The following is a 225,163-nucleotide window of genomic DNA, read 5'->3' as shown; positions in this document are numbered from 1 at the left end:
GAAGGCGCCGAGCGCTCGCGCCGTGTGTCCCGCAGCGCCTCGCTCGGCCGCATAGTCCATCGGCGGCCCCTGATGCACCAGCCGGCCGCCCTCCGTACCGCCCTCCGGACCGAGATCGACGATCCAGTCGGCCGAGGCCATCACGTCCAGGTTGTGCTCGACCACCACGACCGTGTGCCCGGCGTCGGCCAGGCGCAGCAGCACGAGGATGAGCTTCCCGACGTCGGCCATGTGCAGGCCGACCGTGGGCTCGTCGAGCACGTAAAGCGTCGGTCGCGCGGCGGCTGTGGCCAGCTCGGTGACGAGCTTCAGGCGCTGCGCCTCGCCGCCGGACAACTGCGGGCTGGGCTGGCCCAGACGCAGATAGCCCAGGCCCACGTCCTGCAGCAGCTGCAAGGCGCGCGTGATGCGGGGATGCGCCGAAAAGAACGCCAGCGCCGCATCCACGCTCATGTTCAGCACGTCGCCCGCACTTTGGCCGCGCAGCTTCACCTGCAGGGTTTCCGGGTTGAAGCGCAGGCCGGCGCAATCGTCGCAAGGCTGAATCACGTCGGGCAGGAAGTTCATTTCCACCCGCACCGCGCCCTGGCCATCGCAGGTCGGGCAGCGTCCCGGGCCCGTGTTGAAGGAGAAACGGCCGGCGGCGAAACCGCGCATGCGCGCCTCGGTGGCGTCGGCGAACAGGCGGCGAATGTCGTCCCAAATGCCGACATAGGTGGCGGGACAGGAGCGCGGAGTCTTGCCGATGGGCGTCTGGTCCACCTCCAGCACCCGCTCCACGGCGCCCAGGCCCAGCAATGCCCTGCAGCCGACCGGAGCGCCTTCGCCAGCCAGCAGGGCACGGCTGCTGGCGTAGAGCACGCCACGCGCGAGGCTGGACTTGCCCGACCCCGACACGCCGGTGATCACCGACAGCCGCGCGAGCGGGAAACGCACGTCGACATCGTGCAGGTTGTGGAGATGCGCGCCATACACCTCCAGCGCCGCGGTGGCCGGCGTGGTCTGTGGCCGCGGCCGCAGCGGGTGGCGCAGGGGCTCGCGCAGATAGCGCGCGGTGAGGGACTCGGGATGACGCATCAATTCCGCCAGGCTGCCCTGCGCCACCACCTGGCCGCCCTGACTGCCGGCGCCGGGGCCGATGTCGAGGATGGCGTCGGCGCGGCGCATGGTGTCCTCGTCGTGCTCGACCACCACCAGGGTGTTGCCGCGCGCGCGCAAGGCGTCCAGCGCATCCAGCAGGCGCATGTTGTCGCGCGGGTGCAGGCCGATGGTCGGTTCGTCGAGCACGTAGGCCACGCCGCGCAGATTGCTGCCGAGCTGCGCCGCGAGGCGGATGCGCTGCGCCTCGCCGCCCGACAGCGTGGGCGCTGCGCGGTCCAGCGCCAGATAACCCAGCCCCACGCGCTGCAGGAAGGTCAGCCGGGCGCCGATTTCCGTCAGCACGTCGCGCGCCACGGCCTGCTCGCGCGCGTCGGGCACGAGGGCATCGAACCAGTCGCGCGCGCGGTTCACCGGCATGGCGGCGAGCTGGGTGATCGATAGATCGCGGAAACGCACTGCGCGCGACACGGCATTCAGGCGCGCACCGCCGCAGTCGGGGCATGGCTGATCCTCGGCACCATCCGCCCCCGCCTCGCGCCAGGCGCCCTCCTCCCCGCTTTGCTCGGCGCTGAAGCCGGGCAGATGCTGGCCGGTGCCGAAACAGGTCGGACACCAGCCGGCCGATGAGTTGTAGGAAAACTGGCGCGGGTCCAACTCCGGGAAGCTGCGCGCGCACACCGGACAGGCGCGGCGTGTGCTGAACTGGCGCAGCTTGAGCCCGGCATGCGCGCCGACCACGTCGCCCGCGGCCATCGCGCGGTGCAGCGCGTCCAGCGGCCACACCACCTGCACCACGCCCTTGCCGAGTTGCACGGCTTCGCGCACCAGGCCACGCAAACGCGCCTCGTCCTCGGGTGCCAGCTGCACTTCACCCAAAGGCACGGAGATGTCGTGCTCGCGGAACCGGTCCGGACGCGGCCAGGGGTCGGTAGGCAGGAACAGGCCGTCCACCCAGAGATGCGTGTGTCCGCGCTTGGCGGCCCACTGCGCAAGTTCGGTGTACACCCCCTTGCGCTGCACCACCAGCGGAGCCATCAGGCCGACGCGCTGGTCGCGCAGCTCGCGCATGAGCTGGGCGACGATGGCGTCCTCGCTCTGCGGAGCGATGGGCACGGCGCAGTCCGGGCAGTACTGCGTGCCGAGCTTGGCATAGATCAGGCGCATGAACTGGTGGGTTTCGGTCAGCGTGCCCACCGTGCTCTTGCGCCCGCCGCGGCTGGTGCGCTGGGCGATGGCCACCGTGGGCGGGATGCCGAAGATGGCGTCGACGTCGGGCCGCGGCGGCGGCTGCACGAACTGGCGGGCGTAGGCGTTGATCGACTCCAGATAGCGCCGCTGCCCCTCGCTGAACAGCACGTCGAACGCCAGCGAACTCTTGCCGGACCCGGACACCCCGGTAATCACCGTCATGCTGCCGCGCGGCAGGTCCACGTCGATGTTCTTGAGGTTGTGCTCGCGCGCGTGGCGTATGGCGATGAAACCCTCGCGGCCGCGCCGCATGGCTTGCGCGAGATAGGCGCCTGTCTCCTCGGCGGCCTGCATGATTTGCGCATCGTTGCTGGCGTAGGGTTGTGCCGGAGCGGGGAGAAGGCCGTGCATGACGCCCGCTCCCACCTGCCCGCGATACGCCGCCAGCGCCCGTCCGGTATGCGATGCCGCGCAAGCTTCGACCACCGCCGGCGTGCCGGCGACCAGGATCTGGCCGCCGGCGTCGCCCCCCTCGGGGCCGAGGTCGATGACCCAGTCGGCCGCGGCGATCACGTCCAGGTTGTGCTCGATCAGCACCACGCTGTTGCCGGCGTCCACCAATTCGTGCAGGGCCCGCAGCAGCTTGGCAATGTCGTCGAAGTGCAGGCCGGTGGTGGGTTCGTCCAGCAGATAGAGACTGCCCTTGCGCGCGCCGCGCCCGGCCGTCTTGCGGGCTTCGGCCAGAAAGGCCGCGAGCTTGAGCCGCTGGGCCTCGCCGCCCGACAGCGTGGGCGTGGGCTGGCCCAGGCGCAGGTAATCGAGGCCGACAGCCTGCAGCGCCTTGAGCCCCGGCATCAGGTCGCGATCGGATGCGAAAACCGCCAGCGCCTCGGCCACCGTGAGTTCGAGCACGTCGGCGATGTTCAACTTTCTGCCGTCGGCCAGCGTCAACTTCAACTCCAGCACCTCGGCGCGGTAGCGCCTGCCGTCGCAGTCGGGACAGCGCAGATAGACGTCGGAGAGAAACTGCATCTCCACGTGTTCGAAGCCCGAACCCCCGCAGGTCGGACAACGGCCCTCGCCGCTGTTGAAGCTGAATGTTCCCGCGGTGTAACCGCGCTGCTGCGCCGCCGGCAGCGCGGCGAAGCGCTTGCGCAGGGCGTCGAAGGCACCGACGAAGCTCACCGGGTTGGAACGCGCCGTCTTGCCCATGGACGACTGGTCGACGAACACCACGTCGGCCACCTGCTCGGCGCCCAGCAGGCGGTCGTGAAGGCCGGGCTCGGGCGCGGTTTTGCCGAGCGCGCGCGCCAGCGCCGGGTACAGCACATCGCCCACCAAGGTGGACTTGCCGCAGCCCGATACGCCGGTGACGGCCACCATGGCACGCAGCGGAAATTCGGCGGTGACCCCGCGCAGGTTGTGTTCCCGCGCGCCTTCCAGGATGAGCCTGGGCGCGGTGAGCCGACCCGTCGCGTCCTCGCTCGGGCGGCGCGGGGCACGGTCGGGTTGCACCCGCCGCTCGCCGCGCAGATAGGCTCCGGTGAGGGTGTTCGCCAGGCGCAAGCCGGCGAGGTCGCCCTGGAACACGAGCTCGCCGCCGTGTTCGCCGGCGCCGGGCCCGAGTTCGATCAGATGGTCGGCCGCGAGCATCACCTGCGGGTCGTGCTCGACCACCAGCAGCGAATTGCCGGCGTCCTTCAGGCCCCGCATCACGCCATTCAGGCGATGCAGGTCGCGCGGGTGCAGGCCGATGGACGGCTCGTCGAGCACGAAAAGGGTCTGAGTGAGCGAAGTGCCGAGCGCGGTGGTGAGGTTGATGCGCTGCACCTCGCCGCCCGAAAGCGTGCGCGACTGCCGGTCGAGCGTCAGGTAGCCCAGTCCCACGTCCAGCAGATAGCGCAGGCGGGCGCGGATCTCGTCGAGCAGCAGCCGGGTCGCGGAATCGGCTCCCGGCTCGTGCTCCAGCGTGGTGAAGAAATCCTGCGCACGCGCCACCGGCAGTTGCATCACGTCATGCAGACACAGCCCCGGCATGGCCTGCATGGCGGGCTCGCCCCACGTCGCGCCCGCGGGGCGAAAGCGCGGGCGGCCCGCCAGGGCGGCATCCGCCGCCTCGCGGCTTCCGACGCGCCACAACAAGCCCTCGGGCTTGAGGCGCGCACCACCGCAGGCCGGGCACAGGCTGCTGCTGCGGTACTTGGACAGCAGCACGCGCACATGCATCTTGTAGGTGCGGGTTTCCAGCCAGTCGAAAAAACGGCGCACGCCGTAGTACTGCTTCTCCCACTGCCCCTTCCAGCCCGGGTCGCCCTCGATCACCCAGTCGCGTTCGGCCTGGGTCAGTTCGCCCCAGGGCACGTCCAGGCGCACGCCGGCCCCGGGGGCGTGACGCTCCAGGTCCTTCTGCGCGTCCTTGAAACTGGCGGTCTGCCAGGGCTTGACGGCGCCCTGGCCGAGGCTCTTGCGCGCATCGGGAATCACGAGGCCCCAGTCGACCCCCAGCGTGCGGCCAAAGCCGCGGCAGGTGTCGCAGGCGCCCACCGGCGAGTTGAAACTGAACAAGCCCGGGCTGGGATCGCGGTAGGCGATGTCGCAATGCGCGCAGTGCAGGTCGGACGAATAGCGCCACGCCGGCGCGGCGGTCTCGGTGCCGACATGGCCCTCCGCAAGCGGCCACACCGCGGTGCGCCCACCGCCCAGGCGCAGCGCCGATTCCAGGGCCTCGGCCAGGCGCGCGGCCTCGATGTTGCCGGCGCGAAAACGGTCCTGCACGACGTGCAGGACCGCATCGTCGCGAACGTGGATGCGTGTGTAGCCCTGCGCCGCGAGCCCCTGCAACACGTCGGTTTCGGGCAAGCCGGCGGGGATGCGCACCGGGAAGGTCAACACCAGGCGCGGGTCGCCCGCCGCCGCGCGCGCGAACACATCGGCGGCGATGCTGGCTGTGCTGTCGCGCCGCACCGCCTGCCCGCATTGCCGGCAGAACAGGCGGGCGCTGCGGGCGTAGAGCAGCTTGAGATGGTCGGCCAGTTCGGTCATCGTCCCCACCGTGGAGCGCGAGGTGCGCACCGGGTTGGTCTGGTCGATGGCGATGGCCGGCAGAATGCCGCCGATGCGGTCGACCTGCGGCCGGTCCATGCGGTCGAGGAATTGACGCGCGTAGGGCGAGAAGGTCTCGACATAGCGCCGCTGGCCTTCGGCATAGACGGTGTCGAACACGAGCGAACTCTTGCCGGACCCCGAGACTCCGGTGACGACGACGATCTGCCCGAGCGGGATGTCCAGATCGAGGTTCTTCAGATTGTTCTGCCGCGCCCCCTGGATCTGGATGGCGGCAAGGTCTTGGACGGGGTCAATGGGGTCGCGTGCGGTCATGCACAGCACTATACGCAGCCGCCGCGTGAGCCGGCTGGGCTGGGGAATTGATGGCTGGCATCCGTCGCCGGCGACAGGCACGGGCTAGGATGCGGCATGGCCGATACCCCATCCTTCCCCGCCCTGGCCGGCAAGCGCACCCTGGGCTCGCTGCGCCAGTTGCTGCCTTTCCTGCGCCCGTATCGCGCCCGCATCGCGCTTGCCTTGCTGTTCCTGCTGCTCGCCGCGGGCAGCACCCTGAGCTTCCCGCTCGCACTGCGCTGGCTGATCGACGGCGGCCTGCTCCATCCGGCCGCCGGCGGCAAGGGCGCAGCCCTGGGCATCCATTTCGCCGGGCTCTTCGGGCTCGCCGTGCTGCTGGGCCTTTTCTCGGCGGCGCGCTACTACATGGTGAGCTGGCTGGGCGAGCGGGTCACGGCCGATCTGCGCAGCCGGGTCTACGCCCATGTGCTGGGGCAAAGCCCGCAGTTCTTCGAAAGCACGCAGACCGGCGAGGTGCTGTCGCGCCTGACGACCGACACCACCCTGGTGCAGACCGTCGTGGGGTCCAGCCTGTCGATGGGGCTGCGCAATGCCGTGGTGTTCCTGGGCGGCATGGTCATGCTGGTGGCCACCAGCCCGCGCCTGATGCTCACCGTCGTGGCCGTCATCCTGCTCGTGGTGCTGCCCGCCGTGGCCATCGGCCGGCGGGTGCGGCGATTGTCGCGCGCCAGCCAGGACCGGGTCGCCGACTCCAGCGCCATCGCCGCCGAGGTTCTCAACGCTGTGCCGACGGTGCAGAGCTACACGCGCGAAGCGGACGAAGCCCGCCGCTTTCGCGACGCCGCCGAGGCCGCCTTCGCCACGGCCGTGCGGCGCAGCCGCATGCGCGCCTTGCTGACCGCCTTTGTCATCGTCGCGCTGTTCGGTGCGCTCATCTATGGCCTGTATCTCGGCACGGTGGCCGTGGTCGAGGGCCGCATGAGCGCGGGCACGCTGGGTCAGACCGTGCTGTACATCGGCCTGGTGGCCGGATCCGCCGCGACCCTGGCCGAAGTCTTCGGCGATCTGCTGCGCGCCGCGGGCGCCACCGAGCGCCTGATGGAACTGCTCGCGGAGCGTTCGCCCGTGACCGACCCGCTGCAGCCGCAGCCCCTGGCGCCCGCGCCCGGGGGATCGGCAGTGCAATTCGCCCATGTCCGCTTCACCTACCCCTCGCGCCCGGAGCAACCGGCGCTGGACGATTTTTCGCTGCGCATGGAGCCCGGCGAAACCGTCGCCCTCGTCGGTCCCAGCGGCGCGGGCAAGACCACGGTGCTGCAACTGTTGCTGCGCTTCTATGACGCGCAGCACGGCGCGGTGAGCGTCGACGGCGTGCGCACCGATCACGCCAGTCTGGCCGAACTGCGCGGGCGCATCGGGTTGGTGCCGCAGGACGCCGTCATCTTTTCCGCCAGCGCGATGGACAACGTCCGCTACGGCCGGCCCGAGGCCACCGACCACGAGGTGATCGAGGCCGCCCGCGCGGCACAGGCGGACGGATTCATCCGCGAACTGCCGCAGGGCTACCACACCTATCTGGGCGAACGCGGCGTGCGCCTGTCCGGCGGACAGCGCCAGCGCATCAGCATCGCCCGCGCCATTCTGAAGAACGCCCCGCTGCTGTTGCTGGACGAAGCCACCAGCGCGCTCGACGCGCAAAGCGAACGGGCTGTGCAGGCCGCGCTCGAACAAGCCATGCAGGGGCGCACCACCCTCGTCATCGCCCATCGACTCGCCACTGTGCAGCGCGCCGACCGCATCGTGGTGATGGACCGCGGACGCATCATCGACATGGGCACACATGCTGAACTCATGGCCCGTGGCGGGCTGTACGCGAATCTCGCCTCCCTGCAGTTCATGCAGTGAAGCGGGCACGCTACGCTGAGGACGCCAAGTCAAGGCGAAAAAAAACCGGGCCGCGCAGGCCCGGTTGACTTGAATGCTTGGCGGAGTGGACGGGACTCGAACCCGCGACCCCCGGCGTGACAGGCCTAAATAAAGATCCATTGGGATCAGCTTAATTCCTAGATTCTTCAAAATATGGGCTATCATTTGTGGGAATTCAGTGGGAATTGCCCGTTCAGGGGCTTTGCATGGCCTACATTGAGCAGCGTAAGTCGGGGTGGATGGCTCAAGTCAGGCGCAAGGGCGCGCCGACGCTTAGTCGCACCTTTGACCTGAAAATAGACGCCGAGGCTTGGGCGCGAGAAGTCGAACGAGACCTTCAACGCGGCAACATCGCAGCGGCCGTCAATGAGGCCGGGAAAATCACCTTCAAAGAAGTTGCTGACCGGCTCAAAGGGGCTCGCACCCTCGACCCCACCCAGGCGCAGCGGTTACGCGTTGCTTCCGAGATATTCGGAGCATATTTCCTTTCGGCCATCCGTTCTGTCGATGTCGCAACCTGGCGTGACACCTTGCTGGCAGATGGACTGTCTAGCCAGACTGTCGTGCATCATCTCAACGCCTTGTCGAGCGTGTTCACGTTCGCAGAAAAGGAATTGTCGATCCCCTTACCGTCAGGCAATCCTGCACGTGCCATCCGCAAACCAGCGTTGCCAAAAGCCAGGGATCGACGACTACGTCCTGGCGAACTTGAATATCTTCTTCCGGCTGCCGCCGAATCCCGTGCGGTTGGCATGCGGCAAATCATCATTCTTGCGATTGAAACCAGCATGCGCCTGGGCGAGCTGTTCAGCTTGGAGTGGTCACGCATTGATCTAAGTCGCCGCATCGCGCATCTTCCCGAAACGAAGAACGGTGAAAGCCGGACAGTCGCGCTGTCCAGTAAGGCCGTGGAAGCGTTGCGAAGCCTGCCGCGTCGTCTTGACGGCCATGTATTCGGCTGGAAATCCAAGGACTCTTTTGAGAAGGCGTGGCAACGCACCAAGGCGCGTGCGCTAAGCAGCTACGAAACTGACTGCGGCAAAGCAAATCAGAAACCTGATCCGGCATTTCTTACCAATTTACGTTTTCACGATCTGCGACATGAGGCGACGTCTTGTCTATTCGAAAAGGGACTTGGCATTATGGAAGTGGCGAGCATGACTGGGCACAAGACACTAGCCATGCTCAGGCGATACACGCATATCGAGGCGGAGAAACTGGCTGCAAAGTTGGGGTAACTGCCGGCCCGCTTTCTTGTCGGCCTCCTCCAATTTCAAACCCGAGCAATGAATTTCATCCCGACAAGTGAATCAAGATGCTGCATCATTAGCTGAGGGATACTCCCGCCAGAAATTAGTACCCCCGCCTCCATGTTCTTCTCCATCGCATGCCCGGTCAGATTTGCGCTGGTGATGAAGCACACCCTGCCATCGGCGGCAGCGACTTTGGCGTGGACACGCCCGCCTGAGAACGGATCGGCCTTTTCCCGCCAGGCATAGAGCCTCGCAGCGGGAACCAGCGCGGTCATCTTGCCTATCGCATCAAATGAGATGCTGCCGCCGTGATCCTGGGATAACTCAAGCAGCATGGAAATCACCACACCGCGTTCGCTTGCCGCATTCAGCGCCTTCACGATGGTCGAGACGTCGTATGCAACGAAACTGGTAATGAACAGGGTTTGCTTGGCGGCGTTGATGACCTGAAGCAACGCCTGTTCCGTTCGACGGGCCGAAACGAAGGGCGTCGTCGGCCCTGTCCACACGAGTTCTGTGGATTGCTGGTTGGCTGCCTTGGTGAAGACATGGCCGGCGGCAAGCAGCATTGATGCAAGCTCTTCGGCGCTAACAGCGGTCGTTCGCCAGGCATCGACGAGCTGATGCACTACCCCAGCGGCAGCAGGCGTGCCGACCACCCCCGAAAGCGAGTCGGCTGCTATAGTGAAATCGGTCCGACGAATCCGGTTGGCGATCGCCTGAACCTTCTCAGGAGAGACCAGACAGACCACGGCTGCCACGGCGTCCAAGAGCTTCTCCACGTCACAAGCCCTTGAAGAAGGCTGCGTCTACACGCTCCAAGGTCGGCACCAGCAATGACCGATCAAGGTAACGATTTCCTCGCTCACACGATGTCTCTGCGACGAGGCTGCATGCATGGCACGCGGCTGCGTGGAGTGATCTATCCTTTTGGGGGGCGTGCTCGGAGCAGAGCGGGTCCGAGGAGCAAATTTTCGAGCGGTTCAAGGCTTGCTCCAGCAGGCGCCCGAGGTTCTCTGGTTTTCCGAGATCGACGAGGCCGCCCAGCGTCCCATCTGAGTCGGCTGCCGCCGTGTAGATGAGAATGCCGGCCTGCGGGTTTTCGCCCGAGATGTCGGCATAGATTCGCTCGCGAATACTCGCGGCGTTGTAACCGCATTCCAGCGCCAGCTCACGAATCAGCAGGTGCGAGAGCGTGTGGAGCATGGCGTAGCGAATACCGGGGTAGCCCTCATCCGGGTCAAGATGGCGTGAGTTGCGCCATCCCCTGTGGCCGCCCAGGAGCATCTTGTCGACCTGCTTGACGGCAGGAAGCCCCTCCCAGGCCACGAGCGCCTGTTCGTCGAACTGCATGAAAATGCCTTCGCCATGGACCTGGTTCGCAGGAACCCAATCCGGCTTGGCTCGCGAGAGGTCGGCCATCTGGGGCCGATCGTTCGGGTCACCCGTCTCTTCGGGCGCCTCCACCCGCGTGAAACCCAACAAGGCATTGACCTCGCGCAGTCGCTCAAGGAGCAGCACTCTGCTGATTTGGTTCGCAAAGCCCGGCGGCGTGCCGACCTTCTTGCTCATGAAGTGTGGGTAGTCCGTGGGAGGGTTCGCCTCCGTCAGCACGTCCCACTCCGGGCCCTTGATATCAGCCTCACCGACGACATCCTGTCCGCCACCGCTGCGGTGCGCTTCGATGGCCGACCAAATGGACGCTGCCGGGTATTTGTCGATCCCTGGCAGAGCCCCGGCCTTCTTCAGCGTCTTTACCGTCACCGACACTTCGGCTTCGGACTCCAGCTCTTCGAAGAACTCCCAGCCGTCCTGGACAAGCTGACTCAGCGGGTCGTTGGTCTGAGGGATCGCGAGCGCCGAGAGTGTGATCGGGAACCAGCTATTCGTGGCGCCCAATAGAACCGCGCGCGCATCTTCGTCACACTCGTTGTCGAAGTGATCAAGGTGAGGGTGACGTCCACGGCACGCCGGCAAGTTCTCTTTCCCCGCCTTGCCAAAGGCGTGCGCCATGCTTCGCGATGCACCGCACGCGTCACATTTCACCCAGAGGTTTTCAGTCTGCAGCGACGCGCCACTCTCGAAGAATCGCAGCGTGCCCTTGCATGAGCTGTTGCCACCGTGTACGAAGTAGTGCCAAGGGAAGTCGTCGAGGTGACCATCGCGGCACGCTAACAGGAAACGAGCGGGGACGGCATCCGCGTCCTTGGCGGGTTGATCGCCCTTGGAGCCCCGGCAGCTTTTGTGGACGAACCGGGTTCGTTCGGGTCTGAAGCGGTGCTCCTTGATCTCAAACAGTCCTGCATCAAAGGGCGAGAGCAGGCCGCACTTCACGCAGCGCATCCAGCGAGGGAATGGCCGGACGGGAACACCAATATTGGCCTCAGCGGACCAGGGGTCGACGAGCTCACTCTTCTGGAAGGGCGGCATACGCAGGTTCTCGACCTGTCCGCCCAGTACCTTCCTTACGGCGGCAAGCAGTCTGGCCTCCTGGATCGGCTGGCAGCGATCCTTCTCCCAACGGTCGATCCCGAGCGTCACCACCGACAGGCTCGGCAGGTCGATCAATGCCCCGGGCCCATAGGTCCAGAGCAACTGACTGGGTCTGACTTCTCCGACTGGCGTCTTATTGGTCGTCGTCATGTTCAATCCTCATCCTTCGTCGCAGGACGAGGCTTCCAAGCGTGGTCGTCCGTTATGTGGCTGGTATTCATAATCAGACGCACGCCGGGCTCCACCTCGCGCATTGACATGGGCACCGTCCAGTTGTCCCATGGCTTGATGCCGGGTGCCTCAATCAAATTCTTGGTCGTAGCCGCATTCGGCCCACGCTTTTCATAAGCCAGCGTTCGACCCGGGACGCTGACCTCCTTGGCCCACTCGTCTGCGCGCTCCTTAAGCTCCTGTTCTGCCAAGCTCTTCGTGCTGGACAGCTCGCTGACATTCCATGCCCGCTTGACCAGGACGTCGATGGCATCAAGGATCTCGCTCTGGTCGGATTTGTCCAGCTTGCCCGCACCCTCGTTGGGGCTGAATACATCGTTCTCAAGTCGCATCAGGCTCAGCAAAGAGCCAGTGAGTCCACGGTCCATCGCGCGCGGCGAGAAGGGCGTCACCGACTGCGCCTCGACATGCTTGTAGAAGGTGGCGTGGTAATGCTCGAAGGTCTCGTAGTGCGAAAGGTCGCGTGGCCGTGCCCAGGTGAGCACGGTGCAGACCAAGCCGGGAAAAGAGCGGCCGACACGACTGGTGGCCTGGATGTATTCCGCCGTGCCCTTGGGCTGACCATTCACCGCCATGAGCCCCAAGCGATTGACGTCGACGCCCACCGAAAGCATGTTGGTCGCCAACACCACGTCGATCGCGCGGGTGTCACCCTCTTGCCACTTGGTCACAAACTTGCCAGTGGCAGTGTCGTATTCGGCTTTGAACTTCACCTCAAGGTTGTCGAGGTACTTGGGAATGTCCTGACTGGACACCCGAGACGTCAGCTCGCGAATATTACTGACGCTGCGCTGTGCCAATGCTGGCCGCTCCACCATGCTCATCTGCACCCGGTAGGAACGGGTCTGCACGTCATCCTCGGCCAGACGCTTCATGCCGCCCAACTCACGCAGCGAGTTGAAGTAACCGACCATGGTCATGTACGGATCTGCAGCCTCGCCGAAACGATCGAACAGTGCCTGAGCAGCGGTCAGGAATGCTGTGTAGACGCGGATCAGCATCGCGGGTCGCGAACTGCCAGGTGAGCAGACCCCGAGATAGCGCCGACCCGGTTTTTCCTTGATCGGTCGTTGTACCGAAAAGTAGTTGTCCTCCACGTCCAACCCGTGCGGCGGAAATACCGACACGCGGCGCATGAAGACGTTATTCACCTGTTCGCGCGCCTTGCGCACCGTCGCGGTCGAGGCAATGATCTTCGGCTTGATGGAATGCTCCCCGAGCTTCCAACTGCACAGCTCGTCCACGGCCGTCTCGTACAAGCCGACCATGGTTCCGAGCGGTCCGCTGATCAGGTGAAATTCGTCCTGGATGATCAGGTCCGGGGGGCGGATCGGGCTGATGTTCTTGACCTTGGTGGCAGCCAGTCCTTTTCCGGCCTGATGGTTGCCATTGCAGTCCGCACCCTGCCATAGGAGGCCATGTCGCTCGCATTCCTGGCCAACTCGACCGAACAGCGTGCGCACCTGGCCGCGCCACGCCATCATGGCGAACTTGTCCACGGTGGCGATCATCATCGTCGGGGGACGGTGGTAAATCTCCTCGTCCACGACGAGCACCGGGATGCCTGCGTGGGGTAGCTTGCTGGACTTGCCTTTAGAGAAGTCACAGCGGCCCTTCTTGTCTCCGCAGTAGACGAAAGTGCGTCCACGGCCCTTGTCGACCTCCACGTCGCGGCCTGGCGCGACCTCTGAGCCACACCAAGGACAACTGGTCAACTGCGCCGGAGACGCCGACCCGGCGTTGTACTTGCCGGGGTTGCGGATGTCCTCAATGGCCCGATGACTGTCCTCGGTCGTTCCGGGTGTCACCTTGTTGCCCACCCACAGTCCGATAGTGAAGGGTTCGGTGCCGAGCGATTCGTCGCCCTTGGCCAGTGCCTCGCGCCGCAGGACTTCCATGGCACAGATCAGCGCGGTGGCGCGCTGGAATTGTTGAAGTGTGAGCAGACGCAGGGTGTAACGCATGATCACTGCCAGACCGCGCGAGCCGTCGTAGCCGCCCAGGTTCCCCTGCATGCGCCGAATTGCCATGGTGAAGGCGGCCACACCCAGGTAGGCCTCGGTCTTACCGCCGCCGGTGGGGAACCACAGCAGGTCGGCATAGGATTCGACGGGCTGCACCCTATCCGGATGACTTGGGTCGGCCAGTGACGGGATCGAGAGCAGCAGGAAAGCCAGCTGGAACGGGCGCCAGCTGCGGTTCTTCAGAACGTCGAACTGCTCGACGGTGACGTCCTTGCCGCGCCGGACCTCAAGGGCGTATTGGCTGCGCACGCGCTGCGTGGCCATTGCTAGGTTGGCAAACCGAAAGGCGGCCAGGGCTTTCTCATCGCTCTTCAGCGTGTCGATACCCTGCTGTAGACGCTTTTGAATCTCCTGGCATCGATTCATCGCTTGCTGTGCTTGCGCGGCGTAGCCAAGTACGTCGACACTGACCCGCGCACGCTGCTCGTCAATCCATGCGCCGTAATCCTTGGTCAGCAGGTTTAGGGCATCGACCAAAGGATCAATGTCCAGCGTGGCGAGGCGCTGCATGTCGAGCAGGCCACTGCTCACCATTTTCTTCATCGCGGGGCGGTCGGCGGGGTCCAGCCCCGGTGTCTCGGTGACCTGCACCTCGTACTGCGGCATGACGATGGTCCGCACCTCAGTGGCCAGGGTCACGTCATCCGCTGTCTCTGCATGAACGGCGACGCCATGGCCGACCGCGAACTCAACCCGGTTTCGGTAGATCATCTCCAGAGACTCACGCTCCGGGTCCATACCGTCTGCATCCAGCACGGGGCGGCGACGGAATATTGCACGCTTAGGAGCTTCTGGCTCAGCGCGAACGATCAGCTCTGGCTGGAAGACCCAGGCCGTATCCCGGTTGGTGTCGGGCTCCTCCTGTGCGTTGACCAAGAACAGCGTCACCAAGCGATCGCCATTCGCATTCTTGGCGCGCACCGAGCCTTGCACCCGCACTTCGGGATAGGTATTGTCCGGCGCCTGATGAGGGATCACGCCCTCGGTGAGCGGCAACACCAACTTGCCGCCACAGGGGATGCGTTGCCATACCTTGGCCTTGGTCTGTTCCTCGGCGCCGGACTCCTTGCTCTTGCGGGTGCGGAAGATCTCGTGCTCATCACAGCGCTCGTAGCGTCCCCAGTGCACCTCGACTTCGATCTGCTCGGCATCACCATCCACGCAGAAGGTCATGCCCAGACTGCTCGGCACCAACGATTGATTGCTGGCGGCATCAATCTCGTCGGTGGCGTCGGACTCGGGCTCTACACGCCCCGTCGCCGTGCCGAATTCCGCGCCAGGTTCGTGCTGGCCTGGAACCTTCGGATCTGTCGGCTCTTCGGCCTCTTCGTTCGCCAGCGGTCCCTCAAGCCCCTCAATACCACCTTGCGCCGCCTCGCGTGGAGCAAGCTTGCCCACCAGGTAGCGATCCCGTACACCCATGTCGACGATGCGCTCATGAGGGCCGCCAGCCGGGCCAAGCAGGTCGTCCATCACGGCCAGTTGCAGCAATTCGCGGATGTAGGCGAGCTCTTGCTGGTATTGAGGCGATCTGGCGTCGGAGCCGATCGTCGGCACCTCGGCGATGGTCTTGTTCAGTACCTTGGGCAGGGCTTCGACGAAATCCGTCCACTGGACCCGACCGACGCTTCCAGAGGATGGGGTTGTGAGTGCGGTGAGGCTGATCGAGATGGGTTCGGAGATCGACAGCAATCGGTCGAAATAGAGCGTGGTGGTTGCGAGATCGGAACGAACCCGCAGCACACGCCCGACACGGGTGATGTCTCCCGCTGGCGTCAGGACCAGGACCCAGTCGTCCTCCCCGATGGCCTGGTAGAGGGACCGGTCAGCCTTCAGAACCAGGATGTAGGGCGCAAGCCTATGGTCAGTGTCAAGGCCGTGATTGATGGCGATCCAGGCGTTGGGGGCTTTCGTGCTTTTCTCGTCAGCCATTGGTTTCTTCCTCTTCGACCGTGGTGTCATCTTTGCGTGCTGCGTTCCACCAGGCATTGAATACAAGCCGCAACCCAAACCACCATGCATAGATGGCAAATGGTGAATGGCAGGCATCCTCGTCGAGCAAGCCGTGAGCAAGCTCGTTACGAAGATTCGGGCCGAACGCATCGCAGAAAAGCGTTTTCAGCTCGAAGGCCAGGTCTTTGCCGAAAACGGTTTCCGCTTCAGGCAGATCCATCAAGGTGCTCAGCCCGTTCTCGTTCTCGACACCATCCTTGTCCAGATTCGTAGTCTTCGCACCAGCCTGTTTGAGGTGAAAGCGCACCATGTGCTCGATCTGTGGGATGAGCAGGTGCAGCGCGGATACGAAATCTCGCTCATAGCCTTGGAACAGAGCCTTGCCAAAAAGCCCTTCTCGCCCCTTCGGCACGATGGGAGACTGGCGCGCCAGGCCTACGAAATCCGCTTCGCGCAAGCGATGCTCCAGGAGCATCGTCTCGAGTGCGGGCCAAACGTCCCCCTGCACGATGATGCTGACGAAGATTCCGTAGTCTCGAACCATTTCCGCTCGGATGGCGAGCTCGTCGGAATCCGTCAATTCGCCACCTAGGCTCATGGCAGGGCGTTTGGCGATGACTCTTCCGTCCCGGCTCATGACCGTCGCAGCGAAGAGGGATTGCAAGGGGAACTCCCGCATCCGATCAAGGGCACTCTTGCGCAGCTCATCCACCTTCGCACCTCGGTGCAGGTTGGCAAACGCCTTCAATGCATCGATAGGCGACTTGCCGCTGACGGCCCTGCGCGCGTTCTCCACGAGATCGGAGATATCGACACCCGGCGTGCTGATAACGCCCATCTCGCCCAGTGCCTTCTCACCGGAGTCGTTGAGGTGAGACCGTAGCTCGGCGATCCGCTCGTCTACTCGGTGTGCGGCGCGTTCCGCTCCTGGAATCGTCCGATAGGTCTGAATCGCATTCTCGAAGAAGCTCGCAGCCACCATGTGACTCGGGGCACTTGATGAGGTCCGAGCGATGGCCTCTTTTACCCACCCTTCGGCAACGGACACGGTCATTTCGGCTGCCTTCGACTCATCCGCTGAGATCCTGTACCAGTCGGAAGCCGCTGAGAAATACTCACGCGCACGGTGCAGATCACCCTCGCCATCGAACTCCCGGGCCAGGGATTCCAAACGTTTGGCGACGTCGATCCGTCGTTCCCGCGCCATACCATTCGTTTTCAGCAGATCAGCGAGCCATAGCCCCAGGAAGCCGTCTCGGAGTGTCGCTGCATTGAAGGCGACAAGAATCGCTGCCTCCATTTTCTGCAAACGATCACCAGCCCCGGCTTTCAGCATCCGTGCCAGGCTGATAGCACGCTCCCAACACTCCCTGCCCCCACGAACCCATGTCTCAATGTCCAGCGGAATGGTGAGATAGGCATCGATGGCCGCCAGCGCATGATCTACTACCCTGGGTTTTTGCTTCAACCAGCACAGATCTGCAAGGCGGGCCTTAAGCCACAGGTCATCAGTCGAATCGAGGACCAAACTAAAGAATTCGAAATCCGATTCGGTCAAGTCGTCCGGGATCACAGACCGGCGATCATGAAACACCGCGATGGGTTTGAAGGGTTCGTTATGACTCGACGGCACTAGCATCATTGAGCAGGCGTCAGCCAATAACCAGAGAACCTTGCCATGCGTTTTGCGACCCTCGTCCATGGCTGTCCGTGCAGCCGCGGAGAACGCCTGCCACATGGCCGAGTACCCTTCGCGGGAGATCTGCTCCAGCACTTCCTTCCAGCCGCAGTTAGCAAAGTCATCGACTGAGACAGTCAGATCTACTGGGTAGCGTTCGTTCTCCATCACGGCCTCACCTTGACAAAGCGATATCGTGCCCCTCGTCGCTCCCCTTGGCGCTCGACGTTACCGTCAGAGATCAGCGCGGCGATCGAGACATTCCATTGACTGTCCGCAATACCGGTAGCGGTAACGATGTCCGCCTTGGCATGCCAGCCTTGATGCGCGCTCAGGAAATCAAGGATTGCTGTGGCTGGTGCCCCGCTATTGGCAGTGGGCGCGGCTTCCGCGTCGAAATCAAAGGAGGGTTGTGTAAGCGTGGCGCGGGCAGCACGGCGCGGGGTTCGTGCCCCGGCATTTCCATGTAGCCCTTGGGCGACTTCTTCCTCGTATCGCTGATGGTTGAGTTCCGACAAGCGGCGCAGCACTTCAAGGCGCGCACGATCGCTGAGGGTGAAGCGAACGCGGTCGTTCTCTGGCAGGTACGGCACTTCGTGGAAGCCATGCTCCAAGTCAAGGTCGTCCCAGCCGTAGGCGCGAGCAACTGCGAGGTCGATTTCACGATGCAACACTCGCATCCTTCCCATTCGGGGATCTGTGTCAGACCGATCATGGAAGCGGTTGTAGAGCTGGGTGAGGCCGATTGCTTCCTCTGCCATAAACGACTCACGGTGCGAGTGATAACGCTCACCGAGATTCTCGATTTCTTCGTCACCATCAAGGATCGGCATTGGCCATGTTTCCAAGGCAGTTGAAGTCGAGTAGCTTAGTGTCGAAGTACCAAGTGTTCCGCAATTCCAATATGCCCACTCCAAGTGGAGACTGGATTGCAAAACCGCAAATTCCCACCAATCGTAGAAAAAATAGACAATTGTTTTATGGTTGTAGATGTTTCGTGTTGGCACCCGCCGAAAACAGACGTATTTCGTCACCATCGCTGAAGCAAGAAAGAATTCGTTCTGGCTCGCCTCTCGAATCAGTCCTGGCCTCAAATCCCAAAATTTCCAGAAGCACTTCTGATGTATCTGCCCTGTCAATGCATCACGCATTGGCTTGACAAGCCTCTCAACGCGATTGAACGCCAAAGGATACTGGCGTGCCTTTTCCTCTGGCCAGTCGTCGAAATAAAGCGTCCAACGGTAGGGGGCCAGTTCGGGCATGGCATTTAGGTCTTGCCCATTAAATAGCGGGCGCATGACTTCAATAGACTTGGGATCAATTGCGAGCATTTGAGCACGCTCGTCGGCGGTCAACTCGAACCCAACTCCGTGAAGATTTTGTCCCTGCGAGAACCGCCCCTTAAGTGCCTTTAGCTTCACTGGGCGCTTTATCTGGAAATCCTCTTCCAGTGCACCATTAATGGCGGACACCGCTCGGTCGTCCAGGATTCTCTGACCTTGCCAGCCCTTGCGGGCAACCCATGCAATCGAAACAACTACGGCCGCGTTGCCCGGCCAAGCCATGCGCGAGCATCCCCGATAAACGGTTCCGCCCATTCCGATGATCTGATCCAAGCAGACCACTCGGGAGCCAGTTTCCGTGATTGACTTGGTTGCCAACAGGCCGAGGCAGCCCTTTGACCCAAGCAATGTGAAGGCCCGCAAATAGAAATAGACGCAGAAGTCGGGGGAACCCACGACGCCATTGCGTATCAGCTTCAAATACTCTTGGTACGCCAGACCAAAACGACGTCCAATCCAGCGTCCGCCGCTGAACGGTGGATTTCCGACGAAGCCATCGAAACCTTGGGCGTCACGTGCGAACACTTCAGGAAATTCGAGGGGCCAGTGGAATGGCCGACGAGATGACTTGCCCTCCGGTAGATCTGTCAAAAAAGCAGCGACAGCTCCTCGGCGCATCGCAGCCAGAGAGTCTTGGTTACCCTCAATGGCTTGTCCGGCTTGGATTGAGAGCGAGGCCAGCGAATTCTCAAGCGCCGCGCCAGCACCACCCGTAACGAACACTTCCCCTATGAACGCATCGGCGATACGCTCCGGCACTTCGAGCTTCTGACGTGCATCGGCATCCAGCCGCGCCATGGCCTCGACGTCACGAATGTCGCGGATCGGCATCCGGCGCAGCTGTTGCCTCAAGTCGATCGCCTCGTGAACCGCCCGCTCAATGTTCTGCCCGAACAGGCGTTGCTGGCCCTTTCCGGACGGCGTCATCGAAAGTTCCGTGAGTTGATCCAGACGATGGATACCGAGGAGACTATCGCCGCAGCGCAGGTTGTGGTCGAGGAAACCGAAAGGACGCCCCTTGGCCAGCGTCACCAACCAGATCGAGAGCTTGGCGAGCTCGACCGCCAGCGGGTTCAGATCCACGCCGTACAAGCAACGCTCTGCGATCAGCCGGCGGGCGATTACGGTGCGGGCCTCAATGTCGCGGGGCAGTGGCTCCTTCGTGTCCGATGAGTCCAGCACTTCGCCATCGACGCTGACCGACTTGCCGCTGGCTTCGGCCAGTGACCAAGCCTCAACCAGGCGATCGGCCAACCAGCGGCAGGCTTGCACGAGGAAAGCGCCCGAGCCCATAGCCGGGTCGCAGATCTTGAGGTCGAGCAGTTCGGCGGGAGACTTCAACACCCATTGTTCGCGAGGAGTGCCATCGGCTGGCCCCATGTAGGCGATCGGCGTCAGCGTCTCCGTGACGATGGCCTCGGTCAGCGATTTCGGGGTGTAGTGGGTGCCGGTTTCGCGCCGGTCGGAACCGGTGGTGACGATGAAGGCTCCGGCGGGATAGATCAGCGGATAGCCCCATGGATCGGTGCGCACCAGGTGGGCAAACGGCTTGATGCGATCACGCAGGCCGGCGTCCCCGTGGCAGGCGGCGAGCAGACGATCGGCAAGCGTGTCGTCGACCGGCTTGGCCAGATCGTTGCGCACTCGGCTGACGGAACTGCCGGAGCGCTCCTGGAGCAGTTCGGCAAGTCGGTCTGCACCCTCCAGTCTGGCGGACTCCAGCTCGGCCAACTTGACCCAGGGACTCTTGGCACTCTTGGTGCCGTCCAGTTCCAGCGTGACCTCGCTGGTGCGCTTGACGGTCCGCTCCAGCAGGCCTTCGTAGACGTAGCCGATCTGCTCGACGTCCAGTGCGCGGTAAGAAAGTATCCGCCCCTGGAACTGCTGGATGGCCTCAAGCAACAGCAACACAGTGCGGTTGTCGATCGGCAGCGGCTTGGCCGTGTCGGTGCGCCAGTTGGAACCCTTGGCTCGACCCTCAAGGAAGGGGAAACGATCCGGGTCGAACAGTGAACCGCCCAGCGCGGGCAGGCGCAGGTTCTCGTGCTCAATACCGCCGAACACGGCACGGAAGATAGCCAGCAAGCGCGACCAGGCATCCCAGCGGCGCTCAAGGATCTCCTCGGATTCCTTTCGCAGCTGCATGCGCAGGGTCGAGAGCGCATAGTTGGCCTCGTAGCGTTCGTCGCCCAAGAGCAGCAGGCCTCGTTCTTCGGCGGAGAGCAGGAAGACGAGTCGCATCATCACCGTCAGGGCTGCTTCGTAGAGCTCTGGCTCCTTCACGTCACGCAGCAGTTCGCGGTCGCGGTCTTGGTCGGCCTTGTCGAGCGCCTGGATCAGCACTTCGACGGCGCGGCGAACCTGCTCACCGAGTGCGTCGGTGACCTCGTCCTGATATTTCAAAGATCGGTCGAACAGCGCAGGCAGTTGCTCTGCTTCATCGACGAAGAAGCGTCGAATGCCGAGCAGGTGAACGAAAGCCTGCAAGGTGATGGGTTCCTGAACCCAGATGCGGGCGTACCAGCTGGCGAAGGTGGTCACGGCACCCACTGGTGCATCGACCAGCATCCAGCGTTCGCCGTTTGTCACCAGCCCGAGGCGGCAGCCAGTAGCGCGGCAGAGTTGGACCATGCGTTCGGCAGGTGTAGCAGCCCAGCCGTCCAGCTTCAGGGTGGCGTCGAGGTCGACGTCCTGCCCGTAGGTGTGGATGAGCATCAGGGGTCTATTGCCCCGTTGCTCGTCAATCACCGCGAGGTCAGGAACCAGCGTTACACCGTGTTCGGGCAGGCTGACACTCAGATTGGCGGTGCACCAGTCGGCGCGCTTCAGGACGTCGCCCTTACCGTCTTCGTCGAGTTCGAGGCTACGCGACAGGACCTCGTTGATCCAGACCGCGTGCAACTCGCCGAACTTCGGATCTTCCGTTTCTTGCGCCTCGCGCCATTCCTCGTAGGCCTGACGCAGCCGTTTGCGCCTGATCCCATTGAGTTCTTCCAGTCCTTGCGGGAAGGCCTCTGTCAGCACGGGGACGGCGAGGAATGGGCCGGAGATCTCGATGAGCGCCAGCCAGTCGTGATGCAAGGTGTTGGCGCTCATGCCGCCCCCTCTTTTGCAGCGGATTCGGGAACCAGAAAGATCACCGCGACCGGGAAGGTGCGGTCGTCGAGCTTGGCGTAGCGCGCCTCAATCGCTTGAATCTCTTGGATTCTTTCTGCGGGTATACGTGCGAGGCGGGCCTCCAATGCAGCGGTATCGCGTCTGAGTTGGGTGCGCTCGTCCTCGGTGAAGAGCGTGAGCTGTTCGGGTTGTTGATCTTTCTTCAGCTCGTTCTGGATCGCCTTTTCCAGTTCGTCTAGTACCGTTCCGATGTCGTCGATCTCCTGTTGCTTGCGGCTCTGCAGCGTGTTCGCCAAGAATTTGAGTCTGTCCTTGGAGCGGGCATCCACCGTTTGCAGGATGGCCGGCTGGGCTCGGTCGAAGCGTACTCGGAGGGCATCGAACAGCGCATCGCTCGCGGTGGTGGGCTGGGCCTCGTCCAGCCACTGCTGGATACGCGTGACACCCTCTTCGCGCCGGAACGACTGATCGCGCAGGTAGCCGCCCGAGACGGTCAGCTCCTCATGGAGTCGATGATGGTTGCCGCCGGTGATGACCAATCGTGAGATGACGACCACGGCCGGGCCTTCGATGCTGCCATCCGGCAAGGTGCGCACGGTGACTCGATGCAGTTTCTTCACGTCGTCCTGCGCCCAGACCTCGGCGCGCAACAGACGCAGGCACATCTGCACCAGTCGATGATTCAGATGAACCAGCACGACATCGTCTCGTCCCTTGGCCACCGCGTGATCGAAGGTGATGGGGCGTATCTGCTGGGTATGCGGGTGACGCAAACCCTCCAGACAGCGTGCCCACGACCCCGAGAGGGGTGGCATCCTGAATACGCTGCCTTGGGGAGCATCCGGGAGGGCGCAGGGTTCCAGTGGTGGGCGGCCAGCCAGCGCGAGGCCGGTCTTCACCGCCATCTGGATGTGATCGGGGGTGAGACGGAAATCCTGCTGAGTGGAGAGAAGCCGTTCGTTGAGCTTGGCGACGCGCTCTTTCAGCTCACGTTCGGCGCGGACGAAGCGCCGAGCCTTGGCGATCTTGGCTTCCGCGAGGCGAGTGTCCAGATCCTTCAGCGAACCTTCGATGAGGCCGGACATTTGCGGCGCGATGACCGGGTTGACGCTGCCCATGTCGGCGCGCATCGACTCCAGCTTGCGCAGTGCACGCAGGATGTCCTCGCCATGGCCACCCACAGTAGCATGGCCTTGCCCACCGCCGTCGACCGGGTGCCAGATCAGCACTTCCTTCTCGCGTTGACCGTGACGGTCGATACGACCATTACGCTGCTCCATCACGTTCGGGTTGTAGGGAATCTCCAAATGGATGAGACAATTGCAGTGGTTCTGCAGGTCGATACCTTCCGAGGCTGCATCGGTCGCGAGCAGGACGCGGACGGGGGAATCCTTGGGCGAGGACTGGAAGGCCGCTTTGATAGGTTCGCGCTCATCCTGCGTGAGGCCACCATGGAGCAGGCCTAGACGTTCACCGCCGAAGCCGTGGCTGGCCAGTATCTCGTGCATCCACTGGTGGGTGGTGCGGTACTCGGTGAACAGGATCACCCGGCGATCGTTCCACTGGCCGCCCGGCTTGAGGTTGGCCGAGAGCCAATCGATGATGGCCCTGGCCTTGGAGTCGGTCTGGTTCTTGGCGCGCTGCGCCCATTGCCGCAAGTCGGCCAGCATCCGTTGCTGTTCCTGTGTCAGCGGCTGGGATCGACGCGATGCCTCCTCGACGGCCTCCGACTGGGCGTTCTCGACCTCCTGATCGTCGGCGTAATCCTCATCCACTTTCAGGATGGCTTTCCGCAGGATGCGATCGGCCAAGGCGTCTTGTGCCTTGGGGCTGGCGCCGTTCGACAGCGAGGCGACGTGCTTCTCAAGCGTGGAAGCGAACGCGGCGGGCGACGAAAACAGGCGCTTCTTGAGTAGCTGGTTGACGAACGAGGTGCCGAACGTGCTACCAGCCCTCTCTGCGTCTTTTTCGCGACTGGCGCAGTAATCGTTCAGCTTCTGGTGGATCTCCCGTTCCTCAGCCGTGTAAGGGACCGCCAGCGCCTGCAGCTTGCGCTGGGCATACAGCGGCTTGCCGTCGGCATCGACGAGATCACTCTTCAGGCGACGGATCATCACCTGACTCAACTGCTTCTCGTCTGGGAGGATGTTGCGGGCGAAGCGCTGGTCGTCCAGCAATTCCAGCAGCGAGGTAAAGGATTCCGTGTAGCCGTTGTGAGGCGTCGCGGTCAGGAACAGGCGGTGCTGGAAGTGCGGGCTGATCGCGCGAATGAAACGGGTCCGCTGACTCTCCAGCGCGTAATGCGCCCCGGCTGCAGGGGCGATGTTGTGCGCTTCGTCGACGACCAGGAGATCGAACTTGCGTGGATGGCCTGCGTGAGGTGGCAGCACATCCCGCATGGCGCGAAGCCCCTCGCCACTCTTGACCCAGTCCATTGAGGCGATGAGCCGTGGGTGGGAGGTCCACGGGTTGGCATGGATGCCACGTTCGCGCCGCAGTTGTTTGATATACGCGGTGTCGGCCACGCGGAACTCAAGGCCGAACTTCTCTAGCATCTCGACACGCCATTTCTCCTGGAGAGAGGCTGGGCAGATGATCAAGACGGTACGGGCGCGGTGCCGCAGCAGCATCTCCTGGATGACCAGCCCAGCCTCAATGGTCTTGCCCAAGCCGACGTCGTCAGCGATGAGCAGATTAACGCGGGCCATGTCGATGGCGCGAACCAGCGGGTCTAGCTGGAAGTCCTCGATGCTGACGCCACTACGGAAAGGCGCCTGCAAGAAACCTCTTTCGGCATTAGTGGCGGCGCCCCAACGGACGGCATCGAGGAATGCTTCGAGCGTGTCCGAGTCGTCCTGCCCGGTGATGGAAGGCAGACCCGCGCGCTCGATGACTTGTGCGCCGGGTTCGATCTCCCAGATGACCTCCAGTTCCTCGCCGAGACCGTCCTCGTCGATGGATGAAAGCGTCACGCAGTTCTGCGACGCCGAAGCCGATTCCAGTTTTGAGGAAGTGACATCCGCCACGACCCACTGGCGCCGGCGAACCTCGACCAGCTGACCTGGCTCCGGACAGGCACGGTAGGTCTGGTGCTTCTGATCGTTCGAGATTTCCATGCGGTCTGCCATCTTCCTGTTCAGTTCTTCTCTTGTGCGCCAGGCGAAGCGCAGCGCTTCGACCTGACCATGGCGACCATCCGCGCGACGGTTTCCGTGGCTTCGATCGGGGACTCGTGTTCCCAGAATCGCAGTACCGTCCAACCGACTGTGAGAAGCCTCGAATTCGTGTCGGCGTCCCTGAGGCGATTCGCCTTGATCTTCTTCCGCCAGAACTCGGCGTTCTGCTTCGGCCAGGTGGCATGCTCGGGGCAACCGTGCCAGAAGCACCCGTCGACGAAGATGGCGATCTTCAACCCCGGAAATGCCACGTCTGCCACGCGGCGAGGTTTCTTTATGACCTCGTAGTCGACCCGGTAACGCAGGCCTCTACAGTAAAGCTCTCTTCGCAGCGCGATCTCGGCATCAGTTCCCTTTTGCCGAACTTTCGCCATGCGGCGACTGGTCTCAGGGGACGAGGGCTGAATGCGCGGCATCGGCAGACCTTCGTCAGGTCGTCATTGAGCCGCGATTGATGCGATATGCGCTTTGATGCTCCGCGCGATGGCGCGACCGAGGTCGACGGGAACCGCATTGCCGATGAGCCGCCCAAGAGCCTTGAAGCTCACCTCGCCGTCTTCCGGCACGAAGGCGTAGTGGCGCGGAAAGCTCTGGAGGATTGCAGCCTCCCTCAATGAGATGGCGCGATCTTGCTCCGGGTGCCCGAAACGGCCATTCCCGAAGCCGTAGCACTGAGTGGTCATGGTCGGGGCTGGCTTGTCCCACTCCATACGGCCGTAAACACTCGGGTAAGTACGCCCGCTCTCCGCGCGGTGACAGTCTGCGACCAGATAATTCGGCCAGTCGCGCCAGGTGCCGCCTGGCTTGGAGATTTTGATCCGCTGGAGATTCTTTTCGGACAGCGTCGAGGTGACGTGCAGTTTGTCCCTGGGGGCCGCCTCGCCAGCACTCAGTGGGCGCAAGCGGCCAATGGATTGACGAACCGTTTTCGGTTTCTCGTGGGTCGGTTCGATCATCGTGATGTCGCCATGCTTCGATGCCAGTAGCACCATGCGCCGCCGCATCTGCGGCACGCCATAGCGGGAGCTATCGACGACGTCGAACCAAACCTTGTAGCCCAGTCGCTTCAGGGTGTCGACGAAATCATGAAACACCTCATGCTTCGCAACGGTGGGCACGTTTTCCATCGTGATGACATCGGGTTTGGCGCCTTTAGCGAGACGCGCGAACTCATACAGCAAGCCCCACTTGCCATCCTTCCCATCCAGCTCGTAGCGCTGTGCGTAGGTCGAGAAGGGCTGGCACGGGGCGCAACCCGCGAGAATCGTGAAGTCAGCGTCCCCGAACAGCGCTTTCAACTCATCGGTGGCGACCTTGCTGATATCACGTTCGACGAATCTGGCCTGGTTGTTGGCTTCATAGGGAAAACGGCAGGCAGGGTCCAGATCAATACCTGCAACAACGGGCACCCCCTCCAAAACGAAGCCATGCGTCAGGCCGCCCGCGCCGCAGAACAGGTCAACACACGCCGCCTTTTTAATATTAGGTCTCATTTTTATCTATTCATCGGTAACAGAGACAGAGGCGACTGTGCGACCACGGCGTTGATACTGCTCTCGTCGGGCTCAGGCACCAGCGGCCACCCATCACTACTGGCTGCATCCTGAATGAAAAATGCCTATATGCATATCCGATCAAGCGTAAATAACAGTCGTGCGCCCCTTCGCAGCCGGCTTGCGACTAGCCCGGCCGACGATGATCTGCACATCACGACCGAGGGCATTCAGAACTTCGATCATTTTGGTTTCGCTGATACCCCTGAACTGCCCACGCAGCAACCCAGACAGCTTGGGTTGCGGCAGGCCCACGATGGCCGCAGCTTCCATCTGGGTGTAATGCTTGCGCTTGATGATCTCGCCGATCTTCATTGCGAGGCCAGCCTTGATACGCATTTCCTCGGCATCGTCATAACCCAGGTCGGCATAGACGTTGCCTGATCCAACTTCGATTTCAACTTTCGTGCTCATGATGTTCATCCCTTGAAGTGTTCGCGTGCTGCCTTCAATCGCGACTCGATCAAATCCATGTCCGGCTTGGGCGTCTGGATGCCCTTGGTCGATTTCTTCTTGAAGCAGTGCAGCACATAGACACGGCCTGCCAGCTTCACGGTGTACACCGCGCGATAGGTGTCGCCCTTCCAATCCTCGACCACCTCCACCACTCCTGCGTTGCCAAAACCGCTCAACGGCTTCGCATGCTCGTACTTACCGCCCATTTGGGCCATGTGCAGGGCATAGCCGAAGGTGTCTTGCACAGCCGCCGGCATCGCCAGCAGATCAGCCTTGCTCGATGCAATCCAGATGAGTTGCTTTGGAACAATTTTCGTTGTCGCCATCTTGACTTATTTTAGATCCAATCGGGTATAAGATGATACTGTAGGTTCTATTGAGCTTTCCGTAAATGGCGACATCACCACAGGCCGGCCTGGACCCAGCACGCCGCGATGATCGACGGTCGGTGTTGCGCGCTCTTGAGCTTGTTGCGGGCGGTGACGTTGAGCTCGTCGAGGTTGGCCGGGCAGAAGTTGGCGAGGGCATGCCGCTTGAGCCAGGCCCACAGGTATTCCACGGGATTCAAGTCTGGCGAGTACGGCGGCAGGAATGCCATCTGGACAGCGCCCTCGGTGGAGTCCAAATACTCGCGCACGAGCTTGCTGCGATGGGCCTTCAGACCGTCCCAGATGATCAACAGCGGCCGCTTCAAGTGCGCACGCAGCGCCTTGAGGAACTCGACGTGCTGCTCCTTCTTGATCGAGCCCTCGTGCAGCCGGAACAGGCAGTTCGTGTGCGACAGGCCGGCGATGACGGGGATGTGGGTCCAGTTGAAGTGGAACTGGATGATCGGCGTCTGGCCCTTGGGCGCCCAGGTGCGAACCCGCGTGGGCCGCTCGCTCAGGCCCGACGCGTCGATGAAGACGATCAGCCGCCCTTGGCGCCTGGCTTTTTTTTGAGCGCAGGCCAGGTCTTGCGCTTCCAGGTCTGCACGGCATCCTCGTCACGCTCGATGGCGCGGCGCTCGGGCTTTTGCACCGAGAACCCCAGACCACCCAGGATGCGCCAGATCTGCGTCTGGCCGAACTTGACACCGTACAGGCGCCAGGTGAGCACGCCCACGCGCTTGAGCGTCCACAGCTCGGTGCCGAAACCATGCTCCGTCGGGCGTCGCAGCAGCGCACGCCCCAAGTCCTGCAACTGGTCTTGATCCAGTCGCGCTGGACGGCCTCGCGTGGGCATCGCTCGCAATGCATCGATGCCGCCTTCATCGAGCACCGCCTTCCACGTGTACGCGGTCTGCCGCGCCACGCCCACGGCGTGTGCCGCTTGCGCAGGCGTCTTGCCCGCCAACAGCATCCGGCCGGCTCGCAAGCGTCGCCGCACCGATTCGTCGAATCGTTTTCTCGCCATGCTTCGCACCCAATTCTTGCCAAGTATCGGTACAACGCATGAACGGCTCAACGGTTGTCATGATTTACGGAAAGATCAATAGCATCGCCCAGGCCTGGGCGTACCGCAAAGATATTTCAGAAAGATATGCCGCAAGAGAATCGACCCTCTGCGCCCGTGGGGACGACAGACCCACCCACCTTTATCGGCGGGTCTGTCGTCTCAGCTTTCACCCGGCAACATGATCGTGATGACCGGCCGACGGTCATCGCCTGGGCCGACATGCAAGCTCAATGTTGTCAGCGTCGGCCGCGCTCCTCGCCCATCACGCGGGATGCGGAGGACACGGAACAGGATATTTCGGCTGCAGTCGTCGCCATGGCGCAGTCCTGCTCGAATCGCATGCGATGCCATCCAGACCACATCCCAAAGCCGGCCGCTCTCGCTTTGCCAACTGGCACGGCCTTTTTTTCGCCTGTCGTCCGCGTCGGACCATGCGATTGCATCACCCCAGGCGGCGCTGGTGACGGCCACGGGCCACACGATGCCCGCCTCTCGTGCGGTGGTACTGACGTCGATCAGCATGCCGTCCTCAATGGCCTGGGCACGGGTGTAAGTGTGAATAGGCTCGCCGAAGAATTCGGTCAGGGTGTCGGTGGTGGTGTTCGTGTTCATCGTGTGTGCTCCTGGTGGATCAGTCGGGCCGAATGGAATCAGTAATAGCTCGTCCAGCGCGTCGGCTTGTAGAGCCGCACGCCGGCGACTTCGGTGTATTCGCAGGGATAAGCCGTTTTGTAGCTCGCCAGGGTCACAGTGCCCCGGCTGTTTGATCGGGCAGTGAACGGCTCGCCGACGAAGTGACCTACTGCTGGAACGCATGTCCCTTGCTCCCATGCGTCGGTTTCGCGTTGCGAGGTAATTTTTCGCAGCGTTACGCCGCGCTTGCCGGTGCGGGTCGTGACTTGATAGAAGTCGATGTTGGTCTGCTCGTAGCCCCAAGATGCCACCAGCACATCGCCGACTTTCAAGGGGCAAGGCTTCGCGGCTTCGGCCTCGCGAGCAGTGGCCTTGTCAGCAAGCTGCTTGGCAGCAGCCGCCTTGACGCGGGCAGCGGTTTCCAAGGCCTTCTCCCACGTCGAATAAGTGTTGTAGCGATCTGCCTTGGTGCGCTTGCCGCCGAAAATCGCAAGTCGTTTGATGCCGTCGCCGTAGGCTGCAAATCCGGTGGAGACGTCGCTGTCGATGAGGTGCAGGCCGGTGATGCTGGCAAAGCGCTGACGGGCGTCATGAACTTTGTCCTGCTCAACTGCCGGGTTGGAAGCTCCGGGGTTCGGGGCAGCGCCCTGAATGGTTTGGGCTGCGGACTGGGCTTGCCGGACGGGGGTGTTGTGGATTGCTTCACTCATGGTGATCTCCTTCGAGGTGGTTGGTTTCTGCCAGGTATGGAGCCGCTCACAAACGGACCTTTCAAACCGGTGCCGAAGGCATGCCGCGCTGCAGACGGCATGACAGGGCGTAGCCCGTGCTCAGCACGCCCGCATGGGCTGGCGTGACAGATGCACTGCGCGGAAAGGCACTGAAAGTCCCGCGGCTTCAGAACTGGCGGTCAACCGCCTGATGGATCGAATGCAGCCAGCCGTCCGCCCGGCGAAGCAAGGCAGCAGCCATGACGGCCAGGGGACGGCATCACGCGCGTGGAGCGCGCATGAAAAAGCCCGCGTAAAGCGTGCTTCGATAGGAGATCTGCAAATCTATAGCAGAGGGTCAACTGCAGTCTGTAAGACGGGCTGCGCCGTGTCGATCGCAGCAGCACCAGCCGTCGGATACACACTAGCCTGTGCAACGATGGGTGTGATCGCGGCATCGCCGCGCTCGGTCGGTACCGGCGAGGTGTAGACAAATCGGGCCAGCGAACCGGGGATGCGCAGTACCCCACAGCCCTTCGGCAGATTCATGAACATATTCGTGTCTACGAGCGGGCGTTCGGCCTGGCTGATACGCCGAACCGGATGCACCGTCTCGGCGAGGCCAACGTTCTTTTCGATGGTGCGCGACTCGTCGTCCACGAGGACCGTACCTGTCGAACGGCTTAGCCATTCCGCCGTATCTGGATCGTCAGCACGGTAGGAAAGCTTGATCGTGCAGTTTTCGGACACGGCACCCTTGACCACCTCGGGAGACAAGTCTTGTGGGCAATCGGCCAAGTCCTGCATACTCTGGAAAGCCAGGATGCAATGCAAACCCCAACCTGCCGAGGCGCCCAGACTGGTCATGAAAGGCCGACTGATGTGGACTTTGAATTCGTCTGCAAAGACAAGAATCTTGCGTGGTGTTTTGCCCAGATAGCGGCGGTTCTTGGCCAGATACAGCAGACGGAGCAGCACCATGCGTTGCATACGGATGATGCCCGAATGGATCATGTCACCGACCACGTAAAGCATTCCGCCTTCGCGCTCGCCAGATGCGACGTCCAATCCGCCGGATGCTGCGTTCACGCAATCCAGCGCCGCCATCTCCGACAAGTAGCTGTGAAATGCTGGGGCAGCCTCAATCCAATCTGTCCCCAGCGCCGCAAGCACGTCGCGGGCCGTCGCACCTCGATGACCGGCCAACCAAGCGGCGCATTGCCTGGCGGCCTTCCGATCCGCCAAGCGGTAAAAATCGGCTGCCTCACCCTTCTCGCTCAAGCCGAAACCACCAATCAACATCCCCTCCAGCGTTTCAACATTGCAGCCTGAAAACGGATTGCACTGAGCGGGCTGAGACTGGCGCAGGTCGAGGTAGTGATAAGGAACGTTGGCCTGTTCGCATGCCACCTTGAATCCGTGGGGCATCCAGTCGTCACCCTTCGGATCCAAGACGACCACGAATTCCCCGCGTTGCAGGGCCTGCGAAATCAAGATTTGCGCGGCGACACCTTTGCCACTTCGGGTTCCACCTGCGAGCAGGATGTGTCGGATGCTGAAGTCGTCATACGCGATCGTCACAGGCTTTCTGTGGTCATCAAGGCCAACCAGAATTTGGCATGTTGGCGTCTTGCGGATGAACTTCCGTGGATCGTAGGCTGCGACCTTCGCGGGCAAAAATTTGCTGATCTCGCGAACATCAGTCTTGCGATTACGCTCCAACTCAGTCCGTCGCGTCAACCTTGCGGTCAAGCTGTTGAAGGCGGGCACGACGATACGAAACCAAAAAACGGCCACAAGGACACTCAAACAGAGGTGCCCGAGATAGGCCCCGAATTCGCCCAAGGTCGGTGTCCATGGCTGCTGCAACCATTGCGTCTGGACAAGGATGAGGCCAACCGCCGAAACCATGGGAGCGATGGCCAGCAAGGCCAGGAGGCCCAGCAACCGCGTGAATCGTGTCGAGCGATCTCGTTTCAGGCTGAGCCAGAACAGGATGAAGGCGCCAAGCACGCCAAGATTGGCGCCATGAGCCCAGATAAAGCCGAGGATGTCGGCCAACAGGTTTGCAAAGAATTCAGACATCAAGGCCTCCAGCATCGAAAGCGATTGGACAGCCCGGCATCCAGCACCGCGCGTCGGTAGTTAGTTGGCCGCAGGACGACCCACGGGCGATCACTGCGGGGCAAGCCCGTCCAGGGCGTGGCCCACTGCAGGCAGGAGCGAGCGCCGAGCAAGGCGAAGCCGCGCCGAGGTCAAGCGACGCGCACTGCAGTGCGGGGGGCCGCAAGCCATGTGCGGGCAGCTTTGCAAGGGCACACTTGCAAAGCGTCGCCCGCGCAAGCCTGCCCAAGCAGGCGGTGGCGCAGCGGGGGCACAGCCCCCCGGCGGAAGCGGAACGCGCCCGCCTACCCGCAAAACACTTCGAGCGATGCGAGAAGCCAGCACCAGCGAGCAAAGCGATGCGAGGTGCGCAGGGTCGAGCAGCGTGCTCCGCACGGTGCGAGAGTTCTGCGGTAGCAGAACCACCGATCGGCAGGCCGCGACGCGGCATGACGTTCGGTGCCTGGTTTGGGGGTAGGCGGGCGCGAAGCGCGCGCCGCCGGGCCGCTTGCAAGGGGGTGAATGCCCTAGCGTTCAGAAAGACGAAAGCCGCAGGCTTGATGCCGGTGCGTCCAGCACCGGGGCCGCACAGCGGAATCGAACGACCCCCGTTGGCCTTGTCCTCACATGAGCTGCCCGTCGGCAGGGCATGTCGATGGGCGTGCCGACATGGCATGCCGACACCCTTGTCGGGATACCCGTCGGTGACCGATGTCGGTGACCTCGCACATCTGATGGTCATCACATTGTTCATAGCGATGGCGGCCATTCGGCCAAGTCGTGAAAGCTGAAACGCGTGAAATGCGCATCGGTCAGCTTGACGGTCTCGCCTCCGACTTTGACTTTCTCGACGCGGCGCAGCGCGCGCGAGATCGCGGAAGCATGGCCCTGCGGGCTGATGTAATGGACAGCGGCATAGCGACCGGCCTTTACGTCCATCAGCGTGATAGGGATGATCTCGGCGTATCGCTTCGGAGTCTTGATCGTGCGCTCGACCTCGATCGCGATGGTCTGGCCGGCAGGTGTGGTGGCCAAGGCGTCGGGAATTTTCTTGAGGCCGATGTCGTAGAGAAGCTTGCCAGGCATCCATCCAATCCAGCCATTGGCCTCTGCTTGAAGCCGTGCCTTCTGCGTGTCCAGGTGATGCTGAATGAATCCAGCCGAAACGCGACCGCGCTCGAAATGTGGGCCGGGTTTTTCGACCGAAGCGAGTGCGATTCCATGCGGGGTTACACCCCAGATTTTTCGTTTACTGGCTTCGACCGACTCATGCTGAAGCAAGCCGTCGCGTTCCATTGCCGTGAGCAAGTCATGTACGGTCGGCCGCGACAACTCAAGCAACATGGCCAGATGTTGGACTGTTGAATAGCACTCACCGCCTGCCAGCCAATCGAGGACCAGCCGACGCTTGGCATGGGCGCGAGCCCATATTTCTGGATGGGACAGGTGCGGCAAATTCATTGCACATCCTCCCCTCGGGACCGCTGGCTGGCCGTGTGTCGATCCGTCGGGTCTGGGTCTGCGTACTCGGTTTTCAGTGTGCGCAGCGCTGCGAGGATGCGCGTGTCACTCAGTTCGAGTACACCAGCCTGCTGGGCAAGCTTGCCGATCTGTTCGCGGCGGGTGATACGAAACTCGATCTGATCGAGTCTGTACGAAACGGCGGCCAGAAACTGGACAACGGTGTTGCCTACACTTTGCATCGTCTTGAGGAATTGCATGATTTGGTCCTTTTTCAAATTCGATTGGGCTCGGTACGATTGAAGTCACAGGTGGCCATCACTTGCTGTCCTTACGCTTTGTGCGCTGTTGGGCATTCCTGTACTTTGACCAGCACCTGCTTGATTCGCTGCACCACATAAGTCTTTGACCATTTAGGCTGGTCGGCGTGATGCACCGCCCGTGACGGGAGCGTCGACAGCCTCCACATGGATCTGCGGCTTTGCGGATCGACGCTGCAGCCATTACCTCGGCCTGCAGTGCCACGCGCAACTCATTTGCATGGCAGATCACCAACGCCTGAGCTTCTTGCCAGACGTCATGACTGGCACTATCAAGCCCAAATAGGTGTAATGCTCCAGAGGACTCCGCTTCCACCGCGATGCCCTGACTAGAAAGCCAGTTCAGCCACTCGATGGCACGTTCCATCGCTTCGGGTGCAATGGCGGTGCGATGGACTCCCATCCATGGAGTGCGCGAGTTGCTCCATTTGTAGAAGGGCTGCGGAACCTGCGGAACCTGCGGATGCTGCGGATCGCCAGCGCCGATGCGTGTCGAATGGTTTGCGGATCGCTGCGGAAATTTGCGGACATTTGGGCCGCTGGGGGTGTATCCGCAGCGGTCCGCAAAGTTCTGCAAACCTACCGCGCCAGTTCCCATACGGGCGTCCGCAGGTTCCGCAACATCCGCCAGTGGGGCCATCCCAAATACCGCGCGAACGATGTCACTCGGGCGCATGGTCTACCCCCAACTCCACCCCCAAGGCACCAACGTGGCCTTCGTCGATCGCCACCAGCCCATATACTTTCAGCAGGTCGATGGCCGCATCCCGCCGATTGCGCGGCCTCACGCTAGCCGGGGCAAGTTTGGTCAGATCCCGGATCGCCACTGGATCACGCCGAGTGGCCAGCCACCGATAAAGGGCCAAGGCCCAGCCAGGCACGGGGTCAGCGCTGCCGGCAAGCGCGGCCTGCCAGTTTTCGAGGGAATGTGCCGCCAGCTCAGCACCGCATTTCGCCAGGCCCATGTCGATGGTGCCCGTGCCGTTGAATGCCGCCAGAACGCCCGCAATCCGGCAGGCCAGTTCGGTAGCTCGCAGGGCGAAGGGGCGCACGTCGCGCAACCCGCCTTTACGGCCCTCTGACTCCATCGCTTCGAAGAACGCGGCCATGTGCTGGGCGGCATGGTCGTCCAACTCGATCACCGGCAACCCGTCACAATCAAGTGGCATGGGACGTGCCAGCAGTCGCTCGCAATCGCCCCAGTATCTGCGGATCGCTTCGCTGTTGTCGGGTTGCCATGGCTGGTACTTGCGCGGCTCCAATGGCGCAGGCCAGGCCAGCAAGAAACGCGGCCAGAAGCCGATACCGGCCAAGGTTTCGTCGCTCAGCACGTCGCCCAGAGCAGCGGGCTGGATCAGCATGTGAGCGCTCAAACGCACGCCGTAGCGCTCTGTGCGGCCACCACCTGCACGCAGCACGCTGATGTGCCCACGGTCCCACATCCCGCATAGGTTGGCGGCTGTTTTGGTTCGGTTCTCCGCACTCATGGCGTGCCCGGCCAGCACCACACCTGCTTCGGTCGAGTAGATCCCTTGTGCGGCCACACCCTCCGCGAAACTGCGTCGCAATCCTTCGATCGTCAGGTCAGAGGCCAGACGATAAGGCGCTGGGCCTGGAGGGTCAGGAGGATGTTCACCCTTTTTGCGATTCGCCTTGGCCTCCTCGAATGCGGCGCGATCAACCTCCCACTTAGCACCTGCCTGGCGCTGGTGATCGTGGATCATGCGCAGGGCTGGGCGGTCAGCACTGTCTTTCCCATCTCCCGAGTGGGCGATGGTCAGGCAATACAGGCTCAAGGGCCTTGAGGACCCATCCAGGCTGCGCACGTTGGCGGTGGACTGCACGAGCAGGGCAGCGGCCGCAAGCAAGGATTGCCCGGCCATAGCGGGCGCGACTTGTGCTCCAGTAGCCAGGTCGCGCGCAGCTTCGGCGAGCGGCCCCAGGGCTTCGACAGGATAGTCGCCACCTCCGCGCCCCATGGGTTGCATGAGCATGGCTTGCGCGCGATCCAGGGCTTGGGCCAGCGTTAGACGCGGGAAGGCTCGTGCTGTTGGGTAGTGGCCAGACGCGGCGGCAATATCGTCCAATATGGCCGCTCCACGCCGGATGGCCTCTTGCCTATGGTCAGCTTCGGCAATGGCACTCATACGCCTCCTCCTGCCAGCCGCAATCCGGCCAGAATTCGGGAATGAGCCACATGCACACGCTGACGGTCAGCTTCGTTGGGTAGTGTGCCCACACCAATGGCGGCCGCAACGCCCACGACGATCATGGTCTCGAATTCAAGGGCGCGAAGAACATCAAGTGCGGGGAATGGAGCACGCTCTGCCCGGCGGTAATGGTCGACGGCCTTTGCCGGCATGAGGTCGGCCCAGGTCATGCCTATAGCGGCAAGCACGCCTTCCGTCTCGCAACCGCCGAAGTCGTGCAGCAAGATCCGACCATCACCCAAGTCTCGAATGGCCAAGCTCGGGCGACGATCATCATGCGCTGGGCAACGGGCCAACCACCGCCCAGATCCGGTGCGTCGCACGCCGTCCAAGCGACTCAGCAAGGCGTCAGTTGGCATCATGCGCCCCCTTTCACTGGGAGCGGAAAGGCGCTAACGCGCGGACGGCCCCTGCGTTTTTTGGGGTTCTCCGAACTCGCGCTATTTTCGTTTCCAGCCACAGAAATAGATGGCTCAGACCCACAAACCAGCAGCGCAATGCCAGCCTGGATCAGCAGCTGCTGGATATATCGCTCATGTTCCAGGCGCGGAACCAGGCGTCGTCCACCGACAAGGACTGTTTTGACGGGCCACGTGCCCTGGCTGATTCGGTTGTAGATGGTTTGCGGTTTGCGACGTAATTGACGCGCATGCTCCGCGACCGTGAGAAACTCAAAATTGGTGCGGATCGTGAGATCCTGATCTGCCTGCATTAGGGCGCTCCGACGGAGACACCCCCCTGTGGAACAGGAGACTCAGCAGGCGTGGAGGGGAGTAAGCCTATGCCCGCTAAGCGCGGGTAAAGATCGGCGTAGGGAGCAGTCGAGACGTGATGCCCAAGGTCGCGATTGCACGCGCCCCCAAAGAAGCCAAAGGCCTCGGCTTCCATGCACGTTGCAAGGCTGTCGTTGATAGCGTCTTGGCGATCGCAAGGCTGTGAAGTGATAACGCGATGGCGCGAGCAATTTGAGATACCAGTGTCGACGCTCTTGACGCTGCTGTCGCGACTGCGTTGCGCTGTACTGCCAGCTTGACACTCACCTGACGCATTGCGTAACCCAGACCGATTCCACCCAGCAAAAGCAAAATCATCAGGGTAACGATCTGGGCGCCCAGTAGGCCTGCTATTTCGTTCGCGGGCCAAACGCAGACTGGTGCGAGCAAAAGAATCGCCGTCACCCTCGCAGGAGTCTTTTTCGAACCGCAACCCCGACCGCGAGCGACCCAATCGGTGCTCGCAAACATCAGCCAGTTGAAAAATTTTCGCTGCATGGGATGAAATCTCCCATAAAAATAGACCGTTGTCAAGCCAGAATGAACTTCTAGGAAGAATGCCGTAGCTCAGTCACATCACAGCTAATGATTTATCTGGCCGCTCGGCCGATCAACCGACGAATGGGAACCCAGTGGGATGTAAAGCGAGAGACAACGGTAAACGGAATGAACCTGTGGGAATCCAGTGGGAATGAAAGCCTCATGGAAGGCCCAAAAGCAAAAACCCCGCTCAATGGCGGGGTTTTTTAACTGATTGATTTACTTGTATTTTTTGGCGGAGTGGACGGGACTCGAACCCGCGACCCCCGGCGTGACAGGCCGGTATTCTAACCAACTGAACTACCACTCCAGATTCCGGATTTGCATGCAGATGCTCGGCGTTTCAAACCGGAGCCAGCGAAACCGCCCGCCCGTGCCAAGCTTTCTGCAAACAGCAAACGGTAACTATAAAGTGAAGATGATTCATCTGTCAAGGCGATTCCGCGAGCTTGAAGCGCCATCGGCATCATCGCGGCGCAAATAGAAGCCGTGGTAGTGGCGAAGACTGTGCTGGGGATGGAAGGGGATTTCACAAGACTTCTCCGGATTGATCCAGGCATCGCGAACGGTATAGCCCAGAGCCTTGAATCCATCGATGAACCGTTGCAACACGTCGATCCGATAGGGGCAAAACGCGGTGCCGATGCTCTGCAACGTGAAATAGCCGCGCTCTGCGTGCAAGGGGGTGAGGTTGACGATGAGATGGGGCGGCAAGCGCGGCAGGCCAGCGAGTCGCTGCGCCAGGGTTTCGGGCAAGTACTGCAACACGCCGAGAGCCATGAGGACGTCGGCTTCGGCCGCATGGGAAAAATCGCCGTCGAACGACAATTTGCCGAGGCCGTCCTTGTTGCGCGCGAAGGCCGTTCCTCGCTCCATCACGGCCGGAACATCGGACACCACCCAGCGCAACGCATCCGGATAAGACATCACCAGCTGGTAGGCGTAATAGCTGATTCCGATATGCCCACCCAACTCGAACACATGGGTGCAGCCCTGCGCAAACAACCACTGCAGCCAGAAAAGAACAGGGTAGTCACTGGGATAGACGCGCTGGATGCGGTCGCGGTACATCAGGGCCGAGTCGGGATTGTCGTAGCCGAGCGGCCTTGCGGCAGGGGCCGTCGCGGCGGCAGCCTCGAAGCTGTCATAAACGCCGCGAAACAGGTTTTCCCGGCGATTGCCCGCAAATCGCCGCTCGTACCGGATTGCGCAAGCCTGTCGCAGACCTGGCAAAGTCGTCAGGCGGTCCAGCCAATGGTGCGCGCGTTCGAACAGAACCATGATGCCTCCCGGAAACCGGCACCGATCGTAGGTTGACCCTGGCTGTTGCAATATCCATCATTTCGGGGGCATGCGCATGGGTTCGGCCAGATACCGTCCCGGTTGACCGTCGGCGGCGCCGTGGCGGCCCGTTGCCGCAGCAAGGCGGCTGATGCGAGAAGATCGCTCAGACGGTCCGATGCAGGCGCAGAAGCCCCAGGCCAAAAACGCAAAACACCGTGCCCGAAACCCGCTGTGGCCAGCCCGAGCCGAACCACAGGCTCAGTCGCCTGCGGGTGAACACGGCGAAGCCGGCGTAGGTGCTGAGCGTCAGCAACGAGATGGCCATGAAGGTGGCCGTCAGGGCAAGGTACTGCGGCAGCATCGGTCGCGCGGCATCCAGGAACTGGGGAAACAAGGCGGTGATGAACGCAATCGCCTTCGGGTTGGTCAGCGCCACGCCAAGACCTTTGAGATACAGTTCGCGCGGCTTCTGCGCGCTTCGCATCGGCGGTTCCGGCCCATCCACCGTCTGGCGCGCTGCATCGCCCGCGCGGCGCCATTGCTGAACCCCCAGCCATATGAGGTAGGCGGCCCCGACCAGCTTGGCCATGGTGAACGCCCATTCGGAAGCCTGCAGCAAGGCGTTGACGCCGACCGCGCTCAGCATCGCCAGGCCGAGAAGACCCGAAATATTGCCCAGCGACGACCACAGGGCGCGGCGCCAGCCAAAGTGCATGGCGTTGTGAATCGCGAGCATCACGGCAGGCCCTGGAGTGAAGGCCGCGACCAGCGCGACGCCGACGAACAACGTATAAACGGACCAGGACGGCATGGATGCTCCGGGACGCAGCAAACCTCAGCGCTGCGCCACCACCATAGCCTCGTTGCCGCCTGCGAACAGGTGGATCCGGGCGCGCATGCCGACCTTGGCGAAAGCGTCGGCGATGTCCTGCGGACGCAGCAAATGGTTACCCTGGATGTGCTCGCTCAGGTTCTGGAAGGTCAGCCCCTTGCGGGCCGGATCGCGCAGCGCCTGGCGGTCGTCAGGCCATGCCGGCTCCCAGATGGCCGCATAGCCGCCGGGCTTCAGGTGGTCACGCAGCCAGGCGAAGATCCCGGCGGCGTCTTTCTCCCAGACATGGTGCAAGGCGCGGTTCATGGCAATGAGATCCGCGGCTTCGTCCAGTTTGAAATCGTGGATGTCACCCGTTTCGAACGCCAAGCGACGCTCCAGCCCTTCGGCGGCGGCTCGCGCGGTGGCCTGGGCGATGTTCTCGGCAAAACCGTCGAGCCCCAGACCCCGCAGCTTTGGGCAGCGCCGGGCCAGGGCACGCAGGTACCAACCGTTGCCGCAACCCAGATCCACAGCCAGCCCACCGCGCGCGTCAACCTCGGCAAAGGCCGAAATCGCGGGGCAGATGGTGTGCTCGAACAGCGGACCGAAACTGGCCTCGAGCATGGGGCCAAACCAGGGCAAGACGGTGGCACGCTCCGCGAGGACCGATTCGCCCGGCCGTTCACCCGTCCGCATCAGGCCGGCCGCGCGTTCGGCCATATGGGCCGACAACACGGACTGCACGGCCATGGGCATGAGCGTATCGGGCGCATCGGGGCGCATCGCCTCGCCCATGCGGGTCAGTGTCAAGGTTTCCCCATCCGCGTCGAGGTAGCCGAACGCAAACGCCGCGTCACACCATCGCAGCACATAGCCTTCGTCCATGGACGAAGCCTGCGCCAGCGCCTGCGGCGTCGAACGGCCCAGCCGATGCAAGGCGCTGAACAGGCCGTTCACCACGCCGATATAGGCGATGTCGAGACTGAGGGCTGCCTGAGATTGCTGGCGGAATTGGGTTTTGAGATCTTCGGTTGTCATGATTGAAGCGAGTGCGCGGCCTGGAACCGGATTGTTCCAGCCTTGCCCCATGCCTGTTGTGTCGGAATGTGCCAATCCGGCCGTGCTTGCGTCGGCATGCATGGACGAACCATGGTGGGAGACACCCGGCCGAACCCGGCCTTTGCCCTCACACTGTAGCGGTCGGGATCGGGTTGCGATGTCACGTATCCTGTCATCGTTTCCCGCCCCGACAACAAACCTTCCCTCCATGGCCCGCCTCGCCCCCGAGCTTGCTCCCGCATCGTTCAAGGAGTTGGCACGCCAGATCGCCGACATGCATCTCCCCGCCTTCGGGATGACTTTGCAGGCGGTGGTCCAAGCCACGGAAAGCGATGCCCTGTCCGGACATCAGATCGCCGAGGTCATCCTGCACGACCCGGCGCTGACCTCCCATGTCCTGCGCGCCGCCAATGCCGCCTACCTGGGCTATGGCGGCCACAGCAAGATCGTCACGGTCAGCCGCGCTGTCGTGGTGCTTGGCATCCAGGCCATACGCACCGTATGCATCTCGGCGCTGACCATCGAGGCGATGGGTGCAAGCGGCCGCTTCGGCCCACGGGTCCAAGACGCCCTGGGACGCGCCCTGCATGCCGCCGTCCAGGCGCGCGACATGGGCCTGCGCAGGCGGCTGACCAAAGATGCGGCCGAACGCCTGTTCGTCGAGGCCGTGCTGGGCAGCGTGGGCGAGATGGCCTTCTGGTGCTTCGCCGGCGATTATGCGCAGCGGCTGGACATGGCCATGCAGGCGGGCATGCCGCAGGCCAAGGCCGAGCAGGACACGCTGGGCACCACCTTGCGCCAGTTCGGACGCGATCTGCTGCAAGCCTGGAACCTCGGCGCGATCCTGCAAAACAGCAAGGAAGTCGAACTCGCCACAGCCCTGAGCCTGGCTTCGCAGCAAGGCTGGGACACGGTCGAGGTGATGCGCACCACGCAAGCCATTGGCACCCTGCTCAAGCAATCCGACGACGAAACCCTGGCAAGCCTCAAACGCAACGCCGACGAGGCCGTGAGCCTGGCGGTGGCCCTAGGCGCACCCAAGACATTGCCCTATATCGCATCGCCGTCCGAGCCCCCGCCCGCGTCGGCCGCGACGACTCCGGATGAAGCGTCGCCCGACGCCGTTGCGGCTCGCTACCCCGATCCGAACCTGCAGTTGCAGCTGCGCACGCTCGCCGAAATGGGCAAGGTCGCGGTCACGCGCAAGGATCTGCCCATGCTGCTGGAGACCTGCCTGGAAGGCATGCACCGCGCCGTGGGCCTGGATCGTTGCGTGCTGTGTCTCTTGACCCCGGCCAGGACCCAACTCGTCGCACGCATGGCCATGGGTCACGGTGCGGCGGATTTGCGCCAGCATTTCATGTGGGACTGCGGCGCCGAACTCGACACCCTGCTGAAGCCGCAGGCGACACACTGGTTTACCGAGGCGTCCGCGGCCCCGGCGTTCATCCGACAGGCGAGCGGCACCCCACACTGCTTCCTGGCGGCGTTCACCGTGGACCTCAAAGTCATCGGTTTGTTCTACGCCGACCGCAAACCGTCGGGCCGCGAACTCGATGCCGAAGCCTTCGAAGGTTTCAGAAACTTCGTGGCGCAAGCCGAGATGGTCGTCCGCGCCCTGCCCCGCTGAGCACCTGCCGCGTCCCGGCACCGGAAGCACGAATTCGGCTCACCCGAGAGAGAAAATGCCTCCGACCTCCAACACATGTCGCTGACTCGCCTGCATGCGGGTTGGCGACGGCCCGGGTTTGGCGTCTTCCAGCTGCGTGACGGATGCAGACGCAACTGCTGGGCATAATTGAGGGCTTGCTTACAACGCCATCTCGGCACCCCTCGGCTGTGGCCAACGACCAGCAACTCTCGGATTTTTTGCGCAGCGTCGACAAACGCGCATTCAAACGCGCGCAATACGCCACGCAAAACGCCGATGCGGCGCTCGATGTGGTGCAGGACTCGATGATCCGCCTGGCCGAGAAATATGGCGATCACGACCCGGCCGAATGGCCCATGCTTTTCCAGCGCATACTTACAAATGCGATTCTGGACTGGCATCGCAGACAAAAGGTCCGCTCGGCGTGGATGAGCAACCTGTCGGACTTCCAAGCGGCGGGAGAAACCGAGGATTTCGATTTGCTTGAAACTTTCGAGCTCGAAGCCAGCTCAGAGCTTCTCGACGGCGCTGACCGTCAGCTCGAGAGGATGCAGACCCTGACCATCCTTGAAGCCGAAATTCAGAAACTGCCGGATCGTCAACGCGAAGCCTTCCTCATGCGTTATTGGGAAGGCCTGGACGTCGCTGAAACGGCAGCGGCCATGGGATGTTCCGAGGGCAGCGTGAAAACGCACTGTTCGCGTGCCACGCATACCTTGGCTAAGGCGCTCAAGGCGCAAGGTTTCGATCATGAACACAGATAACAAGAATTTCAGTTTGACGGGGGCGGAAACGCGTTTCGGCTATCAGGTTGCGGCGCGCCTGAGTGAAGGCAGCGAACAACTGCCGATGGACATCACGGAACGGCTCAAAGGCATCCGGCACATGGCGGTCGACCGCCACCGTGAACGTCGCACGGCCCTCGCGCACGTCGTCATTCCGGGCCGTGGCGGCGCTGCCACCATGGGCGGCGACGCCGGCGAAGCGTCGTCTTGGCGGCTGCGTCTCGGATTGCTGCTGGCGATCCCGACGCTGTTGTGCGGGCTGTATGCGCTGCAGCATTACCAGCAAGAACGGTTTGTGGGAAAAATTGCCGATATCGATACGGCCCTCTTGCTTGACAATCTGCCGCCACAAGCTTACGTCGACCCCGGTTTCACCAGTTTTCTGCGGCAGGGCGGTTGATGGCGGCCTCCCACAAGCTCGGCACCTTCACCGAGGCATCTGCCCCTGTTGTCCTGCGGCAGTTTCTGATCGCCTGTTGTGTCCTGCTTGCCGCGTGCTGGATGCGCGCGCACGCTGCCGAACCCGTCGGGGCCAAACCCGCATGGCAGCAACTCACCCCGATGCAAAAGGAAGCGCTCGGCCCGCTTCAGACCGAATGGGAACGCTTCAACGCCGACCGCAAGCGCAAATGGCTCAACATTGCGGCGCGTTACCCGGCGATGAGCCCGCAGCAGCGGGCCACGCTGCATAGGCGCATGTCGGAATGGGTGCACATGACGCCTCAACAAAGACGCCTGGCACGCGAAAACTTTCTCGCCACCGGCAAAGCCCCGCTCGATAGTCGCAAAGAAGCTTGGGAGCGCTACCAGAAATTGCCCGAAGCCGAAAAACGCAGACTGGCCCACGAGGCCAAATCTCCTCCCAAGGCGCCCGGCTCCGTCAGCCGCTACGTCGCCGAGGAGCACCGGCGGCATCCCAAAGGCAGCCACGCGCCTGCAGCCAGGGCATCCGGCCCAGGCGCCAAGACGGGGGGAGTCGCTTCGGTGCCGCCTCATGCCGGCGCATCGACTCCCGCCGTTCCGCAGCGCGCGCCTTCGGCCAGCGACTAGCCGCTTGAGCTGCCAACCCCAGCCGCCAGGTATGCCGGCCTCCACGCAAGGTCCGTCGTCCCGGCCGCGCGCCCCCGCACTGTTGCGCCGACTCGCGGCCTTGCTGTACGAGGCCATTGTCCTGTTCGGCGCGCTCTGGGCCGTCGCCATGATCTATGGACTTGCCGTGGGGCAGCGCAGCGGAGTGATGGATCGCCACGGCTTGCAGCTTGCCGCATGCCTCGCGCTTGGGCTGTATTTCATCGGTTTCTGGACCCGCGCGGGCCAGACCGTGGCCATGCGCGCCTGGCATATTCGCGTGATCGATGCGCAGGGCCGACCGCCGCGTTTCTGGCGCGCAGGCCTGCGATTCCTGCTGGGATGGCTCTGGGTGCTTCCGCCCCTGGCCATCGCCTGGTGGGCCGGACTCGACCACGCCGCGGGACTCGTCCTGCTGGCGGTCTGGATCGTGCTTTGGGCCTTCGCTTGCCTGCTGCGCGAGGATCGCCAATTCTGGCATGACGCGTGGTCGGGCACACGGCTGGTCGATACCGAGCCTTGAGGCCAGGCAGGGGATGACACGTCGTTGGTGTCATCCCCTTGTCACATGACCGCGCTGCAATGCGCGCATGCAGCCCAGCACCCTCAGCAGCCCTCCCGCGGATGCGCACTTGGTGGCGCAAGCCCTGTCTTCAGTCCCTGCGGCCGATCCGGCCGACGATCCGGACACGTCGTACCAGTTCCGTACCCTGTGGCTCTCGGACATCCATCTCGGCACGCGCGACTGCAAGGCCGATGCCCTGCTGGAATTGCTCCGGCATTGCCACGCCGAAACCATTTACCTGGTCGGCGACATCATCGACGGCTGGCAACTGCGCAAGGGCTGGTACTGGCCTCAGGCGCACAACGACGTGGTGCAAAAGCTGCTGCGCAAGGCCCGCAAGGGATGCCGCGTCATCTTCATTCCGGGCAACCACGACGAGTTCGCCCGCCACTACGTGGGCTTGCATTTCGGCGGTATCGAGGTCCTGTCCGACGTCGTGCACGTCACAGTCGACGGCACCCGGCTGTGGATCGTGCACGGAGACTGGTTCGACGGCGTGGTGATGCACGCCAAATGGCTGGCGCATCTGGGCGACCAACTCTACATCTTCACCCTCAAGCTCAACCGCTGGCTCAACCACGTGCGCCACCGACTCGGCTTTTCCTACTGGTCGCTGTCGCAGTACCTCAAGGGCAAGGTCAAGAACGCCGTGAGCTACATCTCCAGCTTCGAGCAGTTGCTCGCCGAGGAAGCCGCACGACGACAGTGCGAGGGCGTCGTTTGCGGCCACATCCATCGCGCCGAACTGCGCCACATCGGCTGCACCCTCTACGCCAATTGCGGGGACTGGGTCGAAAGCCTGACCGCCGTGGCCGAACAGCACGACGGCGCGATGCAGCTCCTGATGTGGAAGTCGGCCACCTCGAGCCCGCAGGTTCTCGCCGAGATGCGTGCTCCCGCCGCCGCAGCCGCCAGCCACTCCTCAACCATGACCGAGCCGAACCCCGCAACATGCGCATCCTGATCGTCAGCGACGCCTGGAGTCCTCAAGTCAATGGCGTCGTTCGCACGCTGAAGACAACCATCGAACACCTGCGCAGCCAGGGCGAAGAGGTCGAGGTGATCGAGCCCGGACTGTTCCGCACCATCCCCTGCCCCACCTATCCGGAAATCCGCCTGAGCTGGCGCCCGAGACGGCTGGTGATGCAGCGCATCGCCAGCTTCAGCCCGGATGTCGTGCACATCGCCACCGAGGGCCCACTGGGCCTGGCCGCGCGCCGCGCCGCCTTGCATCTGGACATTCCGCTGACGACCGCCTATCACACACGCTTCCCGGAATATGTGAAAGCCCGATTCGGCATGCCACTGTCCTGGACCTATGCCTATCTGCGCTGGTTCCACAACGCCGCACGCGTCACCCTGGTGCCCACGCAAGTCGTGCGCAGCGATCTCGTGGCGCGCGGCTTCACGCGTCTGGCGATCTGGTCGCGCGGAGTGGACAGCCGGGTGTTCTTCCCGCGCCATGGCCAGCGCCTGGAAGGAGACCCGCCGATCTTTCTCTATGTCGGGCGCGTGGCGGTGGAAAAAAACATCGACGCCTTCCTCGAACTCGACCTGCCCGGCACCAAATGGGTGGTGGGAGAGGGGCCCGAGCTGGAACGCATTCGCCGCGAGCATCCACAAGTGCGTTTCCTCGGAGTGCTCTCGCAAGACCGCCTCGCCGAGGTGTATTCGGGCGCTGACGTCTTCGTATTCCCCAGCCGCACCGATACCTTCGGCCTGGTGCTGATCGAGGCGCTGGCCTGCGGCTGTCCAGTGGCCGCCTACCCCGTGACCGGCCCGGTGGACGTGATCGGCGACGCTCCGGCCGGCGTGCTGGACGAGGATCTGCGCGCCGCATGCCTGGCCGCGCTGCGCATTCCGCGACAAAACGCCGTGGCGCACGCCCGTCAGTTCACCTGGCAGCGCGCGACCTCACAATTCCTCCTTCACCTGCAACAGGCCGCCGAAAAACCTGCCCCAACCGGGGTCGAGGCTTGAATCGGTCGTCACCGCAACCACCTCGACCCCCGATCAGGCACGGCCTTCCTGGAAGTCTGCATTTGAGTCCGCATCCCTACAAGAACAAGACCGGGCTGGCCCGCCTAGCGCAGGCCGTGCGCAACTCGGCCAGCGGCATCCGTACCGCATGGCGCACCGAGTCCGCCTTCCGGCAGGAGAGCCTTTTGACCCTCGTGATGCTGCCGCTGGCCTTCTGGCTCGGCAACGACGGCACAGAACGCGCGCTATTGGCCGGTTCCGTTGTGCTGGTCCTGGTGGTCGAACTGCTCAATACCGCCGTGGAATACACCGTGGACCGTGTTTCGCTGGAGCGCCACGACCTGAGCAAAACCGCCAAGGACCTCGGTAGTGCCGCCGTCTTGCTAACCTTGCTGCTTTGCGCTTTGGTGTGGCTTGCGATCTTGCTGCCGCGCTTTTCTTGAAGGCCCAGCTTCCATGCATGCAGTATGTGTCTATTGTGGCTCCAGCACCGGGGCCGACCCAGGCTATGTCGAGGCCGCGACGGCCATGGGGCGCGAGATCGCGAGCCGGGCGATGACCCTGGTTTACGGAGGCGGCAGCGTCGGTCTGATGAACGCCACGGCCGACGCCGCGCTGGCCGCCGGGGGCCGCGCCGTGGGCGTGATCACGGAACTCTTGATGCAGCGCGAAGTGGGGCACACGGGATTGAGCGAACTGCACATCGTCGAAAACATGCACCAGCGCAAGAAACTCATGGCCGACTATGCCGATGGCTTCGTCGCCCTGCCCGGAGGATTGGGAACGCTGGAGGAATTGTTCGAGGTGTGGACTTGGCGCCAGCTTGGCTACCACAACAAGCCCGTGGGCCTGCTCAACGTGCAGGGCTACTACGATTCGCTGCTGGATTTTCTGGCGCAAAGCCACGAGCAAGGCTTTGTACGTGCCGAGGTTCTGGCCCCGCTGGTGGTGGACACCGATCCTGGCCGGCTGCTCGACCGCATGGTGGGCAGCCAATTGGTTCGTGACGATCCATGGTGGCGCATGCGCGAAGCCATCTGATCCCGGATATGGCACGCCAAGGCCGACAAACCCCGGGGCCGGTTCCTTCTTACACGGCGGCTTCGCCGGTTTCCCCGGTGCGGATGCGGATGACCTGCTCGACGCTGGCGACGAAAATCTTGCCGTCGCCGATCTTGCCGGTGCGCGCGGCCTTGACGATGGCGTCGATGGAAGTCTCGACCTCGCCGTCCTTGACCACCACCTCGATCTTCACCTTGGGCAGGAAGTCCACCACGTACTCGGCACCGCGGTAGAGCTCGGTATGCCCCTTTTGCCGGCCGAAGCCCTTGACCTCGGTCACGGTCAGGCCCGTCACGCCGACTTCGGCCAGCGCCTCGCGCACTTCGTCGAGCTTGAAGGGTTTGATGATGGCGGTGATTTTTTTCATGAGTGTCCTCGTCAATGTCCCTGAAGTCGATCGGTCGGGTTCTGGTTTTTTAGCTTAACTGATTCAGCCCTGACCTTGCGCGGCAGATGGCTTGATCTCCACGCCCTCCAGCCAGCGCGAGGTGATGGGATAGCGCCAATCGCGGCCGAAAGCGCGGTGCGTGATACGCACCCCCGGCGGCGCCTGGCGACGCTTGTATTCGTTGAGCTTGATCAGGCGCAGCACCTGGGCCACGGCCGCCGGGTCCAGCCCGGCCGCGAGCAGTTCCTCGGGACTCTGGTCGTTTTCCATATAGCGCTCCAGGATGGCATCCAGCACCGGATAAGGCGGCAGGCTGTCCTGGTCGGTCTGGTCGGGCCGCAATTCCGCCGAAGGCGCGCGCGTGATGATGCGCGCGGGAATGACCGCCGGCTTGCCGCGCAGCAGAGCCTGCGCATTGCGCCAGCGTGCCAGTTCCCACACCAGGGTCTTGCGCACGTCCTTGATCACGGCGAAGCCCCCGGCCATGTCGCCGTAGAGGGTGGCGTAGCCGGTGGCCATCTCGCTCTTGTTGCCGGTGGTCAGCACCATCCAGCCGGTGTTGTTCGACAGCGCCATGAGCAATGTGCCGCGTATGCGCGATTGCAGGTTCTCCTCGGTCGTATCGCCCTCGCGCGCGGTCAACAACGGGTCCAGGCTGGTGCGAAAGGCGTCAAACATGGGGCGAATGGAAAGCTCGTCGTGCCGCACACCCAGGCCCTGCGCCATCTCGCGCGCATCCAGCCAGGAGATGTCGGCCGTGTAAGGCGAAGGCATCATCACCGTGCGCACGCGCTCAGGCCCCAGCGCATCCACCGCGACAGCCAGCACCAGCGCCGAATCCACCCCGCCGGACAGGCCGATGAGCACGCCCGGGAAGCCGTTCTTGTTCACGTAGTCGCGGGTGCCGGTCACCAGGGCATCCCAGGCTTGGGCCGGAAGCGGCTGGATCTCGGCGCGCAGACCCGCCTGCGGCGCGCCGTGGGCGTCGAAACCCGCCACCAGCAGGCATTCCTCGAACTGCGGCGCGCGTGCCAGCACCTGACCCTGCGCGTCCATCACGAACGAGCCGCCGTCGAAGACCAGTTCATCCTGCCCACCCACGCCGTGGGCGAATACGAGAGCCATCCCCGTTTCCAGGCAGCGCCGGCGCATGATGTCCTCGCGCGCCTGGCTCTTGCCCAGATGAAAGGGCGATGCATTGAGCACGAGCAGCACCTGCGCGCCCGCCGCGCGCGCGCGCCTCGGCGCCTCGGCAAACCAGGCGTCCTCGCAGATGTTGATGCCGATGCGCAAACCGCCCGCCTCGAACACGCAGGGTTCGCCGGCGCGGGCAAAATAGCGCCGCTCGTCGAACACCTGGTAGTTGGGAAGCTCGAGCTTGCCATAGGTTGCCTCCACCCGGCCGCCCCGCAGCACCGAAGCGGCGTTCCAGCGCAGCGGTTGCTGGGTCGACGCGGTGCGCACGTCGGCGCGCTCGCCAGGAACGTGGGGATGCCCGACCACGACGGCCAAATCCGGATACTGCGCCAAGCTTTGCGCCAGCTGGTGCAATGCCTCCTCGGTCGCGCGCAGAAACGCGGGCCGAAGCAACAGATCTTCCGGCGGATAGCCGGTCAGCGACAGTTCGGGGGTGAGCAGCACGCGCGCGCCCTGGGCGTAGGCTTGTGCCGCCATGGCGGCCATGGCGCGGCTGTTTCCCGCCAGGTCGCCGACGGTGCCGTTGAACTGCGCGATTGCAATGGGAATAGACATGGACAGCGATTTTCGCATTGAGATGGCCGATGGCATGGCCGATGGCATGGCCGAAGTGCCTGCCGCGCAGTGGGATGCGCTCGCCGCACTCACGCCCGGAAGCACCGTATTCCAGCGCCATGCCTACCTGCTGGCGCTGGAGGAGCATGGTTGCGCCGTGCCGCAAACCGGCTGGCAAACCCTGGTGCTGCAACTGCGCGACAGCGATGGCCAACTGGCCGCAGCCTGCGCACTGTATGCCAAGGGCCATTCCATGGGTGAGTACGTGTTCGACTGGGCCTGGGCCGACGCCTACGAGCGCAACGGCCTGGCTTATTACCCCAAGCTGCTGGCCGCCACCCCGTTCACCCCCGTGACCGGAGCGCGGCTGCTTGGACGCGACAAACCGGCGCGGCGCGCGCTGCTCGGGGCTTTGCTGGACTTTGCCCAGCGCAGCGGCCTGTCGTCGCTCCACCTGCTGTTCCTGACTCCCGAGGAGCGCGAACTGTGCGCGCAGGCGGGTCTGCTGTTACGTCAGACCGTCCAGTTCCATTGGCAGCAGCCCAACGCGCCGTGGCTGGATTTCGATGCCTTTCTCGGCGCGATGAACCACGACAAGCGCAAGAAGGTGAAGCAGGAACGGCGCAAGGTGACGCAGGCCGGCGTGCGCTTTCGCCGCGTGCAGGGGGCGCAAGTCACGCCGGAGGACTGGGCCTTCTTCATCCGCTGCTACCGGCAGACCTATGCGGAGCATGGTTCACAACCCTACCTGAACCTGGGCTTCTTTCGCGCCATTGGGCGTCATCTGCCCGAACACGTGTTGCTGCTCATCGCCGAACGGCATGGCGAGGCGATCGGCGCCTCGCTGATCCTGCTCGACCCGGAACTGCGCCATGCCTACGGGCGCTATTGGGGCGCCTTGCACCATGTTCCAAATCTGCATTTCGAAGCCTGCTACTACCAGCCTCTGGAGTTCTGCATCGGACAAGGCTACACCCGCTTCGAGGGCGGTGCGCAGGGGACGCACAAGATGGCGCGCGGCCTGTTGCCGGTGCCCTGCACCTCGGCGCATTGGCTGGCCGATGCGAGATTCAACGCCGCCATCGAACACTATCTGCAGCGTGAAAACCTGGCGCTGGACCAGCATATGGACGAGCTGCACGAGCATGTGCCGTTTCGCAAGGCGGCGACGTGCCCGGCCGAAGATGCCGGGCTATGAAACCTGCGATGCCGCGTCCTGCGCACGCAGGCACTGTTGCACATGGGCCAGCAATCCGCGGCTGGCGTGCTCCACCAGGTCGAGCACGCGCTCGAAACCGTCCGCGGCGCTGAAATACGGATCGGGCACGATGGGGCTTCCCGCCTCGGGGGCGAAGCTCATGAACAGCCCGAGCTTGTGCCTATGGGCTTCGGGGCAGCGTTCCTGCAGCAGGGCGAGGTTGTCCCAGTCCATGGCCAGCACGAGATCGAACTCCTCGAAGTCGGAGTCGCGAACCGCGCGTGCGCGCTGCCGGCTCAGGTCGTAGTTGCGCTTGAGTGCGTGGCGCTGGCTGCGCGCATCGGGCGGCTCGCCGATGTGATAGGCGTGCGTCCCGGCGGAATCGATGCGCACGACATCCGCCAGCCCCGCTTGCTCGACCTCGGCGCGGAACACGCCCTCGGCGGTGGGGGAGCGGCAGATATTGCCCATGCAGCAAAACAGCACGGCATAACGTGGGGCGGATTTCGGTGCAGTCATGGCGGAAGGCGTGGATGAAATGCAGGCAAGGTCGGTGAAGTCGACGCAACCGTCTCAAGCGCTTTGCGCGTCCAGATCGTGGTCGTCACCGGCGCCGAAAACACGACGACGCAGCGCGGCGAGCTGGTCGCGGGCGCGCGCGGCCAGCTCGAATTCGAGATTGCGCGCATGCTCGACCATGCGCTTCTCCAACTGCCGGATCTCCCGCGCCACGTCCTTCTCGTCCAGGGTCTCGAAACGGGCGTATTCCTGGTCGGCGCGATCCTTCGCACGCGCGCTGCCGCCCGATTGATCGTACACGCCGTCGATCAGCTCGCGCACCTGCTTGTTGATGCTGCGCGGGGTGATGCCCTGGGCCAGGTTGTGGGCGATCTGCTTGGCGCGCCGGCGTTCGGTCTCGCCGATGGCGCGGCGCATCGACTCGGTCATGACGTCGGCGTAGAGGATGGCCTTGCCGTTGAGGTTGCGCGCCGCGCGGCCGATGGTCTGGATCAGTGAGCGCTCGGAACGCAGGAAGCCTTCCTTGTCGGCGTCGAGGATCGCCACCAGCGACACCTCGGGAATGTCGAGTCCCTCGCGCAGCAGATTGATGCCCACCAGCACGTCGAACTGTCCCAGGCGCAGATCGCGCAGGATTTCCACACGCTCCACGGTGTCGATGTCGGAATGCAGGTAGCGCACCTTCACGCCGTTGTCCGACAGGTACTCGGTGAGCTGCTCGGCCATGCGCTTGGTCAGCGTGGTCACCAGCACGCGGTCTCCGGCATTCACGCGCAGGCGGATTTCGCCGAGCAGATCGTCGACCTGGGCCGAGGCCGGTCGCACCTCCAACTCGGGGTCCACCAGACCGGTGGGGCGAACGACCTGCTCCACCACTTCGTCCGCATGTTCCTGCTCGTAGGCCGCGGGGGTGGCCGAGACGAACACCACCTGGCGCATCTTGCGCTCGAACTCGGCGAATTTCAGCGGCCGGTTGTCCAGCGCCGAGGGCAGGCGAAAGCCGTAATCCACCAGGGTCTGCTTGCGCGCGCGGTCGCCGTTGTACATGCCGTTGAACTGGCCGATCAGCACATGGCTCTCGTCCAGGAACATCAACGCGTCGGGCGGCAGGTAATCCACCAGGGTCGACGGCGGTTCGCCCGGCGCCGAGCCGGAGAGATGGCGCGTGTAGTTCTCGATGCCCTTGCAGTGGCCGATCTCGGTCAGCATCTCCAGGTCGAAGCGCGTGCGCTGCTCCAGGCGCTGCGCCTCCACCAGCTTGCCCATGCGCCGAAACTCGCCCAGGCGCTCCTTCAGTTCGACCTCGATGGTCTGCGCCGCGGCCATCACCCGTTCGCGCGGAGTCACGTAATGACTGCTGGGATAGACGGTGAAGCGCGGAATCTTCTGGCGCGTGGCGCCGGTGAGCGGATCGAACAGGGTGAGCGCCTCGATCTCGTCGTCGAACAGTTCCACCCGGATGGCGAGTTCGGCGTGTTCGGCGGGGAAGATGTCGATCTGGTCGCCCCGCACGCGGAAGGTGCCGCGGCCGAACTCCATCTCGTTGCGCGTGTACTGCATGCGCACGAGCTGGGCGATGAGGTCGCGCTGGCCCATGCGGTCCCCGACACGCATGGTCATGATCATGGCGTGGTAGTCGGCTGGGTTGCCGATGCCGTAGATCGCGCTGACGGTGGCGACGATCACCACGTCGCGCCGCTCCAGCAGGCTCTTGGTGGCGCTCAGCCGCATCTGCTCGATATGCTCGTTGATGGCGCTGTCCTTCTCGATGAACAGGTCGCGTTGCGGCACGTAGGCCTCGGGCTGGTAATAGTCGTAGTAGCTGACGAAGTACTCCACCGCGTTCTTCGGAAAGAACTCGCGGAACTCGCTGTAGAGCTGGGCCGCCAGGGTCTTGTTCGGCGCGAACACGATGGCGGGACGCCCCAGGCGCGCGATGACATTGGCCATGGTGAACGTCTTGCCCGAGCCCGTCACGCCGAGCAGGGTCTGGAAGCTCAGGCCGTCGCGCACCCCCTCGACCAGCTTTTCGATGGCCAAGGGCTGATCACCCGCCGGGGGGTAGGGTTGATACAGCTGGAATGGCGAGCCTTCGTAGCGCACCAGCGGCGGCGGCGAGGAGGGTTCGACGATGGCAAGGCTGGGCATGGAGTCCTCTGGGAAAACGCGCGGGCGTTGCGGGTCGGCGACATGGCCGGGGCAAGTTCGGACCGGAAATCCGGCGGCGGCCTAAAATCCCCTTCATGTCAGGCAGCGCATGCGAAAAACGCACACAGCGTTCATTTTGCGCCGGCAAACTCCAAACCACCCTCCCCCAGCAAGCAAACACCCATGAGTGCATCGCTATTCGCCAGCGTGGACATGGCTCCACGCGACCCCATCCTCGGCCTGAATGAACAGTTCCAGGCCGACCCCAACCCGAACAAGGTCAATCTGGGGGTGGGCGTGTATACCGATGAAAACGGCAAACTTCCATTGCTGGCCTGCGTGAAGGAGGCCGAGAATGTGTTGGCCGAGATCCCCAAGCCGCGCGGCTATCTCCCGATCGACGGCATCGCCGCCTACGACAAGGCCGTGCAGTCGCTGGTGTTCGGCGCCGACAGCGAAGTGTTGCGCGCGGGCCGCGTGGTCACGGTGCAGGCCCTGGGCGGCACCGGGGGGCTGAAGGTCGGTGCGGACTTCCTCAAGCGATTGAATCCGTCGGCCCGGGTGCTGATTTCCGATCCAAGCTGGGAAAACCACCGCGCGCTGTTCGAATCCGCAGGCTTCGATGTCGGCAACTATCCCTATTACGACGCCGCGGCACGCGGCGTCGCGTTCGAGGCCATGCTGGGGGCCTTGAACCAAGCCCAGGCCGGCACCGTGATCGTGCTCCACGCCTGTTGCCACAATCCCACCGGCTATGACCTGACGCCCGCCCAATGGGGGCAAGTCATCGCCGTCGTGCAGGCGCGCGGCTTGGTGCCCTTCCTCGATATGGCGTATCAAGGTTTCGGCGAGGGCATTGCCGAGGACGGCGCCGTGATCCAGCAATTCGTCGCCAGCGGCCTGGACTTTTTCGTCTCCACCTCGTTCTCCAAGAGCTTTTCGCTCTACGGCGAGCGGGTGGGCGCTTTGAGCGTGGTCTGCGAGAGCAAGGAAGAAGCCGCCCGGGTCCTGTCGCAGCTCAAGCGCGTGATCCGCACCAACTATTCGAATCCGCCCACGCACGGCGCACAAGTGGTGACCACCGTCCTGTCCACTCCCGCGCTACGGGCACAATGGGAACAGGAGCTGGCGAACATGCGCGAGCGTATCCGCAGCATGCGCGCAGCCCTGGTCGACCGGCTCAAGGCACATGGCGTGGCCACCGACCTGCGCTTCATCACCCGCCAGAAAGGCATGTTCAGCTACTCGGGCCTGACTCCGCAGCAAATGGAGCGACTGCGCGCCGAATACGGCATCTACGGCGTCAGCACGGGCCGGATCTGCGTGGCTGCGCTCAATACCCACAATATCGACTATGTCGCCAAGGCCATGGCGGCGATCATGCGCTGAAGCGGGCTGCGCCGTGCCGGGTGAATACACGTCCGGCATGACCAAACGGACCCGATCCCGGACAAATCCATGATTCCCGGCCTAGAATTGCTGCATCGCACAAGGAATCGAGATGGTTTACGACTGGTATGAATCGCAGCGCGCCATGCTCAGCCCTCTCGCCGAGTTCGCGCAGGCCGCCGCCAAGTTCTACAACAACCCTCTTTGGCCCCTGTCGCAGACGCCGGGCGTGCAGCGCATGTCCGCCAGCTATGAGCTGATGCACCGACTGCTCAAGAGCTATGAAAAACCGGCGTTCGACATCACCACGGTGAGCGTGGACGGCCACGATGTGGCAATCCAGGAGCAGGTGGCGATGGACAAGCCCTTCTGCCGCCTCCTGCGCTTCAAGCGCTTCAGCGACGATCCCAAGACGCTCGAGCGAATCAAATCCGACCCCACCGTGCTGATCGTGGCGCCCCTGTCGGGCCACCACGCCACGCTGCTGCGCGACACCGTGCGCACCATGCTGCAACATCACAAGGTCTACATCACCGACTGGGTGGACGCGCGCATGGTGCCCACCGAGCAGGGTCCGTTTTCGCTCGACGATTACGTCGCCTATGTGCAGGAGTTCATCCGCCACATCGGCCCCGACGTGCACGTGATGTCGGTGTGCCAGCCCACGGTGCCGGTCCTGGCCGCGATTTCCTTGATGGCATCGGCCGCTGAGCCCACGCCGCGCAGCATGGTGATGATGGGCGGGCCGATCGATGCGCGCAAATCGCCCACCGCCGTCAACAACCTGGCGATGAACAAGAGCTACGAATGGTTCGAGTCCAACGTCATCTACCGAGTTCCGGGGAACTATCCCGGAGCGGGCAGGCGCGTCTATCCCGGCTTCCTGCAGCACACCGGCTTCGTTGCCATGAACCCGGATCGGCACTTCAACTCGCACTACGACTTCTTCCTCAACCTGGTGCGCGGCGATACCGATGACGCCGATGCGCATCGGCGCTTCTACGACGAGTACAACGCCGTGCTCGACCTGCCGGCCGAGTACTACCTCGACACGATCCGCCTCGTGTTCCAGGAGTTCGCTCTCGTCCAAGGCACCTGGGCCGTCAACGGCAGGCCGGTGCGCCCGCAGGACATCCACGATACCGCGCTGATGACCATCGAGGGCGAACTGGACGACATCTCCGGCGCCGGCCAGACCGAGGCGGCGCACGATCTCTGCACCGGCATCCCCGCGGCGGACAGCACCCATTTCACCGTACCCGGCGCGGGACATTACGGCATCTTCGCCGGGCGCCGCTGGCGCGAGCTCACCTATCCGCGCGTGCGCGACTTCATCGCCTCCCACCGCGAAGGCGTCGCGCAAAATCCTCCACGCCGACGCACGGCCTGAATGCCCTCTTCCGCACAGCGCGGACAACGATCCGCCTTGGCATCAGGGTCTGCCGGTGTCATGCCGCAGGCTGGATGGCCCGGCTTGGCCGAACGCATCGACGCGGCCCTGCCGCAAACCCAATGCACGCGCTGCGGCTACCCCGATTGCCGCGCCTATGCGCAGGCCATCGCGGCCGGCCAGGCCGGCATCAACCAATGTCCGCCCGGCGGGGCCGAAGGCGTCGCCAGGCTCGCGGCGATCACCGGGCTCAAGCCCATGCCGCTCAACCCCGAGCACGGCACCGAAGCGCCCCGGAGGCTGGCCGTGATCGACGAGGCCTGGTGCATCGGCTGCACCCTGTGCATCCAGGCCTGCCCGGTCGACGCGATCGTGGGCGCTCCCAAGCGCATGCACAGCGTGCTGGCCGACTGGTGCACCGGATGCGAGCTCTGCCTGCCGCCCTGCCCGATGGACTGCATTGAACTGCGCCCCCTGCCGGATCAGGCGCTGGCCGGCAGCACCGGCTGGGCGGCCTGGAGTGCCGCGCAAGCCCAGGCCGCCCGGCAGCGCTATGCGGCGCGCCAGCAAAGGCTGGCTCCGGCAAGACGCGAACGCCGCAACCCCTTGCACGGTGGGGAGATGGAAAACCCGCAGGACGGCGCGCTGCCGCTCGAGGCGCCGTCCGGCAGCAAGACCGCGGAACAGCAACGCAAGCAGGACGTGGTCGCCGCCGCGCTGGAGCGCGCCCGCCAGCGCCAGGCTGAGCGCCTGCGCTGAGGATGGCGCGCGGTAGTTCGGCCGCCAGCGACAATGTGGATGCGATGAACAAGACCGACATCGAAACTCTGTTCTCCCGCCTGCGGGCCGCCAACCCCAACCCCCGCAGCGAGCTTCAATACCACAACGCCTTCGAGCTTCTGGTTGCCGTCGTGCTGTCGGCCCAGGCCACCGACGCCAGCGTCAACAAGGCCACTCCGGCGCTGTTCGCCGCGGCTCCCACGCCTCAGGCCATGGCTGCACTGGGGGAGGATGGCGTGGCGCCCTATATCCGCACCATCGGCTTGTACCGCACCAAGGCCAAGAACGTGGCGGCGCTCAGCCGCATCCTGATCGAGCAGTACGGTGGACAGGTGCCGGGCACGCGCGAAGCGCTGGAAGCCCTTCCGGGCGTGGGCCGCAAGACGGCCAATGTGGTGCTCAACATCGCCTTCGGCCAGCCCACGCTGGCGGTGGATACGCACATCTTCCGTGTCGCCAACCGCCTCGGGCTGGCGAAGGGGAAAACGCCGCTGGACGTCGAAGCCAAACTGATGAAGGTGGTGCCCGAGGCCTATCTGCACGACGCCCACCACTGGCTGATCCTGCATGGCCGCTATGTGTGCAAGGCACGCAGCCCCGACTGCTGGCGCTGTGCGCTCGCGGATCTGTGTCCGCATCAACCCAAGACCGCGAGGCCCGCGGCATGAACGTGGTGGGGCACGCGCGCTGCGGCACGGCCCCGTCGGCGCCTTCCCGCATAGTGCGGCGCCCTTCGCGCCGACGCGAAATCTTGCGCCGCCTCCTGCTTCCCGCCCTGCTCCTGGTCAGCCTGCTGCCCCAGGCCCGCGCCGACATTGAAGTCCATGACGACGCGGGACGTGCCGTCGTGCTGCAACACCCGGCGCGGCGCATCGTCGCGTTGTCTCCCCAATTGGTAGAACTGAGCTTTGCCGCCGGGGCCGGTGGCCGGCTCGTGGCCACCATACGCGGCGCCGACCGCCCGCCCCAGGCACGCCGCCTGCCACGCGTGGGCGACGCCTTCGCGCTCAACCTCGAGTCCATCGTCGCGTTGCGCCCCGACCTGATCCTGGCGTGGAAATCCGGCACGCCGCCGCGTCAGGCGGACACCCTGCAGCGCCTTGGCATCCCGGTGTACTGGAGCCAAACCAACACCCTGGAGTCCGTCGCCAGGACCGTGCAACGCATCGGCGAACTGGCCGGCACGCCAGAGCAGGCCGCCCATTGGGTCCGGGCCTACGATGCGCGACTGGCTGCGCTGCGTGCGCGCTATGCGCATCAACCCCCGGTGCGCGTGTTCTATCAGGTCTGGGCCGAACCGCTGATGACCGTGGGCGGACCGCAACTGATCAACCAGGCCATTCATTTGTGCGGCGGCGTCAATCCCTTCGCTCCTCTGCCCGTCCTGGCACCCACGGTCAGCCGCGAAGCCGTGATCGCCGCCGATCCGCAGATCATCGTCGCCGCCAGTCCGAACGCCCGGGCGCTCGACGCCTGGACGCGTTTTCCCGAGGTCAGCGCCGTGCGGCACGGCCAGCTTGTGCTCTTGAATCCGGACCAGCTCCCACGCATGGGCGCGCATGTCCTCGACGGCGTGGCGCAGTTGTGCCAGGCCATCGCCGGCGCGCGGCACATGCAACCCAAACCCTGACCGCCGGGTTCAAGCCGGCAGCCATAAATCCGGGCCGTCGGGCCGCGCCACGCGCTGCCAGTCGCAACCGTACAGACGCTGGAGGGTCTGCGCATGCAAGACCAGTTCCACCGGCCCCGCGATCCATTGCCCTCCAGGGACGAGACCGAGCACATGGGTGGCGACATGGGCCACCCAGTTGATGTCGTGCGCGGCGAACACGACGCCCTGTTCCGGCAGGCTGCCGAGCAAGCGCGCCACCAGGCCCTGGTGGGCCGGATCCTGGAAAGTGACGGGCTCGTCCAACAGGAGCAGGGGCGTGCGCTGCGCCAGCACCTGGGCCAGCGCCACGCGCTGGCGCTCCCCTGCCGAAAGCTGCAAGACATGCCGATGCACCAGATGCGCGGCATCCACCCTCTCAAGACAATCCAGCGCGGCTCTTTCTTCGGGCCTGTGCTGCGCCAGCATCACCGCGTCGAGCACCGCGATGCCGAAGCGATCCCGCGGCTGGCTGGGCAGGTAGGCGCGCTGCTGCGCAAGCTGGGCGGGCGACATGGTGGACAGGGCCACGCCTCCCAGCCGCACCGGCAAGGGATCTCCGCCGAGGCCGGCCAATTGGCGCAGCAGGGTGGACTTGCCGGCCCCATTGCGCCCGAGCAGGGCCCAGCGCTGGCCGCGCCGCACCGCCAAGGACAAGTGGCGCAGCAGGACGCGCACGCCGACGCGCACGTCCATCCGCTCGGCCTCGAGCAAGACCGCGGCGCTCATCGCGGTTGCTTGATCAGCAGCACGATGAACACCGGGGCGCCGAGCAGCGCCGTGATCGCGCCGACCGGCAACTCATAAGGCATGGCGACGCCGCGCGCCAGCGCATCGGCAGCCACCACCAGGGCTGCCCCCAGCAGCGGCACGGCCCAGCTTTGTTGGCGCATGCGCACGACGCCGAACATGCGCAGCACGTGCGGTACCACCAGCCCGACGAAACCCACCGCTCCGGCTTCGGCCACCGCGGCCCCGGTGGCCAGCGCGGCCAGCAACACCAATCCGAGGCGCAGCCGGTGCACCGGCTCGCCCAGCAGCCATGCATGCTCGCTGCCAAGGGCCAGACGGTCGAGCGCGCGGCACGATGCCGCCAGCGCCAGCGCCAGCACCAAGGCCAGCAGGCAAAGCCAGTGGCCGAAGCGCGCACCGGACAAGTCTCCGACCAGCCAGAACACCGCGCCGCGCAGGCTCTGCTCGGGCACGAGGGCCAGCAAGAGCGTGGACCCCGCGCCGAAAACGGCGGAAAGCATGGCACCGATGAGAATGAGCTGGGCGGGCGCCTCGTCGTCCGGGCTGGCCATGGCCTTGCGGCCCAGCAGCAACAGCAGACCAAGCGCCGCCAGCGCACCGCCCACGCTGCCCAGCCAGAGCTGGCTGCCGAACGCCACCAGCATGGCGATGGCGCCCATGCCGGCGCCGGCCGAGGCACCCAGCACGTAAGGATCGGCCAGGGGGTTGCGCAACACCAATTGCATCGCCAGGCCCGCCTCGGCCAGCAGGGCGCCTGCACCTGCGCCGGCCAGCACCCGCGGCAGGCGCAACTGCTCGATCAGCAGCCAGTTCCACCCCCCCGCGCCCACGCCGATGCCCAGCAACAAGGCAAGCAGGCTGGCACCGCCAACCACGGCGAGAAGCCTCAGGTCGTGCGGCTCGAGTCGCCGGCCGGGCAGTTCGGGGGTGGGGGCGATGGCGGGGCTGGACATGGCAAGGGGCACGGCCCGGGCTCAGGTTCCCAGCGGCCGCCAAGTCAGACCCAGGAAGACGCCAAAGGGTTCACGGTTATAGCCCCACGCCGTCTGGTACTTCTTGTCGAACAGATTCTGCACCCGCGCGTTCCAGCTCCACTGCGGGCTGATCTGGCCGCTGGCGGTGAGGTCGACGGTGGTGTAGCTTCCCAGGGTGACGCGCTGCGCCGGATAGACGTTGTAGTTGAAGTCCCAGCGTGGGCCGCTGTAATGTACGGCTGCACCGAGCAGAACCGAACCCACCGCGTGGTTCACCGCGATATTCGCAACACTGCGGGCGCGACGCTGCAGGGTCGGATCACCCGGTTGTGTCAAATCGACAGGCTGTTGCAAGGTTAGGTTGGTGTCGTAGGCCCAGCCGTTCCAGGCGCCGCGGCCCGTCAGTTCTAAGCCGCGGGTGCGTGCACTGGCGATGTTCTCGAACGTGAAGTTCTTGCCATAGCTCCACTGTTCGGTCGCCTTGGTCTGAAACAAAGTGGCGCGCCACACATTGACGCCCTGCGCCCATTGCAGTCCTGCTTCGACGGTATGCGCCTTCTCGGGTTTGAGGTTCGGATTGCCGGCATTCGGGTCGTACAGATAGCCCAATGGCGGTGCGTTGAACGCAGTGGCATAGCTAGCAATGGCCTTGAAGCCGCCGCCGAGTTCGCGTCCATACCCTAGATAACCGGTGTTTTGCCCCGAGTAGCCGTCGATGCTGTCATGGCGCAGGTTGAGCTGCAGCGAATTGCCATTGAAGCTGCCGTCGATGCCGGCAAACACCGCGCGTGCGTTGCGGCTGTTGTCGAACGCACCGCTGTAGTAGGGACCATAGTTGTAGCTGCCGACGATGCTCTGCTTCTGCAAGTCCGCCCCCGCCGTCGCCGTCCACCCCGGCATCAGTTGCACGACGTTGCGCCAGAGCAGTTGTTGCACACGGGTGCGGTAATGGCTGAGATTGCCCACAGGCGCATTGTCGTTCGTGGTTTCCTGCTGCGACAGACTCAAGTGCGAAGTCCAGTCAGACGTGAGTTGGTTGTCACTGAACAATTGATACAAATTCTGCTTCGTCTCCCCGGAAAGGGTGGCGTTGCTGTAGGTGTACTTGCCATCGCTGCGGAACGCGCGTAGGCCCAGCGTTTGGCCCGGTGCCAGGGTTTGCACGATGGAGCCGTTCATTGTCGTGTTGCGGTAACCATCAGCCGCGTCGGGCAGGCCCATTTGTTGCGGGTTTTGCGACGAAATGCCCTGCGTGGTGTAGCGGCTGATACCTGCCTGCAACGCGGTCTTGCCGATCTGTCCGCTGGCGTCGGCCGAAGACGTGAAGGTGTTGCGGCTGCCGGCGGTGAAACTCAGCGAGGCACGCGGAGTCTTCCCGCCGTGGCGCGTGGTGATGAGCACCACGCCGCCGATCGCACCCGAGCCATAGATGGCCGAGACGTTGCCGCGGATGATTTCGACGCGTTGGATCTGGTCCGTGGTGAAGTTGTTGAGATAGGCGCTGCCCGTGGCGTCCTGCGCGTTCATCGGCACGCCGTCGAGCAGCACCAGCACGTCGGGGCCGCCGAAACCACGCACGAACACGTTGCCGGTCTGGCCCGGGCCGCCATTGGACGTGACCTGCAGGCCGGCCACTTGCTGCAGCAGGGTCGTGAGGTTTTGCGCGCCCGACTCATCGATCTGCTCGCGGGTGATCACGCTCACGCTGGGCAGCGCGCTGGACAGCGGTTGCGGATAGCCGGTGGCCGACACCACGACCGGGGGCAAGGTGGTCGTGCCGGTTGCGGTCTGCGCCTGCGCCATGCCAGCGGCCAGCATGGTCAGCGCGAACGCGCCGAAAAATGGAGCGGGCCTGCGCCGGGCAAGCGGCGCGGTGGTACTAGCTTGCTTGAAACGGCGGTTGCCTGCGATGCGCCCTGCGGACGGAACGTCCTGGGAGGTGAAACGATGGGTTTTCATGGAACTTCGAGCGAGAGAAAGCGGCTGCCGCGCTCCCCCGCGCGACCGACCGAAATCGAAAACCGCATCGCCCCGTGCCGAGACCACGCGAACCTCGAGCACGCGCCATCGGCACGCGTCGCGGCGCACAGTCTGCCTCACCCCGGGCAGCGCTGCGGTTTTCGCCTGTTGGCCGGTATCCGGGCTGGTGGACCCATTCGATGCGCCTTCCCAGCCGTCCTGCGAAGACGACCAGTGGCCCTGCATACGAACGACGGCCCCGGATGGGCCGCGTCCACTCACCGTTGCGGGGGCAGCACAGGCAAGACACGCGCCGCGAGACGCGCATCACTCTGTTTCCCGTTTAACCGCGCGGCATCGAACACACCGCGCGAGCACCAACAGTGGCATGGTATGGGATCGCGGAACTTGGGGTTGACGCAGCCCATGCGCACTAGAATCCGCCGCATGAACGCCACGAAGCCGCCCTCCGAGTTGCCAGCGTTGCTGCAAGCCTTGAGCGACAAGGCCGATCGCCTGGCCTTGCGCCATGCCGAGCTCCAGCGCATCAACGCCTTGCTGGATGAACGCGTGCGCCAACTCGAAGCGGAACGCGATGCCCTGCGCCAGCGGCTGGGCGAGGCGCGAGCGCGGGTCGACCATCTTCTCGCGCGCCTGGATACGCCGCCCGCGGCAGCCAAACCCGATCTTCCGGCCTGAGCGCTTGTTGCGCCGCGCCACCTCAGACCCTTTCGAGACCGAGCCATGAGCAGTGCGACCGTGGAAGTGAACATCATGGGACAGAGCTATGTCCTGGCCTGCCCGCAGGGCGAAGAAGACGCCCTGCGCCAAGCGGTGGCGGAGGTGGACCGCGAGATGTGCAGCATTCGCGACCTGGGCAAGATCCGCGCACGCGAGCGCATCGCGGTCCTGGCCGCGCTCAACCTCGCACATGCCAAACTGCTGAGTGCTGGTGCGGCGGGCACGCCCCCTCCCACGCAACGTGCCGAAACCCCGATCACGCCCGACATCGCCGCCCAAATCGCGCGCATCAACCAGCGGCTTGATTCCGCACTGGATACCGACGGTCAACTGCTTTGACCCTGCGCCTGGAGGCATGCGCGAGGCCCGCCACTTCCCTACAATGGCTCCGTCTGCCTGACCTCGCCGATCAGGCATTTCTTGAACCGATGCGCTTTGCCTCGGGCCTGGAATATTTCACATGGGTGCGCAGTGTCTCGCGCAGACGCTCCCGAAATGTGGTGACCTCGCCCACCTGTCCCAACAGGGTTCAGGGATCAATGGTCGGCGGGGTTCGGGCAGACACCCCCAACACGCGCAGCTGCAGGCAAAGGCCAGGCTGACTCGCCCCTCTCCCGCGAAATTCGCAATGGCTTGGCAATTCCTGCTCGAACTCATGGTGCTTGGCGCGTTCACCGGCTTCATGGCAGGACTGCTTGGCATCGGCGGCGGCATGCTGTTGGTGCCTTTTCTCACCTTCATGTTCACGCGCGAACAGTTCGGTGCCGAGCTGATCGTGCGCATGGCCATCGCCACCTCGCTGACCACCATCCTGTTCACCTCCGTATCGAGCGTGCGCGCGCATCACAAACGCGGCGCCGTGCGCTGGGACATCGCGGGCTGGATGGGCCTGGGCGCCGTGCTCGGCACCTTCGCCGGCGCCCAGGTCGCCGGCCTGCTCAAATCGGGCTGGCTCGCCATGTTCTTCGCGTTCTTCGTCGGTCTTTCGGCATTGCGTATGCTGATCGTGGCGGGCCAGAAACAGGCGGTCGGCACAGCCGAATCCTTGCCGCTCAGGCCCGCGCTCATCGGCACCGGAAGCCTGATCGGATTCATTTCATCGCTGCTGGGCGCCGGAGGTGGGTTCCTCACCGTGCCGTTCCTGAGCTGGCGGGGCGTGGGCCTGCGCAACGCCGTGGCCACCAGCGCGGCCATGGGGTTTCCCATTGCCGCAGGCGGCCTAGCCGGCTATGTCGTCGCCGGGCTTCATGCCGATGGCCTGCCACCAGGCTCGCTGGGGTATATCTACCTTCCCGCCTTGTTTGCCTGCGCGGCGACGAGCGTGCTGATGGCCCCAGTGGGGGCGACGGTGGCGCATCGCATCCATGTGCAATCGCTCAAACGGGTGTTCGCCTTGCTGCTGCTGAGCCTGGCCAGCTATATGCTTTGGAAGGGCGTGCATGCGATGGGCTGGATCCAGGCCTGAACACGCCATGAGCGAGGGCTCATCCGGCGCTGGATTTGCGCTTGGGCGCGCACGATCCGAAAACAGGCCGCGATGGGTTCTCGATACCAATGTCGTCCTCGACTGGCTGATTTTCGACGATGCGGCCATGCGCGCGCCAGGGGCGTCGCTGCAAGACGGGCTCGCCCGCTGGATCGCCACCGCGGCGATGCGCGAGGAAGCCCTGGAGGTGGCGGCACGCGCCGTTTTCTCCAAGCGCGGTTCGGCCAACGCGCTGTGCGATCGGGTTGCGCAAGGCTACGCCCGATACGCGCAGCACATCGCCTCGACCGCGCCCTCGTCGCTGATTTGCGCCGATCCCGATGATCAGATGTTCATCGACCTGGCCTTGCAGCAGGAAGCGCAATGGCTGCTGACCCGGGACAAGGCACTCCTCGCCCTCGCGTCGCCCGCACTGGCGCGCGGACTGCGTATCGCCCGCCCGCAGGATATCGATATCGCGGCCTGGCTGGCCGCGTGATCCGGCTCAGGCCGCGGCGCCCGGGCCAAGGCGCGCGGCGCGGCGCTTGGACCACACGATCATCACGATACCCAGCACGATGAGCGGAATCGACAACAGCTGGCCCATGGTCAAGCCGAACCAGAGATAGCCCAGGAAGGCATCGGGCTGGCGGAAGAACTCGGCGGTGAAGCGCGCCAGGCCGTAGCCCAGCGCGAAGCTGCCGGCGATGAAGCCGCGCGGCCGCTCCTTGCGCGACAGCCACCACAGCACCGCGAACAGCACGATGCCCTCGAGGAACATCTCGTACAGTTCGGAAGGGAAACGCGGCACCATGCTGCCGGACTCGGGATAGATCATCGCCCCCGGCCACCAGGCAGGAGCGGCTCGGCCCCACAGTTCACCGTTGATGAAGTTGCCGATGCGCCCGAACGCCAGCCCCGGCGGAACCAGGGGAGCGACGAAGTCCATCAGATCGAGCCACGAGACCTTGCGCGTCCACGCGAACCAGCCTGCGGCCGCCATGACGCCGAGCAATCCGCCGTGGAAGGACATGCCGCCGTCCCACACCGCGACGATCTGCGCCGGATGGGCGAAGTAGTAGTCGGGCTGGTAGAACAGCACATACCCGATGCGGCCGCCGAGGATCACCCCCAGCACGCCGGCAAACAGCAAATCTTCGATATCGCGCGTCGTCCAGCCGTACCGGGCGTAGGGTTGGTCTTTCAGGCGTCGGCGGGACAGCAGCCAGAAGCTCAGGAACCCCAGCAGGTACATGATGCCGTACCAGTGGATTTCGACGGGCCCGAGCTTGAGGGCTATGGGGTTGAAATCAGGATGAATTAGCATGGGTCGAAGTGTACGGGGGTTGGATGAAAAGACCCTCTCGCCAATGTTCGGGGCCTGCCCATACGATGTCGGACGGCCCGCCCGGTTCAACTGGCGTCGCGATTCGTTTCTCTTTCCATTGCCATTCCATGACTGAAAAACTGCGTTCCTCCAACATCACCGAGGGTGCCGCACGCGCGCCCAACCGTTCCATGTTCTACGCGATGGGTTACAAGAAATCCGATTTCGCCCATCCGATGATCGGCATCGCCAACGCGCATTCCACCATCACGCCCTGCAACTCGGGCCTGCAAAAGCTGGCCGACGCGGCCGCCGAAGGAGTGCGCGCGGCCGGCGGCAATCCGCAGGTGTTCGGCACGCCCACCATTGCCGACGGCATGTCCATGGGCACCGAGGGCATGAAATACTCGCTGGTGTCGCGCGAAGTCATCGCCGACTGCGTGGAAACCTGCGTGCAGGGCCAATGGATGGACGGCGTGCTGACCATCGGCGGCTGCGACAAGAACATGCCCGGCGCGATGATCGGCATGATGCGCTGCAATGTGCCGGGCATCTTCGTCTACGGCGGCACCATCCTGCCCGGCCACTACAAGGGCCGGGACCTGAACATCGTGTCCGTGTTCGAGGCCGTCGGCGAGTTCTCCGCCGGGCGCATGAGCCAGGAGGATTTCGACGCCATCGAACAATGCTCGATCCCGACCAGCGGCTCCTGCGGCGGCATGTACACGGCCAACACCATGTCCAGCGCGATCGAGGCCATGGGCATGTCCCTGCCCTATTCCTCGACCATGGCGAACGTGCACGAGGAAAAGGTGCAGTCCGCGCGCGATTCGGCGCGCGCGCTGCTGGACGCGGTGAAGGCCGACTTGAAACCGCGCGACATCGTCACGCGCAAGGCGCTGGAAAACGCCGTCGCGGTGGTGATGGCCACGGGCGGTTCGACCAATGCTGTGCTGCACCTGCTGGCCATCGCCCATGCCGCCGAGCTGCCGTTCACGATCGACGACTTCGAGGTCATCCGCCAGAAGGTTCCCGTGCTGTGCGATCTCAAGCCGTCGGGCCGCTTCGTCGCCACCGACCTGCATCGGGCCGGCGGCATCCCCCAGGTGATGAAGATTCTGCTCGACGCCGGGCTGATCCACGGCGACTGCATCACCATCACCGGCAAGACCGTGGCGGAAAATCTCGCCGACGTGCCGGCGACGCCGCGCGCCGATCAAGAGGTCATTCGCCCCATCGACAAGCCGATGTACGAACATGGGCACCTCGCCATCCTCAAGGGCAACCTGGCCCCGGAAGGCTGCGTGGCCAAGATCACCGGCTTGAAAAATCCCAGCATGACCGGCCCGGCGCGCGTGTTCGACGACGAGCAGAGCGCGCTCAACGCCATTCTCGAAGGCCGGATCAAGGCGGGCGACATCATGGTGCTGCGCTACCTCGGACCCAAGGGCGGACCCGGCATGCCCGAGATGCTCGCTCCCACCTCGGCCCTGGTTGGCGCCGGCCTGGGCGAGTCGGTCGGCCTGATCACCGACGGGCGTTTTTCGGGCGGCACCTGGGGCATGGTGGTCGGCCACATCGCCCCCGAGGCCATGGTCGGCGGGGACATCGCGCTGGTGCAGGAAGGCGACTCCATCACCATCGATGCGCCAACCCTCACGCTCAGCCTCAATGTGCCGGAGCAGGAACTGGCGCGCCGCAGAGCCGCCTGGAGCCCGCCGGAAAAGCGCTACAAGCGCGGTGTGCTTGCCAAATTCGCCAAGCTGGCCGGAACCGCATCCAGGGGCGCCGTGCTGGACGCCGATTTGGATTGATACCCGGGCAATGAACTGGGGGATGGGCAGATCCCCCAGCGCGCCGTGCGCCAAAAGGCGCCCGGGCTGCCTTGCAGGGTCAAGCCTGGGCGTCCTCTGCTTCGCGCTTGCGTGACTTGGGCTCGGCCTCCGAGATATCGAGATGCACCTTGTCGTGTTCGTCGATATCCACCGTCACGCGCCCCCCGTCCACCAGCCTGCCAAACAGCAGTTCGTCGGCCAGCGCGCGCCTGATGGTGTCCTGGATCAGGCGCTGCATAGGGCGCGCGCCCATGAGGGGGTCGAAACCCTCGGCGGCAAGATGCTTGCGCAACTTGTCCGTGAAGGTAGCTTCCACGCGCTTCTCGGCAAGCTGGGATTCCAGTTGCAGCAGGAACTTGTCGACCACGCGCAGGATGATGGTTTCGTCCAGCGGCCGGAAGCTGATGATGGCATCGAGCCGGTTGCGGAACTCGGGCGAGAACATGCGTTTGATGTCGGCCATCTCGTCGCCGCGTTCGCGCTTGGACGTGAAGCCCATGGTGCCCTTCTGCATGGTTTCGGCACCCGCGTTGGTGGTCATAATGAGGATGACGTTGCGGAAATCGGCCTTGCGGCCGTTGTTGTCGGTGAGCGTGCCATTGTCCATGACCTGCAACAACACGTTGTAGACGTCGGGATGCGCCTTCTCGATTTCGTCGAGCAGCAGTACCGCGTGCGGCTTCTTGGAAATGGCCTCGGTCAACAGGCCGCCCTGGTCGAAACCGACGTACCCCGGAGGCGCGCCGATGAGGCGCGACACCGTGTGGCGCTCCATGTATTCCGACATGTCGAAACGCACCAGCTCGATGCCCAGCACAAAGGCCAGCTGCCGCGCCACCTCGGTCTTGCCTACGCCCGTGGGGCCGCTGAAGAGGAAGGAGCCGATCGGCTTATCGGGCTTGCCCAGCCCCGAGCGCGTCATTTTGATGGCGGCAGCCAGGGCAGCGATCGCATCCTCCTGGCCGAACACCACGTTTCTCAGATCGCGCTCCAGATTGCGCAGCTTGGAGCGGTCGTCGGTGGTCACGCTGTGCACCGGCACGCGGGCGATCTTGGAGACGATATCCTCGATCTCGGCCTTGCCAATGGTTTTTTTCTGCTTGCTCTTGGGCAGGATGCGCTGCGCCGCACCGGCCTCGTCGATGACGTCGATGGCCTTGTCCGGCAAGTGGCGGTCGTTGATGTACTTGGCCGAAAGCTCCGCCGCCGCAGCCAGCGCGCCAGTGCCATACTTCACGCCGTGGTGCTCCTCGAAACGCGACTTGAGGCCCTTGAGGATCTCCACCGTCTGCTCGACACTCGGTTCGGAAACCTCGATCTTCTGGAAGCGGCGCGACAGGGCCGCGTCCTTTTCGAAAATACCGCGGTATTCATTGAAGGTGGTCGCGCCGATGCAGCGCAACTGGCCCGAGGTCAACGCCGGCTTGAGCAGATTGGACGCGTCCAGCGTGCCGCCCGACGCCGCGCCGGCGCCGATGAGGGTGTGGATTTCGTCGATGAACAGAATGGAATGCGGCATCTCCTTGATCTGCTTGATCACCGCCTTGATGCGCTGTTCGAAATCGCCCCTGTACTTGGTTCCGGCCAGCAGTGCGCCCATGTCCAGCGAATACACCACCCCCTGCTCCAGCACGGCCGGGACCTGACCCTGCACGATGCGCCAGGCCAGCCCCTCGGCAATCGCGGTCTTGCCCACGCCGGCCTCTCCAACCAGCAGCGGGTTGTTCTTGCGCCTGCGGCAAAGCACCTGGATGACACGTTCGACTTCGGCCTCGCGCCCGATCAGCGGGTCGATGCGGCCCTCGCGGGCAAGGTGATTCAAATTCTGCGTGAACTGATCCAGAGGCGTTTCCTTGCCCTCCTTCTCATCCTCGTCGGACGAGGCCGCGCTCGCCGGTTTGGCCGGCTCCACCGGGTCGGTCTTGCGGATCCCGTGCGACAGATAGTTCACGACGTCCAGCCGGGTCACGCCCTGCTGGTGCAAGTAGTAGACGGCGTGCGAATCCTTCTCGCTGAAAATGGCCACGAGCACGTTGGCGCCGGTGACTTCCTTCTTGCCGTTCGAGGACGACTGCACATGCATGATGGCACGCTGGATGACGCGCTGAAAACCCAGGGTGGGCTGCGTGTCCACCTCCTCGGTTCCAGGCACCACCGGCGTGTTTTCCTTGACGAAGGCCGACAGGCTCTTGCGCAGATCGTCGAGATTGGCCGAGCAGGCCCGCAGCACCTCGGCCGCCGACGGGTTGTCCAGCAGGGCCAGCAGCAGATGCTCGACCGTGATGAATTCGTGCCGCTGCTGGCGCGCCTCGACAAAGGCCATATGCAAGCTGACTTCCAGTTCCTGGGCAATCATGACAATCTCCTAAATGGCCTCCATCACACACTGCAAAGGATGCCCGGCCTGACGCGCCGCCGACATCACCTGCTCGACTTTCGTCGCCGCGACATCCTTCGCATACACCCCGCAGACTCCGCGGCCATGCTGATGCACTTTGAGCATGATCTGCGTCGCCGTTTCACGGTCCTTGCTGAAAAACTGCTGAATCACAAAAACCACGAACTCCATCGGCGTGAAATCATCGTTCAGCATGACCACCTGGTAGAGCGGCGGTGGCTTGACTCTTTGCTCCTGACGTTCGACGACAGCCGCAGAACCAGGGTCGGAACCAGAGATTTTGCGTGGTTTGGTCATGCTTTGATTCTAAGTACTCGACAACGTGCCCGCTGGCCCGCGAACTTCAATCCTTGGTTCGACAACTTTCGCTGGGCCGGGCGCGAAATGCAAGCTCCGATTCGATGTGTTGCTGCCGCACAGCACCCCAGGCTCCATGACATCCCCACCGAGCACATAACGTAGCAGCCAAGAAAAAGCCGCACACGGTGCGGCTTTTTCTCGATGCATCGGCCGGGATCGGCGGTCCGGCTCTACATCTCCATCTGCGCAATCATGACGTCCCCGAATCCGGAACAAGACACCTGCGTGGCTCCTGGCATGAGGCGGGCAAAGTCGTAGGTCACTTGCTTCGATTGAATCGCCTTTTCCATGCTGGAAACGATCAGGTCAGCCGCTTCGAACCAGCCCATGTGCCGCAACATCATTTCGGCGGAAAGAATTTCGGAGCCGGGATTGACGTAATCCTTGCCCGCGTACTTGGGCGCGGTACCGTGTGTGGCCTCGAACATCGCGACCGTGTCCGACAAATTGGCGCCCGGCGCGATGCCGATTCCGCCGACTTGGGCCGCCAGCGCGTCGGAAATGTAGTCGCCGTTCAGATTGAGCGTGGCGATCACGTCATACTCGGCCGGGCGCAGCAGGATTTGCTGCAAGAAAGCGTCGGCGATCGAGTCCTTCACCACGATGTCCTGCCCGGTCTTGGGATTCTTGAAACGGCACCATGGTCCGCCGTCGATCGGTTGGGCGCCGAATTCAGATTGCGCCAAAGCGTAGCCCCAGTCACGAAAACCACCTTCCGTGTATTTCATGATGTTGCCCTTGTGCACCAGGGTCACCGACTTGCGATTGTTGTCGATGGCGTATTGGATGGCCCTACGCACCAGGCGCTCCGTGCCCTCGCGCGACACCGGTTTGATGCCGATGCCGGAGGTGGCAGGAAAGCGGATTTTCCTGACGCCCATCTCGCGGATGAGAAAGTCGATGATTTTTTTTGCGCCGTCCGATTCGGCCGCCCACTCGATGCCGGCATAGATGTCTTCGGAGTTCTCGCGAAAAATCACCATGTCGACCTTCTCGGGAGCCTTGACCGGCGAGGGCACGCCCTGGAAATAGCGTACCGGGCGCAGGCAGACATACAAGTCGAGCTCCTGGCGCAACGCCACGTTGAGCGAGCGTATGCCCCCGCCAACCGGCGTCGTCAGCGGCCCTTTGATCGACACCACGAATTCCTTGAGCGCCTGCATGGTCTCCTCGGGCAGCCAGACGTCCGGGCCATAGACCCGTGTCGCCTTCTCACCGGCGTAGATTTCCATCCAGGCGATCTTGCGCCGTCCGCCATAGGCCTTGGCCACGGCCGCATCCACCACCTTGATCATCACCGGTGTGATGTCGGCGCCGGTACCGTCCCCCTCGATGAACGGCAAGATCGGGTTGTCCGGCACATTCAGGGAGAGATCGGGAGCGACTGTGATGCGCTGGGCATCGGGAACGCGAATGTGCTGATACATGAGAATCTCCGGAACAAGGAAGAGCTTTCCATTCTAGTCAGCCGGTCACGGCAAAGTCATGTCTTTTATAAGACATAAGAGGAAAATCACCTGACATCGAATTGATTCGGCACGGCCGATGCCGGGTTCGCGCCCACATCCGCCCCGCTCAGCCTCCAAACGGGCCCGGCCGGCCTTGGCGGCAAGAGACGATTGGGTCGGGCTGTGTCAACCGGATGCCGATGGGCCGCGTTACGTTCTTCGATCCTGCTGGATCAACTCTAAATCTCTTATGAAAGGTTAGTCATGAAAAAGATTCTCGCCGCCGTGTTTGCCATGTTCTTCGCCTCCGCCGTGATGGCCCAAGCCGCCACCGAAACCGCCAAGCCTGCCGAGCCCGCCAAGGCTGCTGCGCACAAAGAAGTGAAGCACAGCAAGAAGGCCGTGCACAAGAAGGTCGCCAAGAAGAAGATGGAAAAGAAGGCTGAAGCCGCTCCCGCAACCAAATAAATTGTCTTGATGTTTTTGCGGGCCGAATTTGCATTGGCCCTTTCAGGGCGCTCTCGGGCGCCCTGTTTCATTTGCGCACCCCGCCAGCCGGGCCGCAGCCAACCCCACGAAACGGTTTGATCCGCTCCATGAAAACGTCATCGACCTACGTTTTGCGCCTGCTGCGATGGATGCTCCCGAGCGCCCTGGCTGTCATTTCTTTCTTCGCCATGGCGCAGCCTGGCGCCTTGCCGCGAATTACCTTGCAAGCAGGCATGCAACTGATTCACGCCGAGGTTGCAAGCACCCCGGATGATCGTGAAACAGGATTGATGTTCCGCCGCGAATTAAGCGGCAACCACGGCATGCTGTTCATCTTCGAGCGGGATCAGCCGGTCTGCATGTGGATGAAGAACACCTTGATCCCGCTGTCGGTTGCCTTCATCGACAACCAGGGCGGCATTACCAACATCGCGGACATGCAGCCGCAAACGCTGGACAGCCATTGCGCCAATCAAAACGTGCGCTTCGCCCTGGAAATGCCGTTGGGATGGTTTGCGAAACGCGGCATCAAACCCGGATTCAAGCTGCGGGGCCAGCCCTTCGGGACGGCCCCAGCACATTGAAATCCATGAATGCGCCGCCGGCGCATCGCTGCATGCCGTTCAGGCGAAATTGCGCTCGGCGAACGACCAATTCACCAGGTGGTTCAGGAAGGTCGTGACGAAATCAGGGCGGCGATTGCGGAAATCGATGTAATAGGCGTGTTCCCAGACATCGATCGTCAGCAGGGGCTTGTCGGCGGTCGTCAGTGGCGTCGCCGCATTGCCGGTATTGACGATGTCGACGGAACCGTCGGCCTTTTTCACCAGCCAGGTCCAGCCTGAGCCGAAATTGCCCACGGCCGATTTGTGGAACGCTTCCTTGAATGCCGCGTACCCGCCCCACTTCTTGTTGATGGCCTCCAACAGCGCCCCGCCCGGCTCACCGCCGCCCTTGGGGCTGAGGCAATTCCAGAAAAAACTGTGGTTCCAGACCTGCGCCGCGTTGTTGAACACACCGCCGGCGGGAGCCTTGCGCACGATCTCATCCAGGCTCATCGACGCGAACTCCGTGCCTTTGGACAAGTTGTTCAGGTTGGTGACATACGCTTGATGATGCTTGCCATGGTGGAACTCGAGGGTTTCGCGTGACATGTGGGGAGCCAGCGCGTCCAGGGCAAACGGCAATGCGGGGAGTTGATGTTCCATGGAAAGACCTTTCGTGGTTGATCAGCGAGTGGCGAGTAAACCCGAATCATTCTAGGAAGAATCGCGCGACTTGGTCGCCATCAGGGCCGCCAGCGGATGATCGATCGGGCGCGTGCGCCCGACGTCCAGACTGACGGCCGAGTTGGCGGTCGCCAGCACGAGCGCTTGCCCTTCATGCACAGCCGCGGCATCTTCAAGAATGCGGCCGTCCCCTCCCCAGGCCAGGCAGTAGCCGCGCTGCAATGTCGCCGCCGGATTCAACAGCGCAAGGCGCCGCTGCAGGCCGTCGAGGCCGGACTCCTGGTCACGCAGACATTGGGCGATCCTCCCCCGGAAACGGCGCTCCAGATCGGCGAGATAGACATGGCGCCGCTCCCGGTCGCGGGACGGCAACATGCGCAACCGCGAGGCCCACTGCATCTGAGCCTGGTTCGATCGGGCAAGTGCGGACTGCGCATGGGACTGCAGGCGCACCCGCAAGTCCTGCCATTGCCGCAAGGCCGCGTGCAGCGTGCGCTCCGGCGAGGGCAATCGCAGGTGCAGCCGGTCCAGACGCTGCTGTTCCCGGGCCAGCGCACCTTGCGCCGCCTGCGCCAAGGCGCGGCGCAACTGCGCGGCCGCCATGCGCAAATCGGCCAGGGCCGGCGCGCACAACTCGGCGGCCGCCGTGGGCGTTGCGGCGCGCACGGCGGCGGCGAAGTCCGCCAGGGTGAAATCGGTCTCGTGGCCGACGCCGCAGACCACGGGCAGATGGCTTGCCGCCAAGGCCCGGGCCAGCGGCTCGTCGTTGAACGCCCAGAGATCCTCCATGGCGCCGCCGCCGCGCACCAGCAGCAGCACATCGACCTCGCGCCGGGAATTGGCGGCTTGCAGCGCGCGCAAGAGATCGGCAGGCGCCGAAACGCCCTGCACGCTGGCGGGATAGATCACCACGCGGACCTGCGGACTGCGGCGTCCGAGCGTGACCAGGACGTCGTGCAGCGCCGCGGCCTGGGGCGAGGTGATGATGCCGACGGCTCGTGGATGCGCCGGCAGCGCGCGCTTGCGCGCCGCATCGAACAAGCCCTCCGCCTGCAGACGCGACTTCAAGCGAAGAAATTCCTCCAGCAGAGTCCCCTGCCCGGCGGGTCGCATGGACTCCACCGTGAGCTGCAGTTCCCCGCGCGGCTCGTACAAGCCGACCGCCGCCTTGATTTCCACGCGCTGCCCGTCGCGCGGATCGAAATCGACCAGCGCCGCGCGCTGGCGGAACATTACACACCGCAATTGAGCCGCCTCATCACGCAAGGCGAAGTAACAATGCCCGCTTGCCGCGCGCGTGAAACCGCTGATTTCGCCTTGCACCGCGACGACCCCGAAGCGGGCAAACAAGGTATCGGCCAGCGCTCTGACCAGGGCGGCCACGCTCCATGTCTGGGCTGCCGAACGTTCAAACGCCATCGAATGCCTCTGTCTCGGCCTGGGTCGCCGTGGCAAGCTGTCCACATTCCACAACGAGGGGCTGGAGATCTCGACGACCGCCACCAGGAACGCGAAAAATCGACCTATGCCATTGATTATTCATGATTTTTTTGTGTTCAAAAAAGAGTCATATTAATTCTGGGCTTTGTAATTCAGCCTTCTACGACGAGCGCCGCAGAGTTGCACACATTGTTATCCACATTTTTTTGGGATAACCGAGGCGCCCGAAACAGACCTGCGGCCATGAAGCGAGCCCGGCCTGACGTTCCGGGTAAACCGTGCCGTTTCGCACGCCTCACATGCATGTCTGCGCAAGACGCCTCGGTTTACCATGCTGGAGCTTGCCGCCCCGTACTCCCCTTTCGTTTCCGAGGTTCCATCTTGCTGAGCATCGTCGAAGCCGCTGGCTGGCCCATCTGGCCCCTGATCGCCTGTTCCATCGCCGCCCTGGCCATCATTCTGGAGCGCCTGACCACGTTGCGGACCGCCAAGGTCATACCACCGCGTTTGCTGGAGGAAGCCATCACCGTTTCGGTCGCTTCGCTGCCGGCGCCCGACACCATCGACAAGCTGGAGCGCAACTCTCCGCTGGGCACCGTACTGGCCGCGGGTTTTCGCGCCGCGCGCCGGCCGCGCGCCTCCATGGAGAGCCTGCGCGAAGACTTGGAAAACAGCGGCCGCACGGTCATGCACAAACTCGAGCGCTACCTCAATGCCTTGGGTACCGTGGCCTCGGCCGCCCCGCTCCTGGGATTGCTGGGAACCGTCGTCGGTCTGATCGAGATTTTCGGCTCGCAGACCGGCACCAGCACCAACCCCACGCTCCTGGCCCACGGCATTTCCGTGGCGCTGTACAACACCGCATTCGGCCTCATCATCGCCGTGCCGTCGTTGATGTTCTACCGTTATTTCCGCGGCCGCGTCGACGACTTCGGCATCGAACTGGAGCAAGCCGCGCGACGCCTGGCCACCCATCTGCAGCCCCAGGTGGAGGCTGCAGCGCGCACCCTATCCTGAGAACTGAGAACCCGCGAGCCTTGCTATGAATTTCCAGCGCCACCACCGCCATGATGACCCGGAAATCAACCTCATTCCGCTCATCGACGTCCTCCTGGTGATCCTGATTTTTCTGATGATCACCACCACTTATTCCAAGTACACCGAGCTGAAGATCAACCTGCCCACGGCCAACGCGGCCAAAGCGGAGCAATACCCGCATCAGATCGTGGTGGCTGTCGCGGCGGATGGCACCTACGCGGTCAATCGCCAAGTGCTCCCCAATCGGACCGTGGCCGACATCGCCAACGCCCTGACCCAAGCCGCCAAAGGCGACGCCGATGCCATGGTGGTGATCAGCGCCGACGCCCAGAGCACCCAGCAGTCCGTCATCAACGTGATGGAGGCGGCGCGCATCGCAGGCTTGAGCCGCTTGACCTTCGCCACGCAGCGCGCTCCGGGCTCGTGAGCCGAACCGAGGCCCCGACCATCCAGGCCCAAGTGCCGGCTTCGGGCTGGCCTGCATGGTGGATGCGACGCTGCTGGCTCTCGCGTGCCCTGCTCCCCTGCGCCGGGCTGTTCGCCGCGCTGGCCGCCGCCAGGAGGCTGGCCTACCGACGCGGCTGGCTCAAAGCCTGGCAGGCACCGGTACCCGTCGTCGTGATCGGCAACGTGACGGTAGGGGGCACCGGCAAGACGCCGCTGGTCTTGAGCATGGCCGAACAATTGCAGCGTGCGGGCTGGAAACCGGGCATCGTCTCGCGCGGCTACGGACGCATGGCGCAGGCCGCGGACCCCATGGAGGTCCGCGCCGATGCCGACCCCGCCCTGACCGGCGACGAACCCCTGCTGCTGCGGCGGCTGAGCGGCTGTCCCGTGTGGGTCGGAAGCAGCCGACCGCAGGCGGCGCGGGCTCTGCTGCGCGCGCATCCTGAGGTCGATCTGCTGCTGAGCGACGACGGACTGCAGCACCTGGCGCTTGCGCGCGACCTGGAACTGGTGGTGGTCGACGCACGCGGCCCGGGCAACGGCTGGCTGCTGCCGGCGGGGCCGCTGCGCGAACCCTGGAATCGCCGACGCGACGCCACGCTGGGCCCGCGCGAAGCCCTCGCCACGATGCCGCAGGCGTCGCCCGGCTTCGTCATCCGGCGCCACCTGGGGGCGGTGCGCCAACTCGCCACTGGCGAGCGCATCGGCATCGAGGCCTTCGTTCAGCGACACGCTGGCCAGGCGATCGCTGCCGCGGCCGGAATCGGGCACCCGGAACAATTCTTCGCGATGCTGCGGCAGGCCGGCATCCCGCTGTCCAGCACCCTGGCCCTCCCCGACCACCATGCCTTTGGCGCGGATGCCTTCGTGGCCATTTCCGCCTCCGCCGTGCTGATCACGGAGAAGGACGCCCTAAAATGCAAGGCGCTTCAGATACAGCTCGCCCGGCTCTGGGCGGTTGAACTGCAACTCGACGTCGATCCCGCTTTCTTCCCCTGGCTGCGCGCGCAGTTGCGCGCGCGTACGGAATACCCTCATGGATTCACGCCTGCTTGACCTGCTGGTCTGCCCCATCTGCAAGGGCCCCCTCGACTACGACCGCGGCGCACAGGAACTCATCTGCCCGCGCGACCACATGGCCTACCCGGTTCGCGACGGCATTCCCGTGATGCTGGTGGAGCAGGCGCGCGATCTCGACATCACCGGCGAGCCGTCCAGCGACCCGATGCGCGACCCTCGCGCATGACGATGCCGGACTTCGCCGCGCTCATCCCGGCGCGCCGGGCCTCCACGCGCCTGCCCGACAAACCGCTGGCCGACATTGCCGGCTTACCCATGGTCGTTCACGTGGCGCGCCGCGCGCAGCAAAGCGGGGCCAGCCGCGTGGCGGTGGCCACCGACGATGCGCAGATCGCTGCGGTTTGCGCCGCCCACGGCGTCGAGGCGCTCATGACGGACGGCCGCCATGCCAGCGGCACCGATCGCATCGCCGAAGCGGCCGCGCAACTCGCGCTGCCCGACACCGCCCTCGTGGTCAATGTGCAAGGCGACGAGCCGCTGATCGACCCCGCGCTCATACGCGCCTGCGCGGAATGCCTCGCCAATGACCCCCAGGCCGACATCGCCACCGCCGCCCACCCCATTTTCGACGCGGCCGATGTGTTCAATCCCAATGTGGTCAAAGTCGTTCTCGACGCCAGGCAGCACGCCTTGTTCTTCTCGCGCGCCCCCATCCCGTGGCGGCGCGACGCCTTCGCGCCAATGTCCGCCGCGGCAGGCCTGCCCGTCCTGCCGCCCGAATCCAGCCCCTCGGGCGACCCGCAGGCGGGTCTGCCTTTTTGGCGCCATGTCGGCATCTACGCCTACCGCATGCATGCCTTGCAGCGCTTCCATCGCCTCCCGCCCTGCCCGCTGGAGTCGGCCGAGGCGCTCGAACAACTCCGCGCGCTGTGGCACGGCTGGCATATTGCGGTGCTGAAGGTGCAGACCCCGCCGGCACCCGGCGTCGACACGCCGGAAGACCTGGCCCGGGTGCGCCGACTGATCCAGAACGCCGCGTAGCGGATCGGAGCCGGCCGGCTCGCGGCTGTCAGCTCTGGCCCGGGTCCGCGTGCTATTCTGAAATGTGGTGTCGATCTCGTTTTCGCGGCGATATTTCAACGACAAGAATCAGGAGTTTCCATGCGCTTAATCTTGCTGGGCGCGCCCGGCGCCGGCAAAGGCACGCAAGCAGCCAACATCTGCGCGCGTTACAACATTCCGCAAATCTCCACGGGTGACATGCTGCGCGCCGCCGTCAAGGCCGGCACGCCGCTGGGACTGCAAGCCAAGGCCGTGATGGATGCCGGCGCGCTGGTGTCGGACGACATCATCATCGGCCTGGTCCGTGACCGCCTGCTCCAGCCCGATTGCGCGGGCGGCTTCCTGTTCGATGGCTTTCCGCGCACCATCGCCCAGGCCGATGCGCTGAAAGCGGCCGGCGTGCCGATCGACTATGTGCTCGACTTCGACGTGCCCGACGAGGACATCGTCGAGCGCCTGAGCGGGCGCCGTGTGCACCCAGCCTCCGGGCGCGTCTACCACGTCAAATACAACCCGCCCAAGGTTCCCGGCAAGGACGACGTGACCGGCGACGATCTCGTGCAGCGCGACGACGACCACGAGGACACCGTGCGCAAGCGCCTGGCTGTCTACCACGCGCAGACCAAGCCGCTGGTCGACTACTACACGCGCTGGGCACGAAGCGGTGAGGCGCAAGCCCCCAAGCTGCGCAGGATCTCCGGCGTCGGCACGGTCGACGAAGTCGGCCGGCGCATCTTTGCCGCCTTGGAAAGCTGAACACACGGGATCCGTCGCCATGCAAATCGCGCAACAGGTTTTCATCGTCACCGGGGGCGCCTCGGGCCTCGGTGCGGCAACGGCCCGCCGCCTCGCCGGCATGGGCGGCAAGGTCTTGATCGCGGACGTGCAGGACGACGCTGGACAGGCGCTGGCACACGCGGTGCAGGGACGTTATGTGCATTGCGACGTCACGCGAGAGGACGATGCGGCACAAGCCGTCGCGCTGGCGCTGGAATTGGGACCTTTGCGCGGCCTGGTGAACTGCGCGGGCGTGGCGCCAGCCTCGCGCACGCTGGGCAAGGAGGGCCCCCATCCCCTCGACGTCTTTGTCCGCACGATCACCATCAACCTGGTTGGCAGCTTCAATATGGCCCGCCTCGCGGCTGCTGCGATGGCCAAGCAGGAGGCGCTGGATGACGGCGAACGCGGTGTCGTCGTGCATACCGCGTCGGTCGCCGCATACGACGGCCAGATCGGGCAGACGGCCTATGCGGCGTCCAAGGCCGGCATCGTCGGCATGACCCTGCCGATGGCGCGCGACCTGGCGCGCGACGGCATCCGCGTCATGACCATCGCGCCGGGCATCTTTGAAACACCGATGCTCATGGGCATGCCCGAGGCGGTACGCGCAGCACTCGGCGCGGCCGTGCCCTTCCCCTCGCGACTGGGGCGGCCGGATGAATTCGCCATGCTGGTCGAGGCCATCGTCACCAACCCCATGCTCAACGGCGAGACCATCCGGCTCGATGGCGCCATCCGCATGCAGCCAAAGTAGTCCCCGGCACGGGCGACGGCATGCCGCCCAGACCCTCGGCCATGTCCCTGATTCCGCAAGACTTTATCCAGGAACTGCTCGGCCGCGTCGACATCGCCGACGTCGTGGGCCGCTCGGTGCAGCTGAAAAAGGCCGGCACCAACTACAAGGGGCTTTGCCCCTTTCACACCGAGAAGTCCCCCTCGTTCACGGTCAGCCCGAGCAAACAGTTCTATCACTGCTTCGGCTGCGGCGCGCATGGCACCGCGATCGGCTTCCTTATGGACCATCTGGGCCTGAGCTTTCCCGACGCCGTGCGCGAGCTCGCCTCGCAGGTCGGCATGTCGGTTCCCGAAATGCCGCAAGACCCGGGCACGGCGCAACAGGTACGTGAACAGCGCAGCCTCAAGCAAACCTTGCAGGAAGTCCTGGAGCAAGCCAACCGTTTCTACCGCGACCAGCTGCGCGACAACAGGCGGGCCGTCGACTATCTCAAGGGCCGCGGCCTCAGCGGCAAGATCGCCGCGGGTTTCGGCCTTGGCTACGCCCCGGATGACTGGCAGGGCCTAGCCCGCGTGTTCCCGAACTACGAGGCCGACATCCTGATCCAGGCGGGTCTGGTCGTCGGACGCGACACGCAGGGCGAAACCATCGAACCCGGCGACCTGGACGGCCGCACCATCGCGCGGCGCTACGACCGCCTGCGCGACCGCATCACCTTTCCCATCCGCAACACCCAAGGCGAACTCATCGGATTCGGCGGACGCATCCTCGACCAGGGCGAGCCGAAATACCTCAACTCCCCCGAGACCCTGCTGTTCCACAAGGGCGAAGAACTGTATGGCCTGTTCGAGGGTCGCGCCGCGATTCAGCGCCAGGGCTACGCCCTCGTCGTCGAAGGCTATCTGGACGTCATCGCGCTGGCCCAGCACGGCGTGGGCCATGCCGTGGCCACCCTGGGGACGGCGTGCACCGCCGAACATGTGAAAAAGCTGTTCCGGCACTGCGGGCAGATCGTGTTCAGCTTCGACGGCGATGCCGCTGGACGGAAAGCCGCCTTGCGCGCCATGGAGGCAACCCTCCCCATGCTCGGTGACGAGCGCTCGGTCAAATTTCTCTTCCTGCCAGCCGAACACGACCCGGACACCTTCGTGCGCGAGTACGGTGCCGACGCCTTCGAGCGCGAGGTCGGCCGCGCGCAGCCGCTGTCGGTCTTCCTGCTCGACACCCTGGCGAACGGGCTGGCCCTGGACACCGCCGAAGGCCGCGCCCAGGCCATCGCCCGAGCCCGGCCCCTGATCGGGCAACTCGCCGAATCGGCGCTCAAGGCGCAGATCATTGGCGAATTTGCGAAACGGGTACAGACCCCCGCCGCCGAATTGCGTCAGGCCCTGACCCCGGCGCAAGGCATGCGCTCGCCGAAGCGCGACTCGGGCGAAAACGACCGCCGTCCCTCGCCCAGCCTGGCCGCAAGGCGTGCCAGCCGAATGCTCACCCCGCGCACAGATCACGTGCAAGTGCACGCGCAAACGGCGATGCGCATTCTCCTGGCGCATCCCGAGTTGTGGGACAGCCTGAGTTCGAGCCAGCACGAATTGCTGATGCACGACGGCAGCACGACGGAGCAACTCGCCCGCTGGCTTGAGGCACGGCTCGACGCATTCCCCGGCATGAGCGCCTCGGCCTTGTGGGAGAGCTTGCGCCTGGATGGCCTGCTCGAACAAGCCCAGGCCATGGGCACGGCCGACATGCTGGACGCCGACCCTTCCGTCGTGCGCCAAGACCTTTTCGGCGCGCTGCGCTGGGTGGAACTGGACCGCATCGAACGCAGGCAGGATGAGCTCAGCCGAGGAGGATTGATCGACGAAGCGTCGAAAGCGGAGTTCCGCAGCCTGCTCAGCCGCCGCCGCGAATTGAGCTGAAGCGAACGCTCGCTCTGGCTGTGAACGCCGAGGCCAATCCGGAGTCGAATCCAGGCGTGGCGCTGCCGGTGCCCGTTTTCGACGCGAGGGATTGAAATCCAGGCCGCCTGACTATAATTAAATGTTTTTCCGCGGGTTCCTGCCCAAAGTTGCCCGCACGGCCTTCGCGGCGCCGAACCTTGAGCTTGGCGCAACAACGCTGGTCAGGGTTTTGCTTGAATGGGATTTTGCTTGAATGGCTGACGCCCAGAATGAAACGCGGAAACCTGGCAACACAAAGTAAGGTGGCAAAAAGAAGGACGGTTTGGGGATTGAGCGCCGCATCCCATGCCAGGCCTTGCGGGATCCAGCCAGTATGCCTCATCCCGATTCCATCGCCCGCCCCGCGCAGGATGACCAACCGAGGAACACCAAGATGACCCAATCCAAGTCCGCCCCCGCCAAAGCCAAGACCAAGGCTTCCTCGGCTGCCTTGCCATCCGCCACCTCGGCCAAATCCGCACGCACGGGGGCGTCTGCCAAAACCGCGCCTGCAAGCGTCAAGTCAGCGGCGTCGTCCTCACACAAGCCTCAAACCATGCCCACCAAGAAGTCCACCTCAGCCGCCGCCAAACCAGCCGCCAGCGAAACCGCCAAAGCCGCGGCCAAGACTGTCAAAACCGCCAAGGCAGTCAAAACCGTTGAAGCGGCACCCGTCAAGCTCAAGACCCCTGCGCAAAGCCCAGCGAAAGCCGCTGGAAAGCCCGAGGCGAAACAGGCGAAACCGCAGAAAAATCTGCCTGCCGACGATTTCCGCGCCACCATGCCGGACGAGTCGGACGACGGCGCCACGCCATCCGCGCCAATGCCCCGTGGCCGCCGCCCCTCGCGCGCCAAGGAAAAGCAGTTGCTCAAGGAGTTTGGTTACGACGACTCCAACGTCACCGAAGAGGAACTCGGCCGCCGCCGCCAGCGCCTGAAGAACCTCATCAAGCTCGGCAAGACGCGTGGTTTCCTGACCTACGGCGAAATCAACGATCACCTGCCCGACAATCTGGCCGACCCGGATCTGCTGGAAACCATCATCAGCATGCTCAACGACATGGGCATCGCGGTGTACGAACAGGCCCCGGACGCCCAGACCCTGCTGCTCAACCAGCACGGCCCGACCGCCTCGAGCGAGGAAGAGGCGGAAGAGGAAGCCGAAGCCGCGCTGTCCTCCGTGGATTCGGAATTCGGCCGCACCACCGACCCGGTGCGCATGTACATGCGCGAGATGGGTACGGTCGAACTGCTCACGCGCGAAGGCGAGATCGTCATCGCCAAGCGCATCGAGGAGGGCCTGCGCAAGATGATGCTGGCCATTTCCGCCTCTCCCGCCACCGTCGCTGAAATCCTGGCCATGGCCGCGCGCATCGCGAACAACCAGTTGCCGGTGGACGAGGTGGTCGACGGCATGGTGTCGGACGACGAATCGGACGACTACGTGGCCGAGGAGGACGTCGATTTCTCCCTCGCCGACGAAACCGAGGAGGACGACGAGGAAGCCGCCGCCGCCGCCAGTTCGGTCAAGCTCGAAGAACTCAAGATGAAGGCGCTCGAGCGCTTTGCCCAGGTGCACGACGCCTTCATGAAAATGCGCCGCGCCTACGACAAGGACGGCTACAAATCGCCCGGCTACCTCAAAGCCCAGGAGCAGATCTCCAAACACCTGATGGAAGTGCGTTTCACCGCGCGCACCGTCGAAAAACTCTGCGATTTGTTGCGCAGCCAGGTCGACGAGGTGCGCCGCCACGAGCGCGAAATCCGCCGTATCGTCGTGGACCGCTGCGGCATGCCGCAAGAAGATTTCATCAAGTCCTTCCCCGGTCATCAGCTCGACCTGAAATGGGCCGAGAAACTCGCTGCATCGAACAAGCCTTACGCCACCATCCTGTCGCGCAATCTGCCGGCCATCCAGGAACTGCAGCAGCGCCTGGTCGACACCCAGACCCGCGTCGTCGTTCCGCTGGAAGACTTCAAGGAGATCAACGCGCAAATGAGCCGTGGCGAGCAAGAGGCGCGCGAGGCCAAGCGCGAGATGATCGAGGCCAACCTGCGCCTGGTCATTTCCATCGCCAAGAAGTACACCAACCGCGGCCTGCAGTTCCTCGACCTCATCCAGGAAGGCAACGTCGGCCTGATGAAGGCCGTGGACAAGTTCGAATACCGCCGCGGCTACAAGTTCTCCACCTACGCCACGTGGTGGATCCGACAGGCCATCACCCGCTCGATTGCCGACCAGGCGCGCACGATCCGCATCCCCGTGCACATGATCGAAACCATCAACAAGGTCAACCGCATCTCGCGCCAATACCTGCAGGAAACCGGCACCGAGCCCGATGCCGCGCTGCTGGCCGAAAAGATGGAGATGCCGGAAGACAAGGTGCGCAAGATCATGAAAATCGCCAAGGAGCCGATCTCGATGGAAACCCCCATCGGCGACGACGACGACTCCCACCTTGGCGACTTCATCGAGGACACGGGCATGCTGGCGCCGACCGACGCGGCACTGCAAGCCAGCCTGCGCGATGTCGTCAAGGACATCCTGGATTCGCTCACGCCGCGCGAGGCCAAGGTCCTGCGCATGCGCTTCGGCATCGAAATGGCCAACGACCACACCCTGGAAGAAGTCGGCAAGCAGTTCGACGTCACGCGCGAACGCATCCGCCAAATCGAGGCCAAGGCGCTGCGCAAGCTCAAGCACCCGAGCCGCTCGGACAAGTTGCGCAGCTTCCTCGATTCGCTCTGAATCTGCAAAGCCCCATGAAAAAACCCGGCCCGGCCGGGTTTTTTCATGGGGCGCTCCCGCCCACGCATGCAGACCCGCCTGCGCTGCCGCCGACCGACTCACGCTAGACTCGCCACCATGTCGAATTTGCGCAAACCCGTTGTTCGCACCGTCGTCTTTGCCGACGTGGTCGGCAGCACGGGGCTCTACAAGACGCTCGGCGATACCGTCGCAGCCAGGCTCATGACGAATGTCACCGATGCCGTGGCCGCCGCCGTCCACGGCCGCGGCGGCCAGGTCGTCAAGACCCTGGGCGATGGCGTTCTGGCGGTGTTCGAACTCAACACCGAGGCCGTCAATGCCTGCTGCGACGTGCAGCGGACGCTGGCCAACTGGGGCCATACCAAGGCCACGCCGATTGTCGTGCCCCTGAAAATCGGCCTGTCGCGGGGGCCCGTGGTCCTGACGCCAGGCGACTGCTTCGGCGACGCGGTGAACGCTGCTGCACGGCTCTCGGACTCGGCCGGAGGCGGGCAGATCCTGGTCAGCGATGCGGTGATGGAAGGCCTGCCGCTGGAACTTCTGGCACGGCTGCGTAGCCTGGGCGCCATTTTCCTGCGCGGTTACGACGTGCCCGTTCCCGTGCACCAGATCGAATGGGACGCCGCTTGGCAAAACAGCCAGACCCTGCCGCACCAGCCCACGGTCATTTCGGCGCTGACACAACTCCTGAACCTGTGCTGGCTCGACAGCTCGCAGGATTTCACCCCAGAACAAAGCCCCATCCATATCGGCCGCACCCAGGCGGCCGAATTCGCCGTCAACGATATCCGCGTCTCGCGCCAGCATGCCCGCATCGAGTGGCGCGGCAGCTATTTCATGCTGACCGACCTCAGCAGCAACGGCACCTGGGTGCGCTACAACGGCCAGGACAACGTGCTGGCACTGCGCCGCAACGAGTGCGTGCTTCACGGCCAGGGCGAGATCTGCCTGGGCGCCAAACCCACCGATCCCACGGCGCCCACGGTCCTGTTCCAGATCCACAGCTCCTGAAAACCTGATGAAACCCCCAGCCGCGGACCGCCAGTACACACATGGCACGGTTCCACGCACCGCCATCCTGCTGCTCAATCTGGGCACACCCGACGCACCCACCGCCACGGCCCTGCGCCGCTACCTGCGGGAATTCCTGAGCGACCCGCGCGTGGTTGAAATCCCGCGCGCAGTCTGGCTTCCACTGCTCAACGGCGTCATCCTGCCGCTGCGCGCGCCCAAATCGGCGGCCAAGTACGCCAGCATCTGGCGGGCGGACGGCTCACCGCTGGCAAGCGGCACCGCCGCGCTGGCAAAGAGCCTCGAGGCGCGCCTGGCCGCGAACGGCCATCACGTCCTGGTCCGTCATGCCATGCGCTATGGCAACCCGGCCACGGCCGCGGTACTCGACACATTGCATGCACAAGGCGTCACCCGCCTGCTGGTCGTGCCGCTCTATCCCCAATACAGCGCGGCCACGACGGCATCCTCGCTCGACGCGGTGACGGCGTGGCTGGGCCGGGCGCGGCGCCAGCCCGAATTACGCACGCTACGCAGCTTTGCCGACGACGCCGGCTATATCGGCGCCCTGGCACAAAAAATACGCGCCTACTGGACCGAGCACGGCGAACCCGAGACCCTGCTCATGAGTTTCCACGGCATGCCTCAACGCACCCTGCAACTCGGCGATCCCTACCATTGCGAATGCCAGAAGTCAGCGCGCCTGCTTGCGGATGCGCTTGGCATCGGCCCCGACCGCTACAAGGTCACGTTCCAGTCGCGATTCGGCAAGCAACCCTGGCTGCGGCCCTACACCGACCCCACGCTGCGCGCGCTGGCGAAGGCTGGGACCGGCCGCGTCGACGTGGTCTGCCCGGGTTTCACGGTGGACTGCCTGGAAACCCTGGAGGAAATCGCCATGGAGGGCAAACAGGCTTTCCTCTCCAGCGGCGGGCGTGAATACCATTACATCCCCTGCCTGAATGCCGATGCGCATTGGATCGACGCATTGGCCGGTTTGATCGAAACCCACTTGCAGGGCTGGCCGACGCGCCAGGCGGCGGATGTCGCGCAAGGCGCGGCCAGCCGCGAACGCGCCCGCGCCATGGGCGCCGAGAACGTCTGACCGGCCGCATCCATGCCGGCCGGGCGCATCGCGCCCAAGACCCGCGGCGCGCTGCCTACAATGCGCGGCTTGTCTTCCCCGTGTTGCGCCCGAATTGCCGCTGGTTCTGCTGGCACACACCGCATTGCGAATCGACCGTGCCCGACCGCCCCACCTTCCGCGCTCCCGACTGGCTGCTCGACGCCCTGGTCCTGCTGATTGCCGCCGCCTGCCTGTTCTGGGGCCTGGGCGGCCCGGCCATCCGCGACAACAACGAGGCCCTCTACGCCGATATCGCCTGGGCCATGGCGCGGGGCGGCTCGTGGGTCATCCCGCACCTGGACGGCGTGCCCTACATCGAGAAGCCGCCCCTGCTCTATTGGCTCATGGCCGCGACGTTCAAGCTGTTCGGCGTCGGCGCCTGGCAAGCCCGCCTTCCCGACGCGCTGGCGGCGTGGCTGATCTGCGCCGGGAGCATTGCCTACGGGCGCCTGGTGAAAGCCCCCCTGGCCGGACGCTTCGCCGCGCTGGTCAGCGGTACGGCCCTGGGATTCGTGCTGGTGGCGCGCACCATCTTGTTCGACCCCTTGATGCTGCTGTTCTGGCTCGCCGCCCTGGGTGGAGTGGTCCTCGCCATCCACGCGCGCAAACGACTCTGGTTGCGCCTGGCCGCGGCGGCGGTCGGCCTGGCCACGCTCACCAAAGGGCCGGAGGCGCTGCTGCTGCTGGGGCTGATCGCGGTACTGCATCTGCTGTTCTCGCCCGGCGCATGGAGACGCGGCGAACTGCTGCGCTTCCTCCTCGATCCGTGGGCCATCGCCATCTTCATCCTGGTCACGGCCCCCTGGCATCTGGCCGCCGTGCGCGAGCAGCCCGGGTTCGCCTGGTTCTACTTCGTGAACGAAACCATCATGCGCTTTCTTGGCAAGCGCATCCCCGACGACTATCACACCGGGCCTTGGTGGTATTACGGCCCGAAGCTGGTGCTGGGCTTTTTCCAGTGGACCGCGGTGCTGGCCCTGCTGGCATGGCGCGGCCCGCGCCTCGACGGCCACGACGCCGGCGCGCTTTGCGCCCGCTGGGCACGCAACGCCGCGCTCGTGCTGACCATCTTCTTCTCGGCGGCGGGCAACAAGGGGGCCTACTACCTGTTGCCCGTGGTGCCGTTGGTCGGCTGGTGGCTGGGTGTCAAGCTGGATGTAGCCGAACGCCGCGGGGAACTCCACCGCCTGTTGCCCTGGCTCGGCGCGGGTGCCGCGCTGTTCGCTGTGGCGGCGCTGATCCTGTGGGGCGTCTCGCACACGGCCGCGGTGGATGGACAGTTCACCCATTGGGGCCTGCCGGCCGCGCAATTCGCCCGGCTGCCAAGCCTGTTCGCCGCCGTGGCCCTGTCGGCCGGGCTGGGCGCCGCGCTGTGGTGGAGGCGCAAGCTGCAGCCCGGCCTGCTGGTGTTTGGCTTGAGCGCGGTGGTGATGAGCCATTACGCCACGGAACTGGCCATCGCCAAGACGGACGACACCTCGCAGAAGAACGTCGCCGCGGCGCTGCATGCCGCGCTTCCGGGCGGCGCCGAGCTGTTTTCATGGCAGACCTTCGAGGATCACGACGCCTCGCTCCTGCTGTATGGATTTCGTCCCTTGCGGGTCATCGACAGCACCAGTTCAGACCTCTGGTTCGGCTGCCGTCACGCGCAGGGACACACGCCCTGCGTCGGACCGTCGGCGCTGGAGCAGGCGCGATCGGAAGGGCGAGCCGTGGCGGTCTGGGTGGCGCGCAGCCGCCTGCCCACCTGGCTGGCGAGCGGCCTCGGGCATGGGTTGCAGCGCCTGGATTTCAAGGACAGCGTGGTGTTCATCGGACGCCGGACGAACCGTTCCAGCGCGCCCGCGCCCGAAAATCCGCCGGCGCTGCCTTGAATCCGGTCCAGGCGCCCCCAGATCATGGCCAGATTTCGTTTTTTCCGACCCAAGATCCATCAACCCAGCCCTCATACGATGAGTCCAGCCGAGCAAGAATCGCCCCCGCCGTCCCCGCCCGAGGCCGCGGCAACCTCCAGCCCATCCAGCAGCGAACAGGTCCAGGACCAGGGTCCGGATGCCCTGGAGCTGGCGCTGAAAGCCGCCCAGGACGAACTTGAGACCCTGAAGGACCAATTCCTGCGTGCGAAGGCCGAGGCCGAAAACACCCGGCGTCGCGCCGAGGAGGAAGCCGTCAAGGCGCGCAAATTCGCAGTCGAGTCCATGGCGCAGGAGTTGCTTCCCGTCAAAGACAGCCTGGAAGCCGCGCTGGCCGACACCAGCGGCAAAATCGAGACGCTCAAGCAGGGCGTGGAACTCACCCTGAGCCAACTGCGCAGCGCCTTCGAGCGCAACCGCATCCAGGAGTTGGCCCCGGCCGCAGGCGAACGCTTCGACCCCACGCGCCATCAAGCCATCTCCACCGTACCGGCGCAACAGCCACCCAACACCGTGGTGAACGTGCTGCAGAAGGGCTACGCGTTGGCCGAACGCACGTTGCGTCCGGCCTTGGTCACGGTGGCGGCGGCGTCCAGCCCCGGCGAAGCCGACAAAGCCGGCGCTTGAATCCGGCACGAATGTCAGCATCTACCTAGACACAGCGCCGAGAAACGGCCTCCCCCGACACCGGCACGCATCTCACCAAGCAACGATAGACGGAGTTCAATATGGCAAAAATCATCGGCATCGACCTCGGCACCACCAATTCCTGCGTCGCCGTGATGGAAGGTGGCAGCCCGAAGGTCATCGAAAACAGCGAGGGCGCACGCACCACGCCCAGCATCGTGGCCTATATGGAGGACGGTGAAATCCTGGTCGGCGCGCCGGCCAAGCGACAGGCCGTCACCAACCCGAAAAACACGCTTTACGCCGTCAAGCGCCTGATCGGGCGCAAATTCGAGGAAAAAGAGGTCCAGAAGGACATCGGCCTGATGCCTTACAGCATCGTCAAGGCCGACAACGGCGACGCCTGGGTCGAAGTGCGCGGCAAGAAGCTGGCACCGCCCCAGATTTCCGCCGAAGTCCTGCGCAAGATGAAAAAGACGGCCGAGGACTATCTGGGTGAGCAAGTCACGGAAGCCGTCATCACTGTGCCGGCCTACTTCAACGACAGCCAGCGCCAGGCAACCAAGGACGCCGGGCGCATCGCCGGGCTGGACGTCAAGCGCATCATCAACGAACCGACCGCCGCTGCGCTGGCCTTCGGGCTGGACAAGGCGTCCAAGGGCGACCGCAAGATCGCCGTGTTCGACCTCGGCGGCGGCACCTTCGACATTTCCATCATCGAGATCGCCGATGTCGACGGCGAGAAACAGTTCGAGGTGCTGTCGACCAACGGCGACACCTTCCTCGGCGGCGAGGACTTCGACCAGCGCATCATGGATTACATCGTCGCCGAGTTCAAGAAGGAATCCGGCGTCGACCTGTCCAAGGACGTGCTCGCGCTGCAGCGCCTGAAGGACGCGGCCGAGAAGGCCAAGATCGAGCTGTCGAGCAGCCAGCAGACCGAGGTCAACCTGCCCTACATCACCGCCGACGCCAGCGGGCCCAAGCACCTGAGCCTCAAGCTCACGCGCGCCAAGCTCGAGGCCCTGGTGGAAGAACTGATCGAGCGCACCATCGAGCCTTGCCGCATGGCGATCAAGGACGCCGGGGTGAAGGTGGGCGACATCGCCGACGTCATCCTCGTCGGCGGCATGACCCGCATGCCCAAGGTGCAGGACAAGGTCAAGGAATTCTTCGGCAAAGAGCCGCGCAAGGACGTCAACCCTGACGAAGCCGTGGCCGTGGGCGCGGCCATCCAGGGTTCGGTGCTGGCCGGCGACCGCAAGGACGTGCTGCTGCTCGACGTCTCCCCGCTCACCCTCGGCATCGAAACCCTGGGCGGCGTGATGACGCCGATGATCAAGCGCAACACCACGATCCCGACCAAACACACCCAGGTCTACTCCACCGCCGACGACAACCAGCCGGCCGTGACCATCAAGGTGTACCAGGGCGAGCGTGAACTGGCGGTGCACAACAAGCTGCTGGGCGAATTCAATCTCGAAGGCATTCCGCCTGCACCGCGCGGCATGCCGCAGATCGAAGTGACCTTCGACATCGACGCCAACGGCATCCTGCACGTTTCGGCGAAGGACAAGGGCACCGGCAAGGAAAACAAGATCACCATCAAGGCCAACTCCGGACTGAGCGAGGAGGAGGTGCAGCGCATGGTGCGCGACGCCGAGATCAACGCCGCCGAAGACCACAAGAAGCGCGAACTGGTCGACGCGCGCAACCAGGCCGAGGCCGCCGCGCACAATGTGCGCAAGTCGCTGACCGAGCATGGCGACAAGATCGACGCCAGCGAGAAGTCCGCGATCGAAGCCGCGCTCAAGGACGTGGACGAAGCCATCAAGGGCGAGGACAAGGCGGCGATCGAGGCCAAGACCGAAGCCCTCATGGCCGCCAGCCAGAAACTGGGCGAAAAGATGTACGCCCAGGAACAGGCCGCTGCCGCCCCGGGCGCGGGCGGCGCCTCGGCCTCTGCCGGCGCCGCCGCGGGCGACGACACCGTGGTGGACGCCGAATTCAAGGAAGTGAAGGACGGCAAAGCCTGATTTCCTGGCATGCCGATTGCAGGGAGGGTGCTACACCCTCCCTTTTTGCATTTTTGTTGAACATGGACGGCTTCAAGCATGGCCAAGCGCGATTTTTACGAAGTTCTGGGCGTCCCCCGCGACGCCGACGAAGACACCCTGAAAAAGGCCTACCGCAAACTGGCCATGAAGCATCACCCGGACCGCAACCAGGGTGACAAGGCGGCCGAAGAGCACTTCAAGGAGGCCAAGCTGGCCTACGAAACCTTGTCCGATCCGCAAAAGCGCGCGGCCTACGACCGCTACGGCCACGCCGGGGTGGACCCGACGGCGGGCGGCATGGGCGGGGGTTTCGCCGGAGCCGGGGGCTTTGCCGATTTCGGCAGCATCTTCGAGGAAATCTTCGGTGGCAGTGGCGGCAGGCAGCGCGGCGGACAGCAGGTTTACCGCGGTTCCGACCTGAGCTACTCGCTCGCCCTGACACTGGAAGAGGCCGCGCTGGGCACGACAAAATCCTTGCGCATTCCGTCCTGGGATAGCTGCGACGCCTGCGCCGGCAGCGGCGCCAAACCCGGCACCAAGCCCAAGGTCTGCCCCACCTGCGGCGGCAGCGGCGCCACCACGCAGCGCATGGGGCCGTTCGCCATGCAGCACACCTGCGCCACCTGCGGCGGCAGCGGCAAGATCATTCCCGAACCCTGCCCGGCCTGCCATGGCCAAGGTCGCATCCAGCGCCAGAAGACCCTGGAGGTGCAGATTCCGGCCGGCATCGACAACGGTATGCGCATCCGCTCCAGCGGCAACGGCGAGCCCGGCGTCAACGGCGGCCCGGCGGGCGATCTGTATGTGGAAATCCAGATCAAGCCCCACGCCATCTTCGAGCGTGACGGCGATGATCTGCACTGCAAGATTCCGGTCAGCATGACGGCCGCCGCCCTGGGCTCGCGCATCGAGGTGCCCACCCTCTCCGGCCCGGCCGAGATCGACCTGCCCGAGGGCACGCAGTCGGGCAAGACCCTGCGCCTGCGCGGCAAAGGGGTCAAAGGCATCCACGCCGGGCATCCGGGCGACCTGTATTGCCACATCCTGGTCGAAACACCGGTGCGCCTGAGCGAGGAGCAGCGCAAGTTGCTCGAGCAGCTCGATGAGTCGTTCAAACGCGACGGCCATCGCCATTCCCCCGGCGGCAAGACCTGGGCCGACAAGGTGCGGGACTTTTTCAAGTAAGCCTGCAGTTGCCGCGGCGGGTGCGACAATTCGCCTTTTTCCCTCCAATCCAGCCGATCTGACTCATGGAAGCCGAACAACTCAACGCCCTCTCCGCCCAGCTGCGCGACCTGTCCGAGCGCACCCGGCTGCTTCGGGGGTATCTTTGACTACGACGCCAAGGCCGCGCGCCTGAGGGAAGTCAGCGCCGCGCTGGAAGATCCCAAGGTCTGGGACGACCCCAAGCGCGCGCAGGATCTGGGCAAGGAAAACCGCAGCCTGGAGGCTGTGGTGTTGGAAATCGACCGCATCGAGCGCGAGCTCGCCGACCAGCAGGAGTTGTTCGATCTCTCGCGCGACGAGAACGACGACGCCACGCTGCTGTCCATCGAAGCCGACGCGCGGGCCACCGGCAAGCGCGTGGAGGACATGGAATTCCGCCGCATGTTCTCCAACCCGATGGATGCAGGGAACTGCTTCATCGACATCCAGGCCGGCGCCGGCGGCACCGAGGCCTGCGACTGGGCCTCCATGCTGCTGCGCCAGTATCTGCGCTATTGCGAGCGCCAGGGTTTCAAGGTCGAGGTGCTGGAGGAGTCGGCCGGAGACGTGGCCGGCGTGAAAAGCGCGTCGATCAAGGTGGAAGGCGACTACGCCTACGGCAAGTTGCGCACCGAGACCGGCGTGCACAGACTGGTGCGCAAGAGCCCCTTCGATTCCTCCGGCGGCCGCCACACCAGCTTCGCCAGCGTGTTCGTCTACCCCGAGGTGGACGATTCCATCGAGGTCGACATCAATCCCGCCGAGGTGCGCATCGACACCTTCCGCGCCTCCGGCGCCGGCGGTCAGCACATCAACAAGACCGATTCCGCGGTGCGCATCACCCACGTCCCCACCGGCATCGTCGTGCAGTGCCAGAACGACCGCTCGCAGCACAAGAATCGTGCCGAGGCCTGGGCCATGCTGCGCTCACGGCTGTTCGAGCATGAATTGCGCAAGCGCCAGGCCGAACAGCAGAAACTCGAAGACAGCAAGAGCGACGTGGGCTGGGGACACCAGATCCGCTCCTACGTGCTGGACCAGAGCCGCATCAAGGACCTGCGCACCGGGGTGGAGATGTCCAACACCCAGAAGGTGCTCGACGGCGATCTCGACGACTTCATCTCCGCCAGCCTCAAGCAGGGGCTGTAAGCCTTCCAGGTTCATCTGATACGCCAAGACGCATCAACCGAGTGAATGCCATGCGCACCGACCAAGCCCCCGTGATCTCCCGCCTGCAATACGAAGCGCCCGCCTACGCGATCGACCAAGTCACCCTGGAATTCGACCTCGATCCCGAACGCACGCGCGTGAAAAGCCGCATGCAGGTGCGGCGCATGCCTGGTGCGGCGCCGACCGCGCCGCTGCTGCTCGACGGCGAGGACATCACGCTGCAATCGCTGCTGCTCGACGGCAAACCCTACGTCTATGCCCAGACCGACGGCGGCATACGCCTGGACAAGCTGCCCGAGACGTTCGCGCTGGAGATCGTCACCGCCTGCTCGCCGCGCGGCAACACCCGGCTGTCGGGCCTGTACATGTCCGGTGACGCCTTTTTCACCCAATGCGAGGCCGAGGGTTTCCGCCGCATCACCTACTGGCCGGACCGTCCCGACGTGATGAGCCGCTTCACCGTGGTGCTGCGCGCCGACAAGTCGATCTACCCGGTGCTGCTGAGCAACGGCAACCTGCGCAGCCAGCGTCCCCTCGACGATGGCCGCCTGGAGGCCGTGTGGGAAGATCCCTTCCCCAAGCCCAGCTACCTGTTCGCCCTGGTGGCCGCGCGCCTGGTGTGCCGCGAACAGCGCATTCGCAGCCGCGCCGGGCGCGAGCACCTGCTGCAGGTCTACGTGCGCGAGGGCGACCTGGACAAGACCGACCACGCCATGCAGTCGCTCATGGCCTCGGTGGCCTGGGACGAGCAGCGCTTCGGCCTGAGCCTGGACCTCGACCGTTTCATGATCGTCGCCGTGAGCGACTTCAACATGGGGGCGATGGAGAACAAGGGCCTCAACATCTTCAACACCAAGTACGTGCTGGCCAACCCGGCCACCGCCACCGACGCCGACTACCAGCACATCGAATCGGTCGTCGGGCACGAGTACTTCCACAACTGGACCGGCAACCGCATCACCTGCCGCGACTGGTTCCAGCTCAGTCTCAAGGAAGGCCTCACCGTCTTCCGCGACCAGGAATTCAGCCAGGACCTGGCCGCGCAGAGCGGTGGCGAATCGGCGCGCGCGGTCAAGCGCATCGAGGACGTGCGCACCCTGCGCGCGGTGCAGTTTCCAGAGGATGCCGGCCCCATGGCCCACCCGGTGCGGCCCGACAGCTACGTGGCCATCGACAATTTCTACACCCCGACCGTCTACGAAAAGGGCGCCGAGGTCGTGCGCATGATGCAAACCCTGGTCGGACGCGCCGGCTTCGCCAAAGGCATGCAACTGTATTTCAGCCGCCACGACGGCCAGGCCGTGACTTGCGACGACTTCCTCGCCGCGATGGCCGACGCCAACCCCGGCTCGGCGCTGGACACGCACCGCCAGCAGTTCGGCCTGTGGTACGCGCAGGCCGGCACGCCGCGCCTGCGTGCCCAGGGCCGTTTCGACGCCGCCTCGCGCACCTACACCCTCACGCTGACCCAGGCCTGCCAGCCCACGCCGGGCCAAGGGGAGAAACAAGCCCAGGTCGTGCCGGTGCGCATGGGTCTGGTCGGCCGCGACGGCGCGGCGCTGGCCTTTCGCGCCGGAGACCGTACCGGGCGCGGCCCCGAGGCCCTGCTGGTGCTCACCCAGCCCGAGCAGAGCTTCGTCCTGCACGAGGTCGACGCCGACCCCATCCCCTCGCTGCTGCGCGGCTTCTCGGCCCCGGTCATCCTCGACGATGGCCTGGGCGACGCCGACCGGCTGATCTTGCTGGCGCACGACACCGACCCCTTCAACCGCTGGGAGGCGGCCCAGCGCCTGGCCCTGTCCCGCCTGCTTCCGGCGGTGTGCGAAGGCGATCTCAAGGTCGATGCCGCCTATCTGGACGCCCTGCGCGCCGTGCTGCGCGACCCCGCGCTGGACCCGGCGTTCAAGGAGCTGGTCCTCACCCTGCCCAGCGAAGGTTATATCGCCGAACAGCTCGGCGAGATCGACCCTCCCCGCATCCACCAGACCCACCAGGCCATGCGCCTGGCCCTGGCGCAGCAACTGCAGGCCGACTGGGAACAACTCTGGCATACGCTGGCGCCCAACCGCGGCTACTCCCCTGACTTCGCCGACGCGGGCCGCCGCGGCCTGCGCAATCTGGCGCTCACGCATCTGTGCCTGCTGGGCGACGCGCAGTGGCAAGGTCGCGCCTACCAGCGCGTCAAGGATGCCGACAACATGACCGACCGCTTCGACGCCCTGGCCGCGCTGGTCGGCAGCCGCGCGCAGCTTGCCGAAGCGGCGCTGCAGCGCTTCGCCGCGCAGTTCGCCCACGAGCCGCTGGTGATGGACAAGTGGTTCGCGCTGCAGGCCGGCGCGCCGGGCGCGGAAATCGAGGCCATCCGCGCCCTGATGCGCCACGCGGACTTCAGCCTGCGCAACCCCAACCGTGCGCGCAGCGTGATCTCGACCTTCTGCCAGGGCAACCCGGGCGCCTTCCACCGCGCCGACGGCGCCGGCTATGCGTTCTGGGCCGAGCAGGTTCGGGCGCTGGACGCGATCAACCCGCAAGTCGCCGCCCGCCTCGCACGCGCCATGGACCGCTGGCGCAAGCTGGCCCCGCCCTATGCCCAGAGCGCCGAGCCGGTGATGCGCGAACTCGCCGCCCACCCCGGCCTTTCGGCCGACACGCGCGAAATCCTCGGCAAGGCCCTGGCCTGAAACCCAGGCGAGCCGCGCCAACCCCACGCCCCGACGCCACCATGTCCGACAATCCCATCAGCCTCTCGCGCTACCTCATCGAGCAGGAGCGCCGCCACGGTCACATTCCTGGCTCCTTGCGTCTGCTCATCGAACAGGTGGCGCGCGCCTGCAAGCGCATCAGCCGCGCGGTGAGCAAGGGCGCCAGCTCCGGCATCCTCGGCAGCGCCGGCAGCGAGAACGTGCAGGGGGAGGTGCAGAAGCAGCTGGATGTGATCGCCAACGACGTGCTGCTGGAAGCCAATGAATGGGGCGGACATCTGGCCGCCATGGCGTCGGAGGAACTGGAGCAGATCTACCCCGTGCCGCACCGCTACCCGCGTGGCGAATACCTGCTGCTGTTCGACCCGCTGGACGGCTCGAGCAATATCGAGGTCAACGTCACCATCGGCACCATCTTCTCCGTGCTGCACCTCGCGGACGGCGTGCGCGACGTCGGCGCCGAGCATTTCCTGCAAGCCGGGCGCGACCAGGTCGCCGCCGGTTATTGCACCTACGGGCCGCAGACCACGCTGGTGCTCACGCTCGGCCACGGCGTGGCCGTGTTCACGCTCGACAGCGAGCAGGGAAGTTTCGTGCTCACGCAGGAAGGCTTGCGCATCCCCGAATCCACGCGCGAGTTCTCCATCAACATGTCGAACATGCGCCACTGGGCGCCGCCGGTGCAACGCTACGTCGACGAATGCCTGCAAGGCAGGAACGGCCCGCGCGGCAAGGATTTCAATATGCGCTGGGTCGGCAGCATGGTGGCCGACGTGCACCGCATCCTGATGCGCGGCGGCGTTTTCCTCTACCCCTGGGACCGGCGCGAGCCGGATCGCGCCGGCAAGCTGCGACTGCTGTACGAGGCCAACCCGATGGCCATGCTGGTGGAGCAAGCCGGGGGCATGGCCACGGCGGGCACCGAACGCATTCTCGACATCCAGCCCCAGAACCTGCATCAGCGCGCCGCCGTGATGCTCGGCAGCCGCGAAGAAGTCGCCCTGCTGCAGCGCTATCACGCCGAGGCGCAATAGGCCTTCCCCGCCTGGACCGTCCACGCCCGCAAGCGGCCGTCTGACCGGCCTGCGCGCAGTGCGTGAGCCAAGTGCTCGAATCGGTTAAGATTTCGGGCTTCGCCGCCGGTGTAGCTCAGTTGGTAGAGCAGCTCATTCGTAATGAGAAGGTCGAGGGTTCGATTCCTTTCACCGGCACCACGAACATGTTTCATTAAACACCGCTTAACCCCATAAAGCCCCGTAATTCAATGAGTTGCGTGGCTTTTTTCTTGCCGAAAATCGGCATCAAGCGCCACCGTTTGTCGCCGTTTCCCATACCATTTGCACCAAATTTGCACCAGGTGCTGCACCAAGCGGAAGGGGAACGGGAATGGGAACGGTCGTCAAACGCGGCAAGACTTTTCGGGCGCAAGTCAGGCGCAATGGCGCGAGCCGGTCGGCAACCTTCGATACGAAGGCTGCGGCTTATGTATGGGTCGAACAAGTTGAGCGGGAAATCGGCGCTGGTGTTACCGGTGGCTCAGCCGCCCCCGCTGGGGCGACGTTTGCCAAACTGCTCGAACGCTATCGAGATGATGTCAGCGAATACAAGCGCGGCAAGCGCTGGGAGGTCACGCGCATCAATCTGACATTGCGAGATGCGATTGCCGAGGTTCCGCTGGTGCGCCTGGCGCAACCGGCTGTCGCCGCATGGAGAGACCGGCGATTGAAGCAAGTCAGCCCAGCATCGGTGCAGCGCGAGTGGAACCTGCTGTCGCACGCCTGCAGTCTGGCCGTCAAGGAGTGGCATTGGCTGGCCGAAAACCCGTTTACTGGGGTGCGGCGCCCTCCCCCAACCCCGCCAAGAGATCGCTTGGCAACCGAGGCGGAACTGGATCGCATCCTCTTTGCGCTCAGCTATCAGCCCGGACAGCGCCCATCCACGATTTCGGAGCGCATTGGAGCCGCTGCGGTGTTCGCTGTCGAGACGGGCATGCGTGTCGGCGAAATTGCCAAGTTGACCTGGGCCGACGTCGCTCCGACCGTCGTGACGGTCCGTTCAGGCAAGACTGCCGCAGCAACACGCCGTGTTCCGCTCTCACCCGTAGCGCAAACCGTGTTGTCTGGGCTCAAACCGGATCCGGTCGACCTCACGGCCAGAGTTTTTGATCTGAATACATCGCAGATTGATTCGCTGTGGCGCAAAGCGAAGAAGCTCGCCATGATCGAGGATCTGCATTTCCACGATCTGCGGCATACCGCTGTCACCCGGCTAGCCAAGAAACTCCCCATTCTCGATCTGGCGAGGATGATCGGGCACAAGGATCTTCGCATGCTGCAAATCTATTACAACGAAAGCGCCGAGACGATGGCGGATCGGCTCAAGGCGGACTGAAAGTGCCTGCGCCGACGAGCCAGCCCGTCATCGCGGGCATGCTCCTATTTTTCGTCGAACGATTGCATTCGACGAATAAACGGAACATACTCCAGCCATGCTCCCCGACACACACACTCAGCGCGTCCTCGTTCTGGCCAGCCAGAAGGGGATGCTGCGCGCCAGCGATCTGGACGCCATCGATGCGCCCCGGGTCGTCCTGACGCGCCTGACCGCCGCTGGCCTGCTGGAAAAGATTGGGCGTGGCCTGTACCGTCTGACGGACTCCAACGGGTCGGAATTTGAGAGTCTCGTGACCGTCGCCACCAAGGTGCCGCAAGCCGTGTTCTGCCTGCTCACCGCGCTGCAGTTCCACGAACTGACCACCCAACTGCCGCGCCAGGTCTGGATCGCCATGCCGCGCGGCAGCCATGCCCCACGGTTCGACCATCCGCCGATCAAGATGGTGCAGTTCACGGGCGACGCTTACACGGCAGGCGTCGAGGAAATTGAACGCGATGGCGTCAAGCTCCGGGTGTACGGTATTGCAAAGACCGTGGCGGACTGCTTCAAGCACCGCAACAAGATCGGCCTGGATGTGGCGCTGGAGGCCCTGAAGGACGCGCGGGCCCGCAACAAGGCATCGGTCGATGACATCTGGCGCTATGCCAAGATCTGCCGCGTAGCCAACGTGATGCGGCCCTATCTGGAGAGCGTCGCATGAGCCCGGCGCGTCCAACGAATCAGGCGAGTGTCGCCGCGTCCGTCCGTGCGCGCCTGCTCAACGTCGCCAAAGCGCAGGGCGTCGATTTCAATCAGGTGCTGGTGCGCTTCGCGCTGGAACGCATCCTCTACCGCCTGACTCAATCGCGGCACGCCGATCGCTTTCTGCTCAAAGGCGCGCTGCTCTTCACACTCTGGTACGACATGCCGCACCGGGCCACGCGCGACGCCGATCTGCTTGGTTTCGGCGCGAGCGATCTGGCTTCGGTCGCTGAGACTTTCCGCGACATCGCCGCCGTGGCTGCTGACGACGGCATCGTATTTGACCCAACCTCGGTCACGGTCGAGGAAATCCGTAAGGAGGCAGGCTACGGCGGCGTCCGGGTGATCATCGCTGGCGAGCTGGCCAAGGCGCGCTGCAAGACGCAGATCGATGTCGGCTTCGGCGATGTCGTCACGCCCGCTCCGGTGGATTCGGTCTATCCAGTGCTGTTGGACGATCTGCCCGCTCCCCGGCTGCGGGCCTACCCGACGTACACGGTCATTGCAGAAAAACTCCACGCTATCGCCCTGTTGGGCATGACCAACAGCCGCCTGAAGGACTACTTCGATCTGTCGGTTCTGCTGGAACGAGAAACCCTGGACATCGATTTGCTGGCCAAAGCGATCAAGGCCACCTTTGATCGGCGCGGCATGGCTGTGCCCGATGCGCTGCCGATTGGGCTGTCGGAGGAATTCGCACTCGATTCCTCGCGGGCGTCGCTGTGGCTGGCGTTCTTCAAGAAGAACGCGCTTACCCCCGAGCCCCTGCCTGTCATCGTGGATCGGTTGCGATCCGCCCTGGCACCTGCGTTGAACCGAGCCGCTCTTTGAACCCCGACTCGTAGAGCAGCAGCTTCGCGTCCATCGCTACGGTCGAATATATAGCCTACGCGCTGAGCCCAGCCCGGGCAGATCCCAAGCCTTCCGAGGGTGGCGAGCCGCATGACCTGCCCAGGTCGCCGACGCATCGGCTGACTCCCGACTCTGTGTCCCGCCCCCGCTGACGTCGGCTGGCGTCGACTTGCATCCGCGCCTTCCTGTGATGAGATGGTCTGCATCCTCGTCCCGGAGCGTCCACGATGCCCATCCAACCCTCAGCGCAACCCGCATCCTCGTCACCCCCATCGCGGCTGTGCCGCCGCCTGACCGCCCTGCGCGACATCCTGCTCGTGCTGTTCTGGACCGACTCGCCGGCTGGTCATCGCGTCCGCCTGGGGCTGCAACGCCGCTTTGCACACCGTGGCCAATCTCCGCAAGGCGCACGCCGCATGGCGGGCCTGCGTCTTGCCGCCGCCCTGGGCGTCACCACCTTGTTCGCCCCCTGGCTGATCCTGGCTGCGGCCCTGGGCAGTGCGACCCTGCTCTCCCATGCACCCGGGATGAGCCGGGCATTCCTGCTGCTGGCGTTCGCCCTGGTCGGGCTGTATGGCCGCGGCATCCTGCACCTCGGCCGTGACGAGGCCTGGCGCAAGTCGGTGTTCCGTGCCAGCGGCCATGATCTGCAGGCCCTGCCCCTGGCCTCCACCCTGAAGCGGCTGCGGCCCGAAGCCCTGGGGGGCGAGGTCCTGCGGCACTGGCGGTGCGCCCGGCGCTGGGCCTGGACGACGGTGGCGCTGCTGGCGGGTCTGGCCTGGGGACTGGCTCGGGGCGTGGGCTGGGTCCTGGCCCACCAGCCTGCGCACGGCTGTCGCGCCCTGCCCTGGCTGCTGGGCACGGCGCTGGGGCTGGCGATGTGGCTGCCCACCCGCTACGACCACCATGTGGGCCTGGCCTTGGGCCTGAGCCTGGATGCGACCGAAACAGCCGAAGCCGAAGCCGCCGCGGCCGTTCAAGCGCCCCCGGACGCCGCGCGCTGACTCGAGGCGCTCATCCATCACATCCATCCCCCTCCAATGCCACGCTGAACCATGCCACGCCATCAACGCCTGCTCGACGCCCTGAACGACACCCCCACGCGCTCGCCTGTGCCCGAGCCGCCAGTCCCCCTGGTGCGCCTGTGGCTGCTGCGCATCCTGCTGCCGCTGGGCGGGCTCCGCCAGCTCGTGCATGACGGCCAGGGCGCGTCCGGTCTGCTCGCCACGCTGGGCGTGCCCCACGATCTGCGGGAGGGCGGCACGGACGCCGCCGGCCTGGTCGCGATCCGCCGCGTGCTCGAATCCGACTGGCAGGCGCTGGAGGCACAGGCCGACGCGTTCGCGCTGCCGGTCGCGCTGGAGGAGAACCTGGCACGCCTGGCGGCCCTGGTGCAGCTCTCGGCCGTGGACTGCCGGCTGCTGGGCTGTGCCTGTCTGTTGCAGACGCTGCGGCTGTTCGAGGACGCCGCCGACACCCTGGGACCGTTGACCCCGGCGAAGGCCATCGGGGTGCTGGCGACGTTGCTGGACCTGCCCGAGGTCGCGGTGAAGCGGGCGCTGGCGCCGGCGGGGGTGCTGGCCCACAGTGGACTGCTGAGTCTGAGGCGGGCGGGCCAGGGCACGTTGTCCACCCGGCTGGAACTGTTCTCGGCCTCCTTTGCCGAGGCCATGCTGGCGCCGGACACCGAGCCGCTGGCGCTGCTGCGTGGGGCAGTCGCCTCCAGTGCTCCGGCGCGCCTCACCCTGGACGATTACCCGCATCTGGGGCTGAGCCGGACGCTGCTGCGCACCTATCTGGCGTCGGCCCTGGGTCACCACTCGGCGGGAGGCAGCAAGCGTGGCACCAATGTCCTGCTCTACGGCCCGCCGGGCACGGGCAAGACCGAACTGTGCCGCACGCTGGCCGCGGTCCTGGATTGTGAGTTGCTGGAGGTGAGCGCGGCGGACGAGGACGGCGATCCGATCGGCGGGGAGCAGCGGCTGCGGGCCTGGCGGGCGGCGCAGCGCTTCCTGGCGCGGCGTCGGGCGCTGATCCTGTTCGACGAGATCGAGGATGTGTTCACCAGCCAGACCGAGGGCGACGTCACGGGCCTGTTCGCTCTGCACAGTCCCAACCCGGGCAAGCACCGCAAGGGCTGGCTGCACCGGGCGCTGGAGACCAACCCGGTGCCCACCTTCTGGGTGACGAACGCCGTGGGGGAGATGGACGCCGCGCTGATCCGGCGTTTCGATCTGGTGCTGGAGCTTCCGGTGCCGCCACGACAGGTGCGCGACTCCATCGCCCGGGCCACTGTGGGGGCGCTGGTGGGGGCCGAGACCCTGGCGGCCCTGGCGGCCAGCGCGGTGCTGGCGCCAGCCGTGCTGACCCGGGCGGCGGATGTGGTGCGGCAGGTCGGCGCAGGGCTGGATCCCGCGCAACGCGATGCGGCTTTGCTCGCCCTGGTCAATCACACCCTGCGGGCCCAGGGCCACACTGCCGTCATGGCCTGCGATCCCCAGCGTTTGCCTTGCACCTACGATCCGCGGCTGGTCCATGCCGACGTGGATTTACAGGCCATTGCCCAGGGCATCGCCCACGCCTCCCACACCGGGGGCGTCAGGCTGTGTCTCTACGGCCTGCCCGGCACGGGCAAGTCAGCGTACGCGCGCTGGCTGGCGGAGCAACTGGGGCGACCGCTGCAGCTCTGGCGGGCGTCGGACCTGCTCGCCAAGTGGCTGGGGGCGAGTGAACGGCTGGTGGCGCGGGCCTTCCATGACGCGCAGGAGGACGGGGCGGTGCTGCTGATCGATGAGATCGATGGCCTGCTGCAGGATCGGCGCGGCGCGGCGCAGGCCTGGGAGGTGACGCTGGTGAACGAGTTGTTGACGCAGATGGAGGCCTTCCCCGGCGTGTTCATCGCCACGACGAATCGTCTGGAGGGGCTGGACCCGGCGGCGCTGCGGCGCTTTGATCTGAAGCTGCAGTTCCGGGCCTTGCGGCCGGAGCAGGCCTGGGCTTTGCTGGGCAGTCATTGCGCGGTCCTGGGACTTGGCGTGCCGGAAGAAGGGCTGCGGCAAGACCTTCGGGCGCTGGCGTCGCTGACGCCGGGGGACTTCGCCACGGTGGCGCGGCGGCATCGCTTACAGCCCCTGCGCAGCGCGCAGGACTTCGTCATCGCGCTGCGAACGGAATGCGGCTTCAAACCGGGTGGGGTGGGAGCTGGAACCATGGGGTTTGTGTGAGGCGGGCTGTTAGGGAGGCTTCGGCCCGGGTTGCCAGCCGGGCTAAACCTCCTTCCACAAGACGCTGATCGGCAGGGCATGCAGGCCGGGCCCGAAGGGCAGAACAGCCTCGCCGTCATACAGCACCACGCCAGCAATCAAACGTGCGCCAGCGGCGTCCTGGAGTTTGCGCAAACCCTTGAAGTCGGCTGCCGTCACGGTCGATGCGGCCTTGACCTCGATACCGACGAGCTTCTGTCCTTGCTCGACGACGATGTCGACTTCGACGCCGTCCTTGTCGCGGAAGTGAAAGAAGGCGCTGCGCTCCCCGGCCCAACTCGCCTGGCGGCGCAACTCCTGGTAAACGAAGGTTTCGAGCAATTGTCCGAACAGTCGACGATCATCCCACAAGCCCTGGGCGTCGACACCGAGCAGGGCACAAGCCAGACCCGTGTCGCCCAGGTGCAGTTTGGGGGTCTTGACCAGGCGGCTCAGCCGGTTGCTGTGCCAGGGTGGAAGCTCTTCCAACAGGAAGATGCGCTGCAGCAAGGACACATACTCGCGGATGGTGGGGCGGCTGAGCTGGAACGGCGCGGCGAGGTCGGTGACGTTGAGCAGACGCGCCGTTTGTCCCGCAGCCATGGCCATCAGACGGGGCAAGGCGTCCAGGGCGGCGATGCGTGCCAGGTCGCGCACATCGCGTTGCACCAGGGTCTCGACATAGTCGCGGTACCAGGCGGTGCGACGCCGTGAGGTGCCACGCGCAAGCGCAGCGGGGAAACCTCCGGCGGCCACCCGTTCGGCCAACCTCTTGCCCAGCCTGGCGTGGGGTTGGATATGGGGTCGGGTGGGGGATCGGACGTGCGCCCGGGGTGGGAAGCTGGCGCTGAACAAGGCGGCCAGCAAGTCCGTCGGCACCGCCGCCAACTCGGCCTGCGCCAGCGGATGCAGGCGCAGGATCTCCATGCGCCCGGCGAGCGAATCGGCCAGCTTGGGCAACAGCAGGACATTCGCCGAGCCGGTCAGGATGAACCGCCCGGGGCGGCGATCGTGGTCAACGGCGGCCTTGAGGGTGGTGAACAGCAGGGGCACGCGCTGCACTTCGTCGAGAATGACCTTGTCGGGCAAATCCGCCACGAAACCGACCGGATCGGTTTGGGCCGCAGCACGCTGCACGTCATCGTCAAAGCTGATGTAGGCATAGCCGTGCTGCGCACCGACGGCACGCGCCAGCGTGGTCTTGCCGCACTGCCGCGGCCCATGGATGAGGGCAACAGGCGTATCGCGCAAGGCCTCGATCAAGCGGGGCTGGACAAAACGGGGATGATATTCGGAGGCTTGCATGTCGGCTGATTGTAGATTGATCAGCGTCCAATTGAAAATTAATTGACCGACTATCCGAAACGATTTCAGGCGAATCGAGTTGCCCGATGCGGTAATGTGGCAACCCGGCGGGCAGGATCCATGCTGAACCATGTTCGTCGACTTGCGCACACCGCAAACGCGGGTACGATTCAAGCCTCTTCCCGTCCATCTTCACGTTTTAAAGGCCCTTCTCACCCGCGCAGATCCTGAATCGACCGCTCCCTGCGGTCCCGAGCTTGGAACCACGCACACCCTTCGTGCGTCCGCAATGTCCAACGCCTTCAGGAGATTCCCATGCGCGAAGAACGCCTCTATCCTCTACTCGTCCAGCTCGTCGCCCAGGGCGCGACGCTCGAAGAGTCCCACCACGCCGGCCGCCGCTACACCTTGATCGCCGAGCACCAGCGTCTGCCCATCAGTGCGGCACTCGGCGTCAAGCTCGAACGCGAGGGGCGCATCCGCGCTCTATGCCGCCTCAGCGGCAAGACGCTCTGGGTGGCAAGCGTCTGAAGTCTGTCGGCTATCGAGTAGTGGGCAAGCCCGTCTTGCCGACTTGCGAAACCACGTTCGTGCGGGATGATGGTTCTGGAGATGTCCCGGTGGGCATCCGAGGAGAAAGCAATGGAGATTTTGGTGGCAAATGGCAGGTGGCAGATGGCAGGAGCCGCGGACGACGACAACGACCGCATGAACGCATCCCAGCCCTGCAGCACCAGAGCATCCAACTTGCCGTTCGAACCTGAAGGAGAAGGATGATGTCGTTCATGACGGGGGTGTATGTCACTGCCGCGGTGGCCATACTCTGCACCTTGGGGAGCGTGCTGTTCGTGCTGCGCCTGGCGGAGCAGGCGCAGCAGGAGAACCAGCGCCGCAACCAGCACCGCGGGATTGGGATTCCGCCGGAGATCCTCAAGGCTCTCGGGGTCGAAGCCGGGGATACCTTGGCCTGGGAGGTCGGCAAGGACGGGACGGTGCGCGTGCGCCGGGCTGAACGCGCGGTGAAGCCGGTGGAGTGTCCGTGATGCGCCAGCAGGTGGATGTGCTGGAGGTGAAGACGCTGGACGTGAAGGCGCCGATCCTCGCGCGAACCCTCGGATCCAAGCCCCAGGTTGTTCAACGCGACGGTGGAGATGGCCGACAAGCGTGGGCTGTTGTCGGGCGAGCACTTCAGCGTGCCCATCGCTCCCATGCGCGTTGCTCGCCGATTGCGCTCACGATCTCGTCGATAAACACACACACCCCTTGTTCGAGAGGTGGCGGCGGCTGAGGTACACAGCGAATAAATTGAGTTCGAGGGTTTGGTAGTCCATCAGAACGGGCACAAGCGTCCCTTGCGCGAGTTCGGAGGCGACGATGAACGTTGGTTGCATGATGACGCCTGCGCCATCGACTGCAAGTTCGCGCAGCAGCTCGCCATTGGTGGCATGCACGCTGGGACTGACCTTGATCCGGGCGACCTTGCCCTGCACGTCGATGAAAGGCCATTCATCACCCGCCCATAAATAGCTGAAGCTCAGGGTTGCATGGTCGGCAAGATCGGCGGGGACAGATGGCGTGCCTTGGCGCTTCAGGTAGGCTGGCGACGCACAGCTTGCCGTCGATGGCTTGGCGGTTGCGCGCTTCGAGCGAGTCGAGGATGACCACCCAGGCGGTGATGCCGACGTTCTCCAGGTGAGCGTAGACGCTCTTCCAGTAGATGCCGGTGCTCTCCATGACGATGAGCTCAACCTGCAGCTCGGCCATCTGTTCGTGCTGCGCCACTTGAGCGACAGCATCGACGCGCTGCAGCGCCAACTGGCCGACATCGACGCCTACCTGATGCGCGCCATGCAGCCCTACGCCTGGGCTCACAGCCTGCTGCAGACCATCCCCGGCATTGACGAGACCGCCGCCGCGCTGATCCTCATCGAGATCGACGACGACATGGCCCGCTTCGGCGCGCCTGAGCGCCTGGCCTGCTGGGCCGCGCTGAGCCCCGGCAACCACGAGAGCGCAGGCAAGCGCAAGTCCGGCCGCACCCGGCACGGCAACAACGCCATTCGCTACATCCTGTGCGAGTGCGCCAACGCTGCGCGCATGACCAAGAGCACCCTGCCCTGGCGGTGCCCGGTGCTATTCCAGTGCTACCGGCCATCATCGTGACGCAAACGATGGTCGAGCTATTGACCCGGCATTGAAGCATTGAACTCAAGCCGCATACCGAACCGGAGCATGCTGGAAGTAGCTCTTGATCCGCTCGGGCTGCCGCTGGACGCTGCTGAGGTGTCTGGCGGTGGCCTTGACGAGTTGCAGCTTGGTCCGCGCCGGAGCCAGTTTCGTGACCGCCTGCTTGAGGTCGGCGTTGGCCATCTCGTTGGGGTTGAGCTCGGGGCTGTAACTGGGCAGGTAGAAGACCTCGATCTGGTGCTTGTGCTCGACCAGCCAGTCCTTCACGGGCTTGCTGTGATGCACTCGCAGGTTGTCCAGGATCAGGTAGATCTTGCGGCCCGCGTCCTTGACGAGCCGGCGCAGGAAGTCGATCAGAATGTCCGAGTTCAGAGCCCCGTCGAAGGCCTTCCACCGCATCTGGCCCTTGTTGGTGACGGTGGAGATGACCGACAGGCCGTGGCGCTTGTTGTTCACCCGGATCACCGGCGTCTGGCCTTGGGGTGCGTAGCTGCGGCCGCGCACGTCGTCGCTGCGCAGGCCGGTCTCGTCGCCCCAGTGGATCTCGGCGCCCTCGACCTTGGCGCACGCGGCGATGACCGGGTATTCCTCGTCGAGCCACTTCTTGACCGCCGCCGGCGACTGCTCGTAGGCCTTCTTCATGGGCTTCTGCGGCGTGAAGCCCCAGCGCTCGAGATACAGACCCATCGTGCGCACGGCCAGCTTGATGCCGTAGCGGTCCCGGATGAGCTCGGCGACGGCCTGGCGCGTCCACAGCGCGTAGACCATCTTCAACTGGTCGGGCGTGCGGTCGCGGATCAGTCGCTGAACCTCGCGCTCCTGCTCGGCGTTGAGGGTGCGGCCGCTGCCCACCGGTCTGCCGCCGCGGTCGACGTCGACCGCCTTCCAACCGCCGGCCTCAAAGGCCTTCACCGCCGCGATCACCGTCGTGCGCGACATCTCGCATTGCGCCGCCGTGTCCTTCAGACTCGCGCCGTCCAGCCGCATCTTCACCGCACGTCGGCGGCGCTCGTTGAGCGCATCCACCGGCAGCGTTCGGGAGTCGATCTTTTCCATGCTCGATCTGACTCTACGACTTGCAATAAGTTCAAATGTTTAGTGCCGGATCAATAGCCGCGTCTGCCAACGCATGGGCTTGGGCGACACGCGCTTGACGCAGCTCTGTGCTCTGCCAAGGGATTCCCAGCGCGAGGCCATAGGACCAAGGCGAGAGGCCTGCCGGTGCCAAGCTGTGGTGTTGCTCGAAAAGGTGAAGGGATGGGTTGGGCAACTGCGCTGCTGTTTCCGTTCCAGCGCGAGCCCGTTGCCATTGCGCGCGAGCGACCTTGAATTGGGGGTTGTCGTACAGAGCCAGCAGAGTCAGGCTGCTCAGATCCCAAGAAGGCAGTGGCCATGGCGTCACGGTTTGGCCATGGGCTGCCAGGAAAGCCCGCAACCCCGCTGCATTCACGTCTCGTGCTTGAAGTGCGGCGGCATCCTGCGCTGGGATGAGAGGCTGGGGTTGGTAACTCGCACAGCCGCCGAGCAGCAGAGCGAACAGCAATGCGCCACCCCAACCCCTTCGAAACTGGGCACAGGACGACGCTTTGGTTCTTCGAAGCTGGTCGCCAGCTGTGGCACGCATGGAGGAGGGCATGGGGTTGATGGGATCCGTTCGCCATGCATGCTATGCGCGTATATGGACAATTAAGCATATTAGAAAGTAAAAAAGTTATACGATGCCGTAGCCCAACGTACAGCGACCCGCTGTTCGCATGTCTAACCGCGTTTGAAGTCGAGCTGCATCCGCAGTGAGCAACTGCGCATCCAGGTCATGGGCTTGGGCGGTTTGCAGCACCGCCTTGATCAGGGCGGCATGCTCGGGGGCGAGGCGGTAGTAGATCCAGGTTCCATCACGCCGTTCCACCACCCATCCTCCCTTGCGCAATCCAGCGAGGTGGCGTGAGACTGTGTACTGTGGAGTTTGCACCGCATCCACGAGCTCACACACGCAACATTCATCCAGCGTCAACAAGTGGAGAATCCGGTAGCGCGTTGGATCGGCGAAGAGTTTGAAGAAATTGGCCGCTTTAGACATATGCGCATAGAAGCACATAGAAGCCGTCATGTCAAAGGCCAGGCCATCCGCGCGTTTCCATGTGAGTCCAGCGCAGCATGGCCTTTGTCCGTTCGGACGAGAAACGTTGGGCCGAAAGGTTGACGGGGTGATTCTTCCTTCGTGCAACCCACATCTGCTAAACATCCTTCTGACTGTCCATGCGGGTCGGTCAGGCCCCGCTGGAGTGCCGAACCTTGGTGGTCGCTCAGCGATCAGTTGCAGTCACTTTGCCGACTGCGCGAACCCGCATCACGGCAGCCCAGATCCGGTCATCGCATTGCCGATAACCGGGTCAGCCTAGCTCCCGGCCGCCTCGGCAGCGATCGCATGCAGGGCCTTGCTCATGATCAGAATGGGCTTGGCCGAAGGATTGATGTCGTAGCGCCGCGCGAACACCGCAGGGTTGGTATAGCCCAACCAAACGCGATGTTTGGCATCCTCCCAGACCAGTATTTTCAAAGGTAGCCCAAGCCCTGCCTGTTGGTTCATCTGCATCAGCTTTGTGCCCAAGGCCGGATTGCCGAAGATCACCAGCTTGGTGGGCCGAAGTTCCAGCCCCGCCTTGTGCGCGGAGCCGCTGTGATCCACCACGGCAACGATTTGCAAATGACGTTGCTGGATCGCATGCTCCAAGTGTTGCAACGTCTCTGCAGCCGTGTGCGTGCTGCGCACCTCAATTACTTGTGGGGCTTGTGCCCAGGCGCCCTGGGCCAGGACAAATACGGCAGCAAGGGCCAGCAGGAATTTGGACATCTCAATCTCCTTGTCGTTCGGGTTCAAACCACGGGTTGTGCGGATTAGCGCGCCAGCACCCAGCGATTGCTGGCGATGCCTGGCAGACGCTTGAGCACTTGGCCAGTGCGAAGGTCGACCACCACGGACTCGTGACGGTTTTCGATGGTCGTGATGGCCTTGGTTCCATGGGGCAGCACCGCAAGACCGCTGAGCTTGTTGGGCCCTTCCTTGCCGACGGCAACCTTGACCTCACCCAGATAGCGCGGCCCGATGGTAGAGAACCGCAAAATGTGACCAGAAAAGCCGGCTGCATACACGATGTCTTGACGAGGGCTCACCGCCAATTGCATGAATCCTGCTGTTGCGGCAGGAATTTTGTTGTAGGCGAAATTGGGGTCAACCTCGCTAGTCCTCATGTTGACGATCTGGTTGGTCACGGGATTGAAGGCAGTCATTACGCCACTCTGAATGTCTGCCGAGAACAACAATCCGTGCGCCCAGACCAGATCCCCGGAATGACCGATGGGGATCCGCCGCAGGATTTGACCGGTGGAGGGATCGATATCGGTGATGGCCGTATCCATATTGCCACCCACATACAAGTGGCTGGCGTCCGCGTTGAACGCCAACGCATTGCCACCAACCGGGATCTCGTAGCGCAACACATCATCGCGGGTTGCGTACGCCGCCAATGCCTTGCCGGAGAGCACGAACACCAGGCGGTGGTCAGGCGACACCACCGCCACGCGCCCACCCGGGATGCTCTTGAACTGCCCGACCGGTTTGTCTGTACGAAGGTCGATCACATCGGTGGTCCCGGCAAGACTCGGGATGAAGACTTGGTGGTCCTGCGCATTCACACCGACAAAAAAGCTATTCCCCTTGGGTGTTCCAGCCTGGCCAAAATTCAGCACATGCGCAGCATTGCCGGGCCAGCGCACCACCGCCATTTTGCCCGGGCCTCCCCCCATGGGTGGGGCCTGGAAGGCTCCGACCAAGAACGCGGATGCGCCCGCCGGGGAGGCATATGCAGGAGCGGCTGGTGCCGCCACAGCCATCAGCGCGAGCAGGGCAAGGCTGGACAGACGCAAGCGGGGTTTCATCGGGCAAAGTTCCTTGGGGTTGGGAGGACGGGGGGAACGACGGCTGCATGGACTCAAGTTACCTCGAGCAAGCGCAAATCAATCGACGCGGGGGAATATCGGTGGCATCCTCCCCAGTGGATGGGTTGGAACAGGCTAAAGTTCCTGACACCGCGATAGGCATGAAAAAGGGCGGTTTCAATAGTGAAGTGCAACACCCGTTGGTTATTGAATTGAGGAGGGAGCTTCGTGGGTATTGGCCAGCATTTGCGCGAAGACCTCCAACGGGGAATGGAATGCATGGGTGGCCCTTGGTCTGCCATTGAGGCTGTCGGCAATGGTGTCCAGGTCAGCCTGGGAGTACACCGACAGGTCGGTGCCCTTGGGCAGATACTGGCGCAGCAATCCGTTGGTGTTCTCGCAGGTGCCGCGCTGCCAGGGGCTGTGGGGGTCACAGAAGTACACGCGCACGCCGGTGTTGGCGGTGAGCTCGGCATGGCGGGTCATCTCTCGACCCTGGTCGTACGTCATGCTCTGGCGCAGTGGCGCAGCAATCGACCGCAGCTTGGCCGTCAAGCCAGCCAGGGCCGAGGCGGCCGTGGCATCGGGCATCTGGACGAGCAACAGCAGACGGCTGGAACGCTCGACCAGCACGCCCACGGCGGATTTGTTGCCAGCCCCCTTGATGAGGTCGCCCTCCCAGTGTCCCGGCATCAAGCGGTCTTCAATCTCGGGCGGGCGCACATGGATGCTGACCATCTCGGGAATCTGGCCGCGGCGGTCGGTGCCACGCGAGCGCGGCATGCGCTTGCTGTGGCCGTGGCGCAGACAGGCCATCAACTGCCGTCGCAACTCCCCGCGGGCATGGGCATAGATGGCGGTGTAGATGGTCTCATGCGAGACCTGCAGCTCGGGGCGCTCGGGATACACCCGCAGCAGTGTGCCAGCAATCTGCTGGGGCGAATACTTCCAGTCCAGCAAGGCAGTGACCACGCCCCAGAGGATGCCGTCCCGGTGCAGCTTGGGAGACGGGCGTGCGGCATCCCGGCGCGTCGCACAGCGCTGCTGCGCCGTTGCGGCCGCATAGGGCCTCGTGTCCTCGCCATTGCGGCCAAGCTCCCGACTGATGGTCGAGGGCGCACGCCCCAGTGTTCGGGCCATGGCCCGAACACTGCACCCCTGCTGCATCAAACTGGCCATCGTCATGCGCTCTTCCGGTTGAAGCTGTCGGTACGTCGTCGTCCTTTGCATCGCAACACCTTACAGGCTTGGGGTGTTGATCGCGGTAGAGATGCCCGTTACCGGCCACCCCCCGCACAGATCCGTACGGGCCCGATTCGGGCATACGGCTCCTACCTCGGGTGCTTGACGGCAAAGCGCTGTTGAGGCCATGGATGAAGGATTCTTGGGATTGGGAGCCAGTCTTCTGCGATTCGCGTCATGCGCTCCCACGTCAGGTTTTGCCTTTGACTGCGGCGCCGCAGCGTTCGCAGCCAGAGATTCAAGACGTGGTGTCGAAACGCCCCGAGTGCCCGGAAATTCGTGGGCACTGCGTGGTAGGCGAAATAGCCGTTGAGCACCGACGCGAGCCACCGCCCCTGGGAAGGGATCGGTGCATGCATGCGCTCACGCAACGTCGCCTTGATCTCCCTGAGCCTCGCTCGCATCCGATCGCCCCGGGTCTTTCGGTGGAGCAAGAATGCGCCACGTCGGGACCGACCGCAGATGAAGACGAAACCCAGGAACATGAACGTCTCAGGTTTGCCCAGACCGCGCCGCGAGCGGCGCTCAGCCGCGTAGCGGCCAAACTCCAGCAGGCGCGTCTTCTCCCCGTGCGGTTCGAGCCCAAACTGCTCGAACCGCGTTCGCATCGCGTCCCAGAAGCGCCGTGCATCGGCTTCGTGCTGAAAGCCGACAACGATGTCGTCGGCATAGCGCACGACAATCATGTTGCCCGTTGCCTCCCGCCCTCGCCACTGCTTGGCCCACAGGTCGAAGACATCGTGCAGGTACACGTTCGCAAGCAGCGGTGAGATCACGGCCCCCTGCGGCGTGCCTTCGGCACTGACGCTCCACTCCCCGTCGTCCAGGACGCCCGCCTTGAGCCACTTGCGCACAAGGCGGATGACGCGCTCGTCGCCGATCCGGTGGCCGAGGAAACGGAGCAGCCATTCCTGGCTGACCGAATCGAAGAAGCTCCGAATATCCGCGTCGAGAATCCAGTTCACCGGGGTGCCGCTGATCGCCACCGACAGTGCATCAAGCGCATCGTGCTGACCCCGCCCAGGCCGAAACCCGTACGAGAACCCAAGGAAGTCTTCCTCGTAGATGGCATTGAGCACCGCAACGAGCGCACGCTGGACGATCTTGTCTTCCAGCGCGGCGATACCCAGCGGTCGCTGCTTGTCGGTGCCAGACTTGGGTATGAACCGTCGCCTGACGGGCAGCGCCCGATACCCTCCGCTATGAACCCGTGCATGCAGGTCGAGGAGGTTGACCTCCAGACCCGCCTCGTAGTCCTGCCATGTCAGACCATCAACCCCGGGAGCGGCACGGCGCTTGAGCGCCAGGAACGATTCCCTCAGCAGGTCAACACTGACGTGGTGCAGCAGCGCGGTGAACTTCTCCTTCTTCCGCTGCCTTGCAGCTTTCCGTACACAGTCCAGCTCCTGTGACACGCTATCGCGGCTCTGTGTCCGTCGCGTGTGCGGCTGTTCCGTGTTCCCCTTGGTCCCGGTCCTTCGCTCCACCCACTCCGCAACCGGCGGACCGGCCTTGTTCGCGGGCTTCACAGCTACTACGACCGAGTCTGACTTCTCGGGTCCGTTCATCATTGGCTTCGGCTCCTCGCCTTCCCAATGCGGGCCAGCCCGTACAGCGGCTGGTCAGACCCGAGATCTCCCGGTTCCCGTGCCAGGAGCGTGCGTACATGCCAGGTTCTACGACCACGCCGGGTCCAGCGGGCGCTTGCGTTGACGCACCCGTCGATGTTGCCTTCCACAGAAGTGACGGTGTCGGCACCCGGAATAGAAATCCTATCGCGGCTCAATGGCTGGCCTGTACGTCCCCCTGCCGACGCTTCGCCGACATCCTCACGGATGCCTGCGCACGGCTCGGGGTCGATGCGGTTCGCTATTCCTTCATCGCAGTGGACTTGCACCACCTACTCCTTGCCGGTCTCCCGGCGCACCACTTCAGATTTGAGGCCGCCATGTATCCGCGTGCTACCGCCGCTTGGGGTGATGGCGCCGTGATCACGTCACCCCGCGCAACACGACAGTTGCGTCACATCCTTGGTGAAGGTCTGGGCGGTCAGCTTCAGGCCTTCCACCATGGTCAGGTAGGGGAACAACTGATCGGCCAGTTCCTGCACCGTCATGCGGTTGCGAATGGCGAGTGTTGCCGTCTGGATGAGTTCGCCGGCCTCGGCGGCCACCGCCTGCACGCCGAGCAGGCGTCCGGAGCCGGCATCAGCGACCAGCTTGATGAAGCCGCGCGTGTCGAAGTTGGCCAGCGCCCTGGGCACGTTCTCCAGGCTCAGCGTGCGGCTGGCGGTCTCGATGTTTTGGCGCTGCGCCTCGGCCTCGGTCAGGCCCACCGTGGCCACCTGCGGATCGGTGAACACCACGGCCGGCATGGCCGAGAGGTCGAGTGTCGCATCGCCTCCGGTCATGTTGATGGCCGCACGCGTGCCCCCGGCTGCGGCCACATAGACGAACTGGGGTTGATCGGTACAGTCCCCGGCGGCATAGATGTGGGGCACGTTGGTGCGCAGATGGTCGTCCACCGCAATGGCGCCGCGCGCGTCGCACTCCACCCCGGCGGCCTGCAGATTGAGCGCCGCCGTGTTGGGCGCGCGGCCCGTCGCCACCAGCAGGCGCTCGGCCCGAATCTCGCCACGGTTCGTGGTCAGCGCGAAGCTGCCGCCGGCATGAGCCACCGCGCTGGCCTGGGTGTGGGTCAGCACGGTGATGCCCTCCTCGCGGAACGCGGCGGCAACGGCTTCGCCGATGGCCGGATCTTCCTGCGAGAACAGCGTGTGGCGCGCCAGGACGGTGACCTGGCTGCCCAGGCGGGCGAAGGCCTGGGCCAGTTCCAGCGCCACGACGGAAGAGCCGATGACCGCCAGGCGCGGCGGAATCGTGTCGCTTTCCAGCGCCTCAGTCGAAGTCCAGTACGGCGTGGCCTTCAAGCCCGCAATGGATGGAATGGACGGACTGGCGCCGGTGGCGATCAGGCAGCGGTCGAAACCGACCATGCGCTCGCTGCCGTCGTGCAGCGTCACGACCAGCGTCCGAGCGTCTTTGAACCGTGCCTTGCCGCGCAGGGTGGTGATGGCCGGCTGGCCTTCGAGAATGCTTTCATACTTGGCGTGGCGTAGCTCGTCCACACGCGCTTGCTGCTGCGCGAGCAGCTTGTCGCGCAGGATGGCCGGGGCCGCGGGCTCGATGCCGGCGTCGAACGGACTGTGGCGGCGCAGATGGGCGATGTGCGCGGCACGGATCATGATCTTGGACGGCACGCAGCCGACGTTGACGCAGGTGCCGCCGATCACGCCGCGCTCGATCAGCGTGACCTGGGCGCCGCTGCCGGCCGCCTTGATGGCCGCCGCCATGGCCGCCCCGCCGCTGCCGATGACGGCGATGCGCAGGCCGTTGCCATCGCCATGCCGGGCGGGACCGGTGGTGTCGCCGGGCTGGCCGCTCGAGCTCTCGGGCGAGCGGGTCGCCTGTTTCGCCGAGTAGCCGGCCTTGGCCACGGCCGCAGCCATCGCGTCAAACGAGACGCCGGCATCGGCGACGACCTCGGCCGTCCCCTGCGGGTACGAGACCTGCGCGCACTTCACGCCGGGCAATTGTTCCAAGACGTCCTTGACATGCATGGCACAGGTGTCGCAGGTCATACCGCTGATGCTCAGGGTTTGCATGGGTTTGTCCTTGGGGTGGATGGTTTCGGTTCGGGGAAGATCAACGTCCGGCTTGGTCCGCCAAGGTGCCGCCATCAACGCTGCAGCGGCGATGGGCGGGCGAAACGAGATCCCAGATCGCCACGGCCAGCATGACCGCCAGCCCCAGATACACGATGCCTCGGATGAGGCTGTAGCGGCCAATCAGCACCAGCACCGGACCGATCATGCCGAGTGCCGTGCGATGCCATTGGCGGTGCGCGAACCAACCCAGGCCGTTGGCCAGGATGACGAGCGCGGCGGACAGCGGCAACACGACATGGAACAGAACACCTTCCCACTGGCTGAGAAAGCCCAGGCCGATGGCCGCGCCGATGCTGGCGATGGCTGGATAGCACACGGCGCAACCCATGGCTGAAGCCACCGCGCCGAGGGAGCCGGCTTTGTCGCCGAGACGCGTCAGAAAACGCAAGGGGTTGGCCATGACGGCGTCTCCAATGCACAACGTTGTTTCGAGGGGGTGAAGGACGGTACGTGCCGCCTCGGCGGCATGGCCGGAGCGACAGTCAAACTGTCGCGTCATCGACTTACTGGGAGACCACCGAGGGGTAGCCGGCGTCGGTGGTGGCCTTGATCAGGGCTTTGACGTTGGTCTTGGCATCGTCGAAGGTGACTTGGGCTATTTTTTTCCCAAAATTGATGTCCACCTTTTCGACGCCAGGTACGGTGTGCAAAGCGTTGTTGACGGTGATCGGACACACCGGGCAGGTCATGCCGGGCACGGCGAGGGTGACGGTCTGCACACCAGCCCAGGCAGGGGCAGTGCAAGCGGAAATGAGTGCGATGGCAGTCAGGAGCTTGTTCATGAGGGTTCCTTTCAATAGAACAGGGGAGCGACGAGGGGGAAAGCCAGGGCGACGACGACGAGCGCCGCCACGACCCAGAACAGCAACTTGTAGGTGGCGTTGACCTGGGGAATGGCGCAGACCTCGCCGGGCTTGCATGCCGCAGGCGCCCGGAACAGGCGGCGGTAGGCGAAGAACAAGGCGACCAGAGCGGCGCCGATGAAGATCGGCCTGTAGGGCTCGAGCAGGGTCAGATTGCTGATCCACGCGCCGCTGATGCCCAGCGACAGAAGAATCAGAGGCCCCAGGCAACAGGTCGAGGCCAGGATGGCCGCGAGCCCGCTGGCGAACAGGGCGCCACGCCCATGGGGTCGGGTCGGTTGAGGCATGCACGAACTCCGTTCGGTTGACGATGGTGGCACTGTAGGGCCGTACCAAAGTCCGGAGTCAAGCGGCGCTGCGCCATGGTTGACAAGGTCTTGTGGCCTTGCCCCGCCCCGACGCATCAAGGACGCGTGAGATCGCCGTGCTCAAGTGTCGCGAACACGGGCATGCAGTGCTTCGATCAAGGGGCAAGACGTGGATCCGAGGCTGGAGCCGCAGTCGCGCACCATCCTGGCCAGAGCCGCTTCGATGCGGTGCAGACCGGCTATCTTGACGCGAACATCCATGAGCTTGCGTTCGCCCAGTTCGCGCGCTTGGTCGCAGTGCATGCCGTCGTCGAGTTGCAGCAAGCCGGCGATCTCGTCGAGGCTGAAGCCCAGGCGCTGGGCGGATTTGATGAATTGCAGACGGGCGACGTCATCGGGTCCGTAGCGGCGGAAGCTGCCCTGCGGTCGCTCGGGCTCGCACAGCAAGCCCTTGCGCTGGTAGAACCGGATGGTTTCGACATTGACCCCTGCCGCCCGGGCGACGGTGCCGATGGTGAAGTCATCCGAATCATGGTCCATGGTTTATCCCTCAAGGCGCAGTGCGCAAGTTTGACGCAAACTGCGATCTGGTGTCGCGAAACCGCAGTCATGCGGAACGAGCGCAGTGACCGTTTCGGGTCGGGACGCTGCCCGTTGGATGATCGGATCTCGGTGGTCGCTGAGCACCCATCGGCCGACACAAGCTTGCCGCGAATGCATACCTGCCGTTGTACCGCATCGTTGCTTTCAGATGGCCAAAGCCGGCACCCAGGCGTAGTAACCGTTGAGCAGATAGACCCCGAACAGAATCAGCGTGATGCCGCCAGCAGCCTCAAACAGGCGTCGGTAGGCGTCCAAGCGCCGGAGGTTCTGGAGCCACCCCAACGACCACGCACCCACGGCCACCGGAATCGCCCGGCCGAAGGCGAAGGCCAGCAGCAGACCCACCCCCAACCATGGTGATCCCGATGCGGCAGCGACGCCGATCAGCACAGCCAGCGCGGGAGTGCAAAACGGACACACCGCAACCGAGAACGGGATGCCCAGGGCAAACGCGCCCCATAGCCCTTTGGGGCGGCGCGCACGCAAGGCCAAGGCCGGCAGGGGCAGGCGGATCCAGCCCGGCCATAGCAGGCCCATCAGAATCAGCAGCGGCCCGAGGAACAATCCCCATTGGCGCCCCAGCAGATGCTCGACCCAGGCGCCGCCCAAGCTGGCGATCAAACCCAAGAGCCCGTGGATGAGCAGCATGCCCAGGATGAACATGGCGCCGAAGGACCAAGCCTGGCGGGCCTGCCTGGCCTTGGTGACATAGGCCATCGAGACAGGAATGGCGGCCAGCGCCACGGGATTGATGCTGAAGGCCAGCCCGGCCACGAAGCTGACGCCCAGAGCAGCCGGGCCAGCATGTTCCAGGGTGGTGCGAAACAGGGATGGGTCCATCGGTCAGCGCTCGTCCCGCGCAAGCGGTTCCAGGGCCGCACAGAGCTGCTGCGGCGTCGGCAGTTTGGGGAAGAGCAAATCCCCGTTGACGGCCAGCGCCGGCAAGCTCAGGACGCCCAGTTCAACGGCACGGTCGAGTGCCTCCAGCACATTGCATTCGCGCCACTGAACTTGCGGGAAGCGCTGCAGGGCGGCCGCCTTGAGTTGGGTGCGGGCTCCATCACACTGGGTGCAGCCGGGGGAGTAGAACAGTTCGACGTGCATCAGTGTGCTCCCTTGGACGCAGTCAGTTCAGCGCCTTCGAGCGCGGCCAGAATCGGGCAGGCATCCAGGGGGTAGCGTTCCTGGTTGCAGTCGGCGATCAGACGATCCAGCGCGTTGGACATGGCCCTGAGCGCCTTGATGCGGCTTTCGAGCTGCAGCTTTTTCTCGATCGCCCGCTTGCGCATATCGCCGCAACAGGCGGCGTCCGTGGCGCGCATATCGAGCAACGCGTGGATCTCCGCCAGGGTGAAACCGCAATGCTGGGCCTGTTTGATGAACCGGATGCGACGCGCAGCATCGGCGTCATAGAGTCTGTAGCCCCCTTCGGACTTGGACGTGGGGGCGATCAGACCCTCGCGCTCGTAGAAGCGCAGGGCGTCGGGCGTGGTCTGCGCCAGTTCCGCGAGTTTGCCAATGGTCAGCATGGATCGTTTTCTGCCGTTCAGGAGGAGGACATGCCTGGCCCCGGCATCATCCCAGAACCAGGCGATGCAAAACAAAATCCTAGCGCGCCTGACCGAGACCGGCCACGCGCAACGCGGCTTCGTCGACACCGCGCCCGGCGCAGCAGCCGGCGAGTTGGCCGTCGATGGCGACCGCGGGAACCGAACGCACGCCCAGCGCCTTGGCACGCGCCGCAGCCTTGATGTCGTGCATGTCATGCACGACGACGCCGCAAGACGCGCAGGCAACGCGCTTGACCAAAGCCACCACGTCTTCGCACACGGCGCAACCGGCGCTGAAGACCTCCACCTGACGTTGTGTTGCCATCACAGAACTCCTTCTTTTGAAACACACCCATCTGTCTTGGCATGATCCCCGGGTGAACAAAGACCTGCCGTATCGCGATGGATGCACTCTAGACCTTGGAGTGAGGTCCAGAGTCAAGGGATTTTTTGGCGTGCTGTTCATCTTCGGGATGACTGCCTTCATTTTCATCACCGATGTGACGGAAACTTTTCGGCCGACGTCATCCCGTTGCGACAATTTGGTCAAGGCGTGCCACCCTAGATAGTATCGTCACGAGATATGGCATGATGGCGTTGTTCGCAACAACCGCGCTATTGAGATGCCAGAGACGCTTCATCGACACGACCTATCAGACAGGCACTGGGAATTGCTCGAGCCCCATCTGCCGGGGCGAGCGGGGGTTTGGGGTGGGGTTGCGCAGGACAACCGCCAATTCATCAATGCCGTGTTCTGGATTCTTCGCACGGGCGCGCCGTGGCGAGACCTGCCGGCCTCGTATGGTGGGTGGAAAAACACCCATCGGCGTTTTTGTCGCTGGCGTGACCAGGGCATTTGGGAGTCGCTGCTCGAGCAGTTCATTGAGGAGCCTGATTTCGAATGGCTCATGATGGATGCCAGCCATTGCAAAGTCCATCCGCACGCCGCAGGAGCGCGGGGTGGCAATCAGGCCATGAGCCGTACAAAAGGGGGCTCAACACCAAGATACATCTGGCCGTGGATGCGCATGGTCTGCCGCTCAGAGCGGTTATTACAGAAGGTACCCGAGCGGATTGCGCAGAGGCTGAGCGGTTGATGGATGGATTCAGGATGCAGTGTCTACTTGCCGATAAAGGCTACGACAGCGATGCCATCGTGGCGAAAGCCCAAGAGCAAGGTGCGCAAGCCGTGATTCCGCCGCGCAAGAACCGCAAGCAACCCAGGGCATATGACAAGGCGCTCTACAAACTGCGCCATCTGGTCGAGAACGCCTTCCTACATCTCAAGCGATGGAGGGGCATCGCCACGCGCTACGCGAAAAACGTCGCCTCATTCGTTGCCGCCGTGCAAATTCGATGCATCGTCCTCTGGCTGCGCATCTCGTGACGACACGACCTAGCCTGATGCTGGTGACCACCCCATGCAAGCGCACGGATCGCGTACGGCTTTCATAGCTGGTGGGGTCGGCACTGATGAAGATCTTGCACATGGCTGGGCTCCAGGAGGCCGTGGGTTGGAATGCTACAGGCTGATGCGCGTGCCGAGCACGGCCAGGAACTGGCCGATCCACGCCGGGTGCGCTGGCCAGGCAGGCGCCATGACCAGGTTGCCGTCCGTCACGGCCGCGTCGATGGCGATGCCCACGTACTCCGCACCGGCCAACTCGACCTCGATCTGGCAGGCGGGGTAGGCGCTGAGCTTGCGGCCCTTGATCAAGCCGGTGGCGGCCAGCAGTTGGGCGCCATGGCAGATGGAGGCGACGGGCTTGTTGTTGGTCAGAAAGTGCCGCGCGATCTCGACCACGCGCGTGTTCATGCGCAGGTACTCGGGCGCACGACCGCCGAGCACCACCAGTGCGTCGTACTTGGTGGGGTCGATGTCCCCAAAGCTGGCGTTGAGGGTGAAGCGGTGGCCAGGCTTCTCGCTGTAGGTCTGCTGGCCCTCGAAGTCGTGGATCGCCGTCATCACGTGATCGCCGCTTTTCTTGTCGGGCGCGATGGCGTGAACGGTGTGGCCTACAGCCTGCAGAGCCTGGAAAGGAACCATCACCTCGTAGTCTTCGCCGAAGTCGCCGCACAGCATCAGGATCTTGCTCATCGTGATTGTCTCCATTGGAGCATGTGGTTCCACCATTGTTCGCTGTACACGCCTGAGCTGGTAGTAGCTGCTTATCGAGCGAGTCGTGGTTTCCCCGGAACTGAAGCGGATGTGTATACCGTTCGGATTTGACCAGTGTGCCGACGCATCGTTGATCCATGCGCCTTGGGTACATGTCCTCACTCGACAGGAAACACCCGCAATTCTTCCCTGGTCACCGCAATTTCGGCCCCTTGGTCAACCTGACGTCGGCGCGAACAACTCAGATGAGACATCGCCGACAACTACGATCGTCAACTTGCTGAGCAAGCTGTTGCAGCTTGACTCAAGCAAAAACGCCTCCGGAAACCCGAGGCGGTTCACTGGCGCCAATGCGGACCGAGCGACACACGCCCCCGACCGCTCGCTGACGACTGCCCGCTCGGGGCAGACCAATCCAATCTACCGCAGGCGACGACACCAGTTCCCAAGTTGAAGGATCACTCGCTCAGATAGCGCACGCCGGTCAGCTTTTCGGACAGCGCCCATAGGCGGCGCGCGGAGTCTTCATCGCGCGAGGCTTGGTTGGAGCCCACCTTCTTGGGGTAGCCCCGATTCCCGCCCATGCGGTCCGGACCGTAGTAATCGCCGCCGCGCACATCCGGCATGCTGGCTGCGTAGAGCTGGGGCAACGCACCCATTTCGGCGGATTGCGCCAGCAGCGCGTTGCCCATCCGCATGAACATCCGACCCAAGGCGGACTTCTCCATCGTGGGCCCGGCGGTTTGCAGATTGGTGGCGGCGTAACCCGGATGCGCGGCAACGCTGATCGCCCGGGCTCCCGCCTTGCTCAGGCGCCGCTGCAGCTCGTAGGTGAACAGCAGGTTCGCCAGCTTGCTCTTGCCATAGGCGTCCCACTTCTTGTAGCGCTTGCGCTCCCAGTTCAGGTCACCGAAGTCCATGCTGCGCGTCCAGTTGTGCGCAAGGCTCGCTGTGCTGACCACGCGGGCGGCGGATGCCACCAGCAATACATCCAGCAGCAGGCCGGCAAGAGCGAAATGGCCAAGATGATTGGTGCCGATCTGCATCTCGAAGCCTTGCTTGGTCCGCACCAGCGGCAGCGCCATCACGCCGGCATTGTTGTGCAGGATATCCAGCTTCTGATGCCTGGCTTTGAAAGCCTTCGCAAATGCAGCGATGGAATCGAGATCGGCGAGGTCGAGCGCCATGAACTCGAGCTGCGCACCGGGCACTGCAACCTTGATCGCGTTCATTGCAGACTCGGCTTTCTCGCGTCCCCGGCAAGCCAGCACCACCTGCGCCCCGTTGCGCGCCAGTTCGAGCGCCGTGTGAAACCCCAAGCCGCTGTTGGCGCCGGTGACGACCGCCAGCTTGTTCTTCAGATCCGGCATGTCGGCCGTTGTCCAATGGCTCATTGTTATTCCCGTGGGTGTGTTTGCATTGATGGGCAGTCGACCCAGAAATTGCGCGCCAGCGGCCGCCGTTGATCCCACTTGCCCTTCTTGCTGGCGAAATCGACGACGCCGCTGCCCTGATCCGCATCCGGCACCTGCCAGGCGCCGTTGACCGCGCCGGAGAGCGCGCCCGACAACGCCTCGAAGCCCTGCGCGGTGTACAAATCGCACTCCACTCCCCGATTGATGATGAATTTCAGTTGTCTCACGGCCTGGTGATTCTTCACCCGGAATACCTCCAACAAATGGTTCACTTCCGCATCGAGTGCACCGATCGGCACGACCCGGTTCCACAGGGTGAGGTCCACGGCGCGGCGCGCACCGTGCAAGGCGCCGATCAGGTTGATCTCCTTGCTCATGCGCCGACCGATCAGGCGCGCCATGCGCGTGGTGCCGCCCCAGCCCGGGGTAATGCCCACATCCACTTCCGGCATGCCCCAGAGAGCCCGCTCAGTGGCAATGACGAAATCGCAGGCCATGGTGATCTCCAAGCCGCCGCCGACGGCCATGCCGTCGACCGCTGCGATGGTGATCTTGTCCAACTCCTCCAGCGTATTCGCCATGTGCTGGTAGTAGCGCACGCGGCGCATGACGTCGTTGGCATTGCCCCACTTGGGCATTTCGGTGATGTCGTCGCCGGCGCAGAAGTGCTCCCCCGCGCCTTTGATGATCAGATAGTTGATGTCGGTGGCGTCGCGCGCCTTTTCGAAGGCGCCGACCAGTTCGGCGGACAAGGACATGGACAGCGCATTGCGCCGCTGCGGACGGTTCAGCGTCAGCAGCATGGCGTCACCGCTTTGTTCAATGATCAGATCGTTGCTCATCCGCTTGCTCCTTGAGTTCGGGATGTGTTGCAGCGACGGGCTTGCACCTGGGCGCACAACCAGTCACAATCGAATGAATAGTTACACAGACGCTATCAAAATGCAAGTTAATAAAAAGAAATCAACCGGATCACGCCCCGAGGTCCCGGTCGCGCAGCGACGCCCGCGGGTGGATTCGATCGAGCGCGTGCTGTCGCAGGTTGGCGACGCCTGGACCTTCCTGATCCTGCGGGAAGCGTTTTTTGGCGTGCGCCGCTTCGATCAATTCCAGACCACCCTGGCGGCCGCGCCCAACATCCTGACCGACCGTCTCAAAAAGCTGGTCGCCAACGGCCTGCTACAGAGGCATCAATATCTGGAGCGTCCTCCGCGCTTCGAATACGGGCTGACGGAAAAGGGGGTCGACTTGTACCCAGCTATCGTGCTGCTCATGCGCTGGGGTGACCGCTGGCTGGACGAGGACAAGGGGCCGCCGTTGGTGTTGATGCACAGGCCCTGCGGCAAGGTGTCACAGCCGGTTTTGGTGTGTGATCAGTGCGCCGAGCCGATCAACGCGCGCGACATGGACTGGAAGCCGGGGCCAGGGGCTGAGCCTTCAGTCTCTGCGATGGCGTAGGTTGGTCTGATCATCGTGTCCGTGTCCGAGTTCGACTCTACCGAGCAAGAGGCGTTGTAACTTGCACCAGGTCATCGATGACATCGGCGAGTGCGCCCTGATTGTTGCCGGAAGGCCGCTGGAGCGCATCACCCAGCTCACCGAGGCGCTACCCGAGCATCCCCCTGTACAAGATCATCGACTGGTTTGCACAGCCGCGGGAGATGGTCGTCCACCCGACCTACATCGTGTTCTACCGCGTGACGGCCACCAGCATCGACATGCTCGCCGTCACCCACGCACGCCGCCAGTCCCCGGCTTGAGTGCTCGAAAGTGACAACATGACGATATAGCGTGACGCACACCGTGCGCAAGGCCGATGAGAACGGCCACCCCATTGAGATCATCCGCACCATCTCGGCACGTCGCGCCGACCGCACCGAAAGGCAACACGATGAAGCGCAAAACCGTGAGCCACACGCTGAAGACTCTGCCGATCTTGACCGGCGCAGCATGCCAGGCTCAAGGCGCTGGCAGCCAAGTCCAACAGCGAGATCGACGCCAGCGACAAGCTGGTGCAGGCCATCGAGACGGTGTACCCCAAGAGCGGTCGTCGCGGTCGCCCGCCCATTGGCGCCGAACGCATGCTGAGGCTGTATTGCATCCAACTGTGGTTTGGCTTGAGCGACGAGGGCGTGGAAGACGCCCTGTACGACAGTGCGGCATTCCGGCGCTTCGTCGGCATCGATCTGCGCACCGAGCGCGCCCCTGACTCGACGACCTTGCTGAAGTTTCGCCGCCTGCTGGAAACCCACGACCTCACGCGCGCACTGCTCGACGGGGTGAACGCCGGCATGCAAGAGCGCAGACTGCTGCTCAAGCGTGGCACGCTGATCGACGCTACCATCATCGCGGCGCCCAGTTCCACCAAGAACGCGCAGGGCACGCGCGACCCCGAGATGCGCTCGACCAAGAAGGGCAACAACTGGCACTTCGGCTTGAAGCTGCACATCGGCGTCGATGCCGAGTCGGGGCTGGCGCATACGGGGGTGACCACCGCTGCCCACGCAGCCGATGTGTCGCATGTGACTGAACTGCTGCATGGCGAGGAAGCGGACGTCTTTGCCGATGCGGGTTACACCGGCGTGGACAAGCGCGACGAGGTCACGGCCGCGCAGCAAGACGGCCGGATCGCACCGAACGTGAACTGGCATGTGGCCACCAAGCGCAGCCTGATCAAGAAACGTCCCGACGGCCTGGGCAACCCAAGTTCGACGTTCTGAGCAGATTTCAGCGATGGTCGGCGGTTGATAGATGTGTTGAATCAATGGGTTGAATGTCACCGTGGGGTGTTTTTCCGAAACTGTTTGTAGTGGCACGTTATTGACGCGAAGTAGTCGGCCCTGCAAAATTCATCTGATGCCACCGAGATTGGCATGAGCGAACGCATATCTAAGCGCGTTGACATTACCGGACGCAGGGGAGCCCAGGAAGTGGGCCAACCCGGCCACGAATTCAGGGCGCAATAAAAGGACCTTCAGCCCCAGACGCACCATCGCCCGCAGCAACCAGCGCAGGTTGTAGCCCGCCGCGCAGAGCACCGCATGCAACGCATCGCCGGTGGCCCCTTGCAACCAGCAGCGATCCATCCGGTTATCCGATTTCAGATGCCCGATGGCCGGCTCCACCGCCTGCCGGCGTTTCAGCCATCGGCGCTGTTGCAGCGTCAGCGGCTTGTACTTGCCCCGGTGGATGATCTCCACGCCAGGGTTGTCCTTGTCCACGCCCCGATAGCCCAAGTCGACCACCACCTGCTTGGGCACTTTGCCCGTCCCCTCCAGCAAAATGCCCGTCTGTTCCAGTTGCGGGTTCAACACGTGGCCATCGTAGGGGTTGCCCGGGAAGGTCCGGGCGCCCACCATCAGCCCGCTCTGATGGGCGCCCGCAATGCTCGTCTTGACCCCGAACTCGTAGGGCTTGCGCGCCTTGCCCTTTGTGTACAGCGTCAGAAGAACCCAAGTCGGGACTGCTGCGGCGGCAGCTCAAAGCCGCATAGCTCAGTTGTGCAACGTCACGCTTCTTTTGCGGCCTTTCGCCGGCTATCCGCCGTCGGCGTTCCGGGCGTCGTGGCCGACGCGACGCGGACGATCGAGATCGCCGTGGACGATTCGATGCGCTTCACACCGGACGCGATGTAGGTGCAGCGGGGGCAGACCGTCCGCTTCATCCTCGTCAACCAGGGGAAGATGCGGCACGAGATGACCATCGGGACCATGGCCGAACTCCAGGAGCACGAGAAGATGATGGCGGCGATGCCCGACATGGCCAACGGCGTCGAACCCAACATGGTCGCCGTGCCGCCGGGAGGAAAGGGCGAACTGGTCTGGCACTTCGGCCAGGCCGGGGCGGTGGATTTCGCCTGCACCATGCCCGGCCACATGCGGGCCGGGATGCTGGGCAAAGTGCTGGTCCGGTAGCCCCGCATCGGGTCCGGCTTCGCCTTGCAAATTCATGACGCAGATGTCATGGGATGGTCATGCGCGGGACAGCGACGGATGCCTATACTCGGATCGAGCAATCGGAAATCGCGCACTGACTGCGGATGGGCCGGGTCTGCGATGCGCGGTGCAAGCTGAGGAGGGCAGGCTCATGGGCACACTGCTGTACTTACTGCTGATCGCCGGCGTGTTTTTCGTGATGATGCGCTTCGGTTGCGGGGCGCACGTCATGGGCCACGGCGGACACGAGGGCCACGACCGCGCTGGTGGAGGGGCTGGCGGCGCCTCCGGCGGCCCGGCGCCGGACAAGGCGGTCGACCCGGTCTGCGGCATGAGCGTGGACACCGCCACCGCCAGGTCGGCCGTCTACCGCGGCCGGCCGTACTGGTTCTGCTCCGCAGAGCACCGCGACCAGTTCGAGGCTGCGCCCGAGCGCTACGCCATGGCGGACCAAGAGAAGGAGCACTCCCATGCCCACTGAAACCTGGCGTCCCGCCAATCGCCCGCGCCTGCCGGTGGTCGCCCTTGGCATGAGCCTGGGGATCTTCCTGGCCATCACCTTCGCCGCCTGCGTCGGCTTCGATCTGCTCGTTCCCGGGCAGGCCATGTACCAGAGCTGGCTGAAGCTGCTGCCCGGATTCACCTGGCTGAGCTGGCCGAGCTTCCTGCTCGGCCTGGGCGAGAGCTTCGGCTACGGCTGGTACGTGGCGCTGATCTTCGGCCCGCTGTTCAACTTCTTCGCTGCCCGGCTGACCGAATGAGGCTGCGCCCGGAAGAGCTTCCCATGCACGCGATCCCACGCAAGTCTCCCCGTCGGTCCGCTACCCCGACGCAAGTCGCCGCTGCGCCCGCGCCGGTTCCCGCGCCTGCCGTCGCCGCAACGCCGGCGGCGCCGGAGCCGAACCCGGCACCGCCGGCAGCGGCCGGCTTCCTCCCGCTGGACTATGCGCGCGACGTCGTCGAGCGTTCGATCCTGTTCTGGGACACGCTGCGCCAGCGCGCCGACGACCTGATCGCCCACGAGCGCGCCGGCAAGCCGCCGCTGCTGGACTTCGACTACGAGACGCTGCTCGACGCGCGCCGCTTCGAGCGCCCGGCCAACTACGCACTGCTGCGCATCACCCGCATTGGCGAGGACCGCTGCGAGGAGTGCTGCACCGACGCGTCCAAGCCCCCGGTGATGATCGTCGACCCGCGCGCCGGCCACGGCCCGGGGATCGGCGGGTTCAAGCGCGACTCCGAGGTCGGCATGGCGATGCGCGAGGGCCATCCGGTGTACTTCGTCGTGTTCTTCCCCGAGCCCTGCCCGGACCAGACGCTGGCCGACGTGCTGCATGCGCTGCGGCGCTTCGTCGAGGTCGTGGCCGAGCGCCACCCCGGAACGCGACCCGTCCTCTACGGCAATTGCCAGGCGGGCTGGGCCATTGCCCTGCTGTCGGCGGACTGCCAGGGGCTGGCCGGGCCGGCGGTGCTCAATGGCTCGCCGCTGTCGTACTGGGCGGGCGAGCCCGGGGTCAACCCCATGCGCATCGCCGGCGGCTTCGTCGGCGGCGCCTGGATGACCCACTTGCTCGCCGACCTCGGCGACAGCCGCTTCGACGGCGCCTGGCTGGTGCAGAACTTCGAGACCCTAAAGCCGGAAGCGGTGTGGGAAAAATACGCCTGCCTGTTCGTCGCGGTCGACACCGAGCGCGACCGCTTCCTGGAGTTCGAGCGCTGGTGGGGCAGCTTCTACTTCCTCGGCCGCGAGGAGATCCTCTCCATCGTCGAGAACCTGTTCATCGGCAACCGGCTCGAGGAAGGCGGGGTGCGAATCTGCGACGGCTGCTTCGCCGACCTGCGGCGCATCCGCAATCCGCTGGTGATCTTCGCCTCGCACGGCGACAACATCACCCCGCCGCACCAGGCGCTGGGCTGGATCCCGGCGGTTTACGAGGACACCGCCGACCTGAAGGCCGCCGGCCAGCGTATCGTCTACCTGATCGACCCGCACGTCGGCCACCTGGGCATCTTCGTCTCGGCCAAGGTGGCGCGGCTGGAGCACCGCGCGATCCTCGAAAGCCTCGCCGAGATCGAATCGCTCGAGCCCGGCCTGTACGAGATGCGCATCGACAATCCCTCGGGCGATCCCGACTCGCGCAAACCGGCCTACGCCGTGCGCTTCGAACCGCGCGAGGTGGAGGACCTGAAGTTCCCCGCGACGCCCGAGGCGTTCGAGCGCGTGCGGCAGGTTTCCGAGGCCAACGAGCGTCTCTACCGCGACTGGGCCGGCCCGTTGGTGCGCGCTCTGGCCAACCCATGGAGCGCCGCGGTCCTGGAGAGACTGCACCCCATGCGCACCAGCCGCATGCTGCTGTCCGGGGAGTTCAACCCGTGGATGGGCGCGGTGCGCGAACTCGCCCGGCAGGTCGGGCAGCGGCGCAAACCCTTGCCGCCCGAGCACCCGCTGATGGCCAGCGAGAGCGACGCCGTGCGCCGGACGGGCGCGGCGATCGGTGCATGGCGCGAATGGCGCGATGGCCAGGACGAGCGGATGTTCGCCCTGCTGTACGGCGCCGGGCAGCCTGCCGCTGCCGCCAAACCCGCGACACGCAAAGGCGCGTCCCATGGTCGGTGAAGCAGCGTCGGCCGCGGCGCTGACCGCGGTCGGCACGGTATGAAGACGCGCACGTCCTGGATCGGCTTCAACGGCGTTCCCGCGGGGGAGAGACGCGCGGCCCGCGCGCTCGGCAGGTTCGCTGCGCCGTGGATGATCGGCATCGCCCTGCTGGCGATGCCCTCGTTCTACCTCGAGGACCTGCAAGGCAATGCCCTGTACGCAGGCTGGGGGCTGCGCATCGACGCGCTCATCTTCGCCGCCTTCGCCGCCGAGACCGCGCTGACGGCGACGCTGTGCCGCAGGCGCTGGCGCTACCTCGCGGCCAACTGGCTCAAGGTCTTCATCGTCCTGGTTTCGGGGCTGGCGCTGCTCGGCGCCAACCGGGGCTGGATGCCGATCGTCCACCTGCTCCACCTGCTCTACATCGCCCTGTGTTCGCCTGGCTGCTGGGCCATGTCCGCCGTGTGTTCTCCGACAGCGTGATTCCCTACGCTGTGCTGCTGGGGGCCGGAGCGGTGCTGCTGGCGGGAGTGGGCTTCTACCGGATCGAGCCGACCATCCGCACCTACGGCCAGGGCGTGTGGCTGGCGTTCACCACCGCAGCCACCGTGGGATACGGCGACTTCGTCCCGACCACCGCGGCCTCGCGGGCGCTGGCCGTGCTGGTGGTGACCGGCGGCTACGCGGTGTTTTCGCTCGTCACTGCGGGCGTCGCCGCGTTCTTCGTGGGCGAGAGCGAGAAGAAGGCGCAGTGCGACATCCAGGACGAGTTGCGGTTGCTGCGCGAGGAGGTACGGAATCTCCGGCGCGACCTCGCCGCTTCCCGCCCCCGCCTGTGCGAGAAAGCCCCGGCCGCGTCGGGGGATTCGAAGAGCCTATGATTTTCGGTGCAACGGTCCGGCCATTCCCACTTCCCCGAACGCATGAGCGCCTTGCGCATCGCTTTCATCGCCTTTGTGCTGGCAGTCTTGCCACTGCACGGCTGGGCGTACGCCGTAATGCCCGCGGCCGCCACGGCGATGGCTGGGACTGCATGCGGCCATGCGGCTCCAACGTTCGGACACGGGTCGGCCGCGCGCGCCACGAGCCTCGCCGCACCGCCGCGTCCGTTCGTGCGTCACGGCGCAGGCTGTCCTGCCGGCGGCCAGTCGACCTGCCATGTCGTCTGCGGACTGACGCTGGCGACGGTTTCGGCGCCGGCCGTGTCCTTCCTGCCGCCTGCCGCAGCGGCTGTGCCGCAACCCGACGACCAGCGCCTCCCCAGCGCGCCGCCCGACGCATCCTACCGGCCGCCCCGGGCCTGAATCTCCCGACGCCTCACTGCGGGGCGGCCATGTGGCCGTCCCTTCCGGGGGACGCCGGCATCCGCCGCGGCCGTCCCCGTGAACGATCGATCGAGGTTTTCCCATGCGCATTCGTCTGCGATCCGTCGTTGCGGCCGGCGTGGCCGCCGCATTGGTCGCCGTGGCCTATGTCGCGCTCACCGACCACCCGCCGGCGCCGGACGCGACCTTCGTCCTGCTGTCTGGCCGGAAGCTGACCACCACGCAGTTGCGCGGCAAGGTCTACCTGGTGAACTTCTGGGCGACCAGTTGCGCCACCTGCATCAAGGAAATGCCACAGATGATCCAGACCGACCAGCGCTTCAAGGGGCGGGATTTCGCCTTCGTCGCGGTAGCGATGAGCTACGACCCGCCGGACTTCGTCGAGCAGTACGCCCGCACGCGCCGCCTGCCCTTCGACGTCGCCCGCGACGCCGACGGCAGCGCGGCCCGCGCGTTCTTCGGGGTGCGGATGACGCCCACCACCTTCCTGGTCGACAAGCGCGGGCGCATCCTCAAGCGCATCCTCGGTGAACCGGACTTCCCGGAACTCCACCGCCTCATCCGCCGCGAGCTGGCCGCTTCGTGATAGGTGCGACCGACATGTCCCTTTTCTTCGAAATCGCCCTGGCCCTCGCCGCGGGCCTGCTGCTGAACCTGACCCCGTGCGTGCTACCGGTCATCCCGATCAAGGTCCGAACCATCCTGCGCGAGGCCGGCGAGGGAATCGGAGCGCGGGCCGTGTCCGCCGCCCTGTTCGCTCTCGGCTCGGTGTCGTTCTTCGCGGCGCTGGGACTGGCCACCGCGCTGCTGCACTTGCAGTGGGGGGTGTTGTTCCAGTCGCGCGCGGTGCTGGTCGGGCTGGTCGTGGTGATGCTGGTGCTGGCGGCGGCGAGCTTTTCCGCGCGCAGCCTGCCGGTGCCGGCAGCGGTCGCGCGCCTGCGCGGTGGTCGCCATCTCGAGCCGCTGGTGTCGGGTCTGGTCGGCGGCGTGCTGTCCACGCCGTGCACGGGCCCCCTGCTCGGCGGCGTGCTGGTCTTCGCCCTGACCCGACCGCCGGCGGACATTGTGACGCTGTTCGTGGCCATCGGTTCGGGGATGGCGCTGCCCTACGTCGTGCTGCTGCTGCGGCCTGCCCTACTCGCCCGGCTGCCGCGAGGCGGGGCCTGGGCCGAGGTGGTGCGCAAGAGCTTCGGCTGGCTGCTGCTGGGCGGCGCGGTCTTCTTCGCGCAGAGCCTGCTGCCGGCATGGGTCGCTGATGCAGCGTGGATTGCGTTTCTCGCCGCGCTGGTGCCGTGGGCCGCTGTCACCGCGCTGCGCGCCACTGACCGGCGCACCCGGTGGGCCGCGGCGCCGGCCATCGCCTACCTGGGCGCCGGGTTCTGGCCCGCTGCCGGACAGGGCATCCCCTGGCAGCCGCTGCGCGCTGGCGACGCCGGCGCCATCGGCGCGCTGCATCGGCCGGCGCTGGTCGAGTTCACCGCGCAGTGGTGCCTGAACTGCCGCATCCTGGAGAAGACCGTGTACCGCGACCCGGCGGTGGCGCGCGCCGTGCGCGCGGCCGGCGCCGTGCCGCTGCAGGCCGACCTCACCCGCCCCGACCCCGTCCTGCAGCGGCTGCTGGCGAAGTACGGCGGTGCCGGCATGCCGTTCCTGGCGATCCTCGATCGCAACGGACGCGAGGTGGGGCATCTGTCCGGGCTGTTCACCGCCGGCACGCTGATCGAGCGGCTTTCCACCCTGCAACCTGTTTCGACGGCCGGCATGGCCGCGCCGGTCGACTCCGCGTCGGAGGTGAGCGCGAGCGTCACTGCGGCAGCCGGCGGCGCGACGGTGATCCTGCACATCGCCCGCGGCTGGCACGTCTACGCCAATCCGCCCTCGGCGCCCTACCTGATCCCCGTGTCGGTGCGCGTGCTGAGCGACGGGCGCGCGCTCGACGGGCGGCCGAGCTATCCGCCCGGCACGACCATCGGCTTGCGCATCGACGGCCGCGACATCCTCGTCTACGAGAACGACGCGCGCATCGGCCTGCCCGGCCTGGCAAGCCTGCGAGGACAAGGACCTTTGCCTACCGCCGACGACCCTGAGCGCCGCGGTGCGGTGAGGCGATCCACTTTTTTCAGCTTTCTCTTGATCCCAACCGAAAAGGAGTTGCAATGAGACATTTCCCCACCCGGCGGCTCGCAGCCGCCTTGCTGGCCGCAGCCGCGACGATGCTTCCGGCCTGGGCTGCCGGCCCGGCGATGCCGGCCATGGCGGGCATCGCCGCCGCGGGCGCGCCGGTCGAGCTGATGCACGTGCACGGCCTGGCCTTCGGCCCCGACGGCACCAGGCTCTACATCCCCGACCACCACGGCGTGGCGGTGTACTCGGCGGGACGCTGGTCCACGCTGCCGAGCGCGTCCAACGACTACATGGGCTTTACCGCCACGCGCACGGCGTTCTACAGCAGCGGCCACCCGGCGCCGGGGACGAACGCGGTCAATCCCATCGGCCTGGTCAAGAGCACCGACGGCGGCCGGACCTGGCACACCCTCGGCCTGCGCGGCGAGTCGGACTTCCACGTCATGGCGGCCGGATACGCCTCCAACGCGGTCTACGCGATGGCCATGGAGCGCAACAGCCGCATGCCCGAGCCGGGGCTGTATGGCACGGTCGACGACGGCTTCGTCTGGAAGCATGCGGCCGCTGACGGCCTCGAGGGCGAGGTGTTCGCGCTGGCCGTGCATCCCACCGATCCGCGCATCGTCGCCGCGGCGACCAAGAGCGGGCTGTACCTGTCCACCGACGCGGGCGCGCATTTCCGCGCCGTCGCCGGCAACGCCCAGTTCCTGTCGGTGGCGTTCGACCTCGACGGCAAGCATCTCTGGTACGGCAGCTACGACGGCCAGCCGCACCTGACGCGCATCGCCTTCGCCGGCGGGTCCAGCGCGCCGCAGGCCGTCGCGCTGCCGCCGCTGCGGGAGGACGCGGTCGCGTACGTCGCGCAGAACCCGGCGCGCCGCGGCGAGTTGGCGATCGCCACCTTCCGGCGCGACGTCTATCTCTCCCTCGACGGAGGACGGAGCTGGAAGCAGATCGCCGCCGCCGGGCGCACGCGATAGGACGCTTCGCCTGCCCGCCGGCGCGAAGGCCGACCGTCGGCCGGCGGCGAACATGACATCGACGTCATGATCCGGTCATCTGCCTGAAAGCGCCGACCGCCTAGACTGGTCTTGCTGGGCCGCCGTCGGAGACGCGCGGGCTCCGCCCGATGGAGAGCGAACACCATGAACGATACGACCCATCTGCACCCGCACGAGGCACACCCCGGACCCGCGTTGAGCGCTCGCCCGGCGTCCGGCGGCACGCGCTACACCTGCCCGATGCACCCGCAGATCGTGTGCGACGCGCCGGGTTCGTGCCCGATCTGCGGCATGACGCTCGAGCCGCTCACGGTGCAGGCGCAGGACGAGGACAACCCCGAGCTGGCATCGATGACCCGGCGCTTCTGGGTCGGCCTGGCGCTCACCCTGCCGGTGCTGGCGCTGGCGATGATCGACTACCTGCCGGGGATCCACGCCGCCGCGCTGCCCGGCGCCGCGGCCTATCCCTGGATCGAGTTCGCTCTCGCCTCGCCCGTGGTGCTGTGGGGCGGCTGGCCGTTCTTCGTCAAGGGCTGGCGTTCGGTGGCGACGTGGAACCTCAACATGTTCACCCTGATCGGGCTGGGCGTGGGCGTGGCCTACGCCTACAGCGTCATTGCCCAGGTCGTCCCGCAGATCTTTCCGCCGGCCTTCCGCGACCCCGCCAGCGGCCACGTGGACGTGTACTTCGAGGCGGCCTCGGTGATCGTCACCCTGGTGCTACTCGGGCAGGTGCTCGAGTTGCGCGCGCGCAGCAGCACCAACGCGGCCATCCGCGCGCTGCTGGGCATGGCGCCCAAACTGGCGCGACGCATCGCGCCCGACGGGACCGAGGCCGACGTGCCGCTGGAGCAGGTGCAGGTGGGCGACCGGCTGCGCGTGCGCCCGGGCGAGAAGGTTCCGGTCGACGGCGTCGTCCTCGAAGGCGCGTCCTCGGTGGACGAGTCGATGATCACCGGCGAGCCCATGCCGGTGGAAAAAGGTGCGGGCGACAAGGTGGTCGGGGCCACCGTCAACAGCAGTGGCGCGCTGGTCATCCAGGCGCAGCGCGTGGGCGCCGACACCCTGCTGGCGCAGATCGTGCACATGGTCTCGGAGGCCTCGCGCAGCCGCGCCCCGATCCAGAAGCTGGCCGACCTGGCCTCGGCGTACTTCGTCCCCGCCGTGGTCGTGACCGCCGCGCTCACGTTCGCCGTCTGGGCGGTGTTCGGGCCGGCGCCGGCCATGGGGTACGCCGTGATCAATGCGGTGGCGGTGCTGATCATCGCCTGTCCCTGCGCGCTCGGCCTGGCCACGCCGATGTCGATCATGGTGGCCACCGGCAAGGGAGCCGCCGCCGGGGTGCTGTTCAAGAACGCCGAGGCGATCGAAACCTTGCGCCGCGTCGACACCCTGGTGGTCGACAAGACCGGCACGCTCACCGAGGGCCGGCCGCGGCTGCAGGAGGTGATGCCGACGCAAGGCTTCGCGGCCGACGAGGTGCTGCGCCTCGCGGCCAGCCTGGAGCGCGGCAGCGAGCACCCGCTGGCGGCGGCCATCGTGCAGGGTGCGCAGAACAAGGGACTCGCCCTGGAGCCGGCCACGGACTTCCAGGCCGCGCCCGGCAAGGGCGTGACCGGGACGATCGCGGGCGCGCATGTGCTGCTGGGCAACGCGGCGCTGCTGTCGGCCAACGGCGTGGGCACCGCAGCGCTGGCCGCGCCGGCCGAGGCGCAGCGCGCGCAGGGGCGCACCGCGATGTTCCTGGCGGTGGACGGCCAGGCCGCCGGGCTGGTGGCGGTGGCCGATCCGGTCAAGGCGACCACGCCCGAGGCGATCCGGCAACTGCACGCCGAGGGCCTGCGCATCGTCATGCTCACCGGCGACAGCGAAACCACGGCCAAGGCCGTGGCACGCGACCTCGACATCGACGAGGTCATCGCCGGGGTGCTCCCGGACCAGAAGGCGCAGACGGTCAAGCGCCTGCAGGCCGAGGGCCGCTTCGTCGCCATGGCCGGCGACGGCATCAACGACGCCCCGGCGCTGGCGCAGGCGCAGGTGGGCATCGCCATGGGCACCGGCACCGACGTGGCGATGGAGAGCGCCGGCGTCACCCTGGTCAAGGGCGACCTGCGCGGCATCGTGCGCGCCCGGCGCCTGAGCCGTGCCACCCTGCGCAACATCCGGCAGAACCTGTTTTTCGCCTTCGTCTACAACAGCCTGGGCGTGCCCGTCGCTGCGGGCATTCTGTACCCGTTTTTTGGCATTCTGTTGTCACCGGTGATCGCGGCGGCGGCGATGTCGTTCAGCTCGGTTTCGGTCGTGGCAAACGCCCTGCGCCTGAGGCGCGCGCGCATTTGAAAAACTGGGCCCAGGCCAGACAGGCCTCTCTTTCATCGTTCATTGGAGAATCGTCATGAGTTCTTATGTGTTTACCGTCACGAGCAACAAAGACTTCGAGACCACGGTGCAGGCCGCGACCGATGCATTGAAAGAGGAGGGCTTCGGTGTGCTGACCACAATCGATGTGGCGGCGACGCTCAAGGCCAAGCTTGGGATCGATGAGCGCCCCTATCGCATCCTGGGCGCCTGCAATCCCCACTATGCCCACCAGGCATTGAAAGTGGAGCCCGACATTGGCGCGCTACTGCCGTGCAATGTCGTCGTGCGAGAGGAACCAGACGGAAAGGTCAGCGTGGTATTCATGGATCCGGCCGCCGTGCTCGGCATGGTCGGGCAGTCTGAAATCGACCGGCTCGGAGGGGAAGTGCGCACCAAACTGCTGCGTGTCGCCCAGTCCCTGCAGTCGTAAGTACAGCGCCGCCAAGTTTTTGGCTCGTTGTGGGGGCTCTCGCATTCGGATTGAAGGAGCGTCATCGTGGGATATGGCTATGGAATGATGGGTGGTTGGGGTGGATTCGGCCTGGGGTGGGTGTTCATGGTGCTGTGGTGGGTCGTGATCCTCGCGCTCGTGGTGGGCTTGATCCGATGGCTGTTTACGGGCCACGCAAACAGTTCAGAGTCACGCCCGGTAGACAAAAAGCACATGGACATCCTCAAGGAACGTTATGCCCGCGGGGATATTGACCGCGAAACCTATGAGCGGATGCGGCGCGAGCTGGAAAGTTGAGGTGCATCATGAGCAAGATTTCAAAGTGGGTGCTCGCGCTTGGCATCGTGCTGTTCGCCTACTACTTGGCGCTGGTTCCAGAATTCGGTCCGTTTCCCTTCTGGGGGCAGCGATGGGAAGTCGGCGTCGCACAGGCGCCGTGGCATGAAAATGGGCCTTGGCCCTACGGCATGGGCATGATGGGTGGTGCCCTCCGGTATTGGGAGCGTCCAGCCCCTCGCGACAGACCGTATGGCGGGTACGGCATGATGGATGGAGCTGCACCATGGGCTGGACGGGCCTGGCAGGCAAATCTGACGCTTGCGCAGCAGGTCCGCATTGGACAGATCCAGGCAAGCGCTCTGCGTCAGGAAGGTGCGTTGCAGGCGCAGCTCTACGCCGCAAGAGCAAATTTGCTGGCCTTGAATTCAGCAGCCAAGCCCGACCCGAAGGCTCAATCTCAGGCAGCGACAAGCGTCGCGGATACGTTACGCCAGCTTGTTCAGATCCGCCTGCAGGCAGAGCAACAGATTCAGACGGTTCTCGCGTATCCTTCGAAACCCCCATCGACAACGGCCTCTGGCACTGCGCCGTAGACTGAAAGCCGCGACGCACTGACCGCGACCTGGATACTTTCGGAGCTGACGGGTTTCACAGAATGTGCCCGGCCGGCAGGTCGACGCTGAAACACGTCATTCCGGATGTAGAGGTGACCGAGACTTTCCCAGCGTGGGCCTCGATGATCGACTTGACGATGGCAAGTCCGAGGCCTGCACCCTCGCCGCGTCGCTGGCGCGAGGGATCCACGCGGTAAAAGCGATCGAACAGATGCGGCAAATGTTCTGATGGAATGCCAATCCCGGGATTACAGACCTCGATCGTGACCCATCGCTGATTCCGCGACAGGCGTACGTCGACGGATTGGTCGCGTTGCGTGTAGCGGACGGCATTGGCGATCAGGTTGCTGAGTGCGCGGCGCAACATCTCTCGATCACCCTCGACTCGACCGACTTGCCCGTTCAGTTCGAGCGAGACCCCACGGTCCTCCGCCCAGGCTTCGAAGTAGTCGAACAGGCTGCGTATTTCCGCATGCAGGTCAATTCCCCCGGCGTCGCGTCGCATCGGCCCCTGCTCGGCTTGCGCCAGGAACAGCATGTCGCTGATCATCGCGCCCATACGCTCGAATTCTTCAAGGTTCGAATACAGGATTTCCCGGTAGGCATCCACGTCCCGGGCCTTTGACAGCGCGACCTGGGTCTGCGTCGTGAGATTGGTCACAGGGGTGCGCAGCTCGTGAGCGATGTCGGCCGAGACGTTACGCAAACGCGCGAAGCCTTGCTCGATCCTGGTCAACATGGCGTTGAAGGCGGCCGCCAGATCCACGAGTTCGACTGGAACGTGCTTTGGATCGAGGCGTGTGTGCAAGCGCTCAGTTGTCATTTCTCGCATGCGCGCGCTGATGCGGCGCAGCGGCGCGTGCCCTTGGCGTACGGCTAAGGCTGCAACAAGAACGCTGATGAGGCTTGCCATCAACGTCCCCGCCCAAAGAGCATTCTGCAATTCCCGCAAATACTGGAGGTGGAAGTCGATCGCAGTGGCGACGACGACCGTTTTGTCGCCACTGCGCAAGACCGCTCCTCGGTAGACGTGGTGATCGGTTCGCCAGATATGGAGCGTATCTAAAGCCAAATGCGTGGTGGCTGGCACCTTTTCGCCCAAGGCATCGAGATCTGGTGCAGTCGTTCCGTACAGCCGCCGGCCATCAGCATCACGGACGACAAAGTACACATCGTGGCCTCCCGCGATCGCGTCGGCGAGCTCGTGGGACTGTGCTGCCCCAGACGAAGAAGCCCCATCTCGACGAAGCGCTGCATCCACCGATGCCCAAGCTGATTGCAGTTCGGCCAGATCCATCCGGGAAAAATGCCGCTCGATCGAATATTCGATGCCCCATGCAGAGAGTACGAATATCGCCGTTGTCACCAAGCCGACCAGACTTGTGACGCGAACCGCCAGCGACATGGGGCGGCGTGTTCGCTTCTCAACGCCCATCGGGGACGTCCAGGGTATAACCCATACCGCGCACGGTCTGGATCAACTTGGGCTCGAAACCGTCATCGACTTTGGCCCGCAGGCGCCGGATGGCGACGTCGATCACGTTGGTGTCGCTGTCGAAGTTCATGTCCCACACCTGAGAGGCGATTAGCGATCGGGGCAGCACTTCACCCTGGCGTCGGATCAGCAGTTCCAGCAAGGCAAACTCCTTGCTGCTCAAATTGATCCGGACCCCCGCCCGCGTGGCGCGACGCCGCGGTATATCGAGCACCAGATCCGCGACGTGTAGTTGGTCGGTCTGGATCGGGGCACGGCCGCGGCGCAACAGGCTGCGCACGCGCGCGAGCAGTTCGGTGAAGACGAAAGGTTTGACCAGATAATCATCGGCTCCGAGTTCAAGACCCTTGACGCGGTCCTCGATCGCGTCGCGCGCCGTGAGGAACAACACCGGGGTGCCGTTACCAGACTCGCGCAGAGACTGGAGGATGCGCCAGCCGTCGACGTCGGGAAGCATGACGTCGAGCACGATAAGGTCGTAGGGCGCGGTCATCGCGTAATGATGGCCATCGAGGCCGTTGCGCGCCCAATCGACGACGAATCCGGATTCGCTGAGCCCCTGTCTCAGATACTCACCGGTCTTGATTTCGTCCTCGACAAGCAGCAGTTTCATCGATCTCCCCCAACGAGGCGACGGCTTGCGGCCGTGCTCTCGTTCCCAAACTCTAGCCGCAGCACGTCAACAGCAAGCTGACGAGAACATGACATTAATGTAATGGTTGGGTCATCGGCGTGACAGTGGAGCCTTCCTAGGCTACGGCTTCGATTTTCCATTGAACAGGAGCAGCCGAAACCATGCAACGCAATCTCCTCATCCGGCCAGAAGGTGTCCATGTTCAACGGCGGCGCTTCGTGCAAGGGTTCGCTGCTGGCGGCGTCATGCTGGGGCTGGCCCCGTGGACGGCGCGCGCACAAACGGCGCCCGCCGCAACCGGGACGGCCCCGGAGTTGCGGGGTCGCGAATTCGATCTGGTGGTGGCCGAGACACCGGTCAATTTCACCGGAAAACATCGGGTCGCGACGACGATCAACGGATCGATTCCAGGGCCAACGCTGCGCTGGAAGGAGGGCGACACGGTGACGATTCGTGTGACCAACCGGATGAACCGTTCGACGTCGATCCACTGGCACGGCATGCTCGTGCCCTTTCAGATGGATGGCGTGCCTGGAATGAGCTTCAAGGGTATCGCTCCCGGCGAGACCTTCGTCTATCACTTCAAGGTTCAGCAGGCCGGTACCTACTGGTACCACTCCCACTCGGGCATGCAGGAGCAAACCGGCATGTACGGCGCCATCATCATCGAACCCGCGCATGGCAAGACCATACGCGCCGAGACCGATCATGTGGTGCTGCTGTCGGACTGGATGGACGAAGACCCGATGCGCGTCCTGGCCAAGCTCAAGGACGACAGCGGTTTTGACAACTACCACGAGCCGACGGCGGCGGACTTTTTCCGCGATGTCTCCCGCGAGGGGCTGCGTGCGGCACTCGACAAGCGCGCGATGTGGGAGCAGATGCGCATGAGTCCGAACGACCTCTCGGATCTTTCGGGCGCGACGCTCACCTACCTGATGAACGGCGTCACCCCGGCGGGCAACTGGTCGGCGCCCATCGTGCCGGGAAAGCCGGCCAGGCTGCGCTTCATCAACGGCGCAGGCAACACGTTTTACGACGTGCGCATTCCTGGCCTGAAGCTCACCATGGTGGCGGCCGATGGGCAGGATGTGGAGCCGGTGAGCGTGGACGAGTTCCGTTTCGGACCCGGGGAAACCTACGACGTGCTGGTGCGCCCGCAAGACTCGGCCTACACCATCTTCGCACAATCGATGGACCGCACTGGTTACGCGCGTGGCACACTGGCTGCGCGCCCGGGGCTCGCCGCGCCCGTCCCGCCGATGGACCCCCGCCAGCAACTGACCATGGCCGACATGATGGGCAACGACATGAGCTCGATGCCGGGAATGGACATGGGGGGGATGAGCATGGACACGGGCCCCGCCGTGCGACACGCACCGACCGAGTACGGTCCCGGCGTCGACGCCCGCGTCGATCACCCACGGACCAATCTGGACGATCCCGGTGTGGGCCTGCGCAACAACGGCAGACGCGTGCTGACTCTTGCTGATCTGCACACGATCGGCGGCCCGATCGATCCGCGTGCGCCAGGCCGCACGATCGAGATGCATCTGACGGGCAACATGGAGCGCTACACCTGGTCGTTCGACGGCGTGCCGTTCGGGGAGTCGACACCGGTGCATTTCCGCTATGGCGAGCGCCTGCGCATGGTGTTGGTGAACGACACGATGATGACCCACCCGATGCACATGCACGGCATGTGGAGCGAACTGGAGAGTCCGGATGGCCAATTCCAGGTGCGCCGCCACACCATCCCGGTTCAGCCGGCGCAGCAGGTCAGCTACCGCATCAGCGCCGACGCGCTGGGGCGCTGGGCCTGGCACTGCCATCTGATGATGCATATGGATGCTGGGATGTTCCGCGAGATTCTGGTGTCGTGACCATCGCGGCAATAGGAGAAGAAATCAATGAGACTGCAATACGTCAACAAAGCTCTGGCATTGGCGATCGCCGGTCTGGCGATTGCGCCGGTCTGGGCGCAAGGCATGGACATGTCGGGGATGAACATGCCGGGGATGGAAACTCCTGCTGCTTCGGCTTCCACCCCGGCCGATCACCCCACTTCGCCGACGAAGGCCCCTCCAAAGTCTGGCGATATGGGCGGCATGAACATGTCAGGGATGAACATGCAGGGAATGGAGGGCACCTCTTCGCATGCGTCCAAGTCAGCCTCCACCCTTTCTCCAAAACCGAGCACGGTGCCTCATGACATGAAAGGCATGGATATGCCTGGAATGCAGATGCAGGGGATGGGAACGGCGACGCAGCCGACGACCAACGGAAAGATGCAGGGGATGCAGGACGCGACTCTCAGCCAGCCCCGCAGCGCCGACGCTTACTCCGACGGCTACACGCTGACAACCGGACCATCGATCCCACCTGGAGTCAAACCGCCGCGCCTTGCGGACCAGGAGAATTTCGGTTCGGTGCTGGTGGATCGCCTGGAGCGCGCCTATACGCGCGACGGTAACTGGACCGCCTACGACGTGCAGGCTTGGTTCGGCCGCGATTTCAACCGCCTGATGATCAAGGCCGAGGGCGACGCCTCACAGGGACGCCTGCAGGACGCCCGAACCGAGCTTCTCTGGGATCACGCGATTGCCGCGTTCTGGGACACGCAGGTCGGCGTGCGTCACGACAACGGCTCCGGGCCCGACCGCAACTGGCTGGCGTTCGGGGTGCAGGGCCTGGCGCCCTATTGGTTCGATGTCGAGGCCACAGGCTATTTGGGCAATGAGGGACGTAGCGCACTGCGTCTGGCAACGAGTTACGACCTCCTGATCACCCAGCGCGTCGTGCTGCAACCGCGCATCGAAGCCAACCTTTACGGCAAGGATGACCCCGCACGCCAAATCGGCAGTGGGCTGTCCGACGCAACCGCCGCGTTGCGCCTGCGCTACGAATTCACGCGTCAGTTCGCGCCGTATGTCGGTGTGGAATGGAGCGGGAAATTTGGCCGCAGCGCGGACTTCGCGCGCATAGCCGGCGAAAAGACACGCCAGACGGCCGTCGTCGCTGGCTTGCGGTTTTGGTTCTGACACGTTGGTTTTCAACGGATTCGCTGCTGTGCTTCTTTTAACTAATGAAAGGATCCCTATGAAGATGAAAAAAATCCGGCTGTCCATACTTCTGCTTGGCGCATGGCCTGTATTTGCGCTTGCCGCCACGAATACGTCCGGAGTCGAGAATCGGTCGCACGAGGCCATGCCGAAGCCTGGCGCAAGCGTGTCCTCCGAGGCTGCCGCAATGCCTGGCGCCATGAAGGGCATGAATATGCAAGGGATGAACATGTCAGGGGTTGCCACAAGTGCGGCCTCTGCCCCCCACGCCTCGGTTCACGCTGACGCCGACGCATCTTCCGTAGGCAATCCTGGTCAAGCAACGGACGCCACCAAAAACGTGGAAATCACGATGGACGACTCGATGCGTTTTACGCCGGACGTTATCCATGTGCAGCCGGGACAAACCATTCGGTTTGTTTTGGTCAACCGTGGCCATCTCAAGCACGAGATGACGATCGGGAGCATGGCCGAGCTCAAGGAGCACGAAAAGATGATGGCGGCCATGCCTGATATGCCCGATGGAGCCGAGCCCAATATGGTCGCCGTACCACCTGGAGGCAAAGGTGAGTTGATCTGGCGCTTCGGCAAGCCCGGGACCGTCGACTTCGCCTGCACGATGCCCGGGCATATGGAAGCTGGCATGGTAGGCAAGATTCTGGTGGAGTAAGCGTTCCACACGAAGTGGCAGGGGTAGCACTCTGCAACAGCGGCTTGGCGTTCTCAAAAATCTTGCTCAAGTGTCGACCTCTACCGCACCGTGCCGTGACCCCCGCCGCAAAGCGGAGCCGATTGCCCGCGAAAATCGCCTCCATCCCGACGCTGCGGCCGGATGCCTCCGTCCGGCACATCAGCCTGCAAGGCATGATGGGCTCGATCATCGCGAGCGGCATGATGGGCCAGTTCACCGTGGCCTGAGCGCCCCGGATCCGACGCGCGTTCAGCGCATCAGGGCCTCGATGGTTTGCCGAATCGCGGGGCTGTCGTAATCCCGGCCGCCGACGGCCTGCCGGACGATCAGGCCCTGCTTGTCGATCAGATAGGTCGTCGGAATGTCCATCACGCCGAACGCATGCGCCACCTGGCTATGCTGGTCCAGCAACACCGGGAAGGTGGGCGAGGGGTTGAGCTGCGCCATATACGCGAACACATTGCACCGCGAGCGCATGGTCCTGCACCGGGTCGGCGGCGCGCGCGGCGCTGCCGATGGCCAGCAGCCCGGCGCCGCCGAGCCAGGACAGCATCCGGCGACGTTCAGTGTTGGTCATGTCGGGCTTCTGCTGCGCATTGCGGTCCGGCCAATGTGGCTTGGCGTTGCGTTCCATGCTCTCTCCAGAAATAAACCAGTTTGAACCGCGTGCCGCGCGGCAAGTCGACGGTGGTGAACCCCTGGGCCCAATCCCCGGGCTGCAGGGTTTGCCGCGCCGGCAGGATCGACCAGTCCGAACTCACGCCCCAGGGCTGCCAGCGGCGCAGCCACTGGGTCTTGGTGATCAGCGGGTGCCGCCGGCCATCCGGGGTCACGGCGATCCAGTCCGCCACGTCATACGTGATGGGTGCCTTGGCGTTGTTCCGGATCGAGGTTCCGAACACGCACACCTGGGCGATGGAGGCGATCGCCTTGGGCGGATAGCCCATGTTCTCGTAGAAGGCGCGCACATTGTCGGGGCCGAGCTGCATCAACTGCAGGGTGAAGGCGTGCCTGGCGTTCGTCCACGACGGTTGCGCCGCACTTGCCGCCGCTGCCGGGGTGGCATTCGCGGCCCGGACGCCTGACGAAAGACCGGCACAGGCGAGTGCGACGAGCAAGGGAAAAACACGACCATCCATCGTTCAACTCCGTGAGAAAAACGCGCAACGGGGCCCGTTCTACGGGCGGAAAAGCGCTGAAGCGATGAGATCATTGGGTCGTCGCAACGATCGTCGCCGGTGGAAGGCATAGCCCTTTGTCGGCGCAAGCCTGGATTTGCACCTGTAGGCGGACATCGCGCAGCCTTGACAGACCTGGCAGAGCGATGCGTGTACCGTTCTCGTAGACCCGTATGGTCTTGCCGTTGATATGTAGGCCGATGTCTTGACCGGGTGGATAGAGAGGTTGGATCGCTAACGTACGGCCACTGCGTTGCGCGACCACCGTGACAGGAATCAAGTAGGGCGCCGACGGCGGATTGGCGTAGACATGCCAGCCTCGGTCGATGTGCAGCGTCACCACCGCATTGTGGCCATTGATCGCGGCACTGGCACGAACCTTGGCGGAGGAATCGACCAGATCGCCGGCGGCAGCCGGGGTCAAGCCAGGGTCGGGATGCGCGGCATGGAACAGCAATGCAGCGCCGATCAAGACGGTCAGGGCAATGAGCGAGACGACGGCCATGCGCCGGAGTTTTGGCTTCATCGAAATTCCTTTATGGGTGGATGGCATTCAAACCTCGGACGAGCGCGTCGGCCGAGAACAGTCCGGAAAGATGGCCGATCTCTCGCCCATGTGGATTCAAGATCGCCACGAACGGCAGGCCAGCCCCGCCGTAGGCGGCAAGGAGACTTTGCAGTTCTGGGTTCGGGCGGGTCAGGTCGACCTGCAAGGGAACGACACCGCGGGTGCGCAGGGCTTGCACAACGCGCGCGTCGCCATAGACGGTTTGCTCCAGAAACCTGCAGTTCAGGCACCACTGCGCGGTGAACTCGACCAGCGCAGGGCGATGCAGATTGGCAATCTCGGCGATCTGTGTTGCCTCAAGCGGCTGCCAGGGGATGCCTTGCGCGGATGTCGGCCAGAGTCCTGCACTCAGATAAACCAAAGCCAGTGCGGGCAAGCTCGAAAGTGGCGCGGCCCAGCGTGAGGCGTGATCTGCGGCGCGAAGGCTCGTTGCGAGGACCCACAGCATGACCCCGGCAAGAAATGCGAACCATAGTGTCTTGTCGACGCTGGCGGGAAACAGGCTTTGCGCGAAAAAGATCGCGGCGCCGGCAAGCAGCCAACCGAAGCTTTGACGCACGACATCAGTCCAAGCCCCTCCACGTGGCAGCCGATCGAGACGTCCGGGCTTCAGAAGCAGAATGGCGTAGGGCAGAGCCATGCCAAGACCAATCGCGATGAATATCATCACGATGTCGACGGTTGGCCGGGTGAGGGCAAACACAAGAATCCCACCCAGCAAGGGGCCGGTGCAGGGCGTCGACAAAAGGGCACTGACCAAGCCGGAGATCAGCGGCTCGGCAAAACGCCCGCCGCCCATTTTTGCGATGGCGCTCGGAATCGGCAATCCGCGTCCCGTGAAATTCATCACGGCCAGCACCAGCAGGATGATGACCAAGCCAGTCAGCACGGTCTGCGACTGGAACAGCACGCCCCACTGAAGATGCAAGAGAGCTGTCGCCAGCCCCAGTGGTGCGAAAAATAACAGGGACCCTGCAGCGAAAAGGCCAGCGGACAAAGCACGGGCCGCTGGTTTTTCGCCGGCAGCTCGCAGGATGACTCGAACCTTGATTGGAATGATGGGCAGCACGCATGGCGTCAGGTTGAGCAACACGCCCGCGCCGAGCGCGAGGAGGACTTCGAGGATGAGCGAGATGTCCATGGGGCTTGGTCCTTTCAAGCGTTTTTAGCCAGTTCATGCTGGATCAGTCGATCAAGCTCGGGAAAGTCGGGTTCGCCGAGAATCCGCTTGACGATGTTCCCTTGCTTATCGACCAGAAACGTGGTCGGAGTCAGGCGCACGTCGTAAAACTCGCGAGCCAGACGGCCGTCCACGTCTTTTGCAACCTCGAACGGCAAATGCCGGGTCAAGGTGTAATCGGTGACATAGGGCAGCGGGTCATAGCTCATATCCACCGCGATGAACTCGAAATTCCTTCCCTTGAATCGCTCGTACGTCTTGACCATTTGGGGCATTTCCTTGATGCAGGTGGCGCAGCTCGTGGCCCAGAAATTCACCAGATAGACCTGGCCTCGCAGGGAAGAGGTTGAAAGCGTTCTTCCAGACAGCAGCACAAACGTCGCCTGCGGGACAGTCGACTTCCTGGCCAGGACAAAATAGGCCATGACGGCCATGACGAACGCCACGATGGCGGCAATTGTGAAACGCACACGCATGATTTCACCTCGATCGATGTTTTCAAGAAGACTGTGGCGATCGGTTCGCCCAGTTTCATCGCGGAACGATGCTCTCGGACCGGGTCCGGAGGCTGGTCGTTGGGATGAGCCGGGGACAGAAAGCGACCTCGCAGATTGACCTGCTATTGCAGCGCCGGGCGAATACCGGCTTTGAGGGGTGATCAGACCCTGGGCGGGTGATAAGGGGCGTCCGGCGCCGCACTGGCGACGAGGCGTGTATGAAATTCCGGCATGGGGGCTGAACTCTGCACAATGTGCCAAGCGAGTGACGTGGAGGCCATCGCCAACGCGATACCGCAGGGGACAGGGCAAAGGGCATGCCCAGCTACTGGGTGACTCAGGCGGACATCCGGCGTCATCGACCAACTGCGTTCTAAGGCGTCGAGGTAATGCTGCGGCTTTGCTTGTTGCAGGTCTGCGGCCGACATGCCAGTGCGCGACGCCGCCATCAATGCTTGGCCTTGCTCGTCTGGGCAGTGACCCAGCATGGTCGTGAACGTCGTGGCATCGCCCATAGCGGCCCAGCCTTGCAGCGGCAGCAAAGCCAGCAGGACGGTGAGCAGGACGACACGCAAGGCGTTCATGCAATCAGGCTATTGAGAAAAGCAAGCGGATATAAGCGAGCGTCATCATGCAAATCGCTATAGAGTCCTGCACACCTGCCGAAGTTCCAGAAAAAATTGGTTCTCAGTGTGCATACTGCTACTACGGTGCTGCCCTCGTCCCACAGGCGGCCGCGACCATGCGTGCGACGCACCATAGCGCATACCGATCCTATTTGATTCAGGGATGAATTTCTGTGAAAACTCTTTAGATTGTGTCGTCACGAGATATGCAGCCAGAGGGCGAGACAGCGAATTTGCACGGCGGCAACGAATGAGGCGACGTTTTTCGCGTAGCGCGTGGCGATGCCCCTCCATCGCTTGAGATGTAGGAAGGCGTTCTCGACCAGATGGCGCAGTTTGTAGAGCGCCTTGTCATATGCCCTGGGTTGCTTGCGGTTCTTGCGCGGCGGAATCACGGCTTGCGCACCTTGCTCTTGGGCTTTCGCCACGATGGCATCGCTGTCGTAGCCTTTATCGGCAAGTAGACACTGCATCCTGAATCCATCCATCAACCGCTCAGCCTCTGCGCAATCCGCTCGGGTACCTTCTGTAATAACCGCTCTGAGCGGCAGACCATGCGCATCCACGGCCAGATGTATCTTGGTGTTGAGCCCCCTTTTGTACGGCTCATGGCCTGATTGCCACCCCGCGCTCCTGCGGCGTGCGGATGGACTTTGCAATGGCTGGCATCCATCATGAGCCATTCGAAATCAGGCTCCTCAATGAACTGCTCGAGCAGCGACTCCCAAATGCCCTGGTCACGCCAGCGACAAAAACGCCGATGGGTGTTTTTCCACCCACCATACGAGGCCGGCAGGTCTCGCCACGGCGCGCCCGTGCGAAGAATCCAGAACACGGCATTGATGAATTGGCGGTTGTCCTGCGCAACCCCACCCCAAACCCCCGCTCGCCCCGGCAGATGGGGCTCGAGCAATTCCCAGTGCCTGTCTGATAGGTCGTGTCGATGAAGAGTCTCTGGCATCTCAATAGCGCGGTCGTTGCGAACAACGCCATCATGCCATATCTCGTGACGATACTATCTAGGGTTCCGCATGACATTCGCAGGGCTCGCCAGCCGCAGCGTGCTGCAGGTTCTGCATGATGCCGCAGTCGCTCGCCGTCCGGTTGGCCTGGCAGGTTTCGCGCAGCGCGTGCAACTGCTGCTCCAGCAAGCGCAGCGATTCGACCTGACGGTGGATACGCGCGATCTGCTCGTCAATCAGATGGTTGATGGCGTCGCACGCCGATTCAGGATGCTCCTGAAAGCTGCGCAACACGCGCACGTCCGGCAATCCCATGCCCAGCGAGCGGCAGTGGCGAATGAAGTTGAGCTGCTCCAGGTGGACGCTGGTGTAGTTGCGATAGCCGTTGTCCTCGCGGGCGGGCGCGTCCAGCAAGCCCTCGCGCTCGTAAAAACGCACCGTCTCCACATCGCAGTGGCCGCGCCGCGCCAATTCCCCGATTCGCATGTTGCATTCCCCTCTCGTGCAAGGCACTTGACCCTGTAGCAGGTACGGGCTGTTCAATGATCGCACTGTTCACCGAGATCCGCCATCATGAGCCAGCACGACCCCACCAGCACAGCGTTACGCCTGCCTGTCCAGGCGCAAGACCATGAGCCCGCATGTGACCACGATCATGCGCACGATCATGGTCACGACCACGGCCCTGATGCGCATACCCATGCCCACGCGGCGGCCGATGCCTGCTGCGCCCCGGCGACACAGACCGATTGCCTCACGGGGGCGTGCAACACCAATCCGGCGCCCGAAGGGACCCGCCGGGTTCGCTACCGCATCGACAAGATGGACTGCCCGACCGAGGAGCGCCTGATCCGCAACAAGCTGGAGGGGATGCCCGGGGTTGTCCAACTCGACTTCAACCTCCTGCAACGGGAACTCACGGTGTATCACCGCTTGGAGCAGCCCCAGGAGATTGCCGTGGCGCTGGACAAGCTGGGCATGGCACCCAATTTGCTGGAAGCCAATGCGCCGGTGTCCGTGCTTCCCCAGGCCTTGAGCCCGCGGCAAAAAGGTCTGCTCGCCGTGGCGGGTGCCGCCGCCGTCGCGGCCGAGGTCATCGCCTGGTCGAGCGGGCGTGAGACCTCGTGGATGGTGATGGCGCTTGCTGCCGTGTCCATCCTCAGCGCCGGCCTGCCCACCCTCAAGAAGGGCTGGATCGCGCTCAGGAATCTGACCCTCAACATCCATTTCCTGATGTCCATCGCCGTGGCCGGCGCCGTGGCGCTCGGCAAGTGGCCCGAAGCGGCGATGGTGGTGTTCCTGTTCGCCGTGGCCGAAGCGATCGAGGCGCTGTCGCTGGAGCGTGCCCGCAACGCGATCAAGGCGCTCACGGCCATCGCGCCGGAAACCGCCGAGGTCAAGGCCGGCGAGGCCTGGCAGACCAAGCCGGTGGCCGAGGTGGCGGTCGGCAGCCGCATCCGGGTGCGCACTGGCGCGCGAGTGCCGCTGGACGCACGCGTCGCGTCCGGTCGCGCGGCGCTGAACCAGGCGCCGATCACCGGCGAAAGCTTGCCCGTGGACAAGCAGGCGGGCGACCTGCTCTATGCCGGCAGCATCGTGGCCGATGGCGTGGTGGAAGCCACCGTCACGGCCTCGGCCGGTGACAGCACCTTGGCCCGCATCGCCCTGGCCATCCAGAGCGCGCAGTCACAGCGCGCGCCGACCCAGCGTTTCGTCGATCAATTCGCGCGCTACTACACCCCCGCGGTTGTGGTCTTCGCCATCGCCGTGGCCATCCTCGGCCCGCTGCTGAGCGGTGGCGGCTGGAGTTCCTGGCTGTACGAGGCCTTGGTCATGCTGGTCATCGCCTGCCCCTGCGCCTTGGTGGTGTCGACCCCAGTCACGGTGGTCAGCGGTCTTGCGGCGGCGGCCCGGAGGGGCATCCTCATCAAGGGCGGGGTGCATCTCGAAGGCGGCCGGCTGCTCAAAGCCGTGGCGCTCGACAAGACCGGCACCCTGACCCGCGGCAAGCCTGCGCTGACCGACGCCATCCCGCTTGGCGACATGCCCATCGCGCAGGCTTTGCGGATCGCCGCCAGCCTCGACGACCACAGCACCCATCCGGTCGCCCAGGCGCTGGTCGCCGGTTGGCGCGCGCAGCAGCCGGGCGCCGCAGTCATGCCTGTCGATGATTTCGGCGTGCTGCAAGGGCGCGGCGTCAAAGGCAGCATGGACGGGCAGGTCTGGCATCTGGGCAATCACCGCCTGGCTGAAGACATTGGGGTCTGTTCGGCCGCGCTGGAGGCGCAGCTTGCCGTGCTGGAGCGTGCCGGCAAGACCGCCATCGTACTGTGCGACGCGGCCGGTCCGGTGGCCGTGTTTGGCGTCGCCGACACCCTGAGGCCGCAAAGCGCGCAGGCCATTGCGGCCTTGAAGGTGCTGGGTGTTGAGCCGGTCATGCTGACCGGCGACAACCCGGCCACGGCACGGGCGATTGCCGTCGAGCTCGGCATCAAGGATGCGCGCGGCAATCTGCTGCCGCAGGACAAGCAGGCCGCCGTTGCCGAACTGCATGCGCGCTACGGCTTCGTCGGCATGGTCGGCGACGGCGTGAACGATGCGCCGGCGCTGGCCCGTGCGAATATCGGCTTCGCCATGGGCGCGGCCGGCACCGCCACCGCGCTGGAAACCGCCGATGTCGCCATCATGGACGACGACCCGCGCAAGATCGCCGATTTCATCCGCTTGAGCCGGCGCACCGCCGCGATCCTCAAGCAGAACATCACCCTCGCGCTGGGCATCAAGGCGGTGTTCTTCGCCTTGGCCCTGAGCGGCGTGGCGACCCTGTGGATGGCGGTGTTCGCCGACATGGGGGCCAGCCTGCTGGTGGTGTTCAACGGCATGCGGCTGCTGTCGCTGCGCCGCGCAACGGCTTGATGTTCTGGGTTCATGGTTTCACAACAAGAAGATGCAGTCATGAAATGTCCCGTCTGCAAGGAAAGCACCTTGGTGACGACTGAACGCTAGGGCATTGAAATGGATGACTGCCCGCAATGCCGCGGCGTTTGGCTCGATCGCGGCGAACTCGACAAGATCATCGAGCGCAGCCAGCGACAGGAGGCGGCCAACGCACCACAGCAAGCGGGCCGTTCATCGCCACAGCCTGAAAGTGATGGCCAAAACGACGGCCACCACGGCGGTGGCAAACATCAGGGGCGCTATGGCCCGATGCAGGGCCGCAAATCGTTCTGGAAAGAAATTTTCGACTGAGACTGCAAAGCTCTCTTGACCGCCCAAGTGTGCTGGTGAGGAGGGCATGCGCAATTTCCAACAAAATGCTCGGTCCCGGCGACCATTTTTTGCTGCGCTTGCGACGAAACTCTTGCTCGAAGTGATGCGCCGGGCGTTGCCGCTCCTCACGATGGCCGGATTTTCCCTTGGTGTGGCTGTCATGCTGGGGCTGAAAATGCTGACGGAAACGCCAGCGCAAAAAGCCTGGAGCAGGCGCCGGCATTTTTCCTTGGCTTTCTCGTCCCGCTCGTGATCGAGGTGCTCGTCCGGCGTTGGTACATTCAGCCGCCTTGCATCCGGGGCTGCAGGCCACGCCGGGTTCGGAGGCGGCGAGCCAAGCGTTCGACTCACCGCCCCGGTGTGCGCAATAGGACTGTGCTGGACTTGCCGTCGACATGACTCTTGCGCTTGGTAACGGATCGAACTGCGGCGTGAGCCGAGCGCCAAGGCGCTCAGCCGCCCGTTGATCTCAGAGTCTGTGAACATTTGATTTTGATGGCACGAATGCTGCGTGTCTTTGGGCATGAGCAATATCACGAACGAAGCGGGAACGAACGGGCACACGGGTGCCCTGTTTGAGGGCTTGGCGGTCCCTGCGGACAGTGCGGCTGCTCTGAAGCGCAGTAAGCCCCAAGGGACGCCGCGGGAGCAAAGCGCGATGCGCAACCAAGTCGAATGGCGGGCCTGCGATCTTGACTCGACGCTGCCGGCCGATCATCAGGCCCGTGCCGTCTGGGCCTTTGTGCAGTCGCTCGATCTTCAAGCCCTGCACGGACAGATCCGCGCCGTTGAGGGCGGCGTCGGACGCGCGCCCATTGATCCGGCCATTCTGATGGGTCTGTGGCTGTACGCGACGCTGGACGGTGTGGGCTCGGCGCGCGAACTGGGTCGGCTGTGCGACAGGGATGACGCCTACCGCTGGCTGTGCGGCGGGGTGGGCGTGAACCACCACACGCTGGGCGATTTCCGGGTCGAACATGCGCAGTGGTTGGACGGCCAACTCACCCGCAGCGTGGCGGGTCTGCTGTCGCAGGGGCTTGTCAGCATGAACCGGGTGGCCCACGACGGCATGCGCGTGCGCGCCCAGGCGGGTGCGGCCAGCTTCCGGCGCCGCGAGACCTTGGAGCAACTCATGCAAGACGCGCAGGCCCAGGTGCAAGCACTCAAGCAGGAGGTGGGCGACGATCCGGGGGCCGGCACCCGCCGCGTGCGTGCGGCGCGCCAGCGTGCGGCCACCGAGCGCGAACAACGCATTGCGCGCGCCATCGAGGCGATGGCCGAGATCGACAAGAGCCTCTCGGGCAAGGGCAAGAAGGCCCGAGCCAACAGCACGCAGGCCGACAGGGCACAAGACGAGCCGGCGCAACCCCAGGCGGCCCCGACCACGCAACCCGTGGGCGAGCAATGCGCCGAGGAACAACCCAACGAGGCCAGGCGCGCCAAGAAACCCAAGCAGCCGCGCGTGAGCACCACCGACCACGAGGCGCGTGTGATGAAGATGGCCGATGGGGGCTTTCGCCCGGCGTTCAATGCGCAACTCGCGGTGGACACCGCCACCCTGATCATCACCGGCGTGGACCTCATCAACTCGGGCAGCGACATGAACCAGATGCTGCCCATGCACGCGCAGCACCAGGACCGCTATGGTCAAGTGCCCGCGCAGTGGTTGACCGATGGGGGCTTTGCCCAGCACGCGCACATCGAGGAACTCGATGCGCGCGCCACCCAAGCGTTCGCGCCTGTGGTGGCGCCCAAGGCCCCGCAACGTGATCGCTATGCTGCGCTGCCCGGCGACAGCCAGGCGCTGGGCCAGTGGCGCCAGCGCATGGGCACCGAGGCGGCCAAGCGAATCTACAAGGAACGTGCTGCCAGCATCGAGTGCGCCAACGCCCGTTTGCGCAACCGCGGCTTGCAGCGCTTGAACGTGCGCGGAATGATCAAGGCGCGCGCCGTGTTGCTGTGGCATGCGCTGGCCCACAATTTGAAGCGGATGATGGCGCTGAACTTCGCGTTCGCGCCCTGAGAGGCCGGCAAGGGTCGGCGCGGGCTGCGTTTGCGCTCCACCAGGCCCTGCATCAACGCCAAGCTCGTCCCAACAAACAAACGGCGGCTCGAATCGACTCGTCGCGCCCGTCCGCAGCGCATGGGCGTCTCGATGCGTTGAGATCATCGCGGAAGTTGAAACGTTCACAGGCACTCACTCGGCATGGCCGGCAAATCCCATCTGCTGTCCGCCCATCATGCCCAGGCGCTGGTTGGCGATGCTCCTTTGCTCGGGACTCAGCACGGCGTAGAGATGCTTCAAGGCCTTGGTCATGGCCTCCATGCCGGTCAGGCGTTGCTGCAACAACTGCGTGCGCGCCTGCATGCGATCGGGGGCGGTTGCGTTCGCCTCCCGCAGCTTGCCGCGCATGGTTTGCATGGCCTCGGCTTGCTGCTTGGCCTGGGTGGCGAAGGCTTGCCAGGCGGGTTCCTGCGCGGCGGTGATGTTCAGCGCGGCCTTGGTGTCGGCCAGATGGCTGTCCACCATCGCCGCGGTATCACCCCAATGCATCATGCCTTCGGCCATGCCGCGCTGACCCATGATGCCCTCGCTCATCATGCCCCCGCCCATCATGCCTCCACCCATCATGGACCCCGGCTCCATGCCGGCGGCGACGCCCGACATGCGATATGCGCCCATGCCGCCGGATTGCGCAAAGGCCGTACCGATGGCGGCGGCGGACAAGACGGCGGTGATGCCGACAATGACTTTCTGACTGCGTTTCATGGTGCTGCTCCTGTCTGAATTGAGCGAATGGTCCGTGGGACGATCCCGCCGGGCCAGATGGAAGGAAGTCCTTCGCAACGGTTCCCATTTCAGCCTCGGCATGTAAGCGCGCCATGTCAACAAAACACTTTTTTGTATCGCACTGCCCGCAATCCTGGCGTTGACATGCTGCGTTACATTGTTTTTTCCTGGGCACCCGGCCAGCCGGCCAAAATCGGCGCATGGAAACCTCCGACCACATCCTGATCGTCGACGACGACGCCGAGATTCGCCACCTGCTGAGCGCTTATCTGCAGAAGAACGGCTTGCGCGTGACGGCTGTTGGCGATGGGAAGGCCATGGAGCGCGCGCTGCTGGCCTCCGGCGTCGACCTGATCGTGCTCGACCTGATGCTGCCAGGCGACGACGGCCTGACCCTGTGCCGAAACTTGCGCGCCAAGTCCGACATTCCCATCCTGATGCTGACGGCGCGCGGCGAGGAAACCGATCGCATCGTCGGCCTGGAAATGGGTGCCGACGACTATCTGCCCAAGCCCTTCAGCGCGCGCGAGTTGCTGGCGCGCATCAAGGTCATCCTGCGTCGTGCCCGCAGCCTGCCGCGCAATCTTCAGCCGGAAGAGGCGCGCCAGGTGCGCTTCGCCGGCTGGACCCTCGACACCGCGCATCGCCACCTGGTTTCGCCCGCCGGCGTGGTGGTCGCGCTGAGCGGCGCCGAGTACCGGCTGCTGCGGGTTTTTCTGAGTCACCCGAACCGGGTGCTCAACCGCGACCAGTTGGTCGATCTGACGCAGGGCCGTGAGGCCGATCCGCTCGATCGCAGCATCGACGTGCAGGTCAGCCGCTTGCGCCAGCGCCTGGGCGACGACCCGCGCGACCCCGCCCTGATCAAGACCGTGCGCGGCGCCGGCTATGTCTTGTCGGCCCCGGTCGAGGGAACGGCTTGATGCGCCTGCTGCCGGCGTCGCTGTTCGGGCGGATGATGTTGATCCTGTTCAGCGGCCTGGTGCTCGCCCAGATCCTGAGCGCCTCGATCAATTTCGCCGAGCGCGATCGCCTGCTGTTGCGCAGCAGCGGCATGCAGTCGGCGCAGCGCATCGCCGACATCGTCAAGCTGCTCGATTCCCTCGGCCCTGCCGAGCAGCAGCGCATCGTCACCATCCTCAGCGTGCCGCCGCAGGTGGTAAGACTGGAGGCAGCGCCGCAGGCGCCGAGTGCCGCGGCGCTGGACAACCCGCATGCCGCCATGTTCTCGGCTGCGCTGCATGTCGCGTTAGGCGATGCGCGGCCGCTGCGGGTTTCCGTCCGGCAGGCCGCGCCGGGCGCCAGGCCATCCGGGCTCGAGTCCGGCCGCCAGGGCATGATGGGCGAACATGCGGGCATGGCAGCGGCGATGTCGGCAGCCATGCCGGGCATGCCGGGCATGCCGGATATGCAGGCCATGAGGCCCTTCATGGCATCGGGCTTGATGTTCCTGACCCAGGTGCAACTGCGCGACGGCAGTTGGGTCGCTTTCGACACCCAGTTGCCACAAGGCCCGGCCAGCACGCCGTGGCGACTGCTGCTGACCCTGTTGGTGCTGCTGCTGACGGTGCTCGTCCTGTCGTACGCGGCGGTGCGCTGGATGACCCGGCCGCTGGCGGTCCTGGCCTCCGCCGCCGATGCCCTGGGCAAGGACATCAACCGCCCGCCGCTGCCCGAGACCGGGCCGACCGAGGTGAGGCGTGCCGCGCATGCGTTCAACATCATGCAGTCCAGCCTGGTGCGTTTCATTCAGGACCGCACCCGCATTTTCGCCGCCATGTCGCACGATCTGAAAACGCCCATCACCCGCATGCGCCTGCGCACCGAACTGCTGGAAGACGCCGACTTGCGCCAGCGCTTCGACAAGGATTTGCGCGAGATGGAGCTGATGGTGACGCACACGCTGGATTTCATGCGCGGGCTTGAGCCACCCCAAGTGGCGCGGCCGATCGACATCACGGCGCTGCTCGAAAGCCTGCAGGCGGACAACCAGGACATGCACCGCGAGGTTCTCATCGAAGGTCGCGCACGGGCCCCCTATGTCGGCGACCCGGAGCGGCTCAAACGCTGCATCTCCAACCTGATCGACAACGCCATCCTCTACGGCAGGCAGGCGCGCATCATCGTCGAAGACGGCCCCGCGGCCCTCACCCTTCGCATCCGGGACCAGGGCCCTGGCATCGCGCCAGACGAACTCGGCAAGGTGTTCGAGCCGTTCTACCGGCTCGAAGCATCGCGCAGCCGCGAGACCGGCGGCACCGGCCTGGGGCTCGGCATCGCCCGCAACATCGCGCGCGCGGCCGGTGGCGATGTGACCTTGCGCAACCACCCGGATGGCGGCCTGGAGGCCACGTTGCACCTGCCGCGCAAACCCGGCTATCTGAATGCTTATTGATTCGGTCCTATGAAGATTGAACTGTCAGCCATTCGGCCGTCCCCGCTGGGACGTGAGCCGGGTGCCGGGCGTGTACTGAAGCCCGAGCAAGAAGAGCAGACACGTCGCACCATGATCGACAAGCGCCCCGAGCAGTTGAGGATGGATTTCTGCCCAGGGAGCCGTGCTGCCGTGGACCTGCTCATCGAGCGGCAGCATGGCATCAAGCGCCCGTGCGCACGGTGGGCAAGTACTTGGCACGGTGGGGATTTACCCCCCCAGAAGCCCATCAAGAAAGCCTACGAGCAACCCACGGATACGAGCTTGATTCATCGCCGCGCCTTGCCACGCCGCATCACCCGGCCGATCTGAATTCATCCGCAGCACATGACATTGGCGACCACACGAACGGCCGGCCGCAAATCCCAAGCCGATCGCCTATCCTGCACGGCCCTTCAGGGATATTTCGCCATGCCATCCCGACGCATCCCGGTGCTCATCGTCTTCGCCGCGGTCCCTCTTGGCCTGCTGGTCGCCGTCACCCTCGACTGGCTCGAAGAACGCGAGCTGCGACGCGAAGAACGCCGCGCACGCCTGTCCCGTGCGCAGAACCGCCCAGGGCCTGCGTGGCCGCCGCAGACCTGAACCGGCCCCCTGAGCGCGACTTGCATCGCGCAGATCGCATGCTGTGATGGTGATCACCAACCTTTTCTGGAGATCACCATGCAAACCGATTTCGATTTCGATTCCGACTCTGCTTCCCTCCCGCATGCAGGCCTCGCTGCTCGGCTGCGCGACCTGACCCTGGCCCTGTTCTGGAGCGACGCCGCAGCCGGCGTGCGCGGGTGCCGGCGCCTGGCACAGCGCGCGGCCCGCGCCGGCATGCCGCTGCAGCAGGCCCGGCTCCGCGCCACACACCGCCTGCTGGCTGGCATGGTCGTCGTGACGCTGTGCACGCCGCCTCTGGTCATCGCCCTGGCCGTGGCCGGTCATGTCTTGGTGGGCAGCTCGGCGGAAGGACGCCACCTGCTGCTGGCCCTGAGCCTGGCCATCGGCCTGCTGTACGGCCATGGGGTGCTGCAACTCGGGCGGGCCGATGCCTGGTGGCGGGCGCTGTATCGCAACGCGGGGATTGCTGTCCAGGCCCTGCCCTTGCGCAGCGTGCTGGCGCCGTGGCGGCCCGAGGTGCTGGACGCCTCGATCCGGCATCCCTGGACGCAGGCACGCCGCTGGGCCTGGGCTGCGGGGGTCAATTTGCTGATCTGGGTCGGCATTCTGGCCTGGCTGCCGGCCGACAGCCCCCGACTGGTCAGCTTCTGGCTGGCTGGCCTGGGGGTTCTGAGCATGACTTGGCTGCTCGAGCACCATCACCGCTGGATGCTCCGGGCAATCGAGGCCTTCATCGCCGCCGACGATGCTGTGTGGCGCTGAACCCGTTGATTTTCGTCGCGCGGCGTCTGCCATGCATCTTCCGAAACGACCTCTCCATGAGGACGATGACCTGGCTCCGGACGCGCTCGCGGTGCGTCCGCAAGGTTGCCCACGTCATCCGGAGATTCGCATGTGTGAAGACCGTCCCTCCGCTCTGTTGATCCCGCTCGTTGCCGCAGGCGCCCGCAGCGCAGCGTCCACCCGCAGCGGCAGACGCTTCGTGCTCGTCGTCGGGCACGAGCGTCAACCGATCAGCCAGCGCTGGCGCGCAAACTCGAATGCGAGGGCTATATCCGGCCCCTGTGCCGATGGAGCGGCAAGACCCTTGGTTGTCCAGCACCTGAGGCGCCGTGCGGGCGAGGTGATCGCCCGAAGGCCGATCCACGCGCGCGCCCCTGACCAGGGTACGAATGCGAAAAAACACGTCGACGATCTCACTGTTGCATCCGATTGCATCTTTGGCTCTTGCCTTCATGGGCCTGACACGCGCGATACCTAGCGTACGAGTTCCCAGTTGTGCCACTCATCGGAGGAATCCATGAATCTCAAGTTTGGAAAGACTTTGCTCGCCGCTGCAATGCTGTCCCTTGCCGTTTCTGCCAGCGCTGATGCAATGCATGGCCGTGACCACGAGCGCGAAATTCCGCGGTTCGACCACGTCTTCATCATCATGATGGAAAACACCGGTGCCCAGAACGTGGTTGGCAATCCCCAGATGCCAATGATCAACCGCCTGATCAACACCTTCGGCTACGCCGACAACTACTACGGTGTCACCCACCCGAGTTTGCCCAACTACGTGGCCGCGATTTCGGGCTCGAACTGGTGGAGCCAGAGCGACGATCCGACACAGCAGTTCAATCACAGCAACATCGTCGATTCCCTGAATGCGCGCCACATCTCTTGGGCGGCGTACATGCAATCGATCCCCTATGCGGGATTCACGGGGCAGTTTTCTGCTGGGGGTGCAAGCTCTGCTTTGTACGTCCTCAAGCATGATCCATTCATGCTGTTCAAGAACGTCTACGCCAACCCGCAGGAAGCATCGCATGTTCAGCCGCTTCGAAATCTGACCCAAGCCCTTCGTATCAGTGATGTTGCCAAGTATGTTTGGATCACCCCTGACGTTTGTCATGACATGCACGGCATGTCAGGTTCAGCGTGCCCCTACAGCAACACCCAACTGCTCTACAGCCAGGGCGACGCATTCGTTGGTCAGATGGTCAAGGCGATCATGCAGTCGCCGATCTGGAACAACGGCAACAACGTCATCTTCATCACCTGGGACGAGGGCGACTACGACGGAAACACGGCTAACGGAGGCTGGGCCAATACTCAGGGCGCTCCGGACAGCCCTATTTTGCAACCGGGTGCGCAGGTCTTCCCACAAGGTGGCGTCTACGGGGGAGCCAATGTGCCGCTGATCGCGATTTCCAGCATGCATCCATATCACATGGTGGATCATCAGGCGACGAATCACTATTCGATGCTCAAGACGATCGAGGAGTCGTGGGACCTTCCCTTGCTCGCCTTCACCAGCGACGACCAGGTGAGTGACTTAGCCTCATTCTTTGCAAACTGATACGCCGATCTATCCGCCCTTGAACAGGGAGCTTCTTGCTTTCCATTCGGGGCGAATCGGCAATGTCGGCATGGAGTGTCTATCCAGCCAACTTCCTTATGCTCACTCCAACGCTCGCGGCGTCCAGCTTGGTGGTAACGCGCGACACCATGTGCATGATGCAAAGCTGCACCAGGAACTCGGGGAACAGCCGGAGACACCGTCCACCAAGTTGACTGGCCCAAACTTCGGGCCATCCCAAGTGATTTTGGGCGTCATGCATGCCTTCAGTTCATCTGGCACATCGACCTCCTCGCCGAGCTTCGATGCGACGTAGCAGCGCATCGCGGCGATGTTGTTGACAGCTTGCTGGATCAGAATCTTACAGTCCAACAGGCGACCCTTGATCACGTCATCGACGTAGATCAGCTTGTCGTTGGCGCTGATGCCGCCAACGAACAGATCGTTGACCCGATGGTGGTGCCCAACGATTTCCGCGCAGAACCCCGTGTCCAGGGATAAAGGCCGCTCACAACTTGGATACATGGCCGCAGTCCATCTTGAGGTTTTATTTCCTTGCTTATATCGCTTGGCATCTATCGGTATGAGAAGACTGTCGTTTGCTTTGGTGCGGCCCGTCCCTAGGATTCGACCGTCATCATCAACCCCAGAAAAGCTCCACTGATGCATGCCCAAGCCACTCTTTTCGGCCTCGCCGCGGGCGCCCTGATCGGCGCCACGGGGGTTGGCGCGGGCTCGTTGGTGACGCCATTGCTGCTCGGCGTGTTCCGGCTCGACCTGCCCGTGGCGATCGGCACCGATCTGTGGTTCGCCGCGCTGACCAAGCTATCCGGGGCCGTGGCGCACCACCGCCATGGGCATGTGGATCGCCGCATTGCCGGGCTGATGCTCGCCGGCAGCCTGCCCGCGGCGCTCGCCACCCTCGTGGCGATGCATGCCTCGGGTGCGGACAAGGCCTGGTTCGGCGTGCTCAGCCTGGCCCTCGGCGCCGCCTTGCTGCTGACCGCCGCCGCGGTGATGTCACGCGGGTTCTGGCAGCGGCTGGCGCTGCGGCTCGAAGCGCGCTTGCCGCCGTCGCGCAAGCCGGGCTTGACCATCGCCCTCGGTGCGGTGCTGGGGGTGCTGGTCACGCTGAGTTCGGTCGGTGCCGGTGCCATCGGCTCGCTCTGCATCCTCCTGCTTTATCCGCGTTTGACGGCGCGGCAACTGGTCGGCACCGACATCGCCCATGCCGTGCCGCTGACCCTGGTGGCGGGCATCGGCCATGCGGCGCTGGGCCATGTCGATTGGCCGCTGGTGCTGGCGCTGCTGGTCGGCTCGGTTCCAGGCATCTGGCTCGGCGCCCAACTCACCCGTTTTCTTCCCGAGCGCATGACCCGCGTGCTGCTCTCGGCCACGCTGGCGTTCGCCGGCTTCAAGATCATTGCCTGAGCGCCATGTACCAGTACACCGATTTCGACCGCCGCTTCATTCGCGCCCGTGCCGCCCAATACCGCGACCAGCTCGAGCGCCATCTGGCCGGCAGCCTGAGCGACGAGGAGTTCAAGCCGCTGCGCCTGCAAAACGGCTGGTACATCCAGCGCCATGCGCCCATGCTGCGCGTGGCCATTCCCTACGGCGCGCTGGCGAGCCAGCAATTGCGCGCCCTGGCCGACATCGCCGAGGAATACGACCGTGGCTACGGCCACTTCACCACGCGCCAGAACCTGCAGTACAACTGGATCGCCCTGGCCGACAGCGCCGACGTCATGGACCGCCTCGCCGCGGTGGACATGCATGGCATCCAGACCAGCGGCAACTGCGTGCGCAACATCAGCAGCGATGTGTTCGCCGGCATCGCGCCGGACGAAATCGTCGATCCGCGGCCATTCTGCGAGATCCTGCGGCAGTGGAGCACCCTGCATCCCGAGTTCGCTTATCTGCCGCGCAAGTTCAAGATCGCCGTGAGCGGCGCGCGCGAAGACCGCGTCGCCGCCGGCTGGTACGACATCGGCCTGCAGGCACTGAGCGACGAGCACGGCCAGATCGGCTTTCGCGTGCAGGTGGGCGGCGGCATGGGTCGCACGCCGATGATCGGCGACGTCATTCGCGATTTTCTGCCCTGGCAGCAGTTGCTGGTGTACGTCGAGGCCATCCTGCGCGTCTACAACAGCTATGGGCGGCGCGACAACATCTGGAAGGCACGCATCAAGATGCTGGTGAAGGCCGAAGGAGCGCGCTTCACCGCGGCCGTCGAGCGCGAGTTCGCCGACATCCTGCAGCGCGATCCGGGCGGTGCCGCCCACCTCATCACCCTGCACGAACTCAACCGCGTGGCTACGCAGTTTGCGCCGCCTCACGGTGTGCGGCCGGATGCGCCGGATGCGACCGCTGCCCTTGCCACAGCGCCCGCGCACGAGCCGGCGTACCTACGCTGGCTGCAGCGCAACGTGCACACGCACCGCATCCCCGGCTTGCGCGCCGTGACCCTGTCGCTCAAGCGCGCGGGCCAGGCGCCGGGCGACGTCACGGCCCGGCAGATGCGCGCCGCCGCCGACCTTGCCGATCGCTACAGCCACGGCGAACTGCGCGTGAGCCACGAACAGAATCTGGTGCTGCCCTGGGTGAGCGCCGACGCCCTGCATACGCTATGGCGGGATGCGCGGGAAGCCGGTTTCGCCACGCCCAACATCGGCCTGCTGACCGACATGATCGCCTGCCCCGGCGGCGATTTCTGCTCCCTGGCGAATGCCCGCTCCATTCCTGTCGCGGCTGCCATCACCGAGCGCTACACCGATCTCGACGAGCTGTTCGACATCGGCGACATCGACCTCAACATCAGCGGCTGCATCAACTCCTGCGGCCATCACCACAGTGGCCATATCGGCATCCTTGGTGTCGACAAGGACGGTGCCGAGTGGTACCAGATCACCGTTGGCGGCGGCGATGGCTCGGAGGTTGGCGGTGCGGCCTCGCCCGGCAAGATCATCGGCCCCTCGTTCGCGGCCGAGGAAGTTCCGGATGTGGTCGAGGCCTTGATCGCCCTGTATTTGCGGCAGCGCCAGCCCGGCGAGCTGTTCATAACCTTCGCCCGCCACGTCGGTGCGCAACCGTTCAAGGCTGCAGCCGATGCCGTGCGCCGCGCGGCCGCGACCCAGGAACACCCCCAGGCCGCCGCGTCGCAATTGACCGTCCCTGAAGAGGATGCGAAAGCTGTGGCCGGCCGTGCGGTTGCGCATGAGCGCCCCCAAGGTCAGCTAGCCGACCCGCCATCCATGGGGGTTAAGAAAACTTGGGGCGGCCCTGCGTTTTCTTGAGGATCTCCGCGCATGAAATTCATCACTTCCGCAGACGGCGCCCGTGGCGCCACGGACTTGGCGCCGGGCGCAGGCGGGCTTCTCCTGTTCACGCCCGAGCAGTGGCAGACGGCCAGCGCGACCTGGCCCACGCCTGGGATCGCCGGATTGGTGCTGCCCAACGACCTTGACGTGCGCACACTCGCTTTCGATCTGTCGCACTTCGCCAGCATCGACCTGCAGTTCCCGAAATGGACCGATGGTCGTGCCTATTCCCAGGCCCGGTTGTTGCGGGTGCGCCTGGGCTACCGTGGCGAGCTGCGCGCCACCGGCGAGGTGCTGGTGGACATGGCGCTGCCGTTGGCGCGGACCGGGTTCGACACCGCGGTGCTGCGCCCCGGCCAGAGCCTGCAGGCCGCACAGCGGGCACTGCAGTTTTTCGAGGGGCTGTGGCCTGGGTTCGACGACGCGGCACTCCAGGAGGCGCAGGCCAGTTCCCCAGTTTCCTTGCCCCGCTCGGGAGGAGTTCGAGGGTCGACGGATGGGGGTGCTGCGACGCCGCCGAGCCCGCATCCGCAGCCGGCCTACTACCAGGGTGACGTGCTCGATCCGCAACCGCTCTTTCTGAAACGGCTCCAGGGGCTGGCCGGCTGGCCCGTCTCTCGCGAGGGCGAAGCAAATCTGGGGCGGCCTGGTCTTGCCCTGGAGATCGCAGCATGAAGCGCGCTATCCCCATCGCTGCGCCACACGGCTCGGCGCCGGCCCGGTACGCCAAACCCAGTGCCGATTTCGACCAGCGCGTGCAGGACGCGCTCGCCACGCTGCGCGCGGCGGCGCAGGAATTCGCCGGCCGCATCGTGCAGGCCACCAGCCTGGGTGCGGAGGACATGGTCTTGACCGACCTGATCGCGCGGCATGCGCTACCCATCGCCATCGCCACGCTGGACACCGGCATGCTGCACGGCGAGACGCTGGAGCTGCTCGGCCGTGCGCGGCAGCACTATGGCCTCGATATCGAAACCTGGCGTCCGGACGCGGTTGCAGCGCGCGACTTTGTCGCCCGCCATGGTCCGCGGGCCATGTACGCCAGCGTCGACTTGCGCCATGCCTGCTGCGCCTTGCGCAAGCTCGAACCCCTGTCCCGCATGCTGCAAGGCCGTGCCGCCTGGGTGACGGGGCTGCGCCACGAGCAGTCGCCCGCGCGCGGCCAGGCCGCGCGGCGTGAGAGTGACGCGCAAGGCCGCACCAAGCTCAACCCGCTGCTCGACTGGACACAGGGCGACGTATGGCACTACATCGCGCTGCACACCGTTCCCTACAACCCGTTGCACGACCAATTCTTTCCCAGCATCGGCTGCGCTCCATGCACCCGTGCCGTCGCGCTGGGCGAGGACATCCGCGCCGGGCGCTGGTGGTGGGAGCAGGAGGGGGTGAAGGAATGCGGCTTGCATGTCGGGCAACGCCTCGTTGCCCGCGACCCACGCGACGGACAGCATGGAGCCGCCGCAGACGGCCTCGTCGCAGAACCGATCGCCAAACCAACCATCGTCGCGGAACCGACAGGAGCCCACGCATGAACGCCCCTTTGGATCTCGAACGCCTGTTGCCGCAGATCGACCACCGTCATCTCGACGCTCTGGAAGAGGAAGCCATCTACATCCTGCGCGAGGTGGCGGGTGGTTTCGAGCGCCCGGCCTTGCTGTTCTCTGGCGGGAAGGATTCCTGCGTCGTGCTGCGCCTGGCGGAAAAGGCGTTCAAGCAGCGCCAGGCCAACGGGGCTTACGCCGGCCGGCTGCCGTTTGCCTTGCTGCATGTCGATACCGGGCATAACTTCCCCGAAGTCATCGACTTCCGCGACGCCCTCGTCAAAGCCTCGGGCGACGCGCTGATCGTCGCACACTTGGACGAATCCATCCGCCGTGGCACGGTGCGCCTGGGCCATGCGCTGGAATCGCGCAACCCGCACCAGAGCGTGGCCCTGCTCGAAGCCATCGAGCAGCACCGCTTCGACTGCCTCATCGGCGGCGCCCGGCGCGACGAAGAGAAAGCGCGTGCCAAGGAACGCATCTTCAGCCACCGTGACCACTTCGGCCAGTGGCAACCCAAGGAGCAGCGCCCCGAGTTGTGGTCGCTGTTCAACACGCGTTTGCGTCCGGGCGAGCATTTCCGTGCCTTCCCCATCAGCAACTGGACCGAACTGGACGTGTGGCTGTACATCGCCCGCGAGAGCATCGCCCTGCCCAAGCTGTACTACAGCCATCCGCGCCAGGTGCTGCGCCGCAAGGGTCTGCTGGTGCCGCTGACCGCCGTGACGCCGCCGCGGCCCGGCGAGGCGGTGGAGACGGCCCGGGTGCGGTTTCGTACCGTGGGCGACATGACCTGCACCTGCCCGGTGGAAAGCGCGGCGGCCAGCGCGACGGAAGTCGTCGCCGAGACCCTGACCGCGACCCTGAGCGAGCGCGGCGCCACCCGCATGGACGACCGCACCTCCGACGCTTCGATGGAGCGGCGCAAGAAGGAAGGCTATTTCTGATGAACACGCACAACGACGCCAACGGCGAACACCGCCACAAGGCGCTGCGCTTTCTCACCGCCGGCAGCGTGGACGACGGCAAGAGCACGCTGATCGGCCGGCTGCTGCTCGACAGCCGCGCCATCCTGGCCGACCAGCTCGATGCCCTGCAACGCCGGGCCGCGGGCGGCAGCATCGACCTGTCCCAACTCACCGACGGGCTGGAGGCCGAACGCGAGCAGGGCATCACCATCGACGTGGCCTACCGCTACTTCACCACGCCGCGGCGCAAGTTCATCATCGCCGACGCCCCGGGGCACGAGCAGTACACGCGCAATATGGTGACGGCCGCCGCCGGCAGCGATGCCGCGGTGGTGCTGATCGACATCACCAAGCTCGACTGGCGCGCCGCGCCCCTGCGCCTGCTGCCGCAAACCCGGCGCCACACCTTGCTGGCGCGCCTGCTGCGCCTGCCGTCCATCGTGTTCGCCGTGAACAAGCTCGACGCCGTGGACGATGCCGAGGCTGCGTTCGCGGCGGTGCGCGATGCGCTGCTGGACTTCGCCGCCGAGGCCGGCATCGCGCCCGCCGGCATCGTGCCGGTGTCGGCGCTGCGTGGCGACAACATCGCCATCGCCCAGGCATCCTGGCCTTGGTATGCCGGGCCGACCCTGTTGCAATGGCTCGAAGCCCTGCCCGCCGCCGAGGAGCCGCAGACCGGCTCCCTGTTGCTGCCGGTGCAATACGTGGCGCGCGAAGGCGACGGCCTGGGCCACCAGCCGCGCACGGTCTGGGGCCGCATCGCCAGGGGCCAGGTCCAGTCCGGCGACAAGATCCGCATCCACCCCAGCGGCGAGAGCGCCGAGGTCGTCGCGGTGCGGCGTGCGGGAGTCGCCGTCGATGGCTGCGCCGCGGGCCAGTCGGCCGGACTGGTGCTCGACCGCCAGGTGGACATCTCACGGGGTGACTGGATCGAAAGTGTCGGGCTGTTCTCAGCTCCCAAGCCCGATGCGATCCAGAGATTCGAAGCGACCCTGGCCTGGCTGGATACGGAGCCAGCGGTCATCGGCCGCAAATACTGGCTGCGCCACGGGCACCGCTGGGTGGCAGGACACATCACGGCCATCTGCAGTCGGCTGGACATTCACACCCTGACGGACGTCGATGCGCAGACGCTCGCGGTCAACGATATCGGCCGCGTGCGCCTGCAGGCGCAGTCAGCACTGCCACTGACGACTTTTGTCGACAATCGCGTGGCGGGAGCGATGATCGTCGTTGATCCCGCCAGTCATCGCACCAGCGGCGCGCTGCTGGTTGAAGCGGTTCAGTAATGGGCCGCATCGTCTTCATCGGCGCCGGCCCTGGCGCTGCCGACTTGATCACCCTGCGTGGCGCTCGCCTGCTCGCGCAGGCCGACGTCGTACTGTGCGACGCGTTGGTCGATCCTGCGCTGCGCGAACTGGCGCCGCAAGCCCGGTGGATCGATGTCGGCAAACGCGGCTTCAGCCACGCCACGGCGCAGGAGCGCATCGACGCCCTGCTGGTGCGCTGCGCGTCGCGCCATCGTCTGGTTGTCAGGCTCAAGGGCGGCGACCCCAGCGTGTTCGGTCGGCTCGAGGAGGAACTGCTTGCATTGCACGGCTCCGGCGCGGTCATCGAAATCGTGCCCGGCGTCACCGCGGCGCTGGCCGCAGCAGCCGATGCCGGCCGGCCGCTGACACGGCGCGGACGCGGGCGCAGCGTGGCGCTGAGTACGGCCATGACCCACGATGGACAGTTGCGCGCCAGCCGCTGTGCCGACACCGAAGTGTTCTACATGGCCGGTCGGCAGCTCGGCGCGCTGGCACGCCGACTGATGGCAACGGGCTGGGCACCGCAGACCGAAGTCTCCGTGGTCTCCCGTACCGGCTTTCCGGACCGGCTGTGCAGCAGCCACGCCCTGACCAATCTGGCGCAGGCCTGTCTGCTGCACAGTGGTCGCCCGACGGTGGTGATTGTCGGCGCCGGAGCGCACCCGGTTTCGCCATACGCCATGGCCGTTTCGCGTGCATCCCATGCTGCGCTGCCGCTTGCAGCACACAGTATCGCCAGACCGCGTTTGCAGCCCGCAGACATCGTTTCGCATCGCGGAGAACCCCGATGACCTTTGTCGTGACCGAAAATTGCATCAAGTGCAAGTTCACCGATTGTGTGGACGTCTGCCCGGTGGACTGCTTCCGCGAAGGCCCCAACTTCCTGGCGATCGATCCGGACGAATGCATCGACTGCGCCGTATGCGTGCCCGAGTGTCCGGCCAACGCCATCTTCGCCGAGGAAGACGTCCCTGGCGACCAACAAGCATTCATTGCCCTCAACGCCGAACTGTCGCGCCGCTGGCCCAGCATCACCAAGCGCAAGCCCGCCCCGCCGGACGGCGAAGAATGGAATGGCAAACCCGGCAAGCTGCAGTTTCTCGAGCGCTGAACATCCGGATTCCGACCGCCCCCTCATCCCTCATGGAAATGCACATCAATCCGGCCATCGCCGACGCGGCCCTGGCCAGCGCCCCGCCGATCGAGACCGATGCCGTCATTATTGGCGCCGGTCCCGTGGGTTTGTTTCAGGTTTTCGAACTCGGCCTGCTCGACATCAAGGCCCACGTCATCGACAGCCTGCCGCACCTGGGCGGCCAGTGCGTGGAGCTCTATCCGGACAAGCCCATCTACGACATTCCGGCCGTGCCCATGTGCACCGGCCAGGAACTCACCGACAACCTGCTCAAGCAGATCGAGCCGTTCAAGCCCACCTTCCATCTGGGACAGGACGTGACGGAGCTGCAGCGCCAGGACGACGGGCGCTTCGTCGTGCGCACCTCCAAGGACACCACCTTGCTCACCAAGACGGTGTTCATCGCCGCCGGCGTGGGCTCGTTCCAGCCGCGCACCCTCAAAGTGGAGGGGCTGGACGCCTTCGAGGGCACGCAGTTGTTCTACCGCGTGAAGAACCCCGCGGTCTTCGCCGGCAAAAATCTCGTGGTGGTCGGCGGCGGCGACTCGGCGCTGGATTGGGCGCTGCACTTCGCCCAGGATGACGCGCACCGCGCCGAAAGCGTCATCCTCGTGCACCGGCGCGACGGCTTTCGCGCCGCGCCGGCCTCGGTGGCCAAGATGCACGCCCTGTGCGAGCAGCACGCGATGCAGTTCGTCGTCGGTCAGATCACGGGGTTCGAGGCCGACGGCGATGGCCGCCTGTCGCAGGTCAAGCTCACCGGCAACGACGGCATCACCCGGCGCCTGCCGCTGGACATGCTGCTGGTGTTCTTCGGCCTGTCACCCAAGCTCGGCCCCATCGCCCACTGGGGCCTGGACCTGGAGCGCAAGCAGATCCGGGTCGACACGGAGAAGTTCCAAACCAACATCCCGGGCATTTTCGCCGTGGGCGATATCAACACCTACCCGGGGAAGAAAAAACTCATCCTCTGCGGCTTCCACGAAGCCGCGCTGGCAGCCTTCGGCGCCGCCCACACCATCTTCCCGGACAAGAAAATCCACCTCCAGTACACCACCACCAGCCCCAAACTGCATAAGGTGCTTGGCGTCGAAACTCCCGTCTTCGATTGATTGAAACCCCCAAGGTTCCTTGACCCTTACGAGGGGCTGGGCGGCACGCCGCTCCTGGGACGCTCACCAGCAAAAGTATCTGCCAAATGTATGCGCCTGGGGCGACCCGAGATTGGCAGCGTGCAAGGCATCCAATCACTGGACAACGCTGCAATACACATTGTATAGTTGCACCATGGAAAAATCTGTTGCCATTCGAATTTTCGAGTCCCTGTCCTCAGGCATCCGGCTCGACATTTACCGCCTGCTGGTCAAGCGAGGCTTGGAAGGCATGGTTTCAGGGCAGATTGCCTCGGCACTCGACCTGCCGCCGAACAACACCTCGTTCCACCTCAAAGCAATGACGCAGACCGGCCTGCTTTCGGTCGAGCAGGAAGGTCGCTTCCAACGCTATCGGGCCAACATTCCGTTGATGCTGGATCTGATCGGCTATCTCACCGAGGAATGCTGCGCCGGTCATCCCGAACACTGTGTGGACCTTCGTGCCGCATCGCCATGCGCAGAGAGCGTGCTTCCTCCCCTTTCTTCAACGCCACAAGAGAGCTGACAACGTGAACATCCTGTTTTTGTGCACTGGTAACTCCTGCCGCTCCGTGCTGGCCGAAGCCACCTTCAACCACTTGGCCCCCGAGGGCTGGCACGCCATGAGCGCGGGCAGCCATCCAACCGGCCAGGTGCATCCACGCTCGCTGGCTTTGCTGGAACGTGAAGGCATTCCAACGGAAGGGCTCTTCAGCAAGTCGTGGGACAGCTTGCCTGTCACCCCCGACATCGTGATCACGGTGTGCGCCAGCGCCGCAGGCGAGACCTGCCCGGCCTATCTTGGCCCGGTTCTGCGCGCACATTGGGGTGTCGACGACCCGGCCAAGGCGACCGGATCCGAAGAACAAATCAATGCCGCATTTGCACACGCCTACCGCATCTTGCGTGCGCGCATCGAAGCCCTGCTGGCATCACCCATGGACAGTCTGCGCAAAGACCCCGCCGCGCTCAGGACGGAACTCGAACACATCGGCTTGCTGGCGCCTTGAAGCTGACGAGGCGATAACTCGGTCGCGAGGTATCGCCTTTTTCATGAGCAACATTGCAACTTGAGCAGGAGTATTGAAATGAAAAAGATTCAAGTCTATGACCCGGCCCTGTGCTGCAGCACAGGCGTGTGCGGTGTGGATGTCGATCAGGAACTGGTCCGCTTCTCGGCCGACGCCGATTGGGCCAAGCAAAACGGTGCGCAGATCGAGCGTTTCAATCTGGCCCGGCAACCGCTGGCATTCGCCGAAAACCCGACGGTCAAAGCATTCCTGGAACGCTCCGGCCAGGAAGCCCTGCCCCTGGTTCTGGTGGACGGTGCAGTGGCATTGGCGGGCCGCTACCCCAACCGTATGGAGCTGGCTCGCTGGGCAGGCATTTCACAACCGGCAGCAGAGTCGAAAGCCGCGCAAGGCTGCTGCTGAACGCGGGAAATACCGTCATGAAATTTCTCGAACTGCCGCCGCGCTTTTTCTTTTTCACCGGCAAAGGTGGCGTGGGCAAGACATCGCTGTCCTGCGCCACCGCCATGCACCTTGCCGGGCAAGGCAAACAGGTGCTGCTGGTCAGTACCGATCCGGCGTCCAACGTTGGCCAGGTGTTCGGCCAGGCCATCGGCAACACGATCACTCGCATCCATGGTGTGCCCGGCCTGTCGGCTCTCGAAATCGACCCGCAGCAAGCGGCGCAGCAGTACCGGGAGCGCATCGTCGGCCCGGTGCGCGGGACGCTGCCGGACGACATCGTCAACGGCATCGAGGAACAGCTCTCCGGCGCCTGCACCACCGAAATCGCCGCCTTTGACGAATTCACCGCGTTGCTCACCGACTCGGCCCTGACCGCTGACTACAACCACATCATTTTCGATACAGCCCCGACCGGCCACACCATCAGGCTGTTGCAATTGCCCGGCGCGTGGAGCGATTTCCTTGAAGCGGACAAGGGGGATGCATCCTGCCTCGGCCCATTGGCCGGACTGGGCAAGCAGCGCGCCCAATACAAGGCGGCAGTGGAGGCTTTGGCCGATGCCCAGCGCACCCGCCTGGTTCTGGTGGCCCGCGCCCAGCAAGCCACCTTGCGGGAGGTTGCACGCACCCATGCGGAACTCGCGGGTATTGGCCTGTCGCAGCAGTATCTGGTGATCAACGGCGTCCTGCCACCGGAAGAAGCCGCGCACGACCCTCTGGCCGCAGCCATCTGCACGCACGAACAGGCCGCACTGGACACGATCCCCGAGGTGCTCAAGGCCCTGCCCCGCGATCGGGTCGCGCTCAAGCCCTTCAACCTGGTCGGGCTGGATGCCTTGCGCCAGTTGCTGGCCACGACGGCCTCGCAAGCACCCAACGATGATGTAGCTCCAGTCGCGCTTGATGCGCCCAGTCTGTCCGAGCTGGTTGACGACATCGCCGAAGACGGCCGCGGTCTTGTGATGCTGATGGGCAAGGGCGGCGTGGGCAAGACCACCCTGGCCGCCGCCATCGCGGCCGAACTGGCCCATCGCGGCCTGCCGGTACACCTCACCACGTCCGACCCGGCCGCGCATCTGTCTGAGACCCTGAGCGGCGCGCTGGACAACCTCACGGTCAACCGGATCGACCCTCACATCGAAACCGAGCGCTACCGGCAGCATGTATTGGCCACCAAGGGCGCGCGGCTCGATGCGGAAGGCCGGGCGCTGCTGGACGAGGACCTGCGCTCGCCCTGCACCGAGGAAATCGCGGTGTTCCAGGCCTTCTCGCACATCATCCGCGAGGCTGGCAAGAAGTTCGTGGTGATGGACACGGCACCGACCGGCCACACCTTGCTGCTGCTCGACGCGACAGGCGCCTATCATCGAGAAATCGTCCGCCAGATGGCCGGCACCGGGCTGCACTACACCACCCCGATGATGCAGTTGCAGGACGCCGGGCAGACCAAGGTGCTGATCGTGACATTGGCCGAAACCACCCCGGTACTGGAAGCGGCAAACCTGCAAGCCGACCTGCGCCGCGCCGGGATCGAGCCCTGGGCCTGGATCATCAACAACAGCATCGCGGCCGCCGCGCCGAACTCGCTCTTGCTGCGTCAGCGTGCCAGCCACGAACTGCGGGAAATCGACGCCGTCGCGACCCGCCATGCCCGGCGCTACGCGGTCGTGCCACTGTTGAAAGAAGAGCCGGTCGGCGTCGATCGCCTGCTGGAACTGGCTCCCCGCCCCAGCCTCATCACCGAAAGAGCCTGACATGGCCGCAAAAATCTACAACGCCCTGTTCATCTGCAGCGGCAATTCCGCGCGCAGCATCATGGCAGAAGTCATCTTGAACCATCTCGGTCGAGATCGGTTCAAGGCGTACAGCGCGGGCAGTCGTCCTCGCGGCGAAGTGCATCCGCTCACGCTCGAAGTTCTCGCCGGTCAGCACTATGACCTTCGCGGCTTGCGCAGCAAGAGCTGGACGGAGTTTGCGGCGCCGGATGCGCCATCGATGGATTTCATTTTTACAGTCTGCAATCAGGCGGCTGGCGAAGCCTGTCCCGCATGGCCTNATTCCTGGAACGCTCCGGCCAGGAAGCCCTGCCCCTGGTTCTGGTGGACGGTGCAGTGGCATTGGCGGGCCGCTACCCCAACCGTATGGAGCTGGCTCGCTGGGCAGGCATTTCACAACCGGCAGCAGAGTCGAAAGCCGCGCAGGGCTGCTGCTGAACGCGGGAAATACCGTCATGAAATTTCTCGAACTGCCGCCGCGCTTTTTCTTTTTCACCGGCAAAGGTGGCGTGGGCAAGACATCGCTGTCCTGCGCCACCGCCATGCACCTTGCCGGGCAAGGCAAACAGGTGCTGCTGGTCAGTACCGATCCGGCGTCCAACGTTGGCCAGGTGTTCGGCCAGGCCATCGGCAACACGATCACTCGCATCCATGGTGTGCCCGGCCTGTCGGCTCTCGAAATCGACCCGCAGCAAGCGGCGNGGGATCGTGAGCGTCAACTCAAGGCCTTCGCCAACGTGCACTTTCAAATCGCCGCTCGCATCCGCCCGCTCCTCGCCCTGCCCATCGACAAGATCGACCGCATGTCGCTGCAAACCCAGTTGCGTGATCTGGGCCAACAACGCTCCGAATACCCATGAAGGGAGCAGAATGACGCGCCTCCTCGTCATCGGCGGCAGCGACGCGGGCATCAGCGCGGCGCTGCAGGCTCACGAGATCGATCCCCGAGCCGAGATATCCGTCCTGTTGGCCGACGAATACCCGAACTACAGCATCTGCGGCCTGCCCTTTTACCTCAGCGGCGAGACGCCGGATCACCGGCAGCTCGCCCATCGCACCGCGTTCGACGGCATCGACATCCTGACGAACCATCGGGCCGTATCGGTTCATCCAGCGACCCAGACGGTCGATGTCGTGCGCGGGGCGAACGGCCGTGCGGAGACGATGCGCTATGACCACCTGATCATCGCCACCGGTGCCGTCCCAGTCCGTCCCCAAGGGTTGCCCGGCCTCGATCTCCCCGGCGTTTATGGCCTGCATACCATGGGAGATGGTTTCGCTGTCCAGAGCCGTCTCATGGGCAGCGAAGCGCGTTCGGCCATCATCGTCGGCGCGGGTTATATCGGCGTCGAGATGGCCGACGCGCTGCGGCATCGGGGGGTCGATGTCACGCTCGTAAGCCATACCGATCCCGTGTTCCCAAGCATCGATCCGTCGTTCGGCAGACTGATCGGGGAGGAGTTGTCACGCCATGGCGTGCGGGTCGTAGCCGCTTGCACCGTCGAGCGCATCGAAGCCGCCGGCAACCGGCGCGGTCTTACGGTGTCGGGTTCGGGCGGGTTTGCCGCCACTGCCGATCTGGTGCTGGTCGCCACCGGCGTGCGCCCTGACACCACCCTTGCCGCCACGGCTGGGATTGCACTGGGGCCCTCGGGCGCCATCCGCGTCACGCAGCGCATGGAAACCACGATCCCCGGCATCGGGGCCGCAGGTGATTGCGTCGAGACCTGGCATCGGATACTCCAGCGGTCAGCCTACCTGCCACTCGGGACGACCGCGCACAAACAGGGCCGCGTGGCTGGCGAGAATGCGGTGGGCGGGGCGCGTCTGTTCGCGGGCTCGGTCGGCAGCCAGACCGTGAAGGTGTTCGAGTTGGCGATCGCACGGACGGGCTTGCGCGAAGCCGAGGCGCGCACGGCCGGCTTCGATCCCGTCACCATCGAGACTGAAACCTGGGATCACAAGGCCTACTACCCTGGAGCGCAGAAGCTCCGCATCCGGGTGACCGGTGATCGCCGCACTGGTCGTCTCCTCGGCGCGCAGATCCTCGGCCACTGGCGTTCGGAGGTGTCGAAACGCATCGACGTGTTCGCAGCAGCCCTGTTCCACGGCATGGGCGTCGAAGACTTGAACGATCTCGATCTCAGCTACACACCTCCGTTCAGCAGCCCCTGGGACCCGGTGCAGATGGGGGCGCAGGCCTGGATGAGCGCGGTGAAAACCGGTGCTGACAAGTCGTTCACCGCCGATCGACCCACAAATCTTGAGAAAGGAACACAGCATGAAAGTCCGTGACCTGATGACCCCGAACCCGATCCGGATCGCACCGGAGACGCCCGTGGCGGAGATCGCCCGCATCTTGATCGAGCACCGCATCAACGGCGTTCCGGTGACCGATGCCGAGGGACACCTGCTCGGCCTCGTGACCGAGGGCGACCTGGTGCATCGTGCGGCCGACGAGCGGTTGGAGCCGCGCGAATCGGTCTGGAAGGAGAACTTCTACCGCTCCGTGTTTCGCCGGCGTACGCCGGAGCCGGACAAGGCCGAGGGCCGCACGGCCGCGCAGGTCATGACGCGGGAAGTCCTCACCGTGGCACCCGAAGACCATGTCACCGTGGCCGCGCGTCTGCTGGTGGATCACAGCATCAAGTCCCTGCCGGTGATCGAGCACGAACGGCTGGTCGGCATGATCTCGCGCTTCGATCTGGTCAAGCGCCTGGCCAACAGCGGCCCGGATGCCTTCAACCCCATGCGCAAGAACTGAGCCGATGCTGATCGCACTGCTGATCTTCATCGCCACGCTCGTCTTGGTGATCTGGCAACCGCGCGGGCTGGGCATCGGCTGGAGCGCGACTTTCGGCGCCATTGCCGCCCTTCTGACCGGCGTGATTCATCTCGCCGATATTCCGGCGGTTTGGCACATCGTTTGGAACGCCACCATTACTTTCGTCGCCACCATCATCATCAGCCTGTTGCTCGATGAAGCCGGCTTTTTCGAGTGGGCGGCGCTGCGTGTGGCACGTTGGGGGCGCGGCAACGGGCGCGGACTCTTCGCCTTCCTGGTCCTGCTGGGCGCAGCCGTGGCGGCCTTGTTCGCCAATGACGGCGCAGCGCTGATTTTGACGCCGATCGTGATGGCGATGCTGCTGGCGCTCGGCTTCAGTCCGGCGGCAACGCTGGCTTTCGTCATGGCCGCCGGCTTCATCGCCGATACGTCCAGCCTGCCATTGATGGTGTCCAATCTGGTCAATATCGTCTCGGCCAATTTCTTCAACATCGGCTTCAACGCCTATGCCGCGATCATGGTCCCGGTGGATATCGCCGCGATCGCCGCCAGCTTGGTCGTGCTGCTGCTCTATTTCCGGCCCGGCATCCCCGCCCAATACGACATGGCGCAGCTCAAACAGCCGCATGAGGCCATCAACGATCCTGCCACGTTCCGCATCGGGTGGGTGGTGCTGGCGCTCCTGCTGCTCGGGTACTTTGGTCTTGAACCGCTGGGCGTGCCGGTCAGCGCCGTCGCGGTCTTCGGTGCGCTGCTTCTGCTCGGCGTGGCTGCGCGCGGCCATGTCATCAGCACCCGGAAGGTGTTGCGCGAGGCACCCTGGCAGATCGTCATTTTCTCGCTGGGGATGTATCTGGTGGTGTATGGGCTGCGCAACGCCGGGATCACTGGGTATCTGGCGGACCTGCTCAATGTTTTTGCGGGCCACGGCGTGTGGGGCGCGGCGTTCGGCACCGGGATTCTGACGGCATTCCTCTCCTCGGTGATGAACAACATGCCAACGGTCCTTGTGGGTGCGCTCTCCGTTGCTGCGACGAACGCCACCGGCCCGGTGCGCGAGGCCATGATCTATGCCAATGTCATCGGCTGTGATCTCGGCCCCAAGTTCACACCCATCGGCAGTCTGGCCACCTTGCTCTGGCTGCACGTGCTCGCGCGCAAGGGCATGACCATCGGTTGGGGGTATTACTTCAAGGTGGGTGTCCTGCTGACCGTGCCCGTCCTACTGATCACGCTGACCGCGCTCGCACTGCGTCTGAGTCTGGCTTGAAGCGTCCATCGCACGTGCCAGGATACGAAGCGGGTCCATGGCAACATGCGTTACACAGCCAGACCCGTTCTCATCATCGATCGGCGATGCCGAGAACAGTGGCATTGCCACGCGCGAAGCCTATTCCACGAAAGCCCGAAAATCGGGCAGCTCGAGTTGCGTTTGTGCCAGCTTGGCCGCCACTGCCGCTGCCTCATCCGCGGATAAACAGGCCACGATCAAGGATCCAGGGATCGACTCACGGTCTGCGACGGATGTCGCCTGCGCGTTCATGGCTGCATGACACCCCAGCAGGCCGTTGAAGAACTGGCGCGCCGCGCCTGGTTCGACGAGGATGGCTGGCAGCAGCGACCAGCGGGGAGAGGAAGAGAATGCGAGGAGCCGACGCGTACAACGAGGCGCTGTTCAGCACGTTGAAGCTGGAGGAGTTCGTGCCTCAGGCGCATCCGCTGCGCACGATCCGCCAGTGGAAGAACGAGACGCTGGCGAAGATAGACGCGAAGTTCTCGGTAATGTACGAGGCCGATGCGAAGGGCGGGCGCCCGAGCATCGCGCCGGAGAAGCTCATGCGTGCGATGCTGCTGCAGGTGTTGTACAGGAGCGCCAGCTCGCCGAGCAGATCTCCCACAACTTGCTGTTTCGCTGGTTTGTCGGGCTGTTGATCGAGGACACGGTGCGGAGCCACTCGGTGTTCAGCAAGAACTGCGATCGCCTGATCGAATTCGACGCTGTCACGGATCTATTCAACGCAACGGTGGAGATGGCCCAGGGGCCCGGGCTGCTGTCGGGCGAGCACTTCGGCGTGGACGACACGCTGATCCACGCGTGGGCCAGCCACAAGAGCGTGCGGCGCAAGGATGGCAGCGATGACGACAGGCCGCCCGAGGACTGGCACGGCGAGTCGCGCAGCCACGCCACGCATGCCTCGACGAGCGACCCTGAGAGCAGGCTGTATCGCAAGAGCAGCGCCTGCGCTGCCGAGCTATCTGGGAAAAGGAAATCAAGGCAGCCGCCGATTCTGCATGGACGCATGATCCATGCCGACAAATTGACCGCCGGACCGGCGGTGAGGAACGGTGGACGGAGATGATGCCTGCGTGGCCGGGGCAGACCCCGCTTCAGCTTGTAGCCTCTTGGCGCCAGGTACGATACCCGCGCGACGCTGCCGGGCCGAAAGCGGCTTCCGGACCTGCACATAGGCCACGAGCGCGTCGCGTTCGATGGCGTAGCGGCCGAGCCCCAGTCGCACGAGCCAACCGCGTTGCCTGAGCCGAGACAACGCTCTGCTGGCCGACTCCATCGCCACGCCGAGCAGGGCGGCCAGATCGTCCAGCTTGGGCAGCAACAGCGTTTCACCCGATGGCGCGTCCGTCAGCGCCAAGATCAATTGCGCCATCCGCGGTGTCACGGGACGCTGGCCCCCATAGAGACAGGACCCATCGTCCGCCTGCTGCAGGGCACGATGCCAATGCTCCAGCAGCATGTCCAGGTCCGAACCGCACCGCCCTGCGTCCTCGTTCTGGAGCAATGTGATGGGGATGCGGCAGACCCGCACGGTTTTGACGGGTGAAGCCCGATGCAGGAAGGGCTGGGTGACCAGACTCTCCAATCCGATCACGTCCCCGCGTTTGGCGATGCGGGAAATCCGGCGCTGGCCGTCGGGTTCGATGCAAGCCAGCGTGACGAGATGGGTGCGGATCACGTAAACATGGTCGCCGCGCAGCCCAGGCTCGTAGAGCGCTTGCCGGGGGCCATACTCCACGTCGTCAATATTCTCGGCAACGGCGCCCAGATCCTCCAGGGGCCAATGCTTGAAGACGCACTGTGCGCGAATCGCGCATTGGTGGCATTGGGCGCGGCCCTTGCGGACGCCCTCGCCCTTGTGCTGCCGGCTCGTCACGTTCGCGCTCCCGGTTGACTTGCGGCGCATGGGCGATGCCTTGGTGCTTCCCGCTGGAACGCATGGGAGCGTGCGTTCCCACAGCCTGGCATGCCCAGAGCAAGATCCTGCAGCGTGATCGCTTGTAAAAACTCCATACTGCAACGATTCAAGGCCGTCTCGAGTGCCCGCAATGCGGTGGCCTCCAGGCTGGCCCGGTTCCGCGCTCCGATCAGCTGGCCACGGGCGGGCCCGCCTGGCCCTTGTTGGCTCGCCAGAACGATATCCGCCGCGGTGATCCAACGTGGCGCGCGTGCCAGCCCATAACAATCATCAGGGGCGGACTTGCAGCGCAGCAGTCCTGCGTCCATCAAGCGCTCGAACAAGGTTTTCAGGGTGGACGGGGCCATCTGCAGCGCCGCTCCGAGATCCCGCACGCTGGCGGACCCACTGCGCGCCCTGGCCAGGGCCAACATCACCTCGAGTACAAGCTGTTCCTGATGGGTCGGTTTCATGCATCGCCTCCGCATGTTTGCCCCAGGACCCGGTCGACGCGCGATCTTGTCTGCGGGAAACCATCTTGCCTCGCCCACAGCCAAAAGGACACCGATTCCACGAGAAGCTGGCCACAACGCGTTTGCAAGATTCGCATCACACCAGCCCCTCGAACGGCAAAAAATCCACCAACTCGCCGGCCTGCACGCTGCCCTGTTCGTGGTGCAGCACGATGAAGCCGTCGGCCCGGCTCATGGAGCGCAGGATGCCGGAGCCCTGGTCGCCGGTGGTGCGCGTGGCCAGGCGCCCGTCGGGCAGACGTTCGAGCACGGCGCGCTGGTATTCGGTGCGCCCGGGACGCTTGCGCAACGTGGTCTGCGCGACCACGCTCAGCAGCGGCAGGGGCTGCATCTGCGCCCCCATCATGTGCAAGAGGGCCTCGCGCACGAAGTGGTAGAAGGTCACCATCACGGCCACCGGGTTGCCGGGCAGGCCGAACAGCATGGCGCCGTGGCCCGCGCTTTCGATGCGGCCGAAGGCCATGGGCCGGCCTGGGCGCATGGCGATGCGCCAGAACACCACGTCGCCCAGCGAGGCCATGACCGCACGCATATGGTCGGCTTCGCCCACGCTGACGCCGCCGGAGGTGATGACGGCGTCGGCGTTTTCGCAGGCCTGGCGCAGCGCCGTTTCGAGCGCGGCGGGGTCGTCACGCACCACGCCCAGGTCCAGCACCTCGCAGCCCAGGCGGGTGAGCATGGCCCAAAGGGTGTAGCGATTGCTGTCGTACACGCTGCCTTGCGCGGGTGGCTCGCCCAGGCTGCGCAGTTCATCCCCAGTGGACATGAAGGCCACGCGCAGCTTGCGCCACACCATTACTTCAGGTAAGCCGAGCGATGCAACCAGCCCGATATCGGCCGGGCGCAGCAGCTTGCCCACAGCCAGTGCGGGTTGACCGGCGCGCAGGTCTTCACCACGCTGGCGGGCGTTGTCGCCTGGCTTGAGCACGCCTGCAGGGATGTGCACGACGTCGCCTTCCAAGCGCACGAATTCCTGCGGCACGACGGTGTCGCAGCCTTCGGGCATGACGGCGCCGGTCATGATGCGCACGCAGGCGCCGCTCGGCACGGCGCCGGTGTAGGCATGGCCGGCCAAACCTTTGCCGACAACTGTGGGCGCCGCCGCGCCGCCGGCCGCCAGATCGGCGCCGCGCAGCGCGTAGCCGTCCATGCCGGCGTTGTCGTGCGAGGGCACGTCGAACGGAGCGATGACGTCTGCGGCGAGCACGCGCCCGAGCGCGGCGCGAATATCGACGCGCTCGGCGGTGCGCACGGAGCGTACAAAACAGGCGATGATGTCCTGCACCTGATCGACGCGCAGGGCGTCGGGGTCGTAGCTGCCGACGCAACAGACGACGGCGGCGAGATCAGGAAACGTCAGGCTTGCGGACATGCGCTCACCCTCCGATGGCAAACATCTCGGGCTTGCGCACGGCCTGCAGCAAGCCTGCGCCATCAAACCCGCGCAACTCGGAATAGCGATCGTCACGCCGGCTCCAGACTTGGGCGAGGGCGGCCTGCAAGTCGGCGTCGCTCGCCTGTTGTATGCCCTGCTGCGCGTCGCCGCGCAGCAGGGCGCGCAGGTCGTGGCCGTGGCTGGCGAAGAGGCAAAGGTAGAGCTTGCCTTCCATCGACAAGCGGGCGCGGTTGCAGTCGTGGCAAAAGGCCTGGGTGACGCTGGAGATGGCGCCAATTTCAAGGCTGCCGTCGTCCAGCAGCCAGCGCTCGGCGGTTTCGCCCAGCACGGTGGGGTCGAGCGCGTGCAGCGGGTGGCGCTGGGCAATGCGCGCCAGCAACTCGGCCGAGGGCAGCACCTGATCCATGCGCCAGCCGTTGGTGTTGCCCACGTCCATGAATTCGATGAAGCGCAGCACGACGCCGCTGCCGCGGAAATGCTCGATCATGGGCAGAATCTGGTCGTCGTTCACACCGCGCTGCACCACCATGTTCACCTTCACCGGATGCAGTCCGGCGGCCTGCGCCGCGGCGATGCCTTCCAGCACGGTTTGCACCGGAAAGTCCATATCGTTCATGCGGCGGAAGACGGCGTCGTCAATGGCGTCCAGGCTCACGGTCACGCGGTGCAAACCGGCCCGCGCCAGTGCTTCGGCCTTGCGCGCGAGGATGGAGGCGTTGGTGGTCATGGTCAGTTCCACCGGCTCGCCGTCCGGCGTGCGGATGGCGGCGAGCATGGCCACCAGGTCCTCCACGCCCTTGCGCAGCAGCGGCTCACCGCCGGTGATGCGCAGCTTGCGCACGCCCAAGCCGACGAACACGCGCGCCAGGCGCTCGATTTCCTCGAAGCGCAGCAGATCGGCGTGGCGCAGGAATTCGTAATGCGCGTCGAACACCTCTTTGGGCATGCAATAGGTGCAGCGGAAATTGCAGCGATCGGTGATGGAGATGCGCAGATCGTGCAGCGGCCGGCCCAACTTGTCGGCCAGCAGCGCACCGGGCGCGTGGGAGTGCGCGGGAACGGCCGGCACGCTGGAGGCGTAGCGGTGATCGACGATGGGAATGGTTCGCTCGGACATACAGGGGCTGAGGGCGGGATGGATGCAGCGCGTGCGGCATCTCAGTTGACGATGCAGACTGCTGCGCACAAGGCGTCGGCCAGTGTGCTGCTCAGGCGGTACGTGACCTGTCGCCCGCTACGCTCGCGGCGCACGATGCCGGCCTGTCTGAGCAGGCGCAGATGGCCCGAGATATTGGGTTGGGAACTGTCGATGCAGTCAACCAGTCCATGCACGGTCTGGTCGCCGTGGCGCAACTGGCAGACGATCTGCAACCGCGTCGGGCAGGCGAGTGCGGCGAAGAGTTCGGCGGCCTCCTGGAACACCGCCTCCAGTGCGTCACCTTCTTGGGCCTGGTCGGTCGTCGCGAGGGTGTTGGCAAAAATCTGCGGGGCGTGCGTCACTCGAGCAATCCATGCTGGTAGTGCGGGGCGAAACCCTCATGCCAGGCTTCGCCGAGCTCGGAACTGAAGTAGTCCACAAGGCGATAGCTCATCGGTGTGGGCTCGTCCATGAGTGCCCGATAGACGGCAACGCCGTCCTCGGGATGCAAATCACGGTGCGCGCGCGCTGCCGCTTCGACATAGCCTTGGGAGCCGATGGCCAGCATCATGCTGCGCTGCTCCGGCTCGCCGCGGTGAAAACTCTGGGCGAAATACACGACTTGGTGGGTGGTTTTTCGGGGCGATGTCTGCATCGAAATCTCCGTGCGTCGACTGAAAGTTTCACAACGTCTCGACGAAATCGACAGGCGACGGGCGCACCCGGCTGGTCTTGGCTTTGGCCACCGTGCCGACAGCGATGAAGCAAACCGCTTGTTCGTTGTCGGCAAGCCTGAACAAGTCGCGCAAGGCTCTCGACTCCATCGCCTGCCCGCTGACCAGCCCGGCGCCGAAGCCATGGGCGTGCGCCAGCAGCAGCATGTTTTGCAGTGCACAGCCGAGCGAGACCAGGCGCTCGCGCGGCGGGATCTCGGGGCTGGCATCGTCGTGCGGGCGGGCGATGGCCAGCGCCAGGAAGGGCGCGCGCGCAGCCTTGGCCCGTGCCTCGGAGCGTTGCTGCGCGGTGGCGTCGGGGTCGCGTTCGAGCAGGGCTTGCACGAACGCCTCGCCGAGCCGCTGGCGCCCGGCGTCCGAGACATGCACGAAGCGCCAGGGCAGGATCAAACCGTGGTCGGGCGCCTGTGCAGCGGCGGTGAAGAGTTCGCGAACCTGCCCGGCATCTGGGCCGGGTTCGCCCAGCCGCTTGGGTGAGGTCTGCTGGCGTTTGCGCACGAGCTCGCAAATGAGTTCGGCGTAGTCGATCGGTTCCGCGAGAGTCATGGCGTTGGACATAGGAAAGTCAAAATATGCCGAGGGCAGCTCGATCGAGTTGGTCCCCGGTTCGGCCGGCGTCGGCACCTGGCCCCAGGTGCCGACGTGGCCGTGCAGCACCGCATTGACCAGCATCTGCTCGGCACCGGGTTTGCCCGCGTATTTCTCGGCCACGGCCTCGTACGCGGGGCCGACGACCTTGTGATCGGCGGTATGGCAGGTCAGGCAGTTCTTCCGCCGGGCCAGGGTCAGCATGGCCGAAGCGCTGGTGCCGCCCACAGGTGCGTGGGCGGTGGCCGGTGTCTTGGCCTGGGCGTTCGGTGTCGGCGCTGCCGCGGAGAGCGAGGCGGCGTTCCACTTTTCGGCCATTCGAGGGCCGGATGCGACCACGAGTTGTGCCACTGGTGCAATGCGCCGAACGATGGCGCGGGTGGACATCGGCGACGAATCCGGGTTTGGTCCCACTGTGTTGGACAGGTAGGAAGCGATCAGAAGCAGGACGATCACGGGCAGCGCGAAGCTCGCCGGGATGATCAGGAGCAGCTTGCGCAGGGTCGCCCCGAACGGCAGTTCGTGCGTGGGTGTGGGTTTGGAGCGCGAGGCTGGTGGGGTATGCATGGCGGTGAGGTCTGATCAAGTGCTGTTGCACGCGCCCTCAATGGCCTGGGCAAACGATCTTGCACAGATCGGCCACGAAGGTGTTGCGGATGCGGTACGTCACCGACTGACCGCTCCTCGACCGATCCACAATGCCGATCTGGTGCAGTTGGCGCAAATGCAGGGACGTGTTGGGCTGGCTGCTGCCGATCCGGTTGGCAATCTGCTGCACGTTCATGTCCTGCTCGCGCAGGTGGCAGACGATGCTCAATCGCATCGGGGATGACAGCGCGGCGAACAGTTCGGCGGCCGCCTCGAAGACGGCGGCGACGTCGTCCTCGTCCGTGCTACGGAGCTTGCCGGTGGCTCGTGCGCGACGGTCAGCGCCACTGGAAAAAGGAAGTTCGTGGTGCATGGTTTCCGGGGGTGGAATGAAGGGAACTCCCTGCGAGGTTGCGGGCTTGGATCATGCCAGCCGGAGGCGCCATGGGGTGACGCCACCGGCCGTTCCGTTTTCTGTCCTGCTGCTTTATTTCAGGCTCAGGATCCATGCCACCAATTGCTTGGCCTGCGCCGGGGTGACATCGGTGTTGGCCGGCATCGGCACCTGACCCCAGGTGCCGACATGGCCGTGCAGCACGGCGTTGACCAGCATCTGTTCGGCACCGGGCTTGCCCGCGTATTTTTCGGCCACGGCCTTGTAGGCGGGGCCGACGATCTTGGCGTCCACTGCATGGCAGGCCAGGCAGTTCTTCTGCTTGGCCAGAGCCAGCATGTCAGGGGCGGCCCAGGCCTGGGCTGCGAACAGGGCCAGAGATGTGCACAAAAAGAACTTTTTCATCGTGATTCTCGGTTGATGGGTTGACATGGAATGCACCTCCTCCCGCATTCAAAAAAAGGGCCCCAGCGTAGGAGCCCAAGGAACTGCCGCCCGAGGAGGACAGCGGTTCTCCCGAGGCCGCCGTGGCCTGGGAGAATTGGAACGATTCAAACCCCGTACATGCGGCTCTTGGTCGAGACGGTGCGTTGCCAGTCCGGCATCGAGCCGACGCGGCGAATGTCGGCCCAGGTTCCCTTGTGATATTCGAGGAAATGCACATCTGTGGCGGTGGTCACCACGGAACCCACGACACCTTTGGGAGCGCCGAAGACGACGAAGGACTGGTTGGGCTTGATGGTCGGCTCCGGGTAGGCCATGGCCATCGTGGTGCCGTAGTCGTTGTAGATTTCGACCACATCGGTCGGCTTGACGCCGAGGGTCGCCATATCCGCAGGATTCATCTGGATCACCGCCATCGGGTAACGGTCCATGATGAAGGGGTCGTATTGGTTGTTGTACCAAGACTGCCAGACTTCGTTGAACCGGCCGTTGTTGATCCAGAATTTGTACTTGGCCTTGACCTCGGCTGCCTGTTTGAGCCAACCATCCCACTTCGCTGGAAAGACCTGGATCTTGCCATTGGGCGTGTCGAACTTGTCGTCGGGATAAAGCGTCGGCGAACCCAGCAGCTTGTCTCCATCAACCTGCTTGATCGGCATCTGCACGCCGTTGTTGCCAGCTTTGCGCAGCAGTGCATACGTGGCCATGTAGCCCGTGGCGTAACCCTCGCTGTCGATTTTGGGCGCGCCCGGTCGACCGACCTGGCGGAATCCATCATTGAAGGCATCTTCTGGGGTTGTCCACTCGAAACCTTCGAAGCGCTTGGCCATCTTGGCATTGCCTTCGGCCTCGTACATCACGCGAATGGTGTTGGCGATACGCGCGGCGGTCAGACAGTCGGGCAAGGCTTCGCCTGGGGGATCGATGAACTTCTCGGACATGCGCAGGCGGCGCTCACCGTTCATCGAGGTGTGGTTCATTTCTCCCGGCAGAGCACCCGGAAACATCACATGGGCCGCCTCGGCAATCATCGTGGGGTAGATATCCATCATCCCGACAAACAACCCGCCCTTTTGCGTTGCCTTGTAGATGACGTCCACCATCTCCTTGGGCGTGGCGCCACGGGCCTGGCCCATGGCCTGTTTGACGATCTGACTGCGGCGAATGACGGCTTCGCGCAGAGCCTGGGCATTGTTGGTGGTCTGGAATGTGTTGCACGCCCAGAACGTCATCATCTTGCCCTTGCCATTGATGAGGTAGGTATCAACCTCGATCAACTTGTCATGGCGCGGAATGGGAAAGTCGGCGGCCGGATAGCGGGACTTGGGTTCCGGATATGGGGGCCGTGTGTAACCTTCCTGGTGACCGCCCATGCGCACCCAGCCTGTCCCACGTCGGCTGCCCACATTGTGCGTGGCCACGACAACGGCACCGATGGCTTGTTCAGTGACGTAGTTGTTGTTGCCCCAGATGATGCCTTTCTCGAAGGCATGCATGGTGCGTGGCTGCTTACCCGGAGCCTTGGGTTTGTAGCTCCACTCCGCAGCCTGCTTGATCTGCGCCACCGGAACGCCGGTGATGCGACTGCACTCGTCCAACGACATGGCGTTGGCCTTGACGGCGGCCTCGAAACCTTCCGTATGCTTGGCGATGAAGTCCTTGTTGATCCAGCCTTGATCGACGATGTAGGTCAACAAGCCATTGAACAGGGCGCCATCGCTGCCAGGATTGATCGCCAAGTGCAGAACCTGATCCTTGGCCAGATCCTCACAAATCGAAATCGACGGATTGCGACGCGGGTCGACGAAGATGAATTTGCCCGGACCGACCGGTTCGCCGGGGAACATTTTCTTCTTCTTGTCCACCGTGCCGCCCTGCAGATTGGGCAGCCAGTGCACGAGGAAGTAGTTGGTCTGGTTCTCGTAGGGGTTGTTGCCGATCGACCAGATCACGTCGGCGAGTTCGGCGTCTTCGTAGCTGTTGTTGAGCTCGAATATGCCCATGTCACGGTTGCCGAAGCATTCGGAGTTGTACGCCGGACGGTTATGGATGCGTACCGTCGGGGTCTGGATACCGGTGAAGATCAGCTTGCCGGTGCCCCAGGTGTTCTCGAAACCTCCACCGGCGCCCCCGTGATCAAACATGGCCACAGCGATTTCGTCTGGACCATCTTCGTCCAGAATTTTTTTGACCATGCCACTATAAACTTGGAGGGCGTAGTCCCAGGAGGTGTCCATCCACTGGTCACCATAGTAGACACGGGGGTGAAGCAGACGCTCTTTGGTGAGGCCATCTGCGTTGTAGAAGTAGGACGCCATTTTGCCCCCGCGGGTTGAGCTCAGCCCCTGGTTGACGACGCAGGCCTTGTCAGGCACGATCATGACGGCTTTACGCTTGCCGTTCTTGTCGGTCAGGACATTGGTCATCGCCGGGGTCATGATGGTGGCGAAGGGCGGAAGCTGCTTGCGAAAATCAAGCCCCAGCGCGTTCTGGTGGGGCGCTCGCCCGCCCTCGCGGTCGGCATCCCAGGTGTAGGCGTGGTAGCCACAGCCCACGATGCAGAAATGGCAGGTCAAATTGGTTTTTTGCGCATCTGCCGGCGGCAGCGCGACACGATCCTTGAATTGCGACATGGTGTTCGTCTCCTGACGGTGATGGGCTTACAGCACGTTGGCCTGGCGGCCGTAGATCAGGCCGGTGACGGCCACGGCGCGAACACTGTCGGAGGCCGGGTCGTACTCGAGTTGGATTTGCGGCAGATCTTCGGTCGCCTGGCCGCAGATCATCTGACCCGACTTCTCGGGATCGAACATGCTGTAGTGACAGGGGCACTTGAAACGCTGCGTGGCCGGGTCGTACATCAAGGGGCAGCCCATGTGGGTGCAAAGATTGCTGTAAGCGACGATGTCGCCGTCCGGGCCAACACCGCCGGCCACGCGCTGGCCCATCTTGATCGCCACACAGGGCGAATCGGCGTCCGGGTAGCTGAACGACACCGGGGTGTTGGCCTGCATCGCCTTGGCCTTGCCCACCGCGGTTTTCGGGTAGGGCAGCACAGCCATGCCGGCTGCCGCCTGAATCGCAGCTTGGTCACCGCCTGCGGCCATTGCGGAGCCGACCGGGCTGACGGCAGCGCCCACGCCTGCTACGCTGGTTCCGGCGACTTTGAGAAAAATGCGACGCGATACTTTTTCGGTCATGATGCCTCCTCGGGGTTGTTGTGAAACGCTCAATCGCGCTTCATGCTTTTGCAATGGACGTGCCAGCTTCGACCCGAGCGCCGTGATCGTGCCGAATCAAGCACTTGCGTCTCACGGCGACGGCGCGCACCGCCAATGGCGTTACCGCCGGGTAACGCGCCAGTTCGTGAGCGTTTCGTTTTCGTAACGCAGAGGACGCCACCATGCACCGCCGAACCCTTCTCGCCGCCGCGACCTGCAGCGCCGTATCCAGCGCTTTCGGGCAAAGTCCTGCGCGTAGCGGCAAGCCGCCGTTCCGCTTCGGCGTGACCGACGTGTTCCTGCACGACGGCGCGATCCACCTCTGGCAGCAGTTCCTGCAGGTGCAGCTCGGCGGGCCGGTGCAGATCATCCAGAAGTCGAGCTACCAGGAAGCCCTGGAAGCGCTGCGCTCGGACGAAATGGAGGCGGCATGGATTTGCGGATTTCCCTATGTCGTGGCCAAGGGTTTCGTGCGGCTGTGCGCACAGCCCGGCTGGCACGGGCAGCCTTGGTACCAGAGCTACCTCATCGCTGCGGCGCGGCGCACCCAGGCGCACTCGATCCGCGACCTGCGCGGCGACGTGTTTGCGTTCGACGATCCGCTGTCCAACTCGGGTTATCTGGTGCCGGTGGTGGCGCTGCGCGCGCTCGGCCAGACGCCGCAAAGCTTTTTCCGCGGCACCTTCTACACCTACTCGCTGCACAAGGTGGTGGAGGCGGTGGGAAGCGGCCTGGCCGATTCGGGCACGGTCGACGGCTACATCTGGGAGGTGCTCAACCGGCGCCAATCGCAGGCGGCGTTGAAAACGCGCATCGTCGCCAAATCGCAGCGCTACGGCTTTCCGCCCATCGTCACGCGCAAGAACCTCGTTCCCATGCTACACATGCGCCTGCAGCATGCCTTGCTCTCGGCCAAGGACGACGCGCAAGGCCGGGCCTTGCTGCGCAGTCTGGATCTGGAAGACTTCCTCGCGCCGCAGGAAAGCTGGTTCGGCGGCATCGCCGAGCTCGCGGCGATTCTCGACGGCACGCATCCGCCGATTCCCCTTTCCGCCATTTACGAAACCGCATGAACGCGGCATCACACGACCTCGCGATCGCACTCGACACGGCGCAGCGCCCGGACGCGGTGCCTCGGCAGGAGCGCGCCACCTGGAAAGGCGCCCTGCTACTGCGCCTGCCCTTGATCGCGGCAACCCTGGTCGCCCTCACCGCGCTGCTGATGGCCGCGGGGCTGGGTCTGCTGACGCGGCAGTATCTAATCGAGGACGTCGACGCCGGCGCGTTCCAGGCCATGGCAGCGTGGAACAAGAGTCTGCCAACCTTGATTCAACAAGACAACGTCTGGGCCGCCTACGAGGCGCTGACCTCCGTCGCCGGCGACCAGGTCGATTCGCCGCCGCACAGCGCCTCGATAGCGGTGCTCATCGGCCCTGGCGGGCGGGTGTTCGCCAGCTCCGACCCCACGCTGTTCCCCACGGCCAGGCCGCCGGTGTGGACACCCCTGTGGGCACCGGGTTCGCTGCAGGTCAGTTCGCCCTTGAGCGTGGCAAGCACCCATCCGGGGCTGTCGCCCCCGATCCAAAGCGGCAACTGGCGCATTTACGTCAGTGCCCTGCGCGCCGATTCGGACGCGGGGGTCGGCACCCTGGTCTATGCGGTGAGCGACGCCCTGTACCGCCAGCGCCTGCGCTCGATGACCCGCTGGATCACCGCGATCACCCTCTTGGCCGTGGCCGTGTTCGTGCCCATCGTGTGGATGCTCACCCGTCGCATGCTCGCCCCGCTGGTGCGCCTGCAGGAATCGATGCGCCGCAACGGCGACGACACCCGCCGCATCAGCGCCGAACTCGCGGCCCGGCGCGACGAAGTGGGCGCGCTCGCCGCAGCCTTCGCACGGCTGCTGGAGCAAGCAGAACGCGCCCAGCGCGCGGAAAAACTCGCCGCCGTGGGGGCGCTGGCCGCTGCGACCGCGCACGAGATCAACAACCCGCTCGGCGGCATGCTCAATGCCCTGCACACGGCGCAACGCTTCGGCCAGTACGACGACACGACGCGCCAGACACTCGACCTGCTCGACCGCGGGTTGGAGCAATTGCGCAACACCGCCCAGGCGCTGCTGGCGCAGACCCGGCCGGCCGAGCGCGATCTGGCCCGGCAGGACTTTCATGATCTGGTCGAACTGATCGGCCCTTGCCAGCATGAGCGCGGGATCGAACTGCAGACCCGGTTCGACATTCCCGTGCGCATCCCCGTGGCCGCCGGCCCGGTGCGCCAGGCCACGCTCAACATCCTGCTCAACGCCTGCCACGCCGCCGAGCCCGGCTCGACCCTCGAACTCGAGGTCGACATGCTGGGCGATGCCCTGCGCGTGCAGGTGCGCAACCGCGGCACCGCGCCGTCCGCCGCCTTGCTCTCGGACATTGCGCCGACGAGCTTCCCGGAAGGATCGGGTTTCGGCCTGTGGGAAAGCCGCCGCCTGCTGAGCGACGTCGGCGGCACGCTCAAGCTTGCCCACACCGGCGGCGTCACCACCGCGACCATCGACATCCCCCTGCGGCGATGATTACGAACATCCGGATATACGATAGTCGCATAGCGCCCGGCCATGAACTAGGGCCACCCGAGGAGATTGCCGTGACCGATCCCGCCGTCCTGGTCGTCGAGGACGACCCCATCATGGGCGAATCGCTGCAGCAGCGCCTGCGTCTGGAGTATTACACCGTCGAATGGGTGCGCGACCTCGCCGAGGCGTGCGCCGCGTTGCAGACCCGCCTGTATCCTCTGGTGCTGAGTGACATTCGCCTGCCCGACGGCGATGGCGGCAGCATGCTCGCCACCATGATGCAGCGCTATGGCGGCTGCTGTCCGCCGCTGGTATTCATGACGGGTTACGGCTCGGTCGAGCAGGCCGTGCGCTTGGTACGCGAAGGCGCGTGGGACTACATCCAGAAGCCCTTCGACGTCGACGCGCTGATGCAGCGCATCCGCGAATGGATGCTCCCCGGCGTGCAGACGAGCGATGTCTGGTTCGGCATCTCGCCTGCGGCGCAGGCGCTGGAGCGGCTGATCGACCGCATCGCCGCGCTCGACCTACCCGTATTGATCCAGGGAGAATCCGGCACCGGCAAGGAAGTGGTGGCGCAGCACATCCACGCCCGCATGGCAGCCAACCATGCGGGCAAGCGCGCGTTGCCGATGGTGGCCGTCAACTGCGCGGCGATTCACGGCGGGCTGCTCGAATCCGAGCTGTTCGGTCACGAGAGCGGCGCATTCACCGGCGCGCACAAGCGCCACATCGGCGTGTTCGAACAGGCCGACGGCGGGGTGCTGTTCCTCGACGAAATCGGCGACATGCCGCTTGCCGTACAGGCCAAGCTGCTGCGCGTGCTGCAGGACGGGCAGGTGCGCCGCATCGGCAGCGAAAAAAACGTGCACGTCTCGGTGCGCCTGGTGTGTGCCACGCACAAGCCGCTGGACAAGATGGTCGACGCCGGAACCTTCCGCCAGGACCTGCTGTTTCGCATCAGCGGCGTGCCCATCCACCTCACGCCCCTGCGCGAGCGAGCCGACGACATCGCCTGGCTGGCGCATCGCCATGTCGAGGCGCTCAACGCCAAGACCGGCCAATCCAAACGCCTCGACCCGCGCTTCGTCGCCTGGGCCAAGGTGCAGCCCTGGGAAGGCAATGTGCGCGAACTCTTCGCCGTGCTCGATCGCGCCTACCACTTCGCCACCGATTGCTGGGTGCGCTGGGAACAATCGGGCCTGCCCTGCTCGGGCAACACGCCGAGCCACGCCCCGCATGCACACAAAGCGCCGGTACCGCTCGGCGACTATCTGGCACAGGCCGAGCGCGACTACCTCGCGCAGGCCGTGAGCGAGCGCGGCGGCAAGATGGCCGAGACCGCCGAACTGCTCGGCATCAGCCGCAAGACCTTATGGGAAAAGCTCAAGCGCTACAAAATCGCCACTTGACCCCCATGCCCACCGCCGCGCCTGAGTCCTGTCCCCGCCTGCTGGCCGACATCGGCGGCACCAATGCCCGATCGCCCTGCAAACGCCAGACAGACGGCCTTGAGGTCAAACCAGGGCCGGCCGTTGCGAACCATCACCACGAGCGGCTGGCCTCGATAGTCGCGCCGGACAACAATCATCTTCGTTACGTGCATCATGGCTTCTTATCTCGTCGAGCGCCTCAAACGATCCGCGCCATGGCAAACCGCGCCATGGCCTTGAGTTGATCCTGGTTCATGACGCTGAGCAGCTTGTCGATCCATTCGCTACCGCTCGCCTGGATGATCATTTCGTTTTTCTCGAGCGGACGGATCACCGGATGCTCGAGGTCGTCTAGCGTCAGCAGGAAGCGCTTGTTTTTCAGGACCAGCCCGGCCAGGCCGAGGGCGACCTCCGGGTGGCTGAGATTGGGGATTTGCGCCTTGAGTCCTTCTCGTCCGAGTGTCGCTTCGCCGATGCCGATCAATGCCCGGGCGACGTCCATCGCGCCTTGCAGCTTTTCTTGCGTGCCGGGGGCCTGGATCGGGCCAAGGGCTGGGGGTGCTTCCTTTTCCGCGCTGTAGCGACCTGTCTTGCGGATCGTCGGCAGGATTTCCTCGAACACAAGCCGCTCAAAGGCTTCGGCGGCTGGCAACTTGCTGCTGACGATCAGGCGCATCACATCGGGCTCGGACAAGACGCGCACTTCCTGGGTGCGTCCCAGGCTGTCGATGATGGGGTGGCGTTTCACCACCCCACGGCAATGCTGCTTTATGGCATTGATGTGGTCTGCATAACCCAGCGCGTCGCAGACGTCTTTGCCGACAAAGCACGGCTCCCCAGATTCGTCGTGGACGGCTCGTACGGTCTTACCGCCGAATGCGAAATGGATGATCTGACCGCTCGTTGAATCGTGTGTGCTCATGGCCGGTTCCTGCTGATCTGCCGCTGGCTGAATTTGTGCTCCCTGCCCGTGCGGCGCTTGACATGACGCTTGTCGCCCTGTATCAACCGGCCTGCATTCTTTGGCTGCAATAGTCTTCGCAATCGGCTTGAATTCCGTCATTCCATCGAGCCTGTCTCCAAGCACCTCGCCGTCTTGAGCTTCCATAGCGCGCACAGCGGCGTGAATCACGCCAGCAGCGATCCACTTCTTGAAGCGTCTCGTGGCAACCCGATGGCTAGCTGCTACCAGTGCCTGCATCCCGGCTTCGTTGACGTGCATCATCTGCTGCACGCCGCCTCCCGTCGGCACGCCTCGAGACTGCTGATCGCCTAGCTTGACGTGCCGCTCAATGGCTTCCGCCATCTTCTTAAAACCAAGCGCCGTGCATAAGGGCTTGGCGGTGTACCAGACACTTCCATCCTCCCCCATCTGCACCAGAATGGGGTTGCCTTCGAAGTCGAGGCGGATGATCGGCTTGGTTTCTGCGGCTGTCGCCATGGCTGCTCCTTCCTGAAACCGTCAAGGTAGAGGTAGCCGCGGCGCACGCTGACGCAAAAACCAGCCCATCACGGAGAGCTTTCGTTGCTCCCGCCGCGGCGCAAGCCGCCAGTTCTCCTGGGAGGGCCGCGGCGCATATCGCCAATCATCCCGGCGCGTGCAATCAGGGTAAAGAGCCTGCCCGCACGGCATCAGACGGGCGGTGGTGTGAGCACGTCAGACGGTGCTCTTCGTCGCCACGGATAAGGCCCCGGGTCCTGCCTTGCACTCGTATACGAGGGGCGATTTACCTTCAGGAGTCCCGAATTCTCACGCAACCGTCGCCACGGCTTTTGTGAGTCACGCCCTTGCGGTACGTGATCTCCCTCCGCAAAGAGGGAACCGGCCCGCTGACGGGGGCCATGCGGATGCTGCCGGAGCGACCCGGCGCGCGGCATCAACGCTTGAATGTTCCGAGACCCGACCTTGGTCGGGCGGCCATGCTCCCTCGGGATACATGGCGGCAACCGTGCTCGCTACACCCGCAAGGGTGAGTGCGAAACGCCGGTGCGGGCTGCCTGGCCCAGCTTCTCAAGCGACTACTTATCTGCCCTACTGGAATGTGTAGGGTGTCTTTTATGCCCGCTAAGGCGCGTGTGGACTCGGTTCGTGCCTCACTCAGGGTTCTGCTGTTTTTTTTGCTGAGGGGCGTCAAAAAAACCGCCTGGCGGCGGCATGGTGCGATGGTCTCTTACGAGACCCTGTCTTGGCGCCTCGGGAGCGGCGCAAGAAACCGGGCATGCCGGTCGAAGACTCATTCCGCTGATGCGGGGTTGCGAAAAGGTGCCCGATGATGGGCTGGTTGCAGCCTAAACCGAATCGATGGTTTGTGCACGTGGAATCGTCGGTCGAATCGATCGGTTTTCAAGTCGGGCGGCATCGACTTGCGCAGGCACGATGTCGGTGTAGAACAACTGCATGGCCTTGACGTGGTTGGGCTTGTTTTTTCGACTCAAACTCGGTCCGCGTCACGTAGCCAAGTTGCTCCACGTTGGATGAATGCGCTGCCATGGCGTCATTCCCAGCAATCACCAAATCGTGAAGGAAAACCGTGCGTTTCAATCTCACCATCGATCCGGACGACCCGGGTATGAAGCCATTGTATGAGCACCTGATCCGTCTCCCGCATGGCCCCGGGAAGCAGCATCGCGCCCGAGCGATTCAGCAAGTCATCTACACCGGCACGGCCATGCTCTATGGGCAAGGCGCCGCGCAACAACCCATGCCTGCCTCATTGGCCGCCCATCAGGCGGCCGCACCATCGGTTTCAGATCCCGGGCATGTGGACACGTTCATCGACGACCTCGATTTCAGCAACCTCAGCTAATCGCGCCTACTGGCGCACAACCTTTCAACCTGGAGTTTCAATATGGCAGTCATTCGTTTCAACCTCGGCCTGGACGTGGGCTATGGCAACACCAAGGGCGTCTGGTCCACCGACGCAGGTCCGGAGCACAACGTCATCATCCCATCGGTGGCGCACGAGATCCGCGATCTGGAGGATTACCGCGCCCTGTCCTCGGCCGGGCAGACCGACGAGGTGCTGGTGCAGGTGGACGGCCGCCATTATGTCGTCGGCCCATCCACCGCCGTCTATGGGCGCACGCTGCACGACAACTATATCCACACCCCGCAGTACCGCGCGCTGGTCGCCGGCGCTTTGTACATGGCGTTCAAGGACCTCGGCGAGGTGGTCGAGTGGGTCGACGCGCTCGTGGTGGGCCTGCCCGTCTACAGCTTCGGCAAGTTCCGCGAGGGCCTGGCGGCGGAAATGGGCAAGGGCTTCGAGGTTCCGGTCCCGGCAAAGCTGCGTGCCGCCTATGGCAAGGACACGGTGTTCGTGCGGGCGAAGGCGATCAAGGTCATGCCGCAGCCGGTCGGGGCGATGACGGATTGGCGCGGGCGCCTGGCCGTGCCGCCCCCGGAAGGTGACACGGTGATCGTGGCCGATCCCGGCTACAAGACGTTCGACTGGTTCGCCATGCGCGGCCACGTCATCATCCCGGATCTGTCCGGGGCGTTCGACGGCGGGGTATCGGAGCTGCTCAAGGACGTGTCGGTGGCGATCACCCGCAAGCATCCGAATGCGCGCGTCGACATCCAGACGGTCGAGGACGGGCTGGAGCGTGGCAAGATCTCCCTGGTCGGCGTCGGCAGCATCGACTTCACCGAGTATCGCCAGACGGTGCGCAAAGGCGCCAGGATCATCGCCCAGCGCATGGCCGAGATGCTCCAGCGCAGCCAGCAATCGAACAAGGTGCGGGTGGATCACCTGATCCTGGCTGGCGGCGGCGCGCAGTATTTCGAGGACGCCATGCGCGAGGTGTTCGCCGGGGTGGATTTCATCGTGCTGCCCAGGCCGGTGCTGGCGAATGCCCGCGGGTTCTGGAAAGTGGCGGCGCGCATGGCTTGATGGGTCTGGCCAGCCTCGGGTGCCTGGTTGTGTCGCACCCGGGGTTGCGTCGACCCAGGCGGGTGCGATGATTCAAGCAGGAGATCGAAATGAAGCTCATGCCCAAACCCAGCAATGTCGTCCCCATCCATGGATACGACGAACAGGAAGACGAAGGCCCGTCCACCGGGTACTGGAAAGAGGATCCTCACGCCCATTTTCTGCTCAGGCAGCCGACGATTACGCATCACTTTCCCGTGGTGCTTGGCAATGGCACGCGCATCGACCCGCCCCATTTATATTGCCGGTTCTGCGGAAAAACGCTCGAGCCGCATGGCCGGATCACGCGCTTCGAACGCGCGGTGTTGATCGAGGCCGCGGGGCAGTGCCCGGATTGCGAAGATTACACGGTCTGCGACGCCCGCGTTCTGGACACCGGACGCCTGTTCGTGCTCGATTACCAGTACCCCGGCGAAGACGCTTACGCCGGCAGGATCCATGTCGCCGAGCGCGTCGATGAAGAAGGCGACCCGCCGGAGAGCTGGGTTTTCGCGGAGGATGACGGCGATGGCGAAGCCAGGGAGTGCGCAGCAGCCGAGCGCATGACCCGGGAGCAGAATCCGCCCCCGGATCGTCAAAAATCATGGCTTCGCCGGCTGCTGAGGATCTGATCGCGTTCCACCGCCTCCCACCAACGATAACGCCCCGGCCATTTCTGGCGCGGGGCGTTTGTTTTTCCAGGCAGCCGGAAATTTTTGTGGGTAGATGCGTAAAAGTCGTCTAAGTCCAATCGGGCCGCCAGTCATTTGCTCATCTCAGACGCAAAAAAACCCCCGGCAGCAGAACTGCGCGGGGGTTGAGGATTACAGAATCAGACCGGGAGAGACCGATCGTAGAGCGTTTCAGGCGCAATGTCGATATTTCCCGGCCAAACGACGGTGCCGTAATCAACGGATGCCTTCGTAAAGAGAGGAGACCCTTTCAGTTGGACAAAAGGCTTCTTGTCCATCAGCGGCGTCATATCGAATACCCGTTTTTCCCCGTTCTCAAACTCCAGAAACAAGGTGTAGTCAGGCTTTGCGTCTACCCGAACTACGTCTAACAGGATGTCCATGTTGCCTCCTTGATTATTGCAGCGGCGCAATCCGGAAAGGTTGCTCACCAGCGAGAGCAAGTTCCCAGTCGGCAAACAACTCATCCTTATGGATTTCAATCCAGGTTTGCACCATTTTCAGTTGCTTGGGCGGAATGCTTCCGGCGAGCACGCTGCCATCTTCGATAGCAATCGACGCCTTCTGCCCCGAGTACCGCACATCGCAGGGTCGTCACGCCACTCGTCATCGCACCAATAGGCAATTTCGAGGCCATCAACAACCACGCGCACGTAGTTGCACTCTTCAGGATGCGCAGGACTGCGGATTTGACGCTGCGAGCCGAGGATGTCGAGAGCGCATTCCTCTCCATAGTTGTTTTCCAGGTTGTCCAGTCGCAATGACCCGGTGACAGATCACCTTGCAAGGCGCTCAATGCACCTGAAAACAAGGTCATCATGCCGAGCAAGATGTCGACGCTCAGCTATGCAGGGGATATGCGCTACGCGTGGTAGTAATCGCATAACCCACAAGACGATCATGTGGCTATTTCACAAGCCCAAGCAGCTTGCCGAGCAGCGCAAGCGCGTTCTGGTTCATCATCACGATCACGAAGATCGTGATGAGAAATTGAACCGTTGTGCGCAACTTCAGATCCTTGAGTTCGGATCTAATGTTTGCGATGTCCTGCTTCAACTCGGCGCGAAGGTCGGCGATGTCTTGCTTCAACTCGGCGCGGAGATTGGCGATGTCCTGCTTGAGTTCCGAACGGGTGTTGGCGAGATCCACCTTGGTGGACAGTTCATCCCGCAACTCCTGCTTCAACTCATCCTTGATTTCGACCTTGCGCGCAAGCGAATGCTCGCGCGCCTTCTCTTCGATGCGAACCACCGCCGCATCGACGGATTTCGCCACCCTCAGCGCCTGGTCGTGCCCGACCTGGCCCTCGATGGCCTCGAAAATTTCCATGGCCAAGTTCATCGTGTTCATTCTACGTCCCTTCCCGCTCGCGGCGGTGTTGATGATGGACGCTCAAAACTCTACCCAATGGGCCCCGCTTGGTCGCATTGGGTAAGGCTTTGCAGCCAATCCCCCGAGGTTCATAAACCCTCGATCAGCGAAGCAAATGCCGCTTCGCCATCTTCGTCCCAGGCTTCCTTTGCGCAGGACGGTTTGTAAAGCAGCGCCCTGCCGTTCTCGCATGAACGCAGTTTCCAGAATTTGGCCTGGGCGCGTTCGACCGCAAAATCCAGATCGGCTTGCTCCCGAGACTCGATTTCCATCAAATCCCAGCCTTGCCGCCGGTCTTCGGGATGGCCGCCATTGCGGACGACACAAACCTCGGCTGTCCTCACGATGGCCAGGTCGATGCTGATCACCCGGTTGTCCGTGTAACCGTATTGCTCGATGACTCGGAAGCCTGCTTCGATTTCGCGCTTGAGCGCGATCTCTGTTTGACTCATCGACATGATTTCGCCTTCTGGCGGAGTTGAGAAACCTTTCACCTCCACGCAGGCGCGGAAGTGGTCTTCTGAATCATCCGTCTTCACGCGAGACGATGGTCGCCGAAAACGAGCAAAACCCGGCTTGTTTCGCAACGTCCGGCGTCAGTGGCGCCTCGACAATCGTCGAGGCTCATGGCGTTTGATGCAGCCAAAAATTGGGCGCCCAAACGCTTCGGTGCCACGTAAGTTGTTGATCTTGCGGAAGACCCAAAAACGAGCGGTCCGGGTTTGACGCAACGGTCACGCTTTTCCTAGGGCTGCTCACGTGCCTGATCCAGAAGTCACTCCAGAGACCGACACAGCCTGCGGGCAGGCAAAAAGCCACCGTCTTGCGGTAGTCGGATCGCTGGCGCAAGGGATCACGGCCGCCGTCCTGGGCGCGGGCCTTGGACTGTCGTTCGGCCACGACGAACTGGGCTACCCGGCATGCCTTGCGGTCGGCGGGTTCTTCGTGCTGCTTGTCATGGCGTCCTGGCGCGAAGGCCGCGCATTCCGCTCGGTCTTCGCGGCGTGGATCGGACTGTGCTTCGGGCTTGGCGAGTTTTTCGCGGGGCTGTCCTGGTTTCCATCCAGCATCGCGCGGGAATGGCCGCAGTTGTCCGCGGCGCCCGAGTATCTGCTGCTGGTCTATCTGGCGAGCTACCACGCGCTCACGGGTGTGTTGTTCGGGGCCTTCGCGCGACGTTTTCGACGTTAAGTGGCTGGGTGGTTCGTCGCCCTACCCTTCGTCTTCGCTTACGCATGGACGATTCCCGAGATCATTCGCGGCACGGCCATGACGGGCCTGCCTAGGCTTGACCAAGAAACCCCTTTATCCGTCCCCAAATGATGGGAGCAATCTTCATGTTTTTCGAAGTTGCAACTCAGGATGCATGACGTGAAATGGACGCAAGGAGATGCCCCATGCATGCAGAAGCCAAATTGCCAGACTTGAATGTCGATCTTGACGCGCTTGCCAGCGCGATTGCACTGCGCATTGCACGTCCAGTCCCCATTGACATTGAACTATGGAGCGCCAAGGAGATCGCCGCATACCTCAAGGTTGGGCCCCGTCAGGTGTCCGAGCGCTACGCGTTGATGCCTGGCTTTCCCAAAACGATCCGTTTGCCGACGGTAGCCGGAGTTCGTGGCACGCCACGCTGGAGCGCTGCAGAAGTGATCCAATGGGCAACCAACCATCGCGAGGGCACGCCAACGTCCAAGGGTGGCCGCCCAAGGTCCGCACGCTGATGCAGCGTTTGTTCCAGCGATAGACTTGACCCTTCATCGCATTGTTCACGGCTGAGTTCGCGTTCCTATCCTTGAAAAATTGCACCAAAATTTGCACCAAACCGCCTGGAAGCAGCATAAATACTAGCTCTTCGATTCCTTTCACCGGCACCAGTAGCATGTTCAGGCGTTTTTGCAACGCCTCAACGCAAGCATTCATGCCCCTGCGCCCGTACGGGTGGACCGCAAAAAAATGGCCGCGCGAAGCGGCCATTTGTTTTTCTTCAGATTGAGCTTTGTATCGATGCCAGGAAGGTAGAAGAACTGCAACTACCAGTCTTGCGTCCCCTAGATTTCCACGCTCTCACCACGACTTAGCGCGAAGCGCGAACTGGCAGGTAGCCCTGCCATTGAAGCCACCTCGGAGCGAACCCCGAAAAAGACTGCGCCGGACTCCATCAACTGCAGCGCCCCCGTCGGGTGCGGGGCGGAACGAAGGTGCGAACTGGCACCTCGCGCTGGAACCCTAGGCGCGATAGGCACCTCCGGCCCGCGCCCCACTCCCACTCAGTGCACTCGATGAAGTCTGTCGGCGTGGACGAACAGCATCTGGACGAATAGTTCGCGATCCCTTGCAGTGTCGGCGGTTAGCACCGTGGCTGCAGGAAGTCAGGAACGGGGCGGCCGAACTAGCCAGCAAAGGTGCGCGAAGAACCCCTTCGGCGCCTCCCGCATCCCTCGCCTGAAGCCCAAGAAGAAGGCTTTGAGTGGTCGGATCATCTGAGGATCGTACCCCTATGGAAGTGCAACGCCTCTGGAACTCCACCACAATGGGCGGCCCCGCGTGCCGCTTCGCCGATCACGACTCAACTACCGAACCGCAAGAACAGCGCCGCGCCAAGCACCCAAAAGGGAAACTAGCTCGGCCTCGACGGTCTTCGGCTCAATCCGAGCATCATTTCTACGTAAAAAATTTCGGCGCCCTCAATTGAGGAGCAACATCCGCATTAACGAGGCTCAAATACATGGCCACCTTATGCACCATATCGCACGCCTCATACGCATCCGCACGAGCCAACTCCCTTCCATTATGAATCGCATCATTTCTTTGTTTGTTTACCTTGAGCAGCCTCTCAAAAAGACCTGGCTCATCTTCGGCCAAGGAATGGCCCGAGGCCAATTTCAATACCGCATCAAGATACGTCGCCATGCGCTTAGTCATTACATTGCGAAGCAACTGTTCCGCCGACTCCTCCTCAATGAAACGCAGCGCCATTAAGGCGCGCAAAAATTTCTGCACAAAGGCGTCCAGAACTGCGGCAGCTAAGAGCACGCTTTCCGTCGGATAACCGCACTGCGCAAGGTCGATCGCACGCTGTAAAGTTCTTTGCTCGAAGGAAATACGTCGACAAACATCCGGAAGCGAGTCAAGCGAGGACCGCAATGAGCGAAAATGCGCGCCAAGCGAGGAACCAATTCTTTTAAAGACTAAAGCCCCTGCGAATTGCACACAAACATAAGGCCAATCCAATGGGCCAAAATGTCGAATACAATGAACGTCATAATTTTCATGAAATTCACTCTTAAGCACATCAACGTAAGCGTGTTGCGCCCGCTCAATCTTCTCGATCAACACCTTCGAGCCATCTTTGCTTGAAGCCCACTTTCGAGCTGCATTGCGCGTACCAGAAAATGGCTGCCGCCACGAAACAGATAGCTGACACCAGTTCGAATTCGCTAATTTTAGCTCTTTATCTACAAAATATACGGATGGAAACTCGAGAGAGACAATAAATCGAGATTCGCCGACTTCAACGACCCTTTCCGTCTTATCAACATTTGGCCGCACCGGCCAAACCACATGGCCAGTGACACGAAATTTCTGCAAGCTTGTCACGTTCCCGCCAACCGTTACGCGGTAAGGACGTCAACCCGCTCAGCCAATTCCACAAATGTCTCCTGAAATCTATCCCTGCTATCAACAAAACTTTCCAATACCGAACCTTGCGCCTTCAACTGTTCCTCTGTAAGCGCAAAGACCGCCGTGGCGCACTCTTGAGAACGGGCGATTAAACTATTAAAATCGGATATTTGAGCCAGCTCGAGATGCGGCGAGGCTTTTATTACCTTCTTCAACTGAGATCGACTCAATGCCATTGCATGTTTCTCTAACGCAGGGATCAAAACCTCATCCACGCGCTCAACAATCTGATCGATCCATTCTTGAAAGGCCGCCGCAGGCTTTCCTAACCTTGGTCTGTATTTCTGTGAAATGAGGCCGATAAACTTAGGGTTGTGCTCGGGAATCAAATATGACCTCCCCTCCTGCTGGGATCGCAACTCTGAAGCCGTTTGCGCCCATCTGGGTAGAGTTTTGGCGAGCGAATCAATTGCGAGCAGGCAGAAGTAGTCAGGGCTCGTTGGAAGAATAAAAAAATCGCTCTGCATCAGCAAATTTTGATTTAGCGCCCCGATACTTGGACTCATATCGATCAGAACAATATCACACCCATTCTCAACGGCCGTGGCGCGTATGAGGTGCCCAAAAGCACCAGGCAAATTCTGAAGCACAGGCATTGCAGCGGTCAATCGATGCGCCATAGATAATTCGGGCTCGAACAATGCCACATCCAGGTGCCCAGCTAACAGCATCAAATTATCCCGCTGACTCGCAGTAATTGGTGCCGGCTTCAGTTTTTCAGGACTCCCCGCGAACGCTGGCTTAATTGCCTCATAAATATTGGCTCGAGGATGTTTTTTGTAGAATTTTGCGAAATCCTTGAAGCCGCTGAAGGACAATATCATGCCCGTTAGATTACACTGAGGATCGGCGTCAATTAGCAAAACGCGATGACCTCGGTCTGCCAGAGCCCAGCCAAGATTAAATGTCGTGGTTGTCTTAGACACACCACCCTTATGGTTAAATAGGGAAATGATTCTTGGCATTTTGTCCTCAACTAATTCGAATTTTGTGACGCGAGCTCGAAAGAACCTGCAGCATAGCTCTAGAAGACGCCCAAGTGAAGGTGAACTTTTTTGCCCACAACCATTATCGTTGCGCGATGCATCTTTCCATCTAATCTCGCCATTTTGCAATCTGGGACCGATTCGTTGAACGGTGGCAACCAACCATATCATTTAGTTCGCGATACCTCAATTTAGCAGCCCTTCTTGTTCGTGGGCTAGCGTCGACGACAACCGCTTAGCATCGCCGTCATGTCATAGCTGGGCACACAGCTCCGGCAAGAGAAAATTCGCCCATCCAGCACGAACTGAACCGCCCCGGGTTTTGAGGAGGCTCCAACCTTTGAGAAGATGGAGCCATGAACAAGACGAACAAGTTTTCCCCCGAAGTGCGCGAGCGCGCGGTACGCATGGTGCAGGAGCACCGAGGCGAGTACCCCTCGCTGTGGGCCGCAGTCGAATCCATGGCCCCCAAGATTGGCTGCGTGCCACAGACGCTGCTGGAGTGGGTCAAGCGCGAGGAAGTCGATACAGGCCAGCGCGACGGCCTGACGAGCAGCGAGCGTGAACGCCTCAAACAACTCGAGCGCGAGAACAAGGAATTGCGCCGGGCCAATGACATCCTCAAAGCGGCGAGTGCTTTTTTCGCCCAGGCGGAGCTCGACCGCCGTTTGAAGAGTTGAAGCGATTCATCGACCAGCACCGCCCCATGCACGGGGTCGAGCCCATCTGCAAAGTGCTGCAGATGGCCCCGTCGTGTTACTGGCGCCATGCCGCGCGTCATCGCAACCCCGAGTTGCGCAGCGCCCGTGCTCAGCGCGACGATGCGCTGGCTGCCGACATCCAGCGTGTGTGGCACGCCAACTGGCAGGTGTATGGAGCTGACAAGGTTTGGTTGCAGATGAACCGCGAGGGCAACCGGGTGGCGCGCTGCACGGTCGAGCGGCTGATGAAACGCCTGGGGCTGCAGGGTGCGCGGCGGAGCAAGAAGGTGCGAACCACGGTCCCCGACACTTGCACGCCGTGTCCGCAGGACCACGTCAACCGGGTGTTCAAAGCCGAGCGACCCAACCAGCTCTGGGTGTCGGACTTCACCTATGTGAGCACCTGGCAGGGCTGGCTGTACGTGGCGTTCGTCATCGACGTGTTTGCCCGACGCATCGTGGGCTGGCGCGTGAGCACATCCATGCAGACCGATTTCGTGATGGACGCGCTGGAGCAGGCTTTGTACGCGCGTCGGCCCGCTGCCCATGCCTTGGTCCACCATTCGGACAGAGGCGTGCAATACGTCAGCGTCAAGTACACCGAACGCTTGGCGCAGGCAGGCATCCAGCCCTCCGTGGGCAGCAAAGGAGACTCCTATGACAACGCCCTGGCCGAGACCATCAACGGGCTGTATAAGGCCGAATTGATTCACCGCCGCGGACCCTGGAAAACCAGGGAAGCCGTCGAACTGGCCACCCTGCAATGGGTGCACTGGTTCAACCACACCCGACTGCTCAAACCGATTGGGGGTATCCCTCCGGCAGAAGCTGAGGCAAACTACTGGCGCCAACAAGCCAGTCAACACGCCATTCCGGCATGACTTAAACCAACTAGCCTCCACGAAACCCGGGGCGGTTCAAACCTGCCTGAGCGCGGCAGCGATCAGGTCGGGGGGGCCACGAAGGATGCGGAGACTTGCGCAGGGAGACGGCAGTCGACCGTAGCTAGCGGAGCAAGCCGTCCCCCAGGACGGCGGTCCTTCGTGGGGGCGGAGCCCGGCCTCCGCGAGGGCGCGCGGGCAAAACGCTTCGCGATGCCGCAAGGCACCCGTCCAGGGCCAGCTCGGGCGAGCCGCCAGGCACGACCGAGCGCAGTCGGCGAAGCGTTTTGCCCGCGCGCCAGCGCGGAGGCCCGCAAGCTGCATTTGCAGCGCGCAGCGAGCCCCAGGCGAGCGAAGGCAAGGTAGGGAGCCGGATGGCGGGCGTCCAGCCCGCCAAGTACCCCGTTCGCCCCTAGGCGACGAGCGCCGGCAGGCGCGAGAGGGGTGCGGCCGGCTCCTTGCCGCGCAGGGTCGCGCAGCGGCCCGAAGTGCCTTTGCGCCAGTGGATTGGCGCGAGCCCTGCCACTGGATCGGCCTCTGGCCTTCGAGCCTAGGCGGGCGATCCAGCGGCGTCAATTCCACGCGGGCCAATTTTTCGGCAGCCTAGAACGTGGCAAGGAGGCTCCACCATGAGCAACTTGCCAAGCCAACACCATCGCCTGAACACCCACGCCCGCCACCTGGAGAAATCCCTGACTGCGCTGCTGTGGACCGTACGCTTCCGCTGGACGGCCACGCTGGTCATCGACCGCCTGCTCGGCGGCAACGGCCTGGTGCGCAAGCTCATCGAGCAGAAACTGCTGGTAGAGCACCGGATCGGGAACCCGTTCTCGCCCGTGCGCTACTACGTCACCCTCAGCAAGGATGGCCTGGCGCTGCTGCAGCGGCACTGGGACGAAATCGCCCGCAGCGCGCATGGCCACCTCGCCATGTGTCTCACCAACTCCTTTGAATTGCCGAGCCGCCCGGAGCACCGCATCCGCGAAGTCCGCTTCGAGCATGACCTGCACGTGCAGTTCCAAGTCACGGCCCTGATTCGACGCCAAGGTCTGCAACTCGACAGCCTTCGCCTGGCGGACGATCTCGAGCGGGCTCCACCGGACAAGCGCCCCAGCAAGATTCCGGATGCGATCATCCATCTGCGCTCCAAGAGCTTCCCCGTCGATAGGACAATCAGCAAGCTCTGGATCGAGGTCGAGTTTTCTCGCAAAAACGCACGGGAAATCGACATGTTTTGCGCGTATTACCGGGGGGCGCTCGCCGGGATCACAGAGAAGAACTTCCAGGCATTGGAGATCTATTGCCATCCCTCCGTGCTGCGGCAGTGGCGCCGGGATTTCGCACGGACGATGGTTCCCAAGTGGCACTTCCGAAAGGACACTCGCACCTGGGTACGCCTCGATCCGAAGGACTGGTTCCATTTCCCGGAGCTGTCGATCGTACGGCTGCATGACCACGTCCGAGCGCTGCCAGTGGATAGCAAAACGAACTCGACCGCGCAGGCGTAGACGCGAGCAGGCGCTTGCGGCATCAGGACATCGCTCAGCCTAGCTCCCGCGACCCGGCGTCAAGGGTGAAGGCTTGCGCCCGGGCCTTTGGCCCGCCCTTGACGCCGTGCCCGCTGCGGGAGCTGCTGGAGCGCCGCCCCGACGCCGCAAGCCCCTCCCCGCCAGCAGCCACGCCTGGCTTGAACCCTGGCACCGTGCATACGGCCCCATCCCCCCGCCCTTCCCCTACCCGGGGAAGGGAGCGCCCCTCTGCCGCAACCTTTCCGCCTCGCCACGCCACGGGTCGCGACCGGTACCGCCGAGCAACCGGGAGCACTGCACGCGGATTTTGTTTTGGGCAGCCCTCTGTGCTGCAGATGGATACGAAAACCATCGAGCGGCCAGCCCTGCTCTCCAATCCCCCGGCTGACAACCAAGCCGCGGAGCCCAAACCCTTGCGCCGGCGCAGCAAGCGGCTGGCTCCCATGACGGTCCACACCGTGGGCGAGCCCGCGCACCTTGCCGGAATCGCCTCATTGCTGCTACACCATCATCGCAAGCAACTGGCCCAGCAGCTTTCCCCCGAGGTTCACGACCATGCCTGACGACAACCGAGCCGCTTTGTACCTCCGCTCCAGCAAGGACCGTAACGACGTATCGATCGACGCACAGCGTCGCGCATTGCACGATCTGGCGGTTGCGCACAAGCTGGTCGTGGTGGATGAGTTCGCCGACGCCGTCGAGAGCGGCAAGGACGAGATGCGTCCGGGCTTCATCGCCTTGCGCGAGGCCGTGAAGAGCCCGACGCGCGGCTGGTCGCACCTGTGCGTGCTCGACACCAGCCGCGTTGCGCGCAAGCAGCTGATCGCGATGGCCTTCGAGCACGACTGCGAGCGCTTCGCGGTGAAAGTGCTGTACAAGAATCTTCCGGACATCGACCCGGTGTACTCGACCTTCATGCGCTCGATCATGCAGGCCATCGACGAACTGCACTCGATGACGAGCAAGGCCAAAGGCATGGCCGGGATGGCGGAGAACGTGCACCAGGGCTGGCGGGCAGGCGGCAGTGCGCCGCGCGGCTATTCGCTGGAGCATGTGCCTACCGGGGCCATCCGGGACGGGATGCCGGTACTCAAGAGCCGCCTGGTGCCGAACCAGGATGCCGAGCTGGTCGCCGCCTACCTGCGTGGCCGTGCGGCCGGCAAACCTCGCGCGGCGCTCGTTCGGCAGCTCGGCATCACGTGGAAGGTCGACGGGCTCAACGGCATGGAGTGGATGGCGCTGACCTACGCCGGGCACACCGTGTGGGGCGTGCACGCCGAACGTAGTTCGCAAGGCGGCTACATCGGCGGCCAGAAGCGCCGCCCGCGCTCGGAGTGGCTGATCAAGCGGGACACCCACCCTGCCCTGATCAGCGACGCCGAGGCCGAGTTCATCCTGATGCAGATCGAGCGCGGCCGCACGCGGCGCACGCGCGAGAGCAACCACCCCTACCTGCTGACCGGGCTGCTGGTCGATGGCGAGGGCCGGCCGTGGCACGGCGAGTGGGACGTGCGCAACGACAGCGGCATGTACCGGCTGGCGCATGAAAAGAAGGTCGCCGCGCATCGGGTCGACGATCCGGTGCTGGAGCGGATTCTGAGCGACCTGCGCGCGCCGGAGACGGTGGACCGGCTGCTGGAGCAGATGCGCGGCCAGCTGAGCGAGGCGGACGACGCTCCGGACGGGCGGGCGATCGCTGGCAAGGAAAAGCGCCTGGACGCGCTGACGCACAAGATCTCGCGGTTGATCGACCTGCAGTTGGACGCGCCGACGCCTGAGGCCCGCCAAGCCTATGTGCGCAGTGTCGCGCAGGCCGAGGCCGAGCGGTCGCTGGTGGCGCGGGAACTGGAGCAGCTGCGCTCGCGCAGCGAGGTGCAGCGTGACGTGCAGGCGTTGGGGCGCCGCGACGTGGTCACTCTGCTGGATGGGTTGTTCGCCCGGATCAAGGGCGGGCTCGACGCCGACGACCTGGAAAAAACAAAGGCCGCACTCGGCGGCCTTGTTCATCGAATCGAGCTGGAACCAGGAGCTGACACGCTCCGGATCTGCTATCAAGTTGAACCCTTGACAGGGTTTAACTTGGCGTCCCCTAGGGGATTCGAACCCCTGTTATCGCCGTGAAAGGGCGGTGTCCTAGGCCTCTAGACGAAGGGGACAGGACTTGACTTCAAACTGCTTTTTGGTGGAGGTAAGCGGGATCGAACCGCTGACCTCTTGCATGCCATGCAAGCGCTCTCCCAGCTGAGCTATACCCCCGACAAGCAAAGATTTAAATCATAAATGATGACAGCGGTTTCGCGCAAGCCCCCGAGAAGCCAGATGCTGCAAAGGGTCGACGCGAACCGCCGATCAGTGACGCGTCGTGGCATCCGCCGCTGCCGCGGGATCGCCAGCTGCCGCCGCCACGACCGCGGGCTCTTCCGGTAGCGGCTCGGGGCTGCGCTCCAGGGCCAGTTCAAGCACCTTGTCGATCCACTTGACGGGAATGATCTCCAGGCTGTTCTTGATGTTCTCCGGGAACTCCTGCAGATCCTTCACGTTCTCCTCGGGAATCAGCACGGTCTTGATGCCTCCGCGGTGGGCAGCGAGCAGCTTCTCCTTGAGCCCACCGATTTCCAGCACTTCGCCACGCAGGGTGATTTCCCCGGTCATCGCGACATCGGCGCGCACGGGGATACCCGTCAGCGCCGAGACGATGGCCGTCGTCATCGCGATACCGGCGCTGGGGCCGTCCTTGGGCGTCGCGCCTTCCGGAACGTGAACGTGCAGATCATTCTTTTCGAACACTTCGTCCTTGATGCCCAAACGCTTGGCTCGCACACGAACCACAGTGCGCGCGGCCTCGACCGACTCCTTCATCACGTCGCCCAGGGATCCGGTGCGGGTGATGACGCCCTTGCCGGGCATTTTGGTGGCTTCGATGGTCAGTAGCTCACCACCAACCTCGGTCCACGCCAGACCGACGACTTGGCCGACCTGATTCTCACGCCCCGCAAGACCAAAATTGAAGCGGCGCACGGACAGAAAATCATTCAGGTTGTCCGTCGTCACGACGATCTTGCCTTCGTATTTCTTCAGCATCTGCCCCTTGACCGCCTTGCGGCAGATCTTGGAAATCTCGCGTTCAAGGGAGCGCACGCCGGCCTCGCGGGTGTAATAGCGAACGATGCCGCGAATGGCGTCTTCCGTGACTTCCAGCTCGCCGTCCTTCACGCCGTTGTTCTTCATCTGCTTGGGCAGCAGGTAGCGCTTGGCGATGTTGACCTTTTCGTCCTCGGTATAGCCCGACAGGCGAATGACCTCCATCCGATCGAGCAGCGCCGGCGGAATATTGAGCGAGTTGCTGGTGGCCACGAACATGACGTCGGACAGATCGAAATCGACCTCGACGTAATGGTCGCTGAACGTATGGTTCTGTTCCGGGTCGAGAACCTCCAGCAGCGCCGATGACGGATCGCCGCGGAAATCCATCCCGAGCTTGTCGACCTCGTCGAGCAGGAACAAGGGATTGCGCACGCCGACCTTGTTCAGGCTTTGGAGGATCTTGCCGGGCATCGAACCGATGTAGGTGCGGCGATGGCCGCGAATCTCGGCTTCGTCGCGCACGCCGCCCAGCGCCATGCGCACGAACTTGCGTCCCGTGGCGCGGGCGACCGACTGGCCGAGCGAGGTCTTGCCGACGCCGGGCGGGCCGACCAGACACAGGATGGGGGCCTTCACCTTGTCCACCCGCTGCTGCACCGCGAGGTATTCGAGGATGCGCTCTTTGACGCGCTCCAGCCCATAGTGATCCTCATCGAGCACCTGGTTGGCGAAGGCGAGATCATGCTTGACCTTGGACTTCTTGGCCCAGGGAAGATTGACCAGCACGTCGAGATAGTTGCGCACCACGGTGGCTTCGGCCGACATGGGCGACATCAGCTTGAGCTTCTTGAGCTCCGCATCGGCTTTCTTGCGCGCATCCTTGGGCATGTGCGCGGCCTTGATCTTCTTCTCCAGTTCCTCGATGTCGGCGCCCTCCTCGCCTTCGCCGAGTTCCTTCTGGATGGCCTTGACCTGCTCGTTCAGGTAGTACTCGCGCTGGCTTTTCTCCATCTGGCGCTTGACGCGGCCGCGGATGCGCTTCTCGACCTGAAGAATGTCGACCTCGCGCTCGAGCTGCTCGAGCAGGTTTTCCAGCCGCGCATGAATATCGGCGAACTCCAGCACCATCTGCTTGTGCTCGAGCTTCAGCGGCAGGTGCGCGGCGATGGTGTCGGCCAGGCGGCCGGGGTCGTCGATGCCCGAGATGGAGGTCAGGATCTCAGGCGGAATTTTCTTGTTCAGCTTGACGTACTGGTCGAACTGGGTGACGACCGCGCGGCGCAATGCCTCCGACTCGGCGGACACTTCGGCCTGCGCTTCGACCAGCTTGACCTCGCAAACGAAAAAGTCGCCGTTGTCCTCCACCTGGCTCGCCTTGGCGCGCTGCACGCCTTCCACCAGAACCTTCACGGTGCCATCCGGCAGCTTGAGCATTTGCAGGATGGTCGACATGCACCCCACCTCGAACAAATCTTCGGGCTTGGGCTCGTCTTTTGCGGCGGTCTTCTGGGCCACCAGCATGATCTGCTTGCCTGATTCCATCGCCGCCTCGAGAGCCTTGATGGATTTTGGCCTGCCCACGAACAGCGGGATGACCATATGGGGAAACACGACGACGTCGCGCAGAGGCAAAAGCGGCACAGCCGACGGGATCGGGGAGACGGTAGTTTCGGAGTCAGCCATGGGGAGCACCCTGGAATGGAATGATCAACAAATGGGGCAGCTAGCCCGGATTACAAGGCACCCCGCGTGCTCCGGCGGGAAGCGCACTCAAGCGCCCGCGGCCTTGGGAGGGTCTTCGTAGGTAAGCAGTGGCTTGGCATTGGTATTGATGGTGTTTTCATCCACCATCACGCTTGTAACGCCTTTGAGATTAGGAATCTCGAACATGGTTTCAAGCAATGCCTGCTCCACGATGGAGCGCAAACCGCGCGCCCCCGTGCGGCGCTTGAGCGCCTTGTGGGCAATGGCGGAAAGCGCGGCAGGCCGGAACTCCAGCTTGACCCCGTCCATCTCGAACAGCTTCTGGTACTGTTTCACGAGGGCGTTACGCGGCTCTGTCAGAATCTGCACCAGCGCCGCTTCGTCGAGTTCGGACAGCGTGGCGGCAACCGGCAGGCGCCCGACCAGTTCGGGAATGAGGCCGAACTTGATCAAGTCTTCGGGCTCGATTTGCCGGAAAGTCTCGGAAACGCTTTGCTGCGACTTGCTGCGCACCGTGGCCGCGAAACCGATGCCGGATTTTTCCGAACGGTTCTGGATGATCTTTTCCAGCCCGTCGAAAGCCCCGCCGCAGATGAACAGGATATTGGTCGTGTCGACCTGGATGAAGTCCTGATTCGGATGTTTGCGCCCGCCCTGCGGGGGAACCGAAGCCATGGTGCCTTCGATCAGCTTCAGCAGCGCCTGCTGGACGCCCTCGCCCGACACGTCGCGGGTGATGGACGGGTTCTCGGACTTGCGCGAGATCTTGTCGATTTCGTCGATGTAGACGATGCCGCGCTGCGCCTTTTCGATTTCGTAATTGCAGCTCTGCAGCAGCTTCTGGATGATGTTCTCGACATCCTCGCCGACGTAGCCGGCCTCGGTCAGCGTCGTGGCATCGGCGATCACGAAAGGCACGTTGAGCACGCGCGCCAAGGTCTGCGCCAGCAAGGTCTTGCCTGAACCCGTAGGCCCGATGAGCAGGATATTGCTCTTCATCAGCTCCACTTCGCCGGGCTTGGCCGCGTGCTGCAAGCGCTTGTAGTGGTTGTACACCGCCACCGAAAGGATGCGCTTGGCCGACTCCTGCCCGATCACGTACTGATCGAGGATGTCCTTGATCTCCTGGGGGATCGGCAGGTCGGACTTCGCGAGGCGCTCGGCCTTGTCGGACGCGACGGTTTCGTCCCGGATGATCTCGTTGCAGAGGTCGATGCATTCGTCGCAAATGAACACCGAAGGTCCGGCGATGAGCTTCTTCACCTCATGCTGGCTTTTCCCGCAAAAGGAGCAATACAGGATCTTCTCGCCGGTCGATGATTTCTTGTCAGCCATGGCCTGATACTCGCAAATCTGGGTGAATGAAACTCAGGCGCGCTTGGCGATAACGTCGTCGAGCAGGCCGTATTCCTTGGCTTGCTCGGCAGACATGAAGAAATCGCGGTCGGTGTCCTGCGCGATTTTCTCCAGGGTCTGCCCGGTGCGCTCGGCCAGGATGGCGTTGAGGCGCTCGCGCAGATAAAGAATCTCGCGCGCCTGAATTTCGATATCGGCCGCCTGTCCCTGCGCGCCACCCAGGGGTTGGTGAATCATGACGCGCGAATTGGGCAGCGAGTAGCGCTTGCCCTTCGCGCCGGCGGCCAAAAGGAAGGCGCCCATGCTCGCGGCGATGCCGGTACACAACGTGGACACGTCGGGCTTGACGAACTGCATGGTGTCATAGATGGCCATGCCGGCGGACACCGAGCCCCCTGGTGAATTGATATACAGGGAGATGTCCTTGTCGGGGTTTTCCGACTCCAGAAACAGCAACTGGGCGACCACCAGATTGGCCGTTTGATCGTTGATCGGGCCGACCAGGAAAATGACACGTTCGCGCAGCAGGCGCGAGTAGATGTCGTAGGCGCGCTCCCCGCGACCGCTTTGCTCGATGACGATGGGAACCATGCCGAGATTTTGGGTTTCGATGGCGCTCATGGATAGGGATCAGAATGGAATGCGACAAGGTTAGCATGGCCCCGCCCGAACCAAGAGTCAAGCCGGGAATACCTTCCGGCAAGGCATGGCTTGCCGGCAACACTCCATGGCAATCCGCCCGGCTCCGCGTGCACGGGAACCAGGCGGTTGATCGTGGGGGCTTACGGCCTCAGGCCGATTGCATCACGTCGTCGAAACTCAGCGCCTTGTCTGTCGTCTTCGCCTGGGCAAACACAAAGTCGGCGACGTTGTTCTCGATGACGAGGGACTCGACCTCCGACAGGCGCTGCGCGTCGCCGTAATACCAGCGAATCACGTCCTGCGGCGTCTCGTAGCTGGCGGCGAGAGACTCGACATGGGCACGCACCTGTTCGGGCTTGGCGTGCAGTTCGTTTTGCTTGACCAGCTCGGCCACGATCAGACCCAGGCGCACGCGGCGCTCGGCCTGCTCGCGGAACAGATCGGCGGACAGCGGCAGCTTGTCGGCGTCTTTCACGCCGCGGGACTGCAAATCGCGGCGAGCCGAGGCCATCAGCTGCTCGATTTCGCTGTTCACGATGCTCGACGGCAAATCGACGCTGTTGACCTTGAGCAAGGCTTCCATCGCGGCCTGCTTGTTGCGCGCGGCCAGGCGGCTGGCGATTTCGCGTTCGAGGTTCTTGCGGATGTCGTCGCGCAGTTTTTGCATGTCGCCATCGGCAATGCCCAGGGCCTTGGCGAAATCGGCATCGAGTTCGGGCAACCGGGGAGCTTCGACCTTCAGCACCGTGAGTGAGAACTGCGCCGTCTTGCCGGCCACCTCGCGCCCCTGGTAGTCCTCGGGGAAATGCAGATCGAAGTTCACCGTGGCCCCGGCCTTCTGACCGCGTGCGGCGGTCTCGAATTCGGGAAGCATGCGGCCTTCGCCCAGTTCGAACTCGAACCCGTCGGCGCTCCCGCCAGGAAAGGCGACGTCGTCGAGCTTGCCGATGAAGTTCACGGTCAGGCGGTCGCCGTCGCGGGCCTCGCCGTCGGCCGCATCGCGCGGCACCCAGGTCCGCCGCTGTTTGCGCAGGATTTCCAGGGTCTTGTCGATCGCGGCATCGTCCACGCTGCTCGTGATGCGCTCGAGTTCCAGGGTGCTCAGGTCGCCCAGAACCACGTCGGGATAGACCTCGAAGACGGCGTCGAACGCGATCGCGTCTGCGCCGTCGGTCACCTCGTGCGGGGTGAACGCAGGCAGTCCCGCGACGCGCACATGCGCCGCGTTGACCGCCTCGTAAAACACGTTGCCGACCTTGTCCTGCAGGACTTCGGCCTCGACCGAGGGGCCGTAGCGCTTTTCCATGACCGACAAGGGCACCTTCCCCGGGCGGAAACCCGAAACCCGCGCGGTGCGGGCCAGGTTTTTCAGGCGCGCCAAAACTTCGCTGTGCAATTCGGCCTTGGGTACCGACACGGTGATGCGGCGTTGCAGCTTGTCCAGTGTTTCTACGGCTGTCATTTGAAATCCGATCCTCGAGATGAATAGGGTTGCCGTGGTGCGAGGGGGGGGACTCGAACCCCCACGCCGGTGAAGGCGTCAGGACCTAAACCTGGTGCGTCTACCAATTTCGCCACCCTCGCATGGGGCCGCGCGCGTATCGCTCGCGCACTTGCTAAGCGGCGCAACCGGGTCAATCGCGGCAAACGCCATCGGCAAACAGTCTATTTTATCCTCTGCCTTGGTTGGTCCGGCTCGAACGCGGCCGGCACATGCTTCAAACACTCCCATGCCCCCCACGAAATCATGCATCGACGGCCTGGCTCCACGGGGTACGGCCTGGTATTACGCCACGCTCCACCTCGGCGCCCAGCCACGCCACGATTTGCTGGTGCTGCAGGCCTGGTGGCGCGCCGTGCGCGACATCCCTTTTTCGGTGTCGGAACCCGATGTCGCCGCTGCCAAGCTGGCCTGGTGGGAAGCCCAGGTGCGCCAAAGCGGCGCAAGCCAACCCGATCACCCGCTCTTGCGCGCTTTGCTGCCGGCGCTGCGAGCCGCCGCGGTGCCGCCGGAACAGCTCTTGCAGCCCCTGGCGCAGGTTCGCGACACCCTCCAACAAAGCCGCTGGCTGGATTGGCAGGGCGTTCAAGCCCATCTCGACAACGGCCCGGGGCAGGTTGCGCGCGTGGCCTGCATGCTGACGGGTCAGACTTCCGCTGCGGCGCTGGACTATGCGGGATCCCTCGGCACCGCACTCGCCCTCGTGGGCATGGTGCGCGATATCGGCCGCGATGTCCGTCGCGGCATGATCCTGTTTCCGGTCGACGCATTGGCCGCGCATGGGGTCAAGGCGCGCCAACTCTTGGCCCGCGAGGACTGCGGCGAGCTTCGCGCCTTGCTGCGCCAGACTGCGGCAAAGGCACGCGACGCACTGCTGGCGGCCGAAGCGCGACGTCCGCGCGACATGGGGCGCGCCGCCCTGCCCGGCATCGCGCTGACGCATATGGCGCTTGCGCTGCTGCGCGAAATGGAGCGGGAAGACTACGCCTTGCTCGGCCAACGCATCAGCCTGGCGCCCACGCGGCTGCTGTGGGCCTCTTGGCGTGCGAAATGGATGACCCCGCGTTGAAATCCGGGTTTTGTGCCGGCCTGGCGCTGGATCGCCCTGCCCTCAGGACGACTCCAGATCCGATCTCAGTTGCCGGTACTCCTCCAACGCCTCGGGGTTGGCCAGCGCGGTGAGGTTGCGCACCGGCTCGCCATGCACCAGATTGCGCACGGCCAGTTCGACGATCTTGTTGCTCTTGGTTCGCGGAATGTCATGCACCTGCACCACGCGGGCCGGGACGTGACGCGGCGTGGTGTTGTCGCGTATGGCCTGTTTGATGCGCGCGATGAGCGCCTCGTCCAGCGTCAGGCCCTCGCGCAGCTTGACGAACAGGACGACGCGCACGTCGTTGTAGGTTCCGGGGGGCCAGTTCTGGCCGATCACCAGGGACTCGGCGACCTCGGGCAGCTTCTCGACCTGACGGTAGATTTCCGCCGTGCCGATGCGCACGCCGCCGGGATTGAGCGTGGCGTCCGAGCGGCCGTAGATGATGTAGCCGTGGTGGACCGTACGCTCGATATAGTCGCCATGGTGCCAGACCCCCGGCATGCGGGTGAAATAGGCGTCGAGATACTTGTCGCGCCCCTTCTCGACGCTGCCGTCCACCAGAAAACCCAGCGGCATGGTGGGAAAGGGCTGGGTGCAGACCAGTTCACCCTTGCTCCCTTCGGGCAGCGGCTTGCCGTGCTCGTCGAACACGGCCACCGCCATGCCCAGCGCCGCGGCCTGGATTTCTCCGCGCCAGACCGGGTGGGTCGGCGTGCCGAAGGTGAAGCAGCTGACGAGGTCGGTGCCGCCCGAAATCGAACTCAGGCACACATCGCGCTTGATGCGCTTGTACACGGTGTCGAAACCTTCGGGCACCAGCGGCGAGCCGGTCGAGAAGACGGTGCGCAGGGTTGCGAGCCGGTGGCTTGCGGCCGGCTCCAGCCCTGCCTTCTCCAGCGCCTCGATGAACTTGGCCGAGGTGCCGAAATGGGTGAAATCGGCCGCATCCGCATAGTCGAACAGAATGTTGCCCTCGGCGGCGAAAGGCGATCCGTCGTACAGGCATAGCGTGGCACCCTGCGACAACCCCGAGACCAGCCAGTTCCACATCATCCAGCCGCATGTTGTGAAATAAAAGACGCGGTCGTTCTCATGCACGTCGGCATGCAGCCGCATCTCGCACAGGTGCTTGAGCAGCACGCCGCCGGCGCGATGCACGATGCACTTGGGCACGCCCGTGGTCCCGCTCGAATACAGGATGTAGAGCGGGTGGTCGAATAGCAGCTGCGCGTAGTGCACGTCCCCCGCGACATAGGGCCCGAGGGCGGAGCCCCAAGTCTGCGCCTTGGGCACGGCGGACAGATCGAGCGGAATGCCCAGCGCGTCGGCCACGTAGGGCACCACGAGCACGGCCTGCAAGTCGGACAGTTGCGGCACGGCCTGGGCCAGTTTGTCGCGCACGTCGACGGTTTTTCCGGCATAGAAATAACCGTCGCAGGCCACCAGCACCTTGGGCTTGACCTGGCCGAAGCGGTCGAGCAGGCCCTGCGCGCCGAAATCGGGCGAGGCCGAAGTGAACACCGCGCCAAGCGCGCTGGCCGCCAGCATGGTGACGATGGCCTCGGGCATATTGGGCAGATAGGCCGCCACGCGGTCCCCCGCCGCCACGCCCTGCGCGGCCAGCCATTGCTGCATGCGCGAGACCTCGGCATGCAGCTCGCGCCAGCTGAGTTGCCGGCGCACCTTGTCCTCGCCCCAGAACATCAGGGCCGTGCCGTCGTCGTGCCGGCGCAGCAGGTTCTGCGCGAAATTGAGTCGCGCGTCCGGGAAAAAGCGCGCGTCGGGCATGCTCTCGGCAGGAACGTAGGCGCGTTCCCCGCGCGTTTCGGCGACGACTCCCGCGCTATCCCACACCGCGGTCCAGAAGTCCCCCAGATGGTTCGTGGACCATTGCCACAGCGTTTCGTAGTCGTCCAGTTGCAGGCCGTGGCGGTGGTTGACGAACTGGCGGAATGCGGTGACATGCGCCGCGGCGATGCGCTGCGGAGTGGGCCGCCACAGCGGCTGCCCGGCGCCGCCTGCCCGACCGGACTGGTTCTCGAGGCGCGTGGCCTGTGGGTTCATGGTGTATCTCCGATCTCCGATGAAGGTCTTGTGTCGATGCTGGTGATCCGGCGCCACGGCCTTCTCACCGCCTCCGTTGTTTCAAGGCGCCGGGGTGTCATCCCCCTCCCCGACCAGCCGGCGCAACTCTTCCGGCAAGGGGACGCTTTTGCGCAATCCATGGTCGATCCACACCGTCTTGGCCCCGCCGCTGGCGTACAAGGCATCCGGGTCGTCGACGCGGCTCAGCGCGTAATAGGTTTCGAAACTGCTGCGTCCGGGATTGGCGACGTACATGCGCACGCGCACGTCGCCGGGGTGGCGCAGTTCCTGGTGGAAGTTGCAAAAGGCGTTGACGATGACCGGGCCTTGCCCCTGCGGCGCGGCGCCGCGGCCCAGACTCAACAGCCAATCCAGCCGCACGATTTCCATGTAGCGGAAGTAAATGGTGTTGTTCACGTGCCCCATGGCGTCCATATCCCCCCAGCGGATGGGAACGACGACCTCATGCACGAATTTCTTGTGTTCAGGAATGGACAATCGCATAGCGAAGATGTTGTGCGCGGCGCGAGCCGGTCTGAAAAAAGGATTGATGACGTGCCCTGTGCCCGGCAAGACTGGATTACACGCCGAAGCCGTCGTCGGCGGCGATCACCGCGCCGTTGACGAAATGGCTCTGGCCGCTGGCCAGCATCAGCAGCACGGCGTCCAGGTCTTCGGGTTTGCCCACGCGCTTGCGCGGCAGCATCTGCACCAGCTTCTGGCCCGCTTCGGTGCCCCAGTGGCCATGGTTGATCTCGGTGTCGATGTAACCGGGGCAGATGGCGTTGGTGTTGATGCCGTAGCGTCCCCATTCCAGCGCCATCGCCCGCGTCATGTGCACCACGGCGGCCTTGCTCATCGCATACACGCCGATCTGCGGCAGCACGCGCAAGCCCGCCATGGAAGCGATGTTGATGATGCGCCCGCCGGCCCAGGTGCCCGGCGCCGCACCCTGCGAGCGCGCGATCATGCGCTTGGCCACTTCCTGGGCGACGAAGAAGGCGCCGCGCGTGTTGGTCTCGAATATGGCGTCGTAGTCGTCGGGCGTGATGTCGGTGAGCTTGCGCGCCACCGACATGCCCGCGTTGTTCACCAGGATGTCGATATTGCCCATCTCGGTCTCGGCGTGCGCCACCGCGCTGCCGATGCTGGCGTTGTCGGTGACGTCGAGCCGCACGACGTGCGCGTCGCCCCCCTCGGCTTCGATGAGGGCACGCAATTCCTTCAGCCGCTCGATGCGGCGCCCCGTCAGGACCACGCCGGCTCCAGCCTGCGCCAGCACGCGTGCGAATTGCCAACCCAGGCCGCTGGACGCACCCGTCACCAGGGCCACGCGGCCGGCCAAATCAATTGTGTAAGCCATGTCTCTCGTCTCTAGGGTTATCGGCACAGTCGGGCGACAGGGCCCGGCGGCGGCATGCCGCAGATAGTACGAGCGATGCCGCGGCGCAACAACGCGCCGACACACGCGGGAAGACGCGGCCGACTGCGACCGCATTGATCACACGCCCGACACGGCGGCGCGCTTTGCCGATAATGGCACCATGTCCGAGCGCACCATACCCATCGTCGACCACCGCTACGCGTCCAGCGTTCCGGAGATTCCGCAGCAGGGCCCAGCCCCAGCCGGCTTGCTGGCCGACCGTCTAGGCCGGCCGCTGCACGACCTGCGCATTTCGATCACCGACCGCTGCAATTTCCGCTGCACCTACTGCATGCCGAAGGACGTGTTCGATGCGCACTACGAATTCCTGCGGCACGCCGATCTGCTGCGCTTCGAGGAAATCGACCGCCTGGCGCGCGTGTTCGTGCAACTGGGCGTGCGCAAGCTGCGCATCACGGGCGGCGAGCCGCTGCTGCGCAAGGGGGTGGAGGATCTCGTCGCCATGCTGGCCGCGATCCGCACCCCCGAGGGCGACCCGGTGGAGCTGACCATGACCACCAATGCCTCCATCCTGGCGCGCAAGGCCAGGGCGCTGAAGGCCGCCGGGCTGAACCGCATCACCGTCAGCCTGGACGCCCTGGACGACCGCGTGTTCCGGCGCATGAACGACGTGGATTTTCCGGTGCGCACGGTGCTGGACGGCATTGCCGAGGCGCAGGCCGCCGGCCTCGCCCCGGTGAAGGTGAACATGGTGGTGCAGCGCGGCGTCAACGACGACCAGCTGCTGCCCATGATCGAGCACTTCCGCGGCAGCGGCGTCGTGCTGCGCTTCATCGAATTCATGGACGTGGGCAACACCAACGGCTGGCGCATGGACCAGGTCGTGCCGTCGGCCGAACTCATCCAGCGCATCGCGGCCAGCCACCCCCTGCATCCGCTGGACCCGACGGCGCCCGGCGAAACCGCCGAGCGCTGGCTGCTCGACGACGGCAGCCTCGAGATCGGCGCCATCTCCAGCGTCACCCGCGCCTTCTGCCGCGACTGCAACCGCGCCAGGCTGTCGATGGAAGGCAAGCTCTATCTCTGCCTGTTCGCCACCCACGGCCACGACCTGCGCGCCCTGTTGCGCGGCGACCCGCAAGCGGGCTTGAAGCCCGTCGTGGACGACGCCGACCTGCGCGCGGCCCTGGCACAGGTCTGGAGCCGGCGCGACGACCGTTACTCCGAGTTGCGTGGCACCGAGGCCGCCGCGGCCCTGCGCGCCGAGCGCAAGGTGGAGATGTCCTACATCGGCGGCTAAGGTCGCGCGCCCCGGCGCCCGCATGCCCTCACGCCGCCAACCCCTTGCCACCGAATTCCTCCCCATGCCCGAAACCATGCCGCGCAGCGCCATCACCGGCTTGATCCTGGCCGGCGGCCGCGGCTCGCGCATGGGCGGCGTCGACAAGGGCCTGCAGCCGTTTCGCGGCCAGCCGCTGGCAATGCACGCACTGCAGCGTCTGCAGCCCCAAGTCGGCGGCGTGATGATCAACGCCAACCGCAACATCCCCGCCTACCAAGCCTTCGGTGTGCCGGTCTGGCCCGACGCCGAACCGCAGGTCTATGCCGGCCCTCTGGCCGGATTCGCCGCCGGGCTGGACCATTGCCGCACGCCCTATCTGCTCACCGTGCCGTGCGACTGCCCGCTGTTTCCGGCCGACCTCGCCCAGCGCCTCGCCGCGGGGCTGCGATCGGCGTCGGCGCAAGCGGCGATGGCGCGCGTGGGCGGGCGCACCCAACCCGTGTTCTGTCTGCTGCGCGCCGACCTGCTCGAAAGCCTGAAAGCCTTCCTCGCCGCGGGCGGCAGCAAGATCGACGCCTGGACCGGCACCCTGCACACAGTCAGCGTCGATTTCGACGAACCCCGGGATTTCGAGAACGTCAACTCCCTGCCCGAGTTGCAGGCCCTGGAAGGCTCCGGGGCGCACCCCGCGAAGACCCGATCATGAACACGCCCACGACTTCCGAACTCGCCCCCGATCTGGCCCAGATCGTCAGTTGCGTCGCCGGCTACGACCCCAATGCCCTGCCCGTGAGCCGGGTGCAGGAAGTCATCCGCCGCTTCGTGCAACCTCTTCGGGTCGCGGAGCGCGTGGACCTGCGCGCCGCGCTCGGGCGGGTGCTGGCCGAGGACGTGATCGCCCCGCAGGACGTGCCGGCGCACGACAACGCCGGCATGGACGGCTACGCCCTGCGCGGAGCCGACCTCGCAGCCGATGGCTCGGCCGCGCTGCGTAGGATCGGCACCGGCCTGGCGGGACACGAGTTCCGCGGCGACGTGCCTCCCGGATGCTGCGTGCGCATCATGACCGGCGCGGTCATGCCGGCCGGCTGCGACACCGTGGTGCCGCAGGAGTTCTGCCGGATCGAGGGCGACCAGGTACGCATCCCCGCCGGCGTGCTCAAACTCGGCGACAACCGCCGCAAGCGCGGCGAAGACCTGCGCGCAGGTGAGCCAGCGCTGCGCGCCGGCAAACTGCTGCGCCCGGCCGACATCGGGCTCATCGCCTCGCTCGGACAGGCCGAGGTCATGGTGTGGCGCCGGCTGCGCGTGGCCTTTCTCTCCAGCGGCGACGAGCTGCGCTCCATAGGCGAGGCGCTGGACGAAGGCTGCGTCTACGACAGCAACCGCTACACCCTCTGGGCCATGCTCACCCGCCTGGGCTGCGAAGTGCTCGACCTGGGCGTGGTGCGCGACGACCCCGCCGCCCTCGAAACGGCGCTGCGCCAGGCCTGCGAAAACGCCGACGCCGTCATCACCTCTGGCGGCGTCAGCGTGGGCGAAGCCGACCATATGCGTGCGGTCATGGCCTCGCTGGGCGACGTGGTGTTCTGGCGCATCGCCATGCGCCCAGGCCGGCCCATGGCCTTCGGCCGCATCGAAAGCGCGGGCCACGGCGCCATGCTGTTCGGCCTGCCCGGCAACCCGGTGGCCGTGATGGTGACCTTCTACCACTTCGTGCGCGAGGCCCTCTTGCACATGATGGGGGCGCAGATGCAGCCCCTGCCGCTGCTGAGCGTGGTCGCGCAGACCACGTTGCGCAAGCGTCCCGGGCGCACCGAATACCAGCGCGCCGTGCTCGAACGTCTGCCCGACGGGCGCCTGGCCACGCGCACCACCGGCGACCAGGGCTCCGGCATCCTGCGCTCCATGAGCCGGGCCGACGGCTTCATCGTGCTGCACCACGAACAGGGCAGCGTGCAGGCCGGCGAGTTGGTGGATTTCTTGCCGTTCGAAGGCTTGGTGTAGCGCCGCAGGCCGCACGTTTGCCTCCTGGCGGCGCTCCCAACCCGGCCGGGGGCGACCGTTCAGAAAATCTTGTTGATCAAGTCCTCGCCCAGACCGATGCCGGCCCCCATTTCCATCGCCTGACCGAAGCCTGAGTTGAGGAACCCCCCCAGCGCGCCCATCAGCCCGCCCCCGCCTGCCGCCCTTCCATAGGCCGGCGCCTGCCCCATGCCCTGCGGCATATAGCCCGGCTGGGCCGCCACGGGCATGGACTGCGACGAACTCAACTGGTTCTGTTCGTTCTGCCACATGGCGTGGATGGCCTGCAGCAGCTGGTTCATCTGCTGCTGTTGCGCCTGCACCGCAAGCGCCACCTCGCGCAGGTCGAGCAACCATTCGCGCGCATCGGTGTTGCCGCCCTGCGAAGCCGCCTGCAGCTTGCCGGCAAGCGTCTGCAGTTCCTGGGCGATGGTCTGATCCTGTGACTGCAACTGCTGGTAGAGCTGGTCGATCGTTTGAATGTCCATGGTGTGGTGTCGTGCATGAGAACTGGGAGGATTGCACGATTGTGAGGCCGCCGAACCGCGCGACAAGGCCTTCGGCGCGTAAGCAAAGGTAAACCCGGCTGCCAGACTTTGCCCTGCGTCCGCGAACAGGGGATGCGGCCCATCCGGCCGGCCTCTAGCATGGGGCTGTCCAACTCCACGTGAAAGGTCTGAGCGCGCATGTGCGGCATCGCGGGAATCCTGAGCTTTCGACACCCGCCCGCGTTGGCCGAGGTGCAGGCCATGATCGGCCGCTTGCGCCATCGCGGCCCCGACGGCCGCGGCTTTCACCGCGACGGCCCCGTCGTTCTTGGACACGCACGGCTGAGCATCATCGACCTGGAAGGCGGAGCCCAGCCGCTGTGCAACGAAAACGGCGATATCTGGGTCACGTTCAACGGCGAGATCTTCAACCATGTGGAATTGCGTCGCGAACTCCAGGCTCAGGGCCATCGCTTCGCCACGCGCTCGGACACCGAGGTCATCGTGCATCTGTACGAGCAGCACGGCGACGACTTCGTGCAGCACCTCAACGGCCAGTTCGCCATCGCGCTGTGGGACGCACGACGCCAGCGCCTGCTGCTGGCCCGCGACCGCGTCGGCATCCGGCCGCTGTTCCACACGCGCGTCGGCGGACGACTGGCGTTCGCCTCCGAGGTGAAGGCGCTGTTCGCGCTGCCCGACGTGCCGCGACGCCTGGACGTGCAGGCGCTGGGCGAGCTTTTCACCTATTGGGCGCCGCTGTCGCCGCATGCCGTGTTCGAAGGCATTCAAAGCCTGGGGCCGGGGGAATGCATGGCGGTCGACGCCGCAGGCGAGCGCACCTGGCGCTACTGGGACTGGAGTTTCCCGACCGAGCCCGGCGAACCCTACGCCAGCGCGGACGAGGCCGCCGAAGCGCTGCGCGAACTGCTGATTGATTGCGTGCGCCTGCAACTGCGCGCCGACGTGCCGGTGGGGGCCTATCTGAGCGGCGGGCTCGATTCGTCCATCGTCGCCACGCTGATCCGGCGCTACACCGACACGCCGCTGCGCACGTTTTCGCTCACCTTCGACGACCCCGAGTTCGACGAAAGCGCCGAGCAGAAGGTGCTGGTCGACCACCTCGGCTGCGAGCACACCTCGCTGCGCTGCAAGCAGGGCGACATCGCCGCGGCTTTCGCCCGCGCCATCTGGCATGCCGAGACACCCATCCTGCGCACCGCGCTGGCTCCGCTGATGCTGCTGTCAGGCCATGTCCGCGATGCCGGCTACAAGGTGGTGCTCACCGGCGAGGGAGCCGACGAAGTGTTCGGCGGCTACGACCTGTTCAAGGAGGCGCGCGTGCGGCGCTTCATGGCGCGCCAGCCGCGCTCGGCCTGGCGCGGCGCCCTGCTCGACCGCCTTTACCCCTACCTCAAGCACTCCCCCGCGGCCAGCCGCGCCCTCGCCCAGCGTTTCTTCGCCGACGGCGCGCAGCACCTCGGCGAACCCGGCTTCGGCCATCTGCCGCGCTGGACCACGACCCGGCGCACATGGCAGTTTTTCTCGCCCCAGGTACGCGAGCGCCTGGCGGGCTGGGGCGCCCTGCAGCCCCTCGCCGCGCAGCTGCCGCCCGAGTTTGCGCGCTGGGCTCCGCTGTGCCAGGACCAATACATCGAGGCCCGCACCCTGATGTCGGGCTATCTGCTGTGCTCCCAGGGCGATCGCATGGCGATGGCGCATTCCGTCGAGGGTCGCTTCCCGTTCCTGGACCACCGCCTCATCGCTTTCGCCAACCGACTGCCGCCGCGCTACAAGCTCATGGGCCTGACCGAAAAATGGCTGCTCAAGCGCGCCATGGCCGGGCTGCTGCCCGAATCCATCCGCGTCCGGACCAAACAGCCTTACCGCGCACCCGACAGCCAGAGCTTTTTCGAACGAGGCAGGCCGGTCGACGACGCCGCGGCATTGCTGAGCCCGTCATCGATTGCCGATGCCGGCTACTTCGACCCGGCTGCGGTCACCAAGCTGGTGGACAAGTGCCGGGCCGGCCGGGCCATCGGGTTCGGTGACAACATGGCCTTCGTCGGCATTCTCTCCACCATGCTGCTGCATGCGCAGTTCATCGCGGCGGCAACCCCGCAAGCACGGGAAGACGCCATACTGGCCGGACCGTAAGCTTGAAACACGATCTGAAATCCGCCTGTCAACTGCCGTGCTGCTTCACGACTTCTTCACCTCGTCCGCGAATCGCTTGCCGACCAAGACGGCCCTGGTGCGCGAAGGTCGGCGCACGACCTACGCCGACCTTGCCCGCCAGGCCGGCGCGCTGGCCCAGGCCCTGCGGCAACGCGGGGTGCGCCGCGGCGACCGCGTCGCGCTGTTCCTCGACAACTCCGAGGAGATGGTCGCGTCCATCTTCGCCGTGCTGCAGGTCGGCGCGGTGTTCATGCCCGTCAACACCCTGACCAAGGCCGACAAGCTGGCCTATATGCTCAACGACGCGCAGGCCAGCGGCCTCATCACCCAGACTGCGCTGGCTGCCGTGGCGCACCAGGCGCTGGCGCAAGCCCAGAGCGTGCACACCTGCTGGATAGTGGGGGGCGACACCGCGCTGGAGCATCGGTACGCGCTGGAAACGCCGTACCCGGCGCCATGGCTCGAAACCGACCCCATGCCGCTGGAGGAAAGCGCCTGCATCGACCTGGACCTGGCCGCCATCATCTACACCTCGGGGTCCACCGGGCACCCCAAGGGGGTGATGCTCACCCACCTCAATATGGTCACGGCCCAGGCCTCGGTCAGTCAGTACCTCGGGCTGCGCGAGGACGACGTCATCGCCTGCGCCCTGCCCCTGGCCTTCGACTACGGCCTCTACCAGGTCCTGATGGCTTTCAAGCTTGGCGCCACCGTCATGCTGGAGCGCTCCTTCACCTACCCGGTGAAGGTGCTGGAGGCCATGGCGCGCGAAGGCGCCACGGTCTTCCCCGGCGTGCCCACCATGTTCGCCCTGCTCATGGCGCTGGACAACCTCGCGAGCTTCGACCTCCGCCGGCTG

The 225,163-nt window shown here is 64.3% G+C and carries 214 protein-coding genes, 5 tRNA genes, 7 pseudogenes, 1 riboswitch and 1 other annotated feature (2 of these 228 only partly in view); of the genes and pseudogenes, 121 read left to right on the top strand and 105 right to left on the bottom strand.

What is annotated here, in order from left to right:
- Positions 1-5,667, bottom strand: the 5' portion of a protein-coding gene (gene uvrA / locus THIARS_RS13795) for an excinuclease ABC subunit UvrA (RefSeq protein ID WP_094161388.1). It extends 42 nt beyond the left edge of the window; only the first 5,667 of its 5,709 coding nucleotides appear in the window; its start codon is at positions 5,665-5,667; the stop codon falls past the left edge of the window.
- Positions 5,668-5,763: 96 nt separating this feature from the next.
- On the opposite strand from uvrA, the gene THIARS_RS13790 reads away from it, so the two are divergent.
- Together THIARS_RS13790 and THIARS_RS13785 are read left to right on the top strand one after the other, a co-directional pair.
- Entirely contained in the window at positions 5,764-7,554 is a 1,791-nt protein-coding gene (locus THIARS_RS13790) for an ABC transporter transmembrane domain-containing protein (RefSeq protein WP_094161387.1), read from the top strand.
- Between the two features lie 227 nt (positions 7,555-7,781).
- Positions 7,782-8,813, top strand: coding sequence for a site-specific integrase (locus THIARS_RS13785; RefSeq protein ID WP_094161386.1), 1,032 nt, complete (start codon positions 7,782-7,784; stop codon positions 8,811-8,813).
- A 35-nt stretch (positions 8,814-8,848) separates the two neighbouring features.
- Here the strand turns inward: THIARS_RS13785 and drmC are convergent, their stop codons facing one another.
- The 24 genes from drmC to THIARS_RS13665 all read right to left on the bottom strand — a co-directional run bounded on the left by drmC (position 8,849) and on the right by THIARS_RS13665 (position 40,175).
- Positions 8,849-9,589, bottom strand: a complete 741-nt coding sequence (gene drmC / locus THIARS_RS13780) for a DISARM system phospholipase D-like protein DrmC (protein ID WP_245845993.1) — start codon at positions 9,587-9,589, stop codon at positions 8,849-8,851.
- Positions 9,590-9,611: 22 nt separating this feature from the next.
- Positions 9,612-11,471, bottom strand: coding sequence for a DUF1998 domain-containing protein (gene drmB / locus THIARS_RS13775; protein ID WP_094161384.1), 1,860 nt, complete (start codon positions 11,469-11,471; stop codon positions 9,612-9,614).
- Between the two features lie 2 nt (positions 11,472-11,473).
- A complete protein-coding gene (drmA, locus tag THIARS_RS13770) occupies positions 11,474-15,508 on the bottom strand; it encodes a DISARM system helicase DrmA (RefSeq protein ID WP_094161383.1) in 4,035 nt (1,344 codons plus the stop codon).
- On the bottom strand, positions 15,501-17,375 hold the full coding sequence (locus tag THIARS_RS13765; protein ID WP_094161382.1) for a DUF4209 domain-containing protein: 1,875 nt from the start codon (positions 17,373-17,375) through the stop codon (positions 15,501-15,503). Before THIARS_RS13765 ends, drmA begins: the two co-directional genes overlap by 8 nt.
- Positions 17,375-21,646: an Eco57I restriction-modification methylase domain-containing protein gene (locus THIARS_RS13760; RefSeq protein WP_094161381.1), complete on the bottom strand. Its 4,272-nt coding sequence runs from the start codon at positions 21,644-21,646 to the stop codon at positions 17,375-17,377. Before THIARS_RS13760 ends, THIARS_RS13765 begins: the two co-directional genes overlap by 1 nt.
- On the bottom strand, positions 21,643-24,783 hold the full coding sequence (gene drmD / locus THIARS_RS13755; protein ID WP_094162139.1) for a DISARM system SNF2-like helicase DrmD: 3,141 nt from the start codon (positions 24,781-24,783) through the stop codon (positions 21,643-21,645). Before drmD ends, THIARS_RS13760 begins: the two co-directional genes overlap by 4 nt.
- A 20-nt stretch (positions 24,784-24,803) precedes the next feature.
- Positions 24,804-25,259 (bottom strand): very short patch repair endonuclease, encoded by a 456-nt coding sequence (locus THIARS_RS13750; RefSeq protein ID WP_094161380.1) that lies wholly within the window; start codon positions 25,257-25,259, stop codon positions 24,804-24,806.
- 21 nt (positions 25,260-25,280) lie between these two features.
- Positions 25,281-26,336 carry a DNA cytosine methyltransferase gene (locus THIARS_RS13745; protein WP_094161379.1) on the bottom strand — a complete coding sequence of 352 codons (1,056 nt, stop codon included), beginning with the start codon at positions 26,334-26,336 and terminating at the stop codon, positions 25,281-25,283.
- 141 nt (positions 26,337-26,477) lie between these two features.
- Positions 26,478-26,810 (bottom strand): helix-turn-helix domain-containing protein, encoded by a 333-nt coding sequence (locus tag THIARS_RS13740; RefSeq protein WP_094162138.1) that lies wholly within the window; start codon positions 26,808-26,810, stop codon positions 26,478-26,480.
- Between the two features lie 5 nt (positions 26,811-26,815).
- Entirely contained in the window at positions 26,816-27,178 is a 363-nt protein-coding gene (locus tag THIARS_RS13735; RefSeq protein WP_094161378.1) for a type II toxin-antitoxin system RelE/ParE family toxin, read from the bottom strand.
- A gap of 74 nt (positions 27,179-27,252) precedes the next feature.
- Positions 27,253-28,247, bottom strand: a protein-coding gene (locus tag THIARS_RS18365; protein WP_141202427.1) for an IS630 family transposase whose coding sequence is annotated in 2 segments (ribosomal slippage) — positions 27,253-27,782 and positions 27,782-28,247 — 996 coding nt in all. Because the reading frame shifts where the segments join, the coding sequence is not laid out codon by codon here.
- A 201-nt stretch (positions 28,248-28,448) separates the two neighbouring features.
- Positions 28,449-28,901 (bottom strand): DUF6573 family protein, encoded by a 453-nt coding sequence (locus THIARS_RS13720; protein ID WP_094161375.1) that lies wholly within the window; start codon positions 28,899-28,901, stop codon positions 28,449-28,451.
- 38 nt (positions 28,902-28,939) lie between these two features.
- Positions 28,940-29,632, bottom strand: a complete 693-nt coding sequence (locus THIARS_RS13715; RefSeq protein WP_094161374.1) for a hypothetical protein — start codon at positions 29,630-29,632, stop codon at positions 28,940-28,942.
- Between the two features lie 345 nt (positions 29,633-29,977).
- Entirely contained in the window at positions 29,978-31,717 is a 1,740-nt protein-coding gene (locus THIARS_RS13710; protein ID WP_186436681.1) for a type IV secretory system conjugative DNA transfer family protein, read from the bottom strand.
- A 768-nt stretch (positions 31,718-32,485) separates the two neighbouring features.
- Positions 32,486-33,196: a MarR family transcriptional regulator gene (locus THIARS_RS18360; protein WP_141202426.1), complete on the bottom strand. Its 711-nt coding sequence runs from the start codon at positions 33,194-33,196 to the stop codon at positions 32,486-32,488.
- Entirely contained in the window at positions 33,193-33,456 is a 264-nt protein-coding gene (locus THIARS_RS13695; RefSeq protein ID WP_141202425.1) for a hypothetical protein, read from the bottom strand. Before THIARS_RS13695 ends, THIARS_RS18360 begins: the two co-directional genes overlap by 4 nt.
- 722 nt (positions 33,457-34,178) lie before the next feature.
- Complete coding sequence (locus THIARS_RS13690; protein WP_186436680.1) at positions 34,179-35,603, bottom strand: DUF3987 domain-containing protein; 1,425 nt, start codon at positions 35,601-35,603, stop codon at positions 34,179-34,181.
- 56 nt (positions 35,604-35,659) lie between these two features.
- Positions 35,660-35,983 (bottom strand): DNA primase, encoded by a 324-nt coding sequence (locus THIARS_RS13685; RefSeq protein WP_245845922.1) that lies wholly within the window; start codon positions 35,981-35,983, stop codon positions 35,660-35,662.
- 101 nt (positions 35,984-36,084) lie between these two features.
- The gene (locus tag THIARS_RS18355; RefSeq protein WP_141202424.1) at positions 36,085-36,438 is read right to left on the bottom strand and encodes a MerR family transcriptional regulator; all 354 of its coding nucleotides are present in this window, start codon (positions 36,436-36,438) and stop codon (positions 36,085-36,087) included.
- Positions 36,439-36,514: 76 nt separating this feature from the next.
- Positions 36,515-36,997 carry a hypothetical protein gene (locus THIARS_RS18350; protein ID WP_141202423.1) on the bottom strand — a complete coding sequence of 161 codons (483 nt, stop codon included), beginning with the start codon at positions 36,995-36,997 and terminating at the stop codon, positions 36,515-36,517.
- Between the two features lie 275 nt (positions 36,998-37,272).
- A tRNA-Asp gene (locus THIARS_RS13680) sits at positions 37,273-37,349 on the bottom strand.
- A gap of 113 nt (positions 37,350-37,462) precedes the next feature.
- Entirely contained in the window at positions 37,463-38,320 is an 858-nt protein-coding gene (locus tag THIARS_RS13675; protein WP_094161368.1) for a TIGR04325 family methyltransferase, read from the bottom strand.
- A 166-nt stretch (positions 38,321-38,486) separates the two neighbouring features.
- On the bottom strand, positions 38,487-39,134 hold the full coding sequence (locus THIARS_RS13670) for a LysE family translocator (protein WP_094161367.1): 648 nt from the start codon (positions 39,132-39,134) through the stop codon (positions 38,487-38,489).
- Positions 39,135-39,158: 24 nt separating this feature from the next.
- Positions 39,159-40,175: a class I SAM-dependent methyltransferase gene (locus THIARS_RS13665; protein ID WP_094161366.1), complete on the bottom strand. Its 1,017-nt coding sequence runs from the start codon at positions 40,173-40,175 to the stop codon at positions 39,159-39,161.
- Positions 40,176-40,404: 229 nt separating this feature from the next.
- Between THIARS_RS13665 and THIARS_RS13660 the strand changes: the two genes are divergently transcribed.
- The 9 genes from THIARS_RS13660 (at position 40,405) to THIARS_RS13620 (ending at position 47,286) form a co-directional block, all read left to right on the top strand.
- A complete protein-coding gene (locus THIARS_RS13660) occupies positions 40,405-41,826 on the top strand; it encodes an HDOD domain-containing protein (RefSeq protein ID WP_186436679.1) in 1,422 nt (473 codons plus the stop codon).
- Between the two features lie 209 nt (positions 41,827-42,035).
- Positions 42,036-42,611 carry an RNA polymerase sigma factor gene (locus tag THIARS_RS13655; RefSeq protein WP_094161364.1) on the top strand — a complete coding sequence of 192 codons (576 nt, stop codon included), beginning with the start codon at positions 42,036-42,038 and terminating at the stop codon, positions 42,609-42,611.
- Positions 42,598-43,032 (top strand): DUF3619 family protein, encoded by a 435-nt coding sequence (locus THIARS_RS13650; protein ID WP_094161363.1) that lies wholly within the window; start codon positions 42,598-42,600, stop codon positions 43,030-43,032. Before THIARS_RS13655 ends, THIARS_RS13650 begins: the two co-directional genes overlap by 14 nt.
- On the top strand, positions 43,032-43,682 hold the full coding sequence (locus THIARS_RS13645) for a DUF3106 domain-containing protein (RefSeq protein WP_245845921.1): 651 nt from the start codon (positions 43,032-43,034) through the stop codon (positions 43,680-43,682). Before THIARS_RS13650 ends, THIARS_RS13645 begins: the two co-directional genes overlap by 1 nt.
- 31 nt (positions 43,683-43,713) lie before the next feature.
- Positions 43,714-44,223 carry an RDD family protein gene (locus THIARS_RS13640; protein ID WP_094161362.1) on the top strand — a complete coding sequence of 170 codons (510 nt, stop codon included), beginning with the start codon at positions 43,714-43,716 and terminating at the stop codon, positions 44,221-44,223.
- 67 nt (positions 44,224-44,290) lie between these two features.
- Positions 44,291-45,229, top strand: a complete 939-nt coding sequence (locus THIARS_RS13635; RefSeq protein WP_094161361.1) for a UDP-2,3-diacylglucosamine diphosphatase — start codon at positions 44,291-44,293, stop codon at positions 45,227-45,229.
- A complete protein-coding gene (locus tag THIARS_RS13630) occupies positions 45,217-46,245 on the top strand; it encodes a glycosyltransferase family 4 protein (protein WP_094161360.1) in 1,029 nt (342 codons plus the stop codon). The genes THIARS_RS13635 and THIARS_RS13630 overlap by 13 nt, the downstream gene beginning before the upstream one ends.
- 62 nt (positions 46,246-46,307) lie before the next feature.
- Complete coding sequence (locus THIARS_RS13625) at positions 46,308-46,688, top strand: diacylglycerol kinase (RefSeq protein ID WP_094161359.1); 381 nt, start codon at positions 46,308-46,310, stop codon at positions 46,686-46,688.
- A gap of 13 nt (positions 46,689-46,701) precedes the next feature.
- A complete protein-coding gene (locus tag THIARS_RS13620) occupies positions 46,702-47,286 on the top strand; it encodes an LOG family protein (RefSeq protein ID WP_094161358.1) in 585 nt (194 codons plus the stop codon).
- 49 nt (positions 47,287-47,335) lie between these two features.
- Here THIARS_RS13620 and THIARS_RS13615 read toward each other — a convergent pair whose 3' ends face one another.
- Positions 47,336-47,674, bottom strand: coding sequence for a P-II family nitrogen regulator (locus THIARS_RS13615; RefSeq protein ID WP_094161357.1), 339 nt, complete (start codon positions 47,672-47,674; stop codon positions 47,336-47,338).
- Positions 47,675-47,737: 63 nt separating this feature from the next.
- Positions 47,738-49,447: an NAD+ synthase gene (locus THIARS_RS13610; protein WP_094161356.1), complete on the bottom strand. Its 1,710-nt coding sequence runs from the start codon at positions 49,445-49,447 to the stop codon at positions 47,738-47,740.
- Here THIARS_RS13610 and THIARS_RS13605 point away from each other — a divergent pair.
- Positions 49,446-50,645, top strand: coding sequence for a GNAT family N-acetyltransferase (locus tag THIARS_RS13605; RefSeq protein WP_094161355.1), 1,200 nt, complete (start codon positions 49,446-49,448; stop codon positions 50,643-50,645). The genes THIARS_RS13610 and THIARS_RS13605 overlap by 2 nt on opposite strands.
- On the opposite strand, the gene THIARS_RS13600 is transcribed toward THIARS_RS13605, so the two are convergent.
- The gene (locus THIARS_RS13600) at positions 50,640-51,164 is read right to left on the bottom strand and encodes a low molecular weight protein-tyrosine-phosphatase (RefSeq protein ID WP_094161354.1); all 525 of its coding nucleotides are present in this window, start codon (positions 51,162-51,164) and stop codon (positions 50,640-50,642) included. The genes THIARS_RS13605 and THIARS_RS13600 overlap by 6 nt on opposite strands.
- A gap of 54 nt (positions 51,165-51,218) precedes the next feature.
- Positions 51,219-53,312, bottom strand: coding sequence for an excinuclease ABC subunit UvrB (gene uvrB / locus THIARS_RS13595; protein WP_094161353.1), 2,094 nt, complete (start codon positions 53,310-53,312; stop codon positions 51,219-51,221).
- Between the two features lie 183 nt (positions 53,313-53,495).
- Between uvrB and THIARS_RS13590 the strand changes: the two genes are divergently transcribed.
- The 5 genes from THIARS_RS13590 (at position 53,496) to THIARS_RS13570 (ending at position 58,501) form a co-directional block, all read left to right on the top strand.
- Positions 53,496-54,701 (top strand): amino acid aminotransferase, encoded by a 1,206-nt coding sequence (locus THIARS_RS13590; RefSeq protein WP_094161352.1) that lies wholly within the window; start codon positions 53,496-53,498, stop codon positions 54,699-54,701.
- 112 nt (positions 54,702-54,813) lie between these two features.
- Entirely contained in the window at positions 54,814-56,091 is a 1,278-nt protein-coding gene (locus THIARS_RS13585; RefSeq protein ID WP_094161351.1) for a polyhydroxyalkanoate depolymerase, read from the top strand.
- A gap of 60 nt (positions 56,092-56,151) precedes the next feature.
- Positions 56,152-56,850, top strand: coding sequence for an electron transport complex subunit RsxB (rsxB, locus tag THIARS_RS13580; RefSeq protein WP_094161350.1), 699 nt, complete (start codon positions 56,152-56,154; stop codon positions 56,848-56,850).
- Between the two features lie 44 nt (positions 56,851-56,894).
- A complete protein-coding gene (gene nth, locus THIARS_RS13575; protein ID WP_094162135.1) occupies positions 56,895-57,539 on the top strand; it encodes an endonuclease III in 645 nt (214 codons plus the stop codon).
- Between the two features lie 83 nt (positions 57,540-57,622).
- Positions 57,623-58,501 carry a cobalamin-binding protein gene (locus THIARS_RS13570; protein ID WP_245845919.1) on the top strand — a complete coding sequence of 293 codons (879 nt, stop codon included), beginning with the start codon at positions 57,623-57,625 and terminating at the stop codon, positions 58,499-58,501.
- Between the two features lie 9 nt (positions 58,502-58,510).
- Here THIARS_RS13570 and THIARS_RS13565 read toward each other — a convergent pair whose 3' ends face one another.
- From THIARS_RS13565 to THIARS_RS13555, 3 genes are read right to left on the bottom strand one after another with little or no spacing between them, the layout of a single operon-like run.
- A complete protein-coding gene (locus THIARS_RS13565) occupies positions 58,511-59,248 on the bottom strand; it encodes an ABC transporter ATP-binding protein (protein WP_094161348.1) in 738 nt (245 codons plus the stop codon).
- Positions 59,245-60,225, bottom strand: a complete 981-nt coding sequence (locus THIARS_RS13560) for an iron chelate uptake ABC transporter family permease subunit (RefSeq protein WP_094161347.1) — start codon at positions 60,223-60,225, stop codon at positions 59,245-59,247. The genes THIARS_RS13565 and THIARS_RS13560 overlap by 4 nt, the downstream gene beginning before the upstream one ends.
- Positions 60,226-60,246: 21 nt before the next feature.
- Complete coding sequence (locus THIARS_RS13555) at positions 60,247-62,205, bottom strand: TonB-dependent receptor plug domain-containing protein (protein WP_245845918.1); 1,959 nt, start codon at positions 62,203-62,205, stop codon at positions 60,247-60,249.
- Positions 62,206-62,358: 153 nt separating this feature from the next.
- A riboswitch (cobalamin riboswitch) is annotated at positions 62,359-62,602 on the bottom strand.
- A gap of 50 nt (positions 62,603-62,652) precedes the next feature.
- Here THIARS_RS13555 and THIARS_RS13550 point away from each other — a divergent pair.
- The 4 genes from THIARS_RS13550 (at position 62,653) to THIARS_RS13535 (ending at position 64,910) form a co-directional block, all read left to right on the top strand.
- Positions 62,653-62,904: a hypothetical protein gene (locus tag THIARS_RS13550; RefSeq protein WP_094161346.1), complete on the top strand. Its 252-nt coding sequence runs from the start codon at positions 62,653-62,655 to the stop codon at positions 62,902-62,904.
- Positions 62,905-62,949: 45 nt separating this feature from the next.
- A complete protein-coding gene (locus THIARS_RS13545; protein WP_094161345.1) occupies positions 62,950-63,285 on the top strand; it encodes a cell division protein ZapA in 336 nt (111 codons plus the stop codon).
- Positions 63,286-63,574: 289 nt separating this feature from the next.
- Positions 63,575-64,411 carry a sulfite exporter TauE/SafE family protein gene (locus THIARS_RS13540; RefSeq protein WP_094161344.1) on the top strand — a complete coding sequence of 279 codons (837 nt, stop codon included), beginning with the start codon at positions 63,575-63,577 and terminating at the stop codon, positions 64,409-64,411.
- 7 nt (positions 64,412-64,418) lie between these two features.
- Positions 64,419-64,910 (top strand): PIN domain-containing protein, encoded by a 492-nt coding sequence (locus THIARS_RS13535; RefSeq protein ID WP_186436678.1) that lies wholly within the window; start codon positions 64,419-64,421, stop codon positions 64,908-64,910.
- Positions 64,911-64,916: 6 nt separating this feature from the next.
- Here the strand turns inward: THIARS_RS13535 and lgt are convergent, their stop codons facing one another.
- Positions 64,917-65,738 carry a prolipoprotein diacylglyceryl transferase gene (lgt, locus tag THIARS_RS13530; protein WP_094161342.1) on the bottom strand — a complete coding sequence of 274 codons (822 nt, stop codon included), beginning with the start codon at positions 65,736-65,738 and terminating at the stop codon, positions 64,917-64,919.
- A gap of 128 nt (positions 65,739-65,866) precedes the next feature.
- On the opposite strand from lgt, the gene ilvD reads away from it, so the two are divergent.
- Positions 65,867-67,552, top strand: coding sequence for a dihydroxy-acid dehydratase (ilvD, locus tag THIARS_RS13525; RefSeq protein ID WP_094161341.1), 1,686 nt, complete (start codon positions 65,867-65,869; stop codon positions 67,550-67,552).
- A 79-nt stretch (positions 67,553-67,631) separates the two neighbouring features.
- Here ilvD and clpA read toward each other — a convergent pair whose 3' ends face one another.
- The 3 genes from clpA to icd all read right to left on the bottom strand — a co-directional run bounded on the left by clpA (position 67,632) and on the right by icd (position 71,758).
- The gene (gene clpA / locus THIARS_RS13520) at positions 67,632-69,929 is read right to left on the bottom strand and encodes an ATP-dependent Clp protease ATP-binding subunit ClpA (RefSeq protein ID WP_094161340.1); all 2,298 of its coding nucleotides are present in this window, start codon (positions 69,927-69,929) and stop codon (positions 67,632-67,634) included.
- A 9-nt stretch (positions 69,930-69,938) separates the two neighbouring features.
- Positions 69,939-70,268 (bottom strand): ATP-dependent Clp protease adapter ClpS, encoded by a 330-nt coding sequence (gene clpS / locus THIARS_RS13515; RefSeq protein WP_094161339.1) that lies wholly within the window; start codon positions 70,266-70,268, stop codon positions 69,939-69,941.
- A 233-nt stretch (positions 70,269-70,501) separates the two neighbouring features.
- Positions 70,502-71,758, bottom strand: a complete 1,257-nt coding sequence (icd, locus tag THIARS_RS13510; protein ID WP_094161338.1) for an NADP-dependent isocitrate dehydrogenase — start codon at positions 71,756-71,758, stop codon at positions 70,502-70,504.
- Positions 71,759-72,043: 285 nt separating this feature from the next.
- Here icd and THIARS_RS13505 point away from each other — a divergent pair, with 285 nt between their 5' ends.
- A complete protein-coding gene (locus tag THIARS_RS13505; RefSeq protein WP_094161337.1) occupies positions 72,044-72,247 on the top strand; it encodes a hypothetical protein in 204 nt (67 codons plus the stop codon).
- 116 nt (positions 72,248-72,363) lie between these two features.
- On the top strand, positions 72,364-72,852 hold the full coding sequence (locus THIARS_RS13500) for a DUF192 domain-containing protein (RefSeq protein ID WP_245845917.1): 489 nt from the start codon (positions 72,364-72,366) through the stop codon (positions 72,850-72,852).
- A gap of 39 nt (positions 72,853-72,891) precedes the next feature.
- On the opposite strand, the gene THIARS_RS13495 is transcribed toward THIARS_RS13500, so the two are convergent.
- On the bottom strand, positions 72,892-73,476 hold the full coding sequence (locus THIARS_RS13495) for a superoxide dismutase (RefSeq protein ID WP_094161335.1): 585 nt from the start codon (positions 73,474-73,476) through the stop codon (positions 72,892-72,894).
- Between the two features lie 51 nt (positions 73,477-73,527).
- A complete protein-coding gene (gene xseA / locus THIARS_RS13490) occupies positions 73,528-74,916 on the bottom strand; it encodes an exodeoxyribonuclease VII large subunit (RefSeq protein WP_094161334.1) in 1,389 nt (462 codons plus the stop codon).
- Positions 74,917-75,318: 402 nt separating this feature from the next.
- Here xseA and THIARS_RS13485 point away from each other — a divergent pair, with 402 nt between their 5' ends.
- From THIARS_RS13485 to dnaG, 8 genes are all read left to right on the top strand, one after another.
- Positions 75,319-75,954, top strand: coding sequence for a MotA/TolQ/ExbB proton channel family protein (locus THIARS_RS13485; protein WP_094161333.1), 636 nt, complete (start codon positions 75,319-75,321; stop codon positions 75,952-75,954).
- Between the two features lie 25 nt (positions 75,955-75,979).
- A complete protein-coding gene (locus THIARS_RS13480; RefSeq protein ID WP_094161332.1) occupies positions 75,980-76,402 on the top strand; it encodes an ExbD/TolR family protein in 423 nt (140 codons plus the stop codon).
- Entirely contained in the window at positions 76,399-77,478 is a 1,080-nt protein-coding gene (gene lpxK, locus THIARS_RS13475; RefSeq protein ID WP_245845916.1) for a tetraacyldisaccharide 4'-kinase, read from the top strand. The genes THIARS_RS13480 and lpxK overlap by 4 nt, the downstream gene beginning before the upstream one ends.
- A complete protein-coding gene (locus tag THIARS_RS13470) occupies positions 77,459-77,668 on the top strand; it encodes a Trm112 family protein (protein WP_094161330.1) in 210 nt (69 codons plus the stop codon). The genes lpxK and THIARS_RS13470 overlap by 20 nt, the downstream gene beginning before the upstream one ends.
- On the top strand, positions 77,665-78,483 hold the full coding sequence (gene kdsB, locus THIARS_RS13465) for a 3-deoxy-manno-octulosonate cytidylyltransferase (RefSeq protein WP_094161329.1): 819 nt from the start codon (positions 77,665-77,667) through the stop codon (positions 78,481-78,483). The genes THIARS_RS13470 and kdsB overlap by 4 nt, the downstream gene beginning before the upstream one ends.
- A 120-nt stretch (positions 78,484-78,603) precedes the next feature.
- Positions 78,604-79,260 carry an adenylate kinase gene (gene adk / locus THIARS_RS13460; RefSeq protein ID WP_094161328.1) on the top strand — a complete coding sequence of 219 codons (657 nt, stop codon included), beginning with the start codon at positions 78,604-78,606 and terminating at the stop codon, positions 79,258-79,260.
- A gap of 19 nt (positions 79,261-79,279) precedes the next feature.
- A complete protein-coding gene (locus THIARS_RS13455) occupies positions 79,280-80,038 on the top strand; it encodes an SDR family NAD(P)-dependent oxidoreductase (protein ID WP_094161327.1) in 759 nt (252 codons plus the stop codon).
- A gap of 41 nt (positions 80,039-80,079) precedes the next feature.
- Positions 80,080-81,939 (top strand): DNA primase, encoded by a 1,860-nt coding sequence (gene dnaG, locus THIARS_RS13450; protein ID WP_094161326.1) that lies wholly within the window; start codon positions 80,080-80,082, stop codon positions 81,937-81,939.
- Here the strand turns inward: dnaG and THIARS_RS18345 are convergent.
- Positions 81,914-82,339, bottom strand: coding sequence for a hypothetical protein (locus tag THIARS_RS18345; RefSeq protein WP_186436762.1), 426 nt, complete (start codon positions 82,337-82,339; stop codon positions 81,914-81,916). The genes dnaG and THIARS_RS18345 overlap by 26 nt on opposite strands.
- A gap of 15 nt (positions 82,340-82,354) precedes the next feature.
- On the opposite strand from THIARS_RS18345, the gene rpoD reads away from it, so the two are divergent.
- The 16 genes from rpoD to THIARS_RS13370 all read left to right on the top strand — a co-directional run bounded on the left by rpoD (position 82,355) and on the right by THIARS_RS13370 (position 103,753).
- Complete coding sequence (rpoD, locus tag THIARS_RS13445) at positions 82,355-84,709, top strand: RNA polymerase sigma factor RpoD (protein ID WP_245845915.1); 2,355 nt, start codon at positions 82,355-82,357, stop codon at positions 84,707-84,709.
- A gap of 117 nt (positions 84,710-84,826) precedes the next feature.
- Complete coding sequence (locus THIARS_RS13440) at positions 84,827-85,741, top strand: adenylate/guanylate cyclase domain-containing protein (RefSeq protein WP_094161324.1); 915 nt, start codon at positions 84,827-84,829, stop codon at positions 85,739-85,741.
- A 7-nt stretch (positions 85,742-85,748) separates the two neighbouring features.
- Positions 85,749-86,846, top strand: a complete 1,098-nt coding sequence (gene hemH / locus THIARS_RS13435; RefSeq protein WP_094161323.1) for a ferrochelatase — start codon at positions 85,749-85,751, stop codon at positions 86,844-86,846.
- Between the two features lie 137 nt (positions 86,847-86,983).
- A complete protein-coding gene (locus tag THIARS_RS13430) occupies positions 86,984-88,741 on the top strand; it encodes an ArnT family glycosyltransferase (RefSeq protein ID WP_094162133.1) in 1,758 nt (585 codons plus the stop codon).
- 78 nt (positions 88,742-88,819) lie between these two features.
- Positions 88,820-89,407 (top strand): nucleotide exchange factor GrpE, encoded by a 588-nt coding sequence (gene grpE, locus THIARS_RS13425; protein ID WP_094161322.1) that lies wholly within the window; start codon positions 88,820-88,822, stop codon positions 89,405-89,407.
- A 101-nt stretch (positions 89,408-89,508) separates the two neighbouring features.
- Complete coding sequence (dnaK, locus tag THIARS_RS13420; RefSeq protein ID WP_094161321.1) at positions 89,509-91,443, top strand: molecular chaperone DnaK; 1,935 nt, start codon at positions 89,509-89,511, stop codon at positions 91,441-91,443.
- A gap of 78 nt (positions 91,444-91,521) precedes the next feature.
- Entirely contained in the window at positions 91,522-92,649 is a 1,128-nt protein-coding gene (gene dnaJ / locus THIARS_RS13415) for a molecular chaperone DnaJ (protein WP_094161320.1), read from the top strand.
- A 65-nt stretch (positions 92,650-92,714) separates the two neighbouring features.
- Positions 92,715-93,819, top strand: a protein-coding gene (prfB, locus tag THIARS_RS13410) for a peptide chain release factor 2 (RefSeq protein ID WP_141202421.1) whose coding sequence is annotated in 2 segments (ribosomal slippage) — positions 92,715-92,795 and positions 92,797-93,819 — 1,104 coding nt in all. Because the reading frame shifts where the segments join, the coding sequence is not laid out codon by codon here.
- A 50-nt stretch (positions 93,820-93,869) separates the two neighbouring features.
- Positions 93,870-96,521, top strand: coding sequence for an aminopeptidase N (gene pepN, locus THIARS_RS13405; protein WP_094161318.1), 2,652 nt, complete (start codon positions 93,870-93,872; stop codon positions 96,519-96,521).
- Between the two features lie 41 nt (positions 96,522-96,562).
- Positions 96,563-97,576 carry a class 1 fructose-bisphosphatase gene (locus THIARS_RS13400; RefSeq protein ID WP_094161317.1) on the top strand — a complete coding sequence of 338 codons (1,014 nt, stop codon included), beginning with the start codon at positions 96,563-96,565 and terminating at the stop codon, positions 97,574-97,576.
- A gap of 104 nt (positions 97,577-97,680) precedes the next feature.
- Positions 97,681-97,756: transfer RNA gene (locus THIARS_RS13395), tRNA-Thr, on the top strand.
- Positions 97,757-97,928: 172 nt separating this feature from the next.
- The gene (locus THIARS_RS13390) at positions 97,929-98,933 is read left to right on the top strand and encodes a tyrosine-type recombinase/integrase (protein WP_013106925.1); all 1,005 of its coding nucleotides are present in this window, start codon (positions 97,929-97,931) and stop codon (positions 98,931-98,933) included.
- Positions 98,934-99,030: 97 nt separating this feature from the next.
- Entirely contained in the window at positions 99,031-99,636 is a 606-nt protein-coding gene (locus THIARS_RS13385; RefSeq protein WP_013106926.1) for a type IV toxin-antitoxin system AbiEi family antitoxin domain-containing protein, read from the top strand.
- Positions 99,633-100,508 (top strand): nucleotidyl transferase AbiEii/AbiGii toxin family protein, encoded by an 876-nt coding sequence (locus tag THIARS_RS13380; protein ID WP_013106927.1) that lies wholly within the window; start codon positions 99,633-99,635, stop codon positions 100,506-100,508. Before THIARS_RS13385 ends, THIARS_RS13380 begins: the two co-directional genes overlap by 4 nt.
- Positions 100,509-100,756: 248 nt before the next feature.
- The gene (locus THIARS_RS13375) at positions 100,757-101,533 is read left to right on the top strand and encodes a hypothetical protein (protein WP_094161316.1); all 777 of its coding nucleotides are present in this window, start codon (positions 100,757-100,759) and stop codon (positions 101,531-101,533) included.
- Positions 101,534-101,584: 51 nt separating this feature from the next.
- Positions 101,585-103,753: an AAA family ATPase gene (locus THIARS_RS13370; protein WP_094161315.1), complete on the top strand. Its 2,169-nt coding sequence runs from the start codon at positions 101,585-101,587 to the stop codon at positions 103,751-103,753.
- Between the two features lie 42 nt (positions 103,754-103,795).
- On the opposite strand, the gene THIARS_RS13365 is transcribed toward THIARS_RS13370, so the two are convergent.
- Entirely contained in the window at positions 103,796-105,076 is a 1,281-nt protein-coding gene (locus THIARS_RS13365) for an ATP-binding protein (protein WP_094161314.1), read from the bottom strand.
- A 315-nt stretch (positions 105,077-105,391) separates the two neighbouring features.
- Between THIARS_RS13365 and THIARS_RS13360 the strand changes: the two genes are divergently transcribed.
- Complete coding sequence (locus tag THIARS_RS13360; protein ID WP_013106930.1) at positions 105,392-105,607, top strand: hypothetical protein; 216 nt, start codon at positions 105,392-105,394, stop codon at positions 105,605-105,607.
- Positions 105,608-105,852: 245 nt separating this feature from the next.
- Positions 105,853-106,119 (top strand): AbrB/MazE/SpoVT family DNA-binding domain-containing protein, encoded by a 267-nt coding sequence (locus THIARS_RS13350; protein ID WP_013106931.1) that lies wholly within the window; start codon positions 105,853-105,855, stop codon positions 106,117-106,119.
- A 189-nt stretch (positions 106,120-106,308) separates the two neighbouring features.
- On the opposite strand, the gene THIARS_RS18820 is transcribed toward THIARS_RS13350, so the two are convergent.
- Together THIARS_RS18820 and THIARS_RS18980 are read right to left on the bottom strand one after the other, a co-directional pair.
- Positions 106,309-106,668, bottom strand: coding sequence for a LysR substrate-binding domain-containing protein (locus THIARS_RS18820; protein WP_231836537.1), 360 nt, complete (start codon positions 106,666-106,668; stop codon positions 106,309-106,311).
- Positions 106,586-106,840: a hypothetical protein gene (locus THIARS_RS18980; protein WP_231836566.1), complete on the bottom strand. Its 255-nt coding sequence runs from the start codon at positions 106,838-106,840 to the stop codon at positions 106,586-106,588. The genes THIARS_RS18820 and THIARS_RS18980 overlap by 83 nt, the downstream gene beginning before the upstream one ends.
- A 6-nt stretch (positions 106,841-106,846) precedes the next feature.
- Between THIARS_RS18980 and THIARS_RS13340 the strand changes: the two genes are divergently transcribed.
- Positions 106,847-107,239 (top strand): IS110 family transposase, encoded by a 393-nt coding sequence (locus THIARS_RS13340; protein ID WP_050985958.1) that lies wholly within the window; start codon positions 106,847-106,849, stop codon positions 107,237-107,239.
- A gap of 45 nt (positions 107,240-107,284) precedes the next feature.
- On the opposite strand, the gene THIARS_RS13335 is transcribed toward THIARS_RS13340, so the two are convergent.
- From THIARS_RS13335 to THIARS_RS13260, 15 genes are all read right to left on the bottom strand, one after another.
- The gene (locus THIARS_RS13335; RefSeq protein ID WP_094159374.1) at positions 107,285-108,319 is read right to left on the bottom strand and encodes an IS630 family transposase; all 1,035 of its coding nucleotides are present in this window, start codon (positions 108,317-108,319) and stop codon (positions 107,285-107,287) included.
- A gap of 655 nt (positions 108,320-108,974) precedes the next feature.
- Positions 108,975-109,370: an ArsR/SmtB family transcription factor gene (locus THIARS_RS13330; protein ID WP_172978988.1), complete on the bottom strand. Its 396-nt coding sequence runs from the start codon at positions 109,368-109,370 to the stop codon at positions 108,975-108,977.
- A 288-nt stretch (positions 109,371-109,658) separates the two neighbouring features.
- Complete coding sequence (locus THIARS_RS13325; protein WP_141202420.1) at positions 109,659-110,114, bottom strand: DUF302 domain-containing protein; 456 nt, start codon at positions 110,112-110,114, stop codon at positions 109,659-109,661.
- 44 nt (positions 110,115-110,158) lie between these two features.
- The gene (locus tag THIARS_RS13320; RefSeq protein WP_094161310.1) at positions 110,159-111,199 is read right to left on the bottom strand and encodes a YncE family protein; all 1,041 of its coding nucleotides are present in this window, start codon (positions 111,197-111,199) and stop codon (positions 110,159-110,161) included.
- A gap of 204 nt (positions 111,200-111,403) precedes the next feature.
- Entirely contained in the window at positions 111,404-112,429 is a 1,026-nt protein-coding gene (locus THIARS_RS13315; protein WP_094161309.1) for an IS30 family transposase, read from the bottom strand.
- A gap of 101 nt (positions 112,430-112,530) precedes the next feature.
- Positions 112,531-114,012 (bottom strand): group II intron reverse transcriptase/maturase, encoded by a 1,482-nt coding sequence (gene ltrA / locus THIARS_RS13310; protein ID WP_013106936.1) that lies wholly within the window; start codon positions 114,010-114,012, stop codon positions 112,531-112,533.
- Between the two features lie 425 nt (positions 114,013-114,437).
- Complete coding sequence (merA, locus tag THIARS_RS13300) at positions 114,438-116,105, bottom strand: mercury(II) reductase (protein WP_094162132.1); 1,668 nt, start codon at positions 116,103-116,105, stop codon at positions 114,438-114,440.
- 40 nt (positions 116,106-116,145) lie between these two features.
- Positions 116,146-116,568, bottom strand: a complete 423-nt coding sequence (gene merC / locus THIARS_RS13295; protein WP_094161307.1) for an organomercurial transporter MerC — start codon at positions 116,566-116,568, stop codon at positions 116,146-116,148.
- Positions 116,569-116,671: 103 nt separating this feature from the next.
- Positions 116,672-116,950: a mercury resistance system periplasmic binding protein MerP gene (gene merP / locus THIARS_RS13290; protein WP_013106939.1), complete on the bottom strand. Its 279-nt coding sequence runs from the start codon at positions 116,948-116,950 to the stop codon at positions 116,672-116,674.
- A gap of 11 nt (positions 116,951-116,961) precedes the next feature.
- A complete protein-coding gene (merT, locus tag THIARS_RS13285) occupies positions 116,962-117,318 on the bottom strand; it encodes a mercuric ion transporter MerT (RefSeq protein ID WP_013106940.1) in 357 nt (118 codons plus the stop codon).
- Positions 117,319-117,459: 141 nt separating this feature from the next.
- On the bottom strand, positions 117,460-117,879 hold the full coding sequence (gene merR, locus THIARS_RS13280) for a mercury resistance transcriptional regulator MerR (protein ID WP_013106941.1): 420 nt from the start codon (positions 117,877-117,879) through the stop codon (positions 117,460-117,462).
- A 207-nt stretch (positions 117,880-118,086) separates the two neighbouring features.
- Complete coding sequence (locus tag THIARS_RS13275; RefSeq protein WP_094161306.1) at positions 118,087-118,782, bottom strand: cytochrome c biogenesis CcdA family protein; 696 nt, start codon at positions 118,780-118,782, stop codon at positions 118,087-118,089.
- Between the two features lie 3 nt (positions 118,783-118,785).
- On the bottom strand, positions 118,786-119,046 hold the full coding sequence (locus THIARS_RS13270; RefSeq protein WP_094161305.1) for a glutaredoxin family protein: 261 nt from the start codon (positions 119,044-119,046) through the stop codon (positions 118,786-118,788).
- Positions 119,046-119,471, bottom strand: coding sequence for a heavy metal-responsive transcriptional regulator (locus THIARS_RS13265; protein WP_094161304.1), 426 nt, complete (start codon positions 119,469-119,471; stop codon positions 119,046-119,048). Before THIARS_RS13265 ends, THIARS_RS13270 begins: the two co-directional genes overlap by 1 nt.
- Positions 119,472-119,550: 79 nt before the next feature.
- Positions 119,551-119,817: a thioredoxin family protein gene (locus THIARS_RS13260; protein WP_094161303.1), complete on the bottom strand. Its 267-nt coding sequence runs from the start codon at positions 119,815-119,817 to the stop codon at positions 119,551-119,553.
- A gap of 298 nt (positions 119,818-120,115) precedes the next feature.
- On the opposite strand from THIARS_RS13260, the gene THIARS_RS13255 reads away from it, so the two are divergent.
- A protein-coding gene (locus THIARS_RS13255; RefSeq protein WP_094161302.1) for an IS5-like element ISThsp20 family transposase occupies positions 120,116-120,879 on the top strand; the annotation gives its coding sequence in 2 pieces (ribosomal slippage) (positions 120,116-120,488 and positions 120,488-120,879; 765 coding nt in all).
- A gap of 10 nt (positions 120,880-120,889) precedes the next feature.
- Here the strand turns inward: THIARS_RS13255 and THIARS_RS18975 are convergent.
- From THIARS_RS18975 to THIARS_RS13235, 4 genes and pseudogenes are all read right to left on the bottom strand, one after another.
- Positions 120,890-120,982, bottom strand: a pseudogene (locus THIARS_RS18975) (ribbon-helix-helix domain-containing protein); the annotation flags it as partial.
- A 32-nt stretch (positions 120,983-121,014) separates the two neighbouring features.
- The gene (locus tag THIARS_RS13245; protein ID WP_013106973.1) at positions 121,015-121,590 is read right to left on the bottom strand and encodes a DJ-1/PfpI family protein; all 576 of its coding nucleotides are present in this window, start codon (positions 121,588-121,590) and stop codon (positions 121,015-121,017) included.
- 479 nt (positions 121,591-122,069) lie between these two features.
- Entirely contained in the window at positions 122,070-123,005 is a 936-nt protein-coding gene (locus tag THIARS_RS13240; RefSeq protein ID WP_094161301.1) for an oxidoreductase, read from the bottom strand.
- Positions 123,006-123,007: 2 nt separating this feature from the next.
- Positions 123,008-123,868 carry an enoyl-CoA hydratase/isomerase family protein gene (locus tag THIARS_RS13235; RefSeq protein WP_094161300.1) on the bottom strand — a complete coding sequence of 287 codons (861 nt, stop codon included), beginning with the start codon at positions 123,866-123,868 and terminating at the stop codon, positions 123,008-123,010.
- A 169-nt stretch (positions 123,869-124,037) separates the two neighbouring features.
- Between THIARS_RS13235 and THIARS_RS13230 the strand changes: the two genes are divergently transcribed.
- The 3 genes and pseudogenes from THIARS_RS13230 to THIARS_RS13225 all read left to right on the top strand — a co-directional run.
- Positions 124,038-124,484 carry a winged helix-turn-helix transcriptional regulator gene (locus tag THIARS_RS13230; RefSeq protein WP_013106970.1) on the top strand — a complete coding sequence of 149 codons (447 nt, stop codon included), beginning with the start codon at positions 124,038-124,040 and terminating at the stop codon, positions 124,482-124,484.
- Positions 124,485-124,585: 101 nt separating this feature from the next.
- Positions 124,586-124,786: a type II toxin-antitoxin system RelE/ParE family toxin gene (locus tag THIARS_RS18335; protein ID WP_050985973.1), complete on the top strand. Its 201-nt coding sequence runs from the start codon at positions 124,586-124,588 to the stop codon at positions 124,784-124,786.
- Between the two features lie 207 nt (positions 124,787-124,993).
- Positions 124,994-125,719 (top strand): annotated as a pseudogene (locus THIARS_RS13225) (IS5 family transposase); the annotation flags it as partial.
- A gap of 156 nt (positions 125,720-125,875) precedes the next feature.
- Here the strand turns inward: THIARS_RS13225 and THIARS_RS13220 are convergent.
- Both THIARS_RS13220 and THIARS_RS18670 read right to left on the bottom strand, forming a co-directional pair.
- Positions 125,876-126,457, bottom strand: a pseudogene (locus THIARS_RS13220) (transposase); the annotation flags it as partial.
- Positions 126,458-126,534: 77 nt separating this feature from the next.
- A complete protein-coding gene (locus THIARS_RS18670) occupies positions 126,535-126,738 on the bottom strand; it encodes a hypothetical protein (protein WP_157869590.1) in 204 nt (67 codons plus the stop codon).
- Between THIARS_RS18670 and THIARS_RS13215 the strand changes: the two genes are divergently transcribed.
- The 14 genes from THIARS_RS13215 to THIARS_RS13150 all read left to right on the top strand — a co-directional run bounded on the left by THIARS_RS13215 (position 126,710) and on the right by THIARS_RS13150 (position 137,694).
- Entirely contained in the window at positions 126,710-126,940 is a 231-nt protein-coding gene (locus THIARS_RS13215) for a hypothetical protein (protein ID WP_156054964.1), read from the top strand. The two genes, THIARS_RS18670 and THIARS_RS13215, sit on opposite strands and share 29 nt — an antisense overlap.
- Before the next feature lie 172 nt (positions 126,941-127,112).
- A complete protein-coding gene (locus tag THIARS_RS13210) occupies positions 127,113-127,442 on the top strand; it encodes a YHS domain-containing protein (protein WP_050986058.1) in 330 nt (109 codons plus the stop codon).
- On the top strand, positions 127,432-127,722 hold the full coding sequence (locus tag THIARS_RS13205; protein WP_013106969.1) for a DUF5676 family membrane protein: 291 nt from the start codon (positions 127,432-127,434) through the stop codon (positions 127,720-127,722). The genes THIARS_RS13210 and THIARS_RS13205 overlap by 11 nt, the downstream gene beginning before the upstream one ends.
- A 23-nt stretch (positions 127,723-127,745) precedes the next feature.
- The gene (locus tag THIARS_RS13200) at positions 127,746-129,578 is read left to right on the top strand and encodes a DUF3141 domain-containing protein (protein ID WP_172978989.1); all 1,833 of its coding nucleotides are present in this window, start codon (positions 127,746-127,748) and stop codon (positions 129,576-129,578) included.
- A gap of 39 nt (positions 129,579-129,617) precedes the next feature.
- Entirely contained in the window at positions 129,618-130,043 is a 426-nt protein-coding gene (locus THIARS_RS13195) for a hypothetical protein (protein ID WP_013106967.1), read from the top strand.
- Positions 130,040-130,441, top strand: coding sequence for a potassium channel family protein (locus tag THIARS_RS13190; RefSeq protein WP_013106966.1), 402 nt, complete (start codon positions 130,040-130,042; stop codon positions 130,439-130,441). The genes THIARS_RS13195 and THIARS_RS13190 overlap by 4 nt, the downstream gene beginning before the upstream one ends.
- Before the next feature lie 42 nt (positions 130,442-130,483).
- Positions 130,484-130,864 carry a hypothetical protein gene (locus tag THIARS_RS13185; protein ID WP_013106965.1) on the top strand — a complete coding sequence of 127 codons (381 nt, stop codon included), beginning with the start codon at positions 130,484-130,486 and terminating at the stop codon, positions 130,862-130,864.
- Between the two features lie 103 nt (positions 130,865-130,967).
- A complete protein-coding gene (locus THIARS_RS13180) occupies positions 130,968-131,471 on the top strand; it encodes a TlpA disulfide reductase family protein (RefSeq protein ID WP_013106964.1) in 504 nt (167 codons plus the stop codon).
- A gap of 14 nt (positions 131,472-131,485) precedes the next feature.
- Positions 131,486-133,045, top strand: a complete 1,560-nt coding sequence (locus THIARS_RS13175) for a cytochrome c biogenesis protein CcdA (RefSeq protein WP_041609028.1) — start codon at positions 131,486-131,488, stop codon at positions 133,043-133,045.
- On the top strand, positions 133,042-133,989 hold the full coding sequence (locus THIARS_RS13170) for a F510_1955 family glycosylhydrolase (protein WP_013106962.1): 948 nt from the start codon (positions 133,042-133,044) through the stop codon (positions 133,987-133,989). The genes THIARS_RS13175 and THIARS_RS13170 overlap by 4 nt, the downstream gene beginning before the upstream one ends.
- Before the next feature lie 165 nt (positions 133,990-134,154).
- A complete protein-coding gene (locus THIARS_RS13165) occupies positions 134,155-136,350 on the top strand; it encodes a copper-transporting P-type ATPase (protein WP_050985964.1) in 2,196 nt (731 codons plus the stop codon).
- A gap of 55 nt (positions 136,351-136,405) precedes the next feature.
- The gene (locus tag THIARS_RS13160) at positions 136,406-136,801 is read left to right on the top strand and encodes a DUF302 domain-containing protein (protein ID WP_013106960.1); all 396 of its coding nucleotides are present in this window, start codon (positions 136,406-136,408) and stop codon (positions 136,799-136,801) included.
- Positions 136,802-136,867: 66 nt separating this feature from the next.
- Positions 136,868-137,119, top strand: coding sequence for an SHOCT domain-containing protein (locus THIARS_RS13155; protein WP_013106959.1), 252 nt, complete (start codon positions 136,868-136,870; stop codon positions 137,117-137,119).
- An 8-nt stretch (positions 137,120-137,127) separates the two neighbouring features.
- The gene (locus THIARS_RS13150; protein ID WP_013106958.1) at positions 137,128-137,694 is read left to right on the top strand and encodes a hypothetical protein; all 567 of its coding nucleotides are present in this window, start codon (positions 137,128-137,130) and stop codon (positions 137,692-137,694) included.
- Positions 137,695-137,749: 55 nt separating this feature from the next.
- Here THIARS_RS13150 and THIARS_RS13145 read toward each other — a convergent pair whose 3' ends face one another.
- Positions 137,750-139,150, bottom strand: coding sequence for a heavy metal sensor histidine kinase (locus tag THIARS_RS13145; protein ID WP_013106957.1), 1,401 nt, complete (start codon positions 139,148-139,150; stop codon positions 137,750-137,752).
- Positions 139,140-139,823, bottom strand: a complete 684-nt coding sequence (locus THIARS_RS13140; protein ID WP_094161299.1) for a heavy metal response regulator transcription factor — start codon at positions 139,821-139,823, stop codon at positions 139,140-139,142. Before THIARS_RS13140 ends, THIARS_RS13145 begins: the two co-directional genes overlap by 11 nt.
- Before the next feature lie 182 nt (positions 139,824-140,005).
- Between THIARS_RS13140 and THIARS_RS13135 the strand changes: the two genes are divergently transcribed.
- The 4 genes from THIARS_RS13135 to THIARS_RS18665 all read left to right on the top strand — a co-directional run bounded on the left by THIARS_RS13135 (position 140,006) and on the right by THIARS_RS18665 (position 143,824).
- The gene (locus THIARS_RS13135; protein ID WP_094161298.1) at positions 140,006-141,727 is read left to right on the top strand and encodes a copper resistance system multicopper oxidase; all 1,722 of its coding nucleotides are present in this window, start codon (positions 140,006-140,008) and stop codon (positions 141,725-141,727) included.
- A gap of 27 nt (positions 141,728-141,754) precedes the next feature.
- A complete protein-coding gene (locus tag THIARS_RS13130) occupies positions 141,755-142,885 on the top strand; it encodes a copper resistance protein B (protein WP_094161297.1) in 1,131 nt (376 codons plus the stop codon).
- Between the two features lie 58 nt (positions 142,886-142,943).
- Positions 142,944-143,576: a cupredoxin domain-containing protein gene (locus THIARS_RS13125; protein WP_245845914.1), complete on the top strand. Its 633-nt coding sequence runs from the start codon at positions 142,944-142,946 to the stop codon at positions 143,574-143,576.
- A gap of 95 nt (positions 143,577-143,671) precedes the next feature.
- Positions 143,672-143,824, top strand: coding sequence for a hypothetical protein (locus tag THIARS_RS18665; RefSeq protein WP_156054965.1), 153 nt, complete (start codon positions 143,672-143,674; stop codon positions 143,822-143,824).
- 22 nt (positions 143,825-143,846) lie between these two features.
- Here THIARS_RS18665 and THIARS_RS13120 read toward each other — a convergent pair whose 3' ends face one another.
- From THIARS_RS13120 to cadR, 8 genes and pseudogenes are all read right to left on the bottom strand, one after another.
- On the bottom strand, positions 143,847-144,074 hold the full coding sequence (locus THIARS_RS13120; protein WP_079668511.1) for a peroxiredoxin family protein: 228 nt from the start codon (positions 144,072-144,074) through the stop codon (positions 143,847-143,849).
- 86 nt (positions 144,075-144,160) lie between these two features.
- On the bottom strand, positions 144,161-144,736 hold the full coding sequence (locus THIARS_RS13115; protein WP_013106951.1) for a hypothetical protein: 576 nt from the start codon (positions 144,734-144,736) through the stop codon (positions 144,161-144,163).
- A gap of 70 nt (positions 144,737-144,806) precedes the next feature.
- Positions 144,807-145,301, bottom strand: coding sequence for a protein-disulfide reductase DsbD N-terminal domain-containing protein (locus tag THIARS_RS13110; RefSeq protein WP_013106950.1), 495 nt, complete (start codon positions 145,299-145,301; stop codon positions 144,807-144,809).
- Positions 145,302-145,311: 10 nt separating this feature from the next.
- Complete coding sequence (locus THIARS_RS13105; RefSeq protein WP_013106949.1) at positions 145,312-146,484, bottom strand: protein-disulfide reductase DsbD family protein; 1,173 nt, start codon at positions 146,482-146,484, stop codon at positions 145,312-145,314.
- Positions 146,485-146,498: 14 nt separating this feature from the next.
- Entirely contained in the window at positions 146,499-146,999 is a 501-nt protein-coding gene (locus tag THIARS_RS13100; protein WP_013106948.1) for a TlpA family protein disulfide reductase, read from the bottom strand.
- Between the two features lie 182 nt (positions 147,000-147,181).
- Positions 147,182-147,604: a hypothetical protein gene (locus THIARS_RS13095; RefSeq protein ID WP_094161296.1), complete on the bottom strand. Its 423-nt coding sequence runs from the start codon at positions 147,602-147,604 to the stop codon at positions 147,182-147,184.
- A 239-nt stretch (positions 147,605-147,843) separates the two neighbouring features.
- A pseudogene (locus THIARS_RS13090) lies at positions 147,844-148,607 on the bottom strand (IS5 family transposase).
- Positions 148,608-148,665: 58 nt separating this feature from the next.
- Positions 148,666-149,094 carry a Cd(II)/Pb(II)-responsive transcriptional regulator gene (gene cadR, locus THIARS_RS13085; RefSeq protein WP_094161294.1) on the bottom strand — a complete coding sequence of 143 codons (429 nt, stop codon included), beginning with the start codon at positions 149,092-149,094 and terminating at the stop codon, positions 148,666-148,668.
- A gap of 87 nt (positions 149,095-149,181) precedes the next feature.
- On the opposite strand from cadR, the gene THIARS_RS13080 reads away from it, so the two are divergent.
- The 4 genes from THIARS_RS13080 to THIARS_RS13070 all read left to right on the top strand — a co-directional run bounded on the left by THIARS_RS13080 (position 149,182) and on the right by THIARS_RS13070 (position 153,901).
- A complete protein-coding gene (locus tag THIARS_RS13080; RefSeq protein WP_094161293.1) occupies positions 149,182-151,524 on the top strand; it encodes a heavy metal translocating P-type ATPase in 2,343 nt (780 codons plus the stop codon).
- Between the two features lie 99 nt (positions 151,525-151,623).
- A complete protein-coding gene (locus THIARS_RS13075) occupies positions 151,624-151,857 on the top strand; it encodes a TFIIB-type zinc ribbon-containing protein (RefSeq protein WP_232054332.1) in 234 nt (77 codons plus the stop codon).
- 46 nt (positions 151,858-151,903) lie between these two features.
- Positions 151,904-152,131, top strand: a complete 228-nt coding sequence (locus THIARS_RS18330) for a hypothetical protein (RefSeq protein ID WP_141202419.1) — start codon at positions 151,904-151,906, stop codon at positions 152,129-152,131.
- Between the two features lie 270 nt (positions 152,132-152,401).
- On the top strand, positions 152,402-153,901 hold the full coding sequence (locus THIARS_RS13070; RefSeq protein ID WP_076611973.1) for an IS1182-like element ISThsp22 family transposase: 1,500 nt from the start codon (positions 152,402-152,404) through the stop codon (positions 153,899-153,901).
- Positions 153,902-154,075: 174 nt separating this feature from the next.
- Here THIARS_RS13070 and THIARS_RS13065 read toward each other — a convergent pair whose 3' ends face one another.
- Positions 154,076-154,648, bottom strand: coding sequence for a Spy/CpxP family protein refolding chaperone (locus tag THIARS_RS13065; protein WP_013106981.1), 573 nt, complete (start codon positions 154,646-154,648; stop codon positions 154,076-154,078).
- Between the two features lie 221 nt (positions 154,649-154,869).
- Here THIARS_RS13065 and THIARS_RS13060 point away from each other — a divergent pair, with 221 nt between their 5' ends.
- From THIARS_RS13060 to THIARS_RS13040, 6 genes and pseudogenes are all read left to right on the top strand, one after another.
- Complete coding sequence (locus THIARS_RS13060) at positions 154,870-155,592, top strand: response regulator (RefSeq protein ID WP_094161292.1); 723 nt, start codon at positions 154,870-154,872, stop codon at positions 155,590-155,592.
- Entirely contained in the window at positions 155,592-157,064 is a 1,473-nt protein-coding gene (locus tag THIARS_RS13055) for an ATP-binding protein (protein WP_041609031.1), read from the top strand. The genes THIARS_RS13060 and THIARS_RS13055 overlap by 1 nt, the downstream gene beginning before the upstream one ends.
- A 48-nt stretch (positions 157,065-157,112) precedes the next feature.
- Positions 157,113-157,352: pseudogene (locus THIARS_RS13050) on the top strand (winged helix-turn-helix domain-containing protein); the annotation flags it as partial.
- A gap of 162 nt (positions 157,353-157,514) precedes the next feature.
- Complete coding sequence (locus THIARS_RS18660) at positions 157,515-157,688, top strand: hypothetical protein (RefSeq protein ID WP_013106984.1); 174 nt, start codon at positions 157,515-157,517, stop codon at positions 157,686-157,688.
- 78 nt (positions 157,689-157,766) lie between these two features.
- Positions 157,767-158,474, top strand: coding sequence for a hypothetical protein (locus THIARS_RS13045; protein WP_094161291.1), 708 nt, complete (start codon positions 157,767-157,769; stop codon positions 158,472-158,474).
- 538 nt (positions 158,475-159,012) lie between these two features.
- Positions 159,013-160,056: an alkaline phosphatase family protein gene (locus THIARS_RS13040; RefSeq protein ID WP_013106987.1), complete on the top strand. Its 1,044-nt coding sequence runs from the start codon at positions 159,013-159,015 to the stop codon at positions 160,054-160,056.
- A 102-nt stretch (positions 160,057-160,158) separates the two neighbouring features.
- Here THIARS_RS13040 and THIARS_RS13035 read toward each other — a convergent pair whose 3' ends face one another.
- The gene (locus tag THIARS_RS13035) at positions 160,159-160,725 is read right to left on the bottom strand and encodes a hypothetical protein (RefSeq protein ID WP_141130616.1); all 567 of its coding nucleotides are present in this window, start codon (positions 160,723-160,725) and stop codon (positions 160,159-160,161) included.
- On the opposite strand from THIARS_RS13035, the gene THIARS_RS13030 reads away from it, so the two are divergent.
- The 20 genes and pseudogenes from THIARS_RS13030 to THIARS_RS12935 form a co-directional block, all read left to right on the top strand.
- Positions 160,720-161,487 (top strand): sulfite exporter TauE/SafE family protein, encoded by a 768-nt coding sequence (locus tag THIARS_RS13030; protein ID WP_013106989.1) that lies wholly within the window; start codon positions 160,720-160,722, stop codon positions 161,485-161,487. The two genes, THIARS_RS13035 and THIARS_RS13030, sit on opposite strands and share 6 nt — an antisense overlap.
- A gap of 5 nt (positions 161,488-161,492) precedes the next feature.
- Positions 161,493-163,352 (top strand): nitrite/sulfite reductase, encoded by a 1,860-nt coding sequence (locus THIARS_RS13025; protein ID WP_094161290.1) that lies wholly within the window; start codon positions 161,493-161,495, stop codon positions 163,350-163,352.
- 12 nt (positions 163,353-163,364) lie between these two features.
- Complete coding sequence (locus THIARS_RS19190; protein WP_094161289.1) at positions 163,365-164,051, top strand: DUF934 domain-containing protein; 687 nt, start codon at positions 163,365-163,367, stop codon at positions 164,049-164,051.
- Positions 164,048-164,908, top strand: a complete 861-nt coding sequence (locus tag THIARS_RS13015) for a phosphoadenylyl-sulfate reductase (RefSeq protein ID WP_094161288.1) — start codon at positions 164,048-164,050, stop codon at positions 164,906-164,908. Before THIARS_RS19190 ends, THIARS_RS13015 begins: the two co-directional genes overlap by 4 nt.
- Positions 164,905-165,864 (top strand): sulfate adenylyltransferase subunit CysD, encoded by a 960-nt coding sequence (gene cysD / locus THIARS_RS13010; RefSeq protein WP_094161287.1) that lies wholly within the window; start codon positions 164,905-164,907, stop codon positions 165,862-165,864. Before THIARS_RS13015 ends, cysD begins: the two co-directional genes overlap by 4 nt.
- Positions 165,864-167,174, top strand: coding sequence for a sulfate adenylyltransferase subunit 1 (locus tag THIARS_RS13005; protein ID WP_094161286.1), 1,311 nt, complete (start codon positions 165,864-165,866; stop codon positions 167,172-167,174). Before cysD ends, THIARS_RS13005 begins: the two co-directional genes overlap by 1 nt.
- Positions 167,174-167,986 (top strand): uroporphyrinogen-III C-methyltransferase, encoded by an 813-nt coding sequence (cobA, locus tag THIARS_RS13000; RefSeq protein WP_013106995.1) that lies wholly within the window; start codon positions 167,174-167,176, stop codon positions 167,984-167,986. Before THIARS_RS13005 ends, cobA begins: the two co-directional genes overlap by 1 nt.
- On the top strand, positions 167,983-168,306 hold the full coding sequence (gene fdxA / locus THIARS_RS12995) for a ferredoxin FdxA (protein WP_013106996.1): 324 nt from the start codon (positions 167,983-167,985) through the stop codon (positions 168,304-168,306). Before cobA ends, fdxA begins: the two co-directional genes overlap by 4 nt.
- Positions 168,307-168,338: 32 nt before the next feature.
- Positions 168,339-169,442: an NAD(P)/FAD-dependent oxidoreductase gene (locus tag THIARS_RS12990; protein ID WP_094161285.1), complete on the top strand. Its 1,104-nt coding sequence runs from the start codon at positions 168,339-168,341 to the stop codon at positions 169,440-169,442.
- Positions 169,443-169,617: 175 nt separating this feature from the next.
- Positions 169,618-169,989: an ArsR/SmtB family transcription factor gene (locus THIARS_RS12985; protein WP_013106998.1), complete on the top strand. Its 372-nt coding sequence runs from the start codon at positions 169,618-169,620 to the stop codon at positions 169,987-169,989.
- A 4-nt stretch (positions 169,990-169,993) separates the two neighbouring features.
- Positions 169,994-170,473 carry an arsenate reductase ArsC gene (locus THIARS_RS12980; protein WP_013106999.1) on the top strand — a complete coding sequence of 160 codons (480 nt, stop codon included), beginning with the start codon at positions 169,994-169,996 and terminating at the stop codon, positions 170,471-170,473.
- Between the two features lie 78 nt (positions 170,474-170,551).
- Complete coding sequence (gene arsD, locus THIARS_RS12975; RefSeq protein WP_094161284.1) at positions 170,552-170,896, top strand: arsenite efflux transporter metallochaperone ArsD; 345 nt, start codon at positions 170,552-170,554, stop codon at positions 170,894-170,896.
- A 17-nt stretch (positions 170,897-170,913) separates the two neighbouring features.
- Complete coding sequence (gene arsA, locus THIARS_RS12970) at positions 170,914-172,692, top strand: arsenical pump-driving ATPase (RefSeq protein ID WP_094161283.1); 1,779 nt, start codon at positions 170,914-170,916, stop codon at positions 172,690-172,692.
- A 1-nt stretch (position 172,693) separates the two neighbouring features.
- Positions 172,694-173,011: pseudogene (locus THIARS_RS12965) on the top strand (arsenate reductase ArsC); the annotation flags it as partial.
- Positions 172,987-173,151 (top strand): arsenic metallochaperone ArsD family protein, encoded by a 165-nt coding sequence (locus THIARS_RS12960; RefSeq protein WP_425444249.1) that lies wholly within the window; start codon positions 172,987-172,989, stop codon positions 173,149-173,151. The pseudogene THIARS_RS12965 and the gene THIARS_RS12960, both read left to right, overlap by 25 nt.
- A gap of 17 nt (positions 173,152-173,168) precedes the next feature.
- Complete coding sequence (locus tag THIARS_RS19125) at positions 173,169-173,573, top strand: ArsA-related P-loop ATPase (protein ID WP_141202418.1); 405 nt, start codon at positions 173,169-173,171, stop codon at positions 173,571-173,573.
- Positions 173,574-173,583: 10 nt separating this feature from the next.
- A complete protein-coding gene (locus THIARS_RS12950) occupies positions 173,584-175,008 on the top strand; it encodes an FAD-dependent oxidoreductase (protein WP_141202417.1) in 1,425 nt (474 codons plus the stop codon).
- Positions 174,995-175,477 (top strand): CBS domain-containing protein, encoded by a 483-nt coding sequence (locus tag THIARS_RS12945; RefSeq protein WP_031406964.1) that lies wholly within the window; start codon positions 174,995-174,997, stop codon positions 175,475-175,477. Before THIARS_RS12950 ends, THIARS_RS12945 begins: the two co-directional genes overlap by 14 nt.
- A 4-nt stretch (positions 175,478-175,481) precedes the next feature.
- Positions 175,482-176,768: an arsenic transporter gene (locus THIARS_RS12940; protein WP_094161282.1), complete on the top strand. Its 1,287-nt coding sequence runs from the start codon at positions 175,482-175,484 to the stop codon at positions 176,766-176,768.
- A gap of 371 nt (positions 176,769-177,139) precedes the next feature.
- Positions 177,140-177,753 (top strand): annotated as a pseudogene (locus tag THIARS_RS12935) (transposase); the annotation flags it as partial.
- 15 nt (positions 177,754-177,768) lie between these two features.
- Here THIARS_RS12935 and THIARS_RS12930 read toward each other — a convergent pair.
- The 11 genes from THIARS_RS12930 to THIARS_RS12875 form a co-directional block, all read right to left on the bottom strand.
- Positions 177,769-178,698 carry a Crp/Fnr family transcriptional regulator gene (locus THIARS_RS12930; RefSeq protein ID WP_094161281.1) on the bottom strand — a complete coding sequence of 310 codons (930 nt, stop codon included), beginning with the start codon at positions 178,696-178,698 and terminating at the stop codon, positions 177,769-177,771.
- Positions 178,665-179,162 (bottom strand): Rrf2 family transcriptional regulator, encoded by a 498-nt coding sequence (locus THIARS_RS12925; protein WP_172978991.1) that lies wholly within the window; start codon positions 179,160-179,162, stop codon positions 178,665-178,667. The genes THIARS_RS12930 and THIARS_RS12925 overlap by 34 nt, the downstream gene beginning before the upstream one ends.
- A gap of 136 nt (positions 179,163-179,298) precedes the next feature.
- Positions 179,299-180,594 (bottom strand): molybdopterin molybdotransferase MoeA, encoded by a 1,296-nt coding sequence (moeA, locus tag THIARS_RS12920; protein WP_094161279.1) that lies wholly within the window; start codon positions 180,592-180,594, stop codon positions 179,299-179,301.
- Positions 180,595-180,598: 4 nt separating this feature from the next.
- A complete protein-coding gene (moaA, locus tag THIARS_RS12915) occupies positions 180,599-181,735 on the bottom strand; it encodes a GTP 3',8-cyclase MoaA (protein ID WP_094161278.1) in 1,137 nt (378 codons plus the stop codon).
- Between the two features lie 41 nt (positions 181,736-181,776).
- Entirely contained in the window at positions 181,777-182,118 is a 342-nt protein-coding gene (locus tag THIARS_RS12910) for an ArsR/SmtB family transcription factor (protein WP_031406935.1), read from the bottom strand.
- Entirely contained in the window at positions 182,115-182,411 is a 297-nt protein-coding gene (locus THIARS_RS12905; protein WP_013107011.1) for a hypothetical protein, read from the bottom strand. Before THIARS_RS12905 ends, THIARS_RS12910 begins: the two co-directional genes overlap by 4 nt.
- A 28-nt stretch (positions 182,412-182,439) precedes the next feature.
- Positions 182,440-183,645 (bottom strand): nitroreductase family protein, encoded by a 1,206-nt coding sequence (locus THIARS_RS19185; RefSeq protein ID WP_342747710.1) that lies wholly within the window; start codon positions 183,643-183,645, stop codon positions 182,440-182,442.
- A 37-nt stretch (positions 183,646-183,682) separates the two neighbouring features.
- Complete coding sequence (locus THIARS_RS12890) at positions 183,683-184,039, bottom strand: ArsR/SmtB family transcription factor (protein WP_013107014.1); 357 nt, start codon at positions 184,037-184,039, stop codon at positions 183,683-183,685.
- 114 nt (positions 184,040-184,153) lie between these two features.
- Positions 184,154-184,465, bottom strand: coding sequence for a c-type cytochrome (locus THIARS_RS12885; protein ID WP_013107015.1), 312 nt, complete (start codon positions 184,463-184,465; stop codon positions 184,154-184,156).
- 146 nt (positions 184,466-184,611) lie between these two features.
- Positions 184,612-187,137, bottom strand: a complete 2,526-nt coding sequence (locus tag THIARS_RS12880; RefSeq protein WP_094161277.1) for an arsenate reductase (azurin) large subunit — start codon at positions 187,135-187,137, stop codon at positions 184,612-184,614.
- A 27-nt stretch (positions 187,138-187,164) separates the two neighbouring features.
- Positions 187,165-187,704 (bottom strand): arsenate reductase (azurin) small subunit, encoded by a 540-nt coding sequence (locus THIARS_RS12875; RefSeq protein WP_013107017.1) that lies wholly within the window; start codon positions 187,702-187,704, stop codon positions 187,165-187,167.
- A 203-nt stretch (positions 187,705-187,907) separates the two neighbouring features.
- Here THIARS_RS12875 and THIARS_RS12870 point away from each other — a divergent pair, with 203 nt between their 5' ends.
- The 3 genes from THIARS_RS12870 (at position 187,908) to THIARS_RS12860 (ending at position 191,703) form a co-directional block, all read left to right on the top strand.
- Positions 187,908-188,798 carry a substrate-binding domain-containing protein gene (locus tag THIARS_RS12870; protein WP_013107018.1) on the top strand — a complete coding sequence of 297 codons (891 nt, stop codon included), beginning with the start codon at positions 187,908-187,910 and terminating at the stop codon, positions 188,796-188,798.
- The gene (locus THIARS_RS12865) at positions 188,795-190,291 is read left to right on the top strand and encodes a sensor histidine kinase (protein WP_013107019.1); all 1,497 of its coding nucleotides are present in this window, start codon (positions 188,795-188,797) and stop codon (positions 190,289-190,291) included. Before THIARS_RS12870 ends, THIARS_RS12865 begins: the two co-directional genes overlap by 4 nt.
- 71 nt (positions 190,292-190,362) lie before the next feature.
- Positions 190,363-191,703, top strand: coding sequence for a sigma-54-dependent transcriptional regulator (locus THIARS_RS12860; RefSeq protein WP_013107020.1), 1,341 nt, complete (start codon positions 190,363-190,365; stop codon positions 191,701-191,703).
- Here THIARS_RS12860 and THIARS_RS18320 read toward each other — a convergent pair.
- Together THIARS_RS18320 and THIARS_RS12855 are read right to left on the bottom strand one after the other, a co-directional pair.
- On the bottom strand, positions 191,685-191,900 hold the full coding sequence (locus THIARS_RS18320) for a hypothetical protein (protein WP_041609035.1): 216 nt from the start codon (positions 191,898-191,900) through the stop codon (positions 191,685-191,687). The genes THIARS_RS12860 and THIARS_RS18320 overlap by 19 nt on opposite strands.
- Positions 191,901-191,923: 23 nt before the next feature.
- Positions 191,924-193,165, bottom strand: a complete 1,242-nt coding sequence (locus THIARS_RS12855; protein WP_094161276.1) for a BRO-N domain-containing protein — start codon at positions 193,163-193,165, stop codon at positions 191,924-191,926.
- Positions 193,166-194,255: 1,090 nt separating this feature from the next.
- Here THIARS_RS12855 and THIARS_RS12850 point away from each other — a divergent pair.
- The 3 genes from THIARS_RS12850 to THIARS_RS12840 all read left to right on the top strand — a co-directional run bounded on the left by THIARS_RS12850 (position 194,256) and on the right by THIARS_RS12840 (position 196,267).
- Entirely contained in the window at positions 194,256-194,531 is a 276-nt protein-coding gene (locus THIARS_RS12850) for a hypothetical protein (RefSeq protein ID WP_094161275.1), read from the top strand.
- Between the two features lie 42 nt (positions 194,532-194,573).
- Positions 194,574-195,617 carry a ParM/StbA family protein gene (locus THIARS_RS12845; protein ID WP_094161274.1) on the top strand — a complete coding sequence of 348 codons (1,044 nt, stop codon included), beginning with the start codon at positions 194,574-194,576 and terminating at the stop codon, positions 195,615-195,617.
- 89 nt (positions 195,618-195,706) lie between these two features.
- On the top strand, positions 195,707-196,267 hold the full coding sequence (locus tag THIARS_RS12840) for a hypothetical protein (protein ID WP_094161273.1): 561 nt from the start codon (positions 195,707-195,709) through the stop codon (positions 196,265-196,267).
- Positions 196,268-196,467: 200 nt separating this feature from the next.
- Here THIARS_RS12840 and THIARS_RS12835 read toward each other — a convergent pair whose 3' ends face one another.
- From THIARS_RS12835 to THIARS_RS12820, 4 genes are all read right to left on the bottom strand, one after another.
- Complete coding sequence (locus THIARS_RS12835) at positions 196,468-196,710, bottom strand: DUF2442 domain-containing protein (protein WP_094161272.1); 243 nt, start codon at positions 196,708-196,710, stop codon at positions 196,468-196,470.
- Between the two features lie 13 nt (positions 196,711-196,723).
- Positions 196,724-196,909, bottom strand: a complete 186-nt coding sequence (locus THIARS_RS12830) for a DUF4160 domain-containing protein (protein WP_094161271.1) — start codon at positions 196,907-196,909, stop codon at positions 196,724-196,726.
- Between the two features lie 324 nt (positions 196,910-197,233).
- The gene (locus tag THIARS_RS12825) at positions 197,234-197,677 is read right to left on the bottom strand and encodes a hypothetical protein (protein ID WP_094161270.1); all 444 of its coding nucleotides are present in this window, start codon (positions 197,675-197,677) and stop codon (positions 197,234-197,236) included.
- A 110-nt stretch (positions 197,678-197,787) separates the two neighbouring features.
- Complete coding sequence (locus THIARS_RS12820) at positions 197,788-198,237, bottom strand: hypothetical protein (RefSeq protein WP_141202415.1); 450 nt, start codon at positions 198,235-198,237, stop codon at positions 197,788-197,790.
- A 220-nt stretch (positions 198,238-198,457) separates the two neighbouring features.
- Here THIARS_RS12820 and THIARS_RS12815 point away from each other — a divergent pair, with 220 nt between their 5' ends.
- Together THIARS_RS12815 and THIARS_RS18315 are read left to right on the top strand one after the other, a co-directional pair.
- Complete coding sequence (locus THIARS_RS12815; protein WP_094161268.1) at positions 198,458-198,889, top strand: hypothetical protein; 432 nt, start codon at positions 198,458-198,460, stop codon at positions 198,887-198,889.
- 206 nt (positions 198,890-199,095) lie between these two features.
- Positions 199,096-199,422: a hypothetical protein gene (locus THIARS_RS18315; RefSeq protein ID WP_141202414.1), complete on the top strand. Its 327-nt coding sequence runs from the start codon at positions 199,096-199,098 to the stop codon at positions 199,420-199,422.
- Positions 199,423-200,362: 940 nt separating this feature from the next.
- On the opposite strand, the gene THIARS_RS18310 is transcribed toward THIARS_RS18315, so the two are convergent.
- A complete protein-coding gene (locus THIARS_RS18310; protein WP_141202413.1) occupies positions 200,363-201,289 on the bottom strand; it encodes a hypothetical protein in 927 nt (308 codons plus the stop codon).
- A 23-nt stretch (positions 201,290-201,312) separates the two neighbouring features.
- Positions 201,313-202,347, bottom strand: coding sequence for a ParA family protein (locus THIARS_RS12800; protein ID WP_094161266.1), 1,035 nt, complete (start codon positions 202,345-202,347; stop codon positions 201,313-201,315).
- Between the two features lie 377 nt (positions 202,348-202,724).
- Between THIARS_RS12800 and THIARS_RS12795 the strand changes: the two genes are divergently transcribed.
- From THIARS_RS12795 to THIARS_RS19290, 4 genes are all read left to right on the top strand, one after another.
- Positions 202,725-203,950 (top strand): IS3 family transposase gene (locus THIARS_RS12795; protein WP_094159366.1). Its coding sequence is split into 2 segments (ribosomal slippage): positions 202,725-203,004 and positions 203,004-203,950, totalling 1,227 coding nucleotides; the frame shifts between segments, so codons are not numbered across the junction.
- Positions 203,003-203,119 (top strand) — a sequence feature (AL1L pseudoknot). Its footprint overlaps the gene before it by 117 nt.
- A gap of 629 nt (positions 203,951-204,579) precedes the next feature.
- Positions 204,580-205,458: a hypothetical protein gene (locus tag THIARS_RS12790; RefSeq protein WP_094161265.1), complete on the top strand. Its 879-nt coding sequence runs from the start codon at positions 204,580-204,582 to the stop codon at positions 205,456-205,458.
- A 356-nt stretch (positions 205,459-205,814) separates the two neighbouring features.
- Positions 205,815-206,042 carry a hypothetical protein gene (locus THIARS_RS18305; protein ID WP_141202412.1) on the top strand — a complete coding sequence of 76 codons (228 nt, stop codon included), beginning with the start codon at positions 205,815-205,817 and terminating at the stop codon, positions 206,040-206,042.
- Positions 206,035-207,600 (top strand): recombinase family protein, encoded by a 1,566-nt coding sequence (locus tag THIARS_RS19290; RefSeq protein WP_222423090.1) that lies wholly within the window; start codon positions 206,035-206,037, stop codon positions 207,598-207,600. The genes THIARS_RS18305 and THIARS_RS19290 overlap by 8 nt, the downstream gene beginning before the upstream one ends.
- Here the strand turns inward: THIARS_RS19290 and THIARS_RS12780 are convergent.
- The 7 genes from THIARS_RS12780 to THIARS_RS12750 all read right to left on the bottom strand — a co-directional run bounded on the left by THIARS_RS12780 (position 207,560) and on the right by THIARS_RS12750 (position 213,849).
- A tRNA-Glu gene (locus THIARS_RS12780) sits at positions 207,560-207,635 on the bottom strand. The two genes, THIARS_RS19290 and THIARS_RS12780, sit on opposite strands and share 41 nt — an antisense overlap.
- Positions 207,636-207,659: 24 nt before the next feature.
- Positions 207,660-207,735, bottom strand: a tRNA-Ala gene (locus THIARS_RS12775).
- A 93-nt stretch (positions 207,736-207,828) separates the two neighbouring features.
- Positions 207,829-210,246 carry an endopeptidase La gene (lon, locus tag THIARS_RS12770; RefSeq protein WP_094161264.1) on the bottom strand — a complete coding sequence of 806 codons (2,418 nt, stop codon included), beginning with the start codon at positions 210,244-210,246 and terminating at the stop codon, positions 207,829-207,831.
- Positions 210,247-210,333: 87 nt separating this feature from the next.
- A complete protein-coding gene (gene clpX, locus THIARS_RS12765; RefSeq protein ID WP_094161263.1) occupies positions 210,334-211,602 on the bottom strand; it encodes an ATP-dependent Clp protease ATP-binding subunit ClpX in 1,269 nt (422 codons plus the stop codon).
- Between the two features lie 33 nt (positions 211,603-211,635).
- Positions 211,636-212,244 carry an ATP-dependent Clp endopeptidase proteolytic subunit ClpP gene (gene clpP / locus THIARS_RS12760; RefSeq protein WP_094161262.1) on the bottom strand — a complete coding sequence of 203 codons (609 nt, stop codon included), beginning with the start codon at positions 212,242-212,244 and terminating at the stop codon, positions 211,636-211,638.
- Between the two features lie 169 nt (positions 212,245-212,413).
- Entirely contained in the window at positions 212,414-213,727 is a 1,314-nt protein-coding gene (gene tig / locus THIARS_RS12755) for a trigger factor (protein WP_094161261.1), read from the bottom strand.
- 35 nt (positions 213,728-213,762) lie between these two features.
- Positions 213,763-213,849, bottom strand: a tRNA-Leu gene (locus THIARS_RS12750).
- 146 nt (positions 213,850-213,995) lie between these two features.
- Between THIARS_RS12750 and THIARS_RS12745 the strand changes: the two genes are divergently transcribed.
- A complete protein-coding gene (locus THIARS_RS12745; RefSeq protein WP_094161260.1) occupies positions 213,996-214,835 on the top strand; it encodes a phytoene/squalene synthase family protein in 840 nt (279 codons plus the stop codon).
- A gap of 42 nt (positions 214,836-214,877) precedes the next feature.
- Here THIARS_RS12745 and THIARS_RS12740 read toward each other — a convergent pair whose 3' ends face one another.
- The 3 genes from THIARS_RS12740 to THIARS_RS12730 form a co-directional block, all read right to left on the bottom strand.
- Positions 214,878-216,926, bottom strand: coding sequence for an acetoacetate--CoA ligase (locus THIARS_RS12740; RefSeq protein ID WP_094161259.1), 2,049 nt, complete (start codon positions 216,924-216,926; stop codon positions 214,878-214,880).
- Between the two features lie 81 nt (positions 216,927-217,007).
- Positions 217,008-217,451, bottom strand: coding sequence for an acyl-CoA thioesterase (locus THIARS_RS12735; RefSeq protein ID WP_094161258.1), 444 nt, complete (start codon positions 217,449-217,451; stop codon positions 217,008-217,010).
- Positions 217,452-217,527: 76 nt separating this feature from the next.
- Positions 217,528-218,310 carry an SDR family oxidoreductase gene (locus THIARS_RS12730; RefSeq protein WP_094161257.1) on the bottom strand — a complete coding sequence of 261 codons (783 nt, stop codon included), beginning with the start codon at positions 218,308-218,310 and terminating at the stop codon, positions 217,528-217,530.
- A gap of 181 nt (positions 218,311-218,491) precedes the next feature.
- On the opposite strand from THIARS_RS12730, the gene moaA (THIARS_RS12725) reads away from it, so the two are divergent.
- From moaA (THIARS_RS12725) to moeA (THIARS_RS12715), 3 genes are all read left to right on the top strand, one after another.
- Positions 218,492-219,631, top strand: coding sequence for a GTP 3',8-cyclase MoaA (moaA, locus tag THIARS_RS12725; protein ID WP_094161256.1), 1,140 nt, complete (start codon positions 218,492-218,494; stop codon positions 219,629-219,631).
- Positions 219,632-219,695: 64 nt separating this feature from the next.
- Positions 219,696-220,319 (top strand): molybdenum cofactor guanylyltransferase MobA, encoded by a 624-nt coding sequence (gene mobA, locus THIARS_RS12720; protein WP_245845912.1) that lies wholly within the window; start codon positions 219,696-219,698, stop codon positions 220,317-220,319.
- Complete coding sequence (gene moeA, locus THIARS_RS12715) at positions 220,316-221,620, top strand: molybdopterin molybdotransferase MoeA (protein ID WP_094161255.1); 1,305 nt, start codon at positions 220,316-220,318, stop codon at positions 221,618-221,620. The genes mobA and moeA (THIARS_RS12715) overlap by 4 nt, the downstream gene beginning before the upstream one ends.
- Before the next feature lie 59 nt (positions 221,621-221,679).
- Here the strand turns inward: moeA (THIARS_RS12715) and THIARS_RS12710 are convergent, their stop codons facing one another.
- Positions 221,680-222,126, bottom strand: coding sequence for a hypothetical protein (locus tag THIARS_RS12710; RefSeq protein ID WP_094161254.1), 447 nt, complete (start codon positions 222,124-222,126; stop codon positions 221,680-221,682).
- Between the two features lie 198 nt (positions 222,127-222,324).
- On the opposite strand from THIARS_RS12710, the gene asnB reads away from it, so the two are divergent.
- Positions 222,325-224,283: an asparagine synthase (glutamine-hydrolyzing) gene (gene asnB / locus THIARS_RS12705; protein WP_094161253.1), complete on the top strand. Its 1,959-nt coding sequence runs from the start codon at positions 222,325-222,327 to the stop codon at positions 224,281-224,283.
- A gap of 37 nt (positions 224,284-224,320) precedes the next feature.
- On the top strand, positions 224,321-225,163 hold the 5' portion of the coding sequence (locus THIARS_RS12700) for a class I adenylate-forming enzyme family protein (protein WP_245845911.1). Its footprint extends 696 nt past the window's final position; only the first 843 of its 1,539 coding nucleotides appear in the window; the start codon lies at positions 224,321-224,323; the stop codon falls past the right edge of the window.

The organism is Thiomonas delicata, assembly GCF_900088825.1.
Taxonomy (GTDB): domain Bacteria; phylum Pseudomonadota; class Gammaproteobacteria; order Burkholderiales; family Burkholderiaceae_C; genus Thiomonas_A; species Thiomonas_A delicata.
The sequence above is the reverse complement of the archived record's forward strand: the minus strand, read 5'-3'. Positions and strand labels throughout refer to the sequence as shown.

Excerpts from the sequence above, each read along its gene's own strand:
- THIARS_RS12845 (WP_094161274.1), top strand. The coding sequence starts at position 194,574 with ATGGCAGTCATTCGTTTCAACCTCGGCCTGGACGTGGGCTATGGCAAC.
- THIARS_RS13175 (WP_041609028.1), top strand. The coding sequence starts at position 131,486 with ATGTCCCTTTTCTTCGAAATCGCCCTGGCCCTCGCCGCGGGCCTGCTG.
- arsD (WP_094161284.1), top strand. The coding sequence starts at position 170,552 with ATGAAAAAGATTCAAGTCTATGACCCGGCCCTGTGCTGCAGCACAGGC.
- THIARS_RS13070 (WP_076611973.1), top strand. The coding sequence starts at position 152,402 with ATGAGCAATATCACGAACGAAGCGGGAACGAACGGGCACACGGGTGCC.
- THIARS_RS13205 (WP_013106969.1), top strand. The coding sequence starts at position 127,432 with ATGCCCACTGAAACCTGGCGTCCCGCCAATCGCCCGCGCCTGCCGGTG.
- THIARS_RS13750 (WP_094161380.1), bottom strand. The coding sequence starts at position 25,259 with ATGCCGCGCATTCAGCCCTCGTCCCCTGAGACCAGTCGCCGCATGGCG.
- THIARS_RS12945 (WP_031406964.1), top strand. The coding sequence starts at position 174,995 with ATGAAAGTCCGTGACCTGATGACCCCGAACCCGATCCGGATCGCACCG.
- THIARS_RS13270 (WP_094161305.1), bottom strand. The coding sequence starts at position 119,046 with ATGCACGTCGAACTGTTCTACTCCCCCGGCTGCACCCAGTGTGATGGA.
- THIARS_RS13720 (WP_094161375.1), bottom strand. The coding sequence starts at position 28,901 with ATGAACACGAACACCACCACCGACACCCTGACCGAATTCTTCGGCGAG.
- THIARS_RS13540 (WP_094161344.1), top strand. The coding sequence starts at position 63,575 with ATGGCTTGGCAATTCCTGCTCGAACTCATGGTGCTTGGCGCGTTCACC.
- moaA (WP_094161278.1), bottom strand. The coding sequence starts at position 181,735 with ATGTCCGAGCGAACCATTCCCATCGTCGATCACCGCTACGCCTCCAGC.
- THIARS_RS13210 (WP_050986058.1), top strand. The coding sequence starts at position 127,113 with ATGGGCACACTGCTGTACTTACTGCTGATCGCCGGCGTGTTTTTCGTG.
- THIARS_RS13535 (WP_186436678.1), top strand. The coding sequence starts at position 64,419 with ATGAGCGAGGGCTCATCCGGCGCTGGATTTGCGCTTGGGCGCGCACGA.
- THIARS_RS13740 (WP_094162138.1), bottom strand. The coding sequence starts at position 26,810 with ATGAGCACGAAAGTTGAAATCGAAGTTGGATCAGGCAACGTCTATGCC.
- THIARS_RS13125 (WP_245845914.1), top strand. The coding sequence starts at position 142,944 with ATGAAGATGAAAAAAATCCGGCTGTCCATACTTCTGCTTGGCGCATGG.
- THIARS_RS13100 (WP_013106948.1), bottom strand. The coding sequence starts at position 146,999 with ATGCGTGTGCGTTTCACAATTGCCGCCATCGTGGCGTTCGTCATGGCC.
- THIARS_RS13760 (WP_094161381.1), bottom strand. The coding sequence starts at position 21,646 with ATGAGCGCCAACACCTTGCATCACGACTGGCTGGCGCTCATCGAGATC.
- THIARS_RS12790 (WP_094161265.1), top strand. The coding sequence starts at position 204,580 with ATGAGCAACTTGCCAAGCCAACACCATCGCCTGAACACCCACGCCCGC.
- fdxA (WP_013106996.1), top strand. The coding sequence starts at position 167,983 with ATGACCTTTGTCGTGACCGAAAATTGCATCAAGTGCAAGTTCACCGAT.
- THIARS_RS13790 (WP_094161387.1), top strand. The coding sequence starts at position 5,764 with ATGGCCGATACCCCATCCTTCCCCGCCCTGGCCGGCAAGCGCACCCTG.
- THIARS_RS13160 (WP_013106960.1), top strand. The coding sequence starts at position 136,406 with ATGAGTTCTTATGTGTTTACCGTCACGAGCAACAAAGACTTCGAGACC.
- THIARS_RS13150 (WP_013106958.1), top strand. The coding sequence starts at position 137,128 with ATGAGCAAGATTTCAAAGTGGGTGCTCGCGCTTGGCATCGTGCTGTTC.
- xseA (WP_094161334.1), bottom strand. The coding sequence starts at position 74,916 with ATGGCGTTTGAACGTTCGGCAGCCCAGACATGGAGCGTGGCCGCCCTG.
- THIARS_RS12930 (WP_094161281.1), bottom strand. The coding sequence starts at position 178,698 with ATGCGCCGCAAGTCAACCGGGAGCGCGAACGTGACGAGCCGGCAGCAC.
- THIARS_RS12870 (WP_013107018.1), top strand. The coding sequence starts at position 187,908 with ATGCACCGCCGAACCCTTCTCGCCGCCGCGACCTGCAGCGCCGTATCC.
- THIARS_RS13545 (WP_094161345.1), top strand. The coding sequence starts at position 62,950 with ATGAGCAGTGCGACCGTGGAAGTGAACATCATGGGACAGAGCTATGTC.
- moaA (WP_094161256.1), top strand. The coding sequence starts at position 218,492 with ATGTCCGAGCGCACCATACCCATCGTCGACCACCGCTACGCGTCCAGC.
- THIARS_RS13560 (WP_094161347.1), bottom strand. The coding sequence starts at position 60,225 with ATGTCCAGCCCCGCCATCGCCCCCACCCCCGAACTGCCCGGCCGGCGA.
- THIARS_RS13455 (WP_094161327.1), top strand. The coding sequence starts at position 79,280 with ATGCAAATCGCGCAACAGGTTTTCATCGTCACCGGGGGCGCCTCGGGC.
- arsA (WP_094161283.1), top strand. The coding sequence starts at position 170,914 with ATGAAATTTCTCGAACTGCCGCCGCGCTTTTTCTTTTTCACCGGCAAA.
- THIARS_RS13550 (WP_094161346.1), top strand. The coding sequence starts at position 62,653 with ATGAACGCCACGAAGCCGCCCTCCGAGTTGCCAGCGTTGCTGCAAGCC.
- ilvD (WP_094161341.1), top strand. The coding sequence starts at position 65,867 with ATGACTGAAAAACTGCGTTCCTCCAACATCACCGAGGGTGCCGCACGC.
- THIARS_RS19290 (WP_222423090.1), top strand. The coding sequence starts at position 206,035 with ATGCCTGACGACAACCGAGCCGCTTTGTACCTCCGCTCCAGCAAGGAC.
- icd (WP_094161338.1), bottom strand. The coding sequence starts at position 71,758 with ATGTATCAGCACATTCGCGTTCCCGATGCCCAGCGCATCACAGTCGCT.
- THIARS_RS13240 (WP_094161301.1), bottom strand. The coding sequence starts at position 123,005 with ATGAGCCATTGGACAACGGCCGACATGCCGGATCTGAAGAACAAGCTG.
- asnB (WP_094161253.1), top strand. The coding sequence starts at position 222,325 with ATGTGCGGCATCGCGGGAATCCTGAGCTTTCGACACCCGCCCGCGTTG.
- THIARS_RS13360 (WP_013106930.1), top strand. The coding sequence starts at position 105,392 with ATGCGCGAAGAACGCCTCTATCCTCTACTCGTCCAGCTCGTCGCCCAG.
- THIARS_RS18980 (WP_231836566.1), bottom strand. The coding sequence starts at position 106,840 with ATGGCCGAGCTGCAGGTTGAGCTCATCGTCATGGAGAGCACCGGCATC.
- THIARS_RS12825 (WP_094161270.1), bottom strand. The coding sequence starts at position 197,677 with ATGAACACGATGAACTTGGCCATGGAAATTTTCGAGGCCATCGAGGGC.
- nth (WP_094162135.1), top strand. The coding sequence starts at position 56,895 with ATGAACAAGACCGACATCGAAACTCTGTTCTCCCGCCTGCGGGCCGCC.
- THIARS_RS18350 (WP_141202423.1), bottom strand. The coding sequence starts at position 36,997 with ATGCAGCGAAAATTTTTCAACTGGCTGATGTTTGCGAGCACCGATTGG.
- THIARS_RS13110 (WP_013106950.1), bottom strand. The coding sequence starts at position 145,301 with ATGAAGCCAAAACTCCGGCGCATGGCCGTCGTCTCGCTCATTGCCCTG.
- dnaK (WP_094161321.1), top strand. The coding sequence starts at position 89,509 with ATGGCAAAAATCATCGGCATCGACCTCGGCACCACCAATTCCTGCGTC.
- THIARS_RS13400 (WP_094161317.1), top strand. The coding sequence starts at position 96,563 with ATGTCCGACAATCCCATCAGCCTCTCGCGCTACCTCATCGAGCAGGAG.
- mobA (WP_245845912.1), top strand. The coding sequence starts at position 219,696 with ATGCCCGAAACCATGCCGCGCAGCGCCATCACCGGCTTGATCCTGGCC.
- THIARS_RS13115 (WP_013106951.1), bottom strand. The coding sequence starts at position 144,736 with ATGGATGGTCGTGTTTTTCCCTTGCTCGTCGCACTCGCCTGTGCCGGT.
- THIARS_RS12940 (WP_094161282.1), top strand. The coding sequence starts at position 175,482 with ATGCTGATCGCACTGCTGATCTTCATCGCCACGCTCGTCTTGGTGATC.
- THIARS_RS13060 (WP_094161292.1), top strand. The coding sequence starts at position 154,870 with ATGGAAACCTCCGACCACATCCTGATCGTCGACGACGACGCCGAGATT.
- rpoD (WP_245845915.1), top strand. The coding sequence starts at position 82,355 with ATGACCCAATCCAAGTCCGCCCCCGCCAAAGCCAAGACCAAGGCTTCC.
- THIARS_RS12865 (WP_013107019.1), top strand. The coding sequence starts at position 188,795 with ATGAACGCGGCATCACACGACCTCGCGATCGCACTCGACACGGCGCAG.
- uvrB (WP_094161353.1), bottom strand. The coding sequence starts at position 53,312 with ATGCCCAGCCTTGCCATCGTCGAACCCTCCTCGCCGCCGCCGCTGGTG.
- THIARS_RS12925 (WP_172978991.1), bottom strand. The coding sequence starts at position 179,162 with ATGAAACCGACCCATCAGGAACAGCTTGTACTCGAGGTGATGTTGGCC.
- clpA (WP_094161340.1), bottom strand. The coding sequence starts at position 69,929 with ATGATTGCCCAGGAACTGGAAGTCAGCTTGCATATGGCCTTTGTCGAG.
- THIARS_RS13185 (WP_013106965.1), top strand. The coding sequence starts at position 130,484 with ATGAGCGCCTTGCGCATCGCTTTCATCGCCTTTGTGCTGGCAGTCTTG.
- THIARS_RS13670 (WP_094161367.1), bottom strand. The coding sequence starts at position 39,134 with ATGCCGTCCTGGTCCGTTTATACGTTGTTCGTCGGCGTCGCGCTGGTC.
- THIARS_RS18315 (WP_141202414.1), top strand. The coding sequence starts at position 199,096 with ATGCATGCAGAAGCCAAATTGCCAGACTTGAATGTCGATCTTGACGCG.
- THIARS_RS12985 (WP_013106998.1), top strand. The coding sequence starts at position 169,618 with ATGGAAAAATCTGTTGCCATTCGAATTTTCGAGTCCCTGTCCTCAGGC.
- THIARS_RS13245 (WP_013106973.1), bottom strand. The coding sequence starts at position 121,590 with ATGAGCAAGATCCTGATGCTGTGCGGCGACTTCGGCGAAGACTACGAG.
- THIARS_RS13675 (WP_094161368.1), bottom strand. The coding sequence starts at position 38,320 with ATGGTTCTGTTCGAACGCGCGCACCATTGGCTGGACCGCCTGACGACT.
- clpS (WP_094161339.1), bottom strand. The coding sequence starts at position 70,268 with ATGACCAAACCACGCAAAATCTCTGGTTCCGACCCTGGTTCTGCGGCT.
- THIARS_RS13080 (WP_094161293.1), top strand. The coding sequence starts at position 149,182 with ATGAGCCAGCACGACCCCACCAGCACAGCGTTACGCCTGCCTGTCCAG.
- THIARS_RS13620 (WP_094161358.1), top strand. The coding sequence starts at position 46,702 with ATGCATGCAGTATGTGTCTATTGTGGCTCCAGCACCGGGGCCGACCCA.
- merT (WP_013106940.1), bottom strand. The coding sequence starts at position 117,318 with ATGCCTCAACCGACCCGACCCCATGGGCGTGGCGCCCTGTTCGCCAGC.
- THIARS_RS13645 (WP_245845921.1), top strand. The coding sequence starts at position 43,032 with ATGGCGGCCTCCCACAAGCTCGGCACCTTCACCGAGGCATCTGCCCCT.
- THIARS_RS13140 (WP_094161299.1), bottom strand. The coding sequence starts at position 139,823 with ATGAAACTGCTGCTTGTCGAGGACGAAATCAAGACCGGTGAGTATCTG.
- THIARS_RS13440 (WP_094161324.1), top strand. The coding sequence starts at position 84,827 with ATGTCGAATTTGCGCAAACCCGTTGTTCGCACCGTCGTCTTTGCCGAC.
- THIARS_RS13505 (WP_094161337.1), top strand. The coding sequence starts at position 72,044 with ATGAAAAAGATTCTCGCCGCCGTGTTTGCCATGTTCTTCGCCTCCGCC.
- THIARS_RS13005 (WP_094161286.1), top strand. The coding sequence starts at position 165,864 with ATGAACACGCACAACGACGCCAACGGCGAACACCGCCACAAGGCGCTG.
- pepN (WP_094161318.1), top strand. The coding sequence starts at position 93,870 with ATGCGCACCGACCAAGCCCCCGTGATCTCCCGCCTGCAATACGAAGCG.
- THIARS_RS13555 (WP_245845918.1), bottom strand. The coding sequence starts at position 62,205 with ATGAAAACCCATCGTTTCACCTCCCAGGACGTTCCGTCCGCAGGGCGC.
- clpX (WP_094161263.1), bottom strand. The coding sequence starts at position 211,602 with ATGGCTGACAAGAAATCATCGACCGGCGAGAAGATCCTGTATTGCTCC.
- THIARS_RS12885 (WP_013107015.1), bottom strand. The coding sequence starts at position 184,465 with ATGAAAAAGTTCTTTTTGTGCACATCTCTGGCCCTGTTCGCAGCCCAG.
- THIARS_RS13715 (WP_094161374.1), bottom strand. The coding sequence starts at position 29,632 with ATGAGTGAAGCAATCCACAACACCCCCGTCCGGCAAGCCCAGTCCGCA.
- THIARS_RS18660 (WP_013106984.1), top strand. The coding sequence starts at position 157,515 with ATGCCATCCCGACGCATCCCGGTGCTCATCGTCTTCGCCGCGGTCCCT.
- THIARS_RS13695 (WP_141202425.1), bottom strand. The coding sequence starts at position 33,456 with ATGCAATTCCTCAAGACGATGCAAAGTGTAGGCAACACCGTTGTCCAG.
- THIARS_RS13040 (WP_013106987.1), top strand. The coding sequence starts at position 159,013 with ATGAATCTCAAGTTTGGAAAGACTTTGCTCGCCGCTGCAATGCTGTCC.
- THIARS_RS13320 (WP_094161310.1), bottom strand. The coding sequence starts at position 111,199 with ATGAAACCCCGCTTGCGTCTGTCCAGCCTTGCCCTGCTCGCGCTGATG.
- THIARS_RS13365 (WP_094161314.1), bottom strand. The coding sequence starts at position 105,076 with ATGCAAGCCTCCGAATATCATCCCCGTTTTGTCCAGCCCCGCTTGATC.
- THIARS_RS13105 (WP_013106949.1), bottom strand. The coding sequence starts at position 146,484 with ATGGACATCTCGCTCATCCTCGAAGTCCTCCTCGCGCTCGGCGCGGGC.
- THIARS_RS13135 (WP_094161298.1), top strand. The coding sequence starts at position 140,006 with ATGCAACGCAATCTCCTCATCCGGCCAGAAGGTGTCCATGTTCAACGG.
- THIARS_RS13640 (WP_094161362.1), top strand. The coding sequence starts at position 43,714 with ATGCCGGCCTCCACGCAAGGTCCGTCGTCCCGGCCGCGCGCCCCCGCA.
- THIARS_RS13385 (WP_013106926.1), top strand. The coding sequence starts at position 99,031 with ATGCTCCCCGACACACACACTCAGCGCGTCCTCGTTCTGGCCAGCCAG.
- THIARS_RS12880 (WP_094161277.1), bottom strand. The coding sequence starts at position 187,137 with ATGTCGCAATTCAAGGATCGTGTCGCGCTGCCGCCGGCAGATGCGCAA.
- lon (WP_094161264.1), bottom strand. The coding sequence starts at position 210,246 with ATGGCTGACTCCGAAACTACCGTCTCCCCGATCCCGTCGGCTGTGCCG.
- THIARS_RS13610 (WP_094161356.1), bottom strand. The coding sequence starts at position 49,447 with ATGTCTATTCCCATTGCAATCGCGCAGTTCAACGGCACCGTCGGCGAC.
- THIARS_RS13650 (WP_094161363.1), top strand. The coding sequence starts at position 42,598 with ATGAACACAGATAACAAGAATTTCAGTTTGACGGGGGCGGAAACGCGT.
- hemH (WP_094161323.1), top strand. The coding sequence starts at position 85,749 with ATGAAACCCCCAGCCGCGGACCGCCAGTACACACATGGCACGGTTCCA.
- THIARS_RS13470 (WP_094161330.1), top strand. The coding sequence starts at position 77,459 with ATGGATTCACGCCTGCTTGACCTGCTGGTCTGCCCCATCTGCAAGGGC.
- grpE (WP_094161322.1), top strand. The coding sequence starts at position 88,820 with ATGAGTCCAGCCGAGCAAGAATCGCCCCCGCCGTCCCCGCCCGAGGCC.
- THIARS_RS13045 (WP_094161291.1), top strand. The coding sequence starts at position 157,767 with ATGCAAACCGATTTCGATTTCGATTCCGACTCTGCTTCCCTCCCGCAT.
- THIARS_RS13390 (WP_013106925.1), top strand. The coding sequence starts at position 97,929 with ATGGGAACGGTCGTCAAACGCGGCAAGACTTTTCGGGCGCAAGTCAGG.
- THIARS_RS13480 (WP_094161332.1), top strand. The coding sequence starts at position 75,980 with ATGAATTTCCAGCGCCACCACCGCCATGATGACCCGGAAATCAACCTC.
- THIARS_RS13335 (WP_094159374.1), bottom strand. The coding sequence starts at position 108,319 with ATGGAAAAGATCGACTCCCGAACGCTGCCGGTGGATGCGCTCAACGAG.
- THIARS_RS13120 (WP_079668511.1), bottom strand. The coding sequence starts at position 144,074 with ATGCGCTCGCGGTGCAATGTGTTCGCGTATATGGCGCAGCTCAACCCC.
- THIARS_RS13735 (WP_094161378.1), bottom strand. The coding sequence starts at position 27,178 with ATGGCGACAACGAAAATTGTTCCAAAGCAACTCATCTGGATTGCATCG.
- kdsB (WP_094161329.1), top strand. The coding sequence starts at position 77,665 with ATGACGATGCCGGACTTCGCCGCGCTCATCCCGGCGCGCCGGGCCTCC.
- THIARS_RS13315 (WP_094161309.1), bottom strand. The coding sequence starts at position 112,429 with ATGCAAAGGACGACGACGTACCGACAGCTTCAACCGGAAGAGCGCATG.
- THIARS_RS12905 (WP_013107011.1), bottom strand. The coding sequence starts at position 182,411 with ATGCAGACATCGCCCCGAAAAACCACCCACCAAGTCGTGTATTTCGCC.
- THIARS_RS13585 (WP_094161351.1), top strand. The coding sequence starts at position 54,814 with ATGGTTTACGACTGGTATGAATCGCAGCGCGCCATGCTCAGCCCTCTC.
- THIARS_RS13130 (WP_094161297.1), top strand. The coding sequence starts at position 141,755 with ATGAGACTGCAATACGTCAACAAAGCTCTGGCATTGGCGATCGCCGGT.
- THIARS_RS13235 (WP_094161300.1), bottom strand. The coding sequence starts at position 123,868 with ATGAGCAACGATCTGATCATTGAACAAAGCGGTGACGCCATGCTGCTG.
- merC (WP_094161307.1), bottom strand. The coding sequence starts at position 116,568 with ATGGCCAACCCCTTGCGTTTTCTGACGCGTCTCGGCGACAAAGCCGGC.
- THIARS_RS13380 (WP_013106927.1), top strand. The coding sequence starts at position 99,633 with ATGAGCCCGGCGCGTCCAACGAATCAGGCGAGTGTCGCCGCGTCCGTC.
- THIARS_RS13325 (WP_141202420.1), bottom strand. The coding sequence starts at position 110,114 with ATGTCCAAATTCCTGCTGGCCCTTGCTGCCGTATTTGTCCTGGCCCAG.
- THIARS_RS12800 (WP_094161266.1), bottom strand. The coding sequence starts at position 202,347 with ATGCCAAGAATCATTTCCCTATTTAACCATAAGGGTGGTGTGTCTAAG.
- dnaJ (WP_094161320.1), top strand. The coding sequence starts at position 91,522 with ATGGCCAAGCGCGATTTTTACGAAGTTCTGGGCGTCCCCCGCGACGCC.
- clpP (WP_094161262.1), bottom strand. The coding sequence starts at position 212,244 with ATGAGCGCCATCGAAACCCAAAATCTCGGCATGGTTCCCATCGTCATC.
- THIARS_RS12835 (WP_094161272.1), bottom strand. The coding sequence starts at position 196,710 with ATGGACATCCTGTTAGACGTAGTTCGGGTAGACGCAAAGCCTGACTAC.
- merR (WP_013106941.1), bottom strand. The coding sequence starts at position 117,879 with ATGGACCATGATTCGGATGACTTCACCATCGGCACCGTCGCCCGGGCG.
- THIARS_RS13375 (WP_094161316.1), top strand. The coding sequence starts at position 100,757 with ATGCCCATCCAACCCTCAGCGCAACCCGCATCCTCGTCACCCCCATCG.
- THIARS_RS13330 (WP_172978988.1), bottom strand. The coding sequence starts at position 109,370 with ATGACGGCTTCTATGTGCTTCTATGCGCATATGTCTAAAGCGGCCAAT.
- THIARS_RS13635 (WP_094161361.1), top strand. The coding sequence starts at position 44,291 with ATGCAGCCCAGCACCCTCAGCAGCCCTCCCGCGGATGCGCACTTGGTG.
- THIARS_RS13350 (WP_013106931.1), top strand. The coding sequence starts at position 105,853 with ATGTCGTTCATGACGGGGGTGTATGTCACTGCCGCGGTGGCCATACTC.
- ltrA (WP_013106936.1), bottom strand. The coding sequence starts at position 114,012 with ATGATGAACGGACCCGAGAAGTCAGACTCGGTCGTAGTAGCTGTGAAG.
- THIARS_RS13630 (WP_094161360.1), top strand. The coding sequence starts at position 45,217 with ATGCGCATCCTGATCGTCAGCGACGCCTGGAGTCCTCAAGTCAATGGC.
- THIARS_RS13180 (WP_013106964.1), top strand. The coding sequence starts at position 130,968 with ATGCGCATTCGTCTGCGATCCGTCGTTGCGGCCGGCGTGGCCGCCGCA.
- merP (WP_013106939.1), bottom strand. The coding sequence starts at position 116,950 with ATGAACAAGCTCCTGACTGCCATCGCACTCATTTCCGCTTGCACTGCC.
- THIARS_RS18670 (WP_157869590.1), bottom strand. The coding sequence starts at position 126,738 with ATGGTCCCGATGGTCATCTCGTGCCGCATCTTCCCCTGGTTGACGAGG.
- THIARS_RS13785 (WP_094161386.1), top strand. The coding sequence starts at position 7,782 with ATGGCCTACATTGAGCAGCGTAAGTCGGGGTGGATGGCTCAAGTCAGG.
- THIARS_RS13265 (WP_094161304.1), bottom strand. The coding sequence starts at position 119,471 with ATGCTGACCATTGGCAAACTCGCGGAACTGGCGCAGACCACGCCCGAC.
- drmD (WP_094162139.1), bottom strand. The coding sequence starts at position 24,783 with ATGGAAATCTCGAACGATCAGAAGCACCAGACCTACCGTGCCTGTCCG.
- THIARS_RS13660 (WP_186436679.1), top strand. The coding sequence starts at position 40,405 with ATGGCCCGCCTCGCCCCCGAGCTTGCTCCCGCATCGTTCAAGGAGTTG.
- THIARS_RS13030 (WP_013106989.1), top strand. The coding sequence starts at position 160,720 with ATGCATGCCCAAGCCACTCTTTTCGGCCTCGCCGCGGGCGCCCTGATC.
- THIARS_RS12735 (WP_094161258.1), bottom strand. The coding sequence starts at position 217,451 with ATGCGATTGTCCATTCCTGAACACAAGAAATTCGTGCATGAGGTCGTC.
- THIARS_RS13260 (WP_094161303.1), bottom strand. The coding sequence starts at position 119,817 with ATGGCAACACAACGTCAGGTGGAGGTCTTCAGCGCCGGTTGCGCCGTG.
- THIARS_RS13605 (WP_094161355.1), top strand. The coding sequence starts at position 49,446 with ATGGACAGCGATTTTCGCATTGAGATGGCCGATGGCATGGCCGATGGC.
- THIARS_RS12745 (WP_094161260.1), top strand. The coding sequence starts at position 213,996 with ATGCCCCCCACGAAATCATGCATCGACGGCCTGGCTCCACGGGGTACG.
- moeA (WP_094161279.1), bottom strand. The coding sequence starts at position 180,594 with ATGTCCGCAAGCCTGACGTTTCCTGATCTCGCCGCCGTCGTCTGTTGC.
- THIARS_RS13035 (WP_141130616.1), bottom strand. The coding sequence starts at position 160,725 with ATGCATCAGTGGAGCTTTTCTGGGGTTGATGATGACGGTCGAATCCTA.
- lgt (WP_094161342.1), bottom strand. The coding sequence starts at position 65,738 with ATGCTAATTCATCCTGATTTCAACCCCATAGCCCTCAAGCTCGGGCCC.
- THIARS_RS13165 (WP_050985964.1), top strand. The coding sequence starts at position 134,155 with ATGAACGATACGACCCATCTGCACCCGCACGAGGCACACCCCGGACCC.
- THIARS_RS12840 (WP_094161273.1), top strand. The coding sequence starts at position 195,707 with ATGAAGCTCATGCCCAAACCCAGCAATGTCGTCCCCATCCATGGATAC.
- adk (WP_094161328.1), top strand. The coding sequence starts at position 78,604 with ATGCGCTTAATCTTGCTGGGCGCGCCCGGCGCCGGCAAAGGCACGCAA.
- THIARS_RS13370 (WP_094161315.1), top strand. The coding sequence starts at position 101,585 with ATGCCACGCCATCAACGCCTGCTCGACGCCCTGAACGACACCCCCACG.
- THIARS_RS13600 (WP_094161354.1), bottom strand. The coding sequence starts at position 51,164 with ATGACTGCACCGAAATCCGCCCCACGTTATGCCGTGCTGTTTTGCTGC.
- THIARS_RS13565 (WP_094161348.1), bottom strand. The coding sequence starts at position 59,248 with ATGAGCGCCGCGGTCTTGCTCGAGGCCGAGCGGATGGACGTGCGCGTC.
- THIARS_RS18360 (WP_141202426.1), bottom strand. The coding sequence starts at position 33,196 with ATGAATTTGCCGCACCTGTCCCATCCAGAAATATGGGCTCGCGCCCAT.
- THIARS_RS13145 (WP_013106957.1), bottom strand. The coding sequence starts at position 139,150 with ATGGGCGTTGAGAAGCGAACACGCCGCCCCATGTCGCTGGCGGTTCGC.
- rsxB (WP_094161350.1), top strand. The coding sequence starts at position 56,152 with ATGCCGCAGGCTGGATGGCCCGGCTTGGCCGAACGCATCGACGCGGCC.
- THIARS_RS12950 (WP_141202417.1), top strand. The coding sequence starts at position 173,584 with ATGACGCGCCTCCTCGTCATCGGCGGCAGCGACGCGGGCATCAGCGCG.
- moeA (WP_094161255.1), top strand. The coding sequence starts at position 220,316 with ATGAACACGCCCACGACTTCCGAACTCGCCCCCGATCTGGCCCAGATC.
- THIARS_RS18305 (WP_141202412.1), top strand. The coding sequence starts at position 205,815 with ATGGATACGAAAACCATCGAGCGGCCAGCCCTGCTCTCCAATCCCCCG.
- THIARS_RS13055 (WP_041609031.1), top strand. The coding sequence starts at position 155,592 with ATGCGCCTGCTGCCGGCGTCGCTGTTCGGGCGGATGATGTTGATCCTG.
- drmB (WP_094161384.1), bottom strand. The coding sequence starts at position 11,471 with ATGACGACGACCAATAAGACGCCAGTCGGAGAAGTCAGACCCAGTCAG.
- THIARS_RS12875 (WP_013107017.1), bottom strand. The coding sequence starts at position 187,704 with ATGACCGAAAAAGTATCGCGTCGCATTTTTCTCAAAGTCGCCGGAACC.
- cadR (WP_094161294.1), bottom strand. The coding sequence starts at position 149,094 with ATGCGAATCGGGGAATTGGCGCGGCGCGGCCACTGCGATGTGGAGACG.
- cobA (WP_013106995.1), top strand. The coding sequence starts at position 167,174 with ATGGGCCGCATCGTCTTCATCGGCGCCGGCCCTGGCGCTGCCGACTTG.
- THIARS_RS13065 (WP_013106981.1), bottom strand. The coding sequence starts at position 154,648 with ATGAAACGCAGTCAGAAAGTCATTGTCGGCATCACCGCCGTCTTGTCC.
- cysD (WP_094161287.1), top strand. The coding sequence starts at position 164,905 with ATGAACGCCCCTTTGGATCTCGAACGCCTGTTGCCGCAGATCGACCAC.
- THIARS_RS18320 (WP_041609035.1), bottom strand. The coding sequence starts at position 191,900 with ATGATGCACGTAACGAAGATGATTGTTGTCCGGCGCGACTATCGAGGC.
- THIARS_RS13195 (WP_013106967.1), top strand. The coding sequence starts at position 129,618 with ATGAAGACGCGCACGTCCTGGATCGGCTTCAACGGCGTTCCCGCGGGG.
- THIARS_RS13615 (WP_094161357.1), bottom strand. The coding sequence starts at position 47,674 with ATGAAAAAAATCACCGCCATCATCAAACCCTTCAAGCTCGACGAAGTG.
- THIARS_RS13200 (WP_172978989.1), top strand. The coding sequence starts at position 127,746 with ATGCACGCGATCCCACGCAAGTCTCCCCGTCGGTCCGCTACCCCGACG.
- THIARS_RS13025 (WP_094161290.1), top strand. The coding sequence starts at position 161,493 with ATGTACCAGTACACCGATTTCGACCGCCGCTTCATTCGCGCCCGTGCC.
- THIARS_RS12990 (WP_094161285.1), top strand. The coding sequence starts at position 168,339 with ATGGAAATGCACATCAATCCGGCCATCGCCGACGCGGCCCTGGCCAGC.
- THIARS_RS12740 (WP_094161259.1), bottom strand. The coding sequence starts at position 216,926 with ATGAACCCACAGGCCACGCGCCTCGAGAACCAGTCCGGTCGGGCAGGC.
- THIARS_RS13075 (WP_232054332.1), top strand. The coding sequence starts at position 151,624 with ATGGATGACTGCCCGCAATGCCGCGGCGTTTGGCTCGATCGCGGCGAA.
- THIARS_RS13215 (WP_156054964.1), top strand. The coding sequence starts at position 126,710 with ATGCGGCACGAGATGACCATCGGGACCATGGCCGAACTCCAGGAGCAC.
- THIARS_RS12730 (WP_094161257.1), bottom strand. The coding sequence starts at position 218,310 with ATGGCTTACACAATTGATTTGGCCGGCCGCGTGGCCCTGGTGACGGGT.
- THIARS_RS13015 (WP_094161288.1), top strand. The coding sequence starts at position 164,048 with ATGAAGCGCGCTATCCCCATCGCTGCGCCACACGGCTCGGCGCCGGCC.
- THIARS_RS13665 (WP_094161366.1), bottom strand. The coding sequence starts at position 40,175 with ATGACAACCGAAGATCTCAAAACCCAATTCCGCCAGCAATCTCAGGCA.
- THIARS_RS12855 (WP_094161276.1), bottom strand. The coding sequence starts at position 193,165 with ATGGCGACAGCCGCAGAAACCAAGCCGATCATCCGCCTCGACTTCGAA.
- THIARS_RS13765 (WP_094161382.1), bottom strand. The coding sequence starts at position 17,375 with ATGGAGAACGAACGCTACCCAGTAGATCTGACTGTCTCAGTCGATGAC.
- THIARS_RS13095 (WP_094161296.1), bottom strand. The coding sequence starts at position 147,604 with ATGAACGCCTTGCGTGTCGTCCTGCTCACCGTCCTGCTGGCTTTGCTG.
- THIARS_RS12890 (WP_013107014.1), bottom strand. The coding sequence starts at position 184,039 with ATGCACCACGAACTTCCTTTTTCCAGTGGCGCTGACCGTCGCGCACGA.
- THIARS_RS13170 (WP_013106962.1), top strand. The coding sequence starts at position 133,042 with ATGAGACATTTCCCCACCCGGCGGCTCGCAGCCGCCTTGCTGGCCGCA.
- dnaG (WP_094161326.1), top strand. The coding sequence starts at position 80,080 with ATGTCCCTGATTCCGCAAGACTTTATCCAGGAACTGCTCGGCCGCGTC.
- THIARS_RS19190 (WP_094161289.1), top strand. The coding sequence starts at position 163,365 with ATGAAATTCATCACTTCCGCAGACGGCGCCCGTGGCGCCACGGACTTG.
- THIARS_RS13590 (WP_094161352.1), top strand. The coding sequence starts at position 53,496 with ATGAGTGCATCGCTATTCGCCAGCGTGGACATGGCTCCACGCGACCCC.
- drmA (WP_094161383.1), bottom strand. The coding sequence starts at position 15,508 with ATGGCTGACGAGAAAAGCACGAAAGCCCCCAACGCCTGGATCGCCATC.
- THIARS_RS18330 (WP_141202419.1), top strand. The coding sequence starts at position 151,904 with ATGCGCAATTTCCAACAAAATGCTCGGTCCCGGCGACCATTTTTTGCT.
- THIARS_RS13495 (WP_094161335.1), bottom strand. The coding sequence starts at position 73,476 with ATGGAACATCAACTCCCCGCATTGCCGTTTGCCCTGGACGCGCTGGCT.
- THIARS_RS13710 (WP_186436681.1), bottom strand. The coding sequence starts at position 31,717 with ATGTCTGAATTCTTTGCAAACCTGTTGGCCGACATCCTCGGCTTTATC.
- THIARS_RS18355 (WP_141202424.1), bottom strand. The coding sequence starts at position 36,438 with ATGCAGGCAGATCAGGATCTCACGATCCGCACCAATTTTGAGTTTCTC.
- THIARS_RS19185 (WP_342747710.1), bottom strand. The coding sequence starts at position 183,645 with ATGCATACCCCACCAGCCTCGCGCTCCAAACCCACACCCACGCACGAA.
- THIARS_RS13275 (WP_094161306.1), bottom strand. The coding sequence starts at position 118,782 with ATGGACCCATCCCTGTTTCGCACCACCCTGGAACATGCTGGCCCGGCT.
- tig (WP_094161261.1), bottom strand. The coding sequence starts at position 213,727 with ATGACAGCCGTAGAAACACTGGACAAGCTGCAACGCCGCATCACCGTG.
- merA (WP_094162132.1), bottom strand. The coding sequence starts at position 116,105 with ATGCAAACCCTGAGCATCAGCGGTATGACCTGCGACACCTGTGCCATG.
- THIARS_RS13745 (WP_094161379.1), bottom strand. The coding sequence starts at position 26,336 with ATGAGACCTAATATTAAAAAGGCGGCGTGTGTTGACCTGTTCTGCGGC.
- THIARS_RS12710 (WP_094161254.1), bottom strand. The coding sequence starts at position 222,126 with ATGGACATTCAAACGATCGACCAGCTCTACCAGCAGTTGCAGTCACAG.